General features: G+C 66.8%; 209 protein-coding genes, 8 tRNA genes and 5 pseudogenes (1 of these 222 only partly in view). 126 read left to right on the forward strand and 96 right to left on the reverse strand.

The genetic code is table 11. The annotated features are described in order from the left end of the window. The first annotated feature begins 43 nt into the window (after window positions 1–43). The 3 genes from HIR79_RS09230 to yidI all read left to right on the forward strand — a co-directional run bounded on the left by HIR79_RS09230 (window position 44) and on the right by yidI (window position 1,328). Window positions 44–460, forward strand: a complete 417-nt coding sequence (locus tag HIR79_RS09230) for a hypothetical protein (RefSeq protein ID WP_169958113.1) — start codon at window positions 44–46, stop codon at window positions 458–460. Window positions 461–550: 90 nt separating this feature from the next. Then, window positions 551–787, forward strand: coding sequence for a helix-hairpin-helix domain-containing protein (locus tag HIR79_RS09235; RefSeq protein ID WP_169958114.1), 237 nt, complete (start codon window positions 551–553; stop codon window positions 785–787). Between the two features lie 112 nt (window positions 788–899). After that, window positions 900–1,328: an inner membrane protein YidI gene (yidI, locus tag HIR79_RS09240; RefSeq protein WP_169958115.1), complete on the forward strand. Its 429-nt coding sequence runs from the start codon at window positions 900–902 to the stop codon at window positions 1,326–1,328. Between the two features lie 124 nt (window positions 1,329–1,452). Here the strand turns inward: yidI and HIR79_RS09245 are convergent, their stop codons facing one another. The 5 genes from HIR79_RS09245 to HIR79_RS09265 are packed head-to-tail and all read right to left on the reverse strand — an operon-like array spanning window position 1,453 to window position 8,085. Further along, window positions 1,453–2,352: a hydroxymethylglutaryl-CoA lyase gene (locus HIR79_RS09245; RefSeq protein WP_169958116.1), complete on the reverse strand. Its 900-nt coding sequence runs from the start codon at window positions 2,350–2,352 to the stop codon at window positions 1,453–1,455. 4 nt (window positions 2,353–2,356) lie between these two features. Continuing rightward, entirely contained in the window at window positions 2,357–4,435 is a 2,079-nt protein-coding gene (locus HIR79_RS09250; protein ID WP_169958117.1) for an acetyl/propionyl/methylcrotonyl-CoA carboxylase subunit alpha, read from the reverse strand. Further along, window positions 4,432–5,280 (reverse strand): enoyl-CoA hydratase-related protein, encoded by an 849-nt coding sequence (locus HIR79_RS09255; RefSeq protein WP_169958118.1) that lies wholly within the window; start codon window positions 5,278–5,280, stop codon window positions 4,432–4,434. Before HIR79_RS09255 ends, HIR79_RS09250 begins: the two co-directional genes overlap by 4 nt. A 17-nt stretch (window positions 5,281–5,297) precedes the next feature. After that, window positions 5,298–6,905, reverse strand: a complete 1,608-nt coding sequence (locus tag HIR79_RS09260) for a carboxyl transferase domain-containing protein (RefSeq protein ID WP_169958119.1) — start codon at window positions 6,903–6,905, stop codon at window positions 5,298–5,300. A 10-nt stretch (window positions 6,906–6,915) separates the two neighbouring features. Then, a complete protein-coding gene (locus tag HIR79_RS09265) occupies window positions 6,916–8,085 on the reverse strand; it encodes an isovaleryl-CoA dehydrogenase (protein ID WP_169958120.1) in 1,170 nt (389 codons plus the stop codon). A gap of 277 nt (window positions 8,086–8,362) precedes the next feature. Between HIR79_RS09265 and HIR79_RS09270 the strand changes: the two genes are divergently transcribed. Beyond that, window positions 8,363–9,544 carry an RNA-guided endonuclease TnpB family protein gene (locus tag HIR79_RS09270; RefSeq protein ID WP_249322100.1) on the forward strand — a complete coding sequence of 394 codons (1,182 nt, stop codon included), beginning with the start codon at window positions 8,363–8,365 and terminating at the stop codon, window positions 9,542–9,544. A 626-nt stretch (window positions 9,545–10,170) separates the two neighbouring features. After that, window positions 10,171–11,547 carry a group II intron reverse transcriptase/maturase gene (gene ltrA, locus HIR79_RS09275; protein WP_211620692.1) on the forward strand — a complete coding sequence of 459 codons (1,377 nt, stop codon included), beginning with the start codon at window positions 10,171–10,173 and terminating at the stop codon, window positions 11,545–11,547. A gap of 103 nt (window positions 11,548–11,650) precedes the next feature. Here the strand turns inward: ltrA (HIR79_RS09275) and HIR79_RS09280 are convergent, their stop codons facing one another. Continuing rightward, complete coding sequence (locus HIR79_RS09280) at window positions 11,651–12,592, reverse strand: sodium-dependent bicarbonate transport family permease (RefSeq protein WP_169958121.1); 942 nt, start codon at window positions 12,590–12,592, stop codon at window positions 11,651–11,653. Window positions 12,593–12,722: 130 nt separating this feature from the next. Between HIR79_RS09280 and HIR79_RS09285 the strand changes: the two genes are divergently transcribed. After that, complete coding sequence (locus HIR79_RS09285) at window positions 12,723–13,727, forward strand: LysR family transcriptional regulator (RefSeq protein ID WP_169958122.1); 1,005 nt, start codon at window positions 12,723–12,725, stop codon at window positions 13,725–13,727. Between the two features lie 19 nt (window positions 13,728–13,746). On the opposite strand, the pseudogene HIR79_RS09290 reads toward HIR79_RS09285, so the two are convergent. From HIR79_RS09290 to HIR79_RS09300, 3 genes and pseudogenes are all read right to left on the reverse strand, one after another. Next, window positions 13,747–14,505, reverse strand: a pseudogene (locus HIR79_RS09290) (ABC transporter substrate-binding protein); the annotation flags it as partial. Between the two features lie 54 nt (window positions 14,506–14,559). Further along, window positions 14,560–15,285, reverse strand: a complete 726-nt coding sequence (locus HIR79_RS09295) for an ATP-binding cassette domain-containing protein (protein WP_249322101.1) — start codon at window positions 15,283–15,285, stop codon at window positions 14,560–14,562. Further along, complete coding sequence (locus HIR79_RS09300) at window positions 15,282–15,986, reverse strand: ABC transporter permease (protein WP_169958123.1); 705 nt, start codon at window positions 15,984–15,986, stop codon at window positions 15,282–15,284. Before HIR79_RS09300 ends, HIR79_RS09295 begins: the two co-directional genes overlap by 4 nt. A 138-nt stretch (window positions 15,987–16,124) precedes the next feature. Between HIR79_RS09300 and HIR79_RS09305 the strand changes: the two genes are divergently transcribed. Continuing rightward, window positions 16,125–17,015, forward strand: a complete 891-nt coding sequence (locus tag HIR79_RS09305; protein ID WP_169958124.1) for a substrate-binding domain-containing protein — start codon at window positions 16,125–16,127, stop codon at window positions 17,013–17,015. A 47-nt stretch (window positions 17,016–17,062) separates the two neighbouring features. Here the strand turns inward: HIR79_RS09305 and HIR79_RS09310 are convergent, their stop codons facing one another. Together HIR79_RS09310 and HIR79_RS18380 are read right to left on the reverse strand one after the other, a co-directional pair. Beyond that, the gene (locus tag HIR79_RS09310) at window positions 17,063–18,340 is read right to left on the reverse strand and encodes an NAD(P)-binding domain-containing protein (protein ID WP_249322102.1); all 1,278 of its coding nucleotides are present in this window, start codon (window positions 18,338–18,340) and stop codon (window positions 17,063–17,065) included. A gap of 53 nt (window positions 18,341–18,393) precedes the next feature. Next, the gene (locus HIR79_RS18380; protein ID WP_249322103.1) at window positions 18,394–18,729 is read right to left on the reverse strand and encodes an OsmC family protein; all 336 of its coding nucleotides are present in this window, start codon (window positions 18,727–18,729) and stop codon (window positions 18,394–18,396) included. A gap of 16 nt (window positions 18,730–18,745) precedes the next feature. Here HIR79_RS18380 and HIR79_RS18385 point away from each other — a divergent pair, with 16 nt between their 5' ends. Together HIR79_RS18385 and HIR79_RS09325 are read left to right on the forward strand one after the other, a co-directional pair. Next, window positions 18,746–19,093 carry a glutaredoxin gene (locus tag HIR79_RS18385; protein ID WP_249322104.1) on the forward strand — a complete coding sequence of 116 codons (348 nt, stop codon included), beginning with the start codon at window positions 18,746–18,748 and terminating at the stop codon, window positions 19,091–19,093. An 83-nt stretch (window positions 19,094–19,176) separates the two neighbouring features. Continuing rightward, the gene (locus HIR79_RS09325) at window positions 19,177–19,773 is read left to right on the forward strand and encodes a carboxymuconolactone decarboxylase family protein (RefSeq protein ID WP_169958128.1); all 597 of its coding nucleotides are present in this window, start codon (window positions 19,177–19,179) and stop codon (window positions 19,771–19,773) included. Window positions 19,774–19,793: 20 nt separating this feature from the next. Here the strand turns inward: HIR79_RS09325 and HIR79_RS09330 are convergent, their stop codons facing one another. The 3 genes from HIR79_RS09330 to HIR79_RS09335 all read right to left on the reverse strand — a co-directional run bounded on the left by HIR79_RS09330 (window position 19,794) and on the right by HIR79_RS09335 (window position 22,754). Then, window positions 19,794–21,242 carry a GntP family permease gene (locus HIR79_RS09330; RefSeq protein ID WP_169958129.1) on the reverse strand — a complete coding sequence of 483 codons (1,449 nt, stop codon included), beginning with the start codon at window positions 21,240–21,242 and terminating at the stop codon, window positions 19,794–19,796. A 181-nt stretch (window positions 21,243–21,423) separates the two neighbouring features. Continuing rightward, window positions 21,424–21,549 carry a hypothetical protein gene (locus HIR79_RS18655; protein ID WP_258306303.1) on the reverse strand — a complete coding sequence of 42 codons (126 nt, stop codon included), beginning with the start codon at window positions 21,547–21,549 and terminating at the stop codon, window positions 21,424–21,426. Beyond that, entirely contained in the window at window positions 21,546–22,754 is a 1,209-nt protein-coding gene (locus HIR79_RS09335) for an MFS transporter (RefSeq protein ID WP_169958130.1), read from the reverse strand. The genes HIR79_RS18655 and HIR79_RS09335 overlap by 4 nt, the downstream gene beginning before the upstream one ends. Before the next feature lie 173 nt (window positions 22,755–22,927). Here HIR79_RS09335 and HIR79_RS09340 point away from each other — a divergent pair, with 173 nt between their 5' ends. Together HIR79_RS09340 and HIR79_RS09345 are read left to right on the forward strand one after the other, a co-directional pair. Further along, window positions 22,928–23,110: a hypothetical protein gene (locus tag HIR79_RS09340; RefSeq protein ID WP_169958131.1), complete on the forward strand. Its 183-nt coding sequence runs from the start codon at window positions 22,928–22,930 to the stop codon at window positions 23,108–23,110. Between the two features lie 194 nt (window positions 23,111–23,304). Next, window positions 23,305–23,577 (forward strand): hypothetical protein, encoded by a 273-nt coding sequence (locus HIR79_RS09345; RefSeq protein ID WP_110070409.1) that lies wholly within the window; start codon window positions 23,305–23,307, stop codon window positions 23,575–23,577. 90 nt (window positions 23,578–23,667) lie between these two features. Here HIR79_RS09345 and HIR79_RS09350 read toward each other — a convergent pair whose 3' ends face one another. The 9 genes from HIR79_RS09350 to HIR79_RS09390 all read right to left on the reverse strand — a co-directional run bounded on the left by HIR79_RS09350 (window position 23,668) and on the right by HIR79_RS09390 (window position 34,032). Continuing rightward, the gene (locus HIR79_RS09350; protein WP_169958132.1) at window positions 23,668–24,774 is read right to left on the reverse strand and encodes a pyridoxal phosphate-dependent aminotransferase; all 1,107 of its coding nucleotides are present in this window, start codon (window positions 24,772–24,774) and stop codon (window positions 23,668–23,670) included. Between the two features lie 33 nt (window positions 24,775–24,807). After that, complete coding sequence (locus HIR79_RS09355) at window positions 24,808–25,254, reverse strand: GNAT family N-acetyltransferase (protein ID WP_169958133.1); 447 nt, start codon at window positions 25,252–25,254, stop codon at window positions 24,808–24,810. Continuing rightward, on the reverse strand, window positions 25,251–26,183 hold the full coding sequence (locus tag HIR79_RS09360; protein ID WP_169958134.1) for a DMT family transporter: 933 nt from the start codon (window positions 26,181–26,183) through the stop codon (window positions 25,251–25,253). The genes HIR79_RS09355 and HIR79_RS09360 overlap by 4 nt, the downstream gene beginning before the upstream one ends. Next, entirely contained in the window at window positions 26,180–27,574 is a 1,395-nt protein-coding gene (locus tag HIR79_RS09365) for an FAD-binding oxidoreductase (RefSeq protein WP_169958135.1), read from the reverse strand. Before HIR79_RS09365 ends, HIR79_RS09360 begins: the two co-directional genes overlap by 4 nt. Before the next feature lie 40 nt (window positions 27,575–27,614). Continuing rightward, window positions 27,615–29,240 carry an ABC transporter ATP-binding protein gene (locus HIR79_RS09370; RefSeq protein ID WP_169958136.1) on the reverse strand — a complete coding sequence of 542 codons (1,626 nt, stop codon included), beginning with the start codon at window positions 29,238–29,240 and terminating at the stop codon, window positions 27,615–27,617. A gap of 14 nt (window positions 29,241–29,254) precedes the next feature. Next, window positions 29,255–30,091, reverse strand: a complete 837-nt coding sequence (locus HIR79_RS09375) for an ABC transporter permease (RefSeq protein ID WP_169958137.1) — start codon at window positions 30,089–30,091, stop codon at window positions 29,255–29,257. Next, the gene (locus HIR79_RS09380) at window positions 30,088–31,065 is read right to left on the reverse strand and encodes an ABC transporter permease (RefSeq protein WP_169958138.1); all 978 of its coding nucleotides are present in this window, start codon (window positions 31,063–31,065) and stop codon (window positions 30,088–30,090) included. The genes HIR79_RS09375 and HIR79_RS09380 overlap by 4 nt, the downstream gene beginning before the upstream one ends. Window positions 31,066–31,150: 85 nt before the next feature. Beyond that, complete coding sequence (locus HIR79_RS09385) at window positions 31,151–32,701, reverse strand: ABC transporter substrate-binding protein (RefSeq protein ID WP_169958139.1); 1,551 nt, start codon at window positions 32,699–32,701, stop codon at window positions 31,151–31,153. Between the two features lie 83 nt (window positions 32,702–32,784). After that, on the reverse strand, window positions 32,785–34,032 hold the full coding sequence (locus HIR79_RS09390) for a M20 family metallo-hydrolase (protein WP_169958140.1): 1,248 nt from the start codon (window positions 34,030–34,032) through the stop codon (window positions 32,785–32,787). A 122-nt stretch (window positions 34,033–34,154) separates the two neighbouring features. Here HIR79_RS09390 and HIR79_RS09395 point away from each other — a divergent pair, with 122 nt between their 5' ends. The 8 genes from HIR79_RS09395 to HIR79_RS09430 all read left to right on the forward strand — a co-directional run bounded on the left by HIR79_RS09395 (window position 34,155) and on the right by HIR79_RS09430 (window position 43,601). After that, the gene (locus HIR79_RS09395) at window positions 34,155–35,084 is read left to right on the forward strand and encodes a LysR family transcriptional regulator (protein ID WP_249322105.1); all 930 of its coding nucleotides are present in this window, start codon (window positions 34,155–34,157) and stop codon (window positions 35,082–35,084) included. A gap of 264 nt (window positions 35,085–35,348) precedes the next feature. Next, window positions 35,349–36,623, forward strand: a complete 1,275-nt coding sequence (locus tag HIR79_RS09400; protein WP_169958142.1) for an ArgE/DapE family deacylase — start codon at window positions 35,349–35,351, stop codon at window positions 36,621–36,623. A 31-nt stretch (window positions 36,624–36,654) separates the two neighbouring features. Further along, entirely contained in the window at window positions 36,655–37,710 is a 1,056-nt protein-coding gene (locus HIR79_RS09405; protein ID WP_169958143.1) for a histone deacetylase family protein, read from the forward strand. A 65-nt stretch (window positions 37,711–37,775) separates the two neighbouring features. After that, entirely contained in the window at window positions 37,776–39,422 is a 1,647-nt protein-coding gene (locus HIR79_RS09410; RefSeq protein ID WP_169958144.1) for a thiamine pyrophosphate-dependent enzyme, read from the forward strand. Between the two features lie 37 nt (window positions 39,423–39,459). Then, window positions 39,460–40,830 (forward strand): NAD-dependent succinate-semialdehyde dehydrogenase, encoded by a 1,371-nt coding sequence (locus tag HIR79_RS09415; RefSeq protein ID WP_169958145.1) that lies wholly within the window; start codon window positions 39,460–39,462, stop codon window positions 40,828–40,830. 188 nt (window positions 40,831–41,018) lie between these two features. Next, on the forward strand, window positions 41,019–41,375 hold the full coding sequence (locus HIR79_RS09420; RefSeq protein ID WP_169958146.1) for a RidA family protein: 357 nt from the start codon (window positions 41,019–41,021) through the stop codon (window positions 41,373–41,375). A 1-nt stretch (window position 41,376) separates the two neighbouring features. Further along, complete coding sequence (gene lhpI, locus HIR79_RS09425) at window positions 41,377–42,318, forward strand: bifunctional Delta(1)-pyrroline-2-carboxylate/Delta(1)-piperideine-2-carboxylate reductase (RefSeq protein ID WP_169958147.1); 942 nt, start codon at window positions 41,377–41,379, stop codon at window positions 42,316–42,318. Beyond that, the gene (locus HIR79_RS09430; protein WP_169958148.1) at window positions 42,315–43,601 is read left to right on the forward strand and encodes an aminotransferase class IV; all 1,287 of its coding nucleotides are present in this window, start codon (window positions 42,315–42,317) and stop codon (window positions 43,599–43,601) included. Before lhpI ends, HIR79_RS09430 begins: the two co-directional genes overlap by 4 nt. A 12-nt stretch (window positions 43,602–43,613) precedes the next feature. On the opposite strand, the gene HIR79_RS09435 is transcribed toward HIR79_RS09430, so the two are convergent. Beyond that, window positions 43,614–44,387 (reverse strand): SDR family NAD(P)-dependent oxidoreductase, encoded by a 774-nt coding sequence (locus HIR79_RS09435; protein ID WP_169958149.1) that lies wholly within the window; start codon window positions 44,385–44,387, stop codon window positions 43,614–43,616. A gap of 287 nt (window positions 44,388–44,674) precedes the next feature. On the opposite strand from HIR79_RS09435, the gene HIR79_RS09440 reads away from it, so the two are divergent. From HIR79_RS09440 to HIR79_RS09465, 6 genes are all read left to right on the forward strand, one after another. Further along, on the forward strand, window positions 44,675–45,649 hold the full coding sequence (locus tag HIR79_RS09440) for a TRAP transporter substrate-binding protein (RefSeq protein ID WP_169958150.1): 975 nt from the start codon (window positions 44,675–44,677) through the stop codon (window positions 45,647–45,649). Window positions 45,650–45,736: 87 nt separating this feature from the next. Next, window positions 45,737–46,282: a TRAP transporter small permease gene (locus HIR79_RS09445; protein ID WP_349304971.1), complete on the forward strand. Its 546-nt coding sequence runs from the start codon at window positions 45,737–45,739 to the stop codon at window positions 46,280–46,282. After that, a complete protein-coding gene (locus tag HIR79_RS09450) occupies window positions 46,282–47,577 on the forward strand; it encodes a TRAP transporter large permease (RefSeq protein WP_169958151.1) in 1,296 nt (431 codons plus the stop codon). The genes HIR79_RS09445 and HIR79_RS09450 overlap by 1 nt, the downstream gene beginning before the upstream one ends. Window positions 47,578–47,717: 140 nt before the next feature. Continuing rightward, window positions 47,718–48,074, forward strand: a complete 357-nt coding sequence (locus tag HIR79_RS09455) for a RidA family protein (RefSeq protein ID WP_110070422.1) — start codon at window positions 47,718–47,720, stop codon at window positions 48,072–48,074. A 105-nt stretch (window positions 48,075–48,179) separates the two neighbouring features. Continuing rightward, window positions 48,180–49,184 carry an Lnb N-terminal periplasmic domain-containing protein gene (locus tag HIR79_RS09460; RefSeq protein ID WP_169958152.1) on the forward strand — a complete coding sequence of 335 codons (1,005 nt, stop codon included), beginning with the start codon at window positions 48,180–48,182 and terminating at the stop codon, window positions 49,182–49,184. Between the two features lie 326 nt (window positions 49,185–49,510). Continuing rightward, window positions 49,511–50,860: a Na+/H+ antiporter family protein gene (locus tag HIR79_RS09465; protein WP_169958153.1), complete on the forward strand. Its 1,350-nt coding sequence runs from the start codon at window positions 49,511–49,513 to the stop codon at window positions 50,858–50,860. Window positions 50,861–51,008: 148 nt separating this feature from the next. Here HIR79_RS09465 and HIR79_RS09470 read toward each other — a convergent pair whose 3' ends face one another. The 4 genes from HIR79_RS09470 to HIR79_RS09485 all read right to left on the reverse strand — a co-directional run bounded on the left by HIR79_RS09470 (window position 51,009) and on the right by HIR79_RS09485 (window position 54,618). After that, entirely contained in the window at window positions 51,009–51,749 is a 741-nt protein-coding gene (locus tag HIR79_RS09470; protein ID WP_169958154.1) for an RNA methyltransferase, read from the reverse strand. A 139-nt stretch (window positions 51,750–51,888) separates the two neighbouring features. After that, entirely contained in the window at window positions 51,889–53,532 is a 1,644-nt protein-coding gene (gene groL, locus HIR79_RS09475; RefSeq protein ID WP_119022480.1) for a chaperonin GroEL, read from the reverse strand. Between the two features lie 57 nt (window positions 53,533–53,589). Then, on the reverse strand, window positions 53,590–53,883 hold the full coding sequence (locus HIR79_RS09480; protein ID WP_119022479.1) for a co-chaperone GroES: 294 nt from the start codon (window positions 53,881–53,883) through the stop codon (window positions 53,590–53,592). Between the two features lie 198 nt (window positions 53,884–54,081). Further along, window positions 54,082–54,618, reverse strand: a complete 537-nt coding sequence (locus tag HIR79_RS09485; protein ID WP_169958155.1) for an FxsA family protein — start codon at window positions 54,616–54,618, stop codon at window positions 54,082–54,084. A gap of 230 nt (window positions 54,619–54,848) precedes the next feature. On the opposite strand from HIR79_RS09485, the gene HIR79_RS09490 reads away from it, so the two are divergent. Next, on the forward strand, window positions 54,849–55,610 hold the full coding sequence (locus HIR79_RS09490) for an SDR family oxidoreductase (RefSeq protein ID WP_169958156.1): 762 nt from the start codon (window positions 54,849–54,851) through the stop codon (window positions 55,608–55,610). A gap of 214 nt (window positions 55,611–55,824) precedes the next feature. Here HIR79_RS09490 and HIR79_RS09495 read toward each other — a convergent pair whose 3' ends face one another. Continuing rightward, window positions 55,825–56,106 carry a ComEA family DNA-binding protein gene (locus HIR79_RS09495; RefSeq protein WP_169958157.1) on the reverse strand — a complete coding sequence of 94 codons (282 nt, stop codon included), beginning with the start codon at window positions 56,104–56,106 and terminating at the stop codon, window positions 55,825–55,827. A 323-nt stretch (window positions 56,107–56,429) separates the two neighbouring features. On the opposite strand from HIR79_RS09495, the gene pyrF reads away from it, so the two are divergent. Continuing rightward, entirely contained in the window at window positions 56,430–57,131 is a 702-nt protein-coding gene (pyrF, locus tag HIR79_RS09500) for an orotidine-5'-phosphate decarboxylase (RefSeq protein ID WP_169958158.1), read from the forward strand. Window positions 57,132–57,138: 7 nt separating this feature from the next. On the opposite strand, the gene lapB is transcribed toward pyrF, so the two are convergent. The 3 genes from lapB to HIR79_RS09515 are packed head-to-tail and all read right to left on the reverse strand — an operon-like array spanning window position 57,139 to window position 58,982. Continuing rightward, window positions 57,139–58,320, reverse strand: a complete 1,182-nt coding sequence (lapB, locus tag HIR79_RS09505) for a lipopolysaccharide assembly protein LapB (RefSeq protein ID WP_169958159.1) — start codon at window positions 58,318–58,320, stop codon at window positions 57,139–57,141. Then, the gene (locus tag HIR79_RS09510; RefSeq protein WP_119022473.1) at window positions 58,321–58,626 is read right to left on the reverse strand and encodes a lipopolysaccharide assembly protein LapA domain-containing protein; all 306 of its coding nucleotides are present in this window, start codon (window positions 58,624–58,626) and stop codon (window positions 58,321–58,323) included. It lies immediately after the preceding gene. 59 nt (window positions 58,627–58,685) lie between these two features. Next, window positions 58,686–58,982, reverse strand: coding sequence for an integration host factor subunit beta (locus HIR79_RS09515; RefSeq protein ID WP_169958160.1), 297 nt, complete (start codon window positions 58,980–58,982; stop codon window positions 58,686–58,688). A 191-nt stretch (window positions 58,983–59,173) separates the two neighbouring features. Here HIR79_RS09515 and HIR79_RS09520 point away from each other — a divergent pair, with 191 nt between their 5' ends. Beyond that, entirely contained in the window at window positions 59,174–59,467 is a 294-nt protein-coding gene (locus HIR79_RS09520) for an FAD assembly factor SdhE (RefSeq protein ID WP_169958161.1), read from the forward strand. A 46-nt stretch (window positions 59,468–59,513) separates the two neighbouring features. Then, window positions 59,514–59,840 (forward strand): hypothetical protein, encoded by a 327-nt coding sequence (locus tag HIR79_RS09525; RefSeq protein ID WP_169958162.1) that lies wholly within the window; start codon window positions 59,514–59,516, stop codon window positions 59,838–59,840. A gap of 11 nt (window positions 59,841–59,851) precedes the next feature. Here the strand turns inward: HIR79_RS09525 and nadB are convergent, their stop codons facing one another. Both nadB and HIR79_RS09535 read right to left on the reverse strand, forming a co-directional pair. Continuing rightward, window positions 59,852–61,441, reverse strand: coding sequence for an L-aspartate oxidase (gene nadB / locus HIR79_RS09530; RefSeq protein WP_169958163.1), 1,590 nt, complete (start codon window positions 61,439–61,441; stop codon window positions 59,852–59,854). Continuing rightward, a complete protein-coding gene (locus HIR79_RS09535) occupies window positions 61,422–62,567 on the reverse strand; it encodes an FUSC family protein (RefSeq protein ID WP_169958164.1) in 1,146 nt (381 codons plus the stop codon). The genes nadB and HIR79_RS09535 overlap by 20 nt, the downstream gene beginning before the upstream one ends. A 268-nt stretch (window positions 62,568–62,835) precedes the next feature. Here HIR79_RS09535 and HIR79_RS09540 point away from each other — a divergent pair, with 268 nt between their 5' ends. The 13 genes from HIR79_RS09540 to HIR79_RS09600 all read left to right on the forward strand — a co-directional run bounded on the left by HIR79_RS09540 (window position 62,836) and on the right by HIR79_RS09600 (window position 72,696). After that, window positions 62,836–64,116: a tyrosine-type recombinase/integrase gene (locus HIR79_RS09540; protein ID WP_169958165.1), complete on the forward strand. Its 1,281-nt coding sequence runs from the start codon at window positions 62,836–62,838 to the stop codon at window positions 64,114–64,116. Further along, a complete protein-coding gene (locus tag HIR79_RS09545) occupies window positions 64,113–64,781 on the forward strand; it encodes a hypothetical protein (protein WP_169958166.1) in 669 nt (222 codons plus the stop codon). The genes HIR79_RS09540 and HIR79_RS09545 overlap by 4 nt, the downstream gene beginning before the upstream one ends. Before the next feature lie 167 nt (window positions 64,782–64,948). Then, complete coding sequence (locus tag HIR79_RS18820; RefSeq protein WP_502708675.1) at window positions 64,949–65,131, forward strand: helix-turn-helix transcriptional regulator; 183 nt, start codon at window positions 64,949–64,951, stop codon at window positions 65,129–65,131. Window positions 65,132–65,480: 349 nt separating this feature from the next. After that, on the forward strand, window positions 65,481–67,844 hold the full coding sequence (locus HIR79_RS09555) for a phage/plasmid primase, P4 family (RefSeq protein WP_169958168.1): 2,364 nt from the start codon (window positions 65,481–65,483) through the stop codon (window positions 67,842–67,844). A 1-nt stretch (window position 67,845) separates the two neighbouring features. Continuing rightward, a complete protein-coding gene (locus HIR79_RS09560; protein ID WP_169958169.1) occupies window positions 67,846–68,373 on the forward strand; it encodes a GNAT family N-acetyltransferase in 528 nt (175 codons plus the stop codon). 505 nt (window positions 68,374–68,878) lie between these two features. Beyond that, window positions 68,879–69,229, forward strand: coding sequence for a hypothetical protein (locus HIR79_RS09565; RefSeq protein ID WP_169958170.1), 351 nt, complete (start codon window positions 68,879–68,881; stop codon window positions 69,227–69,229). Beyond that, window positions 69,226–70,662: a terminase large subunit domain-containing protein gene (locus tag HIR79_RS09570; RefSeq protein WP_169958171.1), complete on the forward strand. Its 1,437-nt coding sequence runs from the start codon at window positions 69,226–69,228 to the stop codon at window positions 70,660–70,662. The genes HIR79_RS09565 and HIR79_RS09570 overlap by 4 nt, the downstream gene beginning before the upstream one ends. Beyond that, a complete protein-coding gene (locus HIR79_RS09575; RefSeq protein ID WP_169958172.1) occupies window positions 70,655–70,852 on the forward strand; it encodes a hypothetical protein in 198 nt (65 codons plus the stop codon). The genes HIR79_RS09570 and HIR79_RS09575 overlap by 8 nt, the downstream gene beginning before the upstream one ends. Then, a complete protein-coding gene (locus tag HIR79_RS09580) occupies window positions 70,845–71,132 on the forward strand; it encodes a hypothetical protein (protein ID WP_169958173.1) in 288 nt (95 codons plus the stop codon). The genes HIR79_RS09575 and HIR79_RS09580 overlap by 8 nt, the downstream gene beginning before the upstream one ends. Window positions 71,133–71,140: 8 nt before the next feature. After that, window positions 71,141–71,506, forward strand: coding sequence for a hypothetical protein (locus HIR79_RS09585; protein ID WP_169958174.1), 366 nt, complete (start codon window positions 71,141–71,143; stop codon window positions 71,504–71,506). 4 nt (window positions 71,507–71,510) lie between these two features. Next, window positions 71,511–71,699 (forward strand): hypothetical protein, encoded by a 189-nt coding sequence (locus HIR79_RS09590; RefSeq protein ID WP_169958175.1) that lies wholly within the window; start codon window positions 71,511–71,513, stop codon window positions 71,697–71,699. 10 nt (window positions 71,700–71,709) lie between these two features. After that, window positions 71,710–72,267, forward strand: coding sequence for a hypothetical protein (locus tag HIR79_RS09595; RefSeq protein ID WP_169958176.1), 558 nt, complete (start codon window positions 71,710–71,712; stop codon window positions 72,265–72,267). Window positions 72,268–72,270: 3 nt separating this feature from the next. Next, entirely contained in the window at window positions 72,271–72,696 is a 426-nt protein-coding gene (locus HIR79_RS09600) for a hypothetical protein (RefSeq protein ID WP_169958177.1), read from the forward strand. 177 nt (window positions 72,697–72,873) lie between these two features. Here HIR79_RS09600 and HIR79_RS09605 read toward each other — a convergent pair. The 6 genes from HIR79_RS09605 to HIR79_RS09630 form a co-directional block, all read right to left on the reverse strand. Continuing rightward, window positions 72,874–72,959: transfer RNA gene (locus HIR79_RS09605), tRNA-Leu, on the reverse strand. A gap of 161 nt (window positions 72,960–73,120) precedes the next feature. Beyond that, window positions 73,121–73,194 (reverse strand) — tRNA-Cys (locus tag HIR79_RS09610). 34 nt (window positions 73,195–73,228) lie between these two features. Then, window positions 73,229–73,303 (reverse strand) — tRNA-Gly (locus HIR79_RS09615). Window positions 73,304–73,362: 59 nt separating this feature from the next. After that, entirely contained in the window at window positions 73,363–73,911 is a 549-nt protein-coding gene (gene pgsA, locus HIR79_RS09620) for a CDP-diacylglycerol--glycerol-3-phosphate 3-phosphatidyltransferase (protein WP_110070439.1), read from the reverse strand. A 67-nt stretch (window positions 73,912–73,978) separates the two neighbouring features. Continuing rightward, entirely contained in the window at window positions 73,979–75,793 is a 1,815-nt protein-coding gene (gene uvrC / locus HIR79_RS09625) for an excinuclease ABC subunit UvrC (RefSeq protein WP_169958178.1), read from the reverse strand. A 68-nt stretch (window positions 75,794–75,861) separates the two neighbouring features. Then, window positions 75,862–76,509, reverse strand: a complete 648-nt coding sequence (locus HIR79_RS09630) for a response regulator (RefSeq protein WP_119022466.1) — start codon at window positions 76,507–76,509, stop codon at window positions 75,862–75,864. A 184-nt stretch (window positions 76,510–76,693) separates the two neighbouring features. Between HIR79_RS09630 and HIR79_RS09635 the strand changes: the two genes are divergently transcribed. Continuing rightward, window positions 76,694–76,769, forward strand: a tRNA-Ala gene (locus HIR79_RS09635). A gap of 171 nt (window positions 76,770–76,940) precedes the next feature. Here HIR79_RS09635 and HIR79_RS09640 read toward each other — a convergent pair. Further along, a complete protein-coding gene (locus tag HIR79_RS09640; protein ID WP_169958179.1) occupies window positions 76,941–77,246 on the reverse strand; it encodes a hypothetical protein in 306 nt (101 codons plus the stop codon). A gap of 130 nt (window positions 77,247–77,376) precedes the next feature. Next, window positions 77,377–78,297 carry an ornithine carbamoyltransferase gene (argF, locus tag HIR79_RS09645; protein ID WP_169958180.1) on the reverse strand — a complete coding sequence of 307 codons (921 nt, stop codon included), beginning with the start codon at window positions 78,295–78,297 and terminating at the stop codon, window positions 77,377–77,379. A 170-nt stretch (window positions 78,298–78,467) separates the two neighbouring features. On the opposite strand from argF, the gene HIR79_RS09650 reads away from it, so the two are divergent. Continuing rightward, window positions 78,468–78,803 (forward strand): Grx4 family monothiol glutaredoxin, encoded by a 336-nt coding sequence (locus HIR79_RS09650; protein ID WP_169958181.1) that lies wholly within the window; start codon window positions 78,468–78,470, stop codon window positions 78,801–78,803. Window positions 78,804–78,917: 114 nt separating this feature from the next. Here HIR79_RS09650 and rnt read toward each other — a convergent pair whose 3' ends face one another. After that, complete coding sequence (rnt, locus tag HIR79_RS09655; RefSeq protein WP_119022462.1) at window positions 78,918–79,586, reverse strand: ribonuclease T; 669 nt, start codon at window positions 79,584–79,586, stop codon at window positions 78,918–78,920. A 179-nt stretch (window positions 79,587–79,765) separates the two neighbouring features. Between rnt and HIR79_RS09660 the strand changes: the two genes are divergently transcribed. The 3 genes from HIR79_RS09660 to HIR79_RS09670 all read left to right on the forward strand — a co-directional run bounded on the left by HIR79_RS09660 (window position 79,766) and on the right by HIR79_RS09670 (window position 82,607). Then, entirely contained in the window at window positions 79,766–80,986 is a 1,221-nt protein-coding gene (locus HIR79_RS09660) for an argininosuccinate synthase (RefSeq protein WP_169958182.1), read from the forward strand. Window positions 80,987–81,070: 84 nt separating this feature from the next. Next, the gene (locus HIR79_RS09665; protein WP_119022460.1) at window positions 81,071–81,370 is read left to right on the forward strand and encodes an HlyU family transcriptional regulator; all 300 of its coding nucleotides are present in this window, start codon (window positions 81,071–81,073) and stop codon (window positions 81,368–81,370) included. A gap of 109 nt (window positions 81,371–81,479) precedes the next feature. Further along, complete coding sequence (locus tag HIR79_RS09670; protein ID WP_169958183.1) at window positions 81,480–82,607, forward strand: DUF294 nucleotidyltransferase-like domain-containing protein; 1,128 nt, start codon at window positions 81,480–81,482, stop codon at window positions 82,605–82,607. Here the strand turns inward: HIR79_RS09670 and HIR79_RS09675 are convergent. The 4 genes from HIR79_RS09675 to HIR79_RS09690 are packed head-to-tail and all read right to left on the reverse strand — an operon-like array spanning window position 82,604 to window position 88,013. Beyond that, window positions 82,604–85,336: an ATP-binding protein gene (locus HIR79_RS09675; protein WP_169958184.1), complete on the reverse strand. Its 2,733-nt coding sequence runs from the start codon at window positions 85,334–85,336 to the stop codon at window positions 82,604–82,606. The genes HIR79_RS09670 and HIR79_RS09675 overlap by 4 nt on opposite strands. A gap of 19 nt (window positions 85,337–85,355) precedes the next feature. Further along, window positions 85,356–85,550: a hypothetical protein gene (locus HIR79_RS09680; protein ID WP_119023679.1), complete on the reverse strand. Its 195-nt coding sequence runs from the start codon at window positions 85,548–85,550 to the stop codon at window positions 85,356–85,358. 31 nt (window positions 85,551–85,581) lie between these two features. Then, complete coding sequence (locus HIR79_RS09685) at window positions 85,582–87,642, reverse strand: 3'-5' exonuclease (protein WP_169958185.1); 2,061 nt, start codon at window positions 87,640–87,642, stop codon at window positions 85,582–85,584. Further along, the gene (locus tag HIR79_RS09690; RefSeq protein ID WP_169958186.1) at window positions 87,642–88,013 is read right to left on the reverse strand and encodes a response regulator transcription factor; all 372 of its coding nucleotides are present in this window, start codon (window positions 88,011–88,013) and stop codon (window positions 87,642–87,644) included. Before HIR79_RS09690 ends, HIR79_RS09685 begins: the two co-directional genes overlap by 1 nt. A 154-nt stretch (window positions 88,014–88,167) precedes the next feature. Here HIR79_RS09690 and HIR79_RS09695 point away from each other — a divergent pair, with 154 nt between their 5' ends. Then, the gene (locus tag HIR79_RS09695; protein WP_169958187.1) at window positions 88,168–88,851 is read left to right on the forward strand and encodes a glutathione S-transferase; all 684 of its coding nucleotides are present in this window, start codon (window positions 88,168–88,170) and stop codon (window positions 88,849–88,851) included. A gap of 7 nt (window positions 88,852–88,858) precedes the next feature. On the opposite strand, the gene HIR79_RS09700 is transcribed toward HIR79_RS09695, so the two are convergent. The 3 genes from HIR79_RS09700 to HIR79_RS09710 all read right to left on the reverse strand — a co-directional run bounded on the left by HIR79_RS09700 (window position 88,859) and on the right by HIR79_RS09710 (window position 91,520). Beyond that, the gene (locus HIR79_RS09700) at window positions 88,859–89,143 is read right to left on the reverse strand and encodes a hypothetical protein (protein ID WP_169958188.1); all 285 of its coding nucleotides are present in this window, start codon (window positions 89,141–89,143) and stop codon (window positions 88,859–88,861) included. A gap of 163 nt (window positions 89,144–89,306) precedes the next feature. Further along, complete coding sequence (locus tag HIR79_RS09705) at window positions 89,307–90,998, reverse strand: AMP-binding protein (protein WP_169958189.1); 1,692 nt, start codon at window positions 90,996–90,998, stop codon at window positions 89,307–89,309. Between the two features lie 72 nt (window positions 90,999–91,070). After that, a complete protein-coding gene (locus HIR79_RS09710) occupies window positions 91,071–91,520 on the reverse strand; it encodes a MerR family transcriptional regulator (RefSeq protein ID WP_169958190.1) in 450 nt (149 codons plus the stop codon). A 216-nt stretch (window positions 91,521–91,736) separates the two neighbouring features. Between HIR79_RS09710 and HIR79_RS09715 the strand changes: the two genes are divergently transcribed. The 6 genes from HIR79_RS09715 (at window position 91,737) to HIR79_RS09735 (ending at window position 97,704) form a co-directional block, all read left to right on the forward strand. Then, a complete protein-coding gene (locus HIR79_RS09715; RefSeq protein WP_169958191.1) occupies window positions 91,737–92,909 on the forward strand; it encodes an acyl-CoA dehydrogenase family protein in 1,173 nt (390 codons plus the stop codon). 17 nt (window positions 92,910–92,926) lie between these two features. Then, entirely contained in the window at window positions 92,927–94,081 is a 1,155-nt protein-coding gene (locus tag HIR79_RS09720; RefSeq protein ID WP_169958192.1) for an enoyl-CoA hydratase/isomerase family protein, read from the forward strand. Window positions 94,082–94,128: 47 nt separating this feature from the next. Continuing rightward, window positions 94,129–95,025, forward strand: a complete 897-nt coding sequence (gene mmsB / locus HIR79_RS09725) for a 3-hydroxyisobutyrate dehydrogenase (RefSeq protein ID WP_169958193.1) — start codon at window positions 94,129–94,131, stop codon at window positions 95,023–95,025. 453 nt (window positions 95,026–95,478) lie between these two features. After that, the gene (locus HIR79_RS18660) at window positions 95,479–95,610 is read left to right on the forward strand and encodes a hypothetical protein (RefSeq protein ID WP_283241832.1); all 132 of its coding nucleotides are present in this window, start codon (window positions 95,479–95,481) and stop codon (window positions 95,608–95,610) included. 216 nt (window positions 95,611–95,826) lie between these two features. Beyond that, on the forward strand, window positions 95,827–96,282 hold the full coding sequence (locus HIR79_RS09730; RefSeq protein ID WP_119022783.1) for a tellurite resistance TerB family protein: 456 nt from the start codon (window positions 95,827–95,829) through the stop codon (window positions 96,280–96,282). Between the two features lie 180 nt (window positions 96,283–96,462). Continuing rightward, the gene (locus HIR79_RS09735) at window positions 96,463–97,704 is read left to right on the forward strand and encodes an NAD(P)/FAD-dependent oxidoreductase (protein WP_169958194.1); all 1,242 of its coding nucleotides are present in this window, start codon (window positions 96,463–96,465) and stop codon (window positions 97,702–97,704) included. A 76-nt stretch (window positions 97,705–97,780) separates the two neighbouring features. On the opposite strand, the gene HIR79_RS09740 is transcribed toward HIR79_RS09735, so the two are convergent. Both HIR79_RS09740 and HIR79_RS09745 read right to left on the reverse strand, forming a co-directional pair. Continuing rightward, the gene (locus tag HIR79_RS09740) at window positions 97,781–98,218 is read right to left on the reverse strand and encodes a hypothetical protein (protein WP_169958195.1); all 438 of its coding nucleotides are present in this window, start codon (window positions 98,216–98,218) and stop codon (window positions 97,781–97,783) included. A 41-nt stretch (window positions 98,219–98,259) separates the two neighbouring features. Next, complete coding sequence (locus HIR79_RS09745) at window positions 98,260–99,150, reverse strand: DMT family transporter (RefSeq protein ID WP_169958196.1); 891 nt, start codon at window positions 99,148–99,150, stop codon at window positions 98,260–98,262. 171 nt (window positions 99,151–99,321) lie between these two features. Between HIR79_RS09745 and pyrC the strand changes: the two are divergent. Together pyrC and luxS are read left to right on the forward strand one after the other, a co-directional pair. Continuing rightward, window positions 99,322–100,360: pseudogene (pyrC, locus tag HIR79_RS09750) on the forward strand (dihydroorotase). A 119-nt stretch (window positions 100,361–100,479) separates the two neighbouring features. Beyond that, a complete protein-coding gene (gene luxS, locus HIR79_RS09755; protein ID WP_169958197.1) occupies window positions 100,480–101,004 on the forward strand; it encodes an S-ribosylhomocysteine lyase in 525 nt (174 codons plus the stop codon). Window positions 101,005–101,085: 81 nt separating this feature from the next. Here the strand turns inward: luxS and HIR79_RS09760 are convergent, their stop codons facing one another. From HIR79_RS09760 to folD, 3 genes are all read right to left on the reverse strand, one after another. Beyond that, on the reverse strand, window positions 101,086–102,006 hold the full coding sequence (locus tag HIR79_RS09760) for an alpha/beta hydrolase (RefSeq protein ID WP_249322106.1): 921 nt from the start codon (window positions 102,004–102,006) through the stop codon (window positions 101,086–101,088). Between the two features lie 13 nt (window positions 102,007–102,019). Then, window positions 102,020–102,766 carry a 5'-methylthioadenosine/S-adenosylhomocysteine nucleosidase gene (gene mtnN / locus HIR79_RS09765; protein WP_169958199.1) on the reverse strand — a complete coding sequence of 249 codons (747 nt, stop codon included), beginning with the start codon at window positions 102,764–102,766 and terminating at the stop codon, window positions 102,020–102,022. A gap of 72 nt (window positions 102,767–102,838) precedes the next feature. Continuing rightward, complete coding sequence (folD, locus tag HIR79_RS09770; RefSeq protein WP_169958200.1) at window positions 102,839–103,696, reverse strand: bifunctional methylenetetrahydrofolate dehydrogenase/methenyltetrahydrofolate cyclohydrolase FolD; 858 nt, start codon at window positions 103,694–103,696, stop codon at window positions 102,839–102,841. A gap of 206 nt (window positions 103,697–103,902) precedes the next feature. On the opposite strand from folD, the gene HIR79_RS09775 reads away from it, so the two are divergent. The 11 genes from HIR79_RS09775 to HIR79_RS09825 all read left to right on the forward strand — a co-directional run bounded on the left by HIR79_RS09775 (window position 103,903) and on the right by HIR79_RS09825 (window position 114,349). Then, window positions 103,903–103,979: transfer RNA gene (locus HIR79_RS09775), tRNA-Pro, on the forward strand. Between the two features lie 68 nt (window positions 103,980–104,047). Then, a tRNA-Arg gene (locus HIR79_RS09780) sits at window positions 104,048–104,124 on the forward strand. Between the two features lie 38 nt (window positions 104,125–104,162). Beyond that, window positions 104,163–104,237, forward strand: a tRNA-His gene (locus tag HIR79_RS09785). A 57-nt stretch (window positions 104,238–104,294) separates the two neighbouring features. Beyond that, window positions 104,295–104,369 (forward strand) — tRNA-His (locus HIR79_RS09790). Window positions 104,370–104,642: 273 nt separating this feature from the next. Beyond that, window positions 104,643–106,004 carry a trigger factor gene (gene tig / locus HIR79_RS09795; RefSeq protein ID WP_169958201.1) on the forward strand — a complete coding sequence of 454 codons (1,362 nt, stop codon included), beginning with the start codon at window positions 104,643–104,645 and terminating at the stop codon, window positions 106,002–106,004. A gap of 88 nt (window positions 106,005–106,092) precedes the next feature. Continuing rightward, on the forward strand, window positions 106,093–106,713 hold the full coding sequence (gene clpP / locus HIR79_RS09800; RefSeq protein WP_169958202.1) for an ATP-dependent Clp endopeptidase proteolytic subunit ClpP: 621 nt from the start codon (window positions 106,093–106,095) through the stop codon (window positions 106,711–106,713). 108 nt (window positions 106,714–106,821) lie between these two features. Next, window positions 106,822–108,102 carry an ATP-dependent Clp protease ATP-binding subunit ClpX gene (clpX, locus tag HIR79_RS09805; RefSeq protein WP_169958203.1) on the forward strand — a complete coding sequence of 427 codons (1,281 nt, stop codon included), beginning with the start codon at window positions 106,822–106,824 and terminating at the stop codon, window positions 108,100–108,102. A 210-nt stretch (window positions 108,103–108,312) separates the two neighbouring features. Next, window positions 108,313–110,718 carry an endopeptidase La gene (lon, locus tag HIR79_RS09810; protein ID WP_169958204.1) on the forward strand — a complete coding sequence of 802 codons (2,406 nt, stop codon included), beginning with the start codon at window positions 108,313–108,315 and terminating at the stop codon, window positions 110,716–110,718. Window positions 110,719–110,895: 177 nt separating this feature from the next. Continuing rightward, window positions 110,896–111,168, forward strand: a complete 273-nt coding sequence (hbs, locus tag HIR79_RS09815; protein ID WP_119022795.1) for a non-specific DNA-binding protein Hbs — start codon at window positions 110,896–110,898, stop codon at window positions 111,166–111,168. A 118-nt stretch (window positions 111,169–111,286) separates the two neighbouring features. Further along, complete coding sequence (locus HIR79_RS09820; protein WP_169958205.1) at window positions 111,287–113,104, forward strand: SurA N-terminal domain-containing protein; 1,818 nt, start codon at window positions 111,287–111,289, stop codon at window positions 113,102–113,104. A 186-nt stretch (window positions 113,105–113,290) separates the two neighbouring features. Continuing rightward, window positions 113,291–114,349 carry a CobW family GTP-binding protein gene (locus HIR79_RS09825; RefSeq protein ID WP_169958206.1) on the forward strand — a complete coding sequence of 353 codons (1,059 nt, stop codon included), beginning with the start codon at window positions 113,291–113,293 and terminating at the stop codon, window positions 114,347–114,349. Here HIR79_RS09825 and HIR79_RS09830 read toward each other — a convergent pair. Beyond that, entirely contained in the window at window positions 114,338–115,102 is a 765-nt protein-coding gene (locus HIR79_RS09830; RefSeq protein ID WP_169958207.1) for a UDP-2,3-diacylglucosamine diphosphatase, read from the reverse strand. The genes HIR79_RS09825 and HIR79_RS09830 overlap by 12 nt on opposite strands. Further along, window positions 115,102–115,599, reverse strand: coding sequence for a peptidylprolyl isomerase (locus tag HIR79_RS09835; RefSeq protein WP_169958208.1), 498 nt, complete (start codon window positions 115,597–115,599; stop codon window positions 115,102–115,104). The genes HIR79_RS09830 and HIR79_RS09835 overlap by 1 nt, the downstream gene beginning before the upstream one ends. Before the next feature lie 303 nt (window positions 115,600–115,902). On the opposite strand from HIR79_RS09835, the gene HIR79_RS09840 reads away from it, so the two are divergent. The 4 genes from HIR79_RS09840 to HIR79_RS09855 all read left to right on the forward strand — a co-directional run bounded on the left by HIR79_RS09840 (window position 115,903) and on the right by HIR79_RS09855 (window position 120,913). Next, entirely contained in the window at window positions 115,903–117,597 is a 1,695-nt protein-coding gene (locus tag HIR79_RS09840) for a glutamine--tRNA ligase/YqeY domain fusion protein (protein ID WP_169958209.1), read from the forward strand. 14 nt (window positions 117,598–117,611) lie between these two features. Beyond that, entirely contained in the window at window positions 117,612–119,063 is a 1,452-nt protein-coding gene (gene cysS, locus HIR79_RS09845) for a cysteine--tRNA ligase (RefSeq protein WP_169959530.1), read from the forward strand. 195 nt (window positions 119,064–119,258) lie between these two features. After that, window positions 119,259–120,605, forward strand: coding sequence for a type II toxin-antitoxin system HipA family toxin (locus HIR79_RS09850; RefSeq protein ID WP_169958210.1), 1,347 nt, complete (start codon window positions 119,259–119,261; stop codon window positions 120,603–120,605). Continuing rightward, a complete protein-coding gene (locus HIR79_RS09855) occupies window positions 120,602–120,913 on the forward strand; it encodes a helix-turn-helix domain-containing protein (protein WP_169958211.1) in 312 nt (103 codons plus the stop codon). The genes HIR79_RS09850 and HIR79_RS09855 overlap by 4 nt, the downstream gene beginning before the upstream one ends. Here HIR79_RS09855 and HIR79_RS09860 read toward each other — a convergent pair. Continuing rightward, window positions 120,883–121,893 (reverse strand): DUF1853 family protein, encoded by a 1,011-nt coding sequence (locus tag HIR79_RS09860; protein ID WP_249322107.1) that lies wholly within the window; start codon window positions 121,891–121,893, stop codon window positions 120,883–120,885. The genes HIR79_RS09855 and HIR79_RS09860 overlap by 31 nt on opposite strands. A 98-nt stretch (window positions 121,894–121,991) precedes the next feature. Here HIR79_RS09860 and osmF point away from each other — a divergent pair, with 98 nt between their 5' ends. From osmF to HIR79_RS09880, 4 genes are read left to right on the forward strand one after another with little or no spacing between them, the layout of a single operon-like run. After that, window positions 121,992–122,903, forward strand: coding sequence for a glycine betaine ABC transporter substrate-binding protein OsmF (osmF, locus tag HIR79_RS09865; RefSeq protein ID WP_169958213.1), 912 nt, complete (start codon window positions 121,992–121,994; stop codon window positions 122,901–122,903). A gap of 3 nt (window positions 122,904–122,906) precedes the next feature. Continuing rightward, a complete protein-coding gene (locus HIR79_RS09870; RefSeq protein ID WP_169958214.1) occupies window positions 122,907–124,085 on the forward strand; it encodes an ABC transporter permease in 1,179 nt (392 codons plus the stop codon). After that, window positions 124,082–125,026, forward strand: a complete 945-nt coding sequence (locus HIR79_RS09875; protein ID WP_169958215.1) for an ABC transporter ATP-binding protein — start codon at window positions 124,082–124,084, stop codon at window positions 125,024–125,026. Before HIR79_RS09870 ends, HIR79_RS09875 begins: the two co-directional genes overlap by 4 nt. Then, window positions 125,016–125,792, forward strand: coding sequence for an ABC transporter permease (locus HIR79_RS09880; protein WP_502708640.1), 777 nt, complete (start codon window positions 125,016–125,018; stop codon window positions 125,790–125,792). Before HIR79_RS09875 ends, HIR79_RS09880 begins: the two co-directional genes overlap by 11 nt. 9 nt (window positions 125,793–125,801) lie before the next feature. Here the strand turns inward: HIR79_RS09880 and HIR79_RS09885 are convergent, their stop codons facing one another. Beyond that, window positions 125,802–126,362 (reverse strand): glutathione peroxidase, encoded by a 561-nt coding sequence (locus tag HIR79_RS09885; protein ID WP_211620698.1) that lies wholly within the window; start codon window positions 126,360–126,362, stop codon window positions 125,802–125,804. A 242-nt stretch (window positions 126,363–126,604) separates the two neighbouring features. On the opposite strand from HIR79_RS09885, the gene HIR79_RS09890 reads away from it, so the two are divergent. From HIR79_RS09890 to HIR79_RS09920, 7 genes are all read left to right on the forward strand, one after another. Then, window positions 126,605–127,813 carry a thiamine pyrophosphate-dependent dehydrogenase E1 component subunit alpha gene (locus HIR79_RS09890; RefSeq protein WP_169958216.1) on the forward strand — a complete coding sequence of 403 codons (1,209 nt, stop codon included), beginning with the start codon at window positions 126,605–126,607 and terminating at the stop codon, window positions 127,811–127,813. A 1-nt stretch (window position 127,814) separates the two neighbouring features. Then, complete coding sequence (locus HIR79_RS09895) at window positions 127,815–128,792, forward strand: alpha-ketoacid dehydrogenase subunit beta (protein ID WP_169958217.1); 978 nt, start codon at window positions 127,815–127,817, stop codon at window positions 128,790–128,792. Between the two features lie 37 nt (window positions 128,793–128,829). Further along, the gene (locus HIR79_RS09900; protein WP_169958218.1) at window positions 128,830–130,137 is read left to right on the forward strand and encodes a 2-oxo acid dehydrogenase subunit E2; all 1,308 of its coding nucleotides are present in this window, start codon (window positions 128,830–128,832) and stop codon (window positions 130,135–130,137) included. Between the two features lie 150 nt (window positions 130,138–130,287). Further along, window positions 130,288–132,135 (forward strand): protein kinase domain-containing protein, encoded by a 1,848-nt coding sequence (locus HIR79_RS09905; RefSeq protein WP_169958219.1) that lies wholly within the window; start codon window positions 130,288–130,290, stop codon window positions 132,133–132,135. Window positions 132,136–132,172: 37 nt separating this feature from the next. After that, a complete protein-coding gene (locus HIR79_RS09910; RefSeq protein WP_169958220.1) occupies window positions 132,173–132,928 on the forward strand; it encodes a 5-oxoprolinase subunit PxpA in 756 nt (251 codons plus the stop codon). Then, on the forward strand, window positions 132,925–133,650 hold the full coding sequence (locus HIR79_RS09915; RefSeq protein ID WP_169958221.1) for a 5-oxoprolinase subunit B family protein: 726 nt from the start codon (window positions 132,925–132,927) through the stop codon (window positions 133,648–133,650). The genes HIR79_RS09910 and HIR79_RS09915 overlap by 4 nt, the downstream gene beginning before the upstream one ends. Beyond that, on the forward strand, window positions 133,647–134,600 hold the full coding sequence (locus HIR79_RS09920; RefSeq protein WP_169958222.1) for a 5-oxoprolinase subunit C family protein: 954 nt from the start codon (window positions 133,647–133,649) through the stop codon (window positions 134,598–134,600). The genes HIR79_RS09915 and HIR79_RS09920 overlap by 4 nt, the downstream gene beginning before the upstream one ends. Before the next feature lie 18 nt (window positions 134,601–134,618). Here the strand turns inward: HIR79_RS09920 and HIR79_RS09925 are convergent, their stop codons facing one another. Continuing rightward, entirely contained in the window at window positions 134,619–134,831 is a 213-nt protein-coding gene (locus HIR79_RS09925) for a hypothetical protein (RefSeq protein ID WP_169958223.1), read from the reverse strand. 247 nt (window positions 134,832–135,078) lie between these two features. Between HIR79_RS09925 and sugE the strand changes: the two genes are divergently transcribed. Continuing rightward, window positions 135,079–135,393, forward strand: coding sequence for a quaternary ammonium compound efflux SMR transporter SugE (sugE, locus tag HIR79_RS09930; protein WP_162899980.1), 315 nt, complete (start codon window positions 135,079–135,081; stop codon window positions 135,391–135,393). Window positions 135,394–135,412: 19 nt separating this feature from the next. Here the strand turns inward: sugE and csiR are convergent, their stop codons facing one another. The 8 genes from csiR to HIR79_RS09970 form a co-directional block, all read right to left on the reverse strand. Then, on the reverse strand, window positions 135,413–136,096 hold the full coding sequence (gene csiR / locus HIR79_RS09935; protein WP_169958224.1) for a DNA-binding transcriptional regulator CsiR: 684 nt from the start codon (window positions 136,094–136,096) through the stop codon (window positions 135,413–135,415). A gap of 161 nt (window positions 136,097–136,257) precedes the next feature. Next, a complete protein-coding gene (locus HIR79_RS09940) occupies window positions 136,258–136,863 on the reverse strand; it encodes an ABC-type transport auxiliary lipoprotein family protein (RefSeq protein ID WP_169958225.1) in 606 nt (201 codons plus the stop codon). Continuing rightward, a complete protein-coding gene (locus HIR79_RS09945) occupies window positions 136,860–137,798 on the reverse strand; it encodes an MlaD family protein (RefSeq protein ID WP_169958226.1) in 939 nt (312 codons plus the stop codon). Before HIR79_RS09945 ends, HIR79_RS09940 begins: the two co-directional genes overlap by 4 nt. After that, window positions 137,798–138,607, reverse strand: a complete 810-nt coding sequence (locus HIR79_RS09950) for an ABC transporter ATP-binding protein (protein ID WP_169958227.1) — start codon at window positions 138,605–138,607, stop codon at window positions 137,798–137,800. The genes HIR79_RS09945 and HIR79_RS09950 overlap by 1 nt, the downstream gene beginning before the upstream one ends. Continuing rightward, entirely contained in the window at window positions 138,604–139,731 is a 1,128-nt protein-coding gene (locus HIR79_RS09955; RefSeq protein WP_169958228.1) for an ABC transporter permease, read from the reverse strand. The genes HIR79_RS09950 and HIR79_RS09955 overlap by 4 nt, the downstream gene beginning before the upstream one ends. Window positions 139,732–139,776: 45 nt before the next feature. Next, window positions 139,777–140,586 (reverse strand): IclR family transcriptional regulator, encoded by an 810-nt coding sequence (locus HIR79_RS09960; RefSeq protein ID WP_169958229.1) that lies wholly within the window; start codon window positions 140,584–140,586, stop codon window positions 139,777–139,779. Between the two features lie 215 nt (window positions 140,587–140,801). Next, the gene (locus HIR79_RS09965; RefSeq protein WP_169958230.1) at window positions 140,802–142,010 is read right to left on the reverse strand and encodes a 3-oxoadipyl-CoA thiolase; all 1,209 of its coding nucleotides are present in this window, start codon (window positions 142,008–142,010) and stop codon (window positions 140,802–140,804) included. A 13-nt stretch (window positions 142,011–142,023) separates the two neighbouring features. Continuing rightward, a complete protein-coding gene (locus HIR79_RS09970; protein ID WP_169958231.1) occupies window positions 142,024–143,571 on the reverse strand; it encodes a 3-hydroxyacyl-CoA dehydrogenase in 1,548 nt (515 codons plus the stop codon). Window positions 143,572–143,781: 210 nt separating this feature from the next. Here HIR79_RS09970 and HIR79_RS09975 point away from each other — a divergent pair. The 10 genes and pseudogenes from HIR79_RS09975 to HIR79_RS10020 all read left to right on the forward strand — a co-directional run bounded on the left by HIR79_RS09975 (window position 143,782) and on the right by HIR79_RS10020 (window position 155,268). Then, a pseudogene (locus HIR79_RS09975) lies at window positions 143,782–144,935 on the forward strand (acyl-CoA dehydrogenase family protein). After that, the gene (locus HIR79_RS09980) at window positions 144,935–146,536 is read left to right on the forward strand and encodes a class I adenylate-forming enzyme family protein (RefSeq protein WP_169958232.1); all 1,602 of its coding nucleotides are present in this window, start codon (window positions 144,935–144,937) and stop codon (window positions 146,534–146,536) included. Before HIR79_RS09975 ends, HIR79_RS09980 begins: the two are co-directional and overlap by 1 nt. Beyond that, window positions 146,533–146,964 carry a PaaI family thioesterase gene (locus HIR79_RS09985; RefSeq protein ID WP_169958233.1) on the forward strand — a complete coding sequence of 144 codons (432 nt, stop codon included), beginning with the start codon at window positions 146,533–146,535 and terminating at the stop codon, window positions 146,962–146,964. The genes HIR79_RS09980 and HIR79_RS09985 overlap by 4 nt, the downstream gene beginning before the upstream one ends. After that, window positions 146,961–148,343 carry a hypothetical protein gene (locus HIR79_RS09990; protein WP_169958234.1) on the forward strand — a complete coding sequence of 461 codons (1,383 nt, stop codon included), beginning with the start codon at window positions 146,961–146,963 and terminating at the stop codon, window positions 148,341–148,343. Before HIR79_RS09985 ends, HIR79_RS09990 begins: the two co-directional genes overlap by 4 nt. 129 nt (window positions 148,344–148,472) lie before the next feature. Continuing rightward, window positions 148,473–149,654, forward strand: coding sequence for an acyl-CoA dehydrogenase (locus tag HIR79_RS09995; protein WP_169958235.1), 1,182 nt, complete (start codon window positions 148,473–148,475; stop codon window positions 149,652–149,654). 44 nt (window positions 149,655–149,698) lie between these two features. Continuing rightward, the gene (locus HIR79_RS10000) at window positions 149,699–150,460 is read left to right on the forward strand and encodes an electron transfer flavoprotein subunit beta/FixA family protein (protein WP_169958236.1); all 762 of its coding nucleotides are present in this window, start codon (window positions 149,699–149,701) and stop codon (window positions 150,458–150,460) included. 14 nt (window positions 150,461–150,474) lie between these two features. After that, entirely contained in the window at window positions 150,475–151,425 is a 951-nt protein-coding gene (locus tag HIR79_RS10005) for an electron transfer flavoprotein subunit alpha/FixB family protein (protein ID WP_169958237.1), read from the forward strand. A 64-nt stretch (window positions 151,426–151,489) separates the two neighbouring features. Further along, window positions 151,490–152,446, forward strand: coding sequence for an NAD(P)H-dependent flavin oxidoreductase (locus HIR79_RS10010; protein ID WP_169958238.1), 957 nt, complete (start codon window positions 151,490–151,492; stop codon window positions 152,444–152,446). A 521-nt stretch (window positions 152,447–152,967) separates the two neighbouring features. After that, window positions 152,968–154,344: a group II intron reverse transcriptase/maturase gene (gene ltrA, locus HIR79_RS10015; protein WP_211620701.1), complete on the forward strand. Its 1,377-nt coding sequence runs from the start codon at window positions 152,968–152,970 to the stop codon at window positions 154,342–154,344. Between the two features lie 220 nt (window positions 154,345–154,564). Then, window positions 154,565–155,268 (forward strand): annotated as a pseudogene (locus HIR79_RS10020) (IS5 family transposase). A gap of 25 nt (window positions 155,269–155,293) precedes the next feature. Here the strand turns inward: HIR79_RS10020 and HIR79_RS10025 are convergent. The 7 genes and pseudogenes from HIR79_RS10025 to HIR79_RS10055 all read right to left on the reverse strand — a co-directional run bounded on the left by HIR79_RS10025 (window position 155,294) and on the right by HIR79_RS10055 (window position 165,980). Next, the gene (locus tag HIR79_RS10025) at window positions 155,294–156,958 is read right to left on the reverse strand and encodes an electron transfer flavoprotein-ubiquinone oxidoreductase (RefSeq protein ID WP_169958239.1); all 1,665 of its coding nucleotides are present in this window, start codon (window positions 156,956–156,958) and stop codon (window positions 155,294–155,296) included. 27 nt (window positions 156,959–156,985) lie between these two features. Beyond that, window positions 156,986–158,107 carry an acyl-CoA dehydrogenase family protein gene (locus HIR79_RS10030; RefSeq protein WP_169958240.1) on the reverse strand — a complete coding sequence of 374 codons (1,122 nt, stop codon included), beginning with the start codon at window positions 158,105–158,107 and terminating at the stop codon, window positions 156,986–156,988. Between the two features lie 32 nt (window positions 158,108–158,139). Beyond that, window positions 158,140–159,337: pseudogene (locus HIR79_RS10035) on the reverse strand (acyl-CoA dehydrogenase family protein). Then, window positions 159,334–160,764: an enoyl-CoA hydratase/isomerase family protein gene (locus tag HIR79_RS10040; RefSeq protein WP_169958241.1), complete on the reverse strand. Its 1,431-nt coding sequence runs from the start codon at window positions 160,762–160,764 to the stop codon at window positions 159,334–159,336. Before HIR79_RS10040 ends, HIR79_RS10035 begins: the two are co-directional and overlap by 4 nt. A gap of 44 nt (window positions 160,765–160,808) precedes the next feature. Next, the gene (locus tag HIR79_RS10045; RefSeq protein WP_169958242.1) at window positions 160,809–162,818 is read right to left on the reverse strand and encodes a TRAP transporter permease; all 2,010 of its coding nucleotides are present in this window, start codon (window positions 162,816–162,818) and stop codon (window positions 160,809–160,811) included. A 48-nt stretch (window positions 162,819–162,866) separates the two neighbouring features. After that, entirely contained in the window at window positions 162,867–164,027 is a 1,161-nt protein-coding gene (locus HIR79_RS10050) for a TAXI family TRAP transporter solute-binding subunit (RefSeq protein WP_169958243.1), read from the reverse strand. Window positions 164,028–164,258: 231 nt separating this feature from the next. Then, on the reverse strand, window positions 164,259–165,980 hold the full coding sequence (locus HIR79_RS10055) for a SulP family inorganic anion transporter (RefSeq protein WP_169958244.1): 1,722 nt from the start codon (window positions 165,978–165,980) through the stop codon (window positions 164,259–164,261). Window positions 165,981–166,124: 144 nt separating this feature from the next. Between HIR79_RS10055 and HIR79_RS10060 the strand changes: the two genes are divergently transcribed. After that, on the forward strand, window positions 166,125–167,399 hold the full coding sequence (locus HIR79_RS10060; protein ID WP_169958245.1) for an O-acetylhomoserine aminocarboxypropyltransferase/cysteine synthase family protein: 1,275 nt from the start codon (window positions 166,125–166,127) through the stop codon (window positions 167,397–167,399). Between the two features lie 210 nt (window positions 167,400–167,609). After that, window positions 167,610–169,316: a methyl-accepting chemotaxis protein gene (locus tag HIR79_RS10065; protein ID WP_249322110.1), complete on the forward strand. Its 1,707-nt coding sequence runs from the start codon at window positions 167,610–167,612 to the stop codon at window positions 169,314–169,316. Here the strand turns inward: HIR79_RS10065 and rarD are convergent, their stop codons facing one another. Next, entirely contained in the window at window positions 169,317–170,234 is a 918-nt protein-coding gene (gene rarD, locus HIR79_RS10070) for an EamA family transporter RarD (protein ID WP_169958246.1), read from the reverse strand. It lies immediately after the preceding gene. A gap of 149 nt (window positions 170,235–170,383) precedes the next feature. Between rarD and HIR79_RS10075 the strand changes: the two genes are divergently transcribed. The 10 genes from HIR79_RS10075 (at window position 170,384) to HIR79_RS10120 (ending at window position 180,524) form a co-directional block, all read left to right on the forward strand. Continuing rightward, window positions 170,384–171,199 carry an amidohydrolase gene (locus tag HIR79_RS10075; protein ID WP_169958247.1) on the forward strand — a complete coding sequence of 272 codons (816 nt, stop codon included), beginning with the start codon at window positions 170,384–170,386 and terminating at the stop codon, window positions 171,197–171,199. Then, a complete protein-coding gene (locus tag HIR79_RS10080) occupies window positions 171,199–171,897 on the forward strand; it encodes a pseudouridine synthase (protein WP_169958248.1) in 699 nt (232 codons plus the stop codon). The genes HIR79_RS10075 and HIR79_RS10080 overlap by 1 nt, the downstream gene beginning before the upstream one ends. A 24-nt stretch (window positions 171,898–171,921) precedes the next feature. Further along, a complete protein-coding gene (locus tag HIR79_RS10085) occupies window positions 171,922–173,088 on the forward strand; it encodes a nucleotide sugar dehydrogenase (protein ID WP_169958249.1) in 1,167 nt (388 codons plus the stop codon). 665 nt (window positions 173,089–173,753) lie between these two features. Further along, the gene (locus HIR79_RS10090; RefSeq protein WP_169958250.1) at window positions 173,754–174,752 is read left to right on the forward strand and encodes a DctP family TRAP transporter solute-binding subunit; all 999 of its coding nucleotides are present in this window, start codon (window positions 173,754–173,756) and stop codon (window positions 174,750–174,752) included. Between the two features lie 62 nt (window positions 174,753–174,814). Beyond that, window positions 174,815–175,318, forward strand: coding sequence for a TRAP transporter small permease (locus tag HIR79_RS10095; RefSeq protein ID WP_169958251.1), 504 nt, complete (start codon window positions 174,815–174,817; stop codon window positions 175,316–175,318). Between the two features lie 2 nt (window positions 175,319–175,320). After that, window positions 175,321–176,592: a TRAP transporter large permease gene (locus HIR79_RS10100; protein ID WP_169958252.1), complete on the forward strand. Its 1,272-nt coding sequence runs from the start codon at window positions 175,321–175,323 to the stop codon at window positions 176,590–176,592. A 37-nt stretch (window positions 176,593–176,629) separates the two neighbouring features. After that, window positions 176,630–177,403 (forward strand): SDR family oxidoreductase, encoded by a 774-nt coding sequence (locus tag HIR79_RS10105; protein WP_169958253.1) that lies wholly within the window; start codon window positions 176,630–176,632, stop codon window positions 177,401–177,403. Window positions 177,404–177,421: 18 nt separating this feature from the next. After that, window positions 177,422–178,360, forward strand: coding sequence for a 3-hydroxyacyl-CoA dehydrogenase (locus tag HIR79_RS10110; protein WP_169958254.1), 939 nt, complete (start codon window positions 177,422–177,424; stop codon window positions 178,358–178,360). A 24-nt stretch (window positions 178,361–178,384) separates the two neighbouring features. Further along, window positions 178,385–179,317, forward strand: a complete 933-nt coding sequence (kce, locus tag HIR79_RS10115; RefSeq protein ID WP_169958255.1) for a 3,5-dioxohexanoate:acetyl-CoA acetone transferase — start codon at window positions 178,385–178,387, stop codon at window positions 179,315–179,317. A gap of 196 nt (window positions 179,318–179,513) precedes the next feature. Continuing rightward, a complete protein-coding gene (locus tag HIR79_RS10120; RefSeq protein WP_169958256.1) occupies window positions 179,514–180,524 on the forward strand; it encodes a LacI family DNA-binding transcriptional regulator in 1,011 nt (336 codons plus the stop codon). 151 nt (window positions 180,525–180,675) lie between these two features. Here HIR79_RS10120 and HIR79_RS10125 read toward each other — a convergent pair whose 3' ends face one another. The 7 genes from HIR79_RS10125 to HIR79_RS10155 form a co-directional block, all read right to left on the reverse strand. Continuing rightward, window positions 180,676–181,287: a 2-dehydro-3-deoxy-6-phosphogalactonate aldolase gene (locus HIR79_RS10125; RefSeq protein ID WP_169958257.1), complete on the reverse strand. Its 612-nt coding sequence runs from the start codon at window positions 181,285–181,287 to the stop codon at window positions 180,676–180,678. Window positions 181,288–181,310: 23 nt separating this feature from the next. Next, window positions 181,311–182,297 (reverse strand): 2-dehydro-3-deoxygalactonokinase, encoded by a 987-nt coding sequence (locus HIR79_RS10130; RefSeq protein WP_249322111.1) that lies wholly within the window; start codon window positions 182,295–182,297, stop codon window positions 181,311–181,313. 5 nt (window positions 182,298–182,302) lie between these two features. Next, the gene (gene dgoD, locus HIR79_RS10135) at window positions 182,303–183,451 is read right to left on the reverse strand and encodes a galactonate dehydratase (protein WP_169958259.1); all 1,149 of its coding nucleotides are present in this window, start codon (window positions 183,449–183,451) and stop codon (window positions 182,303–182,305) included. A 25-nt stretch (window positions 183,452–183,476) separates the two neighbouring features. Continuing rightward, a complete protein-coding gene (locus HIR79_RS10140) occupies window positions 183,477–183,995 on the reverse strand; it encodes a gluconokinase (RefSeq protein ID WP_349304973.1) in 519 nt (172 codons plus the stop codon). 14 nt (window positions 183,996–184,009) lie between these two features. Continuing rightward, on the reverse strand, window positions 184,010–185,293 hold the full coding sequence (locus tag HIR79_RS10145; RefSeq protein WP_169958260.1) for a TRAP transporter large permease: 1,284 nt from the start codon (window positions 185,291–185,293) through the stop codon (window positions 184,010–184,012). A 3-nt stretch (window positions 185,294–185,296) separates the two neighbouring features. After that, window positions 185,297–185,926, reverse strand: a complete 630-nt coding sequence (locus HIR79_RS10150; protein ID WP_169958261.1) for a TRAP transporter small permease — start codon at window positions 185,924–185,926, stop codon at window positions 185,297–185,299. 83 nt (window positions 185,927–186,009) lie between these two features. Next, window positions 186,010–187,095 carry a TRAP transporter substrate-binding protein gene (locus HIR79_RS10155; protein WP_169958262.1) on the reverse strand — a complete coding sequence of 362 codons (1,086 nt, stop codon included), beginning with the start codon at window positions 187,093–187,095 and terminating at the stop codon, window positions 186,010–186,012. 181 nt (window positions 187,096–187,276) lie between these two features. Between HIR79_RS10155 and hpaI the strand changes: the two genes are divergently transcribed. After that, a complete protein-coding gene (gene hpaI / locus HIR79_RS10160) occupies window positions 187,277–188,041 on the forward strand; it encodes a 4-hydroxy-2-oxoheptanedioate aldolase (protein WP_169958263.1) in 765 nt (254 codons plus the stop codon). Window positions 188,042–188,080: 39 nt separating this feature from the next. Here hpaI and HIR79_RS10165 read toward each other — a convergent pair whose 3' ends face one another. Beyond that, window positions 188,081–189,115 carry a LacI family DNA-binding transcriptional regulator gene (locus HIR79_RS10165; protein WP_169958264.1) on the reverse strand — a complete coding sequence of 345 codons (1,035 nt, stop codon included), beginning with the start codon at window positions 189,113–189,115 and terminating at the stop codon, window positions 188,081–188,083. Between the two features lie 176 nt (window positions 189,116–189,291). Between HIR79_RS10165 and ltnD the strand changes: the two genes are divergently transcribed. The 11 genes from ltnD (at window position 189,292) to HIR79_RS10220 (ending at window position 200,578) form a co-directional block, all read left to right on the forward strand. After that, a complete protein-coding gene (ltnD, locus tag HIR79_RS10170; protein WP_283241833.1) occupies window positions 189,292–190,227 on the forward strand; it encodes an L-threonate dehydrogenase in 936 nt (311 codons plus the stop codon). Window position 190,228: 1 nt separating this feature from the next. Further along, complete coding sequence (otnK, locus tag HIR79_RS10175) at window positions 190,229–191,542, forward strand: 3-oxo-tetronate kinase (RefSeq protein WP_169958265.1); 1,314 nt, start codon at window positions 190,229–190,231, stop codon at window positions 191,540–191,542. Next, window positions 191,539–192,186, forward strand: coding sequence for a 3-oxo-tetronate 4-phosphate decarboxylase (otnC, locus tag HIR79_RS10180; RefSeq protein ID WP_169958266.1), 648 nt, complete (start codon window positions 191,539–191,541; stop codon window positions 192,184–192,186). The genes otnK and otnC overlap by 4 nt, the downstream gene beginning before the upstream one ends. Window positions 192,187–192,209: 23 nt before the next feature. Further along, window positions 192,210–193,019 (forward strand): 2-oxo-tetronate isomerase, encoded by an 810-nt coding sequence (otnI, locus tag HIR79_RS10185; protein WP_169958267.1) that lies wholly within the window; start codon window positions 192,210–192,212, stop codon window positions 193,017–193,019. A gap of 81 nt (window positions 193,020–193,100) precedes the next feature. After that, a complete protein-coding gene (gene denD / locus HIR79_RS10190; protein ID WP_169958268.1) occupies window positions 193,101–194,063 on the forward strand; it encodes a D-erythronate dehydrogenase in 963 nt (320 codons plus the stop codon). Between the two features lie 147 nt (window positions 194,064–194,210). After that, window positions 194,211–195,203 (forward strand): TRAP transporter substrate-binding protein, encoded by a 993-nt coding sequence (locus HIR79_RS10195; RefSeq protein ID WP_169958269.1) that lies wholly within the window; start codon window positions 194,211–194,213, stop codon window positions 195,201–195,203. 60 nt (window positions 195,204–195,263) lie between these two features. Next, entirely contained in the window at window positions 195,264–195,887 is a 624-nt protein-coding gene (locus tag HIR79_RS10200) for a TRAP transporter small permease (RefSeq protein ID WP_169958270.1), read from the forward strand. Further along, complete coding sequence (locus tag HIR79_RS10205) at window positions 195,884–197,158, forward strand: TRAP transporter large permease (RefSeq protein ID WP_169958271.1); 1,275 nt, start codon at window positions 195,884–195,886, stop codon at window positions 197,156–197,158. The genes HIR79_RS10200 and HIR79_RS10205 overlap by 4 nt, the downstream gene beginning before the upstream one ends. A 50-nt stretch (window positions 197,159–197,208) precedes the next feature. Next, a complete protein-coding gene (locus tag HIR79_RS10210) occupies window positions 197,209–198,651 on the forward strand; it encodes an aldehyde dehydrogenase family protein (RefSeq protein WP_249322329.1) in 1,443 nt (480 codons plus the stop codon). Window positions 198,652–198,733: 82 nt separating this feature from the next. Beyond that, on the forward strand, window positions 198,734–199,603 hold the full coding sequence (locus HIR79_RS10215) for an NAD(P)-dependent oxidoreductase (protein ID WP_169958273.1): 870 nt from the start codon (window positions 198,734–198,736) through the stop codon (window positions 199,601–199,603). Window positions 199,604–199,708: 105 nt separating this feature from the next. Next, complete coding sequence (locus HIR79_RS10220; RefSeq protein ID WP_502708676.1) at window positions 199,709–200,578, forward strand: DMT family transporter; 870 nt, start codon at window positions 199,709–199,711, stop codon at window positions 200,576–200,578. 16 nt (window positions 200,579–200,594) lie between these two features. Here HIR79_RS10220 and HIR79_RS10225 read toward each other — a convergent pair whose 3' ends face one another. The 5 genes from HIR79_RS10225 to HIR79_RS18825 all read right to left on the reverse strand — a co-directional run bounded on the left by HIR79_RS10225 (window position 200,595) and on the right by HIR79_RS18825 (window position 204,582). Beyond that, on the reverse strand, window positions 200,595–201,350 hold the full coding sequence (locus HIR79_RS10225) for a FadR/GntR family transcriptional regulator (protein ID WP_169958274.1): 756 nt from the start codon (window positions 201,348–201,350) through the stop codon (window positions 200,595–200,597). A 51-nt stretch (window positions 201,351–201,401) separates the two neighbouring features. Further along, complete coding sequence (locus HIR79_RS10230; protein ID WP_169958275.1) at window positions 201,402–202,280, reverse strand: NAD(P)-dependent oxidoreductase; 879 nt, start codon at window positions 202,278–202,280, stop codon at window positions 201,402–201,404. Window positions 202,281–202,322: 42 nt separating this feature from the next. Next, window positions 202,323–203,309: an AraD1 family protein gene (araD1, locus tag HIR79_RS10235; RefSeq protein ID WP_169958276.1), complete on the reverse strand. Its 987-nt coding sequence runs from the start codon at window positions 203,307–203,309 to the stop codon at window positions 202,323–202,325. Between the two features lie 58 nt (window positions 203,310–203,367). Then, window positions 203,368–204,360 (reverse strand): TRAP transporter substrate-binding protein, encoded by a 993-nt coding sequence (locus HIR79_RS10240; protein ID WP_169958277.1) that lies wholly within the window; start codon window positions 204,358–204,360, stop codon window positions 203,368–203,370. A 135-nt stretch (window positions 204,361–204,495) separates the two neighbouring features. Continuing rightward, window positions 204,496–204,582, reverse strand: a complete 87-nt coding sequence (locus HIR79_RS18825; RefSeq protein WP_169959537.1) for a 4-hydroxy-2-oxovalerate aldolase family protein — start codon at window positions 204,580–204,582, stop codon at window positions 204,496–204,498. Window positions 204,583–204,770: 188 nt separating this feature from the next. Here HIR79_RS18825 and HIR79_RS10250 point away from each other — a divergent pair, with 188 nt between their 5' ends. Beyond that, complete coding sequence (locus HIR79_RS10250) at window positions 204,771–206,528, forward strand: IlvD/Edd family dehydratase (protein ID WP_169958278.1); 1,758 nt, start codon at window positions 204,771–204,773, stop codon at window positions 206,526–206,528. Between the two features lie 77 nt (window positions 206,529–206,605). Here the strand turns inward: HIR79_RS10250 and HIR79_RS10255 are convergent, their stop codons facing one another. From HIR79_RS10255 to HIR79_RS10265, 3 genes are all read right to left on the reverse strand, one after another. Continuing rightward, window positions 206,606–208,039, reverse strand: coding sequence for an FAD-binding oxidoreductase (locus HIR79_RS10255; protein ID WP_169958279.1), 1,434 nt, complete (start codon window positions 208,037–208,039; stop codon window positions 206,606–206,608). Between the two features lies 1 nt (window position 208,040). Then, a complete protein-coding gene (locus tag HIR79_RS10260; protein ID WP_169958280.1) occupies window positions 208,041–209,342 on the reverse strand; it encodes an L-fuconate dehydratase in 1,302 nt (433 codons plus the stop codon). Between the two features lie 190 nt (window positions 209,343–209,532). Further along, the gene (locus tag HIR79_RS10265) at window positions 209,533–210,696 is read right to left on the reverse strand and encodes a fumarylacetoacetate hydrolase family protein (protein WP_169958281.1); all 1,164 of its coding nucleotides are present in this window, start codon (window positions 210,694–210,696) and stop codon (window positions 209,533–209,535) included. A 198-nt stretch (window positions 210,697–210,894) separates the two neighbouring features. On the opposite strand from HIR79_RS10265, the gene HIR79_RS10270 reads away from it, so the two are divergent. From HIR79_RS10270 to nanR, 8 genes are all read left to right on the forward strand, one after another. Then, window positions 210,895–211,659, forward strand: coding sequence for an SDR family NAD(P)-dependent oxidoreductase (locus HIR79_RS10270; protein ID WP_169958282.1), 765 nt, complete (start codon window positions 210,895–210,897; stop codon window positions 211,657–211,659). Then, window positions 211,656–212,654, forward strand: coding sequence for a 4-hydroxythreonine-4-phosphate dehydrogenase PdxA (pdxA, locus tag HIR79_RS10275; protein ID WP_169958283.1), 999 nt, complete (start codon window positions 211,656–211,658; stop codon window positions 212,652–212,654). The genes HIR79_RS10270 and pdxA overlap by 4 nt, the downstream gene beginning before the upstream one ends. Next, window positions 212,651–213,850, forward strand: coding sequence for a four-carbon acid sugar kinase family protein (locus tag HIR79_RS10280; RefSeq protein WP_169958284.1), 1,200 nt, complete (start codon window positions 212,651–212,653; stop codon window positions 213,848–213,850). Before pdxA ends, HIR79_RS10280 begins: the two co-directional genes overlap by 4 nt. A gap of 99 nt (window positions 213,851–213,949) precedes the next feature. Next, complete coding sequence (locus HIR79_RS10285) at window positions 213,950–214,945, forward strand: sialic acid TRAP transporter substrate-binding protein SiaP (protein WP_169958285.1); 996 nt, start codon at window positions 213,950–213,952, stop codon at window positions 214,943–214,945. Window positions 214,946–215,011: 66 nt separating this feature from the next. Further along, window positions 215,012–215,545, forward strand: a complete 534-nt coding sequence (locus tag HIR79_RS10290; protein ID WP_169958286.1) for a TRAP transporter small permease — start codon at window positions 215,012–215,014, stop codon at window positions 215,543–215,545. A gap of 47 nt (window positions 215,546–215,592) precedes the next feature. Then, on the forward strand, window positions 215,593–216,972 hold the full coding sequence (locus tag HIR79_RS10295) for a TRAP transporter large permease (protein ID WP_249322112.1): 1,380 nt from the start codon (window positions 215,593–215,595) through the stop codon (window positions 216,970–216,972). 24 nt (window positions 216,973–216,996) lie between these two features. Further along, complete coding sequence (locus tag HIR79_RS10300) at window positions 216,997–218,088, forward strand: Ldh family oxidoreductase (protein ID WP_169958287.1); 1,092 nt, start codon at window positions 216,997–216,999, stop codon at window positions 218,086–218,088. 66 nt (window positions 218,089–218,154) lie between these two features. After that, a complete protein-coding gene (gene nanR / locus HIR79_RS10305) occupies window positions 218,155–218,877 on the forward strand; it encodes a transcriptional regulator NanR (protein ID WP_169958288.1) in 723 nt (240 codons plus the stop codon). A gap of 233 nt (window positions 218,878–219,110) precedes the next feature. Here nanR and HIR79_RS10310 read toward each other — a convergent pair whose 3' ends face one another. The 4 genes from HIR79_RS10310 to HIR79_RS10325 all read right to left on the reverse strand — a co-directional run. Next, window positions 219,111–220,751, reverse strand: coding sequence for a UxaA family hydrolase (locus HIR79_RS10310; protein WP_169958289.1), 1,641 nt, complete (start codon window positions 220,749–220,751; stop codon window positions 219,111–219,113). Next, a complete protein-coding gene (locus tag HIR79_RS10315) occupies window positions 220,729–221,799 on the reverse strand; it encodes a zinc-binding alcohol dehydrogenase family protein (RefSeq protein ID WP_169958290.1) in 1,071 nt (356 codons plus the stop codon). Before HIR79_RS10315 ends, HIR79_RS10310 begins: the two co-directional genes overlap by 23 nt. Window positions 221,800–221,811: 12 nt before the next feature. Next, window positions 221,812–222,663 (reverse strand): fumarylacetoacetate hydrolase family protein, encoded by an 852-nt coding sequence (locus HIR79_RS10320; RefSeq protein ID WP_169958291.1) that lies wholly within the window; start codon window positions 222,661–222,663, stop codon window positions 221,812–221,814. 95 nt (window positions 222,664–222,758) lie between these two features. Beyond that, window positions 222,759–223,450, reverse strand: the 3' portion of a protein-coding gene (locus tag HIR79_RS10325) for an SDR family oxidoreductase (RefSeq protein WP_169958292.1). 58 nt of this gene lie beyond the right edge of the window; only the last 692 of its 750 coding nucleotides appear in the window; the start codon falls outside the window, past its right edge; it ends in the stop codon at window positions 222,759–222,761.

Below are 223,450 nucleotides of genomic sequence, written 5' to 3' on the forward strand. Positions count from 1 at the left end.
GAGCACGCTGTCTAATACCTGTTAGGCACACAAGGAATCCAGCGTGAAATTAGAGACTCAAGTAACTGGCAATATCGGCATGTACTATGCCTGTTATAAACTGTCGTGCATGGGCTGGAATGTTATGCCAACTGCCAGAAATGCAAGAGGCATTGACATAATTGCATACAATAAAGAAGGCACTGACTTTATCGGGGTTCAAGTAAAGGCGCTTTCAAAACGAAACCCAGTTCCGCTCGGAAACTCACTTGAAAAAGTTATGGGGGACTTCTGGCTCATCGTAAATAATGTCGCAAAAGAGCCAAATGTTTTTGTGCTTTTACCTGAAGAGATAAAATCATTGGCTCATCGCGGTGAAAAAGAGGGCCGCGTGTCTTACTGGTTGCAACCCACTTCTTATGATCAGCCACAATTCAAAGAGGCTTGGCATCGTATTGGGCTTGGTCATGAAATCGCCTAACAAGGCCATTAAATTCGCTCCCTACGGTCGCCGGACGCTCGCAAGCTCGCGCCGTTTATGGCGGCGTTATGTGGCTTAAGGAGTTCCGGTATGGCATTCAGTGAATCAGAAAAAACCGCTCTACTCGAAGTGAAGGGTGTGGGGCCTACGGTTGTTAAACGTTTTGAAGAAATAGGTATAGATTCTTTTTCTGAGTTAGCGAACTATGAGCCAAAAGAAATTGCTGAAAGAGTGGCGTCTATGCTCAGAACTACTTGCTGGAAGAATAGTCCTCAGGCCTTGTCGGCGGTCAAGTCTGCAATAGAAAGAGCAAGGCAAGGTCTATAGATGGCGGCGCGCTTACATAACAATCGGCTGTTGTCGCCCCTTCGGGGCTGGGACGGCCTTTCCGCCGCTTCGCGGCTACAAGTCCGCCCCAAAGCCGGGCGTTAGGCGTCCAATGGCAGATCCTCGCAAGCTGAAGTTCAGCACAGTTGGCTTGGCGCTAGGGGCGCTCGCACTTCTTGTTGCGATTGCACACTTCTGGCTGTCTGCCGCTGCTCCCCAGCCTGCGATTGAGGATCGAATCGCCGACAAAGTTGTAGCCATTCGCGATGCCACAGTCGATCGACTCACTGGGCGAGAGCGCGAAGCGCCCGCGCCCCAGTGGGACTCCTACAGACTGGTTGTTACAGCAACATCCATTCTGGGGAGCCTGGCCTTGGTGCTGGCTGTCGTTGGCTTCGTGCAGAAGGAGCCGAAGCGTGCGTGTGTTGGCGCAGCCGCCCTGGGCGGCGCGGCCGTGGCTTTCCCCTTTGTGGTCGGCGCGCTTGGCGCAATAATCATTCTGCTTGCAGTGGCGGCGTTCCTTGGCATGTTCTTCGGCTAGGTACGTCTAACTAATCATTCAAGCCGACGTGCCTCCGGCACGCGGCTTAACTCAGGTGTTATGCAATACCAAAGCCCCCGAGTCATTCATCTGGCTCGGGGGCTTTCGCTTGTTGGCGTTGCGATTACCTGGCGGCGAGCGCCACTCCCACCTTGGAGCGGTTGGGCCGGCCGATGGCCTGGGTGATCCAGGTGCCGGTGGCGGCCAGTGCCTCGAGCTCGATGCCGGTCTCGATGCCGAGGCCGTTGAGCAGGTAGACCACGTCTTCGCTTGCCACGTTACCGGAGGCGCCCTTGGCGTAGGGGCAGCCGCCGAGGCCGGCAACGGAGCTGTCCACCACCGCGATGCCTTCCTCCAGCACCGCGTAGAGGTTGGCCAGCGCCTGGCCGTAGGTGTCGTGGAAGTGGGCGGCGAGCTGGGCCATGGGCACTTCGCGGCTTACCGCCTCGAGCATGCGCTTGGCCTTGAGGGGGGTGCCCACGCCGATGGTGTCGCCCAGCGACACCTCGTAGCAGCCCATCTCATAGAGCGCCTTGCTCACTTCGGCCACCTTGGCGGGGGCGATCTCGCCCTCGTAGGGGCAGCCCAGCACGGTGGAAACGTAGCCGCGCACCCGCACGCCGGCGGCCTGGGCGCGCTCAAGCACCGGTTCGAAGCGCGCCAGGGACTCGGCCACGGAGCAGTTGATGTTCTTCTGGGAGAAGGCCTCGGAGGCGGCGCCGAACACCGCCACCTCCTCGACGCCGCACTCGAGTGCCGCTTCCAGCCCCTGGAGGTTGGGGGTCAGCGCCGCATAGGTGACGCCCTCCAGCCGGGCGAGGTTCTGCATCACCTCGCGGTGGTCGGCCATCTGCGGCACCCACTTGGGCGAGACGAAGCTGGCCGCCTCGATGTAGCTGAGGCCGGCCGCGCCCAGGCGGTCGATCAGCTCCAGCTTGGTGGCGGTGCTGATCGGCTCGGGCTCGTTCTGCAGGCCGTCGCGGGGGCCGACCTCGACCAGGCGAACCTGTTTCGGGAATGCCATTGGCTTACTCCTCCGGGGCGAATTCGAGCAGCACGTCGCCCTGGCCCACGGTGTCGCCGGCGGCGAAGTGGAAGCTCGCCACGTGGCCATCGGCGGGGGCGGACATGGTGTGCTCCATCTTCATGGCTTCCATGACCATCAGCGGCATGCCTTTCTCCACCTTCTGGCCCGGCTCCACCAGCAGCGCCACCACGGTGCCGTGCATGGGCGCGGTGAGGGTGGATTCCGCCTCGTGCTGGCCATGGTCGATGGCGTCGATGCGGCGCCAGAAGAGGCGGGTCTCGCCGCTCGGGTCGGCCATCACCACCACGCCGTTCTCGCCCAGGCGGGCCTGCAGGCGGCGGCGGTGGCCGTCGAGGGTCACCGCCACGGCGTCGCCTTCCAGATGCTGCAGGCGGGCGGTGAGGGTGGTGTCGCCGATGGTCAGGTGCCAGGGGTCGGCGTCGGTCTCGCGGGTGCCTTCCACGATCACCACGCCTTCGGCGTCCGGCGCCTGGGCATTGGTCAGGTTCTGGCCGGTGGCACACAGGGCCAGGCGGATGGTGTGCGGGGCATTGAGACGGAAGCCGTCGTGGCGATCCCAGGGGGAGTCGCTCTCGCACTCGCGGGCCAGCTGCTTGAGGCCGATCAGCGCCGCGGCGGCGTAGGCCTCGGTAGTGACCTCGCGCGGGGCGAAGAGACTCGCTTCGTTCTTCTCGATGAAGCGGGTGTCGAGCTCGCAGCCCTTGAAGGCGGGGTGGGTGGCCAGGCGCTGCAGGAAGGCGCGGTTGGTGACCACCCCCTGCACGTCCAGCGCCGCGAGGGCCCGATTGAGGGTGGCGAGTGCCTGGTCGCGGTCGTCGCCGTGGACGATCAGCTTGGCGAGCATCGGGTCGTAGTGCATGGAGACGACGTCGCCGCTCTCCACGCCGCTGTCCAGGCGCACCTTGTTGGAGCCCTTTTCTGAAGAGCTAAGGCCGGCGCCCACCAGGTCCAGGGCGAAGCGGTCCAGGCGGCCGGTGGCGGGCAGGAAGTCCTGCTCCGGGTCCTCGGCGTAGAGGCGCGCCTCGAAGCTGTGGCCGGTGATGGTCAGCTCATCCTGCGCGAGAGGCAGCCGCTCGCCCATGGCCACGCGCAGCTGCCACTCGACCAGGTCCTGGCCGGTGATCATCTCGGTGACCGGGTGCTCCACCTGCAGGCGGGTGTTCATCTCCATGAAATAGAAAGCGCCGTCCTGACCTTGTGAAGAGTCCAGCAGGAACTCCACGGTGCCGGCGCCCAAGTAGCCGATCTCGCGGGCGGCGCGCACGGCGGCCTCGCCCATCTCGCGGCGCAGTTCGGCGCTCATGCCCGGGGCCGGGGCTTCCTCGAGTACCTTCTGGTGGCGGCGCTGCACGGAGCAGTCGCGCTCGAAGAGGTAGACGCCGTTGCCGTGGCTGTCGCAGAACACCTGGACCTCCACGTGGCGCGGTTGGGTCAGGTACTTCTCGATCAGCATGCGCTGGTCGCCGAAGGCGGCCTGGGACTCGCGTCGGCAGCCGTCCAGGGCGGCCTGGAAGCCCGCGGCGGATTCCACCACGCGCATGCCCTTGCCGCCGCCGCCGGCGCTGGCCTTGAGCAGCACCGGGTAGCCGATCTTGTCCGCCTCGCTCTTGAGCAGGGCGTCATCCTGGTCGTCGCCGTGGTAGCCCGGCACCAGGGGCACGCCGGCGTGGGACATGCGCTCCTTGGCGGCGGACTTGTCGCCCATGGCGGCGATGGCCGAGGCGGGCGGGCCGACGAAGGTGATGCCGGCCTTCTCGAGGGCCTCCACGAAGGGGCCGTTCTCGGAGAGGAAGCCGTAGCCGGGGTGGATGGCGCCGGCGCCGGTGCGGCGTGCGGCCTCGATCACCGCCTCGACCTTCAGGTAGCTCTCGCGGGCGGCGGCGGGGCCCAGGCGCACAGCCTCGTCGGCCTCGCGCACGTGGCGGGCGTTGGCGTCGGCGTCGGAGTAGACGGCCACGGTGCGCAGGCCCATGGCGCGCGCGGTGCGCATCACCCGGCAGGCGATCTCGCCGCGGTTGGCGACCAGCAGGGTATCGAATTTCTTCACTTCAGAGGTCATGAGCGGGGCTCCGCGGCATTGTTGTCGGCGACACGGTTGTCGCTGTCGTTTGTCCAGGCGGGGCGGCGCTTCTCGAAGAAGCTGGCCAGGCCTTCCTGACCCTCGGCGCTGACGCGCAGCTCGGAGATCACCCGGCAGGTGTGCTCGCGGGTGGCCTTGCTGTCGGGCTCCCGGGCCACCTCGGCCAGCAGCGCCTTGGTGGCGCGCTGGGCCTGGGGCGAGCCGGCCAGCAGGATGTCGAGCATGGCATCCACGGCGGCGTCGAGCTCGTCGTGGGGGGCGAGGCGATGAACGAGGCCCAGCGCCAGGGCGGTGGTGGCGTCCATCACCTCGGCGGTGAGCGCGTAGCGGCGCATCTGGCGCTCGCCCAGGGCGCGCTGCACGTAGGGGCTGATCACCGCGGGCGAGAGGCCGATCTTCACCTCGGAGAGGCAGAACTTTGCCTTCTCGGAGGCGACGACGATGTCGCAGCAGGCGGCCAGGCCCACGGCGCCGCCGAAGGCGGCCCCCTGCACGCGGCAGAGGGTGGGGCAGGGCAGGGTGTCGAGCCCGTGCATCAGGGCGGCGAGCTTGCGCGAGTCCGCCAGGTTGCCCTCGAAGTCGTACTCCACCATGCGCTTCATCCAGCCGAGGTCGGCCCCGGCGGAGAAGCTCTTGCCCTCGGAGCCCAGCACCACGGCGCGCACCTCGCCGTGATGGGCGGCGTCGCGAAGACGCTCCAGGTGGGCGTTGAGCTCGGCGATCAGGCTGTCGTCGAAGGCGTTGTGGACCTCGGGGCGCTCCAGCGTCAGCCAGGCGATGCCGCGGTCGTCGAGCTCCAGCCGTGAAAAGGTTGTCTCAGACATAACGGGATCCCCTGCGGTCACATCCGGAACACGCCGAACTTGGTCTCTTCGACCTCGGCATTCATGGCCGCGGCCAGCGACAGCCCAAGCACGTCGCGGGTCTGGGCCGGGTCGATCACGCCGTCGTCCCAAAGCCGCGCACTGGCGTAGTAGGGGTGGCCCTGGTGCTCGTACTGCTCGCGGGTGGGCTGCTTGAAGGCCTCTTCCTCCTCCTTGCTCCACTCGCGGCCCTCGCGCTCGATCTGCTCGCGCTTGACCTGGGCCAGCACGCCGGCGGCTTGTTCACCCCCCATGACGGAAATTCTGGCATTCGGCCACATAAAGAGCAGGTTGGGGTCGTAGGCGCGGCCGCACATGCCGTAGTTGCCGGCGCCGAAGCTGCCGCCGATCAGCACGGTGAACTTGGGCACCTTGGCGCAGGCCACCGCGGTGACGAGCTTGGCGCCGTGCTTGGCGATGCCCTCGTGCTCGTACTTGGAGCCCACCATAAAGCCGGTAATATTTTGGAGGAAAATCAAAGGTATTTTCCTCTGCGCACACAGCTCGATAAAGTGCGCGCCCTTCACGGCGGATTCGGAGAAGAGCACGCCGTTGTTGGCGACGATGCCCACCGGGTGGCCGTGGATATGGGCGAAGCCGGTCACCAGGGTGTCGCCGTAGTAGCGCTTGAACTCGTCGAAGTCGGAGTCGTCGACGATGCGGGCGATCACCTCGCGCACGTCGTAGGGCTTCTTGAGGTCGGTGCCGACGATGCCGTAGAGCTCGGCCGGGTCCAGGCGCGGGGGCTTGGGCGCCTGCATCTTGAGCTGGCCGCGCTTCTGCCAGTTGAGCCGCGACACGCAGGCCCGGCAGAGCTGCAGGGCGTGGGCGTCGTTCTCGGCGTAGTGGTCGGCCACGCCGCTCTTCTTGGCGTGCACGTCGGCGCCGCCCAGGTCCTCGGCGCTGATGGTCTCGCCGGTGGCGGCCTTCACCAGGGGCGGGCCGCCCAGGAAGATGGTGCCCTGCTCGCGGACGATGATCGACTCGTCGGCCATGGCGGGCACGTAGGCGCCGCCGGCGGTGCAGGAGCCCATCACCACCGCGATCTGCGGGATGCCCTCGGCGGAGAGGGTGGCCTGGTTGTAGAAGATGCGGCCGAAGTGGTCGCGGTCCGGGAAGACCTCGTCCTGGCGGGGCAGGAAGGCGCCGCCGGAGTCGACCAGGTAGATGCAGGGCAGGCGGTGCTTGCGGGCGATCTCCTGGGCGCGGATGTGCTTGCGCACGGTGAGCGGGAAGTAGGTGCCGCCCTTGACGGTGGCGTCGTTGGCGACGATCACGCACTCGACGCCGGAGACGCGGCCGATGCCCGTCACCACGCCGGCGGCGGGCACCGCGGAGTCGTAGACCTCATGGGCGGCCAGCGCCGAGAACTCCAGAAAGGGGGAGCCCTCGTCGATCAGGTGGTCGATGCGGTCGCGCACGAAGAGCTTGCCGCGGGACTCGTGGCGCACGCGGGCCTTCTCGCCGCCGCCCTGAGCGATGGCGGCGGTGAGTTCGCGCAGCTTCATCACCTCGTGGCGCATCGACGCCTCGTTGGCCTGGAAGCCGTCGCTGCGCGGATTGATCTGGGTAGTCAGAATGGCCATCGGTAACCCCTTACTTGGACTCGTTGAAGAGTTCGCGGCCGATCAGCATGCGGCGGATCTCGCTGGTGCCGGCGCCGATCTCGTAGAGCTTGGCGTCGCGCAGCAGGCGGCCGGTGGGGTACTCGTTGATGTAGCCGTTGCCGCCCAGCAGCTGGATGGCGTCCAGGGCGACCTGGGTGGCCTTCTCGGCGCAGTAGAGGATCACGCCGGCGGCGTCCTTGCGGGAGGTCTGGCCACGGTCGCAGCCGGCGGCCACGGCGTAGAGGTAGGCGCGGCAGGCATTCAGGGTGGTGTACATGTCGGCCACCTTGCCCTGCACCAGCTGGAACTCGCCGATGGACTGGTTGAACTGCTTACGCTCGTGGATGTAGGGCACCACGATGTCCATGGCGGCCTGCATGATGCCGATGGGGCCGGCGGCCAGCACGGTGCGCTCGTAGTCGAGGCCGCTCATCAGCACGCGCACGCCCTTGCCCACCTCGCCCAGCACGTTCTCTTCCGGCACCTCGCAGTCCTGGAACACCAGCTCGCAGGTGTTGGAGCCGCGCATGCCGAGCTTGTCGAGCTTCTGGGCGGTGGAGAAGCCGGGCATGCCCTTCTCGATGATGAAGGCGGTGATGCCCTTGGAGCCGGCCGCAGGGCCGGTCTTGGCGTAGACCACCAGCACGTGGGCGTCGGGGCCGTTGGTGATCCACATCTTGTTGCCGTTGAGCACGTAGCGGTCGCCGCGCTTCTCGGCGCGCAGCTTCATGGAGACCACGTCGGAGCCGGCGCCCGGTTCGGACATGGCCAGCGCCCCGACGTGCTCGCCGCTGATCAGCTTGGGCAGGTACTTGGCCTTCTGCTCGGCATTGGCGTTGATCTTGAGCTGGTTGACGCAGAGGTTGGAGTGGGCGCCGTAGGAGAGGCCCACGGAGGCGCTGGCCCGGGAGATCTCCTCCATGGCGATGCAGTGCGCCAGGTAGCCCATGCCGGTGCCGCCATCCTCCTCGGAGACGGTGATGCCGAGCAGGCCCATGTCGCCGAACTTCTGCCAGAGGTCGTTGGGGAACTCGTTCTTCTCGTCGATCTCGGCGGCGCGCGGGGCGATCTCGTCGCGGGCGAAGGCGTTGACCTGGTCGCGCAGCATGTTCAGTTCGTCGTCGAGGCCGAAGTCGAGGGGCTTGAAGGGCGTATGCATGAGCGGGGCTCCGTTCTTGTCGGTGGTCGCGGTGCCCGGCTGATAGGGTGGTCATCCGGGCGCGCACGACGGGTCGTGTCGGGTGGTGAAACCGTGATGGCACAAGACTAGGTCAGGTTGACGTTAACGTAAAGTGCAGCTTTTCACGCTTTAGCAAAAATCCGCGTAAACCCTCGCCCACTCGGGCGGGGATACAAGCGGGCAGCGCGATAGCACTGCTGGGTTTGCAGCACTTGGCCAGTCGGCATAAGCTGTGTATACATCCAGCATCTGGCAGATGGCTATGCTGAAGGCAACGAAGATACGCATCTACCCGACGACCGAGCAGGCGGTGTTCCTGAACCGCCAGTTCGGCGCGGTGCGCTTCGTCTATAACACCGGCCTTCGCATCATGTCCCATCGCTACCAACGCCACGGCCAGTCGTTGAGCGCCAAGCACGACATCAAGAAGCTGCTGCCGGTCGCCAAGACATCGCGCAAGTACGGCTGGCTGAAAGAGGCTGACTCCATCGCCCTCCAGCAGGCGTGCATGAACCTCGATCATGCCTTCCAACGCTTCTTCGATCCCAAGCAGAAGTCCGGCTATCCGCGCTTCAAGAGCAAGCGGGGCAAACAGACCAGCTATCACTGCGTCGGCGTCAAGGCCGGCGACGACTGGATCAAGGTGCCCAAGCTCGGGCCGATCAAGGCCAGGATGCATCGCAAGGTCGAGGGCAGGCTGAAAAGCATCACCCTGACCCGTACCGTCACCGGCAAGCACTACGCCTCGTTGCTGTTTGACACTGAGCAGGCCGCCCCGGCACTGCTGAAGGACGTTGACACCACCAAGGTCGTGGGCCTCGATATGGGGCTGTCGCATCTGGCCATTGACTCCACCGGCCGCAAGATCGCCAATCCGCGCTTCCTCAAGCAGGCGCAGAAGAATCTCAAGCGCAAGCAGCAGGCGTTGTCCCGCACGAAGAAGGGCAGCGCGAATCGGGCCGAGGCACGGTTACTCGTCGCCAAGGCGCACGAGCGGGTCGCCAATGCCCGCCACGACTTCCAGCACAAGCTCTCTCGACAGATCGTTGACGACAACCAAGCGGTGATCGTCGAGACGCTGAAGGTCGGCAACATGATGAAGAACCGCAGACTCGCCAAGCACATCGGCGATGCGTCCTGGTATGCCTTGATCACCAAGCTGGACTACAAGGCCAAGGAGCAGGGCAAGCATCTCGTCAAGATCGACCCGTGGTTTGCCAGCTCCAAGACCTGCCATGTCTGCCAGCACAAGAGGGACGCCATGCCGTTGAACGTCCGGTCGTGGGAGTGCCCGGCCTGCCACACACAGCATGACCGGGACATCAACGCGGCGTTGAACATCAAGCAGCAAGGCATCATCCAGTTGAAGGCGGAAGGGCTGTCCGTCTCTGCCCATGGAGGCTTGCGTAAGTCCGGCACATCGCCGGCTGCTGCCTGAGAAGTGGGAAGCCTCGCCCGTGGCGCGTCAGCGCTTAGGGTGGGGAGCAGTCACACGAATGTCGGACGGTGGCACTGCCACGACGACCGTTTCGATACGGCAGCATTGAAACGATAGGATTGAAACGACAAGGGCAGCCCGGTGGGCTGCCCTTGTCGTTGTGCGCCAGGCATGGCGCGTAGCACCGATAGGTGCTGTTCCCGAGGGTGGTGCCTCGGGATGACTTGGGGGTGAAAGTCCCCTGCGGACCCTGATAGCGGGAACCGCTAGCCGAACAGCAAGGGTGTCCGCCGCGAGGCGGAATCTGAAGGAAGCTGAAGGCAAACTCCCGGCCTGACGAACAGGAATCGCATATGAGGCAGCCACATCTGGGCGAGAGGGCAATGACACTCGAAGCCCAATAGCTATCCGGAAGATGTGGAGGTAAATGCGGCGGGTAGATGGGAGGAAGGTCGCGCGTCTTACCCTGGGAGGTCTGGTGGTCTGCCACGGTGCTACCGGCGCCGAGAGGCGACGGGATGGGCCACCAGACGTCAGCAGAGGCCATAGTAAGTGCTGGTTCACCGCGGCACCAAGGGCCGAACATGAAGAACCGCGAGTAGGCGATGATGTCTCGAGGATCGATCATGAAGGCAGAAAGTGGCGCTGATACCGCCACCCACCCAGAGGGGCAGGGGCGGAACCCCGAGTCCCAGCCGGTGGGCGTCGAGACGATCCCGGCGTCGTCATCGTGGACGAAAGCGGAGCCCGCCCCGCTCATGGAGGCCGTGGTAGATAAGGCCAACATGGAGCGGGCTTACCGAAGGGTGGTCGCCAACAAGGGGGCGCCGGGTGCCGACGGCATGACGGTCCACCAGCTGGCCGACCACCTGAAGGAATGCTGGCCAACGCTGCGCGAGCGGTTGCTGGCCGGTGAGTACCACCCCAGTCCAGTCCGAGCCGTCGAGATCCCCAAGCCCAAGGGCGGGACGCGACAGCTCGGCATCCCCACGGTCACTGACCGGCTGATCCAGCAGGCGCTGCTGCAGGTGCTGACGCCGATCTTCGATCCGGGGTTCTCCGCATCGAGTTATGGCTATCGGCCCGGGCGCAGTGCCCAGCAGGCCGTCTCGGCGATGAAGGCCCATGTCACCGCCGGCCACCGCTGGGTGGTCGACCTCGACCTGAAAGCCTTCTTCGACCGGGTGAATCACGACCTGCTGATGGCGCGGGTCGCGCGCCGCGTCCGCGACAAGCGAGCGTTGCGCTTGATCCGGCGCTATCTGGAAGCCGGGATGTTCCAGGACGGCCTGGTCGCGCCACGCCGGCAGGGCACGCCCCAGGGCGGACCACTCAGCCCGCTGCTGGCCAATATCCTGCTGGATGACGTGGACAAGGAACTGGAACGCCGCGGCCACCGCTTTTGCCGCTATGCCGACGACCTGCAGGTGTATGTCAGGAGTCGGCGAGCGGGCGAGCGCGTCATGGCCAGTCTGAGTGATTTTCTCGAGAGCTCACTCAGGCTGACGGTCAATCGCAACAAGAGTGCGGTGGATCGACCCTGGCACCGGGGGTATCTGGGCTACACGCTGACCCGGCACAAGCGGCCGAAGCTGACGCTGGCCAAGACCAGCCTGCAGCGCCTGATGCAGCGTGTCCGCGAGATCCTCAAGCGTGGCAGGGGGCGCAACATACGGCGCGTTATCGAAGAGTTGACCCCGGTCCTGCGGGGCTGGGCCAACTACTTCTCCTTCGTCGACGTAAAGCGCCCGCTGGAAGTGCTGGAGGGTTGGATACGTCGCCGACTGCGTTGCGTGATCTGGCGGCAATGGAAACGCCCGCGGACACGGCGCCGCAAGCTACGGGCGCTGGGTCTGGACGACCATCGGGCGTGGAAGTCAGCGGGAAACGGGCGAGGCCCTTGGTGGAACGCCGGCGCCTCGCACATGAATCAGGCCTTGCCACGGAAATGGTTCGAGCAGCAGGGCCTGATCTCGGTACTCGATACGGTCAAGAGGGCTTAGTCGTTCTTCGTGAACCGCCGTGGTACGGAACCGTATGCCCGGTGGTGTGAGAGGACGGGGGAGGCGACTCCCCCTCCTACTCGATTTCTGTGGTTCGGCTCGCTCAGCCGGCCAGCCACTGGATCAGCTGGTGATAGAGCGGGATGCCGATGATCACGTTGAGCGGGAAGGTGAAGCCCAGGGCGGCGAGCATGGCCAGGCCGATGTTGGCCTGGGGGATGGCGGTGCGCATGGCGGCTGGGGCAGCGATATAGGAGGCGCTGGCCGCCAGGGCAGTGAGGATCAAGAGCGAGCCGGCGGGCAGGCCCAGTGCCAGGCCCACGGCCAGCCCGACCAGCGACAGCACCAGGGGGGCGACCAGGGCGAAGGTGAGCAGGCGCCAGTGGAACCAGGGGATGGGGCGCAGCGTCGCGGCGGCGGTGAGGCCCATCTGCAGAAGGAAGAGGGCGAGCACGGCGTGGAAGGCGCTGGTGAAAAGCTCCGTTACGTTGGCGCCCTCCTGGGGGCCGTACATGGCGCCGATCACCGCGCCGCCGGCCAGCAGGATCACCCCGCGGTTGGTCAGCGTCTCGTGCCAGATCCCCTGCATCGCTTCCCCGGCGGCCTTGCCCGCATGGCGGCGATAGAGGGCGATGGCCACCATGATCGCCGGCAGCTCCATCATCACGAGATACAGGGTGACCTCGGCGCCGATCGGCAGGTTGCGCCCCTCGGCGAAGGCCAGGGCCACGGCGAAGGTGCCGGCACTCACCGAGCCGTAGTGGGCGGCGATGCTGGCGCTATCGGCAGGCGAGAGCCGAATCAGCCGGCGCAGTATCGGCATCAGCGCCAGGGGGATCAGCGCGCCCAGCGCGGCCACGGCGAGCAGTTCCGGTACCAGCGACCAGCCGAGGTTGCCGTAGAGCGCCATGCCGCCCTTGAGGCCGATGGTCAGCATCAGCAGCAGGCTCAGGGTGTCGTAGGCGGCCTTGGGAATGGTCAGGTCGGACTTCACCACCCCGGCCAGCAGGCCGAGCAGGAAGAACATCACCACGATATCGGGCATCAGGAGCGTCTCTTGCAGCGGTCAGGGGAAACGGTCGGCATTGTCGGAAAGTCGCATCATTGATACCAATTAAGATTTCGCGAGTGCATCATGGATGATTATCTATGGATCGAGGCGAGGAGGGCGTCCCATGAACATTCGACACCTGACGTTTCGACTGCTGCAGGTGCATGTGGCGGTGGTGCAGGCGGGCTCCATCAGCGAGGCGGCGCGACGCCTGCACCTCACCCAGCCCACCGTCTCCCAGCAGCTCAAGCGGCTCGCCGAGGCGGTGGGAGAGCCGCTGCTCGAGAACCGCCAGGGCCGGCTGGCACCCACCGAGGCGGGCCTTGAGCTCTACCGCGCCAGCCGCGAGGTGCTCGGGCGCTTCGCCGACTTCGACGACTACCTGGCGGCGCTGCGCGGCGGCGAGCGGGGGCGCTTCTCCATTGCGCTCGTCAACACCGCCCAGTACGTGCTGCCGCGCCTGCTCGGCCCCTACAGCCGCGCCTTCCCCGAGGTGGACGTTACCGTGCACATCGGCAACCGCCGCCAGATGCTGACCCGCTTCGAGCGCCAGGAGGATGACCTCTACGTCTTCAGCCACCCGCCGTCGCTGGCCCACGCCCTGGCCGGGCGCTTCCTGCGCAACCCGCTGGTGGCGGTGGCGCCCCGGGGGCATCCCCTGGCGAGGCGCGAGCGTATCGCCATGGGGGAGCTTCTGGAGGAGCGCTTCCTGCTGCGCGAGCCGGGCTCGGCCACGCGGATGCTCTTCGAGAGCTGGTTGCAGGAGCAGGGGCTGACCCTGGGGCCGACCCTGCAGATGGCCAGCAACGAGGCGATCCGGGTCGGCGTGGCCGCCGGCATGGGCCTCGCCGTGCTCTCCGAGCACGTGCTGCCGCCGGAGCACCCTGACCTCGTGATCCTGCCGGTGGAGGGGCTGCCCATCGAGAGCCACTGGCAGTTCATCGTGCGCCGCGACCGGCGCCTCTCCCACGCGGCGCTGGGCTTCCTGCGCTTCGCCGAGGGCCACCTCGGCGAATGCGTGGAGCCGCGCTTCCTGAGCAATGAGCTCGAGGGGCTGCTGGGGCGGTTTGCGGAGTCAGGCCATAATAAGGGGCGTTGGCGTTGGGAAAGAAGAGCGGCTCGCCGTTGACGGTGAAGTCGGCGATGGCCTGCTGGCCCTGCTCGGAGAGCAGCCACTGGTGCCACTGCACGGCCAGGTCGTGCTTCAGGTGGGGGTGGCGCTCCGGGTCGATCAGGATGCTGCCGTACTGGTTGAAGAGCGCCTCGTCGCCCTCGAAGAGCAGCGCGAGCGACTGGCGGTTGTCGAAGGCGACCCAGGTGGCGCGGTCGCTCATCACGTAGGCGTCCATGGCGGCGGCGGTGTTCAGCGTCGGGCCCATGCCGCTGCCGAGTTCGCGGTACCACGCCCCCCCGGGCTCGACGCCCGCCGCTTCCCAGAGGCGCAGCTCGGCGCGGTGGGTGCCACTGTCGTCGCCGCGGGAGGCGAAGGGCGCCTCGGCCTCGGCGATCCGGCGCAGGGCCTCGGTCACGCTCTCGGCCTCGGTGATGCTGGCGGGATCGCCATCCGGCCCGATGATCACGAAATCGTTGTACATCACGTCGGCACGCTCGGTGCCGTACCCCTCCGCGACGAAGGTCTTTTCGCCAGCGGTGTCGTGGACCAGCAGGCTGTCGGCGTCGCCGCGCCGGGCGATCTCGAAGGCCTGGCCGGTGCCTACGGCCACCACTCGCACCTGGATGCCGGTGGCCTCGGAGAAGACCGGCAGCAGGTGGCCGAAGAGCCCGGATTGTTCGGTGGAGGTGGTCGAGGCCAGGGTGATGTAGCGCTCGCCGTCCTGGGCCTGGGCGGCCAGAGAGAGGCCCAGCAGGCCGATGGCGGTCAGAGCGATGCGTGCCTTGTGCTTCATGGTCGCTTCCTTGTCATTGTCGGGAGGTTTGCCGGGATGGCACGAAAAGCCAGGCTAGAGGACCAGCTCCCCGCGGATGAAGGCCCTCGCCTCGCGTGAGGAGGGAGCCGTGAAGAAGGTGGCGGCGTCGGTGTGTTCGATCAGTCGCCCGGCATTGAGCAATACCACGTCATCCGCCAGGCGCCTGGCCTGGTGGAGGTCATGACTGCTCATCACGATGCGCGTGCCGGCAGCGTGGAACTCCAGGACCGCATCCTCCACCGCCTTGATGGCCGCTGGGTCCAGTGCCGAGGTGGGCTCGTCGAGGAACAGCACCTCGGGGCGCGTCAGCCAGGCGCGGGCCAGGGCGAGGCGCTGCTGCTCGCCGCCAGAGAGTACCCGGGCCGGTCGCTTCTCGAGGGCGGCGAGGCCGAAGCGTTCCAGGGCCTCGCGAGCCAGTAGCCGACGCCGGGACCGGGGGGTGTCGTTGACCGCCAGCGCGTAGGTCAGGTTGGCAAGTGCCGAGCGCTTGAGCATCACCGGCCGCTGGAAGACCATCGCCTGGCGGGGCGTTGGCCCTTCCCACCGTAGCCGTCCCGAGCTGCTGGTCAGCAGGCCATGGGCCAGGCGCATGAGCAGGCTCTTGCCGGCGCCGTTGGGGCCCATCACCAGGGTGCGCCGACAGCCCCCCAGACGCAGGTCCAGCGGTCCGAGGAGGCGCTGGCCACGATGGGTGAAGCTCACTTCGTCGAACACCAGGGCCGGGACCTCGGTCACGAAGCATTTCGGCATGTCGTTCATCCCAGCCGCCTCCGCGCCGTCTCGCCGACCAGATAGGCGGCAGCATTGACCAGCAGCACCAGCCCGAGCAGCACCAGGCCAAGGCCCAGGGCCAGCGGCAGGTTCCCCTTGCTGGTCTCCAGCACGATGGCGGTGGTCATCACCCGGGTGACGCCGTCGATATTGCCGCCGACGATCATCACCGCCCCCACTTCGGCGCTGGCGCGGCCGAAGCCCGCCAGCACCACGGTGAGCAGCGAGAAGCGCGCGTCCCACAGCAGGGTGGGGATCATGCGTGGCCGCGAGACGCCGAGGGAGCGCAGCTGCTCGCGGTACTCGCTGTGGAGCTCTTCGATCTGCTGGCGGGTCAGGGCGGCGATGATCGGCAGGATCAGGATCACCTGGGCGATGACCATGGCGGTGGGGGTGAAGAGCAGGCCGAACTGGCCCAGGGGGCCCGCCCGGGAGAGCAGCAGGTAGACGGTGAGCCCCGCCACCACCGGCGGCAGGCCCATCAGCGCATTCAGCGCCACGATCACAGCGCCGCGCCCGGGGAAGCGCCACAGCGCCAGCGCCGCGCCCAGCGGTAGGGCGAGCAGGGCGGCGATCAGCACCGCGCTCAGCGAGACCTGCAGCGAGAGCGCCACGATGCCGAGCAGCACCGGGTCCATGCCCAGGATCAGGGCGAGGGCGGTCTGGAAGGCGTTGGCGTCGGCAGGCATCGTGTTCTCCTGTGGTCTCGTTGCATCATGTGCGTTGAGAGGGAGCTTCGCATCTCACGATGGAATTTATGCAGTCTTGCGCATGATAACGTCCAGGCTGGTGCCGAGACCGCCAGCCCGCCGAGAAGGGAGAGACCCATGGAGCGAGCGCCCCACGCCTACCTGACCACCGCCGAGGCCGCCGACTATCTGCGCCTCAAGGAGCGCAAGGTCTACGATCTGGTGCGTCAGGGTGAGATCCCCTGCGTGCGGGTCACCGGCAAGCTGCTCTTTCCCCGCCAGAGCCTCGACCTCTGGCTGATGAGCCACCTGGAGGGGGACCAGGCGAGTCGGCGTCTCGTGCCGAGTGTCCTGGCGGGGAGCCAGGACCCCCTGCTGGAGTGGGCCGTACGCGAGAGCGGCTCCCAGCTGGCGCTGCTCTGCCACGGCAGCGGCGACGGCGTGCGGCGGCTGCTGGCCGGCGATGCCATGCTGGCCGGCCTGCACCTGATCGACCCGGAGAGCGGGGGCTACAACGAGCCGGCGAGGCTGGGCCTGGGTGGCATGCGCGACCTGGTGATGGTGCGCTGGGCCTGGCGCCGCCAGGGGCTGCTGCTGGCGCCGGACAACCCCCTGGGAATTGTCGAACTCGCCGACCTGGCCCGGCCTGGGGTGCGGGTCGCCTATCGTCAGCCGGATGCCGGGGCGGAGCGACTGCTGAACGTGCTGCTGGCACGAGAGGGGATGGACCGTCAGCGCCTGACCCTGGCCGAGCACCCTTCGCTCAGCGAGGACGACCTCGCCCTGTCGGTGCGCCAGGGCGAGGCCGAAGTCGGGCTTGGAGTGGAAGCGGCCGCCCGCCGCCAGGGGCTCGCCTTCGTGTCGCTGCACGCGGAGGCCTTCGACCTGGCCCTGAGGCGGCGCAGCTACTTCGAGCCGCCGGTGCAGCGGCTGCTGGCCTTTGCCCGGGGGCCGCGTTTCGCCGAGCGTGCGGAGGCGCTGGGCGGCTACGACCTGAGCGAGCTCGGCCGTGTGGTCCACAACGCCTGAGCGCCGCCGAGTGCCACGGCGGCGCTGCACGCCAGAGCCGCCGTGGATCAGGCCGGAGCATTGGCACGGTCGGGGCACCGCCCGGGTCGCCGGCTGGTTTGACCCGCCAGCCAGGCGACGAGATGGTCGCTGAGCTCGCGGGCGTCGTCATCGGCGCCGTGGATGGCCCCCGACTTGCGCCGACGCATGAAGGGCAGGCCCATGGCGTAGAGCCCCGGCGCACCCTCGATCACCCCGCCGTGATGGCGAAGCCGACCCCTGGCATCGAGCACCGGGAGCCGCAGCCAGCTGAGGTCGGGACGAAACCCGGTGGCCCAGACCACCGTGCGGATCTCGCCGGCGGCCAGGTCGAGGCCGAGGCAGGGGCGCGTCGGCAGCCGGGTGGGCGCCGGGCGTTCGGGGGCGGGCAGGGCTTCGTGACAGCCGTGGGCCAGCGCCCAGGCGTCGAGGTTGTCGAGCAGCCGGGTGAGCTTGAGATCCGCCGCGGCGCAGTGCATGGCCAGGGAGCCGGCGAACTGCAGCCGGGTGCCCGACAGGCCCGCGAGGCGCCCCACCAGGCGCACGCCGCGCTCGCTCAGGGCGTTGAGGTCCAAGTCGCGGGGCGAGGGGCCGCCCACCAGCTGCGGCGAGGGGGCCCGCCGCGCCCGGGCGATCTCCTCCACCTCGTCGAAGCGCTGGTCGAGCAGGCCGGCCCGCTCCAGCCACCACTGGATGTCGCGTCCGCGGTAGCGCCGCGGCAGGCGCAGGTGCTCACCCACCGCCAGGGTCACCGGCCGGCCGCTGCGCTGGAGCTCGTCGGCCAGCTGCACGCCGGTGGCCGCGGCGCCCACCACCAGTACGCCGCCCGGCGGGAGTTGCGCCGGATGGCGGTAGGCCAGTGGGGTCAGGCTCTCGATCCAGGGCGGCAGGGCCGCGGCCAGGGTGGGCACCACCGGCAGCTGGGTGGCGCCGGTGGCGATCACCACCGCCCGGCAGCGCCAAGCCCCTCGATCGGTCTCCACCCGATAGCCGTCGTCCAGGGCCCGTACCGCTGTCACCCGGGTGCCGGTGTGGATCGGCGAGCCCAGCTGCCGGGCGTAGCCCTCCAGCAGCGCGATCAGCTCCGGCATGCCCATGAAGCCCTCCGGGTCGGGGCCGGTGTAGGGCTGGCCGGGCAGGCGACACTGCCAGTTGGGGGTGAGCAGGCGCAGCGAGTCCCAGCGCTCGTGGCGCCAGGCGTGGGCCACCTCGCCGCGCTCCAGGATCACATGGTCGATGCCGCGCCGCGCCAGGTGGTGGCCCATGGCGAGCCCGGCGTGTCCCGCGCCGATGACCAGGACGGTCACGGCGCGGGCCGGGCGTTGCAGCGGGCGATACGGGAGGTGTAAGCGCCCCGGGATCATTTCACGCTCACCATGACGTGGGTGGGATTGGTGAGCAGGTCGTAGACCGCCGAGCGCTTCTGGGACTGGGCGACCAGCGCCTCGATCTCCGCGCGGCTGGCGTCGGCGTCGATCTCGTAGACCACCTGGATGTCGTCGAAGCCGTTGCGCACCTCGGGGTCCATGCCCAGGATGCCCTGGATGTCCATGCGCCCCTCCACGCAGGCGCGGACCGAGCGCAGCTGGATACCGCGTTGATGGGCAACGGCGGCGATGCCGGCGGTGAGGCAGCCAGCCAGGCCCACCAGCACGAACTCCACCGGGGTGGGGCCCTGGTCCTCGGCGGCGAACACCTCGGCGCCGGTGGTGATGTTCGCCCTTGAGTGGTGCGAGTTCTGCTGGTCGGCCCGCAAGCTTTTCGCCCGGCTGGGCGTCGAGGTGCACAGCGTCGATCTCGATTCGGTGGCCTGCCAGGCCGGCGACATCGGCGGCCGGGTGCGGCCGGTGCTGGCCGCGCGCACCGGGGCCGCCACCATCCCGCAGATCTTCATTGGCGGGCGCCTGGTGGGCGGCTGCAGTGAGCTGTTCGAGGCGTGGCGGAACGGCTCGCTGACCGAGCGCCTGGCGGCCTGCGGCCTCCGCGTCGATCCCGAGGCCGCTTTCGACCCCGACGAGCTGCTGCCCCGCTGGCTGCACCCCCGTGCCGCGACGGCCTAGGTGCCGACCGCTACCGCGCCGGCCGCGAGAAGGCCTCGGGCCGGCTGTCCCTCTCCGACTGTCCTTCTTCAGGAGCGCGTGTCATGACCTTCATCCAGACCATCCCGCCCGAGCGGGCCGACGAGGCGGTAGGCGAGATGTACCGGCGCCAGGCGGCGCACTTCGGCTACCTGCCCAACTATGCAAGGGCCTTCAGCCATCGCCCTGAGGTGATGGCGGCCTGGGCGGCCCTGCTGGCGAGCATTCGTCGGCACGTCGCGCCGCGTCGCTTCGAGCTGGCCACCCTGGCTGCGGCCAGCGTGCTCGGCAGCAGCTACTGCGCCCTGGCTCACGGCAAGGCGCTGGGGCAGTGGCTCGACGACGAGACGGTGGCGGAGATTGCCGGCGGTCGCGAACCTTGCGGCCTCGATGCGGCGGAGCGGGAGCTGCTGGCGTTTGCGCGCCGGGTCGCGGGGGATGCCAGCCGGGTCACCGCCGATGACGTCGAGCGCCTGAGGCGCACGGGCCTGGCCGACGACGAGATCTTCGACCTCGTGGCGGTGGTGGCCGGGCGGGCCTTCTTCACCAAGGTGCTCGACGGCCTGGGGGTCGAGCCGGACGCCGCCTACCGCGAGCTGCCCGCTCCGCTGTGCGAGGCGCTGACCGTGGGGCGGCCCATCGCCACACCCGCCGCGGGATAGGCCCCGCGGCGGCGGCCGCCTCAGAACGAGCCGACCAGCGTACCCAGGGCGATCAGCAGCACCAGCGAGAGGATCGGGACCACCACGGCCACCACCGCGATATCCAGATAGGCCTGGCGATGGGTCAGGCCGCAGATGGAGAGCAGCGTGATCACCGCGCCGTTGTGGGGCAGGGCATCCAGCCCGCCGGTGGCGACGGCCGTGACCCGGTGCAGCAGCTCGGGGGCGATGCCGGCGGCCTGGCCCATGGCCAGGTAGGTGTCGCCCAGCGTGGCCAGGGCGATGCTCATGCCGCCGGAGGCCGAGCCGGTCATGCCCGCCAGCAGGTTGACCGCGATGGCGAGAGAGATCAGCGGGTTGTCGCCGCCCACCGAGGTCACCCAGAGGCTGATTGCCTCGAAGGCTGCGAGCGAGGCGATCACCGAACCGAAGCCGACCAGGCTGGCGGTGTTGAAGATCGGCAGCAGCGAGGCGTTGGCGCCGCTGTCCAGGGTGGTGGTGAGCGACTCGAGGCGCCTGAGGTTAGCGACGATGATCACCGCGATGGCGATCACCAGGGCGGCGATCACCGACCAGACCCCGCGCACCGACTCGATGCTGGTTGCGCCATAGGCCGGCTCGGCGAGATACCCCGTCTCCATGGCCGGGATCACCACCGCGGTGAACAGCAGGTTCAGGGCGATCACCAGCACGATGGGCAGCAGCGCCAGCGGCAGGGGGGGCAGGTCGCGTACCGCCGGCGGCGGGGTCATCTCGGCCAGGTCGAAGCCTTCGCCCGCCGCGCGCTCCCGCAGGTGGCCGGCGGTCGGCGCATTGTCCTGGTGCTCGCCGTAGCCTTCGCCGGCCAGCCGCGCCTGTCGCGCCCGACGGTTCAGCCAGGCCTGTCCCAGCACCAGCATGACCATGCCGGTGAGGATGCCGAGGCCCGGCGCGGCAAACGGCGAAGTGCCGAAGTAGGGCATGGGAATGGCGTTCTGGATCGCCGGCGTGCCCGGCAGCGCGGTCATGGTGAAGGTGAAGGCGCCTAGGGCGATGGTGCCGGGGATCAGCCGCTTGGGCAGGTTGGCCTGGCGAAACAGCGCCGCGGCGATCGGGTAGACCGCGAAGGCCACCACGAACAGCGAGACGCCGCCGTAGGTCATCACCGCACAGGCGAGCACCACCGCCAGGATGGCGCGGGCGTCGCCCAGGCGCTTCACGATGGCGCTGGCCAGTACCTCGGCGCTGCCCGAATCCTCCATCAGCTTGCCGAAGATCGCCCCCAGCAGGAACAGCGGGAAAAAGCGGAGGATGAAATCGCTGGCGGCCCCCATGAAGACCTGGGTGTAGCTGGCCAGCAGGGGCGTATCGACCGAGGCCAGCGCCACCAGGGCCGCCAGCAGCGGGGCGAGGATCAGCAGGCTTAGCCCGCGGTAGGCCAGGACCATCAGCAGCACCAGCGCCACGACAATCGCCATGATGCCGGTCATCGGGCGTCTCCCCGGTCGGGTGCCGTTTCGGTTCGTAAGGGGGAATAGCGTGCCATGCCTGCTCCTGCTCATCCGTGAATGCTGTAGTGCAGTATAGGCATCAAGGTGGCGGTTGTCTCCCGCCTGGAGGCAACCTGGGCTGTCAGCGCCGCCGGTCAGCCCTGCCGTTCAGAGGCGTCCCTCAGCAGAGCCGGCTGCCCAGCAGCAGCTGGGCGGCGTCGAGGTGGTGCCAGCCCCACCAGACCAGGGCGAGGGCCATGGCGGTCAGAAGGGCGGCGGCGATCGGCAACAGGAGTGAGCGACTCATGCCTCGGCCTCCGTGGGAGCGGGGCGGCTGACCGGCCGCTCGCTGATGAACCAGTGCAGGGCGGCGGCCACCACCGAGAGCAGGATGGCGATGTTCCATACCACAGCGTAGTCGCCCTGCAGGTCGTAGAGGAAGCCCCCCAGCCAGACCCCCATGAAGGAGCCGAGCTGGTGGAAGAGGAAGACGATGCCGCCCAGCATGGAGAGGTGCTGGACGCCGAATACCGAGGCGACGATGCCGTTGGTCAGCGGCACCGTGGAGAGCCACAGCAGGCCCATGGCGATGCCGAAGAGGTAGGCGCTGCCGGGGCTGAGCGGCGCGACCAGGAAGAGGGTGATGACCACGCCGCGGATCAGGTAGAGCCAGGTGAGCAGGCGCGGCTTGGAGTAGCGCCCGCCGAGCCAGCCCGCGGCGTAGGTGCCGAAGATATTGAACAGACCGACCAGGGCCAGCACGGTGCTGCCGACCTGCACGGCGATGCCGCTGTCGAACAGGTAGCCGGGCAGGTGCACGCCGATGAAGACCACCTGGAAGCCGCACACGAAGAAGCCCAGGCAGAGCAGCCAGAAGCCGCGATGGTTGGCGGCCTCGTTGAGCGCGGCGCCCAGGCTGATATCGCTGGCGGCCTTGGCCGAGGGGCGGTCGCGCAGCATGGCGCCCAGCGGCAGCATCAGCGCGGCGATGGCGCCCATCGCCAGCAGCGCCGCCGACCAGCCGAGCCACCCCATCAGGCCGAGGGTGCCGGGCAGCATTGCGAACTGGCCGAAGGAGCCGGCGGCGCTGACGATGCCCATGGCCATGCTGCGCTTCTCCGGGGCCACCGCGCGGCCCACGGCGCCGAGGATCACCGAGAAGGTGGTGCCGGAGAGCCCCAGGCCGATCAGGATGCCGGCGGAGAGGGTCATGCCCAGCGCCGATTCCGAGAGGCCCATGAACAGCAGGCCCAGGGCATAGAGGGCGCCGCCGACCACCACCACCCGGGCGGCGCCGAAGCGGTCGGCCAGGGCCCCGGCGAAGGGCTGGGAGAGCCCCCACAGCAGGTTCTGCAGGGCGAGGGCAAAGGCGAAGACGCCGCGGCCCCAGCCCAGCTCGGTGCTCATGGGCTCGAGGAACAGGCCGAAGCCATGGCGCAGACCCATGGCCAGGGTGACGACCAGGCTGCCCAGCACGATAAGCAGCAGGGAATGACGGCGCACGCTCTCCATGGGAGGTCCCGTTTGCAGACTAATGATAGGCCTACTATGCGACGGGCGTCGCCGCTTGGCTACTGTCGCTGACTGGCGACGCCGCTGTCGTCGACGCGCCACATGGGCGCGGGTCCGGCGCTTGGCTAGAATAGGTTTCCATGAAGTTCCCCTGAAGATAACAAGGAGGTCCTATGTCTCGGCGCCTGTATTTTCCCCTCATGTTGGTGGCGGCCAGCCTGGTCATGGCCGGCTGCAGCTATACCCCTGCCCGCATCAAGTCCGAACCGCTGATCGTCATCGATGACGACCGGGGCGGCCACTCACGCGGCGGTCGCTTCTGCCCGCCGGGGCAGGCCAAGAAGGGGCGCTGCTGAAGCCGCGGCCGCGAGGTTGCACGTTATTTCCCCGCTCCGGTCTGGCGATTGGCCGGCGGCGGGTTCAAGGTTATAGAACACTGTTTGCGTTTCGCCGGCCCGCCAGAGGCCACCGTCATCCGCGATGATGGGTAGCGACACCGAACCGGGAACGAAGGGAGCCCCTTTTCTCGACTGCCTTGCGAGGTAACCCCATGAGGACTCCCGTGCGCTTGCTGATGCTGGCCATGGTGGCATCTACCCTGACCCTGGCGGGCTGCAGCTATACCCCTGCCCGAGTCGAGACGCGTCCGCTGATCGAGGTGGACGGCTACAGCGGCCATCGCCACTACCGCGGGGATGATCGTCGCTACTATCGCGATCGCCACCGGCGGGTGGAGCGGCACTACTACTATGACGACCGTCGCCACGACCGCCGCGGCAGGGGCTTCTGTCCGCCCGGGCTGAGGATGCAGGGGCGCTGCTGAATGCCCCGGTGACCTCCCTTCGGGTCTTGATCCGGCACCGCCCTCGGGCGGTGCCGGCGTTTCTGTGCGCGGTCTCGCCCTGTCAGTGCGTCAGCGCTCGGAAAGTGCCGCCTCCAGGGTGGCGAGCCGCCCCGGCACCAGGGCGTCTTCCACGGCGGTGATGCGCAGCACATGGCCCAGTGCCGGGTCGGCCGGGCGGGCGATCAGCTTGCCCTCGTCGAGCAGGGCGCCGTGCAGCTGGCCGGCCAGCTCGGCGCTGGCCAGGCGGATGCCGACGAAGTTGGTGGCGCTGGGCAGCACCTCGGCCCCCAGTTCGCGCAGGTGGGCCGCCAGCCGCTCGCGTCGCTCCCGCACCGCCGCCACGTGGGCGCTCACCTCGGCGGGGGCGTCCAGCACCACCTCGGCGGCGGCCTGGCTCAGGGTCGACACCGCGTAGTGGATGCGCACCTTCATCATCATCGCCAGCGTCTCGGGCTCGGCGATGGCGTAGCCGACCCTGAGCCCGGCCAGGCCATGGGCCTTGGAAAGGGTGCGCAGCCGGATCACTCCGGGCAGCACTCGCCGCCCGAACTCGCCGTCGGCATCCTCGCGAAAGTCGTGATAGGCCTCGTCCAGCAGTAGCCAGCAGTCGTCGGGTAGCGCGTCACGCAGCGCCAGTACGTCGGCGTCGCGATGCAGGTGGCCGCCGGGGTTGTCGGGATTGGCCAGGTAGACCAGCCGGGCCCCCTGCTCGCGGGCGGCCGCGGCCAGGGCGTCGAGATCCGGTGCCAGGCGGCCGGGCCCCTCGTCGTAGGGCACCTCCGTCAGCCGGCAGCCGTGGCCCCGGGCGAAGTAGGCGAAGGTGGGGTAGGTGCCGGTGGTGCTCACCACCACGTCGCCCGCGGCCGTGGCGGCGCGCAGCGACAGCGCGATCAGGCTGTCGGCGCCGGCGTCCACCAGCATCGCCTCCAGGGGAATGCCCTTCTGCTCGGCCAGGCGCCGCCGGATGCCCAGCGCCTCGGCGTCGCCGTAGCTGTAGACGTGGGCCGCCATGGCATCGCCGAAGTGCTCGCGCAGGGCGCGGTGGGGCATGTCGAGCCCCTCGTTGGAGCCGAGCTGGTGGGGGATCTCGCGGCCCAGGCGGCGTTCCAGCACGCGCACCCCGGGGAAGGGGTTGTGGGGGCCGTCACCGGTCAGGTGGTCGGGAAAGCGGGGCATGCAGAACTCCCAGTCAGTCGTCGTGTATGGGTGTCAGGGTTCGAGCTGATAGGTCAGCCAATCGGTGCGGGTGGCGTGACGGTCATAGACGCCGCGGGCACGGTAGTTGTGCTCGCGGGTGATCCAGCGCACGAAGGGCCAGCCCTGGCGGCGAGCCTCCTCGCGCAGCTCGTCCAGCATCTCGTCCACGGCGCCGCTGCCGCGATGGGCGGGGGCCAGGAAGAGGTCGTCCAGGAAGCCGATGGTGGCACCGCGCAGCGGCGATGGCATGGCGCGAAAGTGCATTAGGCCGATGGCCTCGCCGTCGGCGGTGCGGGCCAGCAGGCCCTGCAGCGGCGAGTCCGGCGACTGGATCCATCCCCATACGGTATCAAGGATCGTGGCGTCCATGGGCATGCCGTAGTACTCGGCATAGCCGCGATACAGGCGCTCCCAGTCGGCGCGATCGGCGTCCTGCGGTACGGCGATGGTCAGGGTCATGGGCTTTTCCTCTTTTGCAGCATCACGATTGCCACGGCGGCCAGCGTCAGCTGCAGGGCAAGAAAGACCTTGGCGCTCAGCGGCTCGCCGAGCAGCAGGATGGCACTGGAGACGCCTACGGTCGGAATGATCAGGGTCGAGATGGTGGCCTGTGCCACGCTCAGCCGATTCACGTTCATGAACCACAGCATCTGGGCCAGGGTGATCGAGAACAGCAGGTGATAGCCCAGGGCCAGCCAGGTGCTGGCCTGCCAGGACGCCGGAGGCGGCGGTGACTCCGTTATCACCATCATCACGAACATGGGCAGTGCGCAGATCACGAACTGCCAGCCGGTGATCACCACCGCATGGCTCTGCCAGACGCCACGCTTCTTGATCAGCACCGTGCCGAGCGCCCACGAAAGCGCCGCACCCAGCATGATCAGGGGCCCCGTCAGCCCCCGGGTGCCGCCGGCCAGTGCGGTGGGGCCCAGCAGCACCAGCAGGCCTGCCTGGCCGCACGCCAGCCCCAGCCATTGGCGGCGCGTGATGCGCTGGCCAAGCAGCCACCATCCCATCAGCAGCGCCCAGCAGGGCATGCTGAAGGCGATGATCGCGGCCTGGGAGGTGGGCATTCTGAGCTGCGCGAAGGCCGTGGCCAGGTTGAAGCCGAGGATGGTGAAGAGCCCCGTGGCGATGAGCCAGGGCCACTCGTCGGCCGGAACCCGGAGCGGCAGCCGTCGCCACCTGGCCCAGCTCAGCAGCAGCAGTGCTCCCGTCGTGAAGCCGATCGTTCTCAGGGTGAAGGGCGGCACGTCCATCAGTATGAACCGTACCGCCGGCCAGTTGCCGCCCCAGAACAGTCCAATGGTGGCGATCAGCAGCAGCGCCGTGAGTCGCTCGCTATGGCGCAGCCGGGCCAACTGCGCGCGGGCAATGGTCAGGCTCATTCGGCGATGTCCGGCAGCACCTTGTGCCGGTTCAGCAGCCCCTTGGGATCCAGGGCCTGCTTCAGGGTGCGCATCAGGGTAATCTCTTCGGGGGACCGCGAGAGGTGCAGGTAATCGCGCTTCTCGATCCCGATACCGTGCTCGGCCGAGATGGAACCGCCCAGCGCGGCCAGCGGTTCGTAGACCAGCGCCTCAACGGCGCGGCGTGTCTCGGCGTCGTCGCGGCCGGTGCCCACGGTGACATGCAGGTTGCCATCACCCAGGTGGCCGAACACCACGATGCGTCCCTCGGGCCAGCGTGCGCTCACGGCCCGCTCCAGGGCTTGCACATAGTCCTCCATGTCGGCGATCGGCAGGCTGATATCGAAGGCGAACCGCGGCGCGATGTGGTGAAGCAGGCCCTCGATATCCTCGCGGATGGCCCACAGACGCTCGCGCTGCTGCTCGGAGCTTGCCACCGCGGCATCGCTCAGCAGCCCGGCCTCGAAGGCCGACTCGATCGCCATTTCGAAGCGCTGGGCGCTCTCTGTCGCCTCGCTGCCCAGGCTTTCGATCAGCGCAAAGAAGGGGTAGTCGGACGGCAGCGGCGGCGCATGGCGGCCGCTCTCCTCGGTGAGCAGGGCATAGTGGCTGCGCCACATCACCTCGAAGGCGCTGAGCTGCTCCCCGAGCGTTCGTCTTACATGCTGGAGCAGCCCGGTGAGCGCCGTAAAGTCTGCGCAGGCCACCAGGGCGGTCTGGGACACCGGCTGCAACGGCTGCAGCCGGAGCACCGCGCGGGTGATGATGCCGAGCGTTCCCTCGCTGCCGATGAACAGCTGCTTGAGGTCGAAGCCGGCGTTGTTCTTGAGCATCCGGTTCATGGAGCTGACCACACGGCCGTCGGCCAATACCGCCTCCAGCCCCAGCACCTGCTGGCGCATCATGCCGTAGCGGATCACCCGCACGCCGCCTGCATTGGTGGCGATGTTGCCGCCGATGGTGCAGGAGCCACGTGCCCCCAGGTCGAGGGGGAACTGCATGCCGGCTTCCATGGCCGCTTCCTGCACGGCCTGCAGCGGTGCTCCGGCCTGGACGGTCAGGGTGCCGCCGACCGGGTCCAGCGCCTCGATGGCCGTCATGCGCTCCAGCGAGATCACCAGCTCATCGGCATCCGCCTCGGCGCCATGCACCAGGCCGGTCAGCCCGCCGTGGGTGACCACGGGCTGGCCGGCGGCATGGCACTTCGTCATCACGGCCGCCAGCTCCTCGGTGGAGGCGGGACGCAGGATGGCTGCGGCGCGACAGGGCGCGCCGCTCATCCAGTCCACCCGCCTGGCGGCAACGTCATCGCCCCGCAGCACATTCGCGGGCCCCACGATCCCCTCGATCGCCCTCAGCAGTGATTCCATTCTCCCCTCCTGGCGGATCAGTCGGCTTGCCGTGCCGAGCTCATGCGGTCTCGAGGGCTTCCGGCCGGCCGGGAATGGCCTCGAGCAGCTGGCGGGTGTAGGCCTCCCGCGGCGCCAGGAAGACGTCCCGGGCCGGCCCCTGCTCGACGATCCGCCCATGCTGCATCACGATGATGCGGTCGCAGATCTGGGCGGCCACGCGCAGGTCGTGGGTGATGAACAGCAGGGACAGCGAGAGCTTCTGCTTGAGCTCCTCGAGCAGCTCGAGGATCTGCGCCTGGATCGACACGTCGAGCGCCGAGACCGCCTCGTCGGCCACGATCAGCTCCGGCTCGAGGGCCAGTGCCCGGGCGATGCCGATGCGCTGGCGCTGGCCGCCGGAGAACTCGTGGGGGAAGCGGTCGGCGGTACCGCCCAGCCCGACCAGTTCGAGCAGAGCGTCGGCCTGTGCCATCGCCTTGGCCCTGGGCACGCCATTGGCGAGCGGCCCCTGGGCGATGGCGTATCCCACCCGGTGGCGAGGGTTCAGCGAGGCGTAGGGGTCCTGGAAGATCATCTGCACCCGGTGGCGCTCGCGGCGCAGGGCCTCCCCCTTGAGGTTCATGAAGTCGGTGCCGGAGAGCTTCATGGTGCCGCTGTCCGGATGTTCGAGACGGACCACGCAGCGCCCCAGCGTCGACTTGCCGGAGCCCGATTCACCGACGATGCCGATGGTCTCGCCCTTCACCAGCGAGAAGGAGACATCGCGCAGGGCATGCACCTCCCGGGCCGGTTTGAAGAGCCCGCCGCGGGAGCGGAACACCTTGTTGAGGCTGTCCACCTCCAGCAGCGGCGTGTCGGTCTCGGCCCCGCGGGCCTCGGGAATCACGTCGCTGGGGATCGCCTCGATCAGCGCCCGGGTGTAGTCGTGCTGGGGGTTGTCGAGCACCGGCCTGGCATCGCCGAGCTCGACGATCTTGCCGTGGCGCATCACGCAGACCCGGTTGGCGATCTCGGCCACCACTCCGAAGTCGTGGGTGATGAACATCACCGCCATGCCGCGGCGGCGCTGGAGGTCGAGGATCAGCTCCAGGATCTGGGCCTGGGTGGTGACATCCAGGGCCGTGGTCGGCTCATCGGCGATCAGCAGCTCCGGCTCGAGTGCCAGGGCCATGGCGATCATCACGCGCTGTCGCTGTCCGCCGGAGAGCTGGAAGGGATAGGCGCGGATGGCTTTCTCGGGTTGCGGGATGCCGACCTCGATCAGCAGGGCCAGTGCCTTCTCCTGCCGCTCGCGGCCGCTCAGCATGCCGTGAGCCTCGAAGACCTCGCTGATCTGGGCTCCGACCCGCATCAGCGGGTTCAGCGCGGTCATCGGCTCCTGGAAGATCATGCCGATACGCAGGCCACGCAGTTGACGATGCTGCTTCTCGGTGAGGGTCAGGAGATCCTGGCCATCGAAGAGTGCCTCGCCGCCCACCGGGCGGACGCCCTTGGGCAGCAGGCCCATGATGGCGTTGGCGGCCATCGACTTGCCGGAACCTGACTCACCGACCACGCAGAGGATCTCGCCACGCTTCACGTCGTAGCTCACGTCCTCCACGGCATAGGCGCGGTCGGCGCCCTTGGGCAGGGCAATGGTCAGATTGCGCAGGCTCAGCAGGGGACTGGAGGATGTCTCGTTCATGGGATTCCCCTCGCTCAGGAGCGCTCGCGGCTCAGTTTCGGGTTCAGGGCGTCATCCAGCCCCTCGCCCACCAGGTTCAGGGCCAGCACGGTCAGCAGGATCGCCAGGCCCGGGAAGAAGCTCAGCCACCAGGCCTGGCGAATCACCGTGCGCGCCGCCCCGATCATGTAGCCCCAGGACATCACATTGGGGTCGCCCAGGCCGAGGAAGGAGAGCGACGATTCCAGCAGGATGGCCGTGGCGACCATCAGCGAGGCCAGCACGATGATCGGCGACAGGGTGTTGGGCAGGATCTGGCGAAGGATGATGGTGCGGTTGGACTGGCCGACGAGGCGTGCCGCCTCCACGTACTCGCGATGGCGCAGCGACATGAACTCGGCGCGCACCAGGCGGGCGACGGGCGGCCAGCTGACCAGGGCGATGGCCACCACGATGGAGGTGACGCTGGGCTGCATGATCGCCACCAGCACGATGGCCAGGGCAAAGTTGGGAATGGTCTGGAAGAACTCGGTGAAGCGCATCAGGGCGTCATCGATCAGGCCGCCGTAGTAGCCGGCCACGGCGCCGAGCGGAACGCCGATCATCAGTGCCACCAGGGTCGAGACCAGCCCGATCAGCAGTGACACCCAGGCGCCATGCATGAGCCCAGCGGCCACGTTGCGACCCATGGTGTCGGTACCGAGCGGAAAGCCGTCGACTTCCAGGGGCGGCAGGAAGGGCCGCTGGACCATGCGCCAGGGCGACTCGGGGAAGAACAGGGGGGCCGTGATGGCCATCAGGATGATCGTGACCAGGATGATCAGCCCGATCAGGGCTCCACGGTTCTGGGCAAAGCGGGCGAAGAAGCTCATGAGGCCTCCTTGATGCGCGGATCGGCCAGGCGATAGACGAGATCGGTAAGGATGTTGAACACGATCACCAGGGCGGCCGAGAAGAAGAAGATCCCGAGCAGCAGGTTGTAGTCACGCTGCATCAGCGCCTCGTACATCAGGCGGCCGATGCCGGGCCAGGCGAATACCGTCTCGGTGAGGATCGCCCCACCCACCATCTGCCCGGCCTGTAGGCCCGCCAGGGTGATGATCGGCAGCAGGGCATTGCGCAGAATATGTCGCCGCTGAATGATCCGTGGCGAGAGCCCCTTGGCGCGTGCCGTCTTGACGTAGTCCTGCTGGCTCGCTTCGAGCATCGAGGTGCGGGTCATGCGGGTGTAGATGGCCATGAAGAACAGGGCGAGGGTGGTGGCGGGCAGGATCAGGTGCTTGCCGACATCCAGTGCCAGGGCCAGGCCGGTGTAGCCGGCGCCAACGGTGTACATGCCATAGGCGGGCAGCCAGTCGAGATAGACCGAGAACAGCACCACGGCCATCAGGGCGACCCAGAACAGCGGGGTGGCATAGAAGAGCAGGGCGAGTGCCATGATCAGCGAGCCGGAGGGCTTCTTGGCCCGAGCGGCGGCCAGGGAGCCGGCCAGGATGCCCAGGGCCAGCGACAGCACGAAGGCGGTACCGGTCAGCAGCAAAGTGGCGGGCATGCGCGCCATGATCAGGTCGAAGACCGGCATCTGCTGGCGGTAGGAGTAGCCGAAATCGAGCATGGCGATCCCGGAAACGTAGCGCCAGAGCTGGACATACATCGGCTGGTCGAGACCGAACTGCTCGCGCAGCTGGCGAAGGAACTGCTCATCGGTGGCTCCCGCTTCCCCGGCCAGCACGGCCGCGGGATCCCCGGGAGCCATATGAATCAGGAAGAAGTTGAAGATGACGATGAGAAACAGGACGACGACGGCTTTCAGCAGCCGCATGACAATCAATCTGGCATAGAGCATGCCATTACCCCCGTGGCAACATGGTGCAGGTGTGGGGCGGCACGCGGCCGCCCCACCCGAGCTCAGCGGTGTAAGTCAGCCGAACTCAGCGATCAAGCCAGGCGTTCTTGAAGCCGTCGTTGAGGCCGATGCCGGTGGTCACCAGGTCCTGCACGTCACAGCGATAGATGGTCGGGAAGCCGAGCTCCAGCAGCCAGCCCACCGGGACGTCCTCGTGGAGCAGCTCCTGGACCTCCTGGTAGTAGATCTCGCGCTGCGAGTCCGGGTAGGCGGTGGCGGCCAGGTCGAACAGCTCATCGACGCGCTCATTCTCGTAGCCCTGGACATTGTTCCAGGGAGAGCCCTTGGCGATATTGCTGGAGATATAGGTGCGCGAGATGCCCAGCGCCGGGTCGCCGTACTGGAAGAGGTAGGTGAAGGCGAGGTCATAGTCCCAGTCGCCCAGGCGCTGGTTCCAGCCGCCCACGTCGGTGGACTGGGTGCGGACGTTGATGCCCACCTCACGCAGGTTCTGCTGCACGGCTTCGGCCCAGCGGACCCAGGTCTCGCCGTAGGGGATCGGCAGCAGGCGGACCTCCTCTCCGTCATAGCCCATCTCGGCGAGCAGCTCCCGAGCGCGCTCGGGGTTGTGGTCGTAGGGGGGCAGGCTGTCGTCCTGGAAGCGTGCGTTGGAGCCGAAAGCGGACAGCGGCACGTTGCCGAGGCCATTCCACAGCACGTCACGGGCGAACTCGCGATCCATGGCGTACATCACCGCCTGGCGGAAGCGCTTGTCGGCAGTGGGGCCCTCGCGATTGTTCATCCACAGCATGGCGAAGGGGCTGAAGTACTCGTGCCCGGCCTCGGTGCGGCAGGTGTTGTCCAGGGCGCTCAGGCGCGGGATGTCGAAGTTCTCGACGGAGTTGGCCGGCAGCACATCGACGCGACCGTTCTCATAGGCCACCGCCCGGGAGGAAGCATCGGGGATGATGTGCCAGTTGATGCCGTCGAGGTAGGGCAGGCCCTCCTCGTAGTAGTCGTCGTTGCGCACCAGCTGGATGACGCTGCCGCGATCCCAGCGCTCGAACTTGAAGGGACCGGTGCCGATCGGGTGGCTGTTGGCCGGGTTGTCGCGGAAATCGGTGCCCTCGTAGATATGCTTGGGCATCATCGGCATGGTGCCCGCCTCGAAGGAGAGCAGGAACGGCCCGAAGGGGTTCTTGAGGCTGAAGACCACGGTGTGGTCATCCGGCGCCTCGATGCTGTCGACGTGAGCCAGGATGGTGCGAGTCCGCGGGTTCATCTCACGCAGGTAGACATCCGTGGAGAAGACGACGTCGGCCGAGGTGAAGGGCTCGCCATCGTGCCAGGTCACGCCCTCGTTGAGGTGGAAGGTGTAGACGAGACCGTCATCGCTCACTTCCCAGCTGTGGGCGAGCTGAGGCATCGGCTCGAGGTCGGTGCTGTAGCGCAGCAGGCTCTCGTAGATGTTGCCGGAGACGGTCTGGGTCGGCGCATTCTGGTGGATGCCGGCGATGATCCCCGGGGGTTCCGGTTGCAGTACCGTGTTGATGACGCCGCCCGAGCGTGGCTCTGCCAGCGCCGCGGTGGAGGCCAGGGTGGCGGCCGCGATGGCAATGGTCAAAGGCTTCTTCATGGTCTTCCCCGTTGAGTTATGGCTTGTTGGTGGGTCAGGTCGACTCTTGCGAGCCTGGATGAAAACGAGCGATCAGCGCCGCCTCATGGCCGGCTCGCCGCCCGCAGCACTGCATCGCACAATACCTGGGTGGCGATGGCGCAGTGTTCGGGTTCTGCATACTCCCGCTCGTTGTGGCTGATGCCTTCACGGCAGGGAATGAACAGCATGGCGGTCGGCGTCACATAGCTCAGGTTGACGGCGTCATGGCCGGCACCGCTCATCATGGTGAAGGGGTCCAGGCCGTGGGCACGCGCGGCTGCCGACAGATCGTCTACCAGGGTGGTGTCGAAGCGCGTCACCGGCATGTGCCAGAGCTCCTCGACGCGGGCCGTGACCCCCTCGCGCTCGGCCGCGGCAGCTACATGGTCGCGCAGCAGGCCATCGAGCTCCGCCAGGCGGGCCTCGTCCGTATGGCGCACATCGACGTTCAGGAGCACCTTGCCGGGAATGACGTTGCGCGAGGGTTCGGCAACCTGGAAGTCCCCGACCGTCAGGCGGGACATGCCCTCGACGTCAGCCAGGACCGTCTCGCGCATGGCCTCGATGAAGGCGGTGGCGGCCAGCAGCGGGTCGTGTCGGTAGCTCATGGGCGTGGGGCCCGCATGGGCGGAGTCGCCCGTGAACTCGATGTCATACCAGCGCAGGCCCTGGACGCCGCTGACCACGCCGATGGGCAGCGCCTTGCGCTCCAGGACAGGGCCCTGTTCGATGTGCAGCTCCAGGTAGGCGCCCAGGGGCAGGTCGTCGCGGGTCAGGCTCCCCTTGAAGCCCGAGTGATCCAGCGCCTCGCCAAGGGACATGTCCGAGCGATCCCGGGCGTTGCGGAAGGCCTCCAGAGAGAGACGGCCACTGTAGACGCCGCTGCCGCCCATGGCAGGTGCGAACCGGCTGCCTTCCTCGTTGGTCCAGACGATGAGCTCCAGGGGGCGCTGCGTGGTGATGCCCGCCTCATCCAGGGTGCGAAAGATCTCGAGCCCCGCCAGCACCCCCAGGATGCCGTCGAATCGCCCGCCCAGCGGCTGGGTATCCAGGTGGCTGCCGATGCCGATGGGGGGCAGGGAGTCATCACGGCCCGCGCGGCGGATGAAGAGGTTGCCGGCCTGGTCGGTGCGCCATTCGCACTTCAGCGCATCGGTCCAGGTGAGAAGCTGCCGTCTGCCGGCGATGTCCTCATCGCTGAGGGCCAGGCGTCGACTGCCGCCATTGGGCGAGGGGCCGATCCGTGCCATGTCCATGAGAGAAGACCAGAGCCGCTGGCCGTCGATGTGTGGGGCAGGGGTGACGCTCATGCCGCTTGTCTCCATGGCAGGGGGGAAGAGATGAGATTGCGTTGAATGTCCAGCCCCGGGCGGCTGGCGTATTCTCGAAGCTTTTCAGTGGACTGCCACAGGAGATGCACCCGATGAGGTCCGTGCACGACACCCTCGACTGGAACCTGCTGCGAACCTTCGTGAGCATCGTTCAGGAGAAGAGCATCAGTCGCGCGGCTCAGCGCCTCAATCTGTCCCAGCCGGCGGTCAGCCTGGCCTTGAAGCGGCTGGAGTCGCACCTCGGGCAGAGTCTCATCGAGCGGGGCAGCCACCGATTTCGCGTCACCGAGGCGGGCGAGCTGGTCTACCGGGATGCACTCGAGATCTATGCCAACGTGGCGAGGCTTGGCATCACGGTGCGGGAGACCTCCCCGGAGGTGGCCGGTCAGGTCACCCTGCTGCTGGTCAGCGGCATCCAGTGCTCGTTTCTCGACAACGTCCTGCGTGATTTCCACGAGCAGCACCCGCGGATCACCTGTGAGGTGAGCGTCCTGTCGAGTCAGGACGTCGTGCAGGCGATGCTGCAGAAGATGGGTACCGTCGGGGTGTGCCTGCTGCCGCATCCGGTCGAGGGGCTCAACGGCCAGCTGCTTGTCCATCAGCGCTACCGGTTCTACTGCGGCCGCTCCCATCGCCTGTTCGGCCAACAGAACCTCTCGCTCCAGGCGCTGGCGCGAGAGCCTTTCGTCTCCTTCACCAGCGCCCAGCTGTCCGGGGCGCTTGCGGAAATCGCGGTCTACCGGGCGCATGCGGCCATGACCGGCGAGGTGGTGGTCACGTCCAGCAGCCTGGAAGAGATCCAGCGCTTCGTGCGTACCGGCTGGGGCATCGGCTGCTTGCCCGAGCACACGGTCCAGGCGGATGTCGACAAGGGTCTGCTCTGGCCACTTCCGCCCTACGAGGGGGTGCCGAATATCGACCTCCACCTGGTGTGGCACGAAGATTCGCGCTTTTCGCAGGCAGAGCGACTGTTCTTCGATTATCTGCATGGCGCCATGGCGTCGGTCAGCCTGGGGCAGCGACTGCCATGAGGTGGCCTGGGGTGGGTGCATCCGGGAGGGTCCCGTCTTGTTGTTTGTTCTAGGGGTACCGGTCCGGGTCCTATAAGGCAATTTTTCATTTTTTATTCTTTGTATTAGCCCCGCTTATGCACCAGCGGGGCGTTTTTTTGCTTGCAAACAGGCGATAAAGGTGCAAAGCATGAATAGGCCGATCGGGAAACTGGTGTCGATTCAACGCCCGGGTCTTGAGTCAACAGGGTGATCGAGCTTCCACAACGATAATGGAGCCAATTCATGCTTACCGAGCCGGAGAAGCGGGTCATGTCGACCTGCGATGAGCTCTTCGAGGAGACGCTTTGCCTGACGGAATCCCTGGTCAGAGCCTACAGTACGCTGGGCAATGAACAGGAAGCACTCGAGGTGATGGAGGCGTGGTATCGCCAGGAAGGATTTACGGTAAAGCGAGTGCCAATGGAGGCTTCTGTCCTTCAAATCGACCAGGTTGAGCCATCACCAATTCCGGCTCGATACAATGTGATGGGGATGCTCAATCCGGAGTCGAAAGGCCCGCATCTCGTCTACAATGGCCACCTCGATGTGGTGCCGGCTGAACCGGAATCTCTATGGACACGCCCGCCCTGGGAGCCCTGGCGAGATGGCGGCTGGCTCTATGGCCGGGGGGCGGGTGACATGAAGGCCGGTATCGCCGCCATGGCGATGGCTGTCAAGGCAGTTCGGCAGGCCGGCATCGCGATCGATCACCCTCTAACGCTGCAGACCGTCATCGAGGAGGAGTGCTCAGGCCACGGCGCCCTGTCCTGCGTCAAGGCTGGCCATGCCGGCGATTTCGTGCTGATTCCCGAGCCTTTCGGCGCCAAGCTGGTGTCCGGTCAGGTGGGCGTGCTGTGGTTTCGCATCCGCCTCGATGGCGTGCCGACGCATGTGCTGGATACCAGTGCCGGAAGCAACGCCATTGAGGCCATCACGTCACTCTTTGTTGCCTTGAAGGCCCTCGAGGCGGAGATCAATGCGCTGCCTCGGCACTCGCTCTATCAGGACATGGAAAAGCCGTTCAACCTGAACATCGGACGCATCGAAGGGGGTGACTGGGCCTCCAGCGTTCCCGCGCACGCCTGTGTGGAGGGCCGCCTGGGTTTCCCCTCCGAGATGGCCGTCGATGACGCCATGAAACTGGTGGAGGCGTGTGTCGAAAAGGCGAAGGCCGGCCTGGGGAAAGGCATCTCCAATCTCAGGGTGGAGTTTCACGGGTTTCGCTCCGAGGGTGTGGTGGTCGACATGGATAATTCTGGCATACGTCTTCTGGGAAAATGTCATCACGACCTGACAGGTAATGCGATCACCTCCCAGGCGCTGACATGCACGACAGACCTGCGCGCATTTCATGTGCATGGTGGCATCACCGGGACCTGCTACGGACCCGTTGCCGAGAACATTCACGGCGTCGATGAGCGGGTCGATATCGAGTCTATCCGGCATGTGCTGAAAGCCTATGCCCTGTTCTTGTGCAGGTGGGGGCGAGAGAGCCATCAGGAGCTTGTGGTTCGGTAAAACCATATTTCCGACTTGAGGAGCTGGTGCTGTGAAATTCTTCTATCACCCGGATCAGGAGCGGCATGCGCCGCCGAGCTTCCTGTTGAGAGGCCGGCAGGTGGCATCGCCGGAGGGGCCCCTGCGGGCTCAGATGTTGCTGGAAGGCCTGGCTAGCCTGGGCATCGAGGTCACGTCGCCGGAAACGCCGGACACCCCCCGCCTGCGTGAACGGCTGTCGCGGATCCACACCAGGCGCTACCTCGACTTCCTGGAAACCATCCACTCGCGCTGGTCGGCGCTTCCCGAGGCGACCGAGGTGGTATCCCCCAATGTGCACCCCTGCGGCGGCGGCCACCACTATCCCCGTCACCCGGTGGGCCAGGCGGGCTGGCACATGCACGACATGGCCTGCCCCCTGACGGCCGAGACGTTCAGCGGGGTCATGGCGAATGCTGCCAGCGCCGAGGCGGCGGCGGACGCGGTGCTGGCGGGTGATGCCAGCGCCTACGCACTGTGTCGCCCGCCGGGCCATCACGCAGGGCCCGATCGCGCCGGCGGCTTCTGCTTCCTCAACAACTCGGCCCTGGCCGCCGAGGTGCTGCGCGAGCACCATGCGCGCGTGGCAATCCTCGATGTGGACCTGCACCACGGCAATGGCACCCAGGACATCTTCTATGACCGTGGCGACGTCTGGACGGGATCCGTTCACGCGGACCCGGCCGACTTCTATCCCTTCTTCTGGGGCGGGGTCGACGAGATCGGCGAGGGGAAGGGCAGGGGCGCCAACCTCAACCGCCCCTTGCCGCTGGGCAGCGACGGGGTCGCCTTCATGGCGGCGCTGGATGAGCTCATCGAGGCCATGACGGCGTTTCGGCCCGAGGCCCTGGTGGTGCCGCTGGGGCTGGATGCCCATCGTGAGGACCCGCTGGCCGGTCTGGCCCTGGAGACCGAGGACTTCCAGGCCCTGGGGCAGCGTCTCGCCGCCATCGAGCTGCCCACGGTGATCGTGCAGGAAGGGGGCTATCCCACCGAGCACCTGGGTAACAACCTGGCCGCTTTCATCCGTGGCTATACCGGTTCTCGGTCCGCCAATGGCGGCAGCTGACCCTCGGCAGCCAAACCAGGCGCTGGGGCAGGGCTCCCCGGCGCCAGACTCTCTGGAGCGATCACATGAATGAGCAGCATGCCGGCCAGGCGATCATCGACACTCTGGTGCTGCACGGCGTCGAACGTGTCTTCGTGGTGCCGGGAGAGAGCTTCCTGGCGGTGCTCGATGGCTTGTACGAGTCTCCTGTCGAAACGGTGGTGTGTCGTCATGAGGGTGGGGCGGCCTACATGGCCGAGGCTCACGGCAAGTTTACCGGCAGGCCTGGCGTGGCCATGGTGACCCGCGGCCCCGGCGCTGCCAATGCCCTAGTGGCGCTGCATGCCGCCTGGCAGGATGCGGTGCCCATGGTGCTGTTCGTGGGGCTGGTGCCCGTAGCGGATCGCCTGCGCGAATCCTTCCAGGAGTTCGATCCGCATGCGTGGTTCGGTACTCAGTGCAAGCGGGTCATGGTGCTCGACGAGGCCGAGCGCGCCTCCGAGGTGGTGGCGGAGGCCTTTTTCGCCGCGGGCTCCGGCCGGCCGGGACCGGTGGTGGTGGGCCTGCCCGAGGACGTGATCACTCGGCCGGTATCCGGCGTGCTGCATCCGCCACTGCCCGTGGGCGAGGGGGCGCTCTCCCCCGAGGACCTGGAGGCGGTGTGTGCCGCGCTCAGCGAGGCTCGCCGACCGCTGCTGTTCGTCGGCGGCCAGCGGTGGACGCCGGAGGCCGCGACCAACCTGACGCGTTTCGCCGAGCAGAACGGTATCCCGGTGGTGCAGGATTGGCGCGCGGCCGATCGGGTGCCTTTCGACTCCCCGGTCAACTGCGGCTGGCTGGGCTATGGTCGCTCCGATGCCACGCTTGCGCTGTTCGAGGAGGCGGACGTGCTGATCGCCGTGGGCGCGCTGCCCACCGACGTGCCCAGCGAGGGGTTCACGGCTCGGCAGGGGCACGACCGCTGCAATATCCTGGTCAATATCGATACCGGCCTGCGCGGCCGCAGCGGTGCCGTGACTCGCCACCTGATCGCAAGTCCGGTCGCCTTTGCCGAAGCGGTGGCGGGTCTGCGGCTGGGGCGCGAGAAGGATTGGGACGCCTGGCGGAGCGGTGGTCGGGCGGCTCAACAGGCGTTCGCTGCGCTGCCGGCGCCGGAGGCCCTGCCTGGTACGCGTCCCGGCACCGCGCACATGGGGGCGGTCCTGGGTGAGCTGGTGAAGCGCCTCCCCGACGATGCGGTGTTCACCTTCGGGGCTGGCAACCACTGCATCTGGGCGCAGAGGTACCTGCCGACGCGAGTGTTTCCCAGCCAGCTCAGCACGCGCAACGGCTCCATGGGCTATAGCGTCCCGGCTGCCGTCAGCGCCTCGCTGGCCAGCCCAGAACGCCTGTGCGTGGTGGTCGCAGGCGATGGCGAGTTCATGATGAACGGCCAGGAGATCGCCACCGCCGTTCAGTACGGTGCCGCTATGCTGGTACTGGTCGTGGACAACGGGCGCTACGGGACCATCTGTCTCCATCAGGAGGCGCAGTTCCCGGGGCGGGCAAGTGGCACCCGGCTGGCCAACCCTGATTTTGCCGCCCTCTGTCGAGCCTATGGCGGGCACGGCGAAACCGTGGCTGCCAACGACGAGGCGGCTGGCGCCATCGAGAGGGCGCTGCGTGCCGTGACCGAGTGGCGCCGCCCCGCGCTGATTCACATCGTCACCGACCCTCGGCACGACCTGCCCTGAGGCGCCGGCTCACCATTGACTCCGAGGAGAGCATCCGATGACGCATTATGCCGTGATCAACCCGGCCACCGGTGAAGTGGAGAAGACTTACCCGACGGCCAGCGACGCAGAGGTTCGTGCCGCCATCGAGTGCGCCCACCGGGCATTCGGTGACTGGCGCAAGAGCGAGGTGGCGACCCGAGTGGCGCTGCTGAACCGCGTTGCCGACCTCTATGCGGAGCGTCGCGAGGCCCTGGCGGCCATCATCAGCCGCGAGATGGGCAAGCCCCTGGCCCAGGCTAGGGGCGAGATCGACATCGTGGTGTCGATCTACCGCTATTACGCAGACAACGGTCCGCGTTACCTGGAGGATGAGCCGATCGAGACGGCGGTCGGCAATGCGGTGGTCCGCAAGGAAGGCCTGGGGGTCCTGCTGGGCATCATGCCGTGGAACTTTCCCTACTATCAGGTGGCGCGGCTGGCCGCCCCCAACCTGATGAACGGCAACACCATCCTGCTCAAGCATGCGCCCCAGTGTCCCGAGTCGGCAGAGGCAATGGCGCAGATCTTCCGCGATGCCGGCGCTCCTGAAGGGACCTACCTCAACCTCTACGCCACCAACGAGCAGGCCGCCGACATCATCGCCGACTCCCGGGTACTGGGCGTCTCCCTGACGGGTTCCGAGAGGGCAGGGGCCGCGGTTGCGGAGATCGCCGGCCGTCATCTGAAGAAGGTAGTGCTGGAACTGGGCGGCTCCGATCCGTTTATCGTGCTGGACGATGCGGACCTGGACCAGGCGGTTCAACACGCGCTGGTGGGCCGCTTCGGCAATGCCGGCCAGGCCTGCAACGCGGCCAAGCGGATCATCGTCGATGACGCTCTGCACGACGATTTCCTGGCCGCCTTCAAGACGGCCATCGAGGGCATCAGGGTGGGCGACCCCATGGCCGCTGACACCTTCATGGGCCCCCTGTCCTCCGAAAGGGCGCTGCAGACGCTGGATGCCCAGGTGCAAGACGCCTTAGCACAGGGTGCCACCGTGCTGTTGGGCGGTCAGCGGCTCGATCGTTCCGGCGCCTGGTATGCGCCGACGCTGCTGAGCCGGGTGACCCCTGAGATGCGTATCTTCCGCGAGGAGCTGTTCGGCCCCGTGGCGGTAGTGTATCGGGTCGGCAACGAGCAGGAGGCCATCAGGCTGGCCAATGACACCGCCTATGGCCTGGGCGCCGTCATCCAGTCCACCGACCTGGCGCGTGCCCGCCGGGTGGCGGAAAGCCTGGAGACCGGCATGGTGACTATCAACGAGGCGCCAGGGTCGGCCGCCGAGCTGCCGTTTGGCGGCATCAAGCGTTCGGGCTTCGGTCGTGAGCTGGGGCGCGACGGCATGGACGAGTTCGTCAATCGCAAGGTGGTAAAGATCGGCGCCTGATTCTCCTCACAACCTCACGATAACAGTGCGTGCCTTTTCATGAACAAACTTGCCGTGCGGGCTAAAACCTTGGGCGGTGAGCATGTCGCTCACGCCCATGACCATCACCAGCTGATTCTGGTGACCACCGCTGCTTGATGCAGCCCCTTGATCGGTGCCGATCGGCACCCGCCCATGAGAGACGCGAAATGACCGTTACCTATCACGACAGCAATACCCGCATGAGCCAGGCCACCGTCCACAACGGTACCGTCTACCTGGCAGGCCAGGTGCCCGACGACACCAGCGCCGACATGCGCGGACAGACCGAGCAGGTGCTGGCCAAGATCGACCGCCTGCTGGCAGCGGTGGGGACCTCCAAGGAGCATGTGCTCAGCGCCCTGGTGTGGGTCACCGACATGGCGGAGTTCGCCGAGATGAACAGCGTGTGGGACGCCTGGGTCGTGGCCGGCCGCCCGCCGGCGCGGGCTGCCACCGAGGCCAAGCTGGCGCTGCCCGAGTTCAAGGTGGAAATCATGGTCACTGCGGCGATCCCGGAGGCCTGATATGCGAGTCGTCTCGGCCCTTGAGGTGGCCGAGGCGCTGCCCTGGGAACCCCTGGTGCAGCGCCTGGCACACACCTTCCGAGAAGGCGTGGAGTCACCGCCTCGTCATCACCATGCCATGCACCGGCCCGACGGCGAGGCCACCATGCTGCTGATGCCCGCCTGGGAGCGCGAGGGCTACATCGGCGTGAAGATGGTCAATGTCTTCCCGCAGAACGCCGAGCACGGGTTGCCTGCCATTGCCGGGGTCTATCTGCTGAGCGAGGGCGCCCACGGGCGACCCCTGGCCTGCCTCGACGGCAGCGAGCTGACCCGGCGGCGAACCGCCGCGGCCTCGGCGCTGGCGGCCCGCGAGCTGGCCCGCGAGGACGCCGAGACGCTGCTGGTGGTGGGCACCGGCAAGCTGGCGCCCATGGTGATCGAGGCCCACGCGGCAGTAAGACCCATTCGGCGGGTGCGCATCTGGGGACGCAGTCTCGCAAAGGCTGAGGCCCTCGCCGCCGAATATGCCGACCGCTTCGACACCTCGGCGGTGACCGACCTGGAAGCGGCCACGCGGGAGGCGGACATCATCTGCTGCGTGACGCTCTCCACCGAGCCGCTGATCCGCGGCGCCTGGCTCGCGCCCGGCACGCACCTCGACCTGATCGGCGCCTTCCGCCCGACCATGCGCGAGACCGATGCCGAGTGCCTGGTCAGAAGCGAGGTCTTCGTCGATACCTACGCCGGCGCCCGGGGCGAGGCGGGGGATATCCTCCAGGCCATCGACGAGGGGGCCTTCGCCTTCGCCGACATCCGTGGCGAGCTGGCCGAGCTGCTGCGCGGCGTGAAGCCCGGGCGCTCCTCTCCCGACGCGATCACCCTGTTCAAGTCGGTGGGGGCGTCGCTGGAGGATCTCGCCGCTGCCATCGAGGTGTGGGAACGGCTGGAGCCGCCCGCATGACGGGCGCTGCCACCGGGTTCTTCTGGCACGAGCGCTGCTTCTGGCACGATCCTGGTGCCATCGGCGTGTTCTCGGCACCTGGCGAGTTCCTTCAGCCCCAGCCCGCCTCGGAGAGCCCCGAGAGCAAGCGCCGGCTCAAGAACCTGCTGGAGGTCTCGGGCCTGATCGACGAGCTGGCGGTGCGCAAGCCGCCGCCGGCGAGCCGGGAGGATCTCGAGCGCTTCCATACGACCCGCTACCTGGATGCCCTGGCAGCGGGTGACGCCGGGCGGGGCGGTGACGGTGGCGACTGCGCGCCCTACCTGCCAGGGAGCCTGGCGGCGGCAAGCCAGTCCGCGGGGCTGGCCGTGGGCGCCGTGGAGGCGGTCGCCACCGGTGAGCTGAGTCAGGCCTACGCGCTGTGCCGGCCTCCGGGCCACCACGCCGAGGCCGATCGCGGCCGGGGCTTCTGCCTGCTCGGTAATATCCCCGTGGCGGTGATGCGCGCCCGCGCCCTGGGCCAGGTGGGGCGGGTGGCGATCCTCGACTGGGACGTGCACCACGGGAACGGTCAGCAGGGCGCCTTCTGGAATACCCCAGAGGTGTTGACGATCTCCCTCCACCAGGCGGGCAACTATCCGCTCGAAACCGGTGAGTTTGCGGAGCAGGGCGGGGCAGCGGCCCTCGGCACCGACCTCAACCTGCCGCTACCACCCGGCTGTGGCATCGGTGCCTATGAGTACGCCATGGACACCCTGGTGCTGCCGGCCATCGAGGCCTTCGCTCCGGAGTTGATCGTGGTGGCCTGCGGCTATGACGCCTGCGCCAAGGATCCGCTCGGCAAGATGCTGCTCAACAGCGCCGTCAAGGCGGGCTTCGACGAGACGATCATGCTCGACCCCGAGGGCTGCGTGGCCGAGGCCTCCGCGGCCAACGTCTTCCTGGTCCGCGACGGGGTGCTGCACACCCCCGAGGTAACCTCCTGCCTGCAGGGCATCACCCGCGACAGCGTCATCCGCCTGGCCCGGGAGGGGCTCGGCCTGGAGGTGGTGGAGCGGCGCATCACCCGTGATGAGCTCTACATCGCCGACGAGGCCTTCCTGACCGGGACCGCCGCCGAGATCCTGCCGCTGCGCGAGCTCGATGGGCGCCATATCGGCGCCCGCATCGGGGGGCCCGCCGTCGGTGCCCCCATCGCCGACGGCTCGGTGACCGCTCGCCTGCAGAGGCTCTATGGCCGCCTGGTGCGTGGGGAGCTGGAAGCTGACCTGGCGGCGTTCGGCGCTTGGCTGACCCCGGTGTAAGGGGCTGTGGCCTCAGCCATCACGCAGGATGGTGAAGGGCGACCACTGCTGGCAGATCGGCGCGACCTCCAGGCGGGTGATATTGACGTGGGGCGGCAGCTCGGCGATGTGCAGCGCCTGGCGGGCCACATCGTCCGGCTGCAGGGCGCGGGTGCCTCGGTAGTACTCCTCGGCGATGCCGGCATCGCCCTTCATGCGCACCAGGGTGAACTCGCTCTCGGTCATTCCCGGCGCCAGGTCGGTGACCCGGACCCCGTGGGGGGCCAGGTCGCAGCGCAGGTTGTAGCTGAACTGCTCCACGAAGGCCTTGGTGGCCCCGTAGACGTGGCCGCCGGGATAGGGGGTGTGGCCGGCGATGGAACCGAGGTTGATCACGGTGGCGCCCGGCCCCGTGGCGATCAGGTGCGGCAGCAGCAGGCGGGTCACCGTGACCAGCCCCTTGATGTTGGTATCGATCATGCGGTGCCAGTCGGCCAGCTCCGCCTGCTGGGCCGGCCCCTTGCCCAGTGCCAGCCCGGCGCTGTTGATCACGACGCGAATGCGCTGGAAGGCCTCGGGCAGCGTATCGATCGCGGCCTGCACGACCTCGCTGTCGGCGAGGTCCACGGCGAGGGCATGGACCGCCACCCGGTCGCTCTGGAGCTCCGCCTGGAGGGCCTCCAGCCGATCCTGGCGGCGTCCCGAGAGCACCAGCGACCAGCCGGCCTCGGCGAAGCGCCGGGCGCAGGCCGCGCCGATCCCGGAGGTGGCGCCGGTGATGAAGGCGATGGGGGTGGCTTCGTGCATGGTGAAATCTCCGTCTTGGGGTGGAGGGGGAAGGGCAGCGTCCCCTGGCATCAGAGTCCCGCAGCGGTTCGCATGCCTATGCTGCTTTGGTCGTATCCGGCGCGGTCGAGGCGTCGCCGCCAGGCCGGCCGGGCTATTCTTCGCTATCGTGATCGGCGAAGCCTGCCTTCATGAACGTCGATTTGAGCAAGCCCAGCGACTGTTACAAAATCGACATACTGCGCCGCGCGGCCTGCCAGCGGCAGCCGGCGAACCACCAGAACGACAAGAATCGCGGAGACACGCTGATGCGCAAGACACTCATCGCCACCCTGGCCAGCCTCGGGCTGGCCGTTGCCCCGCTGGCCCTGGCGAGCACCATCGAGATCCAGGTCAACAACACCATGAGCGAGGGGGGCTCGGAAAGCGCCGCCGTCGAACGCTTCGCCGAGTACCTCGAGGAGCAGGCGCCGGGCCGCTTCAACGTGCGCCCCTTCCTGGCCGGCTCGCTGGGCGGCGAGAACGCCGTGCTCGAGCTGCTCAACCTGGGCCAGACCCAGCTCTCCATCACCGGCGGCAACTGGCGTCAGCAGTATGCCCCGGAGTATGACGCCATCACCGTGCCCTTCGTCTTCGCCACCTGGGACGAGGTGGATGCCTTCATGGAGAGCCCCTCCGGCCAGACGCTGGTCGAGATCGCCGAGGAGAAGGGCGGCATCAAGTACTTCGGGACCCAGCATCGTGGCCCCCGCCACATGACCGCCAACAAGGCGATCCACTCGCCCGAGGACCTGCAGGGCTTCCGCATGCGCCTGCCCTCCCTGCCCGTGTGGCTCCAGGTGTGGGAGGAGATCGGTGCCACCGTGGTCAACGTGCCGGCGCCGGAGATCTACCTGGCCATGCAGACCCGCCAGGTGGACGGTCACGAGAACTCCCTCTCGTCGCCCTACACCCGCCGCCTGTGGGAGGTGCAGGACCACATCATCCTCACCAGCCACGTGCAGTTCCCCTGGAACTGGGTGGCCAGCAAGCGCTGGTGGGACAGGCTGGAGGCCGATGACCAGGCGCTGATCGCCGAGGCGATCGAGGTGGCCCGCCTGCACGGGACCGAGGTGGAGCGCGAGCTCGACGAGTACTACCTGGAGCAGCTCGAGGCCAACGGCATGACCATCATCGAGCCGGACGTGGAGGCGTTTCGCGCGGCGGCCATGCCGGCCATCGAGCGCATCCTGGCCGAGATGGCCGATGGCGTGATGGATGACGCGCTGGGCGGCAACGACTGAGCCCGCGTTAACCGTTGATGTGACGATGCCGGCGGCGCCCCCTGGGGCGCCGCCGTGCTGTCACCGGGAATCATCGAGGAGTCTTTCGTGGTGCAAGAAACCGGGATACCCCAAGGGCCCGTGGACCGCCTGGCCTACTGGCTGCTGCGCGGCCTGACCCTGGTCTGCGATGCGCTGGGCGTGCTGCTGCTGGCGGGCATCCTGCTGCTCATCGTGGCCGCCGTGGTGGCGCGGGACTTCATCGGGCTGGGCATGCCCTGGACCGAGGAGGTGGCCTCGTTGCTGGCCATCTACGCCGTCGGCATCGGGTCGCTCTCCGCCCTGGTGCGCGGCGAGCACCTGCTGGTGGACCTGTTCAGCCATCGCATGTCGCGGCTGGCGCTGGATCTGCAGTACCGCCTCAATGCGCTGCTTTCCTGCGGCTTCTTCGCGCTGGCCGCCTGGGGCGCCTGGATCATGTCGGAGATGAGCGCCAACAACCGCACCGTCTCGCTGGGGATCAGCTTCAGCTACCTCTACTACGGCATCTTCATCGGCTTTGCCGGGATGACGCTGATAGCCGCCTGGCAGGCGCTGCGCGGCCGCGTGGCCTGGCTGCCGGGTGGCGGCCGCGACGATGAGGAGCCGCGCTGATGCTGGAACTGGCAATCTTCGTGGGCGGCCTGCTGGCGCTGATGATCATCGGCCTGCCGGTGGTGGTGGCGATCGGCATCACCTCCTTCATCGCCCTGGCGGTCACCGGCAGCGGTGGCCTGCCGGTGGAGCTGATGTCGCTGCGCATGGTGCAGACCCTCAACAACTTCACGCTGCTGGCGATTCCGCTGTTCATCCTGGCCGCCAACATCATGAACACCGGCTCCACCACCACGCGGATCTTCGACTTCGCGACGGCCCTGGTCGGCTTCACCAAGGGGGGACTGGGCCATGCCAACGTGGTGGCCAGCTCCATCTTCGCCACCATGTCCGGCACCGCGGTGGCCGATGCGGCGGGGCTCGGTAGCCTCGAGATCAAGGCCATGAAGGAGCGCGGCTATGACCTTGGCTACTCCACCGGGATCACCGCGGCGTCGAGCGTGATCGGCCCGATCCTGCCCCCCAGCATTGCCCTGGTGGTCTACGGCTGGCTGGCCAACGTCAGCATCGGCGCCCTGTTCATGGCGGGGCTGTTGCCGGGCATTCTCATGGCGCTGCTGCTGATGGGCATGACCGTGGCCCTGGGCGCGACCCAGCGGGTGGTGATGCCGGCGCCGACCCCCTTCGACGGACGCGAGGTGCTGCGCACCGGGCGCCGGGCGATCCTGCCGCTGATGATGCCGGCGATCATCGTGGGGGGCATCTGGGGCGGCTTCTTCACGCCCACCGAGGCGGGCGCCGTGGCCTCCTTCTACGCGATCATCCTGGGGGCGGTGGTCTACCGCGACCTGACCCCGAAGGCCCTCTACCTGGCCTTCCGGCGCACCCTGATGTTCAGCGTGGCGATCCTGCTGATCATCGCGGTGTCCAGCTTCTACGGCTGGATCCTGGTGCGCATCGGCATTCCCCAGGCCCTGGCCGGCCAGGTGGCCAGCATCGACATGCCCACCGTCTTCCTGCTGCTGGCCTTCGCGCTCTTCTTCCTGCTGATCGGCTGCTTCATGTCGGTGGTGGAGAGCATCCTGATCTTCACGCCCATCGTGGTGCCGGCCGCGCTCGCCGCGGGCCTGGACCCCATCCATTTCGGCATCGTCATGGTGATCACCCTGTCGGTGGGGGTGATCACGCCCCCCTTCGGTAACGTGCTGTTCCTGATGGTGGGCATCACCCGGCTGCGCTACGGGCAGGTGGTGACGGCGGTGCTGCCCTTCCTGATCCCCATCATCCTCACGATCCTGATCCTGATCGCGGTGCCGCCGCTGGCCACCTGGCTGCCCGCTCGGCTGGGCTACTGAGGCCGAAATGCCTCCGGCCCTGCCTTCGGCACTCGCCTGGTGGGGCCGGGGGCGCTACCCTGTCGGCCTTCCCGGTGCCTGCCTGGCCGGGGAGGCCGACCCACTTCCGGGCCCCGCCCGACGAGACGAGAGAGAGCCACATGAGCGTTACCTATCACGACAGCAACACCCGCATGAGCCAGGCCGCCGTCCACAACGGCACCGTCTACCTGGCCGGCCAGGTGCCGGACGACGCCAGCGCCGACATGCGCGGTCAGACCGAGCAGGTGCTGGCCAAGATCGACCGCCTGCTGGCCGCCGCCGGCACTTCCAAGGAGCACCTGATCAGCGCCCAGGTCTGGGTGACCAGCATGGCCGAGTTCGACCAGATGAACGCGGCCTGGGATGCCTGGGTGGTGCCGGGCCGCCCGCCGGTGCGCGCTGCCACCGAGGCCAAGCTGGCCCGTCCGGACTGGAAGGTGGAGATCATGATCACCGCGGCCCTGCCGGACGCCTGATCCCCTCTGCGGCGGCGGCCTGCGCCGCCGCATCCTGGCAGAAGCGTTGAGGCCGCCCCGGGGCGGTCATGCTAGCCTCGCGCCATTCCGCTCTGGAGACTTTCGATGCTGCTGATCGTCGATCTCGGCCTGAGGTTGGCCATGGCGCTGTGTGCCCTGTGGGGTGGGCTGGCGCTCGGGCATCGCCTGCCGCTTGCGCGCCCCGGCCGGCTGCTGGCGGTGGCCCTGTGGCTGCTGGCGAGCGGGCTCTGGCTCTGGCTCTACGGCAAGGGCGCGAGGATAGGACCGATCGCCGGGCTTGCGGTGCAGATGCTGGCGCTGCTGGCCTGGTGGCGCCGCCTCGAGCCGGCGGCGGATCTCGACTGGGCCGATGATGTGGCCCACCTGGCCACCGGCCGCCAGGAAGGCGAGTGGCTGACCCTGGACCGGGTGCGCTGCTTCGACTGGCAGACCCGCGATCGGGCCCGGGTGGCCTGGGAGCCGCGGCGCTACCCGCTGAACCGACTCGCCTCGCTGGATCTGATCGTCTCCGGCTGGGGGCGTCCCGGCATCGCCCATGTGCTGCTGTCGTTCGGCTTCGCGGACGAGGAGGGCGAGATCGACGACTTCCTGGCCTTCTCGGTGGAGGTGCGTCGCGAGCGCCACGAAGTGTTCTCGGAGATCGGCGGCTTCTTCAAGCAGTATGAGCTGGCGATCATCGCCGCCGACGAGCGGGATGCCGTGCGCCTGCGCAGCAACGTGCGGGAGGAGTCCGTCACCCTCTATCGCGTCACGCTGGGCGAGAGCGCACGTCGCGACCTGCTGCTGGCCCTGGTGGCGGAGGCCAATCGCCTGCAGGGAGCGCCGCGCTTCTACCACACCATCACCGCGAACTGCACCACCCTGGTCTTCGCCATGATGCGGCGGATCATCGAGGGGTTGCCGCTGGACCATCGGCTGCTGCTCACCGGGCTGCTGCCCGGCTATGTCCACGACCACGGCGGCCTGGTGCCGGGCTATCGGCTCGCCGAGCTCAGAAGGCTTGGCGACATCACCGACCGTGCCCGCAAGGCCCACGACGCCCCCGACTTCTCGCGGCGCATACGCGAGGGCGTGCCGGGCTGGTCGTGACGCCCCCGCCTGCGACCCACAAGAACGCCACGGCAGATGCCGTGGCGTGATGCCATGCCTCCCTGGGCACCCTCCCGGTGCCTGACCGGCCCTCGGCCGCTCCTCCTGAGGTGCATCCTGCACCGGCGCATCCCTGCGGGGCGGGGCAGTCTCCCTTGCCGAGCCGTAGTGCATCGACCCACCGATATCCTCGCCCAGACAGATGACAGATCGATCACACCGGCATGACCGGAAGATGACAGGTGGAGGATTCGGCTGTGCGGGTGGTCTCTGGTAGAATCCGCCGCTTTGTCATTCAACCCCTTCCTCCTGTTCGGATACATGACATGAATGCAGTGATTCTTGCGGTGCTGGTGATGGTGGGCCTGTCGCTGGCGCGGGTCTCGGTGGTCTTCGCTCTGGTGGTCGGGGCCCTGGTCGGCGGCCTGGTGGGCGGGCTCTCCATTGAGGAGACCCTCTCCGCCTTCAACGACGGCGTCGGCGGCGGTGCCCAGGTCGCCCTGGCCTACGCCACCCTGGGGGCCTTCGCGGTGGCGATCTCGCGCTCGGGCCTGCCCGACCTGCTCGCGCGCAAGCTGATCGGTCTGCTGGGCCAGGAGGCCAGCGAGGCTCGCCAGGCCACGGTCAAGGCGCTGCTGCTGACCGCGGTGCTGCTGGTGTCGATCTCCTCCCAGAACCTGATCCCGGTGCATATCGCCTTCATTCCGATCCTGATCCCGCCGCTGCTCAAGGTGATGAACCAGCTGCGCCTGGATCGCCGGGCGGTGGCCTGTGCGCTGACCTTTGGCCTGACCGCTCCCTACATGCTGCTGCCGGTGGGCTTCGGGGCGATCTTCCTCAACGATATCCTGCTGGCCAACATCAACCGCGCCGGCGAGATGCTGGGGCTCGAGATCACCCGGGGCATGGTGCCCATGGCCATGGCGGTGCCGGTGGGCGGCATGGCGCTGGGGCTCGCGGTGGCGCTCTTCTTCAGCTACCGCCGCCCGCGGGAGTACCAGGCGCTGGAGGTGGCCACCACCAACGTGCCGCACCATCACCCCGAGCCGCGTGAGCCCCATGCCCTGGGGCTGGTGATGTCGGGGCTGGCCATCGTGGCGGCGCTGGGCATCCAGCTGTGGACCGGCTCCATGGTGCTGGGCGGCTTGATGGGCTTCGCGCTGCTCTCCCTGGGGGGCATCTTCAAGTGGCGTGAGGCCGACGACCTCTTCACCAGCGGCATGCGCATGATGGCGCTGATCGGCTTCATCATGATCTCCGCCTCGGGCTTCGCCGCGGTGATGAACGCCACCGGCGAGATCGACAGCCTGGTGCAGTCGAGCTTCGCGATCATCGGCGACAACCGCGGCCTGGCCGCGCTGATCATGCTGCTGGTGGGGCTCTTCATCACCCTGGGGATCGGCTCGTCCTTCTCCACCATCCCGATCATCGCGGCGATCTTCGTGCCCCTGGCGGTGCAGTTCGGCTTCTCGCCCCTGGCCACCGTGGCCCTGGTGGGCACCGCGGCGGCGCTGGGCGACGCCGGCTCCCCGGCCTCGGATTCGACGCTCGGCCCCACCTCCGGCCTCAACGTCGACCGCCAGCACGACCATATCTGGGACAGCGTGGTGCCCACCTTCCTGCACTACAACATCCCGCTGATCGCCTTCGGCTGGGCGGCGGCCATGCTGTTCTGAGTCCTGAAGTCTAGCCATCACCGTTCGGGGCTGATCCGGTGACAAGCCTGCAGGGAGGCGCTGTGAATACCTCCCTGTAAGCTACCGACGCCATCCCTGGCGTAGGACCTCCCTTTCGGCTTGCCCCCGGCGCCCCTCTGGAAGCCCCTTACTTTCCTTCCTCGGGCAAGTGGACTTCCAGGGAGGCAAGCAGCCCCCGCAGCAGCGAGAGCTCCTTCCGGCTGGGCTGGGCCCGGGCGAAGAGCGCCTGCAGCTGGGCCTCGGTCCGGGCGTGGGGCTGGGTGAGAAAGCCGCTCTCCCGCATCACCCGCGACAGATGGTGGTGGAAGTGGCCGAGCTGCTCGCGGCTGGGGGCGCGCTCCTCCTCCGGGCGCTGGGGCCGGTAGCCGCTCTCCGGGCGCTGGCGCCACGCCTTGAACACCTCGTAGGCCAGCACCTGCACCGCCTGGGAGAGGTTGAGGATGCCGTACTCGGGGTTGGCCGGGATGCTCACCTGGTGGCTGCATAGACGAATCTCGTCGTTGGTGAGGCCTGAGCGCTCGCGGCCGAACACCAGCGCCACCGGGTCGGTGGCGGCGTGCTCGACCAGCTCCCGGGCCATGGCGTCGGGCTCATCGAAGTGGGGCAGCGGCAGGCTGCGCAGCCGGGCGCTGGCCCCCACCACCTGCACGCAATCACTCAGCGCCTCGCCAAGCGAGCCCACCACCCGGGCGTTCTCCACCAGATCCTCGGCACCGGCGGCGAGCCGGGTCGCCTCGGGGTCGGGGAACTGGCGCGGGTTGACCAGCACCAGGTCGTCGAGCCCCATGGTCTTCATGGCCCGCGCCGAGGCACCGATATTGCCGGGGTGGTAGGTCTGGACGAGAACGATGCGGATATTCGAGAGCATGGGAGGCGGCTGTTGTCGGCTGATGGGGAGAGGGTAGAGGGCGGAGGGTGGCTATCTTAAAGCAAAAACCCCGCCGGCTCGCGCCGGCGGGGTCTGTCTCAGGCCTTGCGTGACGCAGCGCCTGGGGCAGGGGGCGTGGTCACATCATGCCGCCCATGCCACCCATGCCACCCATGCCGCCCATGTCCGGACCGGCGTCCTTTTCTTCCGGATCGTCGGCGATCATGCACTCGGTGGTGATCATCAGGCCAGCCACGGAGCCGGCAGACTGCAGCGCGGTGCGGGTCACCTTGGCGGGGTCCAGCACGCCCATCTCGAACAGGTCGCCGAACTCGCCGGTCTGGGCGTTGTAGCCGAAGTTGCCTTCACCGCTCTTCACCTCATTGAGGATGACGGAGGCTTCCTGGCCGGCGTTGGTGACGATCTGGCGCAGCGGGGACTCCATGGCGCGCAGGGCGATGGCGATGCCGTGGGTCTGGTCCTCGTTGTCACCCTTGAGGTCCTTGATCTTGGTCAGCACGCGCACCAGGGCGGTACCGCCGCCGGGCACCACGCCTTCCTCGACCGCGGCGCGGGTGGAGTGCAGGGCGTCCTCGACGCGGGCCTTCTTCTCCTTCATCTCGACTTCGGTGGCGGCACCGACGCGGATGACGGCTACGCCGCCGGCCAGCTTGGCAACGCGCTCCTGGAGCTTCTCGCGATCGTAGTCGGAGGAGGTCTCCTCGATCTGGGCGCGGATCTGGTTGACGCGGGCCTCGATGTCGCCCTCGTTACCGGCGCCGTCGATGATGGTGGTGTTCTCCTTGGACATGGTCACGCGCTTGGCGGTGCCCAGGTGGTCCAGGGTAGCCTGCTCGAGGGTCAGGCCCACTTCCTCGGAGATCACGGTGCCGTTGGTCAGGATGGCGATGTCCTGCAGCATGGCCTTGCGACGGTCGCCGAAGCCCGGGGCCTTGGCCGCCGCGACCTTGACGATGCCGCGCATGGTGTTGACCACCAGAGTGGCCAGCGCCTCGCCCTCGATGTCCTCGGCGATGATCGCCAGGGGCTTGCCCGCCTTGGCGACGGCTTCCAGCACCGGCAGCAGCTCGCGGATGTTGGAGATCTTCTTGTCGACCAGCAGGATGTAGGGGTCTTCCAGCTCGACCTGCATGGTGTCCTGGTTGGTCACGAAGTAGGGCGACAGGTAGCCGCGGTCGAACTGCATGCCTTCCACGACTTCCAGCTCGTCCTCGAAGCCACGGCCCTCGTCGACGGTGATGACGCCTTCCTTGCCGACCTTCTCCATCGCCTCGGCGATGATCTCGCCGATGCGCTTGTCACCGTTGGCGGAGATGGTACCGACCTGGGCGATCGCCTTGGTGTCGGTGCAGGGCACGGACAGGGCTTCGATCTCCTTGACGGCGGCGATCACGGCCTGGTCGATGCCGCGCTTGAGGTCCATCGGGTTCATGCCGGCAATGACGCCCTTCAGGCCTTCGTTGACGATGGACTGGGCCAGCACGGTGGCGGTGGTGGTGCCGTCACCGGCGACGTCGGAGGTCTTGGAAGCGACTTCCTTGACCATCTGGGCACCCATGTTCTCGAACTTGTCCTTCAGTTCGATCTCCTTGGCCACGGAGACGCCGTCCTTGGTGACGGTCGGGGCGCCGAAGGACTTCTCGATCACCACGTTGCGACCCTTCGGGCCCAGGGTGGTCTTGACGGCGTTGGCCAGCAGGTCGACACCACGGGCCATGCGCTTGCGGGCGTCGTCGGAGAACTTGACTTGTTTCGCTGCCATTTCGATCTCTTCCTATCAATTCGTGAACGTCTGAGGGATAGCGAGGGGCGTGGGCAATCAGCCCTCGACCACGGCCAGGATGTCGGATTCGCTCATGATCAGGACTTCTTCGCCGTCGATCTTCTGCTTCTCGACGCCGAAACCATCCTTGAAGATCACGGTGTCGCCTACCTTCACGTCCAGCGGGCGCACATCGCCGTTCTCGAGAATCCGGCCGTTACCGACGGCAAGCACTTCGCCGCGAGTCGGCTTTTCCTGGGCACTGCCCGGAAGCACGATGCCGCCAGCGGTCTTCTGTTCTTCTTCAACGCGACGGATGATGACGCGATCGTGCAAGGGACGGATGTTCATTGCTCACGTTCTCCTGATGTTTCACATGGCCGGGGTCTCCCGGCGGTTCTGGTCATCACCTCGCAGGCTCCGCCTGCGAGGGGGAGGCGCTGAACGCCTTCCGTGTCAATGGCGCGACAGCCGCGCCGAAACTTGTTGCTGAGCGATAAGTGGGGCTCGCCAAGGGGCTTTCAAGGCCCCCGGGGAAATTTTTTTGGCTCAGCGCCGTGCATCGTCGCGGGAGATGAACTCTCCCTCCAGCGGGCCTTCGCCGCTGTTGCCGTCGCTGGCCGAGGAGGACGCCCTTGAGTCTCCCGGCCGCTGCTCGCCCGAGGCCTGCCGCCAGTCATCGGCGGGGCCTTGGCGGGGGCCGGACCCGAAGCCGCCGCCCACGTGGATGCCCTGGGCGCGCACCCCGAGCCGGGCCAGCAGCTTGCCCAGCAGGCGGCGCGCGTCGGGAATCAGGCACAGGAACCCCAGGGCGTCGGAGACGAACCCGGGAGCCATCAGCAGGGCGCCGCCGAAGATCAGCGCGGCGCCGGTAAGCAGCTCGCCGGAGGGGGCCTCGCCGCGCTCCAGGCGCTCCCGGGCACGGGCGCAGGTGGCGGCCCCTTCATGGCGAATCAGGTGCAGGCCGATGAAACCGGTGGCCAGCACCATCAGCAGGGTGGTGAGCAGGCCGATCTGGCTGCCTACCGAGAAGAGGATGACGAAGTCGAGCAGGGCGAAGAGGGTAAAGGCAAGCAGAAAGGGCATGGGAACTCCGCGAGGGTCAATTGCGCAAATGATGGGGGCGCTTCGCGAGAACTCAAGCGTTGACGCGCATTGCTCGCCTTGGCGATGCCAGACCGCATAGATTGTCATATCGATAGCGCTATGGTGCGCTGCACAAACTCTGCTACCTTACTTGTACCCCAAAAGAGCGATGTCCAGGACTCTGCCGCCAGGTCGGCCCTGAATCGCCCCATCCCCCTGGAGGATTGACGATGAAACTCGATAGCTCCGTGATTGCCATTACCGGTGGCGCCCGCGGCCTCGGCCTGGCCATGGCCCAGCTGCTGGGCAGTCGAGGCGCCCGTCTGGCGCTGATCGATACCGATGCCGCCACCCTGGACGATGCCGTGTCCCGGCTGCACCAGGCGGGCATCGAGGCCCGTGGCTTCGTGGCCAACGTGGCCGACGAGACGTCGGTGAAGCAAGCCTTCGGGGATATCGCCGCCTCCCTGGGGCCGGTGAGCGGCCTGGTCAACAACGCCGGCATCCTGCGCGACGCCCTGCTGGTGAAGGCGAAGGAGGGCAGGGTCGAGAAGGTGATGTCGCTTGAGAGCTGGCAGGCCGTGATGGACGTCAACCTAACCGGTGTCTTCCTGTGCGGCCGCGAGGCGGCCAGCCAGATGATCGAGGCGGGCAACGAGGGGGTGATCGTCAATATCTCCAGCATCTCCCGGGCCGGCAACATGGGGCAGAGCAACTACGCGGCCTGCAAGGCGGCGGTCGTCGCGCTGACCACCACCTGGGCCAAGGAGCTGGCGCGTTACGGCATTCGCACCGGCTGTGTGGCCCCGGGCTTCATCGAGACCGACATGACCGCCTCCATGCGCCAGGACATGCTGGAGAAGCTGACCTCCGGTGTGCCCCTGGGCCGCCTGGGCCAGCCGGAGGACATCGCCCAGAGCGTGGCCTTCATCTTCGAGAATGCCTACTTCACCGGGCGGGTGATAGAGTGCGACGGCGGCCTGCGCCTCTAGGGAAACACTGATTTATTGCTGCGCTCGATATCCTGACCGCCGGCGGTACTCAAAATCCTCATTTACTGCCGTGTAAACTCCGGTTTTTTCCGTTCCGGCGGCGGTCAGCCTCTCATCGCTCGCGACATAAATCAGCGCTTCCCTTTAACGCCTGCTGTCGTAAAATCGAGCGGCCGCCGGGATCTTCCCGGCGGCCGCTGCGCTTCCGGCCGGTTCAGAAGCTGACCTGGTCCTCCAGGTTGGCGACGGTGCCGGCGCCGATGCCGCTGACCCGCGTCAGGTCCTCGGCACTCTCGAAGGGCCCGTTGGCCTCGCGCTCCTCGATGATGGCGGCCGCCTTGGCCGGCCCGATCCCCGGCAGTTCGCTGAGCAGCTCCGCGTCGGCGGTGTTGACGTTGATCGGCGCCATCTCCTGCGCCACGGCACCGAGCGGTGCCAGGCCGAGCAGCAGGGCGAGCAGTGCCCCGGCCAGTGCGTTGCGTGTCACTCCCTTCATGATCGTCTCCTCATGTTCTCACTGTTCTGGGTGATGCCTGTTGCTGGTTGTCGCCGTCGACGGTGTCTTCTTCCTGGACCTTGGGTCGTGCCGCTCACCCGGAGCCCTCTGCGTCGGGGCACTCTTCAAGCTAGCGGGCGCCCGGGGCCTCTGTCGTCAGCGGGTGCCGCCAGCCGACGTAGGCCAGGGCCGGCAGCGAGGGGTAGCCACGCGCTTCGCTGGAGGGCTCCCGGGGAGACGCACCGCGGGGCGATCTCCTACGCGAGTTGGTGGTTCGGGCTGATATAATGTCGCTCATCTGTCCCTTGCCTGGAGCCCGGCCCGTGTCTACCGATTCGCCCCTGATCATCGCTCTCGACTATGCATCCCTGGATGCCGCCCTGTGCATGGCCGATCGCCTCGATCCGGCCCGCTGCCGCCTGAAGGTGGGCAAGGAGCTGTTCACCCGCAGCGGCCCCGACGTGGTGGAGGCGCTGCATGGTCGCGGCTTCGAGGTGTTCCTGGATCTCAAGTTTCACGACATTCCCAACACCGTGGCCGGCGCCGTTCAGGCGGCGGCGGAGCAGGGCGTGTGGATGGTCAACGTCCATGCCGGCGGCGGTCGTCGCATGATGGAGGCGGCCAGGGAGCGGCTTCAGCGCCACGGGCTCTCCACCCACCTGATCGCGGTGACGGTGCTGACCAGCATGGAGGCCGAGGACCTGGCCGAGGTGGGGGTCGGCGTCACCCCGGCGGAGCAGGTGGAGCGCCTGGCGATGCTGGCCAGCCAGAGCGGCATGGACGGGGTGGTGTGCTCGGCCCAGGAGGCTGCGCGGCTGCGTGAGCTGTGTGGCGAGTCATTCCTCAAGGTCACCCCGGGCATCCGCCCGAGCTTCGCGGTGGCCGGCGACCAGCGTCGCGTCATGACCCCGCGTGACGCCATGGCGGCGGGCAGCACCCACCTGGTGGTGGGGCGCCCGGTGACCCAGGCCGATGATCCCATGGCGGCGCTGGCGGCCATCGAGGCCGAGCTGGCCGCCGGCTGAGGTCGGGCTACTCGCCCTCGATGCCGGTGATCGGCTTGGTGGTGCCCCAGCTGCGGCAGCGCGGGCACTGCCAGTGAAGCTGCTCGCCGGCGTGGCCACAGCGCCGGCAGCGGTGGCGGGGCAGGGCCTCCAGCAGCGTGTGGGTGTGACGCTGCAGCAGCTGGAGCTGCGCCAGGGGCTCGCCCACGCTGAGCTGGCGGTAGAGGTCGATCAGGTAGTCCAGCGCGCCCAGGCTGGGTTCGCGGTTGAGCTGTTCGCTGACCAGGTCGATGGCGGCCTGCAGGCCATCCCGGTGGCGCACCGTCTCGGCCAGCAGGATAATCACGCTGGTGTAGGGCGTGCGCTCCACCAGCTGCTGCAGGTGGCGAACCAGCCCGTCCTCGTCGTCGAGCAGCCGATAGGCGGCGGCCAGGGGAGGCAGCAGGGTGGGGGTGAAGGCGGCATCCTGGCCGGGGATGCGGTCGAGCAGGCGAATCTCCTGGCGGTAGTGGCCGGTGTCGTGCTCCATGGCGGCCAGCAGCAGGTTGGCGCGCACGCAGCGGGGGTCGATGGCCAGCGCCCGGCGCAGGTGCTTGCGGGCGAGGCCGGGGCTGGCCTCGAAGCGCTCCTGCTCGGCCAGCTGGCAGAGCCAGTGGGCGGCGGCGCGGCGGATGTCATCGCTCTGGCGTATCAGCTGGGGCTGGGCTACCTCGAGTGCCGCCTGCCACTCTCCCTCGCGCTCCAGCAGATCCGTGAGCAGGCGCTTGGCCGACAGGCGCCGCTCCTCGTCCTGGGAGTCGCGCACCAGGGTATGCAGCAGCCGCTCGGCGCGGTCCAGCAGCCCCAGCGCCAGGAAGTCGCGCGCCAGCTCCAGCTGCACACGCTCTCCCTGGGCGACGGAGAGAGTCGGCCGGGCGAGCAGGTTCTGATGGATCTTCACCGCCCGGTCCGCCTCGCCGCGGGCGCGAAACAGGTTGCCCAGGGTGATATGGGTGTCGATGGTCTCGCTGTTGACCTCGAGTGCCGCCACGAAGGTCTCGATGGCGCGATCCTGCTGGTCATTGAGCAGGTAGTTGAGCCCCACGAAATAATCCCGCGCCAGCCCGGATGATGGCGCGGGATCGGAGGGCTTGCTGCGTTCGCGGCGGCCGAGCCACCAGCCGATGGCGACCGCTGCCAACAACAGCGTCAGCAGCAGGGCGTCGGGCATTTAGGGGAGTTCCTTGAGCTCCTGAACGCGCAGTCGATCGAGCTCCTTGCGCTGCTGCTGGTTGTGGCGCTGGGCGCGGGTCAGCAGGGTGCGCAGGCGCAGGTAGACGCCGCTCATGGCCAGCATGCCGAGCAGCACCCCGACCGCCAGGGAGGCGAGCAGCCAGACGGACAGCGAGGCCGCGGGGAGCTCGAGCCAGATCAGGTTGAGCGGAAGGGCCTGCTGGTTGTTCACGGCGAAGAGAATGCCGACCAGCAGGACGACCAGCAGAATGACGGCCAGGATCAGGCCTTTTAGCCAACGCATGCGCTTGTGTCCCCTGTAATGGTGGTGCCGGTAATCATGGTGTGGGTGACCGGAGCCGATCAGTAGCCCAGGGCGCGGCTGGCGTCTACCTGCTCGCGCAGCTCCTTGCCTGGCTTGAAGTGTGGCACGAACTTGCCTTCCAGCGCGACCGGTTCGCCGGTCTTGGGGTTGCGGCCGACCCGGGGCTCCCGGTAGTGCAGCGAGAAGCTGCCGAAGCCGCGAATCTCGACGCGGCCCCCTTCGGCCAGGGTGTCGGTGATGTCGTCGAGGATGAGGCGCACGGCAGCCTCGACTTCCTTGATCGACAGCTCCGGCTGCCGTGCGGCGATCTGCTCGATCAACTCGGACTTGGTCATCGACGTTCTCCCTGTGCGGTGGGCGAAAGAGCCGGCCCGCCTGGCGCTGTTGTTTCTCCAAAGCATACTCGGCAAGTTGTGATAAAACAACGCACTACGACCATTGGCAGATGGCGCGGCTGGCGGCTGCCGTTCGCGGGGGGGTCGGGTATACTGTGGTGACACATCCCACCGGACAGGCGAGGTCGACGTTGAACGAGCAATCACCCCAGGAAGCGGCACTGCGCAAGCGGCTCTATTGGCACTCCCGTCGCGGCATGTGGGAGCTGGACCTGCTGCTGGTGCCCTTCCTCGAGCAGCGCTACGACAGCCTCGACGAGGCGGATCAGCTGGCCTTCCGGCAGCTGATCGACGAGGAGGACCAGGACCTGTTCATGTGGTTGATGCGCCGCGACTGGCCGGAGGACCCGGACCGCCGCCGCATCGTGCAGCTGATCGTCGAGCATGCCGAAAGCGCCGACAGCATTGGGCATCGTCCCGTCTAGGCTCTCCCTCCTCCTTCACGCCCTGCTGGCCGCTGCGGTGGTCGGCATGGCGTTTCTGCATGCCCCGGCCTGGCTGGCCGCCCTGGTCGCTGTCGCGATGCCGGGCGTCGTCCTCGACGCCGCACGGCGGCGGGTGCGTGGCGAGCTGCGTGCCCTGGTGCCCGGCGATGGCGGCCCGCAGGCCGGCAGTCTGCGCTGGGAGTGGCGTCAGCACGGCGAGGCGCCCTGGCGCCCGGCTTCCCTCGAGTGCGACTATCTCGGCCCCTGGCTGATCGGCCTGCGCCTCAACGGCCGACGGCTATGGCTGTGGCCGGACAGCAGTGACGCCGCCTCGCTATGGCGGCTGCGTCGCCTATTGATCCAGCAGCGCTAGGCAGGAGGCCGTCAGTCGAGGTCCGCGAGATGGACCCGCGAGGGCTGCGCGGTCCCCGGGGCGTGGCCGGGGCAGCCCGGGTTGTAGTGCAGGCCGCGAGATTCGCGGCGGGCACGGGCGCTGGCCACGGTCAGCCGCGCCAGGCGCAAGGCCTGCCACAGGCTGGCCAGGGTGACCGTGGGGGCGCAGGCAGCCACCAGCGGGGCGAGTTCCCGCTGCAGTGCCTCCAGGGTCTCGGCGGCCTCGTCCAGCCCGGCATCATGGCGCACGATCGCCACCCGCGCGCTCATCATCTGGCGCATCCGCTCGCGGATGCTGGACAGCACCTGGGGATCGGCCAGCCTGTCGCCGCTGTCCGGGAGCGGCACCAGGGGCGCGGCCTGAGCCGACGCGCCAGGGGGTGCGTCCCGAAGCAGTGCGGCGCCACAGCTGCGGGCGAACACCAGGCACTCCAGCAGCGAGTTGCTGGCCATGCGGTTGGCGCCGTGCAGCCCGGTGCAGGCCACCTCGCCGATGGCGTGGAGGTTCGGCACCGTGGTGGCCCCGGCCAGGTCGGTGGCCAGTCCCCCGCAGCTGTAGTGCGCGGCGGGGACCACCGGGATCGGCTCCCGGGCGATGTCCAGGCCGCGGCTGGCGCAGTGGGCATGGATGGTGGGGAAGTGGTGGCTGATCGCCGCCTCGCCCAGGTGGCGGATATCGAGCAGCACGTGGTCGCTGCCGGTGCGCTGCATCTCGGCATCGATGGCCCGGGCGACGATATCGCGCGGCGCCAGTTCGGCGCGCGGGTCCAGGGCGGGCATGAAGCGCTCGCCGTTGACGTTCAGCAGCCGTCCACCTTCGCCGCGCACCGCCTCGCTGATCAGGAAGGGGCTGCCGTCGGGATCATAGAGGCAGGTCGGGTGGAACTGCTGGAACTCCAGGTTCATCAGTTCCGCCCCCAGCTCTGCCGCCATCAGCATGCCTTCGCCGCTGGCCGGGTGGGGGCTGGTGGTATGGCGGTATAGCCCGCTGGCGCCGCCGGTGGCCAGCACTGTGTCCGCGGCCAGCAGTTCGTGCAGCCGGCCCTGGCCATCCAGGCAGCGCGCCCCGCGGCAGGCCCCGGCGGTGTCGCCGATCAGGCCGATGGCGGTGAGGTCGTCCAGCACCTGGATGGCAGGATGTGCGGTCACATGGGCCTTGAGGGTCTCCATCACCGCCAGACCTGTGGCATCGGCGGCGTGGATGATGCGCCGGGCGCCGTGGCCGCCCTCCCGGGTCAGGTGGTAGGGGTAGGTGGCCTCGGGGCTGGGGTCCGGGGTGAAGGGCACGCCGAGGGCCAGCAGTCGCGCGATGGCGGCAGGCCCCTGCTCGACGGTGAAGCGCACGGCGGCCTCGTCGCAGAGGCCGTCGCCGGCCACCAGGGTGTCGGCCACGTGGGCATCGAAGTCATCGCTTGGCGAGAGCACCGCGGCGATCCCGCCCTGGGCCCAGCGGCTGGCCCCCTGGTCGTCGCTGGCCGGGCGCAGCAGGGTGACCCGCCGCCGCTCGGCGACCTCCAGGGCCAGCACCAGGCCGGCAACGCCGCCACCGATGATCAGCACATCATGATTGCCGTGGGTCATCTTGCGTTCCTTTGTCGGTGGCGGCGGTGTCGCGGGGTGCCCACTTGCGCCCGGAGGCGCGATGCAGGCGGCGGCTGGGAAGCCGGGTCAGGCCGCCGAGGCAGGCGACCAGGTCGCCGGTGACGCGGGCCAGCTCGCGATTTAGCCACAGATAGCCGCTGGGGCTGAAGAGGGTGCGTCCCTCATCGCTCACCGCGGTGGTGGCCAGCTCGGCGTGTAGCTGCAGGTTGAAGGGGCTCACCGTGACCGCGATGGGCTGGCCAGTGCGTACCTGGAAGGCGAGGGTGCCGAGCTCCCGGGCCAGCCGGTGTTGCTCCTCGCGCAGTCCCGTCATGGCCTCGATGCGGTCGTGGCCCTCCCGGGTTGTCCAGTGGGTCTCCAGCAGCAGCTCGATGGTGGAGAGCATTCGGCGCTGCAGGGAGATGACGTCGTCGAGTTCGTCGCGGGTGAGCCGGCGCTCGCGATGGATGGCATCGACCAGGCCGCGCTGCTTGACCAGGGCGGAGCTGGTGGCCTTGAGCAGGGCGCGGGTATCCACGTCCAGGGCGGCCGCGGCGGTGGTGTGAGCATGGAACAGGCGCGCCATGCGGTCGAGGTTCTCGGCCAGCATGAAGCGCATCATGTCGGTGGCCTTCTGGGGCAGCACGAGTACGGTGACGGTGATGCCCACCAGGGTCCCGAGCAGCACGTCGAAGGCGCGCCACAGGCCGATGCCCAGGTCGTGGCTGCCGTCGCCGACCACCAGCAGCAGGCTGATGGCAAACATCAGGCCGCTGTAGCCGTGGCGATTGCCGAAGGTGAGCCAGGTGGCGACGCCGATGGCGACCAGGCTGCCGGCGGGAATCAGCAGGGGAGCGGCGGGCGGAAAGAGGATCAGCGCGAGCCCGCTGGCCGCGCCGAGCACGGTACCCAGCAGTCGCTGGCGGCCCTTGTCGAGCACGCCGCCGATATGCGGCAGGTTGCCCATCACCATCACGGTGCTGACCAGCGCCCAACTGGAGTGGGGGATCTCGAACAGGCGGATGATGACGAAGGTGATCGTCAGGGCCAACAGAACGCGCACCACATGCAGGCGGCGGCGAAAACGATAGGTAAAGAAGGGGTCGCGCAGGGGCGGCAGGTTCATGAGGCAAGGCCCCGCTGGTGCGCCGCTTGGGTGTCGGTCCAGGCGAAGGACGGAGAGACTGGTGCCCGGAGCCGGGCTCGAACCGGCACGGTGTCGCCACCGAGGGATTTTAAGTCCATACCGGACACTTTGAATCAGTCCTGTGCATCTTTGAACGCCTTGTAAATACATGAGGTTAGGTCTACCTTAGTCCCTAGGAAGCCCGCACAGCTTCGAACTGTCGTGATGCACCAGTGATGCACCGCGATGCACTGAGAGGACTAAGAGCATGGCCAACCCCGCGAAGGTGAAACTCACTAAGACGGCTGTCGAGAAGCTGACACCCGCCGACGGCAAGCGCGCTATCTATTGGGATAGCGAGATCACCGGCTATGGCATCCGCGTGATGCCCAGCGGTAGCAAGACGTTCTTCTATCAGGGGCGCGTCAACAAAGAGCTGATCCGCGTCACCATTGGAAAATTCCCCGCCAAGAACGCCGAGCAGGCGCGTAAGGAGGCAAAGAGGATACAGGGGCAGATAGCAGACGGACAAGATCCGCGCCCAGAGAAGGAGGAGGCAGGCGCCGCCACGTTCGGCGACCTGATGACCGCATACGGTGATGTACTCGAGGCCCAGGGCAAGCTATCCGCGAAAGCGGTCAAGAATCAGATCACCCGCGACATCAAGGACGCCTTCCCGAAGCTGTGGGCCAAGCCCGCCGCCAGTATCGACCTCGACGACTGCATGAAGATCGTGGGCCGGCTGAAGGATGCTGACAAGCCCCGTCAGGCTGACAAGATCCGCAGCTATATAAAGACGGCGTTCAGTGAGGCGATAGCCGCACGCGGCAACGTCAATATGCCGGCCGCTATGCGCCGCATGACGATCACCAGCAACCCGGCACGCGAGATGCGCAAGGTGGAGGGCTCAAGCAAGCCCCGAAGCCGCGCATTGTCGATTGCCGAGTTTCGCGCCTACTGGCGCCGCGTGAAGCTGCTACCCGAGCCGCACCGTTCGCTCGCCATGCTTCACGTTCTGACCGGCGGACAGCGCCAGCAGCAGCTCGCCCGCGTCACCCTGGAAGACCTCGACCGGGACGCCATGGCGATGACAGTCATGGACTACAAGGGACGTAGGAAACAACCCCGCGTCCATGTAATCCCGCTGCTACCCGAGGCGCTGGAGTGTATCGACCGGATTACAGGCGGTGGCCCCTACGTCTTTTCCCACAATGGCGGCGAGACGCCTATCTATGCCGACTTCCTGAATGAGATAGCGGCGAAGATCCGCGCTCAGATGGAAGAGGCCGGCGAGCTGGAGAACGGACACTTCACGGCCGGCACCATCCGCGCCACCATCGAGACGCGCCTGATGGGCAAGCCGTACCGCGTCAGTTCTGATGTTCTGGCCCAGTTGCTCAGTCACGGTACTGGCAGCATTCAGCGCCGGCACTATGTGCATGATGACTTCGAGGAAGAGAAGCTAGAGGCGCTCGAGAAGCTGCACCGCATGGTAGAGGGCAGGGACGAGCCCAGCGCCCAGGTCATCGAAATGAGGGCACGGGCATGATGACGGAAGAGCAGATAGAAAAAAAGGTTGATATACATTGGCGCGGAAAAGTTGACAACGACATTTTGCCAAAAATCGTTGAAGTTTGGCTGTACCTTCAAAGTAATCTTGCCGATTTAAGCCGTGATAGCGAGCTGGAAGGGTCAGTTGAATGGTGGTTTCAACATATTATGAGGGGGCCGATAATTAACATTGCCGGTCATGATGTTGACCTTACTGAGCAACTGATTGAGGAGAGCGCTAACGATGCAGCAGCTTTTGAAGCTGCTAAAAAAGTCTCAGCTTCAATGATTGAGAACGGGCAGCAGCTAACGCCCGCGCTGGCTGGATTTGTGGTCACTGTCCTAAGAGATAATCCCGAGCGCCCCAAGTCGGGGCATGGGACAAGAAGTCTTACTGATTTGAGAAATGAGCGATTGGCGTTTGCTGTCTGGATGCTTCGACGGGCAGGAGTATCGCCAACGAGAAAAGTGGGAAGTGAAGATGTTAGCGGGTGCGATATTGTTGCAGACGTCTTTTACTACATTGTTGCCAGTGACGATAAGGGATTGATAAGGCAACCGAAAGGGGGAAGTTTTAGTGAAAAGACTATGTATGACATTTGGGTAAAAAATTCTAGGGTCAAGGCTCAGAAAACGACTATGGGAGTGTATCTTGACCTGTAAAATCCCGTGTGGTGATAAGCGCCGTCCTTATCACCACGTAACAAGCGCCGCCGCGTGATATTGAATAGGTAATACCTTAGAACGAGCCCGAGGTATTACAGATGACCACCACGGCAGCCAGCAATAGCACGCCTTCTACCGAAACAACCGTAGCACTTCCTAAATTGATGAATCAGCGCGACCTCGCCGCGTACCTTGGCAAGTCGACTGCATGGTGCGAGCGAGCCCGCTGGGCCGGCGAAGGCCCCAAGTTCATCAAACTAGGCCGGCATGTTAGATACCGCGCCGACGATGTTCTCGCCTGGATCGAAGAGAACGTTCGTACCTCTACCAGCGGGGAGGGCGCATAACATGACAGGCCAAAAGAAAACCCCCGCGCCGATGGCGGTCGGCGGCGAGGGCTCAGAGAAGACGTTTAGCAACGCCCATTCTAGCCGCTGCCCGACCTTTCCGCCAGACGAGAATCACGGCACCCATTGCCGCGCTGTGCTGGGCTGCATGTTGTTTTCGGAGAGTTTCAAGCAGGGAGGGCGAGGCAATGAGTAAAAGTCTTGCACTCTATAAGCGCCAGAAAATGGAAGCCTGGAAGGGCAACATTCCCGATTCTGTGGACGTCATCGGCGAAGACCATGCCGCTAATCGCAAGATGCGTCGAGTTGCTGCTAAGGCGAGGCGTCGTGCTGAGCGGGGGGCGAAGTAATGGGCAACTTGCATGACTACATTGAATCGGGCCGCCGAATCTTCCCGCTGTGGCCCATTGTCGGAAATAAGTGCGGCTGTGGCCGGCATGAATGCAAAGATGTGGGCAAACACCCGCGCATTACAGGCTGGCAAAACTCGCCGCATTGGTCAGACGAGCAGATAGACAACATGGAGACTGCCGGGCAATTCGAAACCGGCTTCGGCGTTGTCATTGATGACCAGCTAGTTATCGACGTAGATCCTCGCAACGGAGGGGAAGCATCCTATGCCAAGCTGGTGAAAGACACCGGGATAGACTTCAAAGCTGAATCCGGCCATGTGGTCGCCACTGGGGGTGGTGGCTGGCATATCGAGTTCACGCGGCCGTCAGGCAGCGACCTGAAAGGAATGCTCAAAGGTTATCCCGGCATCGACTTCAAGTCATCGGGCTTTGTGGTGGGCGCCAGCAGCATGCATAAGTCAGGCTTGGCCTATGAGAGCGAGAAGGGAAACCCATGTGACCTAACGCCCTGCCCGCCTGAATTGCTGGCGCTGTTGAAGGTAGAAGCGAAGCCGCCCAGTGGCAAAGGCGATTACCCGCCGGCCACGGCTGGGCGCATCCGCGAGGTGCTCAAGTGGATTCCTAATGAAGACCTCGAGTATGAAGACGGCGAAGGCCCGACCTATATGGGCATCATGATGGCCGTGCATGACGAGACGGAAGGCGAGGGCTACGAGCTGTTCAGCGAGTGGAGCGAGCACAGCGGAAAGCACGACTCGGCTACGGACTGGCGAAAGTGGCAGTCACTCGGCCGGAGATCCGGAATCACGTTCGGCAGTGTCATGAAGTGGGCGCGTGACAATGGGATGCCTGCTGATGCTGGTATTGAACGGGCATCCTATGATGACGTTCTGACCCAGGCCCAGGCTCTCGGCAAGGACACCGCACCGGAGGAGATCGAGGCGGTTGTCGAGGCAGCGGCAACACTGAAGCCGATTCAAAAGCGCCGCGTTCATGAGGTCATCAAACGCCAGACCGGGCTCCCCTTCAGCGCCATGGCCGCTGCTGAGAGGGCCACGGTTGAAGATGATGACGTTGACGACTTGGCATTGGCGCAAGGGCTGGCCGATGAAGTTGGCCGAGATAACGTGATCGCGGCCCATGCGTTTGTCTGGCGCTGGATGAATACCGGCGTCTGGCAAAAGCAGGAAGACCGGAGCATCAAGCAGTGGGCTCAGCACTACATGGCCGGCAAGGTCGAGAGCGTTCGGAAGAACACCGTCGATAGTGTGGTCGACCTGTTCAAGACGGAAGTCTTCAAGCCGCATCATGAGTTCGACGTCGGGCCGGTTGAATGCGTCAACACGCTGAATGGCGAGCTGGTGCTCGAGGTTGGCAATTGGCACCTAGTGCCGCACGACCGGGAGCATTACCGCACCACTCAGATACCCGTGGCGTATGACCCCGAGGCGAAGGCCCCGCAGTTCGAGAAGTTCATGATGGACGTCTTCAACGGCGACCCCGACGCCAAGGAGAAGCGCGAGGCGGTGCTCGAGATGATCGGCTATTCGCTGATGGCCCATTGTCGCCATGAACGCTTCATCATTCTGGTGGGCAGCGGTGCCAACGGAAAGAGCGTCCTGCTGTCCGTGCTGGAAGGGCTGCTGGGCTCGCCCAACGTGGCCGGCGTACAACCGTCACAGTTCGACCGTTCGTTTCAGCGAGCACACCTGTTCGGCAAGCTGGCCAACATCGTGACGGAGATCAAGCAAGGCGAGATGATCGACGACGCGAGCTTGAAGGGCATTGTCTCCGGCGAGCCGACTACGGTTGAACACAAGTTCAAAGACCCGTTCGATATGCGTCCTTTCTCGACGTGCTGGTTCGGCACCAACCATATGCCGCATACCCGTGACTTCTCCGACGCCTTGTTTCGTCGTGCCATGGTGGTGGAGTTCAATAACACGTTCAAGCCGGAGCTGGGCAACTGTGATCCGCAGTTGAAGGACAAGTTGCTCGAGGAGCTGCCCGGTATTCTGAACCTGGCACTCTGCGCATATGCCGAAGCGCTGTTGTTCGGTTTCACTATGCCCAGCAGTTGCCAAGCTGCCCGCGACCGCTGGCGCCTTGAAGCGGATCAAGTGGCCCAGTTCGTCGAGGCTGAATGCCAGCCGGAGGAGGGCGGCCGGATACCGCCACAGCGGCTGTTCAACGCCTATAAGAGTTGGGCAGACGACAACGGTATTCACAAGAAGCTGACCCAGCGGTCATTCTTGGATCGCCTGAAGGTGCTCGGCTATGAGAGCCGGAAGTCTAATGGCGTCCGCAATGTCCAGGGGCTCAAGTGTGAGCGGATCTTTAGCGAGTTCGTGGGGGCATGACATGAGAGTTATTGAGGCCACTGAAAGGGATCATCGTTACAACCTCATGATGCATATGGCGATGGACGAGTACGATGACTTAACCGCTGATGAGCGAGCCGAGCGGTTTGCGATGGCGTATGTGTATGCGCTGCCCGAAACGGGAGTCACGGTACTGGCTGCTGAATATCACGGCAGTCTGCTGGGCTACGCCATCCTGACCCCTAAGAAAAGGGGGGCTGCTGTCAGATTGCACTGGCTGTACGTCGGGAAGGCGGCCCGTGGGTGTGGGGTGGGCAGCGTGCTGGTGAAGGAGGCGGTAAAACGATACCGCTACCTGCAACTAGCCTGCCATCCAAGGTTGAAGCCGTACTATCAGCGATTCGGTTTCAGCGCATGGCGGAAGTCAATGAATGATACCGACGTCATCGGCAGTACCACGAAGAAAGGCGCCCGACTTCCCTTTGTTGCGCGGATCATTCCTGGTGAAGCCTTTGATGCTGGGCGATGGATGGCAGCGCAGGTAGAGCGAGAACGTCGAGCATCGTGAAGTGAGAGCCCCGCCATCGAGCGGGGCTTTTTAGTTTCTGGGGCAGGGCAGGGACGCAAAGGGACGCAAGGGACGGACGTTTCGACATTCCGCGTAGGCAGTGAGAACTATATAGGGACACATATAACCGTCCCTGAGCAGAGAAGAATGATTTTTGTGGAGTAGGGGTAATGTGAAATCAGGCGTCCCTATCGTCCCTTCCGTCCCTGGTGGCAAGGCTCACGATTCAAACGAGAGCCCATTCCCGCCCCAAACGGAAAAGGGGGAGTCGCGTATAAGGATGCCTCCACATTTATGAAAAACGTTTCCATATACGCCCCGACGCTGCCGGCCACCCAACCCCAGTACCCCCACCAACCAGCGCCAGAACGCCGCAAAGGGATATTTAGTCCCTAGTACAAGCTATTCAAGTTACTGTTATATTTAAACTTTATTGAATGACAGCTATGCTGTGTATCAATAGGTGCAACAAAGCACGCCGATACCCACGACATAGGCCGCCGATATGGCCAAGCTTCACGCCCCACCTGACAAGTTCGCCCCCGGTTGGCTGTCCGAGCTGGACGGCCGCACCGGCATTGCCCAGACCATGCGCAGCCGCTATGCCGAGATGACCAGCGACCTAGGCGGTGCCGATAGCCTGAGCCTGGCCCAACGGCTGCTGGTGGAGCGAGCGCTGTGGCTGACCTACTGGCTCGAGACTCAGGAGGTGGCACTGGCCCAGGGGCAGGAGTTCGACGTGGGCAAGTGGGTACAGGCCGCCAATGGGCTGCAAGGCATCCTCGCCAAGCTGGGCCTCGAGCGTAAGGCCCGCGACGTGCCGAACCTTCACGATTACCTGAAGGCTAGGCCATGACCGCGCCCGCCCTGGTGGACCCCATCACCGCCCTGACCGATGACAACCTGCTGGCTCCGATGCTGCCGGGAGTCCATGAAGGGAGCTGGGATGCCTGGCTGGCCATCGTCAAAGGCATGTACGCCTTGCCCATGACCGCCAAGGATGCCCAGGTGTGGCGAGAGCTGACCGGCCGGCCCATGCCCATGAAGCCCAGCCGCGCCGCTTACCTGCTGTGTGGCCGCCGTGGTGGCAAGACACAAATGGCCGCCGCCCTGACGTTGTACGAAACCGCCCTGCGCGACTGGAGCGGCATTGCATCGAAAGGTGAGCTGATCGTGGGCGCCCTGGTGGCTGCTGACCGCCGGCAGGCGTCCCAGGCGCTCCGGTACATTCGGGGCGGCATCGAGGCGTCGCCCATGCTGCGCGCCCTGGTGGTCAAAGATGGATCCGAGGGCATCGAGCTTTCCAACGGCTCAGAGCTTACGGTGATGACCGCTTCGCATCGCTCGATTCGCGGCCGTTCGTTCGCCTGCCTGGTGGCCGACGAGTTGTGCCATTGGCACCTCGAGGGCGCTTCCCCCGATGTGGAGATCCTGAGAGCTGCCGAGCCCGCGCTATCCCTGACCGATGGGCTAATGCTAGGCATATCGACGCCCCATGCGCGGCAAGGCGTCATGTACCAGAAATGGAAGCGCCATTTCAGCAAGGCCGACGCCCCGAGCCTTGTGGTGCAGGCTCCGAGCCGACGCCTTAATCCCCGCTTGCCCCAGGCGGTAGTAGATGAAGCACTTGCAGAGGATGAAGCCGCAGCGCGCGCCGAATATATGGCGACCTGGAGGGACGATGTAGCCAGCTACGTCTCCCGTGACGTTCTCGAGGCCCTGGTAACGCCCGGTATCACTGAGCGCCCGCCACACCATGCCCACCGCTACCGCGCCTTTGTGGACGTCAGCGGCGGCCGTTCTGACGCCTTCTGCTGGGCCGTGGCCCATACCGAGGATGGAATCGACATTCTCGACCGGCTAGGCGAGATCAAACCGCCATTTAGCCCCGCTGATGCGGTAGAGCGTTGCGCCGCTGACCTTCGCCGCTACGGCATCACCGAAGTTCGAGGCGACCAATACGGGGCGGCATGGGTAACGGAGCAATTCTCCGATGCCGGCCTGAAGTACCTTCCCAGCGAGATGAACCGCTCCGAGATATACCTCGACGCCCTGCCCCGGCTGACCGCCAAGCGTGCCGAGCTGCTGGACTCCGAGACCCTGCTAAACCAGCTCGCCAACCTGGAGCGCCGCTCGAGATCCGGCGGGCGCGATAGTGTCGACCACCCCCGAGGTGGCAATGATGATGCGGCCAACGCTGCGATGGGCGCCATTACCGGCGGGACCAAGGTCAAGCGTTCAACCGCCGGCATCCTATTGCCCAAACGCTGGAGATTCGCCCATGCGTGACGACCTAATCAACATGCCCAGCGAGGCGCCTGCCGCCGATGCCTGGATGGTCCTATGGTCGATGGGACTCGACTTTGAATACCCGCTGGCAGGACAGACGGCCGGCGAGTGGCTGCAATCGCTCAACCTGACAGCCAACCAACTGAAATTGATTCACTACCGCGCCCAGGAGGCGCAAGACCATGAGTAAAGAGTTCGTGACCGCCAACCAAGCCAAAGCCGACAAGGCCCTGGAGCGTATCGCCGCCCGTGTGGCTGAAATGATCGCACCGACCATTGGTGAGGCTGTGGCCAATGAGCTGAAGGCGAACGCCAGTTCAAACGGCCGCAAGCTGAACCCGGCAGACCTGACCAACCCGAGCCGGCACTTTGATGGGCTGCCCAAGGGTGACGAGTGGGACACCCTGCCGGACGGCGACGACACGCCCGCGCCTGGTGGTGACCACTACAGCAACCTGCCGACCGACTGAGGTGAAACATGATTGACCCGACCCGCATTCCCGAGCGCATCGAAGCCCCGGCCGCTATCGCCCTGGAGCGTCACACACTGACCCAGGCCAGCAACGGCGAGCTGGTGGCCCATACCGGCAACGCCTATGCCTACCTCGCCTTGAACGGCTACGACGCTGGGGAGATCGCACTGGCCCAGGCGCCGGCATCTGGCGATGTTCTCTATCTGCTGGCGGCTGCTGGGCAGACCCTGGAGCGCGATGCCCCGTTGGCATCCAATGGCGACGGCACCGTAAGGCTAGGCGACCCGGCGACCGATCCGGTTCTGGCTTATGCGGCCGAAGCCGTGGCAGGCACTACCGCCGGCCAGCGCATTACCGCCAATTGGAGGTGAGGCCATGAGCTGCCCCGACTGCAAAGACAACGCCACGGCTGAGGAGATCCTCGACCTGATCCAGCAACACCATGACCGGCTCGAGCGCGAATATACCGCCCGGCTCGAGGAGGCTGTGGTGGAGATCCGCCGGCTGACCGAAACGCTGGCATCCACCACCGAAAAACGCCCTGCCGGCACCCGACTTCACTGAGGTAAACGACATGACCCAAGACACCGACGGCATCATCAAGGCCAATGAGCTGCTGCAAGATCCTGAAACCACCGTGGAGGAGCTGAGGGCGGCTCAGGACGGTATCAGTAGCGAGATGCGCACCCTGAACGCACAGCAATTGCCCGATGTAGCCCAGGCCACCAGCATGGCCCAGCGCCGCGAGTTCGAGGCCCAGCGCCAAGAGGTGGGCGCGATGAATGAGATCCTTTCGAACCTGTTTCGTCGGCTGGGCGATGCCATCCAGCGCCGCCGAGCCCAGGACGCCATCGAGGGCGCTGAAGGTGACCGGGCTGCACTCGAGAAGGCCCTCGAGCTGGCAGAGACGGCCCGCGCCGCCTATCTGGCCGCTGCCAAGGATGCGCTCGACTGCGCCGATGTTATCGCCAAGGGGCGGCAGGCAGCGGGCCACACTGGCTTCGACAAGGTGGGCGCCACGGCTGCGCAGGTGGACAAGCTGCAAGACCTGGCAGAGCCGCTGCTAGAAGTCGCTGCGCTTCAGCGGCTGCGCCTGACGACTCAACTAGGTGACCCCCGCAAGGTGGCATGAGGCATGACCGCTGCCCTGGAGGCGGACGCCTGCTGGTGGGACGACCAGCAGCACCCTATCAACGCCGACGGCGAGGAGGGCCGGCAGGAGCTGGCCCGAGCTTGTGCTGAGATCTGGCTGGCGAGCATCCGCGTCTACTACTCCGACGCAAGCGCCGCCCTGCGCGGTAAGTCTGCCCACAATGATGGAGGTGAGGCACTAGCCGACCTGCGCGGTGATAGGCGGCTGCTGGGCCGCCTGTGCCGGCCGCTGGATGCCTGTCCGCAACGTGTGGGCGATGCGATGGAGCGTGGCCTCGAGCTGGGCCTGCGCTTCGATGCCAGCGCCATGAGTCGCCCTGTGCCCGAGGTGCACGACGATTACCGGCTGGGCGCGTGGCGAGAGAAGCAAAAGCGCCGCGGCAAGCCTGTGCCGATCACGCTGAAGTAGTCGTCTTGATGCTCAGGCGCGTCCGCGCCGGCCGTTACGCATTACGTTTTATGTAATTACGCCGAACCGTTACGGCACCCGCCGGCTGACGACCGTATTTTCGTGCCTGTCCGCCTGGAGGTCGCGCTGCTGCTGGGATTGAGTGGCGAGCGGCTGGGCAATGTGAGGAGTTCGGGCTGGTGCGAGCGGTGGGACTCGAACCCACACGACCAAAGGTCAGGAAATTTTAAGTCTCCGGCGTCTACCGATTCCGCCACGCTCGCAAATTTTTTATCTGCTGCACCAGTGATGCACCGCTTCGACTGTTGCCGGCAAATTACTGAAACGAAAGGGATTTTAGGAAGGGGGAGGGGATTTTAAGTCCCTTGCGTCTACCAATTTCGCCATCCGGGCGGCACGGTGTCGAGCAGAAAAAAGGGGGAAATGGAGGCTGGAGTCGGAATCGAACCGGCGTACACGGAGTTGCAGTCCGCTGCATGACCACTCTGCCATCCAGCCTCACTGAGTCAGATGTTCATCTCCCGAGGGGAGATGGAGCGGGAAACGAGATTCGAACTCGCGACCCCAACCTTGGCAAGGTTGTGCTCTACCACTGAGCTATTCCCGCCTGACTCGAGAGCGAATTATACGGATAAGTCGGTGACTGTCAAACGCTTTTGCACTCCCTCACATGGAATCGCTGAGGTGCGGCCAGGCGGCGCGCAGGTAGAGCACCATGGACCACAGGGTCAGCACGGCCGCCACGTAGAGGGTGGCCACGGCGAGATGGGCGATGGGAGTGCCCGGGGCGAAGGCCAGCAGCAGGAAGATGGCGACCATCTGCAGGGTGGTCTTCACCTTGCCGATCCAGGAGACCGCGACCTTGCCGCGCTTGCCCATCTCCGCCATCCACTCGCGCAACGCCGAGATGACGATTTCGCGGCCGATGATCACCAGCGCCGGCAGGGTGAGCCAGACCGCCTCGTAGCGTTCGATCATCAGCGCCAGGGCCACGGCCACCATCAGCTTGTCGGCCACCGGGTCGAGGAAGGCGCCGAAGGGGGTGGCCTGGTCCCAGCGCCGGGCCAGGTAGCCGTCGAGCCAGTCGGTGATCGAGGCCAGGGCAAACAGGCCGGCGGCCAGCGGCATGCTCCACGAGAAGGGCAGGTAGAAGAACACCACCAGCAGCGGAATGAAGCCGATACGGGCGAGGGTGAGGAGATTCGGGATGTTCATTGCGTGACGCTGTCCTTGCCGGTGGGTGGTGCCGAGCGCCCGCTCATTCTATCCCCCTTGGCGGACTTCATCCATGCAGGGCGCGATGAATCGCCTCGGCCAGGGTGGCGCTGATGCCTGGCGCCCGCGCCAGCTCCTCGCGGCTGGCCTGCTTGACCCCCTGCAGCCCGCCGAAGAAGCGCAGCAGCTCGCGGCGGCGCTTGGGCCCGACGCCGGGGATGCCTTCCAGGGTGGAGGTGCGGCGCGCCTTGTCGCGGCGTGTGCGATGGCCGGTGATGGCGAAACGGTGCGCCTCGTCGCGCACGTGCTGGATCAGGTGCAGGGCCGGCGAGGCCGGATCCATGTCCAGGCTCCGATCTGCGGTCTCGAGGAACAGGGTCTCCAGGCCCGCCTTGCGGGTGGTGCCCTTGGCGACGCCGACCAGGGCGATGCCGCTGACCCCGAGCTCGGCAAAGACCTCCCGGGCCAGGTTGAGCTGGCCCTTGCCGCCGTCCACCAGCAGCACGTCGGGGCGCTCCCCCTCGCCGTCCGTGAGTCGGCGGAAGCGTCGGGTCAGCGCCTGGCGCATGGCGGCGTAGTCGTCGCCGGCGGCCACTCCCTCGATATTGAAGCGGCGATAGTCGGACTTGCGCGGGCCGTTCTGGTCGAACACCACGCAGGAGGCCACGGTGGCCTCGCCGTGGCTGTGGCTGATGTCGAAGCACTCCAGGCGAGCAGGGGTCTCGGCCAGGCCCAGCACCTCGCGCAGCGACGCGAACCGCCGCGTGAGCTGGGCCTGGCTGGCCAGCTGGCTGGCGAGCTGCTGCTCGGCGTTGGTCACGGCCAGGGACTGCCACTGCGCGCGGTGGCCGCGCACCCGGTCGGTGAGCCGCACGCGCCGGCCGGCGCGCTCGCCGAGCGCCGCCTCGATCAGCGCACGATCCGCCAGGGGGTGGCTGGTGATCAGCTCGCGGGGAATCTCGTTGTCCTGGCCCAGGTAGTACTGGCTGAGAAATTCCGCGAGCAGCTCCTCGGCGGGCAGGTCGAGCCCGTTGGCGGGGGCATGGTGGCGCGCCCCCAGCAGCCGCCCGTGACGCACGCTGAGCACCGAGATGCACAGCGCGCCGGGGCGGGTGGCAAGGGCGAAGATGTCGGCATCGCCGTCGCCGGTATCGACGAACTGGCGCTGCTGGAGCTGGCGCAGCTGCTGGATCTGGTCGCGCAGCCGAGCGGCCTCCTCGAAGGCCAGCGCCTGGCTGGCCGCCTCCATGGCCGCGGTGAGCTCGCCGGTCACCTGCTCGCTTCTGCCCTCGAGGCACTGCACGGCGTGCTCCAGGTCGCGCCGGTACTCCGCCTCGCCGATCAGGCCCACGCAGGGGCCGCTGCAGCGCTCGATCTGATACTGCAGGCAGGGCCTCGTGCGGTGGGCGAAGACGCTGTCCTCGCAGTTGCGGATGCGGAAGATCTTCTGCATCAGCGAGAGGCTCTCGCGTACCGCCAGGCTGCTGGGGTAGGGGCCCAGGTAGCGGCCGTCGTCGCGGCGCGCCCGGGCACGCTTGTACTCCAGCGCCGGGAAGGGGTGGCGGTCGGTGACGAAGACGAAGGGATAGGACTTGTCGTCGCGCAGCAGGATGTTGTAGGGCGGGCGCAGCTCCTTGATCAGGGTCTGCTCCAGCAGCAGCGCCTCGGTTTCGCTGTTGGTCACCGTGACCTGGATGTCGGCGATGCGCGAGACCAGGGCCTGGGTCTTGGCGTTCAGGGCGCCACGGAAATAGCTGGCCAGGCGCGCCTTGAGGCGTCGGGCCTTGCCGACATAGAGGGTCTCGCCCCGGGCATCCAGCATGCGGTAGACGCCCGGGGATTCGCTGACGGTGCCGAGGAAGTGGCGATGATCGAAGCTCATGAAGGCGGTGCGGTCGCGGACGGGAGTGCCATCCTAGCAGATCAGGCCGGACGGCAGGTCGGGGCGGCTCACTCCACGCTGGCGAAGCCTTCCACCAGGCCATGGCGCAGCCCCAGGTGGGTGAGTTCGACGTCGGTCTGCACGCCCAGCTTGTCGAAGATGCGGTAGCGGTAGGTGTTCACCGTCTTGGGACTGAGGAAGAGCCGGTCGGAGATGTCGGCCACCTTCTGGCAGTTGACGATCATCATCGCCACCTGCATCTCGCGCTGGGAGAGCTGGTCGAAGGGGTTGTCGGCGGCATCGATGCGCGACAGCACCAGCCGCTGGGCGACCTCCGGGCTGACGTAGCGCTGGCCGTGGAAGACGCCGCGGATGGCCGCCACCATCTCCTCGTGCTGGCAGTCCTTGCTCAGGAAGCCGAAGGCGCCGGCGTCCAGCAGTCGCTGGGCGAAGGCCTCCTCGAGCCAGGCGGTCAGCACCAGCACGCGGGTGTCGGGCTGGGTGCGGTGGATCTTGCGGGTGGCCTCCAGGCCGCCGATCCCCGGCATGCGGATATCCATCAGCACCACGTCGGGGGAGAGGCGGCGGGTCTCGGCGATGGCGGTCTCGCCGTCGGAGGCCTCGCCGACCACGCTGAGGTCTTCCTCGGCGTTCAGCAGGTGGGCGATGCTCGTCCTCACCAGGTGATGGTCATCGGCAATCAGTACCCGGATCAAGGCGGCGGCTCCTGAGCGAATGGGCTGGTAGGGAAAAGGTGGGGAGAGACGAGGTGTCTCATCCCAAAGAGTGGCACAACTTCGGTGCAGGTGGAAAGCATCCTTCGGGGGAGAGATGGAGGGGGTTGACGAACCCGGTATCAGCGCGTAATATCTGCCTCGTTCTCGCAAGGCGAGACGGTGTGGGGCCTTAGCTCAGCTGGGAGAGCGCAACACTGGCAGTGTTGAGGTCAGCGGTTCGATCCCGCTAGGCTCCACCAACAAGACATCACGAAAAACCCCCTGGCGTCATGCGCCAGGGGGTTTTTCGTTGTCCGCGTGGGCGGGCAGGCGTTGCGGCCGTGGGCGTCGCCAGGCGGGGCGTTCTACGATGCGAAAGCCCCGCCGCGGCGATGCCGGGCGGGGCTTCTGGCGTCACTGGCGGTCAGGGCTCAGGCGCAGTCGGCGGCGCCTTCTCCGAACATGTCGAACAGAAGCTCGCGCCCGAGGGGGGTGAGCACCAATCGGTTGTGCTCGTTCCAGGAGGCCGCCTCGCTGTTGACCAGCACCTTCTCGCAGGTCTGCCATTCGCTGGAAGAGCGGGAGAGGTGTGCCACATCCTGGCGGTCGAGGCCGCGATGGGGGATGGAGACGGTTTCCAGCACGTGGCCATGGTGGTAGAGCAGAGCCGCCATGTGGGAGAGGCACTGGCGCAGGCTGCGCTGCATGCCGGCGAGAGGGGAAGCGTCGATCATCATGTGTCGCATTTCCTGTCACTCAGGGGGTGTGCTGCGACGCATTATACTACCAAGGTCGTGGTTATACAAAGGTATAAGGCAGGGCTTGGGCCGGGTCCCTGCGGTGGAGCGCCACAGGGACCCGGGGCCATCAGCCGTCGACGCGACCGAGCAGCAGGAACTCGATCAGAGCCTTCTGGGCATGCAGGCGGTTGCCCGCCTCCTGCCAGACCACGGCGCGCGGGTCGTCGAGCAGGGTCTCGCTGATCTCCTCGCCGCGGTGGGCGGGCAGGCAGTGCAGGAAGAGGGCGTCGGCCCTGGCGCGGTCGAGCAGCGCCTCGGTCACCTGGAAGCCGGCGAAGTCCGCCTCGCGCTTGGCCTGCTCCTCCTCCTGGCCCATGGAGGCCCAGACGTCGGTGGTGACCAGGTCAGCGTCGACCACGGCATCGCTGGGGTCGCGCAGGATCGTGATCCGGTCGCCGGCGGCCTCGAGGATATCCTGGCGCGGCTCGTAGCCCTCCGGACAGCAGACGCGCAGCTGGAAGTCGAACTGACGCGCGGCGTTGATCCAGGAGTGGCACATGTTGTTGCCGTCGCCGATCCAGACCGCCGTCTTGCCCTTGACGCTGCCGCGCAGCTCGGTCCAGGTCATCACGTCGGCCAGCAGCTGGCAGGGATGGTAGTCGTCGGTCAGCGCGTTGATCACCGGCACCGAGCTGGCCGCGGCATACGCCTCCAGCCCTTCATGGGAGAAGGTGCGGATCATCACGATGTCGACCATCTCCGAGAGCACCCGGGCGGTGTCGCCGATGGGCTCGCCGCGACCCAGCTGGGTGTCGCGGGGGGAGAGGAAGAGGGCGTGCCCGCCGAAGTGCGCCATGGCGGTCTCGAAGGAGACCCGGGTACGGGTCGAGGACTTCTCGAAGATCATCGCCATGGTGCGGTTGGGCAGGGGGGTGTAGCGGGGCCCCTGGGCCTTCAGCTCGTTCTTGATGGTGATGGCGCGCTGGATGAGGTAGTGCAGCTCATCCTGGCTCAGGTCCAGCAGGGTCAGGAAGTGGCGGGTGGCCATTGGGCGTGCTCCACGGGAAAAAACGACCATCCTAGCCAGGCGCCGGGGGATGCGCAACGCGCGTCGTATCAGTAGAATGGGCGATCACCAAGACCTACCGTCGAGCTCGGGTATTGCCCCGCGCCGCCATCCGCGACCTCTGTCATCCGTGACATCCATAGGGAGACGCCATGAGCACCACCCTCGAGAACATCCAGCGCCAGATCAGCGAAAACCCCATCCTGATCTACATGAAGGGCACGCCTCAGCTGCCCCAGTGTGGCTTCTCCGCCCAGACCGTCCAGGCGCTGATGGCCTGCGGCGAGCGCTTTGCCTTCGTCAATATCCTGGACAACCCGGATATCCGCGCCGAGCTGCCCAAGTTTGCCAACTGGCCCACCTTCCCCCAGCTGTGGGTCGAGGGCGAGCTGGTCGGCGGCTGTGACATCGTGGTGGAGATGCACCAGAACGGCGAGCTCGAGAAGCTGATCAAGGAAACCGCCGCCAAGCACCAGCACGACGCCTGAGCCCTCGAGGCAGCAGCGACAGCGTCGAGCCACCAGCTGGCTTCACGAGACCCCGTCGGTATGGCCGGCGGGGTTTCCTATTTATGCGTCTGATCGAATCATGCCGGCTGCCGCCTACGGCACCTCGTCCATCCCCTGCTCGCGCTGGGCCTGTGACCAGCCGCCCAGCTCCTTGTAGCGATTGACCATGGCGCAGAACAGCTCGGCGGTGCGTTCGGTATCGTAGCGCGCCGAGTGGGCCTCGCCGTTGTCGAAGGGGATGCCGGCGGCGCGGCAGGCCCTGGCCAGCACCGTCTGGCCGTAGATGAGGCCGGCAAGCGAGGCGGTATCGAAGCTGGAGAAGGGGTGGAAGGGGTTGCGCTTGATGCCGCAGCGATTCACGGCGGCATTCAGGAAGCCGTGGTCGAAGGCGGCATTGTGGCCCACCAGCACGGCGCGGGTGCAGCCGTGGGCCTTGATCGCCTTGCGCACCGGGCGGAAGATCTCGCCCAGGGCCTCGGCCTCGGAGAGCGCCACCTGCTGGCGCAGCGGGTCGTCGAGCCTGATCCCGGTGAAGTCCAGCGCCGACTGCTCGACGTCGGCACCCTCGAAGGGTTTCACGTGGAAGGCGTAGGTGGCTTCGGGCAGCAGGAAGCCCTGGGCGTCCATGGTCAGGGTCACCGCGGCGATCTCCAGGATCGCATTGCGCTCGGCGTTGAAGCCGCCGGTCTCCATGTCCACCACCACCGGCAGGAAGCTGCGGAATCGCTGTGCCAGCAGCTCGCGGGCGATCGCCTCGCTCATGCACCCTCTCCTTGCGTCTTTCGGTCTCGGTCGCCCCGCCCCGCGGGGACCCGGGGCGAATCCGCGCAAGTCTAGCAGGTTGGCTTCCGGGCGTCCCGGGGCCGGTATTCGCCGTGCCAATGGCGCGCTATACTGCCTCCCCTGATGCCAACCCCCTAGCTTTCATCGAGGAGCCCCGAATGTCCGATGTCAAGAAGGTCGTGCTCGCCTACTCCGGTGGCCTGGACACCTCCGTTATCGTCAAGTGGTTGCAGGAGACCTACAACTGCGAGGTGGTGACCTTTACCGCCGACATCGGCCAGGGCGAGGAAGTCGAGCCGGCGCGCGCCAAGGCCCAGGCCCTCGGCGTGAAGGAGATCTACATCGAGGACCTGCGCGAGGAGTTCGTGCGCGACTACGTCTACCCGATGTTCCGCGCCAACACCATCTATGAGGGCGAGTACCTGCTCGGCACCTCCATCGCGCGCCCGCTGATCGCCAAGCGCCTGATCGAGATCGCCAACCAGACCGGCGCCGACGCCATCTCCCACGGCGCCACCGGCAAGGGCAACGACCAGGTGCGCTTCGAGATGGGCGCCTATGCCCTCAAGCCCGGCGTCAAGGTGATCGCCCCCTGGCGCGAGTGGGACCTGACCTCCCGCGAGAAGCTGATGGCCTACTGCGACGAGCACAGCATCCCGGTGGACTTCTCCTCCAAGAAGAAGAAATCCCCCTACTCCATGGACGCCAACCTGCTGCACATCTCCTACGAGGGCGGCATCCTCGAGGATCCCTGGGCCGAGGCCGAGGAGGACATGTGGCGCTGGAGCGTCTCCCCGGAGACCGCCCCGGACGTGCCCACCTACGTGGAGCTGACCTATGAGAAGGGCGACATCGTGGCCGTCGACGGCACCCCGATGCGCCCCCATGAGGTGCTCGAGACCCTCAACAAGCTGGGCGGCGACAACGGCATCGGCCGTCTCGACATCGTCGAGAACCGCTACGTGGGCATGAAGTCCCGCGGCTGCTACGAGACGCCCGGCGGCACCATCATGCTCAAGGCCCACCGCGCCATCGAGTCCATCACCCTGGACCGCGAGGAGGCCCACCTCAAGGACGAGCTGATGCCCAAGTACGCCAAGGTGATCTACAACGGCTACTGGTGGAGCCCGGAGCGCCGCATGCTGCAGGCCGCCATCGACGAGACCCAGAAGAACGTCTCCGGCGTGGTGCGCATGAAGCTCTACAAGGGCAACGCCATCGTGGTGGGGCGCCAGTCCGAGCAGTCGCTGTTCGACGAGTCCATCGCCACCTTCGAGGACGACGCCGGCGCCTACGACCAGAAGGATGCCGAGGGCTTCATCAAGCTCAACGCCCTGCGCCTGCGTATTGCCGCCGGCAAGGGCCGCAAGCAGGACTGAGTCCCGCCTGCGCGACCTGCATGCGACGCCGGCTGATGCCGGCGTCGCTGTTCTTGGGTGAAGAGACGCCACAGGAGAATCACGATGCTGAAGAAACTGCTGTCCGGGCTGTTCGGCGGTGGCGAGAAGGCGCCGGGCAGTGCGCCGGCCGCCGAACCGGTGGCCTACAAGGGCTACCAGATCATCTCCGAGCCCGCCGACCAGGGCGGCCAGTACCGGGTCAGCGGCTGGATCCGCAAGCCCGGGGAGGACGGCGAGGTGCAGGAGCACCGCTTCGAACGCTCCGACATGGTGCCCGGCCGCGAGGCCTGCGACCAGCTGATGGTCAGCAAGGCGCAGCGCTTCATCGACGAGGTGGGCGAGGGGATGTTCCGGCCCCGCTGACCGATAACGCCGGCGTGGCGGGGCGCGCTCCCGCCATCCCCCTTTCGCCCAAGTGTGCCTCGGCGGGCGCGCCGCTACACTGGATCGATTTCCGCAGCCCGGAGTCGTCATGCGCCTGCTTCACCGTGCCTCCTCGTGGCGTTCGCTGTTCGCCCACGAGGAGCATCCCGACCCTGCGCGGCTGCCGCCGCTGCTGGCCCCGCTGCGCGACGCCCTTGCCGAGCTGGGCCCGGCGCCGACCCTGCCCGAGGCCCACGCCTGGCAGCCTCGCCTGGCGGAGGCGCTGATGCGCCTCGACCTGCCCGCCTGGCGCATCAGCCAGCTGATCAGCGACCACAATGACTGGCTCTACCGGCGCGCCATCCAGCTTGCCCTGAGCGAGATGGAGGGGCAGGGGTGGGGCACGCCGCCGGTGCCCTACTGCGTCATCGTGATGGGCTCCGGGGCTCGCCAGGAGAGCTTGCTCGGCCCCGACCAGGACAACGGCATGATCATTGCCGACTATCCGGACAGCCGCCACACCGAGGTCGACGGCTATTTCCAGGTGCTGGGCGAGCGCTTCACCGACCGGCTGGACCAGGCTGGTATCCCGCTGTGCAGCGGCCATGTGATGGCGCGCTGGCCCATGTGGCGCAAGCGGCTCTCGGAATGGAGCGAACAGCTGGCCATCTGGACCGCCGGGCGACGGGTCAAGCGGGTGCAGCAGGCCAACATCCTGCTCGACTTCCGGGCCGTGCATGGGGAGGGCACGCTGGCGGAGGCGCTGGCCGACCGCGTCGCGCGGCTGATGCCCCAGGCCGGGCTCTTCCTGGACGAGATGGGCGCGCTGCTCGACGAGCAGCCGGTGGCTCTGGACCGCTTTGGCCGACTCTCGGGGTCACTCGACGGGGCACCCCATGAGCGGGCGATCAACCTCAAGCAGCAGGCGGTGCTGCCGCTGGTGGCCGCCGTCCGGCTGCTCTCGCTGCGCCATGGGGTGCGCGAGGTCGATACCCGGGAGCGGCTGGCGGTCCTGGTGCTGAAGGAGGCGCTTCCCGCCGAGACCAGTCGTGCCCTGACCGCGGCGCTGGAGCGCCTGCAGGGGCTGCTGCTGGAGGAGCAGTGCCGTGGCGTCAGGTCGGGGCGGGGCGCCGATGGCTGGGTCGACCTGTCGCGCCTCGGCGAGGACCAGCGCCTGCTGCTGCGCCATGACCTGCAGCAGATCAGGGCCCTGAAGCGTCGCGCCAGGCGGGGTTAGGCCTTGGGCGCCTCGGGCAGCTCCATGATCAGGCAAGCGCCGCCCAGGGTGGGGGCGTCCTCGACCCACAGCCGGCCGCCCAGGTGGGCGACGATGCCGCGGCTGATGGGCAGCCCCAGGCCGCTGCCGCGCGGGCGCCCACGGCTCTTCTCGGGGCTTTCGCCGGGGCGCTGGATCTGGTGGAACTTCTCGAACACCCGCTCGCGCTCGTCGTCGGCGATGCCGGGGCCGTTGTCCTCCACCGCCAGGCGGTAATGGTTCTTGTGGCGGGCCAGGCGCAGCAGCACCCGCGGGTCGGCGTCGTCGGCGAACTTGCCGGCGTTGTCCAGCAGGTTGATGATCACCTGCTCCAGACGATCCGGGTCGCCCACCACCGCCGCCGTCTCGACCTCGATGCGCACCTCCAGCGCCACCCCCCGGTTCTCCTGCATATGGTGCACGGCATCGACGCTGTGGCGGGTCAGCTCCACCAGGTCCAGCTTCTGCGGGTTGAGGGTCAGCCGGCCGCTCTCCAGGCGCGCCAGGTCGAGGATCTCCTCGATCAGCCGCGACAGCCGCTGGCTCTCCTTGACCACCACGTTCAGGAAGTGGACCCGCTTCTCCTCGGGCAGGTCGCCGCTGTCGCGCAGGATCTCGGCGAAGGCGCGGATCGAGGTGAGCGGGGTGCGCAGCTCGTGGCTGACCATGGCGACGAACTCGTCCTTGAGGCGATCCAGCTCGCGCAGGCGCTCGTTGGCGGCGCGCAGCTCCTCGCTGGCGCGGGCCAGCTCCTCGGACTTCTGCTCCAGGCGGCGGTTGACCTCCAGGGTCTCCGAGGTGGTGTCGAGGATGCTCAGGATCGACTCCAGGTCCAGCGCCTCGCCGCGCACCACGGAGTTGATCAGCACCCGGGCCGAGGCATTGCCCAGCGCCCCGGAGAGCGCCTGCTCGGCCCGGGCGATCAGCTCCGGCGGGGCCGGCTGGTCGTTGGTGGGCTCCTCCCCCGGATAGCCGGTGAAGACCCGGGCGGTGGCGTTGGCGCCAAGGTAGCGGTCGAGCAGCGAGCGCAGCTCGCCCCGGGTGGTCTGGCCGTGCCACAGCGAGGTCTCCATCAGGCTCGGGTGCATCGCCTCGGTGAACAGCGCCGCCTGGGTCTGCTCCAGCGGGGTCTGCCGGGTGAACAGCGAGACGCCCACCAGCAGGCCGACGTTGGCGGTCAGGCTCCACAGCAGGGAGTGGGAGTAGATGTCCCAGCCCTCCAGGCCGAACAGGGCGTAGGGCCTCAGCCACGCGAGGCCGAAGGGGCCGGCGCTCAGGAAGGCGTCGTCCAGCCACCCCGACTGGGCGAAGCCCGGGATCAGCAGGGTCCAGGCCCAGATCAGGGTGCCGGCGATCAGCCCCAGGGCGGCACCGCGACCGGTGGCGCCGCGCCAGTACATGCCGATCAGCATCGCCGGGGCGAACTGGCAGGCGGCGGCGAAGGAGACCAGGCCGATGGTCACCAGGCTGTAGGAGTCGCCGATCAGGGCATGGTAGAGGTAGCCCAGCAGCAGGATCAGCACGATGGCCACCCGGCGAATGCCCAGCAGCCAGCCGGCCAACTCGCCTCGGCTGCTCAGGTGGAGTCGCCGGGTGCGCAGCAGCAGGGGCATGATCAGCTGGTTGCTGACCATGGTGGAGAGCGCGATGGTCTCGACGATCACCATGCTGGTGGCCGCCGACAGGCCGCCGATGAAGACCAGCAGCGGCAGTCCCTCGAAGCCCGCCGAGAGCGGCAGGGTCAGCACGTAGCTGTCCGGGTCGCCGGCAGAGAGCAGCATGCCGGCCAGGGCGATGGGGATCACGAACAGGTTGATGGCCAGCAGGTAGAGCGGAAAGAGCCAGGTGGCGCGCTTGATGTGGCGCTCGTCGACGTTCTCCACCACCAGCACCTGGAACTGGCGGGGCAGGGCGATGAAGGCCAGGAAGGCCAGCACCAGCATGCCCATCCAGCCGCTGGCGCCGCCGGGAATGGCGTCGAGCCCCATCGCCCCCACCAGGTCGGGGCTCGCCGCCACCTGGGCGAAGAGGTCGCCCGGGCCGTGGAACAGCCCGAAGACCACGAACAGGCCCACCGAGAGGAAGGCGAGCAGCTTGATCAGCGACTCGAAGGCGATGGCCGCCACCATGCCCTCGTGGCGTTCGCTGGCGTCCAGGTGGCGGGTGCCGAAGAGGATGATGAACACCGCCAGCACCAGGGCGACCCAGAAGGACTTGTCGACCCAGAACGCCTCCTCGGCGATGCTCAGCTCCGGCGCCTGGGGATAGTTGACCAGCACCGCATGGCTGACGGTGATCGCCTTGAGCTGCAGGGTGATGTAGGGGGTGATGCCGATCAGCGCGATCAGCGCCACCAGGGCGCCGAGGCTCGAGCTCTTGCCGTAGCGGGCGCTGATGAAGTCGGCGATGGAGGTGATGCGCTGGGCGCTGGCGATGCGCACCATCTTGCGGATCAGGAAGGGCGCCAGCAGCATCGCCAGGGTCGGGCCCAGGTAGATGAGCAGGAAGCTGGGACCATACTGGGCGGCCCGGCCGACGCTGCCGTAGAAGGTCCAGGCGGTGCAGTAGACCGCGATGGAGAGGGCATATACCGTCGGCGAGCCGATCAGTGAGCGGCCCTGCTCTGCGCGGCGGTCGCCCCAGGCGGCGATCACGAAGAGCAGCGCCAGGTAGCCGAAGGCGACGCTCAGCACCACGGCATCGGTCCTCATCGCCCGGTCTCCGTCATCGTCACTCTCCCGAAGGGTGCTCGAGCAGCCAGGCGGCCAGCGCGATCACCACGGCCCAGGCCACGAACAGGTAGAGCGGCAGCCAGGAGGGCCCCCCGGCGGGCCGGTCGAAGAGCAGCACCAGCGGGGGGGTGAACAGCAGCGTGGCCAGCAGCACCAGCGCGGTGAGCCGTTCGCCGAGGCGCGGGGTTTTCATGCCGACCGCCGCCGGGGCCAGGCCAATGGGGTCATGAGGCGCAGGCATCCTCCTTGGTCAGGGCGCTGTTCTGCAGGGCCAGCGCCTGCTCCAGGGTTTCGATGCCGCGGGCCTCCAGGCGTGGCAGCAGGGCCAGCCACAGCTCGGCGGTGACCCGGGCGTCGCCCAGGGCGGTATGCCGCGTGCCCGGCGGGAAACTCAGTCCGTAGCGCTCGGCCAGGCTGTCGAGGTCGTGGCCATCCAGGCTGGCATCCAGGGCCCGCGAGATCAGCAGGGTGTCGAGCACCGGCATGTCGAGGGTCACGCCGGCCCCCGGCGGCTGCAGGGCGAGCAGGTCGAAGGCGGCGTTGTGGGCGAGGATCACCGCGTCGCCCACGTAGTCGCGAAAGCGCGGCAGCACCACCGGCAGCGGCGGGGCGCCCGCCACGTCGGCGTCGGTGATGCCGTGGATCGCGGTGCTGGCCGGGGGGATCGGCTTGCCGGGATCGACCCGCATGTCGAACACCTCGCTGGCCAGCAGCCGGGCGTTGACGACCCGGCAGGCGCCGATGCTGATCACGGTGTCGCCGCGACGCAGCTCCAGGCCGGTGGTCTCGGTGTCGAAGGCGACGACTTCCAGGGCGCGCAGGGGGCGGGCCGCCAGCTCGGCATCCGGCGGGGGGAGCTCGGCGATGCCGAAGTCGTGGAACTCCGGGCGCGGCTCGGTGGCCGGTCGCGGCGCCCCGACCCGCTCTGTGGCGGGCAGCGGCAGGCGCAGGCGGGCATGCACGCCGTCGTCATCGGCCAGGCTCCAGGCGTCGCTGGCATGCTGGCGCAGCACGTCGGAAACCCGCGGCGAGAGCGGCAGGTCGTCGAGGCGCTGCTGCTGCCACTCGGTGAGCTGACGCTCGCTGAGCGCTGCCCCGCGCCAGATCAGGTCCAGGTAGACCCGCTTGTTGCCGAGGCACACCTCGCCTTCCAGGAACTCCGGGCTGCGCTGCTGCTGGAGGCCATCGATCAGGGAGCCAAGCAGCACCAGCAGCGCCGTGGCGTCGCCCTTGAACCAGGCGGGCATGCCGACCGGCACCACCGTCACCTGGCCGGCGCGACGCTCGTTGATGGCCTGCCACAGGTCGTTGGACCACAGCGGCACCAGCCGCTCCCCCTCGTGCTGCATCTGCTCCACCAGAGCGGCAAGCTGCTCGATGTCCTGGCCGAGGGACTGGCTCTCCTCGTCGATCACCCGCTCGAGGCGTCCGCGCATCTCCCCCGAGGCATTGCCCAGGGAGGTGAGGGCATCGGCCGCGCTGGTCAGGCTGGCGCTGTGGCGGCGCAGCCGGGGCAGGCTGTCGAGCAGCTCGGCCCGGGCGCCCATCTCGCTGGTCCAGGCGGCGGTGGTATCGCTCAGGGTGAGCAGGGTCTCGCCGTGGCTGCCGGGCACCCGGCGCAGCACGGCGCGCAGCCAGCGCTCGTCACAGGGCACCAGCACCTCCCGCGGCGAGCCGTCCCGGGGCAGCTGGCCCAGCGCATCCTGGAGGCTGGTGGCGGGCAGCAGGCTCTCGAGACGCTTGCCCAGCCCCAGCCCGTGGTGATCCTCGAAGAGGGTCTCGGCCGCCTGGTTGAAGAGCAGCACCCGGCGGTGCTGGTCGCAGAGCAGCAGCGGGGTGTCGAGCACCTGGAGCAGGGTCTCGAGCTCCTGGCGGATGCGGGCGGCGCTGCGTGCGCCTTCGGCGTGGGCGGTGGCCAGCCGGCCGCGGTCGGCGCGCCAGGCATCACGCACCCGCACCAGGTCGGGGCCCAGCGCCCGCAGCCAGCCCTCGGGGGGGTAGTCCTCCCGAGCATCGGGGTTGGCCACCAGGCGAGCGAGCTGCACCTGCAGGTGGCGCAGCGGGGTGAACAGCTGGCGCTCAAGCAGCAGGCCCACAAGGAAGATGGTGCCGCCTCCCGAGAAGCAGCCCAGCCACAGCACCAGGCGGGCCAGCCCTTGGGGCTGGAAGAGGGTGTCGAGCCACAGGGCGAAGGTGGCACCGCCGAAGATGCTGATGCCGCTGAGCAGCAGCCACAGGCCGATCAGCCGCTGGCGGCGGGGCAGTCCGGAGAGACGTCGAGCCATCAGGAGACCTCGGCGAGCAGCGCCTTGACCTTGTCGACCAGCGCCTGGGTGGAGAAGGGTTTGGTGATGTAATCGTCGGCGCCCAGCGCCAGGCCCTTCTCGCGCTCCACCTCGCGGCCGTGGGCGGTGAGCATGATGATCGGCAGGCGGGCGTGGTCGGGATCACCGCGCAGGCGCTCCAGCACGTCGAAGCCGCTGATGCCCGGCAGGCTGATATCCAGCAGGACCAGGTCCGGGGTGCCCTCGGCCACCCGCTCAAGGGCGCTCTCGCCATCCTCGGCGGTGACCACCTCGAAGCCTGCCTGCTGCATCAGGAACTCCAGCGACAGGACGATGTTGGGTTCATCGTCCACCACCAGGACCTTGGCCATGGCGTTCTCCATTCTCGTTGTCATCGTTGTTGTCTTGGGGACTCGTTGCTGGTCAGTCTAGTGCCCGGCCGAGGCGCAGCAAAGGCGACCTTGGCAGGAGATCGGCCGCGTTCGCCGTGCTAGGGTGCGGGGTGCAAACGCACGAGGAGGCGACATGATCGAAGTGCATCATCTGGAAAATTCCCGCTCCCAGCGGGTGGTCTGGCTGCTGGAGGAGCTGGGGGTGCCCTATGAGCTGGTCACCCATCGACGCGACTCGGCCACCCTGCTGGCGCCGGACTCGTTGCGGGCCGTCCATCCGCTGGGCAAGGCACCGGTGATCCTCGACCTGGCCCGAAATGGCCGGGTGATTGCCGAGTCCGGGGCCATCATCGACTACCTGATCGAGCACCATGATGCCGAGCGGCGGCTGGTCCCGCCTGTGGGCAGCGATGCCTGGGAGCGCTATCGCTTCTGGCTGCACCATGCCGAGGGGTCGGGAATGGGACCGCTGGTGATGCGCCTGGTGTTCTCGCGGCTCGGCCAGCCGCCGGTACCCGCCCTGGCGCGCCCCCTGGGGCGGCTGTTCGCCCGCGGGGTGGAGCAGCAGTACCTGGGGCCGGAGATCCGGCGGCTGGGGGATTACTGGGAGAGCGAACTGGCCGCGGGGCCCTGGTTTGCCGGCGAGGCGTTCAGCGCCGCGGATATCCAGATGAGCTTCCCGGTGCTGGCGCTGGCCGGTCGCGGCGGGCTTGCGGGCTATCCGCGTCTCGAGGCATTCCTCGCCGCCTGCCGCGAGCGCGAGGGCTGGCAGCGCACCGTGGCGCAGATCGGCGAGTTTCGCCTGGCCGGCGGTTGAGCCTCGCTCAGCGGCCGGGGTCGTCCTGGCCATCGGCCCGGGAGGCGGGGCCGAAGGGGCCGAGCCACAGCCACACCTGCAGCACCACCAGCAGCGGCAGCAGCCAGAGCGGCGCCCCGGTGGTGGCCACCAGCAGCCGGTAGATCACGAAGCCGATGATGCCGGCCGCCAGGCCCACCAGTGGAAAGAGCAGCGGGCGCTGGTACCCGGGGCGGCGCGAGAGACGATAGAGGGTGCCGATGAAGGCGCCGAAGGCACCGGTCATGGCCAGGGGGAGAAGCAGGTCCTGCATGGCGGTCTCGCTTTGGGTGGTGGTCAGAGAGGTAATACCATCCGGGGCGATCCAGCGCCAATGCCGCCTTCGGTGGGTTGCTGTGCCCCGGCAGAGCTGGTAGCGATCACGAAAAAGGGCAGGCCACTGGCCCGCCCCTTGTTCACGGTGGCGAGATGGCCCGTCAGGCCAGCCCCAGTTCGTGGGTCGCTTCCTCGCGCATCTTGAACTTCTGGATCTTGCCGGTGACGGTCATCGGGAACTCGTCTACGAACTTCACGTAGCGCGGTACCTTGTAGTGGGCGATCTTGCCCTTGCAGAATTCCTTGAGCCCGTCGGCGTCGAGCTGCTGGCCGTCGGCCAGCTTCACCCAGGCCATTACCTCCTCGCCGTACTTCTCGTCCGGCACGCCGATCACCTGGACGTCGGAGATGGCGGGGTGGGTGTAGAGGAAGTCCTCGATCTCGCGCGGGTAGATGTTCTCGCCGCCGCGGATGATCATGTCCTTGATGCGCCCCACGATCGCCACGTAGCCCTCGTCATCCATGGTGGCGAGGTCGCCGGTGTGCATCCAGCCTGCACTGTCGATCGCCTTGGCGGTGGCCTCCTCGTTGTTCCAGTAGCCCAGCATCACGCTGTAGCCGCGGGTGCAGAGCTCGCCGGTCTCGCCGCGGCCCACCACGGCGCCGGTCTCCGGACTGACCAGCTTCACCTCCAGATGGGGGTGGATGGTGCCCACGGTGGTGACGCGCTTCTCCAGCGGGGCGTCGGTCTGGGTCTGGAAGCTCACCGGGCTGGTCTCGGTCATGCCGTAGCAGATGGTGACGTCCTTCATGTTCATGCGATCGATCACCTTGCGCATCACCTCGATGGGGCAGATGGAGCCCGCCATGATGCCGGTGCGCAGGTGGGAGAGGTCGAAGCTCTCGAAGTTGGGCAGCTCCAGCTCGGCGATGAACATGGTGGGTACGCCGTAGAGGGTGGTGGCCTTCTCCTCGGAGACCGCGCGCAGGGTCGCCTCGGGGTCGAAGCCGTCGCCCGGGTAGATCATGGTGGCGCCGTGGGTCACGCAGCCCAGGTTGCCCATCACCATGCCGAAGCAGTGGTAGAGCGGCACCGGGATCACCATGCGGTCCTCCTCGGTGAGCGCCATGGTCCGCGCCACGAAGAAGCCGTTGTTGAGGATGTTGTGGTGCGACAGGGTCGCGCCCTTGGGGGCGCCGGTGGTGCCGGAGGTGTACTGGATGTTGATCGGGTCGTCGAACTGCAGGGTCCCCTGCACCTCGGCCAGGTGCTCGGCGGAGACCTCGTCGGCGTGCGCCAGCATCGACTGCCAGGTGAACATGCCGGTCAGGGCGCGGTCGGCGTCTAGGCAGACCACCCGCTTGAGCTCGGGCAGCTTGGCGCTCTTGAAGGTGCCGGGGCCGCCCTCGCGAAGCTCGGGCGCCAGCTCCGCCAGGGTCGCCACGTAGTCGGAGCTCTTGAACTTGCCCTGCAGGATCAGCGTCGAGGCACCGGACTGCTTGAGGGCGTACTCCAGCTCGTGGGTGCGATAGCTGGGGTTGATGTTGACCAGCACGGCGCCGATCCTCGCCGTGGCGAACTGGGTGATGGTCCACTCGGCGCAGTTGGGCGACCAGATGCCGACGCGGTCGCCCTTCTTCACGCCGAGGGCGAGCAGGGCGCGGGCGGCCTGGTCGACGGCGGCCTGCAGCTCGGCCCAGGTGTAGCGCAGCTCCTGGTGGAGGCTGATCAGGGCATCGCGATCCGGGAAGCGGGCCACGGTCTCATCGAAGCAGTCGCCGATGGTCTGCCCCTTGAGGGGGGTGTCGCTGATGCCGCTGACGTAGCTGATCGGAGTATGTTGGCGTGTCATCGTCTACCGTCTCTTTGTTGTTGCTGGGTGTGCAGTGGTGCAACACGGTCATGACCCTGGTCGCGGGCGGCCTCAGTGCTTCGGGGGTTCGACGCCGAGGCCGGAGAGCACCTCACGGGCGCGGCTCTCGACGTCGTCGAGCTCCCTGTGCATCAGCCGGATATCCTCCAGCTGGCGCTCCAGGTTGGCGCGCTTGTCGGCCAGGATCTCCAGAAGACGCTGAAGCTGGCGGGCGTTACCGTCGGGCATGGCGTCATACATCATCACCACCTCGCGGATCTCGGCCAGCGAGAAGCCGAGGCGCTTGCCGCGCAGGGTCAGCTTGAGACGTACCCGATCCTTCTCGCGATAGACGCGCGTCTGTCCGCGGCGCTCGGGGGCCAGCAGCCCCTCCTGCTCGTAGAAGCGGATGGTGCGCGGCGTCACCTCGAACATCTTGGCCAGCTCGCCGATGGTGTAGGTGCGTCGCTGGATGGGCAGGCCGCCGGGCTGGGCCGCGGCGCTCGCTGTGCGCTGAGTCATGAGCGTCTTCCTTTATTGTAGGGGCGGGGCGGGGCGCAGGCCGCCCGCCTGACGGCAACACTAGCCGAGGTTTACGTTAACGTAAAGTGCTTGTTCGACCATGGAGTGATGTGGGATAAACCTAGCAAGTGCTAGGTTGGTAGCAGCCGGCAGCAAGGCGTCAACGACACGACAGCCAACAACAAGACAATCGACACGTGAAACGAGGATAGCACCATGGATTTCTCCCTGAGTGACGACCAGAAGGCGCTGGTCCAGGCCGCCGCCGACTTCGCGAAGGCCGAACTGGCCGATCACGCCGCCGAGTGGGATGCCCGCTCCCACTTCCCCCTCGATGTCATTCGCCGCGCCGGTGAGACCGGCTTCCTGGGGATCTACACGCCCGAAGAACACGGTGGACTGGGGCTGTCGCGCCTCGACGCCTCGCTGATCTTCGAGCAGCTTGCCCAGGGCTGCGTGGCCACCACCGCCTACCTCACCATCCACAACATGGTGACCTGGATGATCGCCAGCTGGGGCGACGACGCCCTGCGCGAGGCCTGGGTGCCGCAGATGATCAGCGGTGAGGTGCTGGGCTCCTACTGCCTGACCGAGCCGGGTGCCGGCTCCGACGCCGCCAACCTCAGGACCAAGGCCGTGCGCGAGGGCGATGAGTATGTGATCAGCGGCAGCAAGATGTTCATCTCCGGCGCCGGCAGCACCGAGGTGCTGGTGGTGATGGCGCGTACCGGCGCGCCCGACAGCGGCGCCGGTGGGGTCTCGGCCATCGTGGTGCCGGCCGACGCCGCGGGCATCGAGTACGGGAAGAACGAGGAGAAGATGGGCTGGAAGAGCCAGCCGACCCGGCTGGTGAGCTTCGACGGCGTGCGAGTACCGGTCACCAATCGCCTGGGAGCGGAGGGCGAGGGCTTCAAGTTCGCCATGAAGGGGCTCGACGGCGGGCGCCTAAATATCGCCAGCTGCTCCCTGGGTGCCGCCCAGCATGCCCTGACCCTGGCCCGCAACTACATGAGCGAGCGCAAGCAGTTCGGCCGCGAGCTCAACCAGTTCCAGGCGCTGCAGTTCAAGCTCGCCGACATGGCCACCGAGCTCACCGCCGCCCGGCTGATGGTCCGCCAGGCCGCCTGGCGCCTCGACCAGAACGACCCCGAGGCGCCGGCCCACTGCGCCATGGCCAAGCGCTTCGCCACCGATGTAGGCTTCCAGGTCTGCAACGAGGCCCTGCAGCTCCACGGTGGCTATGGTTATATCCGCGAATACCCCCTGGAGCGGCTGGTGCGCGATACCCGCGTGCACCAGATCCTCGAAGGCACCAACGAGATCATGCGCCTGATCGCCGCGCGTCGCCTGCTGGCGGATGGCGTGATCGAATCCCTGCAGCTTACTTAAAAAATAGGGAGACCAGGATGTCGGACCTTCCCGTGACCTTCGACGAGCTGCCTACCGCCTGCGGCGGGCGCATCGGCGTGGCCACCCTCAACGCCCCCAGGTCGCTCAACGCCCTCTCGCTTGAGATGGTGCACCAGCTCGAGGCCAAGCTCGACGCCTGGGCGGTGGATCGCAGCATCGTCGCCGTGTGGCTCGAGGGCAGCGGCGACAAGGCCTTCTGCGCCGGTGGCGACGTGGTGGCCCTCTACCGCTCGCTGACCGAGGCGGGCGAGAACCGCGGCGCCGGCCGCGACAGCCTGCTGGCCGAGACCTACTTCACCGCCGAATACCACCTCGACTTCCGTATCCACACCTACCCCAAGCCGCTGATGGTGTGGGGCGACGGCATCGTCATGGGCGGCGGTCTCGGGCTGATGGCCGGGGGCTACCAGCGCATCGTCACCGAGACCACCCGCATCGCCATGCCGGAGATCACCATCGGCCTCTACCCGGACATCGGCGCCAGCTGGTTCCTCAACCGCATGCCGCCCGGGGTGGGCGCCTACCTGGGCCTGACCGGCGCCCAGCTCAACGCCCGGGACGCCCTCGACCTCGGCATGGCCGACCGCTTCATTCCGCGCGAGCGCCGCGGCCTGGTGCTCGCCGCCCTGACCGAGGCCGACTACGGCGACCGCAGCGGCGTGGCCCTGCGCGCCGGCGTCCAGGCCGCCCTGGACCGCCATGAAGATCGCGCCACGGCCCCGACGGGGCAGGTGATGCCGCGTATCGATCATCTCCAGGCCCTGGTAGGGGCCGTGGATGCCGCCACCGCGGTGTCGCGCATCCTGGCCGACGAAGCCGACGACAAGTGGCTCGCCGCCAATCGCCAGCGCCTGGCCGACGGCTGCCCGCTCAGCGCCCAGCTGGTCTGGCGCATGCTTGATCGTCACGCCCACACCAGCCTGGCCGATGCCTTCCGCGATGAGCTCGTGCTGTCGGTGCAGTGCTGCCGCCACGGCGACTTCGTCGAGGGCGTGCGGGCGCTGCTGATCGACAAGGACAAGGCCCCGCGCTGGAGTCATGCCGACGCGGGCAGCGTGCCGGAGGAGGCGATCCAGGCGCTGTTCGTCTCGCCCTGGAGCAGCGAGGACCACCCCCTGCGCGACCTGGGCCTCGGCCACCGCGTCGGCTGACGGCATCAATTCCCCAACAACAACGTCATAATCTCAAGGAGCCATCCATGAATATCGCCTTTATCGGCCTCGGCAACATGGGCGCGCCCATGGCCAGCAACCTGGTCAAGGCCGGCCACAGCGTCACCGTCTTCGACCTGATGGAGAGCGCCATGCAGGCGCTGGAGAGCGAGGGTGCCAGCCGCGGTGCCAGCGCCGAGGAGGCTGCCCGCGGCGCCGAGGTGATCATCTCCATGCTGCCCGCCGGGGCCCACGTGAAGGGGCTCTACCTGGGCAGGGGCGGCGCGCCGGGCCTGCTGGATGTCGTGGAGGGCAAGCCGCTGGTGATCGATGCCTCCACCATCTCCCCGGACGACGCCCGCGCCGTGGCCGCCGCCGCCGCCGAGCGCGGCATCACCTGGCTGGATGCCCCGGTCTCCGGCGGCGTCGGCGGCGCCAAGGCCGGCACCCTGACCTTTATCGTCGGCGGACCCCAGGCGGGCTTCGACAAGGCCAGGCCCGTGCTCGAGGCCATGGGCAAGAACATCTTCCACGCCGGCGACCACGGCGCGGGGCAGGTGGCCAAGATCTGCAACAACATGCTGCTCGGCATCCTGATGAGTGGCACCGCCGAAGCCCTGGCGCTGGGGGTCAAGAACGGTATGGACCCGGCGGTGCTCTCCGAGATAATGAAGCAGAGCAGCGGCGGCAACTGGGCACTGAACGTCTACAACCCCTGGCCCGGCGTGATGGAGGGCTCCGCCGCCTCCCGCGACTACCAGGGCGGCTTCCTCACCGACCTGATGGCCAAGGATCTGGGCCTGGCCTGGGAGTTGGCGCTGGGCTCGAAGTCCTCGGTGCCCATGGGCTCCCAGGCCCGCAACCTGTTCGCCCTGCACAGCGCCCAGGGCCATGGGGGCCTGGACTTCTCCAGCATCCAGAGCCTCTACCGCGCCGGCGAATAACGTCTCGGTGCTGCCCGGGGGGAGCTCCCGCAGGGGGCTCCCCCTGCTGCGTCTGTTCCCTGGCACCGACAGGCCCAGCCCCTCGCTCCTTGCTGTCGGTGTGGCACAATGTCCGCCCGGTATCGCAATGAAGGGTTCGCCCGATGGCATATGTTCTGGTAATGGGCGGTCTGGCGCTGTCGGTGAGCTTCACCCTGGGCTGGATACTCTGGCGCGCCGCACGCTGGGCCTGGGGGCTGGTGGCCGCGCCTCCCGCACGGCGGGGCGTAAAACCCAAAGCGCGCGCCCGCAAGGCACCGGCGGCGCGCAAGGCGCCCGCCAGGCCGAGTGCAAAGCCGGCCCCGCGTGAGCCCTGGGGGCTCACGCGCTGGCTGTCTCGCCGCCACTCCGCTCCCCCCCCTGGCAAGCCTTGCTCTCATCCTCTACGGCCTGACCCGGGTGGCGGAGTTCGGCATGACCCAGCGCCCCCTGTCACCTCCCGCCGGCTATCACCGCCTGGTGGATGGCCTGGGCTGGCTGGCCGCTGGGCTGCTCGCCCTGGCACTGATGAACCTGCTGGCGCGCTGGCGCTGCCGCGAGGAGTGAGCGAACCAAGTGAAACCCCCGTGGCGAGGCGACTGGGCGAGACCAGCCTGATGTTCCTGGTGGACCATACGCCGTCTGTCGAACAGATGGGCCGCCTGGCCGACACGGTCGCCGAGGTGATGGCCATGGCGACGCTGGTGGAGCGCAAGTGGCCCGCATTCGAACGTCGGCGCCGGCCTCGTGTCATAGCGGGTGACAGGCAACCGGAGATCGACCGTGCTCGCAGATATCCAACGATTCTTCCAGCAGGTGCTGGCCGATCCCGAGGCGCGGGATGACAAGGCGCCGACCCTGGAGCTGGCCACCGCCGCCCTGCTGTGCGAGGTGATGCGCGCCGACTATCAGGAGGACCCGGCGCAGCTGGTGGCGCTGCGCGAGATGCTGCGAGGCCGCTTTGCGCTCGAGGACGAGGCGGTGGATGAGCTGGTCGACCTCGCCCGGGAGGAGGTGGAGAGCTCGGTGGACCATTACCAGTTCGTCAGCCTGATTAAGCAGCACTATGACTACCCGAAACGCTGTGAGCTGGTGCGCATGATGTGGGACCTGGCGCTGGCCGACGGCGAGCACCATCACCTGGAGGAGCACCGCATTCGTCAGCTCGCCGACCTGCTGCACGTGGGCCACGGCGACTTCATCCGCGCCAAGCTCCAGTCCCGGGGTGAGCGCGCTTGAAAGAATTCTCTGCAGGCGGTGTTTCTGTCAGAGAAAAATATCGATCATGGGTTTCTTGGTAGATGTAGCATCTTAATTTTCCGCCACTTGCCGATGTTCCGCCGAGGCCTGCTAGACTTCACGCCATGATTGCCCTGCCGCGAGGCGGGGTTTTCTCTTTGGCTGAGCAGGGAGACTTCCATGTCCCGCAACATCATCGTTCTCGGCGCCGGGATGGTCGGCGTCTCGGTGGCCTGGCACCTGGCGCGCCGCGGCCACGACGTTACCCTGGTGGATCGTCGCGCCCCGGGCCTCGAGACCTCCTTCGGCAATGCCGGCATCATCCAGCGCGAGGCGGTGCGCCCCTACCCCTTCCCCCGGGATCTCGGCACCCTGCTGCGCGTGCTGCCCAACCGCGAGGTGGACATCCGCTATCGTCCGACCGGCATGGTCGGCGCGGCGGGGCCGCTGCTGCAGTACTGGATCAACTCCGGCGGGGCGCGCTACGAGCGCATCGTCAACGAGTGGGCTTCGCTGATCATGCGCTGCCAGGATGCCCACGCGCCGATGATCGAGGCCTCCGGCGCCGAGGCGCTGGTGCGCAAGGGGGGCTGGCTGGAGCTCTACCGGACCCGAAAGGCGCTGGACGAGCGCCTGGTGGAGGCCAAGGAGAACCACGAGCGCTTCGGCGTGGAGTACGAGGTGCTGGATGCCCAGGCGCTCTATGCCAAGGAGCCGCACCTGGCCGAGGGGCTGGTCGGTGCCATCCACTGGACCCAGCCGTGGATGGTGGCGGACCCGGGCGGCCTGGTGCAGGCCTACGCCGCGAACTTCGAGGCGCTGGGTGGCCATGTGATGCAGGCCAGCGTCGAGGAGGTGCATCAGGTGGGCACCGGCTGGCGCGTCACCACCAGCGAGGGGGCCCTGGAGGCGCAGCAGGTGGTGGTGGCCATGGGCCCCTGGAGCGGCGAGCTGCTGTCACGGCTGGGCCTCGAGGCGCCGCTGTTCGTGAAGCGTGGCTATCACATGCATTACTCGGCGGAGGGAGAGGCCAGGCTCAACCACTGGGTGATGGATGCCGAGCGGGGCTTCCTGCTCGAGCCGATGCGGGCCGGCATTCGCCTGACCACCGGCGCGGAGCTGGCCGACCTGGACGCGCCGCCCCAGTACAAGCAGCTGGCGGCGGCGGAAAAGGTGGCGCGCAAGCTGTTCCCCCTGGGCAAGCGACGCGATGCCCAGCCGTGGAAGGGCGCGCGTCCCTGCATGCCCGACATGAAGCCGGTGATCGGCGCTGCGCCCGGCAAGGAGGGCCTGTGGCTGGCCTTCGGCCATGGCCACCAGGGCTTCACCCTGGGGCCCGCCACCGGTGAGCTGCTGGCCCAGATGATGGATGGAGAGACCCCGGCGGTCGACATGACGCCGTTCCGGCTCGACCGTTTCTGACGGTGCCTCGCGGCGCGAGGCCCTCAATGACAGCGGGCGCCTGGTTGCCAGGCGCCCGCTGTCGCGTCGGGGGAGGCTAGCCCTCGGCTTTGCCGTTGCCGCTATTCCGGCGGCGCAGCTGGTGGATGGCCAGCTTGATCAGCACCGTGACCACGAAGACCAGCCAGCCGGCGGTGGCGAAGACGTTGAACAGCAGCATCTTCTGAGGGCCGTTCAGCGGGGCCAGCATGCTCTCGATGACGATGCCGAAGAAGAAGGCCAGGGTCAGTGGCAGCGCCAGGATATGCATCCACATCTCGGTGCGCCGCTTGCGCACGTGGTAGCGGCGCAGCAGCACGCGAATGGGGCGATGCACGAAGCTGACCAGCACCAGCGCCCCCAGCATCAGCAGCGCGGCCAGGGTGGGCTCGATGCTGCCGACCTGCGCCGTCAGGCTGATCGACCAGTACACCACCAGCCAGGACAGCCCGGACAGCACGGTGACCAGATCGGCATAGTGGCGCACCTTCGGCATGTTCACTCCCCTCGTTGGATCTGCGGGCATGATACGGGAAATCAGCGCCGCGTGAAGAGCCGGCGAACCCAGTACCAGCGGTTGATCAGCAGCGCGGCGAAGATCAGCGCACAGCCCGCGAGCTGCAGCGGCGTCATGGTCTCGCGGTACCAGGCGGCGGCCAGCAGCGCGGTCCAGACCGCCTCCAGCATCAGGATCACCGCGGCATGGCTGGGGGTGGTGAGCCCCTGGGCATGCACCTGGAGGAAGAAGCGCAGGGTGCTGGCCAGCAGCACGCTGGCGGCCAGCCAGCCGAGGGTCTCCCCGCCGATGTGCCCAGGCCAGGGCTCGATCACAAGCGAAGCCAGGCCGAGCAGCAGGCCCACCACGCTGAGCTGGATCACCGTGAGCGGGAGGGCCGGGACCCGGTGCACCACTCGCGAATTGACGTTGATCAGGATCGAGAAGAGCACCGCCGAGGCGGTGATCAGGCCCTGGCTGGCCTCGATGCGTAGCCCGGCGTTGAGCGACAGCAGGGCGAAGCCGACCAGCGCCACCGGCAGGGCGATCCAGGTGGTGCGCGGCGGGCGGTCGCCGAACAGCAGGCGGGCCATCACCGGCACCAGCAGGATGCCGAGGCTGTTGATGAAGGCGCTCTCGCCGAGGTGGCGGGAGTGGTAGAGGCCGAGGATCCACAGTGCCAGGGCGGCGCTGAACAGCACCCCGACGCCGGAGGCGGCCAGGATGTCCCTGCGGGAAAGCCGACGCAGGGCGGGCAGGGCGAAGGCCCCGAGCAGCATCCCGGCCAGCAGGAAGCGGGTGCCGATGAACAGCAGCGGCGGCATGCCGTTCAGGGCCTCCTTGGAGAAGATCCAGCCGGCCGCGGCCAGCAGGGTGACCAGCAGCAGCAGCAGGTCGGCGCGCAGCGGCGCCCGGGCGGTGGTGTTGGGCATAGGGTCCTGAGGGGCGAAGAGTGGGCCCGAGACGGGCAGCATGGATGTTAGCAGACAAAGCAACTTGCCGTGTGCCGATCGGCATGCTCGCCCGGCGGCTTCCGGTATCTTTGGGCATCTTTCCGTATAATGGGGCGCATGTTCCCTTGACCCGCCGACACAGGACCCGCCGTGACTTCATTGACCCTGACCCGCCCCGATGACTGGCACCTGCACCTGCGTGACAACGAGGCGCTGGCCGCCGTGGTCGGTGCCACTGCCCGCCAGATGGGCCGTGCCATCATCATGCCCAACCTCACGCCGCCGGTCACCACCACCGAGCAGGCCCTGGCCTACCGCGAGCGCATCCTGGCCGCGCTGCCGGCGGGCAGTGCCTTCGAGCCGCTGATGACGCTCTACCTCACCGATAGGACACCGGCCGAGGAGATCGAGCGCGCCCACGCCAGCGGCCTGGTGCATGCGGTCAAGCTCTACCCGGCCGGTGCCACCACCAACTCCGATTCCGGCGTCACCGACCTCGCCCACTGCGACGCCGCCATCGCCGCCATGGCGAGGCTCGGCCTGCCGCTGCTGGTGCACGGCGAGGTGACCGACGCCGAGATCGATATCTTCGATCGCGAGGCGGTGTTCATCGAACGGGTGATGAAGCCACTGCTCGAGCGCCATCCCACCCTGAGGGTGGTCTTCGAGCACATCACCACCGCGGATGCCGCCGAATTCGTGACCAGCGCGCCGGCCAACGTGGCCGCGACGATCACCGCTCACCACCTGCTCTATAACCGCAACCACATGCTGGTGGGCGGCATTCGTCCCCACTACTACTGCCTGCCGATCCTCAAGCGCGAGCGTCACCGCCAGGCGCTGCTGGCGGCGGCGACCTCCGGCAGTCCCAAGTTCTTCCTGGGCACCGACAGTGCCCCCCCATGCCCAGGGTGACAAGGAGAGCGCCTGCGGCTGTGCCGGCGCCTACACCGCCCCGGCGGCCATCGAGCTCTATGCCGAGGCCTTCGAGGCGGCGGGTGCCCTGGCGCGCCTGGAGGGCTTCGCCAGCCACTTCGGGCCGGACTTCTACGGCCTGCCTCGCAATGCCGACACCGTCACCCTGGTGCGCGAGCCATGGCAGCTGCCGGCCTCGCTGCCCTACGCCGCGGGTCAGCGCATCGTGCCGCTGCGTGCCGGCGAGACGCTGGCCTGGAAGCTGCAGGCGTAACGCCTCTGCACCCGCCGGGGCCTTGCGAGGCCCCGGCGGGTGCCGCCAGTTTTCGGGCAGGGCCTCGCCCGGATCTGTTATCGTGCCGTTGAATTCATCGGACCTGAATGGAGAATCCCATGCCACTCCTGGACAGTTTTCGCGTTGATCATACCCGGATGGAGGCGCCCGCCGTGCGGGTCGCCAAGGCCATGCAGACCCCCTCCGGCGACAAGATCACCGTCTTCGACCTGCGCTTCTGTCTGCCCAACCGGGAGATCCTCTCGGAGAAGGGCATCCATACCCTGGAGCACCTCTTCGCCGGTTTCATGCGGGACCATCTCAACGGCCCCGAGGTGGAGATCATCGATCTCTCGCCCATGGGCTGCCGTACCGGCTTCTACATGAGCGTGATCGGTACGCCCAGCGAAGCGGACGTGAGCCGCGCGTGGCTGGCCGCCATGGAGGATGTCACCCGGGTGCCGAGCGCGGACCAGATCCCCGAGCTCAACGAGTACCAGTGCGGCACCTACACCCTGCACTCCCTGGAGGAGGCGCAGGCGATCGCCCGGGACATCATCGCCCGCGGGATTGGCGTCAACAGCAACGAGGCGCTCTACCTGAGCGAGGCCTTCCTGAAGGAGGCGGAGGGCAAGAGCGCCTGAGCGCCTCGCAGCCAGGGCCTTCGGGCCTGCCATCACGCGACACTGCCGGCCCAAGGGCCGGCAGTGTCGTATGTGGGGGCGTCATGGCGGCGTTGAGGGCGCGCTGGGCGCCTCGGTCGGCGAGACCTGGCGCGTCAGGAAGTCGATGCCCGCCTCGATGGCGCTGCCCCGGGTCAGGAAGCTCAGGAAGTGACCGCGCCCATGCTGCAGACAGAGCTCGGCCTCGCCACCGCGGGCCACCAGCGCCTGCTGGAAGTCGGTGCTGTGGTCCAGCGGCACCAGGCGGTCGCGGGTGCCGTGGAACAGGAAGAAGGGCGGCGGTTGGCCGTTGATCTGGCGGGCCGGTGAGGCGAGGGCATACTGTTCCGGCACCTCGGCGCGGGTGCCGCCCAGGAACTCCACCACCAGCCGACCATCGGGAAACTTGAACAGGTCGCTCGGGATGCCGCCGGCGAGCACGGCGGCGAGCCGGGTGTGGTCGCCACCATGGGGTTCGGCCAGGGGCCCCTCCGCCCCGGCCAGGGCCAGCAGGCTGACCAGGTGGGCGCCGGAGGAGAAGCCCACGCCGACGATCCGCGCGGTGTCCACTCGCCACGCTTCGGCGTTGGCGTGGATCCAGGCCATGGCCTGCTGGAGGTCGTGCAGCTGGGCGGGGAAGCGATGCTCCGGGGCGAAGCGGTGTTCGATGTTGATGGTGACGTAGCCGCGGGCGGCCAGCTGTTCGGCGATGCCGGCCATGTCCCGCGGGGTGCGGTTCTGCCAGCCGCCGCCGTGGACCAGCAGAGCGGCGGGGCGTAGTGCATCATCCGCCGAGCGCGGCAGCAGCACCTCGGCTCGCAGGGGCCTGGGCCAGTCCGGTGGGGTATAGGTCCGCGCCGGCAGCGCATCGAAGGCAAGGCTTGGCGCTTCGGTCGGGGTCGCCGCCACCGGCGCGAAGCTGTCGTCGAGGTGGGTGGAGCCGCAGCCGGTCAGCAGGGCGCCGGCCAGCAGCAGCGCCGGCATCCACCGCCTGGGATCAGGCCCGCTCCGCCAGGGCATCGCTGGGCTGCTCGACGGGGAGGCTCGCCAGGCGCTTCACCATGGCCTCCACCATGTGGGCGGAGTGGGTGGCGGCCTTCTCCAGGAACTCTTCGAAGGAGAGGTGGTTGTCGCCACCGCCGGCGATATCGGAGAGGGCGCGGATCACCACGAAGGGGCAACCGTAGAGCAGGCAGGTCTGGGCGATGGCGGCGGCCTCCATCTCGGCGGCGAGCATGGTGGGGAAGCGTCGGCGGGTCTGCTCCACCAGGTTGGGGCAGGCCATGAAGACATCGCCGGTGGCGATCAGCCCTTCGACGACGCGGACCTCGCCCAGGGATTCCACGCACTCCCGCGCGATGGCCACCAGGCGCGGGTCGGGCAGATAGGCGGCGGGCATCTGCGGTACCTGGCCATGCTCGTAGCCGAACACCACGGCGTCCACGTCATGGTGGCGCACCTCGCTGGAGATCACCACGTCGCCGATCGCCAGGTCCTTGCCGAAGCCGCCGGCGGAGCCGGTGTTGATCACGGCATCGGGCTTGTAGATGTCCAGCAGCAGGGTGGTGCCCACCGCCGCGTTCACCTTGCCGATGCCGGATTGCAGGATCACCACCTCGACCCCGTGCAGCCGTCCGCTGTGGAAGGTGGAGCCCACGTGAGAGCGGGTCTCGCGCCCCTCCAGCAGGGAAGCCAGGTGCTCTACCTCCTGGGCCATGGCGCCAATGATTCCGATGCGTTGCATAGCAGGTCCTGGTGGTGGGGGCCCGCCGCGGCGGGCCCCGAAGTGAGTCTCGGGTGCTGATGGGTATCGGGGTCAGCGTGCGTCGTGCATGTCGGCGGCCTGCAGGGTGTTCTCGAGCAGGGTGGCGACCGTCATGGGGCCGACGCCGCCGGGCACCGGGGTGATCCAGCTGGCGCGCTCGGCGGCGGCGGCGAAGTCGACGTCCCCCGCCAGGCTGCCGTCCTCCAGCCGGTTGATGCCCACGTCGATGACGATGGCGCCCTCCTTGACCCACTCGCCCTTGACCAGCCCCGGCTTGCCCACGGCCACCACCAGCAGGTCGGCGCGACGCACGTGCTCCTCGAGGTTCTGGGTGAAGCGGTGGCAGACGGTGGTGGTGCAGCCGGCCAGCATCAGCTCCAGCGCCATGGGGCGCCCCACGATATTGGAGGCGCCGACCACGGTGGCGTCCAGTCCGCGCACCCGGAGATCGGACTGCTCGAGCAGCGTCATCACCCCCTTGGGGGTGCAGGGGCGCAGCATGGGCAGGCGCTGGGCCAGACGGCCCAGGTTGTAGGGGTGGAAGCCGTCCACGTCCTTGTCGGGTCGGATGCGCTCGAGGATCGGGCGGGCATCGAGATGGGCGGGCAGGGGCAGCTGCACCAGGATGCCGTCCACCGCCGGGTCGGCGTTGAGCTGATCCACCAGGGCCTCGAGCTCGAGCTGGGTGGTCTCGCTCGGCAGCTGGTGCTGGAAGGATTCGATCCCCGCTTCCACGCAGGCGTTGTGCTTGTTGCGCACATAGACCGCCGAGGCGGGGTCCTGGCCCACCAGCACCACGGCGAGCCCCGGCACGCGGGCCCCGGCGTCGCGACGTGCCTGAACCTGGCGTGCGACCTGCTGGCGGACTCGGGCGGCTATGGACTTGCCATCGATCAGTTGGGCGGACATCGCGCTTCCTCTGGCGGCTGGGTGGGCGGTGCGGGCTGGCAGCCGGCCCGCGGAAGAAGGCGTGATTTTCGCATGCCGCGGCGTCGAAACAAAGCGCCAGGCCCCAATGTCGATGATCCAAGCGCTTGACCGCAGGGGAAAGTCACGTAGAATACGCAGCGCTCGACGAGGCCCCTGCGGCGGCGTCAGGCCGGCATGAATCGCGGCGGAGTGTAGCGCAGTCTGGTAGCGCGCCTGCTTTGGGAGCAGGATGTCGGGGGTTCGAATCCCTCCACTCCGACCACAACCTGTTGAATGGTCTGCAGAAAACGAGATCTACGGGTTGCGGTTCGGCAGTCTGAAGAGTAGAATGCGCCCATAGCTCAACCGGATAGAGCAACGGCCTTCTAAGCCGTAGGTTGCAGGTTCGAGTCCTGCTGGGCGTGCCAGCTCTGGCAGGATGCGGTTCGAGTTGTTGTCGATTATGGTGGATGTAGCTCAGTGGTAGAGCCCCGGATTGTGGCTCCGGTGGTCGTGGGTTCGATCCCCATCATCCACCCCATTTCGACAGGCGTTGGTTTCGGCTGGCGTTAGTTTCGACAGTTGTTTCAAGGCAGTGGTGGATGTAGCTCAGTGGTAGAGCCCCGGATTGTGGCTCCGGTGGTCGTGGGTTCGATCCCCATCATCCACCCCACTCCTTGACTCCCTCCGTTCGATCCTCGTTTCTGTTCTTTTGTTGCGTTGTATCCTCACGCGGGCTCCACGAGTCGGCGATCTTGGCGTTTCCGGCGTTTGCGCCCCGGCGTGGCCGATATCGTCGCCGCTGGCCGAACTGCCCTTGTAAAAGCGACCGAAGCCCCCATGTTCTGCGGCATGGCGCTTGCCAGTGCCGGGCGGGATTCATAAAATCCCCCCTTTGATCTTTCCACTCTTCAACACAACGCCCCCAGTCGGTAGAGGACATTTCATGCAAGTTTCCGTCGATACGACCTCCCAGATCGAACGCCGCATCACCGTCCAGGTGCCGGCCGCCGAGATCGACGAGGCCGTCAATGCCCGTCTCAAGGATGCCGCCAAGAACGTTCGCATGGACGGCTTCCGCAAGGGCAAGGTGCCGATGTCGGTGATCCGTCAGCGCTACGGCCGCGACGTGCGTAACGAAGTGGTGGGCGAAGTGATGCGCGAGCGCTACGTGCGCGCCATTTCCGAGAACGAGCTCAACCCGGCCGGCTTCCCGCGCATCGAGGCGACCGTCGACGAGGCGGGCAAGGACCTCGAGTTCGTGGCGACCCTCGAGGTCTATCCGGAGTTTGAGCTGGCCTCCATCGAGGGCACCGAGGTCGAGCGCCCGGTGGTCGAGGTGGTCGAGTCCGACGTCGACGAGATGATCGAGACCCTGCGCAAGCAGAATGCCGGCTGGGAAGAGGTTGAGCGTGCCGCCGCCGAGGGTGACCAGGTGACCATCGATTTCCAGGGCTTCCTGGGCGACGAGCCCTTCGAGGGCGGCAGCGCCGAGGGCCACAGCCTGGTGCTGGGCTCCGGCAGCTTCATCCCCGGCTTCGAGGAGCAGCTGGCGGGTGTCGCGGCCGGCGAGGAGAAGGAGATCAAGGTCACCTTCCCCGAGGACTACCAGGCCGCGCACCTGGCCGGTCAGGAAGCCACCTTCAAGGTCAAACTGCACGCCGTGAAGGGCCAGGCCCTGCCCGAGGTGGATGCCGAGTTCGTCAAGAAGTTTGGCGTCGATGACGGCGACCTCGACAAGTTCCGCGCCGAGGTCAAGAAGAACATGACCCGCGAGGCCGCCCAGGCCGTCGACAACCGCGTCAAGCAGCAGGTGCTCGAGGCGCTCAAGAAGGCCAACGAGATTCCGGTGCCGCAGTCGCTGATCCAGCAGGAGACCGACGGCCTCAAGCGCCAGGCGGCCCAGCAGTTCGGCCTGGGCGAGGACTTCGATGTCTCCCAGCTGCCCAACGAGCTGTTCTCCGAGCAGGCCAAGAGTCGCGTCCAGGTCGGCCTGCTGCTGGCCGAGGTGATCAAGTCCGGTGAGCTCGACGCCACCGACGACGAGATCAAGGCCAAGGTCGAGGAACTCGCCGAGCAGTACCAGGAGCCCGCCCAGGTGGTCGAGTACTACATGGGCAACGAGCAGATGAAGACTCAGCTGAAGTCTGCCATTCTCGAAGAGAAGGCCGTTGACAAGCTGCTCGAGCAGGCCAGCGTCAAGGATGTCACCATGACCTACCAGGAGGTCCTGGCCGCTGCCCAGCAGCAGGCCGAGGCCGACGAGGAGGAGAGCGAGGAAGAGGGTCAGGAAGAGAGCAAGGCCTGATCTCCTTCACCGCCTCCGGGCAGGCGCGCCGACGATCGGCGCGCCTGCCCAGCCGCTTCCATTCTTCGGATGCAAGGACGTCACACTGATGAGCAACGAGTTCGAGATCCACAACGCCGGTGGCCTGGTGCCGATGGTGGTCGAGCAGAGCGCGCGCGGCGAGCGGGCCTACGACATCTATTCCCGCCTGCTCAAGGAGCGTGTGATCTTCCTGGTGGGGCCCGTGGAAGACTACATGGCCAACCTGGTGGTGGCTCAGCTGCTGTTCCTTGAGTCCGAGAACCCGGACAAGGACATCCACCTCTACATCAACTCCCCGGGCGGGGCGGTGACCGCGGGGATGTCGATCTACGACACCATGCAGTTCATCAAGCCCGACGTCTCTACCGTCTGCATCGGCCAGGCGGCGAGCATGGGGGCCCTGCTGCTGGCCGGCGGTGCGGCCGGCAAGCGCTTCTGCCTGCCCAACTCGCGGATGATGATCCACCAGCCGCTGGGCGGCTACCAGGGCCAGGCCTCGGATATCGAGATCCACACCCGTGAGATCCTCGGCATCCGTGACAAGCTCAACCAGATCCTGGCGCACCATACGGGCCAGGACATCGATACCATCGCGCGGGACACCGACCGCGACAACTTCATGAACGGCGTCCAGGCGGCCGAGTATGGCCTGATCGATGCGGTGCTGGATAAGCGGCCGACATCCTGATAGCGTGAATTTCATCACGCCCTGACACCGTTCTCCGGCAGCTCGTGCTGCCGATGTGAGCCCGGCCGGGCGCCATGTGCGCCCGGCCAACTGAGATGAGGTAAGCGAATGGCCGACGGCAAAGGCAAGGACGAAGGCGGCAAGCTGCTCTACTGCTCGTTCTGCGGCAAGAATCAGAACGAGGTGCGCAAGCTGATTGCCGGCCCGTCCGTCTATATCTGCGATGAGTGTGTCGACCTCTGCAATGACATCATTCGCGAGGAGGTGCTCGATGCCGATGCCGAGACCGACGAGGAGCGGCTGCCGACTCCCCGCGAGATTCGTCACACCCTCGATGACTATGTGATCGGCCAGGACCGCGCCAAGATGGTGCTGTCGGTAGCCGTCTACAACCACTACAAGCGCCTGCGCTCCGAGGTCAGGAAGGACGACGTCGAACTCGGCAAGTCCAATATCCTGCTGATCGGCCCCACCGGCAGCGGCAAGACCCTGCTGGCCGAGACCCTGGCGCGCCTGCTCAACGTGCCCTTCACCATCGCCGACGCGACCACGCTGACCGAGGCGGGCTACGTGGGCGAGGATGTCGAGAACATCATCCAGAAGCTGCTGCAGAAGTGCGACTACGACGTCGAGAAGGCCGAGCGCGGCATCGTCTACATCGACGAGATCGACAAGATCTCGCGCAAGTCGGACAACCCCTCCATCACCCGTGATGTCTCGGGGGAGGGCGTGCAGCAGGCGTTGCTCAAGCTGATCGAGGGCACCACCGCCTCGGTGCCGCCCCAGGGCGGGCGCAAGCATCCGCAGCAGGAGTTCCTGCAGGTCAACACCGGCAACATCCTGTTCATCGTCGGCGGTGCCTTCGCCGGCCTGGATCGGGTGATCCGCGACCGTGCCGAGAAGGGTGGCATCGGCTTCAGCGCCGAGGTCAAGAGCAAGGACGAGTCGCGCGGCGTGGGCGAGCTGCTGGCCGACGTCGAGCCCGAGGATCTGGTCAAGTTCGGCCTGATCCCCGAGTTCGTGGGGCGCCTGCCGGTGATCGCCACGCTGACCGAGCTCACCGAGGATGCGCTGATCCAGATCCTCACCGAGCCGAAGAACTCGCTGGTCAAGCAGTACGCCAAGCTGTTCGAGATGGAGGGCGTGGAGCTCGAGTTCCGCGAGGACGCCCTGCGCGCCGTGGCGGTCAAGGCGATGGCGCGCAAGACCGGCGCCCGTGGTCTGCGCTCGATCCTCGAGTCGGTACTGCTCGACACCATGTACGAGATTCCTTCCCTGGAGGGGGTCAGTAAGGTGGTGATCGACGCCTCCGTGATCAGCGGCGAGAGCGAGCCGCTGCTGATCTACTCCCAGCAGCAGGAGGCGGCCGGCGACGGCACCGACGGCTGAGCGGTTCGGTCCCGGCGCCAGCGCCGGGACCCGATGCGGGAGCGAGCCTCGCCACAGCCGGTGACCCGCCGGCCAGGCGAGGCCGCTCCCGCGTTCTTTTGTGCGGGCGCTGCCTTTTTTCGTCATCCATCGTCAGGCCTTCCCTTGCAAAGCGGCCGGCGCGCCCCCACCCCTGTCACATTCACCCGTTTTGTTTGAGGAACGTCTGCGATGCAGCAGAACGCCGATCAGACCCTGAGTCTGCCCCTTTTGCCGCTGCGGGACGTGGTCGTCTACCCGCAGATGGTCATTCCGCTGTTCGTCGGCCGGGAGAAGTCGATCCAGGCCCTCGAGGCGGCCATGAGTGCCGACAAGCGGGTGCTGCTGGTGGCCCAGCGCGAGGCCAGCAAGGACGATCCCGACCGCGATGACCTCTTCGCCATCGGTACCGTGGCCGAGATCATGCAGCTGCTCAAGCTTCCCGACGGCACCGTCAAGGTGCTGATCGAGGGGGTCTCCCGCGCCGACGTGGGGGCCATCCATGCCGGCGAGGCCTTCACCTCGGCCGAGGCGGTGCTGCGCGAGAGCGAGCCCCTGACCGAGCGCGAGCAGGAGGCCCTGGTGCGCGTGCTGCTCAACCAGTTCGAGCAGTACGTCAAGATGTCCAAGAAGGTGCCCAACGAGGTGCTCAACTCCCTCTCCGGCATCGAGGACCCGAGCCGCCTGGTGGACACCATCTGCGCCCACCTGTCGCTGAAGATCGACGACAAGCAGCGTCTGCTGGAGATGGATCGCGTGCGCGATCGCATCGAGCACCTGATGGCGCTGATCGAGGCCGAGATCGACCTGCTGCAGGTCGAGAAGCGCATCCGCTCCCGGGTCAAGGACCAGATGGAGAAGTCCCAGCGCGAGTACTATCTCAACGAGCAGATGAAGGCCATCCAGAAGGAGATGGGCGAGCTCGAGAACGTGCCCAACGAGGCCGAGAAGTACGAGCAGGCCATCGAGGCCTCCGGGATGCCCAAGGAGGCCCGCGACAAGGCCACCCAGGAGCTCGGCAAGCTCAAGATGATGTCGCCCAACTCCGCCGAGGCGACGGTGGTGCGCTCCTACCTCGACTGGCTGGTCTCGGTGCCGTGGAAGAAGCGCACCCGGGTCAAGCACGACCTGGTGCACGCCCAGCAGGTGCTGGACGAGGATCACTACGGCCTCGAGGAGGTCAAGGCGCGCATCCTGGAGTACCTGGCCGTGCACAAGCGGGTCAAGAAGCTCAAGGGTCCGGTGCTCTGCCTAGTGGGGCCGCCCGGGGTGGGCAAGACCTCGCTGGGCAAGTCCATCGCCCGGGCCACCAACCGCAAGTACGTGCGCCTGGCGCTCGGCGGGGTGCGTGACGAGTCCGAGATCCGCGGCCATCGTCGCACCTACATCGGCTCGCTGCCGGGCAAGGTGATCCAGCGCATGTCCCGGGCCGGGGTCAGGAACCCGCTGTTCCTGCTCGACGAGATCGACAAGATCGGCATGGACCACCGTGGCGATCCCGCCTCGGCACTCCTCGAGGTACTCGACCCGGAGCAGAACGACACCTTCAGCGACCACTACCTGGAGCTGGACTACGATCTCTCCGAGACCCTGTTCATCTGCACCGCCAACTCCATGAACATCCCGGGGCCGCTGCTGGACCGCATGGAGGTGATTCGTCTGCCGGGGTACACCGAGGACGAGAAGCTGGCCATCGCCAAGCGCTACCTGGCGCCCAAGCAGCTCAAGGCCAACGGCTTCCAGGAAGGGGAGCTGGCCTTCGCTGACGAGGCGATCCTGGAGCTGATCCGCTACTACAGCCGCGAGGCGGGCGTGCGCGAGCTCGAGCGCCAGATCGCCAAGGTGTGCCGCAAGGTGCTGCGCGAGCGCCTCGAGAAGGAGAGCCAGGAGGGCGCGCTGGCGCCGCAGACCCTGGCCGCTGCCGACATCGAGGCCTACGCCGGCGTGCGCCGCTACAGCTACGGCCTGGCCGACCAGGATGACCAGGTCGGACGCGTGACGGGCCTGGCCTGGACCTCGGTGGGCGGCGAGCTGCTCAATATCGAGTCGGTGGTGACGCCGGGCAAGGGGCGCATCAACAAGACCGGCTCGCTCGGTGAGGTGATGAAGGAGTCGGTGAGCGCGGCCCAGACCGTGGTGCGGGCCCGGGCGCTCAAGTTCGGCATCGACCCGGAGCGCTTCGAGAAGGAGGACCTTCACATCCACGTGCCCGAGGGCGCCACGCCCAAGGACGGTCCCAGCGCCGGCATCGCCATGGTCACCGCCATGGTCTCCGCCTACACCGGTCGCCCGGTGCGCTGCGACGTGGCGATGACCGGCGAGGTCAACCTGCGCGGCGAAGTGCTGCCCATCGGCGGCTTGAAGGAGAAATTGCTGGCCGCCCGGCGCGGTGGTATAAAGACCGTGCTGGTGCCCGAGGAGAATCGCCGCGACCTCAAGGAGGTTCCGGATAATATCAAGGAGGCTCTCGACATCAGGCCGGTTCGCTGGATCGACGAGGTGCTTGAAGTTGCGCTGGCCAAAAGGCCGGAGGCTTCCGGAGAGGAATCTCGATCCGAGGATGCCGCCTCATCCCCGTCGATGATCAGCACGCATTGACAATAATTTCCCCACCATGTTTCGTCGAAAAGCCTGATATGGTGGGGTCCGGCGCGGTAGTATGCTTGACAGTCCTTTCATCGCATTGCTATAAAATGCGCCATGCCGTGATCGTGACCTTCCGGTTGAGTTGTTGCGCCGATTAGAGCCAAATTCCGAAAAATCAAGGGGTGAAGTGTGAACAAGTCCGAGCTGATCGAAGCCATTGCCGCGTCTGCCGACATTCCCAAGGCAGCCGCTGCCCGGGCCCTGGACGCCATGGTCGAGACCGTGACCGATAGCCTGAAGAAGGGCGACAGCGTCTCCCTGGTGGGCTTCGGCACCTTCCAGGTCAAGGAGCGCGCCGCGCGTACCGGCCGCAACCCCCAGACCGGCCAGCCGATCGAGATCAGCGCCGCCAAGGTGCCGAGCTTCAAGGCCGGCAAGGCGCTCAAGGATTCCGTCAACTGAGGCGTCCCGCACGCCGCGCCGCTGATGGTTGACTCTCCTACAGGCGCATCGCCCACGGCGGTGCGCCTGTCTTGGTTTAAAGACCGCACTTTCCACACAATACGTTGCCGAGGCCTGCATGCTGCAAAGTATTCGTGACCGCTCCCGAAGCTGGGGCGCCAAGATCATCGTCGGGGCCGTGGTCGTGACCATGGCCCTGTTCGGCGTCGAGTCCCTGGTGGGCCTGTTCGGCGGCGGAGGCGACGAGATCGCCAAGGTCAACGGTGAGCCGATCACCCGCCAGCAGCTGGAACTCGAGGTCCAGCGGGCGATCCGCAGCGGTCAGGTGCCTCCCGAGCAGGAGCGCGCCCTGCGCGCCCAGATGCTCGACCAGCTGATCACCGACCGCCTGCTGACCCAGTATGCCGAGGAGGGCGGCCTGTACCTCTCCGAGGAGCAGCTCGACCAGATCATCGTGTCGCTGCCGGAGTTCCAGGATCAGGAGGGCCGCTTCGACAGCGAGCTGTTCCGCAACCGCCTGGCCAGCGCCGGCTATACCCCGGTGGCCTTCCGCGAGGAGCTGCGCGTGGACATGAAGCGCCAGCAGCTGCAGCAGGGCCTGGCCTTCAGCGACTTCACCCTGCCAAGCGAGCAGGAGACCCTGGCGACCCTGCAGCGCCAGACCCGCAGCTTCCGCTATGCAGCGCTGTCCGCCGAGCAGGTGGAGGGCGACGTGGAGGTGACCCAGGCCGCCCTGGAAGAGTACTACGCCGCCAACGCCGACAACTACCGCCGCCCCGAGCAGGTGCGCCTGGAGTATGTGCTCATCGACCGCCAGGAGATGGCCGAGGCGATCGAGGTGGAGGAGTCCGAGCTGCGCGATGCCTGGCAGGAGCGCACCGCCGACGCCGATCGCCGTCTCGCCCACATCATGCTGACCGTCGGAGGCGAACGCAGTCGCGACGAGGCGCGTGCCGAGCTCGAGGCGGTGCGTGAGCGCCTGGCCCAGGGCGAGTCCTTCGCCGACCTGGCCCTCGAGGTCTCCGACGATACCGTCTCGGCGGAGCAGGGCGGCGACCTGGGCGTGATCAGCCGCGGCTTCTTCGGCGACAGCTTCGACGAGGCGGCCTTCAGCCTCGATGAGGGGGAGGTCTCCGGTATCGTCGAGACCGACAACGGCCTGCACCTGCTGACCGTGACCGGCCTCGAGCGACAGTCCTTCGAAGAGCTGCGCGACGAGCTTCGTCGCGAGGTCGCGCTCTCCCGGGTCGCCGGCGAGTTCAACGAGCGGGTCCAGCGCCTGATCGACGAGAGCTTCGCCGCCGATGACCTGCAGAGTGTGGCCGATGACATCGGGCTCGAGCTGCTGGAGAGCGACTGGGTCTCCCGCGACGGCGCCGAGGGCGTGCTCTCCGAGCCGGGCGTGATGAGCGAGGCCTTCAGCTCCGACGTGCTGGAGGAGCGCTTCAACAGCGAGGTGATCGAGCTGGACAACGATCGCCGCCTGGTGGTGCGCGTGGCCGAGCATCGCGAGGCCACCACCCTGCCCCTGGAGGAGGTGCGCGACCAGGTGGAGGCCAGCGTGGCCGCCAACCTGCGCCGCGAGGCGCTGATGGCGCTGGGCGAGGAGCGCCTCGCGGCGCTGCGCGACGGCGATGAGCAGGGCCTCGACTGGCAGCGGGTCGACGGCGTGGGCCGCCAGGAGTCCCAGGGCCTCTCCCGCGCGCTGGTGGATGCGGTTTTCCGTCTGCCGGCCCCCGAGGGCGATGACCCGGTCTATGGCCGCGCTGCCGACGGTGACCGGGTGGTGCTGATCGCCCTGGAGCGGGTCGAGGAGGGCGAGCTCGATGCCCAGGTCGAGCAGTTCGTGGCCAGCATGGCCGAACGGCTGCGTGCCCAGGCCGCCATCCAGGGCCTGCTGGATGACCTGCGCGACAGGGCGGAGATCCGCCGCTAGGGTCCTCGTCCAGCCGCTAGGCCAGCGAAAAGGAGCAAGCTTCAAGGCAACCCCTTGGCTTGCTCCTTTTTCATGGGGGCCCTGTCGTTGCTGATCCCCGCGTCGCTGGCCCTGGCCTGAATCTGGTCCCTCAGGCTCGTGATCGACATGTTATGATGTAACACTTTCTTCGTCCGAGGACTCCCCATGCCTGCGCCCCTGGCCAATATCCCCGTGCACCTGATCACCGGTTTCCTGGGCAGCGGCAAGAGCACCCTGATCCATCGGCTGATCGAGCAGAAACCCGCGGATGAGCGCTGGGCGGTGCTGGTCAACGAGTTCGGCCAGGTGGGCATCGATCAGACCATGTTCGAGGAGCGCGACGACCTGGTGGTGAAGGGACTGCCGGGTGGCTGCCTCTGCTGCCAGCTGGCCTTCGTGATGCAGGCGACCCTGGTCAACCTGCTGCATCGCCATCGCCCGGACCGGCTGATCATCGAGCCCTCCGGGCTCGGCCATCCCGCGGGGCTGCTGGAGGTGCTGAGGGGCGAGGCCTTCGAGGGGGTGCTGGCGCTCGGGGAGATGGTCGCCGTCTTGGACCCCCGCCGCCTGGATGACCCGCGTGCCATTGAGCACGAGACCTTCCGCGACCAGCTGACCCTGGCCGATGGGGTGGCGCTGACCATGGTCGACCTGGCAAGCCCCGAGCAGGTGGCGAGGGCGAAGGCGTGGCTCGCCGAGCTGTGGCCCGCCAAGCGCTGGATCGTGGAGGCGCCCCTCGGCCGCCTGCCGCTGGCGCGACTGCTCGAGGCCGAAGCGCCCGCCTCGCCGCTCGCGGCGCCCGACAGCGAGACCCACCGGCGGCTTCGCGACGCGGCGGGCGGGGCGCTCGGCTCGCAGGGCGTGGTGCTGGAGGCGTTCGCGGCGCCGCTGCCCGCGCCGGGGCGGCCGCATCGGGAGGCGGGCGAGGCGCTGGGGCATGCCACCCTGGGGTGGCGCTGGCACCCCGGCGACCGGTTCGAGCTCGACCGGTTGGCCATGGTGCTGGGGGAGCTGCCGGCCACCCTGCGGGTCAAGGGGGTGTTCCACTGTGACGCCGGCTGGCGGCTCTACAATCGCGCCGAGGGGGCGGTCAGCCTCACCGCCAGCGCCTGGCGGCGCGACTCGCGCCTCGAGGTCATCGGCACGGCGGGGAGCCTGCCCGACGCCGAAGCGCTGGAGGCGCGCCTAGAGGCCTGCCGGCTGGGCGCGGCGTCACCCGCCTAGGGCGAAGTGCTCGAGCCTGGGGGCCTGCCCCTCCTCGATGACGATCTCCCACCCCTGGCCGGGCTGCCAGTCGCCCAGCACGAGGCGCGTCGCGGCCTGGCCGTCGATGCTCAGGTCGTGCACCGCGGGGCGGTGGGTGTGGCCGTGAATCAGGGTGGTGACGTCCTGTTCGGCCATTACCCTGACCACCTCCTCCGGCGTCACGTCCATGATGTCCTCGGCCTTGTTGGAGTTGGCCTCCCCGGACTGCTCGCGTAGCTGTTTCGCCAGGGCGATGCGCTGCGCCAGGGGCATGGAGAGCACCTGGGCCTGCCATAGCGGGTTGCGAGCCTGGGCGCGGAATGCCTGGTACTCGGCGTCCAGGGTGCAGAGGCTGTCGCCATGCATCAGCAGGATCCGCTGGCCGCCGAGCATCACCACGCTGGGGTCGGGGAGCAGGGTAGCGCCGGCCGCCTCGGCGAAGCGCTCCCCGAGCAGGAAGTCGCGGTTGCCGTGCATCAGGTAGAGCTCGCTGCCGTCGTCGGCCAGGCGCCGCAGCGCCCGGGCGACGCGCAGGGCCAGGTCGGCGTTGCCGCTGGGATCCTGGCCGGCCAGGTCGAGCAGGTCGTCGCCGATCCACGCCTCGAAGAAGTCGCCCAGGATGTAGAGCGCGTCACAGCCGCAGGCGCGCTCCTCCAGCCAGTGCAGGAAGCCTTCGGTGACCTCGGGGGCGCCCGGGTGCAGGTGCAGGTCGGAAATCAGCAGGGTGGCCATCAGGCCTCCTTGACGAAGGCCTTCTGGATCACCACGTCCTCGGCGGGCACATCGGCATGCATGCCGCGGCGGGTGGTGGCCACGCCCTTGATCTTCTCGACCACGTCCATGCCCTCGACCACGCGACCGAACACGCAGTAGCCCCAGCCCTGGATGGACTTGCCGCTGTGGTTCAGGAAGGCATTGTCGGCCACGTTGATGAAGAACTGTGCGGTGGCGGAGTGCGGGTCCTGGGTGCGTGCCATGGCGAGGGTGCCGGCCTCGTTCTGCAGGCCGTTGTCGGCCTCGTTCTCGATGGGATCACGAGTGGGCTTCTGGTTGAAGTCCTCGTCGAAGCCGCCGCCCTGGACCATGAAGCCGTCGATCACGCGGTGAAAGAGGGTGCCGTCATAGAAGCCATCGCGCACGTACTGCTCGAAGTTGGCAGCGGTCTTCGGCGCCTTCTCGTGGTCCAGCTCGATGCCGATGTCGCCGTAGGTAGTCTGCAGAGTGATCATGCGTAAGTTCCTGTGCGGTAAAGGGGCGTTGCCTTGGCGTTGCCCATGGACGTGGCGCTATAATACCGGTTTTGCCTCGCTGCGCGAAACAAGCCCGAGCGTCTCATGTCAGCGGCTTGACCCAGCGGCGAGGGCGCCGGGGATAAGCGGAAGAGGAGGTCCTATGCCAGGGATGGCATCGGTAGCGCCCAGGGATGGGTTCACAGCGCCTCCTCGAACGCTTGTCGCCGGAATAGCCCCGAGCAGTGGAGGCCATCGGCAAGGCTCCAGACCGCACCCTAACCAGAGGTTGTTTTCCCAACCATGACCACCGACACCACCAGCGCGCCGAATTTCATTCGCAACCAGATTCGCGACGAGATCGAGGCCGGTCGCACCGGCAAGATCGTGACCCGCTTCCCGCCGGAGCCCAACGGCTTCCTGCATATCGGCCACGCCAAGTCGATCTGTCTCAACTTCGGCCTCGCCGAGCAGTTCGGTGGTGACTGTCACCTGCGCTTCGATGACACCAACCCGGCCAAGGAAGAGCAGGCCTACATCGACGCCATCCAGGAGGACGTCAGCTGGCTGGGCTTCGAGTGGGCCGGGGCGGTGCGCTTCGCCTCGGACTACTTCGATCAGCTCTATGCCTGGGCCCAGCACCTGATCCGCGAGGGCAAGGCCTACGTGGACGACCTCTCGGCCGACGAGATCCGCGAGTACCGCGGCACACTGACCGAGCCGGGCCGCCCGAGCCCCTACCGCGAGCGCAGCGCGGAGGAGAACCTCGACCTGCTCGAGCGCATGCGCGTCGGCGAGTTCGCCGAGGGCGAGAAGGTGCTGCGGGCGAAGATCGACATGGCCTCGCCCAACATCAACCTGCGCGACCCGATCCTCTACCGCATTCGCCACGCCCATCATCACCAGACCGGCGACAAGTGGAAGATCTACCCCTCCTACGACTTCACCCACGGCCAGTCGGACGCCATCGAGGGGATCACCCACTCCATCTGCACCCTGGAGTTCGAGGACCATCGCCCGCTCTACGAGTGGTTCCTGGAGAACCTGCCGGTGCCGGCGAGGCCCCGCCAGATCGAGTTCGCCCGGCTCAACCTCAACTACACCCTGACCTCCAAGCGCAAGCTCAAGCTGCTGGTGGACGAGGGCATCGTCGACGGCTGGGACGATCCGCGCCTGCCGACCATCTCCGGGATGCGCCGTCGCGGCTACACGCCGGCCTCGATACGCAGGTTCTGCGACATGATCGGCGTGACCCGCGCCGACGGCGGCCTGGTGGACATCGCCATGCTCTACCACGCCATCCGCGCCGACCTCGAGGACAACGCGCCCCGGGCCATGGCGGTGCTCAAGCCGCTGAAGGTGGTGCTGACCAACGTGCCGGAGGGGCATGAGGAGGTCTATGAGGTGCCCGGCCACCCGGCCCGGGACGATCTCGGCCTGCGCAAGCTGCCGTTCACCCGGGAGCTCTATATCGATCAGGACGACTTCATGGAGGAGCCGCCCAAGAAGTTCTTCCGCCTGGCGCCGGGCCAGGAGGTGCGCCTGCGCAACAGCTATGTGATTCGCTGCGATGAGGTGGTCAAGGACGCCAACGGCGAGATCGAGGCGCTCCACTGCTCCGTGGACTTCGATACCCTGGGCAAGAACCCCGAGGGTCGCAAGGTCAAGGGCGTGATTCACTGGGTCAGCGCCGAGCACGGCGTGCCCATGGAGGTGCGGCTCTACGACAACCTCTTCACCGTGGAGCAGCCGGACCGCGACAAGGATGCCGACTTCCTCGACCACCTCAACCCGGAGTCGCTGGTGGTCTGCCAGGCCATCGGCGAGCCGAGCCTCGCCGAGGCCGCCGCCGAGAGCCGCTTCCAGTTCGAGCGGGTGGGCTACTTCTGCGCCGATCGCCACGCCTGCCGCGACGGCAAGCTGGTGTTCAACCGCACCGTGGGCCTCAAGGACAGCTGGGCCAAAGTCATGAAGAAAGACGCGCAGACGAAGGGGTGATCGTGAGCAACGAGCTGCAGATCTACAACACGCTGACCCGCCGCAAGGAAGCCTTTACCCCCATCGAGCCGGGCCGTGTGCGCATGTACGTGTGCGGCATGACCGTCTACGACTACTGCCATCTGGGCCATGCCCGGGTGATGGTGGCCTTCGACGTCATCACCCGCTACCTGCGCCATCGCGGCTATGACGTCACCTATGTGCGCAACGTCACCGACATCGACGACAAGATCCTGCGCCGCGCCGACGAGAACGGCGAGAGCATCGCCTCGCTCACCGAGCGCATGATCGAGGCGATGCACGAGGACGAGGCGCGCCTCTTCGTGCTGCCCCCGGACCAGGAGCCCCGGGCGACCCGCCATGTCGGCGACATCATCGCGATGGTCGAGACCCTGATCACCAAGGGCTACGCCTATGCCGCCGACAACGGCGACGTCTACTACCGGGTGCGCAGGTTCGAGGGCTACGGCAAGCTCAACAACCGCGACCTCGACGAGATGCGCGCCGGGGCGCGCATCGAGGTGGACGAGCACAAGGAGGATCCGCTGGACTTCGTGCTCTGGAAGGCCGCCAAGCCCGGCGAGGCGAGCTGGACCTCCCCCTGGGGCGAGGGGCGCCCCGGCTGGCATATCGAGTGCTCGGCCATGTCCAAGTGCTGCCTGGGCGACACCTTCGACATTCACGGCGGCGGGCCGGATCTCACCTTCCCCCACCACGAGAACGAGATCGCCCAGTCCGAGGCCGCCAACGGCAAGCCCTTCGTCAACACCTGGATGCACGCCGGGGCGGTGAGGGTGAACCAGGAGAAGATGTCCAAGTCCCTGGGCAACTTCTTCACCATCCGCGAGGTGCTCGAGCACCACGACCCGGAGGTGGTGCGCTACCTGCTGGTGGCCAGCCACTATCGCAGCGCGATCAACTACTCTCCGGACTCCCTGGCCGACGCCCGCAAGTCCCTGGAGCGCTTCTACCACTCTCTTGAAGGGCTCGCGCTTGAAGGGCTCGCTCTCGAGGGGCTGGCGCTGGAAGGGCTGGCTCAGGAAGAGGGCGAGCCGGCAGCAGGGGCGGTGGCGCCCGAGTTCGACGAGCGCTTCACCGCCGCCATGGACGACGACTTCAACACGCCCGGGGCGCTCTCGGTGCTCTTCGACCTGGCCCGCGAGCTTAACCGGGCCAGGAAGGAGGCCCCCGAGCAGGCGCCGGCCCTGGCCCTCGAGCTCAAGCGCCTGGGTGGCATCCTGGGCCTGCTGCAGCAGGACGCGGCGACCTTCCTCAAGGCGGGCGCCTCCGGCCTGCCGCTCACGGAAGCCGAGATCCAGGCGAAGATCGACGCGCGCGCCGCGGCCAAGGGAGCGAAGGACTTCGCCGCCGCCGACGCCATCCGCAATGAGCTCGCGGTGCTGGGCATCATCCTCAAGGACTCCCGCGAAGGCACCACCTGGGTCTTCGAGAAGCCGGAAGGCTGAGACACCTTCGCGATCGACAGCGCCCGGACGCCCGGCCCGCCGCAAGGAGGGGCGGGCGTCTTGCTATGGGGGGGAAGTAAGACATGAGTAGTATCATGCTCAAAAAATCTGAAATCTTTAAATAATGTGCGCTACAATGCTCATAACGCGTGTCGAATTGACATTTATGAGCATTATGGTGCGCAAGGGGGTGTCATGGACCTGACGCTGCAGATCCATTTCGACCAGGCCTGGCACGATGCGGCCATGCTGACACTTCCCGGACCCGATCGCGGGGTGCGGGGGGAGTCTCGACTGCGCTATACCACCGAGTATGCCGTCGATTGGATGTTCCATGACGACCTGCATGCCTGCAGTCTGCTACTGCCGGTCGAGCTGATGCTCACCCATGAATCCCCACGCTGGTTCGGCTTCCTGGAAGACATCATGCCGGCTGGCGCGAGTCGCCGCTTCTGGGTGGACTATCTCGGTATACAGGGCCTGCCGGCAGGGCGTCAGGATGCGGAGCTGCTGGCTCGAGGCACCATCGCACCGGTGGGCAACCTGCGCATCAAGGAGGCAGTGCCCGACGATGGCCTGAGGGATAGCCTGGGGGAGCGACGCTTTCCTGTGCAGAGCGTCGTGGAGCGCGATGTGGATTTCCTGGAGTATGCCCAGCAGATGGGGGCGGCCAGCGGAGGTGCGACCGGTGCCGGAGGCGAAGCGCCCAAGCTGCTCCTGAGACTCACCGATGATGAGCGGGTCTGGATCGATACCTGGCAGGAAGAGGCTCATCGACCGGATCTGCCAATGCTGGTGAAGTTTCCCCGCGGAAGCCGCTCTGCCGACGACTGCGACATCCTGCGTGCCGAGTACCACTTCTATCAGGAGCTCGCAGCTCTCGGCATCGACACCATCGAGACAGGCGCCATGCGCCTGATCGAGGGTGAGCGCTATCCCTCGCTGTGGCTTCCGCGCTTCGATATGCAGTACCTTGACGGAGCCTGGACTCGCTACGGCCTGGAATCCGTCTACTCCCTGATGGGGGCGGCGCCTGGCACCTTCCTTCGCCACAGTGAGACCCTGCGTCGCTTGGTGGCGCTGCTCCAGGCGCAGTACCGTGTCCGTGAGCTCGGCGATGCCTTCGACATCCAGGCCTTCGTGATCGAATGGGTGCGGCGGGACCTGCTCAACATTGCCTTTGGCAACTCCGACAACCACGGTCGTAATACAGCCTTGATCAAGCGTCCCGAGGGTATCGGGCTTGCTCCCGTCTACGATTTCGCCCCCATGAGGGCCGACCCCGAAGGGGTGACACGAACCACCCAGTGGGCCCCACCGCTCGAGGCAGGAGGTGAGTATGACTGGCCAGCCATCGCCGCGTCCCTGTCGGACCTCGTGGACCCTGATCGGTTGATGGAAGCGCTCCAGCGGCTTGCGGCCGACTTGGAAGGTCTGGATGAGCGCCTGGCCAGGCGCGGCGTGCCTCCACGAATTCTGGAGCTGCCGACGGTAGGCCTGCGCTCTCTGGGGTGGCGACTCAAGCGCTGGGGGCTGCTGTGAAACCTCGCGATCCCATCGATCGAGAAGCGGCGCTGGTGGCGCTCCTTGAGCGTTTCTACTCCGGAGAGCTCAGCGACGGACAGCTGCTGCGTGCGCTGCGGCGCGATGTGCTGGGCCTGTCCCAGACCCGCTACGCCAGCCTGGTTGGCATCAGTCGGCGTACCCTGTCAGATCTGGAAGGCGACAAGGGTAACGTCACCCTGGAGGTGAAGAACCGCGTCTTTCGGCCCCTGGGCCTGGAGGTGAGTCTGATGCCGCGCAAGAGACGTCTTCTTGCTCAGGTGCGAGGTCTTGTCGAAGACGCTTGACAGTCGAGCGAAGAGGCAGGCGGCAGCGGGATCTGTCGCGGCCAGTCGTCGGCCACCACGAAGAGGCGTCGCCAGCCCGCCTCGGCATGCCAGAGGGCGAGCTGCACCGGCGAGGCGGGCTCCCGGAAGTGCTCGGCCAGCCGGGCCTCGACCTCGCCCAGGGGCTGCAGACACTCATGGCGGGGCAGCGCCAGCCAGTGGGGCTTGGTCAGCCTGGCCGCCCGGGTGCCGGTCGGCAGCCCATCCCGGAAGTCTCTCCACGCTCCCCAGAACAGCCAGGTCCCGCGCAGGTGCGCCGGGTTCGCTTCCCGGGGCACCGGCAGGGGGTGGCGCCAGGGATAGAAGAGCACCCCCGGTATGGCCAACTGGCGATGGATCTCGAGGGGACGAGCGGCGCCGACGGCATCGCCGTCGATCAGCTCGCGCAGGGCCTGGCGGGTCTCGGGCTGCTCGGTCAGGCGAAGCTGGTGTCGATGGAGGTGCTCGCGCTTGCCACCCAGGCTGTCGGCGCCGCCGGGGCCGATCCAGCGCGCCTGGTCCTCGGCGCTTCCCGGTCCCTCGATCAGCCCCAGGTAGTACTTGATGGCGACCTCGAGATGGATCAGCGCCGTCTCGCCGCGGCGGCGGTAGAGCAGGTCGAGCTCGCCCAGGGTCTGCTTGCCGCGATGGATGCGCAGGTTGTGGGCGAGCAGCTCGGTGCCCGGGGCCGCGTCGAGCAGGAACTGCCAGAGCCGCTCGTGGTAGAGCCCCATGCGACCGACGAGGGTCTCGCCGACGCAGGCCTCCAGTGATGTGGGGTCGGCCTCGAGATCATCCAGCCAGGCGGCGAGCAGGGCGTCGTCACCCAGCCCCAGCGCCTCGCGGCTGGGCCGGCCCGGCCAGGGCATGTCGAGCAGATCGGGTGCCAGCAGCAGCCACGCCAGGTCGCGGACCAGCGGATGGTGGCAGCGGTCGAGCAGGGGCGGGGTGGCGTGCGGCATCCGGGGCATCCTTTGCGTTGGCGGCAAGTGTCTGACAGGCAAGGGCTGTGATCCCTATACTGCAGCATACCTTCACACTTCCCGAGTGGTCACTCGCCATGCGTATCCCGTTTTCTCGCCCCCTGGCCATCGCGGCCGGCACCCTGCTGACCCTCTCCCTCGCCCAGGCAGAGGGGCCCGTGGTGGTCTCTTCCAAGATCGATACCGAAGGCTCGGTGCTTGGCCAACTGATCGTCCAGCGCCTGGAGGCCGGCGGCATCGAGGTGCGGGAGCGGCTGCAGCTGGGCGGCACCAGCATCGTGCGCGAGGCCCTGCTGGCCGGGGAGGTCGACCTCTATCCGGAGTACACCGGCAACGGCGCCTTCTTCTTCGACATGACCGACAGCGACGTCTGGCACGACGCCGAGGCCGCCTACGCGACCGTGCGTGAGCGCGACGCCGAACGCGGCCTGGCGTGGCTGACGCCGGCACCGGCCAACAACACCTGGGCGATGAGCGTGCGCGGCGACCTGGCCCGGGAGGAGGGACTCGCGACCCTGGAGGACCTGGCCGCCTGGCTGGGCGACGGCGGCGATTTCAGGTTCGCCGCCAGCGCCGAGTTCGTCGAGTCCGAGCAGGCGCTGCCGGCCTTCCAGGCGGCCTATGGCTTCGCGCTCTCCGATGACCAGCTGCTGGTGCTCTCCGGCGGCAATACCGCCTCCACCATGCGCGCCGCCGCCCAGCGGACCAGCGGGGTCAACGGCGCCATGACCTATGGGACCGACGGTGGTCTCAACGCCCTGGACCTGGTGGTGCTGGAGGACACCCTCGGCGTGCAGCCCGTCTACCAGCCGGCGCCGGTGGTGCGCGCCGAGGTGCTTGAGCGTCATCCCGAGATCGAGTCGCTGCTGGCGCCGGTGTTCCAGGCCCTCGATCTCGAGGTGCTCCAGCGCCTCAACGGCGACGTGGCGGTGAACGGGCTCGACCCTCGCCAGGTGGCGGCCGACTTCCTCGCCACCCTGGAGGAGTGACCCGTGACGCGCAGGGACGCGCCGCCCACCAATCGGGTGATCGGGCTGCTGGCGCTGGTGGCGGCCCTCGGCGTCGGCTGGCTGGCCACGGTGAGCGTGGCGCCCAACCGCATCGTGCCGGGTTCGCCCCTTCGGGCCCATGAGGCCGCCGGCTGGCTGGGCGCCCTGGCGCTGCTGCTGCCGCTGCTGGGGCTGGCGGCGTTGGCCTGGCGGCCCACCCGGCGCCGGCTCTGGCTGGCCCTCGCCCTGGCCATCGGCGTGCTGATGGCGCTGCCGGCCTGGCTTGTCGTGGCGGCCTTCCTGAACCTCGACCCCGGCGAGCCCCAGGCGCGGCTGGGGCTCGGCGCGGGTTTCTGGCTGCTGCTCTTCTGCCTCTCGCTGATGGTGATCGAGCTGCGCACCCGCCTCGTGCTCGGGGCCGCCGCGGGCTGGCTGCTGGTCGCGGCGGTGCTGGCCGCCTGGTGGCTGGCCGCTCCCTGGCTGGAACCGCTGGCGCTCGTGCGGGAATACCGGGGACGCAGCGGCCAGTTCGCCGGCGCCGTGGTCGACCACCTGCTGCTGGTCGGCGCCGCCGTGGGAGCGAGCCTGGTGCTGGGGGCGCTGATCGCGCTGGCGATGCGCCGACACCCGGCCGTGGAGCGGGTCGGGTTCGCCCTGCTCAATTTCCTGCAGACCATCCCGAGCCTCGCCCTGTTCGGCCTGCTGCTGGCCCCCCTGGCCTGGCTCTCGGCGAACCTGGCCTGGGTCAACGCCCTGGGGGTGCGCGGCATCGGCTGGGCGCCGGCCTTCCTGGCCCTGCTCGGCTACAGCCTGCTGCCCATGGTGCGTAACACCTTCGTGGGGCTCTCCGCGGTGGATGCCGGGGTGCTGGAGGCGGCGCGGGGGATGGGCATGAGCCGTTCCCAGGTCTTCCTGCAGGTGCGCCTGCCGCTGGCGCTGCCGGTGGTGCTGGAGGGGGTGCGCATCACCACGGTGCAGGCCATCGGCCTTGCCGCCGTGGCGGCGCTGATCGGGGCCGGCGGGCTCGGCACCTTCATCTTCCAGGGGCTGGGCCAGGCGGCCATGGATCTGGTGCTGCTGGGCGCGCTGCCGATCCTGGCCATGGCGCTGGCCGTCGACTCCCTGCTGGGCGCCCTCACGCGTCGCCTGGACACCCGCATCGCCGCAGGAGCCACCCCATGATCGAGCTTAGCGAGGTGACGAAGCGTTTCGGCACCGAAACGGCGGTGGAACGCCTCTCGCTGCGGGTGGAGAGGGGCGAGCTGTGTGCCCTGGTGGGCACCTCCGGCTGCGGCAAGTCGACCACCCTGCGCATGATCAATCGCCTCATCGAGCATGACGAGGGGCGCATCCTCATCGAGGGGCGGCCGGTACGGGAGTTCGACGAGCGGCAGCTGCGCCGTCGCATCGGCTACGTCATCCAGAGCACCGGGCTGTTTCCCCACTGGACGGTGGCACGAAACATCGGCCTGGTGCCGCGCCTGCAGAAGTGGCCGACACCGCAGATCCGCGAGCGCGTCGAGGCGCTGATGGCCCTGCTGGGGCTGCCGCCGGCCCAGTTCGCGGACAAGTACCCTCATCAGCTCTCCGGCGGCCAGGCCCAGCGGGTCGGGGTCGCCCGGGCGCTGGCGGCGGACCCCGACATCCTGCTGATGGACGAACCCTTCGGCGCCCTGGATCCCATCACCCGCGAGACGCTCCAGGTCGAGCTGCGCCAGCTGCAGGCGCGGCTCAACAAGACCATCGTGTTCGTGACCCACGACATGGACGAGGCGTTGGCCCTGGCCGACCGGCTGGTGGTGATGCGGGCCGGGCGCATCGTGCAGCAGGGCGCGCCGCTGGCCCTGCTGCGCGAGCCGGCCGACGACTTCGTGGCCTCGCTGCTGGGCGGCGATGACCGCGGCCTCAAGGAGGCCGGCATCATCCGGGTCGCCGAGCGGATGCAGCCGCTGTCGCCGCGGTTGCTGCCCCGGGCGCGGGTGCATCGCGATGCCACCCTGCGCCAGGCGCTGGCGGTGATGTTCCGGGAGCACGCCGACCGCCTCGCCGTGGTGGACGACGAGGACATGGCGGTGGGGGAGCTCTCCCTGCGGCGCCTGGTGGAGAGCCGCCGTGAGGCATGAGCCAACCGCGGCCGGCGGGGCTGCTGCCCGGCTGGCGGCCTGGCGCGCGCCGCTGGCCTGGCTCGCCTGCCTGCTGCTGCTGGCCGCCGGCATGGCCTGGCTGGAGCCGCTGTTTCGCTGGCTCGAGCCCGACACCCGCCAGGTGATCTACCCCCATGCCGACTTCGTGATGCTGCTGGGTCGCCACCTGCTGGTGGTCACGGTGGCTTCGCTGCTGGCCATCCTGCTGGGCGTGACCGCGGCCGTGCTGGTGACGCGGGAGGGCTGGCGCGACTTCCTGCCGCTGGTGGCGCAGTTCGCCGCCATGGGGCAGACCCTGCCGCCGGTGGCGGTACTCGCCCTGGCCGTCCCCGTGCTGGGCTTCGGCACCTGGCCGATCATCGTGGCGCTGCTGCTCTATGGCCTGCTGCCCATCGTGCGCAACACCCTGGCGGGGCTGGAGGGGATTGACCCCGCGGTGCACGAGGCGGCGCGCGGCATGGGCATGAGCCGCGGGCAGGTCCTGCGCCAGGTGGAGCTGCCCCTGGCCGCGCCGGTGATCCTGGCCGGCATCCGCACCTCGGTCACCATCAACATCGCCACCGCGGCGCTCGGCGCCACCGTGGGCGCGAGCAACCTCGGCGCGCCGATCATCTCCGGCATCGTCAACGGCAACAGCGCCTACGTGCTCCAGGGGGCGGTGCTGATCGGCCTGCTGGCGCTGGCCGTGGACAGCGCCTTCGAGCGCTGCCAACGGCGGCTCACGCGGCCCGGGGCCGGCCCCTGAGCCAGTGCCTCACTCGCCCGCCAGCAGTGTCTCGATGGCCTCGCGCATCGCCGGTGACTCCGGCCGCACGCGGGAGGGGAAGTGGGCCACCACCTGGCCGCTTTCATCGACGAGATACTTGGTGAAGTTCCAGCCCGGCGCCTCGCTCTGCCGGGCCAGCTCGGCGAACAGCGGGTGGGCCTCAGGGCCCCTGACCGGGATCGGCGCGAACATGTCGAAGGTCACGCCGAAGTTGATGAAGCAGACCTCGGCGGCCCCCTCCTCATCGATCTCCTGGTTGAAGTCGTTGGAGGAGAAGCCCGCCACCTTGAGCCCGCGTTCGGCGTAGCGCTGGTGCAGCGCCTCTAGCCCCTCGAACTGACCGGTGAAGCCGCAGCGGCTGGCGGTATTGACCAGCAGCAGCGGGGAGCCGCCAAGTTGCTCCTTGAGGTTGACCACCTCGCTTGAGTGCAGGCGTCGCAGGTCGTGGTCGAGCAGGGCGTCCGGGTCGGCCTGGGCGGGGCCAGCCACCAGGGCCGCGGCGAGGGTCAGGCAGTAAAAGGTCATGGCGGGCAGGGTCGGGGTCCACATGACGGATCGGCTTCCAGGGTGAGGGCCCGCGAGGGCCGGGATACGGTTGACCGCGGCCACCGCCAGGGGTTCTGGGCAGTGGAATCCACCAGCGTTGGTCGCTTGCCTGGCAAGATGGATGCACGCGGTCGCATTTTACGTTAACGTCAACTCGGGTTGCGTTGACCCGCCGGGGGCAATCCTCCTGGCAAAGGGCGAGGCAAGCAACAACACTGCCCTCAAAAGGGGTAGAGGAAACCGAGATGACAACGACACAAGATATCCATACGCCGGACTTCCTGCGCGGCGACGAGTTTTCCATTCCCACCTTTCGCCTGCTCCGGCAGGACGGCACCCTCCATGAGGGGGCCGAGGCGCCCGCGCTCGAGCGCGACCAGGCGCTGAAGATCTACCGCGCCATGGTGGCGACCCGGGTGCTGGACGAGCGCATGATGGCCGCCCAGCGCCAGGGACGGCTCTCCTTCTACATGCAGTGCACCGGCGAGGAGGCCGCGGTGATCGGCTCGGCGGCGGCGCTCGACGACGCTGACATGATCATGGCCCAGTACCGCGAGCAGGGGGCGCTGGTCTATCGCGGCTTCAGCTACGACGAGTTCATGAACCAGCTGTTCGGCAACGAGCTCGACTACGGCAAGGGCCGCCAGATGCCGATCCACTATGGCTCGCGCAAGCTGCACTACATGACCATCTCGTCGCCCCTGGCCACCCAGATCCCCCAGGCCGCCGGCTACGCCTACGGCCAGAAGCTGGCGGGCGAGGGGCACTGCACCATCGTCTTCTTCGGCGAGGGGGCCGCCTCCGAGGGGGACTTCCATGCCGCGCTGAACATGGCCGCCGTCCACGAGGTGCCGGTGATCTTCTTCTGCCGCAACAACGGCTATGCGATCTCCACCCCCTCCATCGAGCAGTTCGCCGCCGACGGCGTGGCGCCCCGGGCCTTCGGCTACCGCATGCACGTGATCCGCGTCGACGGCAATGACGTGCTGGCGGTGCTGGCGGCGACCCGCAAGGCCCGTCGCATCGCCGTGGAGGAGAACAAGCCGGTGCTGATCGAGGCGATGACCTACCGCCTGGCGGCCCACTCCTCCTCGGATGACCCCTCCGGCTACCGCTCCAAGAAGGAGGAGGAGGCCTGGCGCGACAAGGATCCCATCCAGCGCATGCAGAACTGGCTGCTGGCCAGGGAGTGGTGGGACGAAGAGGAGGAGAAGACGCTCCAGGAGACGCTGCGCCGCGAGGTGCTGGAGACCATGAAGCGTGCCGAGAAGCGCCCGCCGCCGCCGCTCGACAGCCTGGTCACCGACGTCTATGCGGACGTGACCCCGGCGCTGCAGCGCCAGCTCGATGGGCTCAAGGCCCATATCCGCAAGTACCCGGAGGCCTACCCGAAGGGGGCGCGCTCCCTGGACCCGGACGTGAGTGCCAGCCTCGATACCCAGGGAGGGGAGTGAGATGCCTAACATGAACATGCTGCAGGCGATCAATAACGCCCTGGACATCGCCATGGCCGAGGACGAGAAGGTCATCTGTTTCGGCGAGGACGTGGGCTTCTTCGGCGGGGTCTTCCGCGCCACCAGCCACCTGCAGGAGAAGTACGGGAAGGCGCGCTGCTTCAACACGCCGCTGGTGGAGCAGGGCATCATCGGCTTTGCCAACGGCCTGGCCGCCCAGGGCTCGGTGCCGGTGGCCGAGATCCAGTTCGCCGACTACATCTTTCCGGCCTTCGACCAGATCGTCAACGAGACCGCCAAGTTCCGCTACCGCTCGGGGGATCTCTTCAACGTCGGTGGGCTGACCATCCGCACCCCCTACGGCGGCGGCATCTCCGGCGGCCACTACCACTCCCAGTCGCCGGAGGCCTACTTCGCGCATACCCCGGGCCTCAAGGTGGTGGTGCCGCGCAACCCCTACCAGGCCAAGGGGCTGCTGCTCTCGGCCATCCGTGACCCCGACCCGGTGCTCTTCTTCGAGCCCAAGCGGCTCTACCGGGCCTCCACCGGCGAGGTGCCCGAGGCGGACTACCAGCTGCCCATCGGTGAGGCCGAGGTGACCCGCGAGGGAAGCGACATCACCGTGCTCGGCTGGGGGGCGCAGATGGAGGTGATCGAGCGCGCCGTGGCGCTGGCCGAGAAGGAGGGCATCTCCTGCGAGGTGATCGACCTGCGCTCCATCCTGCCCTGGGACGAGGACACCGTGGTCGAATCGGTGCTCAAGACCGGGCGCCTGGTGATTACCCACGAGGCGCCGCTGACCGGCGGCTTCGCCGGCGAGATCGCCGCCACCGTCCAGGAGCGCTGCTTCCTGTACCTGGAATCCCCCATCGCACGGGTGACCGGCCTGGATACCCCCTTCCCGCTGACCCTGGAGAAGGAGTATCTGCCGGATCACCTGAAGATCTTCGAGGCGATCAAGGCCAGCGTGGCCTTCTGATCCGATATCGGACGCGACCCAGTACAGGAGCAAGACAATGAGTGATTTCATGCTGCCCGATATCGGCGAAGGTATCGTGGAGTGCGAGGTGGTGGAGTGGCACGTGGCCGAGGGCGACGTGATCGAGGAGGACCAGCCGGTGGTCGAGGTGATGACCGACAAGGCGCTGGTGGAGATCACCGCCCCCGAGGCGGGGCGGGTGACGCGGCTCTACGTGCAGAAGGGCGAGATCGCCAAGGTGCACGCGCCGCTGTTCGGCTATGTGGCCGAGGGGGAGGGGGCCGAGCAGACGCCGGCGGCGGTGTCGGCACCGACGCCCGAGGACGGTGGCGCCAGCTCCGCCGCACAGGCGCCGCTGCCGCCCGTCGACGAGGGTGCCGCCCCGGCCCGGGAACGCCGGGCGCCCGACGCCGGCGAGGAGATCGCGAGTGAACCGGGGCGTGGCCCCTACGGACGTATCCCGGTTGCCCCGGCGGTGCGTCGCCTGCTGCGTGAGCACGACCTCGACCTGGAAGCGGTACCGGGCTCCGGCCGCCAGGGGCGGGTGCTCAAGGAGGACGTGCTGCGCTATCTGGAGGAGGGCGGGCCAACCGACCGGGCCGGCGAGGGCACAGTGGCGGCCGACGCCGGCGGCCGGCAGGAGATTCGCGTGGAGCCCCTGCGCGGCGTTCGCGCCGTGATGGCCCGGCGCATGGTGGAAGCGGCCAGCACCATTCCCCATTTCCAGTACGGGGAGGAGATCGACGTCACCGAGCTGCTGGCGCTGCGCGAGCGGTTGAAGCCCCTGGCCGAGGCCGAGGGTGCGCGTCTCACGCTGATGCCCTTCTTCATGAAGGCGATGGCGCTGGCGGTGCGCGAGGCGCCGATCCTCAATGCCCGGCTCAGCGATGACGAAAGCGAGATCCACTACCTGGCCTCGGTCAACGTGGGGATGGCGGTGGACAGCCGCGCCGGCCTGCTGGTCCCCAACGTCAAGGGGGTGGAGCACAGGAGCCTGCTGTCGGTGGCCGAGGAGGTGGCGCGCCTCACCGAGGCGGCCCGGGCCGGCAAGGTGAGCCAGGCGGACCTGAAGGGCGGCACCATCAGCATCTCCAACATCGGGGCCCTCGGGGGGACCTATGCCGCGCCGATCATCAACGCCCCGGAGGTGGCGATCGTGGCCATCGGCAAGACCCAGTGGCTGCCGCGCTTCGACGCCGAGGAGCGGGTGGTCAAGCGGGCGATCATGACCGTCACCTGGGCCGGCGATCATCGCCTCATCGACGGCGGCACCATCGCCCGCTTCTGCAATGCCTGGAAGGGCTATCTGGAGGATCCGGAGACCATGCTCCTCCATCTGGCATAAAACCCTGATTCCCTGCTGCGCTTGATATCCTGGCCGCCGGCGGTACTCGCAATCCTCATTGAGCAGCCAGTCAACTCCGGTTGCTCCATTCCGGCGGCGGCCAGCCTCTCATCGCTCGCGACGTGAATCAGCGCTTTAAGGGATAGTGCAATGACCCAGGCGCCCCTGCAGCAGTTCTATATCCCGGAAGAGCAGTCGATCTACCTGCTCAGCCACGACGACGCCCGCAAGCTCAAGGCGTGGGTGGCGCTGTGCCAGGAGCAGCTCGAGCAGCTGGGCTACCGGGAGATTGCGCTGATCGGCAAGGGCGCCTACGGCTTCGTCTTCGCCGGCGTGACCGCGCTCGGCGACGAGTATGTCTTCAAGTTCACCCGGATCAACCTGCCCCAGCATCTCCAGGACCGCCTCGAGGAGGAGGCCTTCATGCTGGAGCAGGTGGATCATCCCCGGGTGCCGAAGCTGATCGCCTACCAGCGGGTGCGCCACCAGTCGATTCTCGTCATGCAGCGCGCCCCCGGGCTCAACCTCGAGGAGGTCTCCCTGCGTGAGGGGCGGCTCTCGCCGCGCCTGGTGGTACATATCGCCGGCCAGCTGGCGGACATCCTGGGCGCCCTGCGCCGTGAGGCCGGCCCGGCAGGCCGGCCCATCGTGCATGGCGACATCAAGCCCTCCAACCTGGTGTTCGACGCCGCCACCGAGAACATCGCCCTGATCGACTGGGGCTCCTCGGTGTTCGCCCAGCTCGATGCCAACCAGCAGTTCGTGGTGGCCAACGTCATGGAACTGATGTCCGACAACCTCCAGCAGACCAACGCCCGCCTGGGCGACGTCTACTTCATCGGCGAGGAGCAGCTCAATGGGGCGCTCTCCTCGCCGCGCTTCGACGAGCAGGGGGCCGCCGGCACCCTCTACGCGCTGGCCTCGGCGCAGTCCTGCCGCTTCGGCCACCGCGCCATTCCCGCAACCTCCCTGGGGCTGCCGGTGGAGTTCGCGCGCATGCTCGACGGCATGCTCGACCCCGATCCGCGCCAGCGCCACCGGGCCGGCGACCACTTCATCCGCGAGATGCCCAGGCTCTCCCGGCTGGTGATGATCGACCTACCGGTCACGCCGCCCCAGGCGCTGGTGCCGGTCTGGGTGCGCCCGGCCGAGCGCGAGATCGACACCGTGGTCTACAGCTCGCGCAAGGCCTTCCTGCGCGAGGAGGGGGCGCCGGAGACCCTGAGCGACGTCAACGACGTGCAGCTCGATCGCTACTACAAGAACTTCATGCAGGGCATGGGCGAGACCGAGAAGGCCTTCCTGGCCGCGGTGAGCCGGCTGGGGCGCTACCCGGTGGTGGGGGGGCTGGCGGTGCGCTGGGAGGCCGACGGGGTCTATATCGACACCTCGCTGAACCTGCACGACGCCGCCCGGCGACCGGCCTTCATCGCCGCGGTCAACAACATGGTGCACCTGGCCCGGGCCATCTACCGCCAGGGCATCTTCAAGAGCTGCCTGTTCAACGCCCGGGACACCCTGCACCTGGATCGCGAGGGGCCGGAGCAGCCCTTCCGGCTGGAGCCCGGGATGCGTCTGGCCTACGAGGTCAGCGCGATGCCGGAGCTGGAGGACCGCAGCCGCCTGCACAGCTATTTCGAGGATGGCCCCGACCCCGAGGAGTTCCTGATACTGCCGGAGCAGATCATCACCTCGCTCGAGGCGCTCAACGAGATCCACCACACCGGCATGATCATCTTCGAGGCGCTGCCGGCACACCTCAAGATCCACAGCTACTACCGCCTGCTCGACCCCTCCCGGGAGGCGGAATTCCGCCGACGGCTGGAGGAGATCCTCGATGCGGTAGGGCAGATCGAGGGGCTCGGCGTCTCGGGGTTCATGAAGATGCCCTACAAGGACACCCGCTTCTTTCCCCACGTGGAGCGCCAGCCCGAGCGGTTCTATCCGCGCAACCCCCGCCAGGCCCTCGACTCGAGCCAAGCCGGCGGCGCGATGTGATAAATTGCCGTGATCGAGACGGCACCGGGAGGATGACGTGCACACTCTGCTGCTCAACGCCGACATGGGGGAGAGCTACGGCCCCTGGGTCATGGGGCTCGACCACGAGGTGATGCCCCACGTGGACCTGGCCAACGTGGCCTGCGGCTTCCACGCCTCGGACCCCGACGTGATCCGCATGACGGTGCGCCTGGCGAAGAAGCACGGGGTGCGCATCGGCGCTCACCCGGCCTACCCGGACCTGGTGGGCTTCGGGCGCCGCTCCCTGGCCTGCTCGGCCGAGGAGGTCGAGAACCTGGTGCTCTACCAGCTGGGGGCGCTTCACGGCATGTGCCGGGCGGAGGGGGTCGAGGTGAGCTACGTGAAGCCCCACGGCGCTCTCTACAACGACATGGCCCGTGACCCGGAGATCATGACCGCGGTGATGCGGGCGATCCTGGCCTTCGACCCCGCGCTGCCCTTGATGACCATGGCCACCCGCGACACCTCGGCGGCCCGGGCTCTGGCCGAGGCCGAGGGGGTGGCGCTGTGGTTCGAGGCCTTCGCCGACCGCGCCTACGACGGGGAAGGGCGCCTGGTCTCCCGGCGCGAGGCGGGCGCGGTGCATCATGACCAGGCGGTGATCGTGGACCAGGCGCGGCGCATCGCCAGCGGCCAGCCGCTCACCGCCAGGGACGGCAGCGAACTGGTGCTTGCCGCCGACACCCTCTGCGTGCACGGCGATAACCCCGAGTCCATCGCCGCAGTGAGGGCGATCCGCCAGGCCCTCGGCGAGATCGAGGCCGGATCATGAGGGGGGAGGGCGCACGCCTGCCGCGGCTGGAGTCCGCCGGCCTGGACGGCTGGATGGTGCGGCTCTTCGAGCGCATCGAGGAGTCCAACCTGGCCTGGATCACCCCGCTGACGCGGCGCTGCGAGGCGGCCTTCGGCGAGGCCCTGGTCGACCTGGTGCCCTCCTATACCACCCTGCTGGTGGTCTTCGACCCGCTCAGGCTCTCCCCCGAGGAGGCGCGCCGTCGCCTGCTCGGGCTGCTGGGGGATCTCGTGCCGGACGCGCAGGCCGATGCCGGCGAGGTCCGCGAGCTGCCCACCTGGTACGACCCGAGCGTGGGGCCCGACCTTCCCCGGGTGGCCGAGCGGGTCGGGATGACGGTGGAGGAGGTGATCGCCTGCCATGCCGGCAGCGACTATCGGGTCTTCGCGCTGGGCTTCGCGCCCGGCTTCGCCTTCATGGGGCTGCTGGACGAGCGCCTCGAGGTGCCCAGGCTCGATACCCCGCGAAAGCGCGTGCCGGTCAACAGCGTGGCCATCGCCGGGCGCCAGACCGCCGCCTACCCGACTGTCACCCCGGGGGGATGGCACCTGCTGGGGCGCACCTCGGCACGGCTCTTCGATCGCGACCGCGAGGGCTTCAGCCTGCTCGGCGTCGGCGACCGGGTGCGCTTCGTGCCGGTGGACCGGGAGACCTTCGAGGCCGAGGGGGGCGATACCACGCCCATGGAGGCGGGTCGATGAGTCGCGACAAAGGAAGGTATACCGTTATCGGCTTTCGCGTCGAGCGTGCCGGCCCCCTGGCGCTGCTGCAGGATGCCGGACGCTTCGGGGTGCGCCGCCTGGGCGTTACCCAGGGCGGGCCGGCCGATCTCCACGGCTGGGCCTGGGCCAACCGGCTGGCGGGCAATCCCTGGGGGGCGGCAGCGCTGGAAGTCACCTTCGGCGGGCTGACCCTGGTGGCCGAGCGCGACCTGACGCTTGCCGTGGCCGGCGCCGACCTGGGCGCCACCCTGGACGGCGAGCCGTTGCCGATCTGGGAGCGGGTTGCGTGCCGGGAGGGCCAGCGGCTGGTCTTCACCGCCCCCGTCAATGGCCTGCGGGCCTACCTGGCGGTGGCCGGTGGCTTCGTCGCCGAGCCGGTGCTGGGCAGTGTCGCCTGCGTGGTGCGCGAGGGACTGGGCGGCTTCGACGGGCGCGGCAGCAAGCTGGCCGAGGGGGATCGCCTGGGCGTGGGCGAGGCCGCGGCGAGCGTGGGTAAAGGGAAGGCCCCCGACGAGGTGCGGATCGACTATCGCGCCCCCGCCCGGCTTGCGCTGCTGCCCGGCGCCCAGGTGGGCGACTTCAGCGGGCAGAGCCTCTACCAGGCCTTCAACGCCGCCTGGCGAGTGGACGACCGCGCCGATCGCATGGGGGTCCGCCTGACCGGGCCGCGGCTCGCGTGCCGGATCGGCTCGCTGGTCTCGGAGGGGATCGGCCTGGGCGCGGTGCAGGTGCCGCCGGATGGCCAGCCCATTGCGCTGCTCAACGACCGCCAGACCATCGGCGGCTATCCGCGGCTGGGGGCGCTCACCCCCCTGGCTGCCTCGCGGCTGGCCCAGTGCCTGCCGGGCCAGGAGGTGCGTCTCGTCGCCACCTCCGGGGAGCGGGCGCTGGCGGCGTATCGGCGCTTCTGCGCCGGCTTCATCGACTGAGCGTAGATGCCGCTCGGGTCAGGCGCCCAGGCCGCTCTCGCGCAGCACCTGGTCGATGCTGCGCTCGGCCAGGGGGGCGGCGCCGCTCTCGGCCAGCAGCTGGTGTTCGAGGGCCAGGATGCCGCCTTCCACGCAGCGGGTGATCAGCTCGGCCTTGCCCAGGCCGCTGGCCTCGGCGAGGACATCGAGGCGGGCTTCCAGGTCGCGGGAAAATCTCAGCAGGTGAGGCATTGTCTCGTCTCCGGCGTGCCCATCCTCGGGCGGGGTGTCACTCCAGCATAAGCGGGAAGCGATATTCTGTCACCCACCAGCCTGCCAGCGGTCGGTGACGTCGGTGTGACAGCCCGGGAAAACTTGAATAGCCTCACCGGGGTGCTAGCATGCCCGGCTCGACCAGATCATTGAACTACGCGCCCGGGACGACCCGGTGCGCGCCTGCGCTGCGGGGACGGCCTCGCCTGGAAAGGACATCATCGAGATGGCGTGGATTCTTGTGGCCGTGGCCGGCCTGCTGGAAGTCGCCTGGGCGCTGGGGCTGAAGGCCTCCGCCGGCTTCACCCGGCCGCTGCCGAGCGTGCTTACCGTGCTGGCCATGGTGGCCAGCTTCTACCTGCTGGCCCAGGCGATGAAGGTGCTGCCGGTGGGCACCGCCTATGCGGTGTGGGTCGGCATCGGCGCGGTGGGCACCGTGCTGCTGGGCATCCTGATCTACGGGGACAGCGCCTCGCCGCTGCGCCTGCTCAGCCTGGTGCTGATCCTGGCCGGCCTGGTCGGTCTCAAGCTGGCCGGCTGAGGGCGGGGCAGGGGCTGACCTAGGCCTGGCGCGTCATGACCTGGGTGATGATCGGCACCGGGGTCATCAGGTGCTCGCGCATCATCTCGCTGGCGCGCTCCACGTCCCTGGCCAGGATCACCTCCACCAGGGCGGCATGTTCCTGGCGCTTGCGCTCGAGCGCCTGCTCCGAGAAGACCGTCTCGCGCAGCCACAGGTGGCGGTAGCGCTCCACCTGGTCGAACAGGCTCTCGCGCACCTGCAGCAGGTGGGGCGAGCGACAACCGCTGGCGATGGCGGTATGGAAGGCCTTGTGGCGGGCGTCCCAGACGTCGAGCAGCTCGTCGGGGGAATTGACCTCCATCACCTTGGCGAGGGTGTGAGCGGTGGCCAGGATCTCGGCCTCCCAGGCATCGTCGCCGCGCTCGATGGCCAGCCGCAGCACCAGCCCCTCGAGCTGGGCGCGGGCGTCGTAGAGGTCCTCGAGCTCGGCCAGGGACATGGGGGCCACCCGGTAGCCGCGCTGGCTGATCGCCACCACCAGGCGCTCAGCCACCAGCTGGGAGAGTGCCTCGCGCAGTGGGCCGACGCCGAGGTCATAGCGCTCCTTGAGCCGGCTCATCAGCAGCTTCTCGCCAGGCCGGAAGACCCCGCGGATGATGTCCTGCTTGAGCCAGCGGTAGGCGCTGATGCCGAGGTTCTGCCGAGGGGGAGTCGTGTCCATGCCGCCTGCGTCCTTGTACTTATTTGGGTCGTACTTATTCGAGCCGTACGTGTCCAAGCCGTTCTTATCCAAGCCATCGTTTGCCGACATCATAGCCGAACATCGCCGATCTGAATAATCGGCGGCATCCTGCCGTAATGGCGCCATTTGGCCGGCGGGCGTCAGCGTGCGGCCATGGCCTCCTCGCTCCACTCGGCGATGGCCCGGGCCAGCTCGTCGGCGGCGCGGCCGAAGGCCTCCACCACCTGTGCCACGGCGGTCCCCTCGCTGGGCTCGCGCACCTCGAAGCGCCGCTCGGCCAGCAGCCGTCGCTGGCTCTCGTCCACCAGGCTGGCGTCGAGGCGGATCACCGCCACCGGCGAGCCCTGCGCCGCTGCCGGCGGGTAGACGCTGTGAAAGGCGCGCAGGTCGCTGACCAGCGCCACATCGGCGCCCAGCGGGCTGTTGTCATCCTGGACGTGCAGGCGGCCGCGGTCGCGCAGCCCCTCCACCAGGCGGTCGCGCAGCAGCAGCGGGGTGCGGTCGCTCCAGCGGGCGCCGGCGTAGGCCTGCAGGCGGTTGGGCTCCGGCATCACCAGGATGCGCGCCCCGGAGAGCAGCGCCGGTGCCTGGGGGGTTTCCACCCGCAGGCGCGCCTCCAGGGGGGCGCTCTGCGCGGGGGCAAGCGGGGTGGCGGGCAGCAGGTGAAGGCTGGGCGGCTCGCTCTCCGGTAGCAGGGTGCAGGCGGTGAGGGTGCTTGCCAGCAGCAGCAGGGCCAGGCGTCTCACGGTGAAAACTCCTCGATCGGTTCACGGCCCAGCAGGAAGTCGGCCGGGTTCTCCTCCAGGCGGCGGGTGATGCGCCCCAGGGTGTCCAGGGTGCCGCGCAGCTCGCGGATGGTCGGGCCCAGATCGCCCAGCCCCTGCATGCCGCGGCCCAGGGCCTCCTCATTGCTGCCGAGCAGCTCCTCCAGGCGGCGGGCCATGCCCTGCAGGCTGCCCATGGCCTGGCCGGCGCTCTCCAGGGCCTGGCGGCCATCCTCGTCGACCAGGGTCTCGGCGCTCTGGCTCAGGCCGGCCAGCGACCGCAGCAGGGCGGTAGCTTCTTGCCCCAGGCGGTCGGCGATGTCGACTACCGCGCCGAGCTCGCCGCTGCGCGCGGCCAGCTCCTCGCTGAGCTGCTCCAGGTTGATCAGGATCTGCTCGACCCGGGCAGTGTTCTCCTCGTCGAGCAGGCGGTTGGCGTTGGTGATCAGCTGGTTCAGGCCGCCGATCAGGGTCTCGCCGTCGGCGAGCAGCGAGCCCAGAGCGGAGGGCTCGGCGAGGATCAGTGGAGGATTCTCTCGGCTTCCCTGCAGGCGGGGCCGCTCCGGGCTGCCACCCCGCAGTTGGATGTTCATGCTGCCGGTGACGTTGGCCAGGGCGAGGCTGGCGCGGGTGTCCTCGCGCACCGGAATATCGGCATCGATGCGGATGAGGGCGCGCACCAGGCGCGGATCGTCCGGGTCCAGGCGAAGATCGGCCACGTCGCCGACGCGGATGCCGCTGAACAGCACCGCATTGCCGGTGGCAAGGCCTCCGACGGGGCTCTCGAAGCCGACCTCGTAGAAGGTCACCTCGCGGTCCGTGGCGGACTTGCCGAGCCACAGGGCGAAGCCCAGGGCGGCGACGAGGGCGATGACGGTGAACAGGCCGATCACCAGGTGGTGGGCGCGGGTTTCCATCAGGTGTTCTCCCCGGAGGTTGGCGGCGGGTGGGAGGCGGCGGCCCGGGCGGCGGCACGGCCTCGGGGGCCGTGGAAGTAGTCGCGGATCCAGGCGTCGTCGCTGGCCTCCACCACCGCCAGGCGGTCGGCCACCAGCACGCGGCGCTGGGAGAGCACGGCGACCCGGTCGCAGGCGGTATAGAGGGTATCCAGGTCGTGGGTGACCAGGAAGACGCTGAGCCCCAGGGCGTCGCGCAGGGTCATGATCAGGCGATCGAAGTCGGCCGCGCCGATGGGGTCCAGGCCGGCGGTGGGTTCGTCGAGGAAGAGTACCTCCGGGTCCAGGGCCAGGGCTCGGGCCAGCGCCGCGCGCTTGATCATGCCGCCGGAGAGCTCCGAGGGCATCTTCAGGGCCGCCTCCGGCGGCAGGCCGGCCAGGGCCAGCTTCATGCGCGCCAGGGCCTCGGCGTCGCGGCGGCTCAGGCCGGCGTGTTCGATCAGCGGCAGGGCGACGTTCTCCTGGAGGGTCAGCGAGGAGAAGAGGGCTCCACGCTGGAAGAGCACCCCGAAGCGCCGCTCCATCTCGGAGCGCTGGCGGGCGGGCAGGGCGGAGAGATCCTCGCCGAACAGCTCGACGCGCCCGGCGTCGGGGCGCTTGAGCCCCACGATGCTCCTGAGCAGCACCGACTTGCCGGTACCGGAGCCGCCTACCACGCCTAGGATCTCGCCGCGGCGGATGTCGAGGTCCAGCGCCTCGTGGACCACGTGGCTGCCGAAGCGGTTGGCCAGCCCCCGCACCCGGATGACCGTGTCGTTGGCGCCGCTCACCAGCCCATCTCCATGAAGAAGAGCGCGGCCACGGCATCGAGCAGGATCACCATGAAGATCGACTGCACCACGCTGGAGGTGGTGTGCTCGCCTACCGACTGGGCGCTGCCGCTGACCTTGAAGCCCTCCAGGCAGCCGATCACTGCGATCAGGAAGGCGAACAGCGGCGCCTTGCCCAGGCCCACCAGGAAGTGGTTGAGGGGAATATCGCGCTGCAGGATCAGCAGGAACTGGGTGGCCGAGATGTCGAGCATGAAGATGCACACCAGGGCGCCGCCGAGGATCCCGCTCAGCATGCCGATGAAGGTGAGGATCGGCAGGATCACCATCATCGCCAGCAGCCGCGGCAGCACCAGGAGCTCCATCGGGTCGAGGCCGATGGCGCGGATGGCGTCAATCTCCTCGTTGGCCTTCATGGCGCCGATCTGGGCGGTGAAGGCGCTGGCGGTGCGGCCGGCCAGCAGGATGGCGGCCAGCAACACCCCGAACTCGCGCAGGAAGGCGAAGGCCACCAGGTTGACGGTGAAGATGGTGGCGCCGAAGTTGCGCAGCACGGTGGCGCCCAGGAAGGCCACCACGGCCCCCACCAGGAAGGTGAGCAGGGCGACGATGGGCACGGCGTTGAGGCCGGTCTGATGGACATGGGCCACCAGCGCGGTGACCCGCCAGCGCCAGGGGCGCACCAGGCAGGCCAGCAGGGTGGTGAGGGTCAGGCCGATGAAGCCGAGCAGCAGGCGCTGCTGGTGCCACAGGGCGGCGATGCGCTCGCCGACGTCGACCAGCCAGTCGGCCAGCGGCGCGCGGCGCGCGGCCTCCGGCTCCAGCGGTTCGCGCAGCACCCGGGCCACGGTCTCGAGCAGCGCCTGGCGCGCCCTGGGCAGGTCGGGTGCCCAGCGCGACACCTCGGCCACGCGATCGGCACCGACCAGCTCCACCAGCAGGCGGGCGCCGGCGGTGTCGAGGCCGGCAAGGCCGGAGAGGTCGACCTCCTCCCAGTCCAGTGAAGTGTGGCGGCGCAGCTGGGCCTTCAGCGCATCATGATGCGCCAGGGTCCAGCTGCCGGTGATCCGCAGCCGGCCATCGTCGAGCTCGAGGCGGCCGGGGGTGGCGTCGGTCGAGGCCATGGTGCGGAGACTCCTTCTCGAGCATGGGGTGTTCTTCCGTGAGTATTACCGGGTTGGCTCCAAAAGGTTGATGATATCTTGTGCAACCGCCTTGAGTCTTGGCCCCAGGTTCTTCACAAGCTTGTCGTGGGTCAGCTTCAGGCTGTGTCCACCACAGTTTAGTGCCATCACCTCTGCGCCACCTTCCAGTACAAGCGGAAGTGCCACGGCGCTGATTTCCGGTTGCCAATCTTCCTCGGAGAGGCAAAAGCCATACTCCCTGTAATCGGCCAGGCTCTTTTCAATGCCGGCTTCGATTCTGGCCCAGTCACCTTTATGGATCGCTCTGAGCTCCCCCATGAGCTGCTGGCGTCGCTCGTCAGAAACACCACAGAGCCAGGCACGACCGATTGCCGAAGTCGCCATGGGAAGCCGCGACCCGACTCCCAGCCGGATGATCAGCGGCCCGGTACCGTGACAGCTTTCAAGGTACATCATTGAGGTGCGGTCGGCGGTGCCCAGACTGACGCTGCAGTCGGTGGCGTCGGCGAGACGCTGCAGGTGTGGTCGGGCCAGGTCGCGTATGCCCATGTTAGCGAGGTAGCGATAGCCGAGCGCCAGAACTCCAGCTCCGAGCCGATACTTCTCAATGTCGGGGTTGTGCTGCAGGTAGCCAAGCTGCGTCAAAGTGTAGGTAAGCCGAGATACTGAGGGGCGCGGGATTCCGGTTCGGTTGGAGAGCTCGGCGTTTCCCAGGTACTCCTCTCCGGCGCCGAAGGCGCGAAGCAGCTCCAGGCCTCGGGCCAGAGCCGTCACGAAGTTGCGGTCCTTGCCGGCTTGCTCATGCTCGCCTTCATGGGAGGGCGTCTGTCTCATTGGTTGCCGTCCAGAGTTGAGTAGGCTATTTCGGAATCTAGTATCGCATAACAGCCCCTTGCGACCACGAACTCCTTGATGACATCGATTAAAAGCCCGTGCTTCGAAGCGTTGGGTCTTTGTGAGTTCCATTGTTGCCATCTCGCCAAGACGCCGCCGAGCTTGAGAGTCGGGGGTGTCTTGGTGGGGATGGGGCTGCCAGACATCTTCGGGCCTCAGCCCTCCAGGCGCTCGATCACGCAGGCGATGCCCTGACCGACGCCGATGCACATGGTGACCAGGGCGTAGCGGCCACCCGAGACTTCCAGCTGGCGCAGGGCGGTCAGTGCCAGACGGGCCCCGGAGGCGCCCAGGGGATGGCCGATGGCGATGGCGCCGCCGTTGATGTTCAGGCGACTGTCGTCGGCCGAGAGCCCGAGCTGCTTGACGCAGCCCAGCACCTGCACCGCGAAGGCCTCGTTGATCTCGATCACGTCCATCTGATCCAGGCTCAGCCCGGCCCGCTCCAGGGCCTTCCGGGAGGCAGGCACCGGCCCCAGGCCCATGACGCGGGGCGCCACGCCGGCCACGGCACCGGCCAGGATGCGCGCCCGCGGCCTGACGCCGGCTGCGTCGCCGGCCTGGCGGCTGCCGACGATCAGGGCGGCGGCGCCGTCGTTGAGACCCGAGGCGTTGCCGGCGGTGACCACGCCGCCCTCGAACAGCGGCGACAGCCGACCGAGCTTGTCGGCATCGGTGCCGGGCCGCGGATGCTCGTCCCGGTCGACCAGCAGCGGGGGCAGCTTGCGACCCTGGGATACCTCGATGCCGAGGATCTCCTCGTCATAGAAGCCGCTGGCCAGGGCGTCGCCGTAGCGTGCCTGGGAGCGCGCCGCGAAGGCGTCGCTCTCGGCGCGCCCCAGTCCCAGGTCGTGGGCCACGTTGTCGGCGGTCTCCGGCATGCTGTGGCTGCCATAAGTCTGGGCGATCCAGGAGTTGGGAAAGCGCGAGCCGATCACGGTGTCGTAGAGTGGCTGGTTGCGGGCGAAGGGGGAATCCGCCTTGCCCAGCACATAGGGAGCACGGGACATGGACTCCACGCCGCCGGCCAGGAACAGCTGCCCCTCACCGCTGCGGATCGCCCGGGCGGCATCCATCACCGCGGCCAGGCCGCTGCCGCAGAGGCGGTTGACGGTCTGGCCGGCGACCTCGACGGGCAGGCCGGCCAGCAGGGCACCGTGGCGGGCCACGTTGCGCGAATCCTCGCCGGCCTGGTTGGTGCAGCCGGCCAGCACCTCCTCGTAGTCTTCGGGGGCGAAACCGTTGCGCTCGACGAGGGCCCTCAGGGCCCTGCCCAGCAGGTCATCGGGGCGCACACCGGAGAGGCTGCCGCCGTGGCGGCCGAAAGGCGTACGGACTCCGTCGTAGATGAAGGCGTCGTGCATGGGAAAGCTCCTGTCAGGTCGGTTGGGTGGTGGTCAGCGGCAGGCCCAGGGCGGCGCGTCGGCGCAGCCAGGGGCTGGGGCGGTAGCGGGGGTCGCGGGTGGCGGCGAAGAGGTTATCGAGGATCGTGAGGATGCGCCGGCCGCCGTAGTGGTCGCCCATGGCCAGCGGGCCACGGGGATAGCCCAGCCCCAGTTCCACGGCGCGGTCGAGGGTGGTGGGCTCTGCCACGCCCTGCTGGGCGATCTCGGCGCCGACGTTGACGATGCAGGCGATCACGCGCTGGAGCACGAAGCCGTTGCTGTCGTGGAGAGGACTTACCGGCGTGCCATCGTCGCCGAGCAGGGCCCAGGCGGCATCCCGATAGCGGGTCTCGGTGGCCGGGGTGGTCATCAGGCTGCGGCGCCGGTCGAGGCCGGCCAGCATGTCGACGGCCACGCAGCGGTGGGCCTCGAGTCCCTGGCGGAGGGCGGCCGTGGTGGTGTCCTCGCCCAGCGGGGTGAGCAGGCACAGCGACTCGCCACCGGGCCGCTCGCCCCGGTCCAGCGGCCAGCCGGCGGCGGAGACGAGCGCCGAGAGTACCTGGGCGGCCTCGGGGTCTTCGGGGCTGACCCACACGGGCAGGGGAGTGGCCGCCGGTGGAGCCGGTTCCGCCGCCACCACCGCCTGGCCATCCTCGTAGCGATAGAAGCCCTCGCCGCTCTTGCGGCCGAGCAGGCCCGCGGTGAGGCGCTGACGGGTTATCGGTGATGGGCGGAAGCGCGGCTCCTCGTAGTACTGGTGATAGATGGACTCCATCACCGCGTGGGAGACATCTAGGCCGGTCAGGTCGAGCAGGCTGAAGGGGCCCATGCGAAAGCCGCCCTGATCGACAAGCAGGCGGTCGATGGTGGTGTGGTCGGCGACACCTTCGCTGAGCAGTCTTAGCGCTTCGGTCCCATAGGCGCGACCGGCGTGATTGACCAGGAAGCCTGGTGTATCGGTGGCGCGAGCGGTGAAGTGGCCCATGGCCTGTCCCAGCGCCTCGACACGATCGGCGACATCGGCCGTGGTGCGCAGGCCAGGAATGACCTCCACAATCTTCATCAGCGGCACGGGGTTGAAAAAGTGAAAGCCGATGACTCGTTGCGGCAGACGGCAGGCGGAGGCGATGGCCGTCACCGATAGCGACGAGGTGTTGGTGGCGAGAATGGCCTGGTCATCCAGAATGGCTTCCAGGTGCGTGAAGAGTTCCTGCTTGACCTCGAGGTTCTCGACGATGGCTTCCACCACGATGTCGCAGCCCGCCAGGTCTCTCAGATCGGCGGCTTCGTGCAGTCGGTCTCGGTACCAGGCCAGGTCCTTCTCGTTCAGGCGCCCCTTCGTCACCCCGCGTGTCCAGACGCCGGTGATGAAGCTCCTTGCCTCTTCCACCGCGCCTGCGCGGGCATCATGGAGGCTTACCTCGAGCCCGGCCTGGGCGGCCAGTTGGGCGATGCCGCGGCCCATGGCGCCGGTGCCGACGATGCCCAGGCGACGGAAGGGGAGGGCTGAAGTGGCTTCCAGGGGCGGAGCGTTCGACATGGCGGGGTTCTCCTCTCGAATCTGTGTCGGGCCAGGGTGCTGACTTTATTCCGCAAGGCGGAACTGCATTCCGATTATTGACTCCCATCCTAAGCTATGCAAAAGTGCCTGACAACAGATGCGAACGACAATTCCACAATGCAGAACCAGTGCTCCTGACGCTGCCGCCCCCTGGGGACCTGCCTGCCACTCGACCTGTGAGGACACGCCATGATTCGCGATCCGGAACTCCTGAATCAGCTTCTCGATACCATTTCTCGTTTCGTGCGCGAACGACTGATTCCCAACGAGGCACGCCTGGCCGAGGACGATGCCGTCCCCCCCCCGAATTGCTCGCGGAGATGAAGGAGATGGGGCTGTTCGGTCTGTCAATCCCCGAAGAGTACGGCGGCCTCGGCTTGACCATGGAGGAAGAGGCGCTGGTGGCCATGGAGATCGGCAAGACCTCTCCGGCGTTTCGCTCGGTGTTCGGCACCAACAACGGCATCGGCGCCCAGGGCATCCTGATCGATGGCACGCCGGAGCAGAAAGAGCGCTATGTGCCGCCGCTGGCCACCGGCGAGATCCTGAGCTCATTCTGCCTCACCGAGCCTGACGTCGGTTCCGACGCGGCCAGCCTGCGCACCACGGCGGTACGCGACGGCGATCACTACATCCTCAACGGCACCAAGCGCTACATCACCAACGGTCCCGAGGCGGACCTGTTCACCGTGATGGCAAGAACGGATCCCGATAACAAAGGTGCCGGTGGCATTTCGGCCTTTATCGTCGAGGGCGACACTCCCGGTCTCGAGCGTGGGCCTGCCGACAACAAGATGGGGCAGAAAGGCGCCCATACCTGCGACATCATCTTCAACAACTGCCGGGTGCCGGCCGAGAACATCATCGGCGGGCGCGAGGGACAGGGCTTCAAGACAGCGATGAAGGTGCTCGACCGAGGTCGCCTGCATATTTCCGCTGTCTGTGTCGGTGTCGCCGAGCGGCTGGTCGAAGAATCGCTCCGCTATGCCATGGACCGCCAGCAGTTCGGGACGCCTCTATCCGGGCATCAACTGATCCAGGCGATGCTCGCCGACAGCAAGACCGAAGCCTATGCCGGCCGCACCATGGTCCTCGATGCCGCGCGCCGCAAGGATGACGGCGAGGACGTGTCGACCCTGGCCTCGTGCGCCAAGCTGTTCTGTGCCGAGATGGTTGGCCGTGTTGCCGATCGTGCGGTTCAGATCCACGGCGGGGCAGGTTACATGGCGGAGTACGCCGTCGAGCGTTTCTACCGCGACGTGCGGCTGTTCCGCATCTACGAGGGCACCACCCAGATCCAGCAGATCGTGATCGCCCGCAATATGGTACGGGAGGCGTCCTGATGGCCCTCTCAGTGACACACCGGGCGCCCGACGAATCTATCTTCGGACGCCTGGCCAGTGAGCTGGTGGCGGAGCTTCCAGAACGCCTGAGTACCCGGGTGCTCGACAATGCCAGGCGCATTCCCAACCAGCCGGCACTGGTAGATGGCGAGGTCCGCTGGCGCTATGCCGATCTTGGGCGCGAGATCCTCGAGGCCCGGGAGTGGCTGGCCTCGCTGGGGATTCGTCCGGGCGACCGTCTGATGACGGTCGGAGAGAACAGTCGTGCCCTCGTGGTACTGCTGCTGGCCGCCAGCGAACTCGATGCCTGGGTGGCGATCGTCAACTCGCGCCTGACGGCCAAGGAAATCGACCTGATCCGCGATAATTGTCTGCCGCGGCGCATCTTCTACACCAGCGAGGCGTCCCCCGATGCGGAAGCGCACGGCTGTCGACATGGTGCCGAGCCCCTGGTGCATCCCAGCCTGGGCGCGCTGCGGGTAGGGAGGCTGGCCGACAGCGATCCGGAACCGGTCGCGGCCAGTGGTGCCGAGCAGGTCGCGGCGATGATCTACACCTCAGGGACCACCGGCCCCCCCAAGGGCGTCATGCTGACCCATCGTGGCATCCTCTATATCGCCTCGATCTCGGGTGGCATGCGGCATCTCAGTGAGGGCCAGCGCGTCTACGGGGTATTGCCGATGTCCCATGTCTTCGGTCTCTCCTCGGTGTGCATGGGATCGCTCTACAACGGTGCCTGCCTCTATGCGGTGCCGCGCTTCGATGCGGCGATGCTGCTCGACGCCCTTAAGCGGGAACGCATCACCGTCCTGCAGGGGGTCCCGGCCATGTATGCGCGAACCCTGGAGTTTCTGCGCCAGCGTGGGCAGGCCCTGGAGGCACCCGCGCTGATCTATATCTCCGCGGGGGGATCGCCCCTGGATGCCGACATCAAGGGGAGAGTCGAGACCGCTTTCGGCTTGACCCTGCACAACGGCTACGGGTTGACCGAGGCCAGTCCGACCATCAGCCAGACCCGGATCGACGATCGCCACGTCAGCAATACCGTGGGACGTGTGCTGCCGCTGCTGGAGTATCGCCTGGAGCCCCTGGGTGCCAGCGGCGATAAAGCCGATGATTGTGACGAGGTGGGTGAGCTCTGGGTGCGGGGCCCCAATGTGATGAAAGGTTATTATCGTCAGCCCGAGGCAACGCAAGCCTGCCTAAACCAGGATGGCTGGCTCAACACCGGCGACATTGCACGCGTCGACGAAGATGACCAGCTCTATATCGTGGGGCGCAGCAAGGAGCTCATCATTCGCTCCGGGTTCAACATCTACCCACCCGATGTGGAGGCGGTGATCAACGAACATCCCGATGTGACGCTGTCGGCCGTGGTGGGGCGTCAGGTATCGGGCAACGAGGAGGTGGTGGCCTTTGTACAGTGCGAACCTGGTGCAAACCTCGAGGAGACGGCGCTGCGGGCATTCATTTCCGAACGGCTGGCGCCCTACAAGCGGCCTACGCGGATCGTACTGATGGATAGCCTGCCTGCGACGGCCAGCGGCAAGATCCTCAAGGGGCGTCTTCGTGACATGGCGCAGGGAAAGGATCTGTCATGAGTGATTCCTTGCCCTTGTCATGGCGGATGGTGGGTTTCCAGGACTATCTGGGCATTCACGTCGTCGACTGGCTGCCTGATCAGGTGACGCTCGCGCTGGTGGTCGAGCCGCATCACCTCAACCGCAGCGGGATCGTCCACGGTGGCGTCCTCAGTACCTTGCTGGATGTGGCCTTGAGCTTTTCGGGCCTGCACTGCGAGGCTCCGGACCAGCTGCGCAAGGCAATGACGCTGTCGCTCTCCACCACCTTCGTTGCGCCGGCCAAGGGAGAGGCGCTGCGCGCTGTCGGTCGTCTGGAAGGAGGAGGGCGCAGTACCTTCATGGCCAGTGGCAAGGTGTTCGACAGCCAGGGCAACCTCGTGGCGATGGGGGAAGGATCCTTTCGTCGGCGTCGGGGAAGCGAGGCCGAGGAGGGAGTGAACCAGTGAGCCGGGATCGCCTGAGGGCCTCCCTGCTGTTGGTTGTTATTCTGGCGACCCTGGCAGACCTTGTGTTCGTCAGCGCCCAGGCCCAGTGGTTGGCCATGGTCGCCCTGGGGGGGTATCTGCTCACCCTGCGTGGGCTCTCATCCATGGCCCTTGTCCTGTTGGGCGCTGCGGCCCTGCTGAGCCTGGTAGCGCTGTGGCATCACACCGCCCCCCTGGCGCTGCTGCGCGAGGGGGCGGGACGCTTCGCCTTCTTCGCGACCTTTCTGGTCGTACTGGGCCTGCTTCGGCTACCCGCCTACCGGTCGAGGCTGGTGAAGCGCTGCGGGCATGCCATGCTGCTTCAACCGCCCAGCCGACGCTATCCGATCCTGTCTCTGGGCTCGGCCCTGTTTGGCATCATTCTCAATATCGGCGTGCTCAATCTCTTTGCCGCCATGATAGAGAAGAGCAATACCCTGGCGGCGGCCCAAGGTCGTCTGTGGGTCCAGCAGGCACGACAGCGGCGCATGATGCTGGCACTGCTGCGCGGTTTTGCACTGGCGCCACTGGTGTCGCCCATGGGCATCGGCATGGCGGTGGTGCTCTCGAGCATGGAGGGCCTGCGCTGGATCGAGCTGGCTCCCTACGCCCTGGGTGCGGCGTTGGTGTTGTTTCTGGTTGGCTGGGGCGTCGACCGGGTGACCGGACCGCGCATGCAGCAGACCAGTGAGCATGCGGTTCCCTCGCTGAGGCCCTTGGGGCGTTTCTCCCTGCTGCTGCTCTCGCTGGTGGCGTTGATCTTCTCTCTCGCCTGGGGGTTCGGTCTGCAGTTGCCCACCGCCGTGCTGCTGGGGGCGCCCCTGGGGGCTTTCCTGTGGCTCTGCTGGCAGTTCCGCCGCCATGGCATGGCGGGGGTGCCGGCTGCCGCCGTTACCCTGCATCGCGGGTTGCCCAGGCTGGTTTCACCGGCGTCCAACGAGATCGTGGTGCTGGGGGCGGCAGGCTATCTGGGGCACCTCTGCGTGGGATTGGTGGATGGTTCGGCCCTGGCCGGAAGCCTCGGCTTCCTGTCATCGCTGGGGGCAGGCACGGCGGTGATCGCGATGTTGCTGGTGGCGGTGCTGGCCCAGGTTGGCATCAACCCCATCGTCAGCGTCACCCTTCTGGCAGGTATCCTGCCGACGTTGGGCATCGAGGGACTGTCGCCGCCCATTCTTGCGGTCTCCCTGCTGGTGGGATGGACGCTGGCGCTCATGTCATCCCCCATGACCGTCTCGATGCTGATTCTGTCCAGGTTCACTGGGGTTTCGTCGCTGCGCATCGGTTATCGCTGGAACGGCCTTTTTCTCTGTCTCTCCATGCCGCTATTGGCGGCGTGGTTCCTGGTGGCACGCTTTTAAGCATGGCAATTGCCGCTTGACTGTGGCGAGGTCGTTCAGCACCATATTATAAATGGAATCAAGTTTCGCATTGCAGAATAAGGCAGTCTGTCGCGCCAGGCCCTAATGAAACATAGAGGAAATTTCGACATGTCCCAGATGCCCGCCTTCCACTGGCAAGACCCGCTGCTCCTCGACCAGCAGCTCACCGACGAGGAGCGCATGGTGCAGCAGAGCGCTGCCCAGTTCGCCGCCGACAAGCTCGCGCCCCGCGTGCTGGAGGCCTTCCGCCACGAGCAGACCGACCCGGCCATCTTCCGCGAGATGGGCGAGACCGGCCTGCTGGGGGCCACCATCCCCGAGCAGTATGGCGGCAGCGGCCTCAACTACGTCTGCTACGGGCTGATCGCCCGGGAGGTCGAGCGCGTCGACTCCGGCTACCGCTCCATGATGAGCGTGCAGTCCTCCCTGGTGATGGTGCCGATCAACGAATTCGGCAACGAGGCCACCAAGCAGAAGTACCTGCCGAAGCTGGCCAGCGGTGAGTGGATCGGCTGCTTCGGCCTCACCGAGCCCAACCACGGCTCCGACCCCGGTGGCATGGTGACCCGCGCCCGCAGGGTCGACGGCGGCTATCGCCTCACCGGCAGCAAGATGTGGATCACCAACAGCCCCATCGCCGACGTCTTCGTGGTGTGGGCCAAGGACGACGAGGGCGATATCCGCGGCTTCGTGCTGGAGAAGGGCTGGGAGGGGCTCTCCGCCCCGGCGATCCACGGCAAGGTGGGCCTGCGCGCCTCGATCACCGGCGAGATCGTCATGGACAGCGTCTTCGTGCCCGAGGAGAACATGTTCCCCGAGGTGCGCGGCCTCAAGGGGCCCTTCACCTGCCTCAACTCGGCGCGCTACGGCATCAGTTGGGGCGCCCTGGGCGCCGCCGAGGACTGCTGGCACACCGCCCGCCAGTACACCCTGGACCGTCAGCAGTTCGGTCGGCCGCTGGCCGCCAACCAGCTGATCCAGAAGAAGCTGGCCGACATGCAGACCGATATCTGCCTGGCCCTGCAGGGCTGCCTGCGGCTGGGGCGCATGAAGGACGAGGGCACCGCCGCGGTGGAGATCACCTCGATCATGAAGCGCAACAGCTGTGGCAAGGCGCTGGATATCGCCCGCCTGGCCCGCGACATGCTGGGCGGCAACGGCATCAGCGACGAGTTCGGGGTGGCGCGCCACCTGGTCAACCTCGAGGTGGTGAACACCTACGAGGGCACCCACGACGTCCATGCGCTGATCCTGGGGCGTGCCCAGACCGGCCTCCAGGCCTTCTGCTGAGCCCCGGCTCGGCGCACCCAACAACAATTCACCGGAGATACGCCATGAAAGTCCTCGTCGCGGTCAAGCGCGTGCTGGATTACAACGTCAAGATTCGGGTCAAGCCGGATCACTCCGACGTCGACCTCACCAACGTCAAGATGGCCATGAACCCCTTCTGCGAGATCGCCGTGGAAGAGGCGGTGCGCCTGAAGGAAAAGGGCATTTCCACCGAGGTGGTCGTCGCGACCATCGGCCCCAAGGCCGCCCAGGAGCAGCTGCGCACCGCGCTGGCGCTGGGCGCCGACCGCGCGATTCATGTGGATACGTCAGCCGAGACCGACGAGCGCGTCGAGTCGCTGGGCGCCGCCAAGGCGCTGGCCAGGCTGGTGGAAGAGGAGCAGCCGGGTCTTACGATCCTCGGCAAGCAGGCCATCGACACCGACAACAACCAGACCGGCCAGATGCTGGCGGCCCTCACCGGCCTGCCCCAGGGCACCTTCGCCTCCGAGGTGAAGGTCGAGGGCGAGAAGCTTCAGGTGACCCGCGAGGTCGACGGCGGCCTGCAGACCGTCGAGCTGACCCTGCCCGCCATCGTCACCACCGACCTGCGCCTGAACGAGCCGCGTTACGCCAAGCTGCCGGACATCATGAAGGCCAAGAAGAAGCCGCTTTCCGTCACCACCCCGGCGGAGCTGGGCATCTCGATCGCCAGCCGCGTGAAGCTGCTCAAGGTCGAGCCGCCGGCCGAGCGCCAGGGCGGCGTCAAGGTGGGCTCCGTGGATGAGCTGGTCGACAAACTCAAGAACGAAGCCAAAGTGCTTTGATAGGAGCTGATCTCATGAGCATTCTGGTACTCGCTGAACATCACGACGGCGCCCTGGCCGGCGCCACCGCCCATGTGGTTGCCGCTGCCAAGCAGATTGTCATAGAGAGTGGTGGCGATATCGACGTGCTGGTGGCCGGCGAAGGCGTCGCCGCCATCGCCGAGGCCGCCGCCAGGCTGGACGGCGTCTCCCGCGTGCGCGTGGCCGACCACGCCGCCTACGCCCATCTGCTGGCCGAGCCCACCGCGGCGCTGCTCGCGGAGCTCGCCGGCGATTACACCCACCTGCTGGCGGCCGCCTCCACCACCGGCAAGAACGTGCTGCCCCGGGTCGCCGCCCTCAAGGACGTCGCCCAGATCTCCGAGATCATCGCGGTGGAGTCCCCGGACACCTTCAAGCGCCCGATCTACGCCGGCAACGCCATCGCCACCGTGCAGAGCGAGGACGCCCTCAAGGTGATCACCGTGCGCACCACCGGCTTCGATGCCGTTGCCGAGGGGGGCAGTGCCGCCGTCGAGGCGGTGGGCCTGTCCTTCACGAAAGGGGCCGACAACGCCCAGTCCACCTTCCTCAAGGAGGAGCTGGCCAAGTCCGACCGCCCCGAGCTGGGTGCCGCCCGGGTGGTGATCTCCGGTGGCCGCGGCATGGGCAACGGCGAGAACTTCAAGCTGCTCGACGGCATCGCCGACAAGCTGGGCGCGGCCATCGGTGCCTCGCGCGCCGCGGTGGACGCCGGCTTCGTGCCCAACGACATGCAGGTGGGCCAGACCGGCAAGATCGTCGCGCCTGAGCTCTACATCGCCGTGGGCATCTCCGGTGCCATCCAGCACCTGGCCGGCATGAAGGACTCCAAGGTGATCGTCGCCATCAACAAGGACGAGGAGGCACCGATCTTCCAGGTGGCCGACTATGGCTTGGTGGCCGACCTCTTCCAGGCGCTGCCGGAGCTCGAGAGCAAGCTGTAACGATGATCGGGATCTTCCCTGAATGGGCCTATTTCGGTGGGCCTTTCGTCTATCAGGAGACACTATGCTGGACTGGTTTGAGGACTCCCTGCGACTGCCGGTGATTGGCTCACCGATGTTCATCCTTTCCGGTCCCGAACTGGTGCTGGCTCAGTGTCGGGCCGGTATCGTGGGCGCCTTTCCCGCACTCAATGCTCGCCCCGCGGAAGCACTGGCAGATTGGCTCTCACGCATCACCGAGGGGCTTGCCGATAGCCCAGAGGCCGACTCCGGACGCAGGACTGCTCCCTTTGCGGTCAATCTCATCGTGCATCCCACCAACGATCGCCTCGAGCACGATCTGGCGCTGTGTGCCGAGTTCCGCGTGCCTCTGGTGATCACCAGCTTGCACGCCCCGGACCGCGTCGTGGCGCGAGTGCACGAATATGGCGGGAAGGTCTTCCATGATGTGACGACCCTGCGCCATGCGCAAAAGGCCATCGAGTGCGGCGTGGACGGACTGATCCTGGTCAGCCACGGTGCGGGTGGGCACGGTGGGCGCCTAAACCCTTTCGCCTTCGTGGCTGAGGTAAGACAGAGGTTCGATGGCCCTCTGGTCCTGGCCGGCGGTATCGGGCGCGGTGAGCAGATCCTGGCGGCTCAGGCGCTGGGTGCCGATCTGGTTTACATGGGAACACGCTTTATCGCCAGTCATGAAGCCAATGCGGTGGAGGCCTACAAGCGTATGGTGGTCGACTCCCGGGCGGCCGACATTGTCTACAGCGACCTCTTTACCGGGGTACATGGCAATTACCTGCGAGCCAGCATCGAGCGAGCAGGACTGGATCCCGATGATCTCCCGACGGGCGACAAGCGCCAGATGCGCTACGGGTCTGACGGCGGCAGCAAGCCCAAGGCGTGGCGGGATATCTGGGGGGCCGGCCAAGGTGTCGGCGCAATTCAGTTCCGCCAGAGCGTGGCCGAGATCGTGGATGAGCTGGAGCGAGACTATCTGGCGGCCCGGCGGCGACTTGCCGTTTAGTTGCCGACCTCCCTTCTCGGGACATATCCCACCGAACTCGGTGGGATATGTCGTTGTGCGCCAGGCATGGCGCGTAGCACCGATAGGTGCTGTTCCCGAGGGTGGTGCCTCGGGATGACTTGGGGGTGAAAGTCCCCTGCGGACCCTGATAGCGGGAACCGCTAGCCGAACAGCAAGGGTGTCCGCCGCGAGGCGGAATCTGAAGGAAGCTGAAGGCAAACTCCCGGCCTGACGAACAGGAATCGCATATGAGGCAGCCACATCTGGGCGAGAGGGCAATGACACTCGAAGCCCAATAGCTATCCGGAAGATGTGGAGGTAAATGCGGCGGGTAGATGGGAGGAAGGTCGCGCGTCTTACCCTGGGAGGTCTGGTGGTCTGCCACGGTGCTACCGGCGCCGAGAGGCGACGGGATGGGCCACCAGACGTCAGCAGAGGCCATAGTAAGTGCTGGTTCACCGCGGCACCAAGGGCCGAACATGAAGAACCGCGAGTAGGCGATGATGTCTCGAGGATCGATCATGAAGGCAGAAAGTGGCGCTGATACCGCCACCCACCCAGAGGGGCAGGGGCGGAACCCCGAGTCCCAGCCGGTGGGCGTCGAGACGATCCCGGCGTCGTCATCGTGGACGAAAGCGGAGCCCGCCCCGCTCATGGAGGCCGTGGTAGATAAGGCCAACATGGAGCGGGCTTACCGAAGGGTGGTCGCCAACAAGGGGGCGCCGGGTGCCGACGGCATGACGGTCCACCAGCTGGCCGACCACCTGAAGGAATGCTGGCCAACGCTGCGCGAGCGGTTGCTGGCCGGTGAGTACCACCCCAGTCCAGTCCGAGCCGTCGAGATCCCCAAGCCCAAGGGCGGGACGCGACAGCTCGGCATCCCCACGGTCACTGACCGGCTGATCCAGCAGGCGCTGCTGCAGGTGCTGACGCCGATCTTCGATCCGGGGTTCTCCGCATCGAGTTATGGCTATCGGCCCGGGCGCAGTGCCCAGCAGGCCGTCTCGGCGATGAAGGCCCATGTCACCGCCGGCCACCGCTGGGTGGTCGACCTCGACCTGAAAGCCTTCTTCGACCGGGTGAATCACGACCTGCTGATGGCGCGGGTCGCGCGCCGCGTCCGCGACAAGCGAGCGTTGCGCTTGATCCGGCGCTATCTGGAAGCCGGGATGTTCCAGGACGGCCTGGTCGCGCCACGCCGGCAGGGCACGCCCCAGGGCGGACCACTCAGCCCGCTGCTGGCCAATATCCTGCTGGATGACGTGGACAAGGAACTGGAACGCCGCGGCCACCGCTTTTGCCGCTATGCCGACGACCTGCAGGTGTATGTCAGGAGTCGGCGAGCGGGCGAGCGCGTCATGGCCAGTCTGAGTGATTTTCTCGAGAGCTCACTCAGGCTGACGGTCAATCGCAACAAGAGTGCGGTGGATCGACCCTGGCACCGGGGGTATCTGGGCTACACGCTGACCCGGCACAAGCGGCCGAAGCTGACGCTGGCCAAGACCAGCCTGCAGCGCCTGATGCAGCGTGTCCGCGAGATCCTCAAGCGTGGCAGGGGGCGCAACATACGGCGCGTTATCGAAGAGTTGACCCCGGTCCTGCGGGGCTGGGCCAACTACTTCTCCTTCGTCGACGTAAAGCGCCCGCTGGAAGCGCTGGAGGGTTGGATACGTCGCCGACTGCGTTGCGTGATCTGGCGGCAATGGAAACGCCCGCGGACACGGCGCCGCAAGCTACGGGCGCTGGGTCTGGACGACCATCGGGCGTGGAAGTCAGCGGGAAACGGGCGAGGCCCTTGGTGGAACGCCGGCGCCTCGCACATGAATCAGGCCTTGCCACGGAAATGGTTCGAGCAGCAGGGCCTGATCTCGGTACTCGATACGGTCAAGAGGGCTTAGTCGTTCTTCGTGAACCGCCGTGGTACGGAACCGTATGCCCGGTGGTGTGAGAGGACGGGGGAGGCGACTCCCCCTCCTACTCGATTTCTTGATACTCCGTCCTGCTAGGGTGCGTTAACAATTGCTGATGGAGATCGGGCTGATTTAGAATATCAGCATTTTTCGGTGATCTATGCCTCGGCTAATGCTACGTGATGACCAATGGGAGCGCATCGAGCACATGCTCCCCGGCAAAGCTTCAGATCGCGGGGTGACGGCCAAGGACAATCGCTTGTTCGTGGAAGCCGTCCTGTGGATCGCCCGGACAGGCGCTCCCTGGCGTGATCTGCCCGACGCCTTCGGTCGCTGGCACACTGTCTACATGCGCTATAACCGGTGGTCTAAGAAGGGGGTCTGGCAGCAGGTTATCGACACATTAGCCGATGATCCCGACATGGAGCAGCTGATGATAGATGGCAGTATCGTCAAAGTTCATCAGCATGGGGCGGCAAAAAAACGGCTCAGAGCACCGAAGCCATGGGGAAATCGCGTGGGGGATTGAGCACCAAGATCCACGCGGCGGTCGATGCCCTCGGCAACCCGGTACGGCTAATCCTCACACCGGGCCAAGCGTCTGAGTACGGAGCCGCCCCAGCGTTACTGGCGGGCTTTTCTCCAGCGGCGGTGCTTGGCGACAAGGGGTATGATTCCACCGCTTTGAGGGACATCATTCGAGCGGTGGGCGCCGAGCCGGTGATTCCGCCGAGAAAGAATCGCTTGGAATGCCCCGAGATAGATTGGCACTGTTACAAGGATCGCAACCTGGTAGAAAGGTTCTTCCAGAAAATCAAGCAGTTCAGGCGGCTGGCAACACGCTATGAGCGACTGGCGAGAAACTACCAGTCGCTACTCAACCTTGTATCCGCCGTCATATGGCTGGCCTAATTGTTAACGCTCCCTAGGTGCGCGCCTACATACTCGGGTAGTTGGGTCCGCCGCCGCCCTCGGGCGCCACCCAGGTGATGTTCTGGGCCGGGTCCTTGATGTCGCAGGTCTTGCAGTGCACGCAGTTCTGGAAGTTGATCTGGAACTGCGGCTTGCCGTCGTCCCCCTCGATCACCTCGTAGACCCCGGCCGGGCAGTAGCGCTGGGCAGGCTCGGCATAGGTCGGCAGGTTGTCGCGGATCGGCAGCTCCGGGTCCGCCAGGCGCAGGTGGCAGGGCTGATCCTCCTCGTGGTTGGTGTTCGACAGGAACACCGAGGAGAGCTTGTCGAAGGAGAGCTTGCCGTCGGGCTTGGGGTAGTCGATCTTCTCGAATTCGGCGGCCGGCTTGAGCGCTGCGTGATCCGGCGTGGTGTCGTGGACGTTGGGCAGCTTGCCGCCGAGCAGCTGGTTGACGAAGTTGTAGGCGCCGCCGCCCACGGTACCGTACTTGTGGATCGCCGGGCCGAAGCTCGCGCTCTCCTTGAGCTCGGCATAGGCCCAGCTCGCCTCCCACTTCTCGGTAAAGGCGGTCAGCTCCTGTCCCCCTTCATCACCGCCGGCGATGGCCTCGAAGACCGCCTCGGCGGCCACCAGGCCCGACTTCATGGCGGTGTGCAGCCCCTTGATCTTGGCGAAGTTCAGGGTGCCGGCGTCGCAGCCGATCAAGAGGCCGCCCGGGAAGGTCATCTTCGGCAGGCAGTTGAGGCCGCCCTTGGTGATGGCGCGGGCGCCGTAGGCGATGCGCTTGCCGCCCGCGAGATGCTTGGCCAGCACCGGGTGGTGCTTCATGCGCTGGAACTCGTCGAAGGGCGACAGCCAGGGGTTCTGGTAGGAGAGGTCCATGATCAGGCCCACCACCACCTGCTGGTTCTCGGCGTGGTAGAGGAACCAGCCGCCGTGGGTGGACTTGTCGAGCGGCCAGCCCGAGCCGTGGAGGACCAGGCCGGGCTCGTGCTGCTCGGCGGGGATGTCCCACAGCTCCTTCAGGCCGATGCCGTAGTGCTGGGGGTCGCGGCCGGCCGCCAGGTCATACTGCTGGATCAGGCGCTTGCCGATATGGCCGCGGGCGCCCTCGGCGAAGAGGGTGTACTTGGCGCGCAGCTCCATGCCCGGCATGTAGCTGTCCTTGGGCTCGCCGTCGGCGCCCACGCCCATGTCGCCGATCAGGATGCCCTTGACCACCCCCTCCTCGACGATCGCCTCCTGGGCGGCGAAGCCCGGGAAGATTTCTACGCCCAGGCCCTCGGCCTGCTCGGCCAGCCATCGGCAGAGGTTGCCGGCGCTGATCACGTAGCGGGGCATGTCGCCGCCGGTGTTATGCATGGACTTGGGCACCAGGGCGTTGGGCAGCTTCTGGGCCTTCTCGGCATCCTTGAGCAGGTAGAGCTCGTCGCGGATCGCCGGGGTGGTCAGCGGGGCGCCGCGCTCCTCCCAGTCGGGGAAGAGTTCGGCCAGGGCGCGGGGCTCGAAGACGGCGCCGGAGAGGATATGGGCGCCCACCTCGGAGCCTTTCTCTACCACACACACGGTGAGCTCCTGCTCGGCGGCATTGGCCTGCTGCATCAGCCGGCACGCCGCGGCCAGGCCCGAGGGGCCGGCGCCGACGATGACCACATCGAAGTCCATTGAGTCACGTTCGATCGTTGCCATGGAGTTCTCCTGTGTTTCCATCAGCGGTCAGGCCGCGTCGACAAGGTGGTCGCTGACATAGTCGAGGTGGTGGTCGACATCGCCCAGGTAGTGATCGAACATCACCAGGTGCTTGGCGTAGTGGGAGACGTAGCACTCTTCGGTCATGCCCATGCCCCCATGCAGCTGGATGGCCTGCTCGGCGACGAAGCGTGCGGCCTCGCCGCAGTAGGCCTTGGCCGCGGCGAGGCGATAGTCGCGCTCGGCATCGGGAAGGGCCAGGCTGGTGGCGGCGAGAATCGCCATGGAACGGGCCTGCTCGAGGTGCAGGTGCATGTCGACCATGCGGTGCTGCAGGCTCTGGAACGCCGACAGGGGGGTGCCGAACTGTTTGCGCTCCTTGAGATAGTCGAGGGTCTGCTCGCAGGCAACCTCCATGGCACCGACCGCCTCGGCACACAGCGCCGCGCGGCCGAGCGCGAGGGTGGCATCGAGGGCCTGGGCGACGTCGAGGCCGAGACAGCAGTCGTCGCTCAACGAGACGGCCTTCAGGGTCAGGTCGCTCGCCGACTGGTCGTCGATCGTGCGGTAGTCGCGGCGTGACAGGCCGTCGGCGTCGGCGGGGACCACGAACAGGCCCAGGCGCCCGTCATCGAGACGGGCGGTGACCAGCAGGGCAGCGGCCGAGGCGGCATTGAGCACCAGCTGCTTGTTGCCATCGAGACGCCAGCCATCGCCATCCCGGCGCGCCGCGGTGGCGATGCCGTGGGCATCGTAGCGGGCGTGGCTCTCCTGCCAGGCGAGTGCCAACTGATGGTCACCTTCCAGCAGCGGGGTCAGCCAGCGCTCCCGCTGCTCGGCATCGCCGAGTCGGGCCAGCAGATCGCCGGGCAGCACCAGTCCGGCCAGGTAGGCGTCGGGTACCAGGCCGCGACCCAGGGCCTGCATGATGAGCATCAGGTCAATGCCGTTACCGCCGAGGCCGCCGACCTCCTCGGCGAAGGGCATGTGCAGTAATCCGAGGTCGGCGAAGGTCTGCCACAGCGCCGAGGGTTCGTCGGCAGCTGCCTCGAGCATGGCGCGGCGCTGCTCGGGGGCGACCCGGTCGGCAATCAGGCGATCGAGGGTATCGGCGAGCATGCGCTGCTCGTCGGTCAGGGAAAAGTCCATGGGCGGCTCCTTGGGTGCCGAGGGTCGGCGACTCACATGCCGAGAATTGTCTTGGCGACGATGCTCTTCTGGATCTCGTTGGCACCGCCATAGATTGAAAGCTTGCGGCGGTTGAAGTACTGGGCGGCCCCAGCGGCACTCTCCGCCAGGGTCGGGTCGTCGAGCTCGCCGTCGCCGTGAAGGAAGTCGGGGAAGAAGGGCAGCGCGGCTGGCCCCAGGGCGCGGCGGGTCAGGTCGCTGAGCTCCTGGCGAAGCTCCGAGCCGCGCACCTTGAGCAGCGAACTCTCCGCCCCCGGTACGCCGCCATCCCGGGCCGCGGCGATGACCCTCAGGTTGGTCACCTCCAGTGCCATCAGCTCGAGATCGGCCTTCACCACCCGCTGGCGGAAACTCGCCAGCTCGAGGAGCGGCCGCCCGCGATGCTGAATCCGGGTGGCCAACGACTTGAGATGGCGCAGTGCCTGCTTGGCGTGGCCGAGCCCGGCAATGCCGGTGCGTTCATGGGTCAGCAGGAACTTGGCGCAGGTCCAGCCCTGGCCCTCCTCGCCGATGCGGTTGGCCACCGGTACGCGGACCTCGTCGAGGAAGACCTCGTTGACCTCGTGGGCGCCATCCAGGGTGATGATCGGGCGTACCGAGATGCCCGGGCTCGCCATGTCGATCAGCAGAAAGCTGATGCCGGCCTGCTTCCTGGCGTCCGGGTCGGTACGCACGAGGCAGAACATCATGTTGGCGTGCTGCCCCAGGGTGGTCCATGTCTTCTGTCCGGTGACGACATAGTGCTCACCGTCGCGCACGGCGCGGGTCTTGAGGCTGGCCAGATCGGAGCCGGCCCCGGGTTCGGAGTAGCCCTGACACCACCAGTCCCGGTTGGCGAGGATACGCGGCAAGTAGTGGCGCTGCTGCGCCTCGCTACCGAATTTCATGATCACCGGCGCGACCATGTTGATGCCAAACGGCACCACGGTCGGCGCGTGGGCGGCGGCACACTCCTCGTCGAAGATATGTCGCTGCACCGGGCCCCAGCCGGGCCCCCCCGTGTGCCTCGGGCCAGTTGGCGGCCAGCCAACCGCGCTCGCTGAGAATCGTCTGCCAGCGCAGGTGATCGTCGGCGGTGAGCCGCCGGCCGAGCCGCACGCGTTCGCGGATGTCGTCGGGGAGTGACGTGGCGAGAAAGTCGCGTACGTCCTGGCGGAACGCCTGCTCCTCGGCACTGTAGGTCAGGTTCATGGGGATGTCTCCGAGGTAGAAAGAGTGGCCTGGTAGTGGGGGCCACCGAGGTGACGCGGGTAGCCCAGGACCTCGACGGCCAGCAGGTCGATATCGCTTGAGCGGTAGCAGAAGCCCTGCTCGGCGAGGAGCAGGCTGGCCGCCTCCATGGCGGCCCACCGGTCATCAGGCGCGATGTTCGCTGTCCGGTACAGCGCGGCGAGCAGGCTGTGGCCGCGGCTTACCACGACGGCTTGACGCAGTGCCTTGATGGCAGAGGCCGCGGCCTGTTGCTGTTCGCCACTGGCGCGAGTGGCGACCAGTTCCACCAGAGCGCCCTGTGTCGGCGTGACCAGCACCAGGTCTGCGTCCAGCCCATCCAGCCGGCCGATGCCCTCGGCCGGCTGAAGGACGATGGACAGGCACCTCGCCGGACAACGGGGAGCCGTGTTTTCGGGGGCGATGAGACAGGCCTGTGTCGAGGCGTCCGGCCGGTCGGTCAACGCGATGCCAGTCCGCCCGGCATTGGCCTTGAGACGCTCGAAGAGCGGGTGCGCGCCGAGCAGGGCGATGCGGGTCAGCATCTGGGGGGCACCGGTGTCTGGCACCCTGTGCGGGGCACGGGCGGCGAAGAAGGCATGGATCAATCCGGCCCGCTGGGGGGAGTCCATGCAGGCGAGGAATAGCTCGCGCTCGCGGCGCAGCCCCTCGGCCAGACTGAGATCGGTGCTGGCCTCGATGGCTTCGAGGCAACGAAATGGCGAGAACAGCTCGGGCGCCTCGGTCTCGAGCCGAGCCCGATGGCGTGCCATGGCCCCGGGGTCCGCGGCGGGCGCGGGTAGCTCGCCGGTCCGACGGGCGGTGCGCTGGCCTGCCAGGATGGCGCGAGCGGCATCGAGGCCGGCATCGAGCGGGACAGCAGTCTCGTCAATGGCATCGATGATGCCCAGCGTCAATGCCTCCTCGGCAGGCACGAAACGCCCGCTGGTAATCAGTGCCAGGGCGCTGTCCACGCCGACCAGGCGGGGCAGCCGCTGGGTACCGCCGGCACCGGGCAGCAGGCCGAGCTTGACCTCGGGCAGGCCGACCCGGGTACCCGGCAGGGCCACACGGTAGTGGCAGCCCAGTGCCACCTCGAGGCCGCCGCCAAGGGCGGTGCCGTGCAGTGCCGCCACCAGGGGCTTGGTGCTGGCCTCGAGGCGTGCGACGACCTCCGGCAGTATCGGCTGCCGGGGAGGCTGGCCGAACTCGCGGATATCGGCACCGGCGATAAAAGTGCGGCCGTCTGCCATCAGCACCAGGGCGCGTGCGCCGTTATCGGCCAGGCCCCGGTCGAGCGCCTCGAGCAGGCCGCTGCGCACGGCATGGCCGAGGGCATTAACGGGCGGGTTGTCGATGCGGATCACACCGATCTCGTCATGGCGCTGGTAGTGGACACAGGCTGGCATGCAATGATCTCCGGGTTGTGGGCGTGGTGTGTGGCCGGCTCGGGTCACAGGCTCGGCTCGTGTGAGCCGTCACGGCGGTGGCGTCCACTCCAGCGGGCCAGCAGGATGGCAGGCACCAGGGCGGCCAGCGAGATGCCGAGCAGTTCGACCTGGCTGAGCGGCACCATGCCGCCCCCGGGCAGAGCCAGGGTGAGCCCCGAGATCAGCACCAGGGCGCGGATCGCCGTCTCCTGGATCGCGCCATGACCCAGTCGACCGACCCCGATCAGGTAGCCCTGCATGGCCGAGGCGAACAGCACGATGCCGGCCAGTGCCTGGACGAACACCAGCACGATCTGCAGCGGTTCGCCCTGCATGATCAGCGCCGGGTTGAGCACGAACAGGAAGGGAATGAAGTAGATCACGCTGCCCAGCCGCATGGCCTGCAGACCGGTCGACATCGGTCGGGCTCCGGCGACGGTAGCGGCAGCGAAGGCGCCAAGCGCCACCGGCGGCGTGATGAAGCTGAGCATGCCCCAGTAGAGGATGAACAGGTGCACCGCCATCGGGTCGAGGCCGCCGCCCTGGATCAGGGCCGGTGCCAGGGCCACCGCCAGGAAGATGTAGGCGGCGGTGACGGTCATGCCGATACCCAGCACGAAGCTGGTCAGGGCACCCATGAGCAGCAGTAACGGAACGCTGCCACCGGCGAGATGGATGAAGTCGTTGGCGATGGTGCCGGAGAGCCCCGTCATGGAGAGCGCGCCCACCAGCATCCCAACGCCCGCCAGGATGGCGATCAGCTCGGCGAACAGCTTGGCTGCACCCGACAGCGCCTCACCAAGCTCCTTCCAGCCCCAGCGGTTGTGCCGGGAGAGCTGGTTGAGGACCAGCAGAAGCGCGGTGGCGTAGAAGGGGGCCACGGCCTCGCGCTGCATCACCAGCAGCATCCAGACCAGCAGCGCGAAGACGAAGATGAAGTACCAGCCCTCCTTCAGCGTCTGCCAGAGTGACGGCAATTCTACGGTGGGCAGCCCCTTGATGTCGTTGCGTGCCGCGTAGGCATCGATCTGGATGAACAGGCCGAGGAAATAGAGGATCGACGGGATGATTGCGGCCAGAACAACGGCGGAGTAGGGCACGTCGAGAAACATCGCCATGACGAAGGCGGTGGCGCCCATCACCGGCGGCATCAGTACCCCGCCGGTAGAGGCGCAGGCCTCGACCCCGCCGGAGAAGGAGCGGCTCATGCCGATGCGCCGCATGGCGGGAATCGACAGCACGCCGGTGGTCAGCACGTTGCTGATCACGCTGCCGCTCATCGAGCCCATCAGACCGCTGGAGAAGATCGATACCTTGGCCGGGCCGCCCCGTACATGGCCGAGCAGGGCAAAGGCCAGGTTGATGAAGAACTTGCCACCGCCGCTCTTCTGCAGCACCACCCCGAACACCAGAAAGCCGATCACCAGGCCGGCGAAGGCCTGCAGCGGGATGCCCATGATGCTCTCGGTGCTCATGGTGTGGTACATGGCCGTTTCCGAGAGCGATGAGGGAAAGGCCTGAATGGGGCCCGGCATCACGTCGGCTGCCAGGGGGTAGAGTGAGAAGAGGGTGACGATCACGGCGATGGGCCAGCCGCCGGCGCGGCGCGCCGCCTCGATGATCAGCAGCCACCAGGCATAGCTGACCCACAGGGCGGTATCCGGAGCTGCGAATGCCCAGCCCCGCTCGAGGATCGAGTCGGCGTTGATCACGAAGTAGCCGCTGACGGCCAGAGTCACGGCGCTGAGGAGATAGTCGTACCAGGGAATGGGGCGGTGCTGGCCCGCCGGCGTCAGCGGCCAGAGCAGGAAGATCAGCGGCAGTAGAAGGGCCACCACCGAATAGTAGAACTGGGTCTCCAGGCCGGTGACGAAGGTCAAGTAGCCGAAATTAAAGAGGTAGTCCAGGGTCATCAGCAGCAGGATCACCGTCACGGCGCCGGGTATCCAGCGCAGTGGCAGCGGCAGGGTCCGCATCTGGCGGATCTTTTCCTTGGCCTGCTGGGTGCCGTCGTTGTCAGCAGTGTGGGTCATGGCAGGGTCCAGAAAGCTGGGGGCGGCCCGAGCCGCCCCCCGGGGGGATCACTCGAAGACGGGGTCGAAACCGGCGTCGCGCAGTGCGGTGGCACGTGCCTCCATCCAGGCGCTGCCGAAGGCCTCTTCATCGTCGGGTGCGTCGTTGACGAAGTCTTCCCATGCCGCCAGCAGCAGGTTCTGACGCTCGACCAGTTGCTCCTGATGGGCCTTCATCTCGTCGGTCCAGACGCCGATCTCCTCGTAGTAGTCCACGACGGCGTCGTGGAAGGGGATCACCCACTGCAGATCCTGATACTCCAGGGCGTAGCCCACGGCACCGGGCGCGTTGTCCTTGTAGTCGTCATAGTTGTCCTGCAGGGCACGGATCAGGCCATAGGCAACATCGTCGTCGAGGTCGGCGTTACCGACCACGATGGGATAGGGGTAGCTGGCGCTGTCGACGGGGTTGTCGGCACTGACGCCGCCGGCGCCCGACGTGATCCGGTGGGGCTGGAAGTAGGGTGCGACGGCGGCCATGCGTTCCCAGCCCTCGGCGTCATTGGGATCGAGCACCGGCCAGCTGATGCCGCGGGGGCTGCTGGCGAGCTGCTGGGCGGGAGGGGTAACGGTGGTCGTGAAGGAGGCATCGACGTTACCGGCGATGATGCCGTCGAAGGAGCGGCCATAGCCAGGATAGTCGACGCGTTCCACGTCGTCCCAGGTCAGGCCGCCGAAGGCCAGATAGGCCTCGGTTCCCTTGTTGAGGGCGTCGTCCCCGCGGATGTAGGCGATCCGTTTGCCGCGCAGGTCCGCCGGAGTTTCAACTCCCAGGTCACCGGCCACGGCAAGGGAGAGGCCGAACGAGGCGGTAGAGGTGGTGATCAGGCGAATGGGCTGAGGGCCCCAGTCGGGATGGGCGAACATCATCACCCCCTCGACGCCATAGTAGCTGGCAATGCCGCAGGCGCAGAGATCGACTCGCCCCTGCTTCAGCGGCGTCATGCGCGAGACGTCGTTGTCTCCGGGCAGCACCCTGACCGAGGTGCCGTAGTTGGACTGCAGCATGTTGCCGATCGCCACGGCCTGGGCATAGCCGCTGGAGTTGGTGCCGTAGGCGGTCCACGCCATGGTGCGAGGGAGATTGACCTCGTTGGCTAGTGCGATGCTGCTGCCCAGCATGGCGAAGGGCAGGCTGGCGAGAGCAAGTTGGCGAGTGATTGATCGCATGGAGGGCTCCTCAAATATTAATATTGTTTTGCTGTGCGGTATTAAGTTTCAAATACGTCATCGATAGTAGGGAAATGGCAACGACGATGTCAACGACATCGCGATGGGACCTGGGCCGCATCATATGGTGATGCAGCGGGAAAAGAGGCGCTGGCCGGGGCACTTGAGGAAGCGAGAGGAGGTAAGGCCTAGACCAATGTCTAGGCCAAAGAGCGGTGGGGTGTCAGCTGATCAGCTGCCGGTGGTAGAGGAAGCCCCCAGCGCCTGCCAGGCCGCATAGGTGCTCAGGAAGACTCGCCCGGTGAGGTCGTCCAGGAAGTCGCTGCGCTTGAGGCGGTCCATCACCGGGCCCTTGACCTCTGCCAGGTGCAGGGTGACGTCTGACTCCTTGAGGCGCGCGTTGATGGCATCGAGGCTCTCCAGCGCCGAGGCGTCGATCAGGTTGACCGCTGAGCAGATCAGCACCACGTGCTCGAGCCCGGGGTGGCGCACCACCAGGGCGTGGACGGTGTCCTCCAGGTAGCGGGCGTTGGCGAAGTAGAGGCTCTCGTCGATGCGCAGGAAGGCGACGTGGCTCAGGGTCTCCACCTCGTGGCGGGTCACGCTGCGGAAGTGCTCGGTGTCGGGGATACGCCCCACGATGGCGCTGTGGGGACGGCTTGTGCGGTAGAGGAACAGGCCCACCGAGAGCGCTACGCCACCGATGATGCCGGCCTCGACCCCCTCCACTAGGGTCAGCAGGATGGTCACCGCCATGGCCGAGAAGTCGGCGCGGGAGTAGCGCCAGGTCTGGCGGATCATCGGGATGTCCACCAGGGTGAGCACCGCCACGGTGATGGTGGCGGCCAGGGTGGCGATCGGCAGGTGGTGCAGCAGCGGGGTGAAGGCCAGGGTGACCAGGCCGATGCCGAGCGCCGCGAAGAGACCCGCCATGGGGGTCTGGGCGCCGGCCTCGTCGCTGATCACGGTGCGCGACAGCCCGCCGGTGACCGGCATGCCCGCCGAGAAGGCCGCGGCTAGGTTGGCACCGCCTAGGCCAATCAGCTCCTGGTTGGGCGAGATGCGCTGGCGGCGCCGCGCGGCCAGCATCTGGGCCATGGAGATCGACTCCACGAAGCCCACCACGCTGATCAAGAGCGCCGGGACGAGCAGGGCCCGCCACAGCGAGGCATCGAAGCCGGGCAGGGTGAGGGGCGGCAGTCCCCCGGGAATGGCGCCGACCACCGCCACCCCGGCCTCGGCCAGGGCGAAGTGCCAGCTGAGCCAGGTGGTGGCCAGCACCGCCAGCACCGGGCCCGAGCGTGCCAGCAGGGCGGCGATGGGCTCGGCCAGGCCCAGGCGGCGCAGCAGCGTCCTGGCGTGGCGCCGGCACAGCAGCAGGAAGAGCAGGGTGCCACCGCCCAGCGCCAGGGTCGGCCAGTACACGGCATCGAGGCTGGCGGCCAGGCTGCCCAGCAGGGCGATGACGGTATAGCCGTTGGCCTCGATGCCGAGCAGGTGGGCGGCCTGGCTGGCGGCGATCAAGAGCCCCGAGGCGGAGAGGAAGCCGGCGATCACCGGGTGGCTCAGGAAGTTGGTGAAGAAGCCCAGGCGGGCCGCGCCCATGGCCGCGAGCATCAGCCCGGAGAGCAGCGACAGCACCAGGGCCGCCTGCAGGTACTCCGGCGTCCCCGGGGTGGCCACCCCGGAGAGGGCCGCACCGGTCATCAGCGCGATGATCGCCACCGGCCCCACCGCCAGGGTGCGGCTGGTGCCGAGGAGCGCGTAGAGCACTGCCGGCAGGATGCTGGCGTAGAGCCCCACCACGGCGGGCAGGCCGGCAAGCAGGGCATAGGCCAGCGACTGGGGAATCACCATCACGGTGACGATCAGGCCGGCCAGCAGGTCGGCGCCGCCCAGCCGGCGGTTGTAGTGGGGCAGCCAGGTGAGGACCGGCAGGTAGCGCTTGAGCATCCGTTCTTCGTTCGACAGGGGGATTGAGCCTAGAGACTAAACGATATTAGTGGTGGCGTTCAGAGTTGGTTAGCATCTGGTGAAATGCCCGGGTCTGCCCGATCACCCACACCGGATCACCCACAACCATCGCAAGGACACCTCATGAAGCGCGAAACCATCGCCCTGCACCACGGCTATGCCCCCGACGACCAGCACTCGGTGGCGGTGCCGATCCACCAGACCACCTCGTTCTCCTTCGATAGCGCCCAGCACGCCGCCGACCTCTTCGACCTCAAGGTCGAGGGCAACATCTACTCGCGGATCATGAACCCCACCTGCGCGGTGCTGGAGCAGCGTATCGCCGCCCTGGAAGGCGGCATCGCCGGCCTCGCCGTGGCCTCGGGCATGGCTGCCATCACCTACACCATCCAGACCATCGCCGAGGCGGGCGACAACATCGTCTCCATCAGCGAGCTCTACGGCGGCACCTACAACCTCTTCGCCCACACCCTGCCGCGCCAGGGCATCGAGGTGCGCTTCGCCGACAAGGACGACCTGGCCGGTCTCGAGGCGCTGATCGATGCGCGCACCAAGGCGGTCTTCTGCGAGAGCGTCGGCAATCCCTCGGGCAGCGTGGTGGACATGAAGGCCCTGGCCGAGGTGGCCCATCGCCATGGCGTGCCGGTGATCGTTGACAACACTGTGCCCACTCCCTTCCTGTGGCGCCCCATCGAGCACGGCGCCGATATCGTCATCCACTCGGCCACCAAGTACATCGGCGGCCACGGCACCACCGTGGGCGGGGTGATTGTCGACTCCGGCAAGTTCCCCTGGGCCGAGCGCGCCGAGCGCTTCCCGCTGCTCAACCAGCCGGACGTCTCCTACCACGGGGTCTGCTATACGCGGGATCTCGGCGAGGCCGCCTTCATCGGCCGCGCCCGGGTGGTGCCGCTGCGCAACATGGGCGCGGCGCTCTCCGCCCAGGCCGCCTGGAACCTGCTGCAGGGGCTCGAGACCCTGGCGCTGCGCATCGAGCGCATCTGTGACAATGCCCAGCGGGTGGCCGAGTACCTGGAGGGCCACGACGCGGTGACCTGGGTGAAGTACGCGGGACTGCCGAGCCACAAGGACCACGGCCTGGCCCAGGAGTACATGGGCGGGCGCGCCTCGGGCATCCTGAGCTTCGGCATCCAGGGCGGCCGCGAGGCCGGCGCGCGTTTCTACGACGCCCTGGGCATGATCCTGCGCCTGGTCAATATCGGCGATGCTAAGACCTGCTCGTCGATACCCGCCGCCACCACCCACCGCCAGCTCAACGACGAGGAGCTGGTCAAGGCGGGGGTGACGCCGGACATGGTGCGCCTCTCCATCGGCATCGAGCATATCGACGACATCCTCGCCGACCTCGATCAGGCCCTGGCCGCAAGCCAGCGCTGATTACCTCGTCATCCAGGAGCGGCGCCGTCCCCTTGTCCTGGCAGGGGGACGGCGCCGCTTTGTTGATGCAGGGCAAGTGTGTTCGGCCATTGTCGTCCAACGCTGTCAGAACTTGAGTCCAACCATGGTGTGTCAGGCCAAAGTGCAGGTCTCACCCGGCGCCGAAGGGACTAAGCTGCGGTCCGGAAATAACATCAACGTATGGGGCGCATGGCTATGCAGCTTTTCATCCATCTTCTGGCCGCGCTGGTGGCCGTTGCGGCCGGCGTGGTCACCCAGTACGGGGTGTCTCCCTGGACTCCCTGGCTTGCCCTGCCGCTCGCCGCCGTGGCCGGCGCCCTGGCCCTCTATGCCAGGATGCTGAGGGTCTACGCCTTGCCTGCCGCGGAGCTGAAGGCCCGGCGGCGAGCCTGGCTGCCTCCGGTGCAGGACTATCTGGCCCTGCGCCGCCTGGGCCATGACCTGGTAGGGCGCACCGGCGTGGCGGCCATCGCCTCCGCCGAGGTCTCCCACCACGCCGATCGCCTCGATCAGCGGCTGACGCGCCAGGAGCGCGTTGTCCATGACGCCTCCACCAGCATGACGGCCATCAGCAGTGCCATCGAGCAGGTGGCCAGCGGGGCGAGTCAGGTCGCCCGGCTGGCGACCAGCTCCCGGGAGGGGAGCGAGGTGAGTCGAGAGCAACTCGATGCGGTGGTCACCGAGATGCAGGCGCTGGCCGAGCGCTCCACCGAGGCGCTGGCGCAGCTCGGTTCCCTGGAGGAGAAGGCCGGCAGCGTGAAGCGGGTCACCGCCATGATCGAGGAGATCGCCGAGCAGACCAACCTGCTCTCCCTGAATGCCTCGATAGAGGCGGCGCGGGCCGGGGAGCACGGGCGCGGCTTTGCCGTGGTGGCAGGCGAGGTCAGGGCGCTGGCCGGGCGGACGGCCGATGCGACCCGCCACGTCGAATCCCTGGTAAGCGATATCGGCGTGAGCATTCACCAGGTGGTCGAGAACATCGGTCCGCTGATGGGGCGCGTGGGGCACCAGGCGGCCGAGATGACGACGGTGGGGGAGCGCCTCACCGCCATGAACCACAGCGTGCAGGGCGTGGAGCGCGAGATTGCCGAGATCGCCACCGCCATGGAGGACACGAGGCACCATAGCCAGCGGATTGCCGGCACCCTGCAGTCGTTGTCCCGGGAGGTCGATGAGGGCAACCGCGACATGCACAGCCTGGCGTGCCAGGCCCGTGCCCTGATGCAGAGCGCCGAAGGGGTCGAGGCGGCCCTGGCCCAGCAGCGTCTCGATGGCCGCCATCAGCAGGTCTATCGCGTGGCACGTCAGGCGGCGGATCAGCTACAGGGACTGCTGGAGAAGGCGCTGCGCCGCGGGGAGCTGAGTATCGATCAGCTCTTCGACGGCCGCTATGAGCCGGTGCCGGACACCCAGCCCACCAAGTATCGGACTCGCTATGACGAGTGCTGCGACCGTCTCTTTCCTGGCGTGCAGGAGCCGCTGCTCAAGGCATATGGCCTGGCCTACGCCATCAGCTGCGATCGTAACGGCTATGTGCCGACCCACAACCTGGCCGTCAGCCATTCTCCCACCGGGGATCTCGCGCACGATCTCAAGTTCAGCCGCAGCAAGCGGATCTTCGATGACCCGACCGGCAAGCGCTGCGGCAGTCACCGCCAACCGCTGTTGCTGCAGACCTACAAGCGTGACACCGGTGAAATCATGCACGACCTGTCGGTGCCACTCATGGTGGCGGGCAAGCACTGGGGCGGCTTTCGGGTCGGCTACTCCCCGGTGCTCGAGAGTCACGACACGAAGCAGGTGCCGTCCTCCCTCGAGGGCGAGCTGCTGGCGGCGGATCCAGAGGTGCGAGCTTCGCCGGATCCGGCGCGGCGGCAGCAAGAAGCCCTTTCGTGATCACTCCCCGGCCATCTCGCGCCGCGCGCGCCCCTGCCAGGCGGACCAGGTGTAGAGCGCCAGCGCCGTCCAGATCAGCGAGAAGGTGGCCAGCTGCACCGCCGTGAGAGGCTCGCCGAACACGAGCAGGGCGATGCCGAACTGGATGGTGGGGTTGATGTACATCAGAAAACCCAGGGTGGCCAGGCGCAGCCGCCTGGCCGCGCCGGCGAAGGCCAGCAGGGGCAGGGCGGTGATCACCCCACTGGCGATCAGCAGCAGGGTGGTGCGGGGCTCTCCCAGGAAGTGGGAGAGGTCGACCTGGACCAGCCAGGCCAGCGTCAGCAGCGCCAGCGGCAGCAGCAGCAAGGTCTCCACGAAGAGCCCCGAGAGGCCGTCCAGCGGAACCTGCTTGCGCAGCAGCCCGTAGGTACCGAAGGAGAAGGCGAGCCCCAGGCTGATCCACGGCAGCTCTCCGAGCAGCAGCAGCTGGATCAGGATTGCCACGGCGGCGAGCCCCACGGCCGCCGCCTGCAGTCGGTGCATGGTCTCGCGCAGCACCAGCATGCCCAGCGCCACGTTGACCAGCGGCGTCATGAAGTAGCCCAGGCTCGCCTGCAGCACCTGGCGGGTCTCCACCGCATAGATGTAGAGCCCCCAGTTGATCGCGATCAGCAGAGCGCAGCCCAGCACACTGCCCAGGCGGCGCGGCTCGCTCAGGGCCTTGCGGATCGGTGCCCAGCGCTTGAGCAGGGTGACCAGGCCCACCAGGAACAGGCAGGACCAGAGGATCCGGTGGATCAGGATCTCGAAGGCCGGCACCCCCTGGAACAGGGCGAAGAAGAGCGGAAAGCAGCCCCACAGGATATAGGCGGAGAGGCCGAAGGCGACCCCCTTGGCGGGTTCGCGATCGGGGGCAGGGCTCGGCGATGGGCGCATCGGGGTCTCGTGGCCAGGGCGGCGTATAAGGTGACGGGAAAAGCTGTACGTTAGCAGGCTATAGGCCTTGCCGCCACGGGGGCGGCTGACGTGGCACCGGGCCTGAGTTACGCTTGCTGTCACTATCACCTATCGAGCAGGAGCGCCCCATGAGCGAGCTGAGAGTGACCCTGGTGCAGTGCGACCTGCGCTGGGAAGACCCGGAGGCCAACTGCCGGATGCTGGAGGAGACCCTGGGCGACCTCGGCCAGGCCGATACCGACCTGGTCGTGCTGCCCGAGATGTTTGCCACCGGCTTCACCATGAACTCCCGCGAGATGGCCGAGCCCATGGCGGAGAGCCGCACCGTGGCCTGGCTCAAGGACCAGGCCCACCGGCGCGGCTGCGTGGTCACCGGCAGCGTGGCGGTGGTGGAGAACGGCGACTATTTCAACCGCCTGGTGTGGGCGCGCCCCGACGGGTCGCTGGCCACCTATGACAAGCGCCACCTGTTCCGCATGGCCGGCGAGCACGAGCGCTACGCCATGGGCCACGAGCGGGTGATCGTCGAGCTCAAGGGCTTCCGACTCCTGCTCAGCGTCTGCTACGACCTGCGCTTCCCGGTCTGGCTGCGCCAGCAGCCGGCGCCAGACGAGCACTTCGAGTACGACGCCCTGCTCTGCGTCGCCAACTGGCCGGCCCCGCGGCGCCACCCCTGGCGCACCCTGCTGCAGGCACGGGCCATCGAGAACCTCTGCCCGGTGATCGGAGTGAATCGCGTCGGCGAGGACGCCAACGGGCTGCCCTACGCCGGGGACTCCATGCTGATCGACGCCAAGGGCGAGGCGCTGATCGACGCGCCCGAAGGCAGCATCTTCGTGAAGACCGGCAGCCTGTCGCTCAAAGAGCTCAAGGACTTCCGCGAGAAATTTCCCGCCTGGCGCGACGCCGACCACTTCACCCTCTCCGACGGAGTCGGCTTCTGATGCGCCTGGATCGTTTTCTTTCCGAGACCACCGAACTCACCCGCAGCCTGGCCAAGAAGGCCCTGCATCGCGGAGAAGTCAGCGTCGACGGCGAGATCGTCAAGAACCCCGCCACTCAGGTCGGCGAGGCCAGTCGCGTGACCTGGAACGACGCGCCTCTGGCGCTGGTGGGGTTGCGCTACGTGATGCTGCACAAGCCTGCCGGGGTGGAGTGCACCGCCCGGCGCACCCTCTATCCCCGGGCCATCGATCTGATCGGCCTGCCCAAGGTCGAGCGCCTGCAGCCGGTGGGGCGGCTCGACGTCGATACCACCGGCCTGGTGCTCTTGACCGACGACGGCCAGTGGTCCCACCGGGTCACCTCCCCGAAGCACCGCTGCGGCAAGGTCTACCGGGTCACCCTGGCCGAGCCGCTGGAAGGCGAGGCCCTCGAGGCGGCCATCGCCGCCTTCGCCGAGGGCGTGCTGCTCGACGGTGAGGAAAAGCCCACCCGCCCGGCGGAGCTTGCCATGCGTGCGCCCACGGTGGCCGAGCTCACCCTCTATGAGGGCAAGTACCACCAGGTGAAGCGCATGTTCGCCGCCATCGGCAACCATGTGGTCGCCCTGCACCGGGAGTCCATAGGCCCGCTGGCGCTGGGCGCGCTGCCCGAAGGGGAATGGCGCGAACTCACCGCCGACGAAATTGCCGCCTTCTAGTCTCGAGAACCAGGAGCGTACGCCATGAACATTGCCATTGCCGGTACCGGCTACGTTGGCCTCTCCAACGCCATCCTGCTGGCCCAGCACAACCGGGTCGTGGCGCTGGATATCCTGCCCGAGCGGGTCGCGATGCTGAACGAGGGGCGCTCGCCCATCGAGGATGCCGAGATCAGCGAGTACCTGGCCCATCGCGAGCTGGACTTCACAGCGACCCTGGACAAGGAGGCGGCCTACCGCGATGCCGACTTCGTGGTGATCGCGACCCCCACCGACTACGACCCGAAGACCAACACCTTCGATACCTCGAGCGTCGAGGCGGTGATCCAGGACGTGATGGCGATCAACCCAGGCGCGGTGATGGTGATCAAGTCCACCGTGCCGGTGGGCTACACCTTTGATGCCAGCCGGCGCTTCGGTACCGAGAACCTGATCTTCTCGCCGGAATTCCTGCGCGAGGGCAGGGCGCTCTACGACAACCTGCACCCGTCGCGGATCATCGTCGGCGAGCACTCCCCCCGCGGCGAGGCCTTCGCCGGCCTGCTCAGGCAGGGGGCGCTTGACGACGAGATCCCGGTGCTCTTCACCAACAGCACCGAGGCGGAGGCGATCAAGCTCTTCGCCAACACCTATCTCGCCATGCGGGTGGCCTACTTCAACGAACTGGACAGCTACGCCGAGACCCACGGCCTGGATACCCGCCAGATCATCGAGGGGGTGGGGCTCGACCCGCGCATCGGCAAGCACTACAACAACCCCTCCTTCGGCTACGGCGGCTACTGCCTGCCCAAGGACACCAAGCAGCTGCTGGCCAACTACCAGAACGTGCCGAGCAACATCATCGCGGCCATTGTCGATGCCAACCGCACCCGCAAGGACTTCATCGCCGAGCAGATCCTCAAGCGCTATCCGCGGGTGGTGGGTGTCTACCGGCTGATCATGAAGACCGGCTCCGACAACTTCCGCGCCAGCGCCATGCAGGGCGTGATGAAGCGCATCAAGGCCAAGGGTATCGAGGTGGTGGTCTATGAGCCGGTGCTCGCCGAGGAGACCTTCTTCGGCTCCCGGGTGATCCGCGACCTCGATGCCTTCAAGGCCGAGGCCGATGTGATCCTTTCGAACCGCATGGCGACCGAGCTCGACGACGTTGCCGAGAAGGTCTACACCCGGGACCTTTTCGGCAGCGATTGAACCTAGCCCTGTCGAAGCAGTTTCGGCCCAGGCAGGTCGCTGAGAAACTCGCCGAGGCTATGGCAATGCTCGTCAGTTTTGGCTCCTGAGGGTTGTACATCGGCGACCATTGGCGTACCTCTACCCTGCGTACTGCCTTGAAATCAAGTCTCATATCCTCGCAGCAACTCAGGCGACGTGCCTGGCCAAGGCGGCAGCAAGCAACTCAGCAATGCTCTAACGTGAAGAGACCTTTGCCGCGTCTGGCCAAGAGCTACGCTGCCAGAGTGGTGTGCCGTCCGACAGTTCTAGGCGGTTGGATCTGAGATGCATGCCTGGCGAAGGATCCTGCTCTATCGAGCTGTCGTTTCTGCGGGGCGAAAAAAGTATATGTATATTCCATGGATCGACGGTGAGGCCTGGACTGGCTCCAGTCTGTGACGCGCCCGAGACATGTGAATCAGCACCATGAGTGCATACGTAACCCTTTTATAGTACTAAAGTATATTTCTATTAATTTCAGTGGTTTGCTTCAGCGATCTAGTGGCGGCCAATAGAATAATGTTGCATACGTAGTCGAGCTTGCCTAGAACAGGGTTGTGACCGTTGGGCCGCCGTGTTCAACACGCACTCCACCATGACAACAGACCCCAGCTCCCGGGCTGGACATAAATCAGGAGTTCAGCATGAAGTGTCCATCTAGCCAGACATTCACACTGTCAGCCATCGTCTCGGCAATTGCATTGGCCGCATCTACAACGGTTTATGCTCAGCCGGAACGCGTGATCGATGTCAGCCTGCCCCTCGGCCCGGACTCTCAGCAGGGGGTCGGCGTGCTGAAATTTGGCGAGGAGCTGGAGCGCCTCTCCGAAGGACGGCTGGTTATCGAGCCCCACTATGACAACGCCTTAGGTGCTGAGCGCGAGGTTGTCGAAGGCATGGGGTTCGGGATTATTGACGCCGGTATCTCATCTACAGGCCCCATGGGAGGGTTCGTAGACGAGTTCATGCTCTTCGATTTGCCCTATGTCTTTGGCAATCATCAGCATGCCTACGCTTTTCTGGATAGTGAGCACGGTGAGCGGCTCGCTCAGCTCGCGGAGGAGGGCATGAATGTCAAGTTCCTGGCATGGATGGAGAATGGCTTCCGCCATAACACGAATTCGGTGCGCCCCATTGCTCACCCCAGCGACTTGTCAGGCATCAACCACCGGACCCAGGAGAGTCGTGTTCAAGTAGATACCTGGGAAGCTCTGGGCGCCAATGCCACTCCCATGGCGTGGACCGAAGTCTACACCGCATTGCAACAAGGAGTCATGGACAGCCAGGAGAACCCGCTGCCCACTATTTACGACGTCAATTTCTATGAAGTGCAAGATTACCTGAACATCACTCAGCATGTTTACTCTCCGGCACCTCTGATGATGGGGCTTGACCTGTTCAATTCATTCAGTGAGGAAGACCAGGCGATTATCCTTGAAGCTGCTCAGATCGCACTGCCGGTACAGCGAGAGGCCAGTCAGGATCTTGAGCATCGCTATCTGGTGCAGCTGGAAGAGTTGGGGATGACGGTCACACACCCGGATCTTGAACCCTTCCGAGAGGCTGTTCGCCCCGTGATCGAAAAATGGGCTCCTACTGTGGGTGAAGATCTCGTAGAAGCCGCTATCAACTTCGATTACTGATGAGTCTCTTGCCCCGCGGATGCTTGAGCAGCCGCGGGGCCAGCGGGGGTGTCGAGTCAGCTATGAAGAAATTTCTACAACTTGCCAATGGCGCAATCGATCAGTTCAACAGGATGGTCGGTTGGGGGCTCGCCGGACTTCTTCTGATCATGACAGTGCTTATCTTCTGGCAGGTATTTGCTAGGTTTGTGGTGGGTAAGCCGCTCTATTTTTCAGACGAAATTGCACGCTTCGCGATGATTTGGCTCACCTTCATTGGCGCCGGATATGCTTTTCGACAAGGGCTTCTCATCTCGGTAGATATTGTCCTGGAATATTCCGGGCCGCTTTTGTCTAGAATTCTACGCCTATTGATCATCACGTTTTCCGCTATATTTGCCATCATCCTGGTCGTATACGGTTTCGTACTGGTGGGGCGTGTCGCCAACCAAACGGCGCCCAGCACACGGGTGTCGATGATGTGGCCATACTTGGCGGTGCCACTGGGCGGTGTCGTAGTGCTGATAAATTCATTCGGGCTTCTCATTGATGAGCTGCTTGGAAACCCGGCAAGGGGGAGGCACTGACCATGGCGCTGATGCTTTTCTTGGTACTGATGGCGCTCTTCGCTATTGGCGTGCCGATCTTCTTTTCGCTGGGCCTGGCTTCTGCAATTACCGTCTGGCAAGGCGATCGCATGCCTATGCTGATGGTTACGCAGCAGCTCATTGCTTCTGTTAACTCTTTCCCTCTGATGGCGATTCCGTTCTTCATTTTAGCCGGATATTTGATGCAGAGCGGTGGTATCTCGAAGCGCCTGGTGGATTTCTCCAACACGCTTGTAGGAAGTATGACCGGTGGCCTGGCGATGGTGGCCATCATTACCTCTCTGTTCTTCGCGGCCATTTCCGGTTCGGGAACCGCGACGACGGCAGCAATCGGTGCCATTCTTATTCCGGCGATGCTGGCTAAGGGGTATCCAGGAAACTATGCTGCCTCGAATCAGGCTGCTGCTGGTGCACTTGGTGTAATTATCCCGCCCAGCATTCCATTGATATTGTATGGGATAGCGGCCAACGTTTCGGTAGGCGATATGTTCTTGGCGGGCATCATTCCTGGCCTGATGATTACCCTCTCGCTTCTTCTCTTTGCCTATGCATTTGCCCGAGTTAATGGGCTGGGAGGAGGAGAGAAGAGCTCGCTCAAGGAGGTGGTGACGGCAGGGAGAAAAGCGCTTTTGGCAATCCTGATGCCGGTGATAATTCTCGGAGGAATATATGGAGGCATATTTACCCCTACAGAAGCCGCAGTAATAGCCGTGGCCTACTCCTTTCTCGTTGGCTTCGTTATCTATCGTGAAATCAAGATTTCAGAGATCGTGGGCATCTTGAGAGACGCAGCGATTACTACTTCAGTAGTCCTTAGCATTATAGCCGCTGCAGGCCTCTATGGGCGTATGCTGCAAAGCTTGCGGGTGCCTGCCACTGTTTCCCAATATGTGGTTGGCACCATAGATAGTCCGCTTACCTTCATTATTCTCGCAAACCTCTTGCTGCTCATGGCGGGGATGTTCATCGAGGCGGCGGCGGCGATTCTGATCTTCGTTCCCATCCTTCTCCCCATTGCGGTGAGCTTTGGTTTCGATCCCGTGCATTTTGGCATCATCATGGTGGTGAACTTGGCCATGGGTATGTTTACTCCTCCGGTGGGCCTTAACCTTTTCGTTGCATCACAGATCTCAAGGATCGGAGTGGCACGACTAACGTGGTCGATACTACCCTTCGTCGGTATCGTGCTGGTCAATATCTTCATCATCAGCATCGTTCCGGCTCTTTCCACGTGGCTGCCTTCACTGCGATGAATCACAATTTACAGCCCAAACACAAGGAGAATAATAGATGAGAGTTGTCGATAGTTTGATTCCCCGAAAGGGCCTGAAAGTACTGGTGACGGCAGGTGCAAGCGGTATCGGCCTGTGCATTGCCCGCGCCTTTCAGGAAGCCGGTGCCCGTGTCCATGTTTGCGACGTGGATGGCCAGGCCTTGGATGCACTTCCTCAGGGCATGGGACGGACCCTGGCTGACGTCAGCCGTGAGGCCGACGTATCCAGGGTATTCGAGGAGGCCGCCGAGATGGGAGGTCTCGATGTGGTGGTCAACAATGCCGGTATTGCCGGTCCCACGGCGGGCATCGATGAGATCGAGGCCGATAAGTGGCGGCGCACCATAGAGGTCAATCTCAACGGCCAGTACCTGGTCGCACACCACGCGGTGCGTCAGCTTCGCGAGAGCCAGGGGCTACTGATCAATATGGCGTCGGTGGCCGGGCGGCTGGGTTTTGCCTACCGCACTCCTTACGCGGCCAGCAAGTGGGGGGTGGTGGGACTCACCAAGAGCCTGGCGTGCGAGTTGGGTCCCGATGGTGTGAGGGTCAACGCGATTCTGCCCGGTATCGTGCGTGGCCCTCGTATTGAGAAGGTCATCGAGGATCGCGCGACAAAACGTGGCATCAGTTATGCCGAGATGGAAAAGGAGAACCTGTCCAAGGTCTCGATGCGGCGCATGGTAGAACCCACCGATATAGCGGCCATGGCGCTCTTCCTTGCCACTCCCGGTGGCGCAAATATCTCCGGCCAGGCGTTGAGTGTTTGTGCCAATGTCGAATCGTTGTAAACGACAAGGGAATCTTGAATGTCTGCTCAAATAGGTATTGTGGGTGCTGGCTTGATTGGACGGGCCTGGGCCATCGTCTTCGCCCGAAGTGGTATGTCAGTATCTCTCTATGACGTCGATGATGGAGCGCTCGAGCGTGCCCGCGCAGCGATCCGGCAGTCGCTTGTTGATCTTCGTGGGGCCGGCCTGTTGGATGAGGTGGAAGTGCCCATGGGCCTCATCAGGACACAGAGTGATCTGGCGCTTGCCATGAAAGGCGTGGAGTACGTACAGGAATGTGGCCCGGAAGACGTCGAAGCTAAACGTCAGATTTACGCCGAGCTGGAAGAAGTAGTGGGTGAGGCGACGGTGCTGGCCAGCTCGACGTCGGGTATTTCCGCCTCGAATTTTACTCAGCACCTAAGGCATCCCGAACGTTGCCTTGTGGCACATCCAGTGAATCCCCCTTACTTGATTCCCTTGGTCGAGGTGTCCCCGTCACCCGCTACGGGTGAAGCGGCCGTGAGCCGGACGATGACGCTGATGGAACAGGCTCAGCAAGTCCCGATTCTGGTTCGAAAGGAGATCCAGGGCTTCATTCTTAATCGCTTGCAGGGGGCGTTGCTTAACGAGGCGCTACGCCTCTTTCGTGATGGCTATGTCTCTGCCGAGGACCTCGACAAGACCGTCAAGCACGGCCTGGGGTTACGCTGGTCCTTCATGGGGCCGTTCGAGACAATCGATCTCAACGCCCCTTTAGGGGTGGTCGACTATGGCCGTCGCTACGGCCCCTTGTATCACGATGTTGACCGTCAACGCGGCGATGATGACCCTTGGGACCCTGCGACACTGGAGGAGCTGGATCGCTCGCGCCGAGAGCAGCTGCCATCTTCCAGCCTCAGCGAAAGACAGGCCTGGCGTGACAGAACCCTGATGGCGCTGACGGCCCATCAACGAAACACATCATCAGCTGAATGATAAAGCCTACAAGAGAGTTTGTTTATGGCTACTAAACGTAAAGTTATCATTACTTGTGCAGTGACCGGTGCAATTCACACGCCATCTATGTCACCTTATTTGCCTGTTACGCCGGAAGAGATTGCGGAGGCCGGAATCGCAGCGGCCGAGGCGGGTGCTGCTATTCTTCATCTTCATGCCCGGGATCCGGATAATAGCAAACCCACCCAGGATCCTTCCGTCTTTGAAAGGTTTCTTCCGAGGATCAAGGGTTCTACCGATGCAGTGATTAATCTCACGACCGGTGGTAGTCCGCATATGACAGTCGAGGAGCGGATGCGGCCTGCCATGGAGTTCAAGCCTGAGCTTGCTTCCATGAATATGGGGTCGATTAATTTTGGCCTATTTCCAATGCTCAATCGGTACGATACTTTCCAGCACGAATGGGAGCGCGCGCATCTGGAGAACAGTCGTGATCTGGTATTCAAGAATACCTTTTCGGATATCGAGAGGGCGATGACCCTGGGGGCCGAGAATGGCACTCGCTTCGAATGTGAGTGCTATGACATAGGCCATCTCTACAACCTCAGGAACATGATGGATCGCGGCATCATCGGTGGACGTGTTTTCGTGCAGAGCGTATTCGGTATTCTCGGAGGAATCGGCCCCCACCCGGAGGATGTGATGCACATGCGACGCACTGCCGACCGGCTGTTTGGCGACGCTTATGAGTGGTCGGTTCTCGGCGCGGGCAGCAACCAGATGCGGATCGCCGCTCAGTCCGCCGCCATGGGGGGGCACGTGCGTGTCGGGCTCGAGGACTCGCTGTGGTTGTCCCCCGGCAGGCTCGCGGAGAATAACGCTAGCCAGGTGACGAAGGTCCGTGAAATTCTCGAAGGACTGTCCCTTGAAGTGGCAACCCCCGATGAGGCGCGTGAAATGCTTCAACTCAAGGGTGCCGACAAGGTAGGTTTCTGACGATACTCAGCCTTCCCTGACCGGTTGCCTCGATTCGTTCAGCAATGCGGTGAGGCCGTGGCGTCGGAGTGGAATGGTGCTGGACAATTGTCGCCGCTGAGTGAAGAATATAATTGCCTATCTGGATCTTGTATCTGCTGGTATGGATTGTTCTTTGCCCCAGCGGCGCCTTTTGTGCCAATGATGAAGTGACTTGATGAAGAGAAAATCCGTTACCTCGCGTGATGTCGCCAAGCTGGCAGGTGTGTCACAGTCTGCGGTAAGCCGCACATTCTCTCCCAATGCCAAGGTGTCGGAGAGTACGCGAAAGAAGGTGATGGATGCTTCCCGCGAGCTGGGCTATCGGCCTAACACGATCGCCCGCTCGCTAATCACTCGTTCCAGCCGCACCATCGCGGTGGTCACCTATAGCCTTGACAATCCTTTTTATAGTTTCATGCTGGAAAAGGCCTCGCGTTTTTTTCAGGAGCAGGGGTATCACCTGCTCATGTTTTTCGCTCCGCCGAGTGGCGACTTCGATCCCGTTCTCGATGACATCATTCGTAGCCAGGTCGAAGGGGTTCTGATGTTGGCCATTACCATGACCCAGCATCAGGCCAAGCTGGTAGATGATTTTGGTATCCCGGTTGTGGTCATAAACCGTACGGTGGATTATGCTGGCATCAGTCAGGTAAGTAGTGATAACTACCAGGGAGGGCACTGGGCCGGGCGCTATTTGTTGTCATTGGGCCATTCCCGGATTGGCTTTATCGGAGGGTTACCGGACTCTTCAACGCACCAGCAGCGGCAAGCGGGTTTCCTGGAGGGCCTTGCTTCCTCGGGACAGGCCTGCCAGGCAATTGAAATCGGTAACTATCGGTATGAGGACGCCTGCGAGGCCACTCGGCGCCTGTTCAGTTCACCCAAGCCCCCGGATGCGCTCTTCGCGGCCAATGACCTCATGGCGCTTGCCGCCATGGATATTTTGCGTCACGAGTTCGGCCTTCGTGTGCCAAGCGACGTTTCCATTATCGGGTTCGATGACGTGCCCATGGCGAGCTGGCCCAGCCACTCCCTGACCACCGTCAGACAACCTGTCGATACGATGATCAAGAAAGCCACCGAGTTGCTGCTCAGACAGATCACCCAGGATGATCCCCAGACTGAGCACCATGTCCTCCCGATCACCCCCATGCTGCGCGGCAGTACCCGACGTCCTGCCGGATAGTGCGATCCTGCCCAGGAGTCGAGGAGGCGAGGCCTTTGCAACCCGCCTGTCTCGGTGATACCTGCGGTGGGTGGCGATGATCGAGGTCTCTGGCGTTGATGATGGCGTGGAAGCCCGTATCTCTCGCCTTGCTGGCGACAAGCGGTGACCATCACGCCGACGTCCAGGAGGCCACCAGCTTGTCTGCCTGGTCGAGTACCCGGTCGGGCGGCTGACCGGGACGATAGAGGGCGCCGCCCAGCCCGGCGCCATCGATCCCGGCGGTTCGCCAGGCCGAGAAGTTCGAGATGTCAATGCCGCCCACGGCGTAGAGCTTGGTGCCCCTTGGCAGCACGGCGCGCAGCGCCTGCATGCCGTCGATGCCAACCTGGACCGCGGGGAACAGCTTGAGTCCTGTGGCGCCCGCGTCCAGGGCGTCGAAGGCCTCGGTGGGGGTGACGATTCCCGGCCAGCTCTGCATGCCAAGGCGACGGGTGGCCTCGATCACCGGCTGGCGGCAGTTGGGCGAGACGATAAGCCGGCCGCCGGCGGCGTGAACCTCGCACACCTGGCTTACCGTCAGCACGGTACCGGCCCCGACCAGGGCACGCTCGCCCAGCGCCTCTACCAGGCGGCGGATGCTCTCCAGGGGCTCCGGTGAGTTGAGCGGCACCTCCAGGGTCGTGATACCGGCGGCCACCACCGCCTCGCCCACTGCCACCGCCTCCTCGGGGGTGATGCCTCGCAGGATGCCGATCAGGGGCAGGGGCTCAAGCAGGGGCATGGGGAAGTCTCCCGTGTCGTATCTCACTCGGCCAGGGGCTGGTGGGCCAAGGTTCGGTGGGCCAGGGCGAGGCCGTCCAGTACGGCGTGTTCCCCGTCTAGGCAGTGACTGGCGTAACCGACGGCCTCCAACGCTAGGGCATAGCGTTCACAGAGCGCTGCATCGCCAATCAGGGTAACGGGTCCAACTGGCACGGCGTCCGGGTCGGGTAGTCTCATGCCGGCCAGCTCCAGGCCGATGACGAGTCCCGAGAGGCGCGCGGCCAGATGCGCGTGTCGGCCTTCCCCGACCGGCAGGTTGGCGTCCAGCAGGTCGGCAGCGCGCAAGCCAAACAGGCTTGCGGAGAATCGCCCGGGCGATGCCAGGCTTTCACGGACGGCGGTGATGAAAGCCTGACGACAGCCGGGGTCGGCCAGACCCTCACTGGCCGGTCCGTGATTCAGGGAGTGTCTCAGAACCGACCGATGGGCGAGCAGGGCGAAGAGCTCGCCGGTCAGAAAGGTGGTGAAATGAATCACAGCGCCTTTCTCGAGACGGGCCCACTTGGCGTGGGTGCCGGGCAGGCAGACGAAGCCCGAGACGTCAGGATCATCTGCGATCAGGCCCGCGAGCTGGGTTTCTTCGCCGCGCATCACATCGAAGTGGCCGGGAGTGGTCTGGCAGAGACCCGGGAGGAGCCGGACCCGCAGTCGCGGATCCTGGCACGGTGGAATCACGGCGCTTCGTGCCAGGGCGTCCAGGTGGGTCGGCACCGGCAGATAGGCGGCCTCTCTCCAGCCCTGCCGCGCGCCGGCCATGCCGCAGACCAGCACCTCCCGGCGGCCGGTATCGGGAAGCCAGCCGTCGATCACGTTCAGCAGGGCATTCTCGTATTCATCCGGGGTCAGCGAGAGCATGCCGCGTTCGCTGCCTCCACGTGCCAGGACCTTGCCTCTGACGTCCAGCGCCCAGGCGCGCAGATGGCTGGAGCCCCAGTCGACGCCAATCCAGCAGAGATTTTCGGCCACCATACCGCTCACCATTCGGCCACCGAGCCGTCCTCATGGGTCCAGAGAGGATTGCGCCAGCGATGGCCGACCCGGGCGCGCTCCTCGACGAAGGCCTCGTCGATCTCCACGCCGAGGCCGGGGCCCTTGGGGATAGCACAGAAACCCTCCTCGATGGCTAATGCCGATTTGTCGACCAGGTAGTCGAGGACGTCGTTATCCCGGTTGTAGTGAATGCCCATGCTCTGCTCCTGAATGAAGGCGCTGTGGCATACCGCATCCAGCTGCAGTGAGGCGGCCAGTGTCAGCGGGCCGAGCGGGCAGTGGGGCGCCAGCGCCACGTCATGGGCCGACGCCAGGGCGGCGATCTTGAGGCCTTCGCTGATGCCGCCGCAGTGGGAGAGGTCGGGTTGGATGATGTCGATCATGCCCTCTGCCAGCAGGTCGCGGAACGCAAAGCGAGTATGCAGTCGCTCCCCGGTGGCCAGGGGGTAGCCGAGCCCGCCGGCGATCTGCCTGAGACAGGGCAGATGCTCCGGGGCCACCGGCTCCTCGACGAACATCGGGTGGAAGGGCTCCAGCTCGCGCAGCAGCGCCTTGGCCATGGGGCGGTGCACCCGGCCGTGAAAATCGATACCGATACAGACATCGGGACCCACGGCATCACGAGCCTCAGCGACCCGGGCTACGGCTTCGTCGATCTTGCGGTGTGAATCGACGATTGCAAGTTCCGCGGTACCGTTCATCTTGAAGGCGGTGAAGCCCTTGGCAATCAGCGCCCGGGCGCCGTTACTGACGTCGCTGGGGCGGTCGCCTCCGGTCCAGGCATACATGCGCATCCGGTCGCGTACCGCGCCACCCAGCAGCTGGTGAACCGGTACCCCGAGGTCACGTCCCTTGAGGTCCCAGAGCGCCTGGTCGATGCCGGCAATGGCGCTCATCAGGATGGGCCCGCCGCGGTAGAAGCCTCCGCGGTACATCACATTCCAGAGGTGCTCGATGCGGTGGGGGTCCTGGCCGACCAGGAGGTCGGCCAGTTCATGGACGGCTGCCTCAACGGTGGCGGCGCGTCCCTCGACGACCGGCTCACCCCAGCCGTAGCAGCCGTCGTCGGTCTCTATCTTGAGAAACAGCCAGCGCGGCGGCACCTGCCAGGTCTTGAGTCGGGTGATCTTCATCGCTGTCCCTCGCGGGTGACTGATGTCATCGAGTGTCGGTCGATGTGAGGTGTGCAATGCAGGTCTCGACCAGCGCTGCGGGCGACTGATCGATATCCAGGGGGATCGCCTCGTCTGTTCCGGGGGGTTCCAGAGCGGCGAGCTGGCTGTCGAGCATGGCGTCGCCCTTGAAGAAGTGGGACTCACGCTGCCCGAGCCGCTGTCGTAACCGCTCGCGGCTACCGTCCAAGAAGAAGATCAGCAGCTCAGGGTCTCCGCGACGCAGGATGTCCCGGTAGCGTCGCCTGAGAGCCGAGCAGCCGATCACCAGAGGAACCTGTCGCTCCCGGTGATCGGCCAGGAAGCCTGCCAGTGTCTCGAGCCACTCGCGTCGATCCTCATCATCGAGGGGGATTCCACGTGCCATCTTGTCGATGCTGGACGGTGAATGGTGGTCGTCACCGTCGATGAACTCAGCCCCTACACGTGCCGCCAGCAGGCGGCCGACCACGGTCTTGCCCGAGCCGGACACCCCCATCACCAGGATACGGCGTGTCGTCGTCACATCTCTCTCCTCGGTCAGTTGCCGCGCACGGCGGCCAGGTCGGGCAGCCAGGTGACGATGCCCGGAAAGGCGATCAGGATCACCAGTACCACCAGCAGCGTCGCGTAGTAGGGCAGCATCGCCCTGACCAGCGCCTCCATGGAGACCTTGCCGACGCCGCAACCCACGTAAAGGCAGGTGCCCACTGGCGGCGTCAGCAGCCCGATCCCTAGGATGAAGGCCATCAGCACGCCGAAGTAGACCGGGTCGACGCCCACCGATGTCACGATCGGCGTCAGCATCGGCGCCATGATCACCATGGCCGGGGTCAGGTCCATCACGAATCCCACCAGCAGCAGCAGGCCGGCGACGATCAGCAGCAGCAGGAAGGGCTCCTGGGTGATGGCCTGCACCTGACGCACCAGTGTCTGGGGCACCATGTTGATGGTCAGGAACCAGGCAATCACCGTGGCGAAGGCGAGGAGCAGCAGCACCATGCCGGTCAGGCGCGCGGTGCGGATCAGCATCCCCCAAAGGGCACGCAGCGGAAACTCGCGATAGACCACCAGCGAGATGAACAGCGAGTAGAGCAGCGCGGCCACGGCCGCCTCGGTGGCGGTAAAGATGCCGCCGATGATGCCGCCGATGATGATCACCGGCAGTACCAGGGCCAGCCAGGCGGCCTTGAAGGCCTGCCAGAGCACATCGAGGCGGAACTTGCGGGTCTGACCGGAGTGCTGGACGGTGGCGATGATAAACGTGGTGAGCATCAGGCCGGCGCCGATCAGCAGGCCCGGCACGATGCCGGCGATGAACAGGCGGCTGATCGAGGTCTCGGTGACGATGCCGTAGAGGATCAGCGGGATCGAGGGCGGGATGATGATGCCGATTACCGACGAGACGGTGTTGATGGCGGTGGCATGGGGCGCCGAGTACCCCTGCTGCTTCATCGAGGGAATCATCATGGCGCCGGTGGCGGCGGTGTCGGCCACCGCGGAGCCGCTGATGCCACCGAAGAACATGGAGCCGGTAATCGCCACCTGGCCGAGCCCCCCGCGCACGAAGCCCACCAGGGCGCCAGCCAGATCCATCAGCCGCCGGGCGATGCCGCCGTTGCTCATCACCTCGCCAACCAGAATGAAGAACGGAATGGCCAGCAGGGGGAAGCTGTTGACCCCGCGAATCGACTGCTCGATGAGGATCGACAGCGGAATGTCGGAGAGCAGGGCCATGACCACGGCGGCCACGCCCAGTCCGAAGGCGATCGGCAGGCCGAGAGCCAGCGACGTGAAAAGAATGCCCAGGAAGATCCACAGCATGGTCTAACGACCTCCTTGGTGATGCGGCGAGGCCGGGCGACGTATCTGGACGACGCTTTGCCAGGCGCGCCAGAGCGACACGGCCAGAATGAAGGCGGAGCAGAGCACCAGCGAGAAGTTGATCAGATTCCATGGCACGCCGAGCAACGCGGTACGACCGGTAGAGCGAGACATCACGACATAGCCGCCCCAGAGCATCACGGCCATCAGGCCGGTGATAACCAGGTGCTGCAGCAGGTAGAGGGCATGGGCGGCGCGCGGTCGCAGGCGGCGCACCAGAAAGTCCACGGCGATGTGCTCATAGCGGGCGAACGCCGCCGCGGCACCCACGAAGATCAGCCAGATGAAGAGCATACGTGCCAGTTCATCGGCCCAGGGCAGTGAGCGGTTAAGCAACGAGCGGCCGATGACATTGGCGGATACCGAGACGATCAGCGCCACCAGCAGCGTGGCGATCAAGTGCTCCATCGCCAGGGTGATCCAGCGAAAGATCGCCGGCCCCTTTCGAATCTCGGTGTCGATCTCCAGCGGTGCACGGTTGGGGTCATCGAGGTAGGCCTCTGCCTGGTCGATGGCCGCCTGGATATCGAGGGCCTCGACGGGACGAGGCGTCGGAGGGGGAGAGGCAGGCATGGGGCTACTCCATTGGCCGGACATGGTCCGGCCGTCAGTTCGCCTCCGGCCCACCGCGGGTGGGCCGGAGGAATCGACAGGGATCAGTCGTTCATCGACGCCTCGACGATGGCCTGGATCTCGGCGATCAGGTCCTCGCCGATGCGCGGTGCCCACTCGTCGTAGACGGGCTGTACGGCCTCCTGGAAGGCCGCGATCTGCTCGTCATCGAGACGGGTGATCTGCATGCCGCGAGCCTCGAGCTGATCGCGTGACCAGTCGTCATACTCGGTGGCCAGTTGGATCTCGTATTCCGCCGACTGGCGGGCCGCTTCCTGGATCAGTTCCTGATATTCGGGTGCCAGACGGTTCCAGGTGCGCTCCGACATCATCATGATAAACGGGGTATAGACATGGCGGCTCTCGGTGCCATAGTCCTGCACCTCATGGAAGTTGGAGGTGAGGATGGTGCTCCAGGGGTTCTCCTGGCCGTCGACCACACCTTGTTCCATGGCCGAGAACAGTTCACCGAAGGCCATCGGCGTGGGGTTGGCGCCCAGCGCCTGCCAGATCGCCAGGTGCACGGGGTTCTCCATGGTGCGCACACTCAGGCCGCGCACGTCCAGACCGGCGACATCCTCGGGAGAGGTCACCGGGCGGGCGCTGTTGGTGAGCTGGCGGTAGCCATTCTCCGAGAAGGTCAGCGCCTTGATGCCGGTGCCCTCGAAGGCATCCAGCATGGATTGCGCCACGTCGCTCTGCATCACCGCGATGGCGGCCTCGCGGGTGGGAAGCAGGAAGGGCAGGTCGAAGGCTGCCAGCTCGGATACATAGGTCACCGCCGGCGAACTGGACGGGTAACTAAGGTCCAGGGTGCCGGTCTGCAGCATCTCCATCATCTGCACATCATCCCCCAACTGGCTGTTGGGGAAGATATTGAGAGAGATGCGGCCCTCGGTGCGCTGGCTGAGGATCTCGCCGAAATACTGGCTGGACAGATATTGCGGCGAGGTCTCCGCCAGGCCGAGACCCATGCGCAGGGTGTGGTTGCCATGATCGCCGAGCACCTCGCCCTCGATGGCGGGGGGATCCGAGAGGTCAGGCATCTGCGCGTGAGCGACCAGGCTGGCGCCGAGAGTCAGTGAGGCGACGCCGGCCAGGGTGAGGGTGCTGCTCCAGAGCGTTTTCATTGTAAGACTCCTGTTACATGTCTCTCAGCTGCGAGGCTGCGAGAGCAATCGCGGTTGTTGTTATGCAGTGAGAACTATGACGTGGTGTATGCTTGTATGACAAGTATGTTTGATGAAAGCTTGCTCAACGATTGATGCCCTCTTCAGGGTAGACGCTAGACGGCAGGAGTTCCGGAGCCCTATGAACAAGAATGCATTCAAGCAGCGCCTGCTTGGCGGTGAGCCCATGACGGGTATCTGGCTGGGCCTGGCCAGCCCCTATGTGGCAGAGATTGCCGCCACCGCCGGCTTCGACTGGCTGCTGCTGGACGGCGAGCATTCGCCCAACGACCTGGCCACCCTGCTGGGGCAGCTGCAGGCCATCGCCCCTTATGCCAGTGCGCCGGTGGTGCGTCCGCCCGAAGGCGATACCGTGTTGATCAAGCAGTACCTGGACATCGGCGTGCAGAACCTGCTGATTCCCATGGTGGAGACTCCGGAGCAGGCCGCCGAGGTGGTGGCCGCCACCCGCTATCCTCCCGAGGGCGTGCGCGGCATGGGCAGCTTCCTGGCCAGGGCCTCGCGATGGGGCCAGGTTGAGAACTATCTCGACCGCGCTGGCGAGGAGATCTGCCTGATCCTGCAGCTGGAGAGCCCCATTGCGCTGGCGAACCTGGAGGCCATCGCGGAAGTGGAGGGGGTGGATGGGCTTTTCATCGGGCCATCGGACCTCTCCGCGGCCATGGGCCACCGAGGCAATCCCGGTCATCCAGAGGTCCGTGCGGCCATCGACGACGCCATCGTGCGGATCCGCGCTGCCGGCAAGGCGGCCGGGATCATCACCCTCGACGAGACCGAGGCCCGTGGCTATCTGGCAGCGGGATGCGGCTTCGTCGGTGTAGGGGTCGATGCCCTGGTGCTGGTCGAGGGGCTGCGTGGGCTGGCCATGCGATTCCGTCCGGCCTGACCGGCATGTCCTCCGCGCCCGATATCCTGATTCAGGCGCTCAGGTGCTCTCGCCCTCGAGAAGGGTGAAGCCGACGTCGTGCTGGCGTCTGCGCACCGGCTTGCCGGCCAGGCGCCGAAGCACCTCCTCGGCGGCCACCCGTCCGATGGTGGCACGGGGGGAGAGGATGGTGGTCAGTCGCGGAGTGACATGCCGGCCCAGTGGTAGGCCATTGAAGCCAGCGATGGCGATCTGGCCGGGCACGTCCAGGCCCAGGCGCTGGGCATGGAGGAGGGCGCCGACGGCTAGGTCGTCATTGGCGAAGTGGATGGCAGTGATGCCGGGGTGGTGCTCCAGGACGAGATCGAGCCCCCGGGCCCCGCCGTCCAGGCCGCCTGGCCGGCCGATGTCCAGGCAGGGGGCGGTGAGCTCCTGACCCTCGAGCACTTCGCGGTGGCCCTCGAAGCGCAGCCCGGCCCGGTAGTCGTCGACCATGCCGGCGCCGACATAGGCGATGGCGCGATGACCGCGTTCCAGCAGGTGGCGAGCCATGCAGCGGCCGGCCTCCTGGTGATCAAGGCCGACGTTGAGATCCAGGGCTTCGCCCAGCTCCATCACCTCCATGATTGGCTGGCTCCAGCCCTTGAGCAGGGTGCGGCAGGCGGGGTTGTGGCGCAGACCTGCGGTCACCAGCGCCGAGCATGACCAGCCGAAGAAGGTGCGGATCATCTGGTATTCCCGCTGCAGGTCGTAGTCAGTGTTGCCCAGCAGGATCTGGTAACCCTGGGCCTCGAAGGTATCTTGCAGCTCTTGGATCACCTCGATGAACACCGCATTGGCCAGCGACGGCACGATCACCGCGATGAAGCGTGAGCGGGCCGACGCCAGGCTGCCGGCTACCAGGTTGGGCACATAGCCGATCTGCTCCACGGCCTGCAGCACCCGGGCTCGGGTGGCTGTACTGACAAGGTCCGGGGTGTTGAGGGCGCGCGAGGCGGTGATCGTGGAGACGCCGGCTGCCTCGGCGACTTCCTTGAGCGTGGGCTGGGTGGAGCCACGGCGCTTGCGCGGTTCCATTGGTGTACGGCTAGACATTGGTCGCATCTCCCCGTTCGGTGCTTGCCGCCTGCTGGGCGATCATCTAGAACAGTTGTGGGGCAAATGATAGCGCTAACAGGCTAGCGCTACCAATGTGGAGTTGGATGTGGCGTTCGGTGCCCCGAGCACTTCGATGCACGTGAAAGTTCAATGCAACCAGCGGAGGCGGGCGAGTGAACAATTCGACGGGGAGCAAGCCCAGGGTAGGGGTGATCGGCCTGGGTGCCATGGGACTGGGTACCGCCACTGCCCTGCGGGAGGCCGGACTGGACGTAGTCGGTTGTGATATTTCGTCGGAAGCGCGACGGGCGTTCGAGGCCCGTGGCGGTCGTTGTGTCGCTGTACCAGAGGCGCTCGCCGAGCTGTGCGAAGTGGTGCTGTTGGTGGTAGTGAGTGCTGATCAGGTGGAAGCGGTGCTGTTCGGTGAGCAGGGCCTGATTGACAGGATGCCTCCCGGAGGGCTGGTGATGCAGTGCGCCACGGTGGCACCGAGCTTCGCCAGGCGGCTCGGGGAGCGTCTGGCAAACAGCAATCTGCTGATGCTCGATGCGCCGGTCAGCGGTGGCGCGGCCAAGGCCCGCAGCGGTGAGCTTTCGGTGATGGTCTCTGGTACCAGTGCGGCGTTCGCAAAAGCGGCGCCGGTGCTCGATGCCATGGCCGCTACCGTCTACCGCCTGGGGGATGAACCGGGCATAGGCTCCAGCATGAAACTGGTCAACCAGCTGCTCGCCGGCGTGCATATCGCCACCGCCGCCGAGGCCATGGCGCTGGGGATCCGCATGGGATTCGACCCTGCGACGGTCTACGAGGTAATCACCCACTCGGCAGGCAACTCCTGGATGTTCGAAAACCGCGTGCCGCATATCCTCGCCGGCGACTATACCCCTCTCTCCGCCGTGGACATCTTCGTCAAGGATCTGAACCTCGTGCATGAGACCGGGCGCGAGCTTGCCCTGCCGACGCCGGTTGCGGCCAGCGCCCTGCAGCAGTTCACGGCGGCCCGGGGCGCCGGCTTCGGCCGTGAGGACGACGCTGCGGTGATCAAGGTCTACCAGTGTCTCTCCGGCATCGAGCTGCCCGAGGCGGCCAACGACGACGGGGAGGCATGACATGACCATCGTGCTTGGGGCCATCGCCGACGACTTTACCGGCGCCACCGACCTGGCCAACAACCTGGTGCGCGGGGGGATGCGCTGTGTGCAGACGATCGGCATAGCCGATGCCCCGCTGTCACCTCAGGAGATCGAGGCGCTGGAGAATGTCGATGCCATCGTGGTGGCGCTGAAGTCTCGCTCCTGTCCGGCCGGAGAGGCGGTGGCCGATTCCATGGCGGCCCTCGACTGGCTGCAGGCCCGCGGCGCCCGGCAAATCTTCTTCAAGTACTGCTCGACATTCGACTCCACCGACGCCGGCAATATCGGCCCGGTCAGCGATGCCTTGCTGGATCGCCTGGGGGGATCCCGGACGGTGATGGTGCCGGCCTTTCCGGTCAACGGTCGCACCGTCTACCAGGGGCACCTGTTCGTCGGCGACCGCCTGCTCAACGACAGTGGCATGCAGGACCACCCCCTCAACCCCATGCGCGATGCCGACCTGGTGTGGGTGCTGTCTCGGCAGACGCCACATCGGGTGGGGCTGGCGGCACGTCCGGTGCTGGATCGTGGTGCCGAGTCCGTGCACCGTCATCTCGATGCCCTAGCGGAACAGGGGGTGCGCCACGTGATCTGCGACACCCTTGATGAGCATGACCTCGAGGTACTGGCGGAGGCGGTGGTGGACTTCCCGCTGGTCACCGGTGGCTCCGGCCTGGGCCAGGCGCTGCCCGGGCAGTATCGACGGCGCGGGTGGCTGGCCGATGTGGCCCAGCCGGGCCGTCTCGAACCGGCCGTCGGCGGTGCCCTGGTGCTGTCGGGCAGCTGCTCCCGGGCCACTCTCGGGCAGGTAGCGCACTTTCTCAGGCGTCACCCGGGCTTTGCCCTGGATCCGCTGGCCCTGGCCGAGACCGACGACCATCTGGGAAAGGCGCTGGCCTTCGCCCGCTGTCACCTGGCCGATGGTGGACCGGTGCTGGTGTACGCCTCCGCCGACCCCGAGCGGGTGAGGGCGGCGCAGGCCGCGCTGGGCGTCGAGCGCGCCGGGCGGTTGGTCGAGGAGGCCCTGGGGCAACTGGCGAGGATACTGGTCGATGAGGGCGTGGGGCGGCTGGTGGTAGCCGGTGGCGAGAGCTCGGGGGCTGTGGTCTCGGCGCTCGGCGTCCGTCAGCTGCGCATCGGCGAGCAGATCGACCCCGGTGTGCCCTGGACCCAGGCGCCGCTGCCGGGCCGGGCATCACCGCTGTCACTGGCACTCAAGTCCGGCAACTTCGGTGGCGAGGACTTCTTTACCCGGGCCTTCGAGGTGCTGCCGATGGAGGCGTCATCATGATCACACATGATGAAAACGGCCTGCGCGAGCAGATTGCCACCTTGGGCAAGTCGCTGTTCGACCGGGGGCTGACCATGGGCTCGAGCGGCAACATCAGCGTGCGGCTGGATGACGGCGGCTGGCTTATGACGCCGACCAATGCCTGCCTGGGGCGGCTGGATCCGGCACGGATCTCGCGGCTCGATCGCGACGGGCGGCTGCTCGACGGCGACACGCCGACCAAGGAGAGCTTCCTGCACATGGCGATGTATGGCGAGCGGCCGCAGTCCGCAGCGATCGTCCACCTGCACTCGACCCACTCCGTTGCCGTCTCCTGCCTGCCCGAAGTGGATCCCTGCGACTGCATTCCGCCGCTGACCGCCTACTACGTCATGCGGGTCGGCCGGCTCCCGCTGGTGCCCTATCACGTGCCCGGTGACCCGAGTCTGGGCGATGCGGTACGCGGTCTGGCGGGCCGGCACAGTGCTGTGCTGCTGGCCAATCATGGTCCGGTGGTGGCCGGCAAGTCGCTCGAGGCGGCGGTCTATGCGACTGAAGAACTCGAGGAGACCGCACGGTTGTATCTGCTGCTGCGCGGCCAGAATCCGCGCTGCCTGACACCCGAACAGGTCGCCGAGCTTGAAGCGCGATTCCCGCGCGACTGACGACACTCGAACAGGACACGATCATGATCCGACTGGCCGCCAACCTCAGCATGCTGTTCACCGAACATGATTTCCTGGACCGGTTCGCGGCCGCCGCCGATGCCGGCTTCCGCGGAGTCGAGTACCTCTTCCCCTATGCACATTCGCCCGAAGCCGTCAGTGCCGCCCTGCGCGATGCCGGGCTGAAGCAGGTGCTGTTCAACCTGCCTCCGGGCGACTGGGAGGCGGGCGAGCGTGGTCTTGCCAGCCTGCCGGGTCGCGAGGCCGAGTTTCGCGACTCGGTGATCGAGGCGATGCGCTATGCCGAGGCGCTCGACTGCCCGCGCATCCACGCCATGGCGGGCCTGCTGCCGGCGGATGCCGATGCCGAGACCCGGGCGGCGCACCAGGCGACCTACCTGAATAACCTGCGCTTCGCCGCCGGCGAGGCTGCCAAGGCGGGGCGTGAGGTACTGATCGAGCCGATCAACACCCGCGACATGCCGCGCTACTTCCTCTCCCGCCAGCCTCATGCACTCGCCGTGCTTGAGACGGTGGGCGCCGAGAACCTCAGGCTGCAGTTCGACCTCTATCACTGCCAGATCATGGAGGGGGACCTGATCCGACACCTCGAGCGGCAGTTCGCGCGGATCGGCCATGTGCAGATTGCCGGGGTCCCGGAACGCCACGAACCCGACGTCGGCGAAGTGCACTACCCGGCGGTGTTCGAACGGCTCGAAGCCTTGGGCTACCGCGGCTGGGTGGGCTGCGAGTATCGCCCAGCCGGCGGCACCCGCGAGGGGCTGGGGTGGGGAAGGGCGTACGGGCTGAGCGATTCCCCCTCGGAAGCCTGATCCATGGGCCTGAACGGCAGGCCAGGCAAACGACTACACAGAAATGAAGCAACGCAACAAGGACAACAGGAGCGAGACATAATGCATATCGCCATCACCGGTGCTGCTGGCTTCCTTGGACAGCGCCTGGTCAAGCAGCTGGTAAGTCTGGGAGAGCTCGATGGTAGGGCGATTCGTCGCCTGACGCTGATCGATCAGGTGGAGCCGCCCGCTGTCGATGCCGGCGAGATCGAGGTCGTCTCGCGGGCTATGGATATCACCACGTCCGGTGAACTCGATAGCGTGCTGGCCGAACGCCCCGATGTCATCCATCACCTGGCGGCTGTGGTCAGCTCGGCGGCCGAAGCGGATCTGGACCTGGGCATGAAGGTCAACTTCGATGCCACTCGCTCCCTGCTCGAGGGGTGCCGCCACCACGGGCTCGCCGAGACACGGCTGGTGATGGCCAGCTCGGTGGCGGCCTACGGCGGCGACTTCCCCGACGTGCTCGATGATATGACAGCCCTGCAGCCGCAGACCTCCTACGGGACCCAGAAGGCGATGTGCGAGCTGCTGATCAACGACTACAGCCGCCGCGGTCTGATAGACGGCCGTGTGCTGCGCCTGCCAACCATCGTCATCCGTCCCGGACGGCCCAATGCCGCGGCGTCGAGCTTCGCCTCGAGCATCCTGCGCGAGCCTCTTAACGGTGAGGAGGCGATCTGCCCGGTGCCGCTCGACCAGGAGCTGTTCGTGATGTCGCCGACACGGGTGGTCGAAGCGCTCATCCTCTCAGCCGAGCTGCCCGGCGAGGCAATGGGCGCCTTCCGGGCCCTGATGCTGCCCGGTATCACGGTCAGCGTGGCGCAGATGCTCGACACCCTTCGAGACGTCGCCGGCGAAGAGGCGGTGTCCAGGGTTCGCCATGAGCCGGACGAACGGATCCGCCCTCTGGTTGCCAGCTGGCCGACGCGTTTCGAGACCGGAAGGGCCAACCGTCTGGGGTTCCAGCCCGATACCGACTTCCGCGAGATCGTCGAGGCCTACCTCGCCGAACGCGCATGAACTTGCCTCCCGGCCTGGCCGGTGGGCTTGTCACCGGGCCGTTGCTCCCACAATGGATGCTCGGTCCATGAGCTACGCACCACAACGTTCATCGTAATAATGACCGTCAGAACAGCGATCGTCACAACAATAATCGAGGACATTGCCATGACCACGCGTTTCGCACGCCGCGCCCTCACTGCCGCCATCGGCGGCATCGTCGCCGCCGCGCTGATCCTCCCGGCTCAGGCCGCCACCGAGGTCAACGTTGGCTACGCCATTCCCAGCGAATCCCACTACGGCGAAGGCTATCGCGCCTTCAAGGAGACCCTCGAACAGCTCTCCGGCGGCGAGTTCATCGCCGCCGAGCACCCCAGCGGCTCGCTGGGCGGCGAGCGGGCCATGATCGAGGGCCTGCAGATCGGTACCGTGGACGTGGTCATCACCTCCACCGGCCCGCTGGGCAACTTCGTGCCCGACACCTATGTGCTCGACCTGCCCTTCCTGTTCACCAGCTACGACCAGGCCCGCTGTGTGCTCGACGGTGAGATTGGCCAGGAGCTGCTCGGGCAGGTGGGCGAGCATGATCTGGTCGGGCTGGCCTGGGCCGAGAACGGCTTTCGCCACATCACCAACAGCCGCCGTGAGATCACCCAGCCTGGCGACGTCCGTGGCCTGAAGATCCGCACCATGGAGAACCGCATTCATCAGGACGCCTTCGAGACCCTGGGCGCCAGCCCCACCCCGATGGCCATGCCGGAGCTGTTCACCGCCCTGCAGCAGGGCACCGTGGACGGCCAGGAGAACCCGCTGACGGTGATCACGGCGGCCAAGCTCTACGAGGTGCAGGACCAGCTGTCGCTGACCGGGCATGTCTACTCGCCGGCGGTGATCCTCGGCTCACCGGTGCTGCTCGACGGCCTCAGCGACGAGCAGCGCGGCTGGTTCATCGAAGCCGCCCGCGCCGGTGCCGAAGCGACCCGTGCCGAGGTCTCGCGGCTTGAAGACGAGGGTGTGGAGTACCTGCGCGGCCAGGGCATGACCGTCAACACCGAGGTCGATGCGACGCCCTTCCAGGACGCCGTGGACGCGGTGCATGCGCGCTTCGTCGAGCAGTATGGCGACGCCATGCTGACCCGTATCCGCAACAGCGACTGCTGAGCCACCTGCCTATGGGCCGGTCATGCGTGACCGGCCCCGACTGACTTGGGGACTCACACTATGGTGTCCTGGTTTCTCCGCTTCGAGTACTGGTTGACCCGGCTGGCGATGGCGATGGCGATACTGATGTTGATCGTCTCGGTGTCGCTGGGCTTCTACCAGGTGCTGACCCGCTTCATCTTCAATGCTCCCTCGACCTGGTCGGAGGTGTTGTCCCGCGCGACCATGATCTGGTGCGTGTTTCTGGGCGCCGCGGCGACCTTCCGCGGTGGCTACATGATGGCGGTGGAGGTGATCTACAAGCTGGTACCGCGGCGCATGATGCTTGGGCTTGAGCTGGTCATCGGTATCTGCTGCCTGCTGGTGCTCGGCGTGCTCTTCTATCAGGGAATCCTGATGACTGACCGCGTCAGCCGTCAGACTCTCTCGGCGCTGGAGGTGTCGATCTCCTGGGCCTATGCGGCGATTCCCGCGGGTAGCGCGGTGGCCATTGTGGCTGTGGTGGGCCGCCTGCTGGCGCAGATCACGGGCCGCGAGGGGCTGGGGCCCCAGCACGACGAGGCCGCCGAGCAGGAGGCGCTGACCGGTGCTGGCCCCTCCCTTTCTCCAGCGATGCCTGGTGGAGATGCCAACAAAGCCGCCGCAGACGTTCAGCATCACACCCAGGGAGGGCCTCGCTCATGAACCTCGCTATCGGCCTCTCGCTGGTCATCCTGTTTGCAGTCGGCGTTCCGATTGCCGTTTCCATTCTGCTCGCCTCGATCATCGGTATCGAATACTTCTCGAGGTTGCCACTGCTGATGGTGCCGCAGCAGATGTTCGTTGGTCTCGACCATTTTCCTTTGATGGCCATTCCGTTCTTCATCCTGGCCGGCAATCTCATGGCAGGGGGCGGTATCTCCAGCCGCCTGGTCGACCTTGCCAAGTCCATCGTCGGCGGTGTGCAGGGCGGCCTGGCCATGTCCTGCGTCTTGACCTGCATGATGTTTGCCGCGGTGTCTGGCTCTAGTGTGGCTACCACCTTCGCCATTGGTGCCATCCTGATTCCGGCCATGGTACGGCACGGCTACCCGAAACCACTTGCCGCTTCCATCCAGGCCTCGTCGGCAGAGCTGGGAGTTCTGATCCCGCCGTCGATCCCGTTGATCCTGTTTGGTGTCAGCACCAATACCTCAATCGGCCAGCTATTCATCGCAGGTATCGGCCCGGGGTTGCTGATCGGTGCCGCTCTTCTGGTGTTTCTCTATGTGTTCTGCAAGCTGCGTGGGTATGGCTTGCAGGATCGTGAGGACCGTACCGAGTTTCTCGTCGCCTTCCGTCGTGCCTGGGCCGCCATCCTGATGCCGGTGGTCGTGATCGGCGGGATCTACGGAGGTGTCTTCACCCCCACCGAGGCCGCAGCGGTGGCGGTGTTCTATGCCCTGGTAGTGGGCGGACTGGTCTATCGCGAGCTGACGCTGGCTGATCTGGGGCCGATCCTGCGTCAGAGCGTGCTTTCCACCGCCGCGGTAATGCTGATCATCGCTGCCGCGGCACTCTTCAGCTTCCTGATCAGCCGTTCAGGGCTACCTCGCGAGGTGGCCGGCTGGGTGACCTCGGTGTTCGACAGCCCCTGGACCTTCCTGCTGGCCGTCAACATATTGCTGCTTGTGGTAGGGATGTTCATCGAGACAGGGGCAGCGATCCTGGTATTGGCGCCGATCCTGACGCCGATCGCCATTCAGTTCGGGATCCATCCGGTGCACTTCGGGCTGGTCATGGTGGTCAATCTAGCGCTGGGAATGATCACCCCGCCGTTGGGAGTCAACCTCTTTGCTGCCTGTGCGGTGGCGAAAATCTCGATCGATCAGATGCTGCCTCACCTGGTGCGTTTCGTGCTGGTGGTGCTCACCTGCCTGATGGCGATCACCTACATGCCCTGGATCTCGTTGGGGCTGGTCAACTTGCTCTATTGATTTACCTCACGACAACGACAAGGAGAGCGATGATGCCACTACGACTCGAAATGCCACCTCGAAGCGCCCTGATTGGTGGCGTCTGGGTCGATACCCGGGATTGCTTGGAGGTAGAGTCCCCTGCCCGTGGCGAGGTCATCGCCCGTATCGCCCGCAGCGGCCCGGATGAGGTCGATGCGGCCGTCTCTGCTGCCGATCGTGCTTTCTGTGGGCGGTTGGGCGACTGGTCGTCATGGAGCGCGCGGCGGCGTAGCGAGTGGCTGCTGGCTTTTGCAACGGTCATCGAGGCAGATCACGACCGCCTGGCCGCGTTGGAGTGCGCGGACACCGGTAAGCCGATGACTCAGGCCCGCGCTGATATTGCTGCCTGTGCCCGCTACTTTCGCTTCTATGGTGGGGCAGCGGATAAGCTGCATGGCGAGACAATCCCCTTCGAGAATGATTTCGCAGTAATGACACTGCGCGAGCCGTACGGCGTCTGCGCGCAGATCATTCCGTGGAACTATCCGGCGCAGATCTTCGGCCGCTGCGTGGCGGCAGCACTTGCAGCCGGCAACACCGTGGTGCTCAAGCCCGCCGAGGATGCCTGCCTGAGCGTGCTTCGCCTGGCCGAGCTGGCCGTCGAGAACGGCCTGCCGCCTGGTGCCCTCAATGTGGTGCCGGGGTTGGGCAGCGAGGCGGGCGCGGCGCTGGCAGCCCACCCCGGCATCCAGCATCTCTCGTTCACCGGTTCGCCCGAGACCGGTACTCGGGTGGCTCAAGCGGCGGCGGAGCATCATGTGCCGGTGACCATGGAGCTTGGTGGCAAGTCGCCCCAGTTGCTGTTTGCCGATGCCGACATGGAGGCCGCACTTGAGGCGGTGGTGCGCGGCATCATCCAGAATGCCGGCCAGACCTGCTCTGCCGGCAGCCGCCTGCTGGTGCAGCAGGAGTGCGCTGAGGCGGTACTGGCAAGGCTCGCCGAGCGCTTCTCGGCGTTGCGCTGTGATGCCGGCGAGGCGGATGCGGATTGCGGCCCCCTGATCAATGCCCGCCAGCGTGACAAGCTCGAGGCACGGCTTGAGCAGGCCATGGCCGACGGCATCCGGGTCGTGGCCCGGGGGCAACTGGCCGGGTGCGCGCCGGCGGCGGGACACTTCGTGGTGCCGCAGGTGCTTGCCGATATTCCCGCCGGCCATGAGGTGCTGCGCGAAGAGCTGTTCGGTCCGGTGCTGGCGGTGCAGTGCTTCGCCGACGAAGCCGAGGCGCTGGCGTTGGCCAATGCCACCGACTTCGGCCTGTGTGCCGGGGTCTGGACCCGGGATGGCGGGCGTCAGCTGCGCCTGGCCAAGGGCATCCGCAGCGGCCAGGTGTTCGTCAACAACTATGGCGCCGCCGGGGGAATCGAGCTGCCCTTCGGGGGGATCGGTCGCTCGGGCCATGGTCGCGAGAAGGGGTTCGAGGGCCTGAGAAGCTATACCCGTATCAAGACGGTGGCGATACGCCACGGGTAAGCTTTATATACCGTTATCTTGATGCCTGCCCATTGGCTGGCATCCTCACGTACCGTCTTCAACCTGATAGTGGAGTTTTCCAATGAGTCACCCCCTGCGTGTCGGCATGGTCGGCGTGGGCCTGATGGGCCACGGGATCGCCAGCAACATCCTGAAGGCCGGTCACCGGCTCTGTTTCCTCGACCACCCCGGCAACCAACCGGTGGAAGACCTGCTGGCCGCCGGCGCGCAGGCCCGGGCCTCGGGGCGCGAGGTGGCCGAGGCCGCCGAGGTGATCATCCTCTGCGTCACTGGCTCACCCCAGGTCGAGGCGGTGCTGTTCGAGCCCGGCGGCGTGCTGGAGGGACTGCGCGAAGGCAGCGTGGTGGTCGACTGTTCCACGGCACTGCCGAGCTCCACCGAGCGGGTCGCCGCCCGCGTGCAGGCTGCGGGAGGACGCTTCATGGACGCGGCCATGACGCGAACCCCCAAGGAGGCGGCAGAAGGGCGATTGAACCTGATCGTGGGCGCCCCTAAGGCCCTGTTCTCCGAGCTCCATCCGCTGCTCGAGAGCTTCGCCGAGAACATCACCCATGCCGGGCCCGTGGGCGCCGGGCATACTCTCAAGCTGGTCCACAACTTCGTCTCCCTGGGGTTCTCGGCGGTACTGGCTGAGGCGACAGTGGCCTCGCGCAAGGCAGGTATCGACGATGCGGCCTTCCTGGAGGTGCTGGGCAAGGGCGGCGGTGGGGGGGTGATCCTCGAGCGACTGCGGCCCTACATCGAGGCCGGTGACGCTTCCGGCTTTCGCTTCAGCGTGGCCAATGCCAGCAAGGATATCGGCTACTACCACGCCATGACCGACGAACTTGGCGTAGTTCGTGGCGTGGCTGTCGCGGTTCGCGACCTCTATAGCACGATAGATGATCAGGGATTGGCGGTGCCGGAGGTCATACGGGTGCTGGGAGAGTAGAAGGGTGCTGATGAGAGCTGACAAGGGCGATGCTGGGGGCCCGCTGCGGGTCGGGAGGATGATCTGAACGCCTTTCAGTCACTTTCCCACCGGCAGCAGGGGCTGCTGCTTACCGGGGCCGGGGCGCTGATCATGGCGCCCGACGCTCTGCTGATCAAGCTGGCGGCCCTGCCCGATGCCGAGATCCTGATGTGGCGCGGCTTCCTGTCGGCGCTCGGCTTCCTGATGATCGTGCTTGCTCGCCATGGCCGCGACACCCTGGCCGCCTATCGCCGCTGCGGCGGAGTCGGGATCGCCGTGGCACTGCTGTTCAGCCTTACTACCTGCGGCTTCGTGCTTGGTAACCAGTACACCAGGGCAGGCAACGTGCTCCTGATCCTGGCCACCTCACCCCTGATCGCCGCGGCCCTCTCCTGGTTGATCCTCAGGGAGCGCCTGCCCCGGCGTACCTGGGTCGCGATCTGGATCTGCCTGGGTGGCATTGCCCTGATCGTCATCGACGATATCGATGCCGGTTCCTGGGTGGGCAATGCCTTTGCCCTGCTGGCCGCCACGACCCTCGCACTCAACTTCACCCTGTGTCGCACCCGACCGGGGGTGGATATGAGTCCGATGCTCACCTTCAACGGGCTGATCGTCGGGAGCGGCGCTGCCCTGGTGTTGATGCTGGGCGGTGGGGCTTCGCTGCCGGCACCGAGTCAGCTGGCGGTGGTGGGAGTGCTCTGTCTGGTCATCGTGCCGTGCGGGGTGACCCTGCTGCAGCGTGGTCCTCTCTACCTTCCTGCCGCCGAAGTCGGGCTGCTGCTGCTGCTCGAGGTGGTAGTGGGGACCTTTCTGGCCTGGTGGATCATCGCCGAGCAACCGACGCCCCTGGCCATGGTCGGGGGCTGTGTGGTGCTGGTGACCCTGGTTGCCAAGGGGCTTTACGAGCGGCGGATGGAGCGCCGCGTAGTGCCGGCGATGGAGACCGATTAGCCGCTGTGTCCGGTCTTCATGCCATCGTCAGCTGCTTGCCCAGTGTGCTGTCGCCGGTTTCTATGCCCAGCGCCTTGGCGGTGCCGTCGAGGATCGCCTGAGCGGCGTGGAAGGCCTCATGGGGCTGGCGGGCCCGGATATGCTCCATCAGCAGCCTGTGCCGCTCCAGGCTCTCTTCGGGTGCTTCGGTGCTGACGTTGGACATCGAAATCAGCAGATAGATGGAGGGGCGCAGGATATGCGAGAGCTGTGACCAGACGATATTGTGTGTCGCCTTGAAGATGGCAGCGTGGAAGGCGACGTCGTAGTCGCTATGCAGGCGCCGTTCTTCCTCGCTGTCGCCATGCTGGAGATGACGCTTCATGCCTTCCAGGGCTTCCTCCATGGCGACCAGATCGCGGGCCGTGGCGCGAACGGCAGCGGTCATCGCCACATAGGGCTCCACGTCCAGACGGAATGAGAGGATCTCTCGTTGGATCATGGGGTTAGGCGCTGCATAGCGGGTCATCCACTCGGTGACGGTGGGATCGAGAATCCGCCAGTCGGTAAACTCCCGGACCTTGGAACCGTGGCCCGAGATCCGTTCGATGATGCCGGCATCCACCAGCTGTCGCAGGTCGCTGCGTACCGCCGATCGGTTGAGACGGAACTGCTCGCAGAGGTCGAGTTCCCTGGGCACGAAGTCCCCGGGCCGATAGTGCCCGGAGAAGATGGCTTCGGCCAGGTGCTCGCTGATGCTGGGACGGGGAACGTGCTTGGCAGTTGCTTTCACGTGTGGCTCTCGAGAGGAATCCGGGCAAGCTGCCACGGACGGGAGGGTGGGTCAACCGGGCAGGGGGTTGCGGCGCCGGAGCTCGAGAATCAGCGCGCTGTGATCCAGTTCGCCGTCGCCGTGTGCGACCATGTCCTCGAACAGCTGGTTGACCAGTGTCGCCACGGGCAGATCCAGGTCGAGCGAATCGGCCATCGACAGGGCGGTGCGGGTGTCCTTGAGTTGCCACTTGGCAGGACCGCCGGGGGCGAAGTCCTGCTCGATCATCCGTTGCCCATGGGCGCGCAGGATCGTCGAGTCGGCAAAGCCGCCGAGCAGAGCCTCACGTACTCGGGCCGGATCGGCACCGCCGCGCTCGGCCAGCAGCATGGCTTCAGAGACGGTGGCGATGGTGCTGGCCACCACCAGCTGGTTGACCAGCTTGGCGAGCTGCCCGCTTCCTGCCGGACCGATCCGAACCGGCCGCCCGAGGGGCTCGAGGAAGGGCAGGGCCCGCGCGAAGGTTGTCTCGTCCCCTCCGGCCATGATCGCCAGCGTTCCGTCGATGGCACCCCGTTCGCCGCCGGAGACCGGGGCGTCCAGGTAGTGGACGTGACGCTCGCCGGCGGCACGGGCCTGGTGGCGAGCGGTCTCCACCGGAATGGAGCTCATCACGATCAGCAGGCTGTCCGGGGGCATGGCGTCGAGCACGCCCTGCTCGCCCAGGATCACTTCATCACAGACCGGTCCCGAGCTCAGCATCACGATAACGACCTCGGCGCCAGCGGCCGCCGCCGCCGGGGTTTCCGCCGGCGTGGCGCCCAGGGCGGCCGCCTTGGCGGCGGTTCGGTTCCACGCGCGGACCTCATGCCCCGCGTCGATCAGGCGCCGCGCCATGGGTCCTCCCATGATGCCGGTGCCGATGAAGCCGATGGTCCGGGGTGTGTGCATGTAGCCTCCAGGTATCATGTGCTTCTGGGTCAGAGAGTTGCGTCAGAGCGCTTTGACCCGGGTGTCCGGCACCGACGTCTCGAAGCGGAGCGGGTTGCGCAGTGGGCGGCCAAAGGCGGGCAGGGAGATCTCGAAGCGGTCGCCGTCGCGGGTGCGAATGTCGTCGGCGAAGCTAAGCGTGGCCGTGCCGAAAAAGTGCACGTGGACGTCTCCCGGACGGCGGAAGTTGGGATACTTGAAGTGGTGATGCTCCAGGTTGGCGAGGCTGTGCGCCATGTTGGCCTCGCCGGTGAGAAAGGGTTTCTCCCACAGTGTTGCGCCATCGCGCACGATGCGGCTCACCCCCTCCAGGTGCTCGGGGAGTGCGCCGACCAGCAGCTCCGGGCCGAAACTGCAGGCGCGCAGCTTGGAGTGGGCCAGCCAGAGGTAGTTGAAGCGCTCGGTGACATGGTCGGAGAACTCGTTGCCGATGGCGTGACCGACCCGCCAGGGGGTGCCGTCGTCGGCAATCACGTAGAGCCCGGCCAGCTCCGGCTCCTCGCCGGCATCCGCCGCGAAGGCAGGTACCGGAATATCAGCCTCCGGGGCTGCCACGCTGCTGCCGTCGCCCTTGTAGAACCACTCCGGCTGGGCGCCTTCCTGGCCCTTTTCCGGCTTGCCGTCCTCGAGTCCCAGCCGAAACATGCGCATGGAGTCAGTGAGCTGGCTCTCATCGAGTTGGGTCTGGGCGTGCATGGCATCGCGGGTGTCGGCGCTGCCCAGATGAGTGAGGCCGGTCCCGGTCACCAGGCAATGGGCAGGGTCCGGATGGGTGAGCGGTGGCAGCAAGCGTCGCTCGTTGATCAGTGCCTGGTAGTCAAGGCGAGTGTCGGTGAGTGCCGTCTCGACGACGGCTGCCAGCGGCTGGCCGGTGGCAAGGGCGCGTCGGGCCAGCTCGTAGGTGCTGTCATCGAGCAGCCTGACCTGCTCGTTAGTTTCGACCAGGGCGGCACGCACCTGGCCTTGGTAGTCACACTGGATCAGTCGCATGTCGGGTCTCATTCGATGCTGGGGCCGGTCACGCATGACCGGCCCATGGGCAGGCGGCTCAGCAGTCGCTGTTGCGGATACGGGTCAGCATGGCGTCGCCATACTGCTCGACGAAGCGCGCATGCACCGCGTCCACGGCGTCCTGGAAGGGCGTCGCATCGACCTCGGTGTTGACGGTCATGCCCTGGCCGCGCAGGTACTCCACACCCTCGTCTTCAAGCCGCGAGACCTCGGCACGGGTCGCTTCGGCACCGGCGCGGGCGGCTTCGGTGAACCAGCCGCGCTGCTCGTCGCTGAGGCCGTCGAGCAGCACCGGTGAGCCGAGGATCACCGCCGGCGAGTAGACATGCCCGGTCAGCGACAGCTGGTCCTGCACCTCGTAGAGCTTGGCCGCCGTGATCACCGTCAGCGGGTTCTCCTGGCCGTCCACGGTGCCCTGCTGCAGGGCGGTGAACAGCTCCGGCATGGCCATCGGGGTGGGGCTGGCGCCCAGGGTCTCGAAGGCGTCCTGATGAATGCGGTTCTCCATGGTGCGGATCTTCAGGCCACGGACGTCGCCAGGCTGGGTGATCTCACGGCGGCTGTTGGTGATGTGGCGAAAGCCGTTCTCGGCCCAGGCCAGCCCGACCAGATCATGCTCGCCCACCTGCCCGAGCAGCTCCTGGCCAATCTCACCGTCGAGCACACAGCGGGCCTGGTCGTAGCTGGTGAACAGGAAGGGCAGGTCGAGCACATAGGTGTCGGGCACGAAGTTGCCCAGCGGGCCGGTGGAGGTGATGACCACGTCCACGGTACCGATCTGCAGGCCCTCGATCATGGCCCGCTCGCCGCCCAGCGAGCCGCTGGGGTGCTCGGCGGCGATGAACTCGCCGCCGGAGAGCTGTTCGAGGGTCTCCTTGAAGGCGCGATAGCCTTCGCCGTAGTGGGATTCGCTGGGAATGGCGTAGCCGACGTTGACCTCGGTGGCGGCCTGGGCCGGGAGGATCAGCGCGGTGGCGACGATGCCGCCGATGGCGGCAGTGAGGGCGCGGCGTGCGAAGCGCGTGGTCATGGCAATGTCCTCGATTGTTGTTGTGGCGGTCGTTGTGATGCTTGGGTGGTGCGACGTTCAGCGGTGATATGGCTTGGGCCTCAGTTGACCTGCTGTCGTCCGGGGGACGGCAGTCAGGAGGGATTTTTCGGTATGTCATGCCCGGGTCATCTCCAGGGCAACGTCACAGATCATGTCCTCCTGGTCGCCGACTATCCTGCACCGTCCGGCCCCCACCAGGATTGTGTCATGGGGCTGTCTCGTGACCGGGACGGGGGTCTCAGGGAAATGTCGAACATAGGATGTATTTGTTCAACATAAACTTTCGTATGTATCGACTCGGCCCCTTCCCTGGCCTTAATGTCAATCGGGTCAGAAACCCGAGGCCGCCTCCTGAGACTCCCTCGGCGGCATGAACAGGAGCACTTCCCATGTCACCCAACAACAAGAAGGATCGGCGCCCGCTGCGCTCGGCCCAGTGGTTCGGCACCAACGACAAGAACGGCTTCATGTACCGCAGTTGGATGCGCAACCAGGGCATTCCCGATCACGAATTCCAGGGCAAGCCGATCATCGGCATCTGCAATACCTGGTCGGAGCTGACCCCCTGCAACGCCCATTTCCGCAAGCTGGCGGAGCACGTCAAGAAGGGGGTGCTGGAGGCGGGAGGCTTTCCCGTGGAGTTTCCGGTGTTCTCCAACGGTGAGTCCAACCTGAGGCCGACGGCGATGTTCACCCGCAACCTCGCGAGCATGGATGTGGAGGAGGCGATTCGCGGTAATCCCGTGGATGCGGTTGTGCTGCTGGTGGGGTGCGACAAGACCACCCCGGCGCTGCTGATGGGGGCGGCATCCTGCGACATTCCCACCATCGTGGTCAGCGGCGGACCGATGCTCAACGGCAAGCATCAGGGCAAGGACATCGGTTCCGGCACCGTGGTCTGGCAGCTCTCCGAGGACGTCAAGGCCGGTCGGATCTCGCTGCACGATTTCATGGCGGCCGAGGCCGGCATGTCCCGCTCCGCGGGAACCTGCAATACCATGGGAACGGCCTCCACCATGGCCTCCATGGCCGAGGCACTGGGGACCTCCCTGCCGCACAATGCGGCAATTCCGGCGGTCGACTCCCGTCGCTACGTGCTGGCCCATCTCTCGGGCATGCGTATCGTCGAGATGGTGGAGGAGGGGCTCGACCTGTCGCGGGTGCTGACGCGCGAGGCGTTCGAGAATGCCATCCGCGTCAATGCCGCCATCGGCGGTTCCACCAATGCGGTGATCCACCTCAAGGCGATCGCCGGGCGCATCGGGGTCGAGCTGGACCTCGAGGACTGGACGCGCATCGGCCGCGGTACACCGACTATCGTTGACCTCCAGCCCTCCGGGCGCTTCCTGATGGAGGACTTCTACTATGCGGGCGGGCTGCCGGCCGTGCTGCGACGACTCGGCGAGGCGGGGCGCCTGCCGCATCCCGGGGCTCTGACCGTCAACGGACAGTCGCTCTGGGACAACGTCCGGGAGGCACCGATCTACAATGATGAGGTGGTGCGTCCTCTCGACAATCCGCTCTGCGCCGACGGCAGCATGAGTATCCTGCGTGGCAACCTGGCGCCCAATGGCGCGGTACTCAAGCCGTCGGCGGCGACCCCCGAATTGATGACACACCGTGGCCAGGCGGTGGTCTTCCAGGACTTCGATGACTACAAGGCCCGTATCGACGACCCTGACCTGGCGGTGACGGCCGACAGCATTCTGGTGCTGCGCAACTGTGGCCCGCGGGGCTATCAGGGGATGGCCGAAGTGGGCAACATGGGGTTGCCGTCCAAGCTGCTCGAGCAGGGGATCACCGACATGGTGCGCATCTCGGATGCGCGCATGAGCGGCACGGCCTACGGTACCGTGGTGCTTCACGTGGCCCCGGAGGCTGCTGCCGGTGGCCCCCTGGCGGCGGTTCGTGACGGTGACTGGATCGAGCTGGACTGCGAGACGGGACGGTTGCACCTGGAGGTGAGCGACGATGAGATCGCCGCACGCCTGGCCGAGCGCGACCCGACCGAGGAATCTCGGCTGATCGCCCGTCAGGGCGGCTACCGACAGCTCTATATCGAGCGCGTGCTGCAGGCCGACGAGGGCTGCGATTTCGACTTCCTGGTGGGCAAGCGGGGAGCGGAAGTGCCGCGGCACTCCCACTGAGACGGGGTCGCGGAAGCAGATGCCGCCAGGTCAGCCCCGAGCGATGTGGCGACCTGGGTGGCAGTACTTTCAGCCGATCATCGCCGGTCGGGCAATATTCGCCCCGGATTCATCAGCCCGGCCGGGTCGAACAGGGCCTTGATGCCCTCCACCAGTTCCCGCTCTACCGGCGAGAGGCTCGCCAGATAGGCGGCCTGCTTGGTGCGGCCGATGCCATGCTCGGCGCTGAGGCTGCCGCCGAACTCATCGAGGATCTCGAACAGCCGGGTCTCCAGGTCATGGAGGTGGGCCTTCTTCTGCGCCTCGGCCAGCCCCGGCGGCGGCAGGATGTTGAAGTGCAGGTTACCGTCGCCGACGTGGCCGTAGGCGATGATCTCGCAGTCGGGGGAGCGTTCATGGATCGCCCGGCTGGCCCGTGCCACGAAGTCGGGGATCGCCGAGATGGGCACTGAGATATCGGTGCGCAAGTGCTCGCCGCGCCGCCGCTGCCCCTCCAGCATGCTCTCCCGGAACTGCCATAGCCTTGCCGCCTGGGTGTCGCTTGAGGCCAGGGCGCCGTCCCTGACCAGGTCGGCCTCCATGCCGTGAGCCAGCAGCCCTTCGAGCATGGTGTCCAGGTCCAGGGTGCCGCTTGCACTGACTTCCATCAGCACGTACCAGGGGTGCGGCGCGTCCAGCGGGTCGGTGAGCTCGGGGGTGGCCTCCATGGCGAGCTCCAGGCAGCGCCGGGGAATCAACTCGAAGGCGCTGAGAAGATCGCTGCAGTCACGCCGCGCCTGACCGTAGAGGGCGATCACCGCCTCCACCGAGGGCAGTCCGAGCAGCGCCGTGCGGCTCTGAATGGCGCGCGGCGAGAGCTTGAGCACCGCACCGGTAACGATGCCCAGCGTCCCCTCGCTGCCGAGGAACAGTTGGGTGAGGGCATAGCCGCGGTTGTCCTTGTGCAGGGCGGTCAGGCCTTCCCAGATCCGGCCGTCGGGGAGCACCACCTCAAGCCCCAGCACCAGCTGACGCATCATGCCGTGGCGCAGCACGTTGAGGCCGCCGGCGTTGGTGGCGATGTTGCCGCCGATCTGGCAGCTGCCTTGGGCGCCCAGCGAGAGCGGGAAGTCGCAGTCATGCTCGGCGGCCGCCTGCTTGACGGTCTCCAGAATGCAGCCGGCGTCCACCGTCATGGTGAAGTTGACCGGGTCGATGCCGCGGATCCGGTCCAGGCGCTCCAGGCTGATCACCAACTCGCCGCCGTCGGCGGCGGGCAGGGCGCCGGCCACCAGGCCACTGTGGCCACCCTGGGGCGTCATGGGCACTCCATGGGCCCGGCAGAGGCGCACCGTCTCGGCCACTTCCGCGGTGGAGGCGGGGCGTGCCACCGCCAGGGGCAGGCCCAGGCGCTCTCCCGCCCAGTCGCTCAGGTAGCGGGCCATGGCCGCGGGGTCGCGCAGCAGGCCGCGCTCCCCCAGGCACTGCTGCAGGGCGTCGAGCAGGGCGGCGTGCGGGTTCCGGTGGTCCATGTCAGGCCTCCTCTTGCCAGGCGGCACCGTCGGGAAAGCGGTGTCGGGCCAGGGCGTCGGGGCGCATGGTGATGCTGTAGCCCGGTGCCTCGGGGACCCGGTAGCGACCGCGCTCGATCACTACCGGATCGAGGAAGTGCTCGTGGAGGTGGTCGACATACTCCAGCACGCGCCCCTCGAGTCTGCCGGAGACGGCGATGTAGTCGAACAGCGAGAGGTGCTGGGTGTATTCGCACAGGCCCACGCCGCCGCCGTGGGGGCAGACCGGCACACCAAACTTGGCGGCCATCAGCATCACCAGGATCACCTCGTTAAGACCGCCGAGGCGGGCAGCATCGAGCTGGCAGTAGTCCAGCGCCTCGGCCTGGAAGAACTGCTTGAACATCACCTTGTTGTGGCAGTGCTCGCCGCTGGCCACGCCGATGGGGGCCACGCGGTGGCGGATCTCGGCGTGGCCGAGGATGTCATCGGGGCTGGTGGGCTCCTCGATCCACAGCGGGTCGAACTCGGCCAGACGGCGTATTTTCGCCACCGTCTCGTCGACCTCCCACACCTGGTTGGCATCCATCATCAGCACGTTGTCCCAGCCGATCTCCTCGCGCAGCAGCGCGGCACGGCTAGCATCTTCCTCGAGGTTGCCACCGATCTTCTGCTTGAAGTGGGTCCAGCCCTGGGCCAGGGCCTCACGGGCGAGGCGCCGCACCTTGTCGTCGTCGTAGCCGAGCCAGCCCGCCGAGGTGGTGTAGCCGGGGTAGCCGTCGCGGCGCATCTCGGCCTCGCGGTCGGCCTTGCCGGCCTGCCGCTGGCGAAGCAGCGCGATCGCCTCCTCCGGGGTCAGGGCGTCGGTGACGAAGCGGAAGTCCAGGCAGCGCACCAGCTGCTCCGGGGTCATGTCGGCCAGCAGCTTCCACACCGGCTTGCCCTCGCGCTTGGCCCACAGGTCCCAGAGGGCGTTGACGATGGCCGCGGTGGCCAGGTGGATGGCGCCCTTGTCGGGGCCGATCCAGCGCAGCTGGCTGTCCCCGGTGAACTCCCGCCAGAAGGCGCCCATGTTCTCGGTGATGGCGGCCAGGGAACGCCCCTCGATCAGCGGCGCCAGCGAGCGCACCGCGGTGACGACGATCTCGTTGCCACGGCCGATGGTGAAGGTCAGCCCGTGCCCTTCGGCCCCACCATCGTCGACGTGCAGGATGACGTAGGTAGCAGAGTAGTCAGGCGCGGCGTTCATGGCGTCCGAGCCATCCAGCGAGCGGGAGGTCGGGAAGCGGATGTCCTGGACCTCGACTTGGGTGATGGTGGTCATGGGGGGGCTCCGAAGTGGGGTGATCGTGCCAGAAATGCTGGATGGACTGGCGCAGCTGGCCTTGGTGCTCGTGGCTGTTCCGTCGACAAGCCTGCGGGGAGGCGCTGTGAATACGTCCTTGTACGCTACCGACGCCTTCCCTGGCGTAGGACCTCCCCTTCGGCTTGTCCCCGGCGCCACTCGCGGGGATTCACCGTTGCGCCAGGTGACGCATCAGCTCGCGGATGCCGAAGGTCCAGGGCGGCAGCCGGTCGCTGCGACCGACCGGGTTGACCAGGGCGCCCAGTGCCGGGGTGGCGATGGTGACCCGGTCGCCGAGGTGGTGGGTGAAGCCCTGGCCCGGGCCATCCCGGTCCTGGATGGGCGAGAACATGGTGCCGAGGAACAGCATGAAGCCGTCCGGGTACTGGTGGTGGTCGCCGATGGTCTGGCGGACCAGGTCGAGCGGGTCGCGGCTGATCTCGCGCATGTCGCTGGCCCCCTCGAGCCGGAAGCCGTCGTCCTCGCCCTCGATGCGCAGCGAGACCTGGCACTGGCGCACGCTGTCGAGGGAGAAGCGCTCATCGAACAGGCGGATGAACGGGCCCAGGGCGCAGGAGGCGTTGTTGTCCTTGGCCTTGCCCAGCAGCAGGGCGCTGCGCCCTTCGATGTCGCGCAGGTTGACGTCGTTGCCCAGGGTGGCGCCCTTGACCCGGCCGCGGCTGTCCACGGCGAGCACGATCTCCGGCTCGGGGTTGTTCCAGCGCGAGGCGGGATGCAGGCCCACGGCGGTACCGAAGCCCACCGAGGAGAGCGGCTGGGCCTTGGTGAACACCTCGGCGTCCGGCCCGATGCCGACCTCCATGTACTGGGACCAGGCGCCCCGCGCCTGCAGGGCCTGCTTGAGGGCCATCGCCTCGTCGGACCCCGGGGTGATGCGCGACAGGTCGGTGCCGATCATCGCCTGAAGCTCGTTGCGCAGCTCGGTGGCGCGGGCCGGATCGCCGCCCGCCTGCTCCTCGATGACCCGCTCGAGCAGGCTGACCGCGAAGGTTACGCCGCAGGCCTTCACGGCCTGGAGGTCGCTGGGCGCCAGCAGGTAGGGCGCCCGGGCCGGGCTCGCCTGGGAGTTGGCGATCAGCTCCTCGAGCCGGCCCAGCGACGGGCCCTCGGCGTTGCGTACCACCGCCAGCGGGTCGTCGTGCTCCAGCAGGTCGGCCATGGTCGGCCCATGGGCCGTGATGTCGATCACCTCGCCCTGGCGTACCGTGACCAGCGCCGGGCCGGGGCGGGCGCCATCACACCAGACGCGGCCGACCAGTCGTGCCTCGGTCAGGTCATCGGGAAGAGAATCTGCAACGGACAGGGGATTCATCGGCGCCTCCGGGTCGGCGAACTGGCGGTTGGTCCGCCAGCGCCTATCATGTTATTGATGTCGTGCTGTATGACAGGTATGCCATCTGTGACTCACTCTAGCGCACCCTCCGGTTTCGGGTCGATAGGCAATCGCCACAGGGCGAGCAGGGCGCCAGGGCAGTGGGTCGTTCATCACGCCAGCCTTCAGGAGAGTGGCATGTTCGACGAGTGGAAGGGCAAGCGGGTATTGATCACCGGCGCCAGCCGGGGGATCGGCGCGGCGGTCGCCAGGCAGTTGGGAGCCCTCGGGGCCAGGGTGGCGGTGCACTATCACGCCAGCGAAGCGCCGGCAGAAGCGGTGGTGACGGCGATCCGTGAGGCCGGCGGCGAGGCCTTCACGGTCAAGGGCGATGTCAGTCGCGCCGGCGAGGCGGCGCGGATCGTCGACGAGGCCGCCAGCGGGCTCGGCGGGCTGGACGTGCTGATCAACAACGCCGGCGACATGCTGGGCCGTGTCTCGCTGGACGAGATGGACGATGTCCAGTACGACCGGGTGATGGACCTCAACGCCCGTTCCGTGGTCATGGCAAGCCGGGCGGCACTGCCCCATTTCCGCCGCCAGGGGGGCGGCAACATCATCCATACCACCTCCATCGCCGCGCGCAACGGCGGGGGACTCGGCGCCGGCCTCTACGCCTCGGCCAAGGGCTTCGTCAGCACCCTGACCCGCAACATGGCCAAGGAACTGGCCGGCGACAACATCCGTGTCAATGGCGTGGCACCCGGTACCATCGCCACCGATTTCCATGGCCGCCACTCCAACGAGGACCACCTGGCGGCAGCCCGCGCCTCAATCCCCATGGGCCGGCTGGGCACCTCGGAGGAGTGCGTGGGGGCCTATCTGTTCCTGGCCACCGATGCGTTGAGCGGCTATGTCACCGGGCAGGTGATCGAGGTCAACGGCGGGCAGTTGATGCCATGAGCACCGCGACCCGATTCGATATCGCCATCACCATGGGCGACCCGGCCGGGATCGGCCCCGAGATCATCTGCCGGGCGCTGGCGTCGATGACGCCCGCCGAGCGCGACACCACCCTGGTGGTCGGCGACCCCGCCATCTATCGCCGCGCCGCCGACATGCTCGGTGCCGAGCTGACTTTCGCCCCCCTCGATGCCCCGGCTTCGCCGGCAGACAGCGTTGCGGTGGCGGTGGTCGAGCACCCCTCGGGCGAGGCGATGCCGGATGGACAGATCAGCGCCGCCGCCGGCGACATGGCCTTTCGCTGCGTGAAGGCGGCAGTGGACCTGGTGCAGGCGGGGCGTGCCGGGGTGATCGTCACCGCACCGCTCAACAAGGCGGCGCTGCACGCCGCCGGTCACCACTACGATGGCCATACCGGCATGCTGGCGGCGCTGACCGGGGCGCCCTCGTCGTTCATGCTGCTGGCCTCCGAGACGCTCTCGACCCTGCATGTCTCCACCCATGTGTCGCTGCGCGAGGCGATCGAACGGGTCACCCCCGAGCGCATCACTGCGACGGTCAAGGCGGGGCACACGCACCTGGTCAAGCTCGGCATGGCGTCGCCGCGCATCGCGGTGGCCGGGCTCAACCCCCACTGCGGCGAGGGCGGCATCTTCGGCGACGAGGACGACCGGATCATCGCCCCGACGGTGCGGGCGCTGCGCGAGGCCGGGCTGGACGTGCAAGGGCCGATCTCGGCGGACACCGTCTTCTATCGGGCGAGCCGCGGCGAGTTCGACCTGGTGGTGGCTCAGTACCACGACCAGGGCCATATCCCGGTGAAGCTGATCGCCTTCGACACCACGGTCAACGTCAGCCTCGGCCTGCCGATCCAGCGCACCTCGGTGGACCACGGCACGGCCTTCGATATCGCCTGGCAGGGGCGGGCGGATGCCACCAACCTGGGGTCGGCCATCGCCTATGCCCGCCGGCTGGTGGCAGGAAGCCGAGCATGAGTCGCTGTCGGGTGGCAATCATTGCCGACGACCTGACCGGGGCGCTGGATGCGGCTGCGCCTTTCGCCGCGCGCGGTGCCACGACCCGGGTGGTGATTGCGCTGGAGCAGCTCGAGGCGGCGCTGGAGGCCTGGACGGACGCGCTGCCCGAGGTGATCGCGGTCAACACCGAGTCGCGCCACCTGGCGCCGGGGCCCGCCGCTGCCAGAGTGGCATGGGCGGCTCGCTGCCTGGCGCGCGCGGCGCCCGAGCGGTGGTTCAAGAAGATCGATTCGACCCTGCGGGGGCAGGTGGTGGCCGAAACCCTGGCGCTCAGGATGGCCACCGGTCGGCGCCTACTGGTAGCCCCGGCAGTGCCGGCGCAGGGGCGCATCGTGTGCAATGCCGAAGTGCATGTGGAGGGGGTTCCCCTGGCCGCGACGGCCTATGGCCAGGATGCGCGGTCGGCACCGCCGCTGGGGCCGCTGGACACCTTGTATGCGGTCGAGGGGGTGTCCCTGAGCCGCCATCGACCGTTGTCCGAGGGACCTTTGCCGACCGACGACTGCGTCTGCGATGCCGTCAACCAGACCGATCTGAGTTACGCCTACCGGATCATGGTCGGCGAGCCTTCGCGCTGGCTGGCGGTGGGTGCCGCCGGGCTGGCGACGGTCATGGCACAGCATCTGTTCGGCCGCCTCAGGGGGCTCAAGGTGTCGCTGTCTCGCTGTCAGCACCGCCTCTACGCGGTGGGGTCGAGAAGTCCCCGCGCCGCCGCGCAGCTTGCCCTGCTGCGAGCCTCTGCCCCGGAACTACCGGTCTGCCAGGCCTTGTCACCCCAAGCTACCGCGCCTGACCGCATGGAAGCGGGGATCCTGGTGCCCGGTCCGGGCACCGGCGAGGAGACAGCCGAGGCCGTAGCCGCGGCGATGGGAGCGCAAGTCGCTCGTCTGGTGGCCCGCTGGCCGGAGGGGGCAGGACTGCTGTTGCTGACCGGCGGCGATATCGCCATGGCGGCGCTGCAGCGGCTTGGGGTGGTGTCGATCGAGGTCGTGGCCGAATGGGCGCCCGGGGTGCCCCTGGGGCGCCTGGATGGCGACCCGAATCGGCTGGTCATCACCAAGGCCGGCGGGTTCGGTGAACCGGAGTTTTTGGTGGCGCTCGAGCGAGTGCTGCCGGCCCCGGGGAAAGCCCCGGGGCGCTATGACCAAAGTTGACGATCGCGGAAGTTGCGCTGCCATCCGTGAGCGTCTAATTTGGACACTGGTGGTATGATACGTATACAGCAAGACACTTGTCTTCAGGAGAACAACAAGATGACTCATTCACGCCAACGCAAGCTCGTCCACCTGGTATCCCTGACGCTGCTGGCCTCCAGCATCGGCATGGCCGGGATGGCTCAGGCGCAGCAGAGCCTTCGCTTTGCCCACGTCTACGAGACCTCCGAACCCTTCCACAAGTGGGCCGAGTGGGCTGCAGAGCAGATCGAGGAGCGCACCGAAGGGCGCTACACCATGCAGGTCCATCCGGCCTCGTCGCTGGGCAAGGAAGAGGACATCAACGAGGGCCTCGAGCTCGGCACCGTGGATGTGATCTATACGGGGACCCAGTTCGCCGGCCGCTCCTATGGGCCGATCGGGATTGCCGGTGCTGCCTACATGTTCCGCGATTTCGATCACTGGCAGGCCTATGCCGACAGCGATCTCTTCCAGGAGATTGCCGAGGGTTACCAGAACGCGACTGGCAATGTACCTCTCGCGCTCAACTACTACGGCGAGCGTCATGTGACGGCCAACAAGGCCATCAACACGCCGGAGGACATGCAGAACCTGCGAATCCGCGTACCGAATGCGCCGCTCTACATGATGTTCCCGCGGGCAGCCGGCGCCAACCCGACGCCGATCGCCTTCGACGAGGTCTACCTGGCCCTGCAGCAGGGCGTGGTGGATGCCCAGGAGAACCCGCTGCCGACCATCCGGGCCAAGGCCTTCCACGAGGTCCAGGACTACATCAACCTGACCGGGCACATCACCGATTCGCTGATCACCATCGTGGGCGGGCCGCGCTGGAACCGTCTCTCCGAAGAGGATCGCGAGATCTTCCGCGACGTGTTCGAGGAAGCGGCACGCAACAACACCGCCGAGATCGTCCAGGCCGAGCAGGATCTGGTCGCCTGGTTCGAGGAGCAGGGCAATACCGTGCTCCAGGTGGATCGTACCCCCTTCCGTGACGTGGTGATCCCGCACCACCTCGGTGACGCGGCCACCTGGGACGAGGAGACCTACAACCGCCTGCAGGCCATCGGTCAGTAACCTTTCTCTTCATCCCGCGTCCTGCGCCGCCCGGTACGTCGGGCGGCGCAGGCAAGGAGGCCAGCCATGTCCGAACAACCCGAAGGTCAGGGGCCCGTCATCGATTTCGAGGCGGCCTTCGAGGACGATGACGACTTCCGTTTCGCCGATCACGCCGTCGAGGACTACATCACCCTCGTGGTCTTCTGGGCGCTGATCTTCGTCGTCTTCCTGCAGTTCTTCACCCGCTACGTGATGGGCGACTCCACCACCTGGACGGAGGAGATCGCCCGCTACCTGCTGATCCTGGTGGGCTTCATCGGCAGCGTGATGGCCGTGCGCAAGGGCAGCCACATCATGGTGGAGTTCTTCTACCACTACATGCCGCCTTGGCTGGTCAGGATCCTCAATATCCTAGTCGACCTGACCTGCGTGCTCTTCTACAGCATGCTGGCCTGGATCACCTTCCAGCTGGCCGGCCGCACAGGGGGCATGATGATCTCGGTGGACGTGCCCAAGAGCGTGCTCTACTACGCCGTCTGTGCCGCCTTCGTGATGATGGCCCTGCGTGGGGTCCAGCGCATGGTGAAGCACTACTTTTCCGAGCCGGGTCGCGCCTAGCCGGGCAACACCTCCCTCAATAACGACAACGCTGCAAGAGGCCCTGCATGTCCCGACTCTCCGTGATGCGTTGGCAGAAGCCCCTCGTCACTCCGCTGCTATCGACGCTGGCCGTACTCGGCTGCGTGATCCTGGCGGTGATGGGCTACCATCTCGCCTTCCTGTTCTTCTCGCTGTTTACCATGCTGGTGCTTGGCGTGCCCATCGCGGTCAGCCTGGCCGGCTCCTGCCTGATGTTCGTGCTGATCACCGGGCAGGTGCCCAACGTGGTCATCGCCCACCGCATGATCAACGGGATCGACAGCTTTCCCCTGCTGGCGATTCCCTGCTTCATCTTCGCCGGCAGTCTGATGAACAACGCCGGGATCACCGAACGCATCTTCAACTTCGCCAAGGCCCTGATGGGCTGGATGCGCGGAGGGCTGGGGCACGTCAACGTGGGGGCGAGCATCGTCTTCTCGGGGATGTCCGGCGCCGCGGTGGCCGACGCCGGTGGCCTCGGCATGATCGAGGTGAAGGCGATGAAGGATGCCGGCTATGACGAGGAGTTCGCCGTGGGCATCACCGCGGCCTCCTCGACCATCGGGCCGATCATTCCCCCCAGCCTGCCGATGGTCATCTACGGCGTGATGGCCTCGGCCTCGGTGGGGCAGCTGTTCGCCGCCGGCCTGATTCCTGGCCTGCTGATGGGTGCCATGCTGATGGGAATGATCTTCCTGATCTCCCGTCGCCGTGGCTACCAGCGTGATGCCGACTTCTCGTTTCGGGTACTGGGGTACACGTTCTCCCGGGCGTTTCTCTCGCTGATGACGCCGGTGATCATTGTCGGCGGCATCATCACCGGCGCCTTCACGCCCACCGAGGCCGCCGTGGCCGCGGTCTTCTACGCCCTGATCCTCGGCGTGGTGGTCTATCGCACCCTGACCTGGCGCAAGCTGCTGCGGGTCAGCATGGAGACCATCGAGACCACTGCGGTGATCCTGTTCATCGTCTCGGCGGCGTCGATCTTCGCCTGGATCCTGACCAGCAACCAGGTCACCCAAAGCGTCATCGCTCTGCTCGGTCCCTTCGCCGACAGCAAGGTGGCGGTGCTGATGATGAGCAACATCGTGCTGATCATCGTCGGCTGCTTCATGGAGACCATTGCCGCCATCACCATTCTGGTGCCGGTGCTGCTGCCGCTGGCCGTCGCGGTGGGGGTCGATCCGGTGCATTTCGGGGTGATCATGGTGCTCAACCTGATGATCGGCCTGCTGACGCCGCCGGTGGGCATGGTGCTCTACGTGCTCTCCCGCGTGGCCAACGTCAGCTTCGAGCGCTGCATGCGTGGCACCATCCCCTTCCTGATCCCGCTGGTGATCTGCCTGCTGCTGGTGACCTTCATCCCGTCGCTGTCCATGTGGCTGCCCACCCTGGTCTACCGCTGATACCCCGAGAGGAGCCGATTGACGATGAACGATACCCGGCATGACCCGCCACAGCAGGAGGTCCGCGTCGCGGTCGAGGACCTGGAGCGCTTCATGGGCGAGGCGCTGACGCGGGCCGGTGCGGACACGGCCTCCTCGGCCGCGGTCACCCGCGCCCTGGTCACGGCCTCGCGCATGGGCACCGACAGCCACGGCCTGCGGCTGCTGCCGCACTACATTAGGGCCCTCAAGGGAGGGCGGGTCACGGGGGCGCCGGAGATGCGTTTCGCGCGGCGACTGCCGGCCACCGGCGTCCTCGACGCCGGGGATGGCTTCGGCCACCTGGCCGGCTACACCGCCATGACCCACGCGGTGGAGATGGCCTTCGAGGTCGGGCTTGGCGCAGTGGCGGTGGGGCACTCCTCCCACTTCGGCGCCGCCGGCTGCTATGCGCTGGCCGCCGCCGAACGCGGCATGATCGGCCTGGCCGTCTGCAACTCCGACCCCTTCGTGCTGCTCCACCAGGGGCTGTCGCCCTTCCATGGCACCAATCCGATCGCCTTCGCCGCGCCGGTAGAGGGGCAGTCGCCCTACCTGCTGGACATGGCCACCAGTTCGGTGCCCTGGAACCGCGTGCAGCAGTATGGGGCCATCGGGCGCGAGCTGCCGGACCAGGTTGCTGCCGACGCCGAGGGCCGGGTGACCCGGGTGCCGGCCGAGGTGGCGGCCCTGCTGCCCCTGGGCGGTAGCGACTTCGGCTTCAAGGGGGCGGGGCTCGGCGGCATGGTGGAGGTGCTGAGCTCGACCCTCTCCGGCATGCTCAACGGCTTCAGGCTGCTGCCCATGGGCGGGCCGGACATGGCGACGCCGCGCGGGGTCGGGCACTTCTTTCTGGCCCTGAACCCGGCGGCCTTCGTCGACCGGGAGACCTTCGCGGCCCGCCTGGCCGAGTACCTGGCCGACCTGCGCGCCCAGCCGGCGGTCGACGGGGCCGAGGTGCTGGCCCCCGGAGATCGCGAGTGGCGCTGCCTGGCGCGACGCGACGCCGAGGGCATCCCTCTCGACAGCGCCAACCAGGTCGCCTACGCGACCCTGGCCGAGACCCTGGACGTACGGCCGCTGCGGCATCTGGCCTGAGCGGGGCAGGGCCGGAATGCGGTAAGATGGACACTCTGAACACCGGGTCACCAGGAGAATCAGCCCATGTCTCGATATCGGATCGAGCGCAAGACGCTTTCCGAGCAGGTCGCCGAGCAGCTCGAGGCGGACATCCTCGACGGGCGGCTTGGCGAGAACGACCAGCTGCCCTCCGAGCGCGAGCTGATGGAGCAGTTCGGCGTCGGGCGCCCGGCAGTGCGCGAGGCGCTGTTCCACCTGCAGCAGCTCGGGCTGATCGCCATCAACAGCGGGACCCGCGCCCGGGTGATTCGGCCCACCGCAGAGGCGGTGATGGCGCGGCTCTCCGGGGTGACTCGCCAGCTGCTCTCCAAGCCCGACGGCCAGCAGTACTTCCAGGAGGCCCGGGCGCTGTTCGAGATCTCGCTGGCCCGCTATGCGGCCCGCCATGCCGGCGACGAGGACCTGGCGCGCCTGCGCGAGGCGCTCCAGGAGAACCGTGACGCGGTGGGCGACGAGGCGCGCTTCAAGCGCTCCGACAACGACTTCCACGGCGTGCTGGCGAGCATCGCCCGCAACCCCATCTTCGACGCCATCCACGTGGCGCTCTCCGAGTGGCTCGATGACCGCCGCGCCCAGGTGCTGCAGCAGAAGGACGAGGATAAGGCGGCGCTGGCGGCGCACACCGAGATCGTCGAGGCCATCGAGTCCCGCGACCCCGACGCCGCCGAGGCGGCCATGCGCCGCCACCTGGATCGCCACTACGGCACCTACATGCAGCTCAAGAAGCGCCTTTCCGACGCGGGATAGTCCGCCCGTTCGCCATGAGGAACGAGAAGGCCCGCCCCTCAGGGGGCGGGCCTTTGCCTAGGAGCCTGTCGGACTTAACGCTGATCTACTGCGAAATCCGGTTTTTCGGCCAATTTCATTCGATCTGCTTCGTTAAATAGCGCGCTATTCGCCTCAACAGATCGATAAACTTGTCTCGAAACCCGAATCTCTCGCTACGATCGGTCAAGCCCGACAGACTCCTAGGGGAGCGGCTACAACGAGACGCCGCGCTTCCAGGGGATGAAGTCGTACTGGGCGAGTTCCACCGCGCGGGGGGCGTAGCGCCCCGAGGCGGCGTCGATGCACAGCCGCAGCAGGCGGTCGGCCAGCTCATCCATGCTCGCCTCGCCGCGGATGATGGGGCCGGCATCGAAGTCGATCACGTCCTGCATGCGCGTGGCCAGTTCGCTGTTGCTCGAGATCTTGATCACCGGGGTGATGGGGTTGCCGGTGGGCGTGCCCAGTCCGGTGGTGAAGAGGATCAGGTTGGCGCCGGAGCCGGCCAGGGCGGTGGTGGACTCCACGTCGTTGCCCGGTGAGCAGAGCAGGTTGAGGCCGGCTCGGGAATGCGGCTCGGTGTAGTCGAGCACATCCACCACCGGGCTGTCGCCGCCCTTCTTGGCCGCACCGGCCGACTTCATGGCGTCGGTGATCAGGCCGTCGCGGATGTTGCCCGGGGAGGGGTTCATGGAGAAGTCCGCCCCCACCCGAGCGGCGTGGCGCTGGTAGGCCTCCATCAGTGCCCGGAAGCGCTCGGCCACGGCGTCGTCGCGGCAGCGGGCGATCAGCTCGTGCTCCACCCCGCACAGCTCGGGAAACTCGCTGAGGATGCCGCTGCCCCCGAGCGCTACCAGCCGATCCACCACGGCACCCACCAGCGGGTTGGCGGAGAGGCCGGAGAAGCCGTCGGAGCCGCCGCACTCCACGCCCAGGGTCAGCGCCGAGAGCGGCGCCGGGGCGCGCTCGACCCGGTTGGCCTCGGCCAGGCCATCGAAGATGGTGGTCAGCGCCTCGCGGATCAGCGCCGACTCGCTCGTGCTCGCCTGCTGCTCCAGGTAGTGGACCGGGCGCAGGCCGTCGGGGTCGCGCGCTGCCACCGACTCCTTGAGCATGTCGATCTGCGCCTTCTGGCAGCCCAGGCTCAGCACCGTGGCGCCGGCCACGTTGGGGTGGCAGATGTAGCCGGCCAGCAGCCGGCACAGCGCCAGGGCGTCGTCGTCGGTGCCGCCGCAGCCCAGGGTGTGGGTCAGGAAACGCACCCCGTCGACGTTGGGAAAGAGCCGCTCGCCGGCAGGCGCGGGCGGGGCCGTGCCGGCGGCACCGTGGAGCAGCTCGCGGGCCATGCGCTTGTAGTCGCGGTAGGGGTCCTCGCCCAGGGCGTCGGCCACGCACTGGCGCAGCACCTCGATATTGCGGTTCTCGCAGAACACTAGCGGCACCACCAGCCAGACGTTGGCGGTGCCGACGCCGCCGTCGGGGCGGTGATAGCCATCGAAGGTCATGCCCTCGAATGCCGTCACCTCGGGGGCGCGCCATTCGCCGCGCCGGGCCTGGGGCTCGGTGGTGGCGGTGCTGTGCTCGGTGTTGTCGGTGGTGATGGCCGCCCCCGCGGCGATGGGCCGCGTGGCGCGGCCCACCGTGACGCCGTACATGATCACGGTGTCACCCTCGGCTATGTCGTGCAGGGCAAACTTGTGCTTGTGGCGGATCGGCTCGGCCAGGCGCAGCCGGCGCCCGTCGTCGTCGATCTCGCTGCCGCCGGGCAGGTCCTTGAGGGCGACGCGCACGTTGTCGTCGGCGTGTACGCGCAGGCTGGCCAGCTGGCCGTGTTCACTGGCGATGGTCTGGGGCATGGACGGCCTCCGCTTCGGCGTGTTCCGGAAATTCGAGTTCGATCATCGCCTTGACGACGCCGCTGCCGGGGACGCACCAGGCGGGTAGGCGGTCGGTCAGGGCGTCGAGTTCGGCGCGGTGGGTGATCATGGCGCTGGCCTCAAGGCGACCCGCTGCCATCAGCCGGCACACCGTGTCGAAGTCCTCGCGGGTGGCGTTGCGGCTGGCGAGCAGAGTCATCTCGCGCCCGTGGAAGTCGGGGTCATGGAAGGCGATGTCCGCCTTGACGATGCTGACCAGCACATAGCGGCCGGCATGGGCGACCAGGTCGAAGCCGCGGCACATGGCGGCAGGGCTGCCGGTGGCGTCGAACACCACGTCGGCCAGTTCGCCGTCGCCGAGGGCCGCCAGGGCGGCGGGGACGTCCTGTTCGGCAGGGTTGAGTGTCTCCGTGATGCCCAGCCGCTCGCGGCAGAAGGCCAGCCGCTCGGCGTTGGTGTCAACCATGACCACCCGGGCCCCGCGTTCCCGGGCCAGCTGGGCCACGCCCATGCCGATGGGGCCGGCGCCGACGACCACGGCGAGCTCGCCCTCGTCCAGTTCGCTGCGGCGGACCGCGTGGGCGCCGATGGCCAGGCATTCGACCAGGGCGAGCTGGTCGAGCGACAGGGAGGTGTCGCTCACCAGGTGATCGGCGGGAACCGCCAGGGTGTCGCACATGCCGCCGTCACGGTGCACGCCGATCACCTGCATCCGGCGGCAGCAGTTGGTGCGGCCCCGGCGACAGGCCCGGCACTCTCCGCAGTGCAGGTAGGGGATGACATAGGCCTGCTGGCCCACCCGCGCCGGGTGGACCCCGTCACCCACCGCGACGATCTCGCCGGCCAGTTCGTGGCCGAGCACCCGGGGATAGGTGAAGTAGGGCTGGTTGCCACCATAGGCGTGGATATCGGTGCCGCACACCCCGACCCGGCGGATGCGCAGCAGTGCCTCGCCGGGCCCGCATGAGGGGGCGGCGCGCTGCTCGAGGGTCAGGCGGCCAGGGGCCTGGCAGACGACGGTACGCATGGCGATCTCCGATCAGCGGTCGGGTTCGGCGACGACGGCCTGGCGCTGCTCGCCGAGCCCGGCGATGCCCAGACGCATGCGCTGGCCGGGCCGGAGGTAGGTCGGCGGCTGCTGGCCCATCCCCACCCCGGGCGGGGTGCCGGTGGAGATCACATCGCCCGGCTGCAGGCTCATGAAGCGGCTCAGGTAGCTGATCAGGAAGGGGATGCGGTAGACCATGGTGCGGGTGTTGCCGTCCTGGTAACGGTGGCCGTCCACCTCCAGCCACATGTCCAGTTCATGGGGGTCGGCGATCTCGTCCGGGGTGACCAGCCACGGGCCCAGGGGACCGAAGGTGTCGCAGCCCTTGCCCTTGTCCCAGGTGCCGCTGCGCTCGAGCTGGAACTCGCGCTCGGAGACGTCGTTGACCACGCAGTAGCCGGCCACATGGTCCATGGCGTCGGCCTCGCTCACGTAGCGGGCTTCCTTGCCGATTACCACGCCGAGTTCCACTTCCCAGTCCGTCTTGGTGGAGCCCCGCGGGATGATGACGTCGTCGTCGGGCCCGCAGATGGCGCTGGTCCACTTGTTGAAGACCACCGGCTCGGGCGGGACCTCGGCGCCGGTCTCGGCGGCGTGGTCGGAGTAGTTGAGGCCGATGCAGATGAACTTGCCGACCCGGCCGACACAGGGGCCGAGGCGGGTATCGGTGGGGACCTTGGGCAGGCGAGAGGCGTCGAGCTCGGCCAGTCGGGCCATCAGGTCGCGGTCGAGGTGGCGCCCATCCAGGTCCGGCAGGTGGGCCGAGAGGTCGCGGATCACTCCGTCGGCGTCGAGCAGGCCGGGTTTCTCGCGGCCCGGGGGGCCGAAGCGCAGCAGTTTCATGGGTTCTCCTTAGTTGTTGTGTGATTCGCCGTTCGTGATTCGCTGCTGGTGAATCGGTGTACGTGACGCGTTGCTACTTGTTCCGTTCGGTCGCTTCAGATCAGCCAGCCGCCGTCGATCACCTGGGCGGTGCCGGTGGTGTAGGCGGACTCGTCCGCGGCCAGGTAGGTGGCCAGGGCGGCGATCTCCTCTGACGTGCCCAGACGACCCAGCGGCTGGCGGGCGAGGAACTCGGCCTGAACCTCGGCCTCCGGGCGACCCTGCTGGTGTGCCTGCGCCTGGATGCGTTGGCGCAGCGAGGGGGAGTCCACGGTGCCGGGGCAGATGGCGTTGCAGCGAATGCCCCGGTCGATGAAGTCGGCGGCGATCGACTTGGTCAGCCCGATCACCGCGGCCTTGGTGGTGCCGTAGGCGCAGCGGTTGGGCACGCCCTTGAGGCTCGAAGCCACCGAGGCCATGTTGATGATGCTGCCGCCGCCGTGGTCGATCATGGCCGGTAGCAGGACGCGGGTCAGCCGCGCCATGGCGGTGACGTTGAGCGCCAGCGACAGTTCCCAGTCGTCGTCGGTGCCGGTCAGCAGCGAGCCGCTGGCCACGAAGCCGGCACAGTTGAAGAGCACGTCCAGGGGCGGCACCTCGGCCGCCAGCGCCGTCACGGCCGCGGCATCCAGCACGTCCAGGCGGCGGGTCTCGATCCCTTCCCGTCCTTCCAGTGCCTTGAGCTTATCACCGTCGATGTCGGTGGCGATGACCCAGGCGCCCTCCGCCGCGAAACGCAGCGCGGTGG

Source organism: Halomonas sp. PGE1, assembly GCF_013000985.1.
GTDB classification, from domain to species: Bacteria; Pseudomonadota; Gammaproteobacteria; order Pseudomonadales; family Halomonadaceae; genus Halomonas; species Halomonas alkalicola.

Excerpts from the sequence above, each read along its gene's own strand:
- HIR79_RS09235 (WP_169958114.1), top strand. The coding sequence starts at position 551 with ATGGCATTCAGTGAATCAGAAAAAACCGCTCTACTCGAAGTGAAGGGT.
- yidI (WP_169958115.1), top strand. The coding sequence starts at position 900 with ATGGCAGATCCTCGCAAGCTGAAGTTCAGCACAGTTGGCTTGGCGCTA.
- HIR79_RS09245 (WP_169958116.1), bottom strand. The coding sequence starts at position 2,352 with ATGGCATTCCCGAAACAGGTTCGCCTGGTCGAGGTCGGCCCCCGCGAC.
- HIR79_RS09250 (WP_169958117.1), bottom strand. The coding sequence starts at position 4,435 with ATGACCTCTGAAGTGAAGAAATTCGATACCCTGCTGGTCGCCAACCGC.
- HIR79_RS09255 (WP_169958118.1), bottom strand. The coding sequence starts at position 5,280 with ATGTCTGAGACAACCTTTTCACGGCTGGAGCTCGACGACCGCGGCATC.
- HIR79_RS09260 (WP_169958119.1), bottom strand. The coding sequence starts at position 6,905 with ATGGCCATTCTGACTACCCAGATCAATCCGCGCAGCGACGGCTTCCAG.
- HIR79_RS09265 (WP_169958120.1), bottom strand. The coding sequence starts at position 8,085 with ATGCATACGCCCTTCAAGCCCCTCGACTTCGGCCTCGACGACGAACTG.
- HIR79_RS09270 (WP_249322100.1), top strand. The coding sequence starts at position 8,363 with ATGGCTATGCTGAAGGCAACGAAGATACGCATCTACCCGACGACCGAG.
- ltrA (WP_211620692.1), top strand. The coding sequence starts at position 10,171 with ATGAAGGCAGAAAGTGGCGCTGATACCGCCACCCACCCAGAGGGGCAG.
- HIR79_RS09280 (WP_169958121.1), bottom strand. The coding sequence starts at position 12,592 with ATGCCCGATATCGTGGTGATGTTCTTCCTGCTCGGCCTGCTGGCCGGG.
- HIR79_RS09285 (WP_169958122.1), top strand. The coding sequence starts at position 12,723 with ATGAACATTCGACACCTGACGTTTCGACTGCTGCAGGTGCATGTGGCG.
- HIR79_RS09295 (WP_249322101.1), bottom strand. The coding sequence starts at position 15,285 with ATGAACGACATGCCGAAATGCTTCGTGACCGAGGTCCCGGCCCTGGTG.
- HIR79_RS09300 (WP_169958123.1), bottom strand. The coding sequence starts at position 15,986 with ATGCCTGCCGACGCCAACGCCTTCCAGACCGCCCTCGCCCTGATCCTG.
- HIR79_RS09305 (WP_169958124.1), top strand. The coding sequence starts at position 16,125 with ATGGAGCGAGCGCCCCACGCCTACCTGACCACCGCCGAGGCCGCCGAC.
- HIR79_RS18385 (WP_249322104.1), top strand. The coding sequence starts at position 18,746 with ATGTTCGCCCTTGAGTGGTGCGAGTTCTGCTGGTCGGCCCGCAAGCTT.
- HIR79_RS09325 (WP_169958128.1), top strand. The coding sequence starts at position 19,177 with ATGACCTTCATCCAGACCATCCCGCCCGAGCGGGCCGACGAGGCGGTA.
- HIR79_RS09330 (WP_169958129.1), bottom strand. The coding sequence starts at position 21,242 with ATGACCGGCATCATGGCGATTGTCGTGGCGCTGGTGCTGCTGATGGTC.
- HIR79_RS18655 (WP_258306303.1), bottom strand. The coding sequence starts at position 21,549 with ATGAGTCGCTCACTCCTGTTGCCGATCGCCGCCGCCCTTCTGACCGCC.
- HIR79_RS09335 (WP_169958130.1), bottom strand. The coding sequence starts at position 22,754 with ATGGAGAGCGTGCGCCGTCATTCCCTGCTGCTTATCGTGCTGGGCAGC.
- HIR79_RS09340 (WP_169958131.1), top strand. The coding sequence starts at position 22,928 with ATGTCTCGGCGCCTGTATTTTCCCCTCATGTTGGTGGCGGCCAGCCTG.
- HIR79_RS09345 (WP_110070409.1), top strand. The coding sequence starts at position 23,305 with ATGAGGACTCCCGTGCGCTTGCTGATGCTGGCCATGGTGGCATCTACC.
- HIR79_RS09350 (WP_169958132.1), bottom strand. The coding sequence starts at position 24,774 with ATGCCCCGCTTTCCCGACCACCTGACCGGTGACGGCCCCCACAACCCC.
- HIR79_RS09355 (WP_169958133.1), bottom strand. The coding sequence starts at position 25,254 with ATGACCCTGACCATCGCCGTACCGCAGGACGCCGATCGCGCCGACTGG.
- HIR79_RS09360 (WP_169958134.1), bottom strand. The coding sequence starts at position 26,183 with ATGAGCCTGACCATTGCCCGCGCGCAGTTGGCCCGGCTGCGCCATAGC.
- HIR79_RS09365 (WP_169958135.1), bottom strand. The coding sequence starts at position 27,574 with ATGGAATCACTGCTGAGGGCGATCGAGGGGATCGTGGGGCCCGCGAAT.
- HIR79_RS09370 (WP_169958136.1), bottom strand. The coding sequence starts at position 29,240 with ATGAACGAGACATCCTCCAGTCCCCTGCTGAGCCTGCGCAATCTGACC.
- HIR79_RS09375 (WP_169958137.1), bottom strand. The coding sequence starts at position 30,091 with ATGAGCTTCTTCGCCCGCTTTGCCCAGAACCGTGGAGCCCTGATCGGG.
- HIR79_RS09380 (WP_169958138.1), bottom strand. The coding sequence starts at position 31,065 with ATGCTCTATGCCAGATTGATTGTCATGCGGCTGCTGAAAGCCGTCGTC.
- HIR79_RS09385 (WP_169958139.1), bottom strand. The coding sequence starts at position 32,701 with ATGAAGAAGCCTTTGACCATTGCCATCGCGGCCGCCACCCTGGCCTCC.
- HIR79_RS09390 (WP_169958140.1), bottom strand. The coding sequence starts at position 34,032 with ATGAGCGTCACCCCTGCCCCACACATCGACGGCCAGCGGCTCTGGTCT.
- HIR79_RS09400 (WP_169958142.1), top strand. The coding sequence starts at position 35,349 with ATGCTTACCGAGCCGGAGAAGCGGGTCATGTCGACCTGCGATGAGCTC.
- HIR79_RS09410 (WP_169958144.1), top strand. The coding sequence starts at position 37,776 with ATGAATGAGCAGCATGCCGGCCAGGCGATCATCGACACTCTGGTGCTG.
- HIR79_RS09415 (WP_169958145.1), top strand. The coding sequence starts at position 39,460 with ATGACGCATTATGCCGTGATCAACCCGGCCACCGGTGAAGTGGAGAAG.
- HIR79_RS09420 (WP_169958146.1), top strand. The coding sequence starts at position 41,019 with ATGACCGTTACCTATCACGACAGCAATACCCGCATGAGCCAGGCCACC.
- lhpI (WP_169958147.1), top strand. The coding sequence starts at position 41,377 with ATGCGAGTCGTCTCGGCCCTTGAGGTGGCCGAGGCGCTGCCCTGGGAA.
- HIR79_RS09430 (WP_169958148.1), top strand. The coding sequence starts at position 42,315 with ATGACGGGCGCTGCCACCGGGTTCTTCTGGCACGAGCGCTGCTTCTGG.
- HIR79_RS09435 (WP_169958149.1), bottom strand. The coding sequence starts at position 44,387 with ATGCACGAAGCCACCCCCATCGCCTTCATCACCGGCGCCACCTCCGGG.
- HIR79_RS09440 (WP_169958150.1), top strand. The coding sequence starts at position 44,675 with ATGCGCAAGACACTCATCGCCACCCTGGCCAGCCTCGGGCTGGCCGTT.
- HIR79_RS09450 (WP_169958151.1), top strand. The coding sequence starts at position 46,282 with ATGCTGGAACTGGCAATCTTCGTGGGCGGCCTGCTGGCGCTGATGATC.
- HIR79_RS09455 (WP_110070422.1), top strand. The coding sequence starts at position 47,718 with ATGAGCGTTACCTATCACGACAGCAACACCCGCATGAGCCAGGCCGCC.
- HIR79_RS09460 (WP_169958152.1), top strand. The coding sequence starts at position 48,180 with ATGCTGCTGATCGTCGATCTCGGCCTGAGGTTGGCCATGGCGCTGTGT.
- HIR79_RS09465 (WP_169958153.1), top strand. The coding sequence starts at position 49,511 with ATGAATGCAGTGATTCTTGCGGTGCTGGTGATGGTGGGCCTGTCGCTG.
- HIR79_RS09470 (WP_169958154.1), bottom strand. The coding sequence starts at position 51,749 with ATGCTCTCGAATATCCGCATCGTTCTCGTCCAGACCTACCACCCCGGC.
- groL (WP_119022480.1), bottom strand. The coding sequence starts at position 53,532 with ATGGCAGCGAAACAAGTCAAGTTCTCCGACGACGCCCGCAAGCGCATG.
- HIR79_RS09480 (WP_119022479.1), bottom strand. The coding sequence starts at position 53,883 with ATGAACATCCGTCCCTTGCACGATCGCGTCATCATCCGTCGCGTTGAA.
- HIR79_RS09485 (WP_169958155.1), bottom strand. The coding sequence starts at position 54,618 with ATGCCCTTTCTGCTTGCCTTTACCCTCTTCGCCCTGCTCGACTTCGTC.
- HIR79_RS09490 (WP_169958156.1), top strand. The coding sequence starts at position 54,849 with ATGAAACTCGATAGCTCCGTGATTGCCATTACCGGTGGCGCCCGCGGC.
- HIR79_RS09495 (WP_169958157.1), bottom strand. The coding sequence starts at position 56,106 with ATGAAGGGAGTGACACGCAACGCACTGGCCGGGGCACTGCTCGCCCTG.
- lapB (WP_169958159.1), bottom strand. The coding sequence starts at position 58,320 with ATGCCCGACGCCCTGCTGCTGACGCTGTTGTTGGCAGCGGTCGCCATC.
- HIR79_RS09510 (WP_119022473.1), bottom strand. The coding sequence starts at position 58,626 with ATGCGTTGGCTAAAAGGCCTGATCCTGGCCGTCATTCTGCTGGTCGTC.
- HIR79_RS09515 (WP_169958160.1), bottom strand. The coding sequence starts at position 58,982 with ATGACCAAGTCCGAGTTGATCGAGCAGATCGCCGCACGGCAGCCGGAG.
- HIR79_RS09525 (WP_169958162.1), top strand. The coding sequence starts at position 59,514 with ATGGCGTTTCTGCATGCCCCGGCCTGGCTGGCCGCCCTGGTCGCTGTC.
- nadB (WP_169958163.1), bottom strand. The coding sequence starts at position 61,441 with ATGACCCACGGCAATCATGATGTGCTGATCATCGGTGGCGGCGTTGCC.
- HIR79_RS09535 (WP_169958164.1), bottom strand. The coding sequence starts at position 62,567 with ATGAACCTGCCGCCCCTGCGCGACCCCTTCTTTACCTATCGTTTTCGC.
- HIR79_RS09540 (WP_169958165.1), top strand. The coding sequence starts at position 62,836 with ATGGCCAACCCCGCGAAGGTGAAACTCACTAAGACGGCTGTCGAGAAG.
- HIR79_RS09545 (WP_169958166.1), top strand. The coding sequence starts at position 64,113 with ATGATGACGGAAGAGCAGATAGAAAAAAAGGTTGATATACATTGGCGC.
- HIR79_RS18820 (WP_502708675.1), top strand. The coding sequence starts at position 64,949 with ATGAATCAGCGCGACCTCGCCGCGTACCTTGGCAAGTCGACTGCATGG.
- HIR79_RS09555 (WP_169958168.1), top strand. The coding sequence starts at position 65,481 with ATGGGCAACTTGCATGACTACATTGAATCGGGCCGCCGAATCTTCCCG.
- HIR79_RS09560 (WP_169958169.1), top strand. The coding sequence starts at position 67,846 with ATGAGAGTTATTGAGGCCACTGAAAGGGATCATCGTTACAACCTCATG.
- HIR79_RS09565 (WP_169958170.1), top strand. The coding sequence starts at position 68,879 with ATGGCCAAGCTTCACGCCCCACCTGACAAGTTCGCCCCCGGTTGGCTG.
- HIR79_RS09570 (WP_169958171.1), top strand. The coding sequence starts at position 69,226 with ATGACCGCGCCCGCCCTGGTGGACCCCATCACCGCCCTGACCGATGAC.
- HIR79_RS09575 (WP_169958172.1), top strand. The coding sequence starts at position 70,655 with ATGCGTGACGACCTAATCAACATGCCCAGCGAGGCGCCTGCCGCCGAT.
- HIR79_RS09580 (WP_169958173.1), top strand. The coding sequence starts at position 70,845 with ATGAGTAAAGAGTTCGTGACCGCCAACCAAGCCAAAGCCGACAAGGCC.
- HIR79_RS09585 (WP_169958174.1), top strand. The coding sequence starts at position 71,141 with ATGATTGACCCGACCCGCATTCCCGAGCGCATCGAAGCCCCGGCCGCT.
- HIR79_RS09590 (WP_169958175.1), top strand. The coding sequence starts at position 71,511 with ATGAGCTGCCCCGACTGCAAAGACAACGCCACGGCTGAGGAGATCCTC.
- HIR79_RS09595 (WP_169958176.1), top strand. The coding sequence starts at position 71,710 with ATGACCCAAGACACCGACGGCATCATCAAGGCCAATGAGCTGCTGCAA.
- HIR79_RS09600 (WP_169958177.1), top strand. The coding sequence starts at position 72,271 with ATGACCGCTGCCCTGGAGGCGGACGCCTGCTGGTGGGACGACCAGCAG.
- pgsA (WP_110070439.1), bottom strand. The coding sequence starts at position 73,911 with ATGAACATCCCGAATCTCCTCACCCTCGCCCGTATCGGCTTCATTCCG.
- uvrC (WP_169958178.1), bottom strand. The coding sequence starts at position 75,793 with ATGAGCTTCGATCATCGCCACTTCCTCGGCACCGTCAGCGAATCCCCG.
- HIR79_RS09640 (WP_169958179.1), bottom strand. The coding sequence starts at position 77,246 with ATGATGATCGACGCTTCCCCTCTCGCCGGCATGCAGCGCAGCCTGCGC.
- argF (WP_169958180.1), bottom strand. The coding sequence starts at position 78,297 with ATGGCCACCCGCCACTTCCTGACCCTGCTGGACCTGAGCCAGGATGAG.
- HIR79_RS09650 (WP_169958181.1), top strand. The coding sequence starts at position 78,468 with ATGAGCACCACCCTCGAGAACATCCAGCGCCAGATCAGCGAAAACCCC.
- rnt (WP_119022462.1), bottom strand. The coding sequence starts at position 79,586 with ATGAGCGAGGCGATCGCCCGCGAGCTGCTGGCACAGCGATTCCGCAGC.
- HIR79_RS09660 (WP_169958182.1), top strand. The coding sequence starts at position 79,766 with ATGTCCGATGTCAAGAAGGTCGTGCTCGCCTACTCCGGTGGCCTGGAC.
- HIR79_RS09665 (WP_119022460.1), top strand. The coding sequence starts at position 81,071 with ATGCTGAAGAAACTGCTGTCCGGGCTGTTCGGCGGTGGCGAGAAGGCG.
- HIR79_RS09670 (WP_169958183.1), top strand. The coding sequence starts at position 81,480 with ATGCGCCTGCTTCACCGTGCCTCCTCGTGGCGTTCGCTGTTCGCCCAC.
- HIR79_RS09675 (WP_169958184.1), bottom strand. The coding sequence starts at position 85,336 with ATGAGGACCGATGCCGTGGTGCTGAGCGTCGCCTTCGGCTACCTGGCG.
- HIR79_RS09680 (WP_119023679.1), bottom strand. The coding sequence starts at position 85,550 with ATGAAAACCCCGCGCCTCGGCGAACGGCTCACCGCGCTGGTGCTGCTG.
- HIR79_RS09685 (WP_169958185.1), bottom strand. The coding sequence starts at position 87,642 with ATGGCTCGACGTCTCTCCGGACTGCCCCGCCGCCAGCGGCTGATCGGC.
- HIR79_RS09690 (WP_169958186.1), bottom strand. The coding sequence starts at position 88,013 with ATGGCCAAGGTCCTGGTGGTGGACGATGAACCCAACATCGTCCTGTCG.
- HIR79_RS09695 (WP_169958187.1), top strand. The coding sequence starts at position 88,168 with ATGATCGAAGTGCATCATCTGGAAAATTCCCGCTCCCAGCGGGTGGTC.
- HIR79_RS09700 (WP_169958188.1), bottom strand. The coding sequence starts at position 89,143 with ATGCAGGACCTGCTTCTCCCCCTGGCCATGACCGGTGCCTTCGGCGCC.
- HIR79_RS09705 (WP_169958189.1), bottom strand. The coding sequence starts at position 90,998 with ATGACACGCCAACATACTCCGATCAGCTACGTCAGCGGCATCAGCGAC.
- HIR79_RS09710 (WP_169958190.1), bottom strand. The coding sequence starts at position 91,520 with ATGACTCAGCGCACAGCGAGCGCCGCGGCCCAGCCCGGCGGCCTGCCC.
- HIR79_RS09715 (WP_169958191.1), top strand. The coding sequence starts at position 91,737 with ATGGATTTCTCCCTGAGTGACGACCAGAAGGCGCTGGTCCAGGCCGCC.
- HIR79_RS09720 (WP_169958192.1), top strand. The coding sequence starts at position 92,927 with ATGTCGGACCTTCCCGTGACCTTCGACGAGCTGCCTACCGCCTGCGGC.
- mmsB (WP_169958193.1), top strand. The coding sequence starts at position 94,129 with ATGAATATCGCCTTTATCGGCCTCGGCAACATGGGCGCGCCCATGGCC.
- HIR79_RS18660 (WP_283241832.1), top strand. The coding sequence starts at position 95,479 with ATGACCCAGCGCCCCCTGTCACCTCCCGCCGGCTATCACCGCCTGGTG.
- HIR79_RS09735 (WP_169958194.1), top strand. The coding sequence starts at position 96,463 with ATGTCCCGCAACATCATCGTTCTCGGCGCCGGGATGGTCGGCGTCTCG.
- HIR79_RS09740 (WP_169958195.1), bottom strand. The coding sequence starts at position 98,218 with ATGCCGAAGGTGCGCCACTATGCCGATCTGGTCACCGTGCTGTCCGGG.
- HIR79_RS09745 (WP_169958196.1), bottom strand. The coding sequence starts at position 99,150 with ATGCCCAACACCACCGCCCGGGCGCCGCTGCGCGCCGACCTGCTGCTG.
- luxS (WP_169958197.1), top strand. The coding sequence starts at position 100,480 with ATGCCACTCCTGGACAGTTTTCGCGTTGATCATACCCGGATGGAGGCG.
- HIR79_RS09760 (WP_249322106.1), bottom strand. The coding sequence starts at position 102,006 with ATGCCGGCGCTGCTGCTGGCCGGCGCCCTGCTGACCGGCTGCGGCTCC.
- mtnN (WP_169958199.1), bottom strand. The coding sequence starts at position 102,766 with ATGCAACGCATCGGAATCATTGGCGCCATGGCCCAGGAGGTAGAGCAC.
- folD (WP_169958200.1), bottom strand. The coding sequence starts at position 103,696 with ATGTCCGCCCAACTGATCGATGGCAAGTCCATAGCCGCCCGAGTCCGC.
- tig (WP_169958201.1), top strand. The coding sequence starts at position 104,643 with ATGCAAGTTTCCGTCGATACGACCTCCCAGATCGAACGCCGCATCACC.
- clpP (WP_169958202.1), top strand. The coding sequence starts at position 106,093 with ATGAGCAACGAGTTCGAGATCCACAACGCCGGTGGCCTGGTGCCGATG.
- clpX (WP_169958203.1), top strand. The coding sequence starts at position 106,822 with ATGGCCGACGGCAAAGGCAAGGACGAAGGCGGCAAGCTGCTCTACTGC.
- lon (WP_169958204.1), top strand. The coding sequence starts at position 108,313 with ATGCAGCAGAACGCCGATCAGACCCTGAGTCTGCCCCTTTTGCCGCTG.
- HIR79_RS09820 (WP_169958205.1), top strand. The coding sequence starts at position 111,287 with ATGCTGCAAAGTATTCGTGACCGCTCCCGAAGCTGGGGCGCCAAGATC.
- HIR79_RS09825 (WP_169958206.1), top strand. The coding sequence starts at position 113,291 with ATGCCTGCGCCCCTGGCCAATATCCCCGTGCACCTGATCACCGGTTTC.
- HIR79_RS09830 (WP_169958207.1), bottom strand. The coding sequence starts at position 115,102 with ATGGCCACCCTGCTGATTTCCGACCTGCACCTGCACCCGGGCGCCCCC.
- HIR79_RS09835 (WP_169958208.1), bottom strand. The coding sequence starts at position 115,599 with ATGATCACTCTGCAGACTACCTACGGCGACATCGGCATCGAGCTGGAC.
- HIR79_RS09840 (WP_169958209.1), top strand. The coding sequence starts at position 115,903 with ATGACCACCGACACCACCAGCGCGCCGAATTTCATTCGCAACCAGATT.
- HIR79_RS09850 (WP_169958210.1), top strand. The coding sequence starts at position 119,259 with ATGGACCTGACGCTGCAGATCCATTTCGACCAGGCCTGGCACGATGCG.
- HIR79_RS09860 (WP_249322107.1), bottom strand. The coding sequence starts at position 121,893 with ATGCCGCACGCCACCCCGCCCCTGCTCGACCGCTGCCACCATCCGCTG.
- osmF (WP_169958213.1), top strand. The coding sequence starts at position 121,992 with ATGCGTATCCCGTTTTCTCGCCCCCTGGCCATCGCGGCCGGCACCCTG.
- HIR79_RS09875 (WP_169958215.1), top strand. The coding sequence starts at position 124,082 with ATGATCGAGCTTAGCGAGGTGACGAAGCGTTTCGGCACCGAAACGGCG.
- HIR79_RS09885 (WP_211620698.1), bottom strand. The coding sequence starts at position 126,362 with ATGTGGACCCCGACCCTGCCCGCCATGACCTTTTACTGCCTGACCCTC.
- HIR79_RS09890 (WP_169958216.1), top strand. The coding sequence starts at position 126,605 with ATGACAACGACACAAGATATCCATACGCCGGACTTCCTGCGCGGCGAC.
- HIR79_RS09895 (WP_169958217.1), top strand. The coding sequence starts at position 127,815 with ATGCCTAACATGAACATGCTGCAGGCGATCAATAACGCCCTGGACATC.
- HIR79_RS09900 (WP_169958218.1), top strand. The coding sequence starts at position 128,830 with ATGAGTGATTTCATGCTGCCCGATATCGGCGAAGGTATCGTGGAGTGC.
- HIR79_RS09905 (WP_169958219.1), top strand. The coding sequence starts at position 130,288 with ATGACCCAGGCGCCCCTGCAGCAGTTCTATATCCCGGAAGAGCAGTCG.
- HIR79_RS09915 (WP_169958221.1), top strand. The coding sequence starts at position 132,925 with ATGAGGGGGGAGGGCGCACGCCTGCCGCGGCTGGAGTCCGCCGGCCTG.
- HIR79_RS09920 (WP_169958222.1), top strand. The coding sequence starts at position 133,647 with ATGAGTCGCGACAAAGGAAGGTATACCGTTATCGGCTTTCGCGTCGAG.
- HIR79_RS09925 (WP_169958223.1), bottom strand. The coding sequence starts at position 134,831 with ATGCCTCACCTGCTGAGATTTTCCCGCGACCTGGAAGCCCGCCTCGAT.
- sugE (WP_162899980.1), top strand. The coding sequence starts at position 135,079 with ATGGCGTGGATTCTTGTGGCCGTGGCCGGCCTGCTGGAAGTCGCCTGG.
- csiR (WP_169958224.1), bottom strand. The coding sequence starts at position 136,096 with ATGGACACGACTCCCCCTCGGCAGAACCTCGGCATCAGCGCCTACCGC.
- HIR79_RS09945 (WP_169958226.1), bottom strand. The coding sequence starts at position 137,798 with ATGGAAACCCGCGCCCACCACCTGGTGATCGGCCTGTTCACCGTCATC.
- HIR79_RS09955 (WP_169958228.1), bottom strand. The coding sequence starts at position 139,731 with ATGGCCTCGACCGACGCCACCCCCGGCCGCCTCGAGCTCGACGATGGC.
- HIR79_RS09960 (WP_169958229.1), bottom strand. The coding sequence starts at position 140,586 with ATGAGACAGACGCCCTCCCATGAAGGCGAGCATGAGCAAGCCGGCAAG.
- HIR79_RS09965 (WP_169958230.1), bottom strand. The coding sequence starts at position 142,010 with ATGCACGACGCCTTCATCTACGACGGAGTCCGTACGCCTTTCGGCCGC.
- HIR79_RS09970 (WP_169958231.1), bottom strand. The coding sequence starts at position 143,571 with ATGTCGAACGCTCCGCCCCTGGAAGCCACTTCAGCCCTCCCCTTCCGT.
- HIR79_RS09980 (WP_169958232.1), top strand. The coding sequence starts at position 144,935 with ATGGCCCTCTCAGTGACACACCGGGCGCCCGACGAATCTATCTTCGGA.
- HIR79_RS09985 (WP_169958233.1), top strand. The coding sequence starts at position 146,533 with ATGAGTGATTCCTTGCCCTTGTCATGGCGGATGGTGGGTTTCCAGGAC.
- HIR79_RS09995 (WP_169958235.1), top strand. The coding sequence starts at position 148,473 with ATGTCCCAGATGCCCGCCTTCCACTGGCAAGACCCGCTGCTCCTCGAC.
- HIR79_RS10000 (WP_169958236.1), top strand. The coding sequence starts at position 149,699 with ATGAAAGTCCTCGTCGCGGTCAAGCGCGTGCTGGATTACAACGTCAAG.
- HIR79_RS10005 (WP_169958237.1), top strand. The coding sequence starts at position 150,475 with ATGAGCATTCTGGTACTCGCTGAACATCACGACGGCGCCCTGGCCGGC.
- HIR79_RS10010 (WP_169958238.1), top strand. The coding sequence starts at position 151,490 with ATGCTGGACTGGTTTGAGGACTCCCTGCGACTGCCGGTGATTGGCTCA.
- ltrA (WP_211620701.1), top strand. The coding sequence starts at position 152,968 with ATGAAGGCAGAAAGTGGCGCTGATACCGCCACCCACCCAGAGGGGCAG.
- HIR79_RS10025 (WP_169958239.1), bottom strand. The coding sequence starts at position 156,958 with ATGGCAACGATCGAACGTGACTCAATGGACTTCGATGTGGTCATCGTC.
- HIR79_RS10030 (WP_169958240.1), bottom strand. The coding sequence starts at position 158,107 with ATGGACTTTTCCCTGACCGACGAGCAGCGCATGCTCGCCGATACCCTC.
- HIR79_RS10040 (WP_169958241.1), bottom strand. The coding sequence starts at position 160,764 with ATGCCAGCCTGTGTCCACTACCAGCGCCATGACGAGATCGGTGTGATC.
- HIR79_RS10045 (WP_169958242.1), bottom strand. The coding sequence starts at position 162,818 with ATGACCCACACTGCTGACAACGACGGCACCCAGCAGGCCAAGGAAAAG.
- HIR79_RS10050 (WP_169958243.1), bottom strand. The coding sequence starts at position 164,027 with ATGCGATCAATCACTCGCCAACTTGCTCTCGCCAGCCTGCCCTTCGCC.
- HIR79_RS10055 (WP_169958244.1), bottom strand. The coding sequence starts at position 165,980 with ATGCTCAAGCGCTACCTGCCGGTCCTCACCTGGCTGCCCCACTACAAC.
- HIR79_RS10060 (WP_169958245.1), top strand. The coding sequence starts at position 166,125 with ATGAAGCGCGAAACCATCGCCCTGCACCACGGCTATGCCCCCGACGAC.
- HIR79_RS10065 (WP_249322110.1), top strand. The coding sequence starts at position 167,610 with ATGGCTATGCAGCTTTTCATCCATCTTCTGGCCGCGCTGGTGGCCGTT.
- rarD (WP_169958246.1), bottom strand. The coding sequence starts at position 170,234 with ATGCGCCCATCGCCGAGCCCTGCCCCCGATCGCGAACCCGCCAAGGGG.
- HIR79_RS10075 (WP_169958247.1), top strand. The coding sequence starts at position 170,384 with ATGAGCGAGCTGAGAGTGACCCTGGTGCAGTGCGACCTGCGCTGGGAA.
- HIR79_RS10080 (WP_169958248.1), top strand. The coding sequence starts at position 171,199 with ATGCGCCTGGATCGTTTTCTTTCCGAGACCACCGAACTCACCCGCAGC.
- HIR79_RS10085 (WP_169958249.1), top strand. The coding sequence starts at position 171,922 with ATGAACATTGCCATTGCCGGTACCGGCTACGTTGGCCTCTCCAACGCC.
- HIR79_RS10090 (WP_169958250.1), top strand. The coding sequence starts at position 173,754 with ATGAAGTGTCCATCTAGCCAGACATTCACACTGTCAGCCATCGTCTCG.
- HIR79_RS10095 (WP_169958251.1), top strand. The coding sequence starts at position 174,815 with ATGAAGAAATTTCTACAACTTGCCAATGGCGCAATCGATCAGTTCAAC.
- HIR79_RS10100 (WP_169958252.1), top strand. The coding sequence starts at position 175,321 with ATGGCGCTGATGCTTTTCTTGGTACTGATGGCGCTCTTCGCTATTGGC.
- HIR79_RS10105 (WP_169958253.1), top strand. The coding sequence starts at position 176,630 with ATGAGAGTTGTCGATAGTTTGATTCCCCGAAAGGGCCTGAAAGTACTG.
- HIR79_RS10110 (WP_169958254.1), top strand. The coding sequence starts at position 177,422 with ATGTCTGCTCAAATAGGTATTGTGGGTGCTGGCTTGATTGGACGGGCC.
- kce (WP_169958255.1), top strand. The coding sequence starts at position 178,385 with ATGGCTACTAAACGTAAAGTTATCATTACTTGTGCAGTGACCGGTGCA.
- HIR79_RS10120 (WP_169958256.1), top strand. The coding sequence starts at position 179,514 with ATGAAGAGAAAATCCGTTACCTCGCGTGATGTCGCCAAGCTGGCAGGT.
- HIR79_RS10125 (WP_169958257.1), bottom strand. The coding sequence starts at position 181,287 with ATGCCCCTGCTTGAGCCCCTGCCCCTGATCGGCATCCTGCGAGGCATC.
- HIR79_RS10130 (WP_249322111.1), bottom strand. The coding sequence starts at position 182,297 with ATGGTGGCCGAAAATCTCTGCTGGATTGGCGTCGACTGGGGCTCCAGC.
- dgoD (WP_169958259.1), bottom strand. The coding sequence starts at position 183,451 with ATGAAGATCACCCGACTCAAGACCTGGCAGGTGCCGCCGCGCTGGCTG.
- HIR79_RS10145 (WP_169958260.1), bottom strand. The coding sequence starts at position 185,293 with ATGCTGTGGATCTTCCTGGGCATTCTTTTCACGTCGCTGGCTCTCGGC.
- HIR79_RS10150 (WP_169958261.1), bottom strand. The coding sequence starts at position 185,926 with ATGCCTGCCTCTCCCCCTCCGACGCCTCGTCCCGTCGAGGCCCTCGAT.
- HIR79_RS10155 (WP_169958262.1), bottom strand. The coding sequence starts at position 187,095 with ATGAAAACGCTCTGGAGCAGCACCCTCACCCTGGCCGGCGTCGCCTCA.
- hpaI (WP_169958263.1), top strand. The coding sequence starts at position 187,277 with ATGAACAAGAATGCATTCAAGCAGCGCCTGCTTGGCGGTGAGCCCATG.
- HIR79_RS10165 (WP_169958264.1), bottom strand. The coding sequence starts at position 189,115 with ATGTCTAGCCGTACACCAATGGAACCGCGCAAGCGCCGTGGCTCCACC.
- otnK (WP_169958265.1), top strand. The coding sequence starts at position 190,229 with ATGACCATCGTGCTTGGGGCCATCGCCGACGACTTTACCGGCGCCACC.
- otnC (WP_169958266.1), top strand. The coding sequence starts at position 191,539 with ATGATCACACATGATGAAAACGGCCTGCGCGAGCAGATTGCCACCTTG.
- otnI (WP_169958267.1), top strand. The coding sequence starts at position 192,210 with ATGATCCGACTGGCCGCCAACCTCAGCATGCTGTTCACCGAACATGAT.
- denD (WP_169958268.1), top strand. The coding sequence starts at position 193,101 with ATGCATATCGCCATCACCGGTGCTGCTGGCTTCCTTGGACAGCGCCTG.
- HIR79_RS10195 (WP_169958269.1), top strand. The coding sequence starts at position 194,211 with ATGACCACGCGTTTCGCACGCCGCGCCCTCACTGCCGCCATCGGCGGC.
- HIR79_RS10200 (WP_169958270.1), top strand. The coding sequence starts at position 195,264 with ATGGTGTCCTGGTTTCTCCGCTTCGAGTACTGGTTGACCCGGCTGGCG.
- HIR79_RS10205 (WP_169958271.1), top strand. The coding sequence starts at position 195,884 with ATGAACCTCGCTATCGGCCTCTCGCTGGTCATCCTGTTTGCAGTCGGC.
- HIR79_RS10210 (WP_249322329.1), top strand. The coding sequence starts at position 197,209 with ATGCCACCTCGAAGCGCCCTGATTGGTGGCGTCTGGGTCGATACCCGG.
- HIR79_RS10215 (WP_169958273.1), top strand. The coding sequence starts at position 198,734 with ATGAGTCACCCCCTGCGTGTCGGCATGGTCGGCGTGGGCCTGATGGGC.
- HIR79_RS10230 (WP_169958275.1), bottom strand. The coding sequence starts at position 202,280 with ATGCACACACCCCGGACCATCGGCTTCATCGGCACCGGCATCATGGGA.
- araD1 (WP_169958276.1), bottom strand. The coding sequence starts at position 203,309 with ATGCGACTGATCCAGTGTGACTACCAAGGCCAGGTGCGTGCCGCCCTG.
- HIR79_RS10240 (WP_169958277.1), bottom strand. The coding sequence starts at position 204,360 with ATGACCACGCGCTTCGCACGCCGCGCCCTCACTGCCGCCATCGGCGGC.
- HIR79_RS10250 (WP_169958278.1), top strand. The coding sequence starts at position 204,771 with ATGTCACCCAACAACAAGAAGGATCGGCGCCCGCTGCGCTCGGCCCAG.
- HIR79_RS10255 (WP_169958279.1), bottom strand. The coding sequence starts at position 208,039 with ATGGACCACCGGAACCCGCACGCCGCCCTGCTCGACGCCCTGCAGCAG.
- HIR79_RS10260 (WP_169958280.1), bottom strand. The coding sequence starts at position 209,342 with ATGACCACCATCACCCAAGTCGAGGTCCAGGACATCCGCTTCCCGACC.
- HIR79_RS10265 (WP_169958281.1), bottom strand. The coding sequence starts at position 210,696 with ATGAATCCCCTGTCCGTTGCAGATTCTCTTCCCGATGACCTGACCGAG.
- HIR79_RS10270 (WP_169958282.1), top strand. The coding sequence starts at position 210,895 with ATGTTCGACGAGTGGAAGGGCAAGCGGGTATTGATCACCGGCGCCAGC.
- pdxA (WP_169958283.1), top strand. The coding sequence starts at position 211,656 with ATGAGCACCGCGACCCGATTCGATATCGCCATCACCATGGGCGACCCG.
- HIR79_RS10280 (WP_169958284.1), top strand. The coding sequence starts at position 212,651 with ATGAGTCGCTGTCGGGTGGCAATCATTGCCGACGACCTGACCGGGGCG.
- HIR79_RS10285 (WP_169958285.1), top strand. The coding sequence starts at position 213,950 with ATGACTCATTCACGCCAACGCAAGCTCGTCCACCTGGTATCCCTGACG.
- HIR79_RS10290 (WP_169958286.1), top strand. The coding sequence starts at position 215,012 with ATGTCCGAACAACCCGAAGGTCAGGGGCCCGTCATCGATTTCGAGGCG.
- HIR79_RS10295 (WP_249322112.1), top strand. The coding sequence starts at position 215,593 with ATGTCCCGACTCTCCGTGATGCGTTGGCAGAAGCCCCTCGTCACTCCG.
- HIR79_RS10300 (WP_169958287.1), top strand. The coding sequence starts at position 216,997 with ATGAACGATACCCGGCATGACCCGCCACAGCAGGAGGTCCGCGTCGCG.
- nanR (WP_169958288.1), top strand. The coding sequence starts at position 218,155 with ATGTCTCGATATCGGATCGAGCGCAAGACGCTTTCCGAGCAGGTCGCC.
- HIR79_RS10310 (WP_169958289.1), bottom strand. The coding sequence starts at position 220,751 with ATGCCCCAGACCATCGCCAGTGAACACGGCCAGCTGGCCAGCCTGCGC.
- HIR79_RS10315 (WP_169958290.1), bottom strand. The coding sequence starts at position 221,799 with ATGCGTACCGTCGTCTGCCAGGCCCCTGGCCGCCTGACCCTCGAGCAG.
- HIR79_RS10320 (WP_169958291.1), bottom strand. The coding sequence starts at position 222,663 with ATGAAACTGCTGCGCTTCGGCCCCCCGGGCCGCGAGAAACCCGGCCTG.